At 68.7% G+C, this 216,818-nt stretch carries 168 protein-coding genes and 1 pseudogene (1 of these 169 only partly in view); 76 read left to right on the top strand and 93 right to left on the bottom strand.

The genetic code is table 11. The annotated features are described in order from the left end of the window. Positions 1-202: 202 nt before the first annotated feature. Positions 203-766 carry a peptidoglycan-binding protein gene (locus HUA74_RS33815; protein ID WP_174457843.1) on the top strand — a complete coding sequence of 188 codons (564 nt, stop codon included), beginning with the start codon at positions 203-205 and terminating at the stop codon, positions 764-766. Between the two features lie 235 nt (positions 767-1,001). On the opposite strand, the gene HUA74_RS33810 is transcribed toward HUA74_RS33815, so the two are convergent. Beyond that, the gene (locus tag HUA74_RS33810) at positions 1,002-1,190 is read right to left on the bottom strand and encodes a hypothetical protein (protein ID WP_174457842.1); all 189 of its coding nucleotides are present in this window, start codon (positions 1,188-1,190) and stop codon (positions 1,002-1,004) included. Positions 1,191-1,357: 167 nt separating this feature from the next. On the opposite strand from HUA74_RS33810, the gene HUA74_RS33805 reads away from it, so the two are divergent. The 3 genes from HUA74_RS33805 to HUA74_RS33795 all read left to right on the top strand — a co-directional run bounded on the left by HUA74_RS33805 (position 1,358) and on the right by HUA74_RS33795 (position 7,920). Then, positions 1,358-4,639, top strand: coding sequence for a lantibiotic dehydratase (locus tag HUA74_RS33805; RefSeq protein WP_254625355.1), 3,282 nt, complete (start codon positions 1,358-1,360; stop codon positions 4,637-4,639). 106 nt (positions 4,640-4,745) lie between these two features. Beyond that, the gene (locus tag HUA74_RS33800) at positions 4,746-5,696 is read left to right on the top strand and encodes an efflux RND transporter periplasmic adaptor subunit (RefSeq protein WP_174457841.1); all 951 of its coding nucleotides are present in this window, start codon (positions 4,746-4,748) and stop codon (positions 5,694-5,696) included. Then, on the top strand, positions 5,689-7,920 hold the full coding sequence (locus tag HUA74_RS33795) for a peptidase domain-containing ABC transporter (protein WP_174457840.1): 2,232 nt from the start codon (positions 5,689-5,691) through the stop codon (positions 7,918-7,920). The genes HUA74_RS33800 and HUA74_RS33795 overlap by 8 nt, the downstream gene beginning before the upstream one ends. Positions 7,921-7,929: 9 nt before the next feature. Here HUA74_RS33795 and HUA74_RS33790 read toward each other — a convergent pair whose 3' ends face one another. After that, a complete protein-coding gene (locus tag HUA74_RS33790) occupies positions 7,930-8,781 on the bottom strand; it encodes an efflux RND transporter periplasmic adaptor subunit (protein WP_174457839.1) in 852 nt (283 codons plus the stop codon). Between the two features lie 299 nt (positions 8,782-9,080). On the opposite strand from HUA74_RS33790, the gene HUA74_RS33785 reads away from it, so the two are divergent. Together HUA74_RS33785 and HUA74_RS33780 are read left to right on the top strand one after the other, a co-directional pair. Further along, on the top strand, positions 9,081-9,323 hold the full coding sequence (locus tag HUA74_RS33785) for a hypothetical protein (protein ID WP_174457838.1): 243 nt from the start codon (positions 9,081-9,083) through the stop codon (positions 9,321-9,323). 260 nt (positions 9,324-9,583) lie between these two features. After that, entirely contained in the window at positions 9,584-10,876 is a 1,293-nt protein-coding gene (locus HUA74_RS33780) for an adenylate/guanylate cyclase domain-containing protein (protein ID WP_254625354.1), read from the top strand. 63 nt (positions 10,877-10,939) lie between these two features. Here HUA74_RS33780 and HUA74_RS33775 read toward each other — a convergent pair whose 3' ends face one another. From HUA74_RS33775 to HUA74_RS33765, 3 genes are all read right to left on the bottom strand, one after another. Continuing rightward, a complete protein-coding gene (locus tag HUA74_RS33775; protein WP_174457837.1) occupies positions 10,940-12,982 on the bottom strand; it encodes a WD40 repeat domain-containing protein in 2,043 nt (680 codons plus the stop codon). A 103-nt stretch (positions 12,983-13,085) separates the two neighbouring features. Further along, positions 13,086-13,814, bottom strand: a complete 729-nt coding sequence (locus HUA74_RS33770) for an SDR family NAD(P)-dependent oxidoreductase (protein WP_141640795.1) — start codon at positions 13,812-13,814, stop codon at positions 13,086-13,088. Positions 13,815-13,857: 43 nt separating this feature from the next. Continuing rightward, a complete protein-coding gene (locus tag HUA74_RS33765) occupies positions 13,858-14,370 on the bottom strand; it encodes a hypothetical protein (protein WP_174457836.1) in 513 nt (170 codons plus the stop codon). Positions 14,371-14,554: 184 nt separating this feature from the next. On the opposite strand from HUA74_RS33765, the gene HUA74_RS33760 reads away from it, so the two are divergent. The 3 genes from HUA74_RS33760 (at position 14,555) to HUA74_RS33750 (ending at position 20,060) form a co-directional block, all read left to right on the top strand. Beyond that, entirely contained in the window at positions 14,555-16,804 is a 2,250-nt protein-coding gene (locus tag HUA74_RS33760; protein WP_174457835.1) for a S41 family peptidase, read from the top strand. A gap of 587 nt (positions 16,805-17,391) precedes the next feature. Beyond that, complete coding sequence (locus tag HUA74_RS33755; RefSeq protein ID WP_174457834.1) at positions 17,392-19,470, top strand: sodium-translocating pyrophosphatase; 2,079 nt, start codon at positions 17,392-17,394, stop codon at positions 19,468-19,470. A gap of 392 nt (positions 19,471-19,862) precedes the next feature. Then, positions 19,863-20,060: a hypothetical protein gene (locus HUA74_RS33750; protein ID WP_141640799.1), complete on the top strand. Its 198-nt coding sequence runs from the start codon at positions 19,863-19,865 to the stop codon at positions 20,058-20,060. Positions 20,061-20,103: 43 nt separating this feature from the next. Here HUA74_RS33750 and HUA74_RS33745 read toward each other — a convergent pair whose 3' ends face one another. The 5 genes from HUA74_RS33745 to HUA74_RS33725 all read right to left on the bottom strand — a co-directional run bounded on the left by HUA74_RS33745 (position 20,104) and on the right by HUA74_RS33725 (position 23,278). After that, positions 20,104-20,751, bottom strand: a complete 648-nt coding sequence (locus HUA74_RS33745) for a hypothetical protein (protein WP_174457833.1) — start codon at positions 20,749-20,751, stop codon at positions 20,104-20,106. A 74-nt stretch (positions 20,752-20,825) separates the two neighbouring features. Next, positions 20,826-21,092 carry a hypothetical protein gene (locus HUA74_RS33740; RefSeq protein ID WP_246136953.1) on the bottom strand — a complete coding sequence of 89 codons (267 nt, stop codon included), beginning with the start codon at positions 21,090-21,092 and terminating at the stop codon, positions 20,826-20,828. A 164-nt stretch (positions 21,093-21,256) separates the two neighbouring features. After that, a complete protein-coding gene (locus tag HUA74_RS33735; RefSeq protein ID WP_254625353.1) occupies positions 21,257-22,297 on the bottom strand; it encodes a S9 family peptidase in 1,041 nt (346 codons plus the stop codon). Positions 22,298-22,310: 13 nt separating this feature from the next. Further along, the gene (locus HUA74_RS33730; protein WP_174457832.1) at positions 22,311-22,994 is read right to left on the bottom strand and encodes an SdpI family protein; all 684 of its coding nucleotides are present in this window, start codon (positions 22,992-22,994) and stop codon (positions 22,311-22,313) included. Continuing rightward, positions 22,991-23,278: an autorepressor SdpR family transcription factor gene (locus HUA74_RS33725; protein WP_141640803.1), complete on the bottom strand. Its 288-nt coding sequence runs from the start codon at positions 23,276-23,278 to the stop codon at positions 22,991-22,993. Before HUA74_RS33725 ends, HUA74_RS33730 begins: the two co-directional genes overlap by 4 nt. Before the next feature lie 316 nt (positions 23,279-23,594). On the opposite strand from HUA74_RS33725, the gene HUA74_RS33720 reads away from it, so the two are divergent. Then, positions 23,595-24,311: an alpha/beta hydrolase gene (locus HUA74_RS33720; protein WP_174457831.1), complete on the top strand. Its 717-nt coding sequence runs from the start codon at positions 23,595-23,597 to the stop codon at positions 24,309-24,311. 101 nt (positions 24,312-24,412) lie between these two features. On the opposite strand, the gene HUA74_RS33715 is transcribed toward HUA74_RS33720, so the two are convergent. After that, positions 24,413-25,321: an AraC family transcriptional regulator gene (locus HUA74_RS33715; RefSeq protein WP_174457830.1), complete on the bottom strand. Its 909-nt coding sequence runs from the start codon at positions 25,319-25,321 to the stop codon at positions 24,413-24,415. Between the two features lie 379 nt (positions 25,322-25,700). Here HUA74_RS33715 and HUA74_RS33710 point away from each other — a divergent pair, with 379 nt between their 5' ends. Next, complete coding sequence (locus HUA74_RS33710; protein WP_174457829.1) at positions 25,701-26,441, top strand: 3-oxoacyl-ACP reductase family protein; 741 nt, start codon at positions 25,701-25,703, stop codon at positions 26,439-26,441. 20 nt (positions 26,442-26,461) lie between these two features. Beyond that, positions 26,462-27,097, top strand: coding sequence for a TetR/AcrR family transcriptional regulator (locus HUA74_RS33705; protein ID WP_174457828.1), 636 nt, complete (start codon positions 26,462-26,464; stop codon positions 27,095-27,097). A 93-nt stretch (positions 27,098-27,190) separates the two neighbouring features. Here HUA74_RS33705 and HUA74_RS33700 read toward each other — a convergent pair whose 3' ends face one another. After that, complete coding sequence (locus HUA74_RS33700; RefSeq protein WP_174457827.1) at positions 27,191-29,293, bottom strand: WD40 repeat domain-containing protein; 2,103 nt, start codon at positions 29,291-29,293, stop codon at positions 27,191-27,193. Between the two features lie 120 nt (positions 29,294-29,413). Between HUA74_RS33700 and HUA74_RS33695 the strand changes: the two genes are divergently transcribed. Then, positions 29,414-29,998, top strand: coding sequence for a hypothetical protein (locus tag HUA74_RS33695; protein ID WP_174457826.1), 585 nt, complete (start codon positions 29,414-29,416; stop codon positions 29,996-29,998). 43 nt (positions 29,999-30,041) lie between these two features. Here the strand turns inward: HUA74_RS33695 and HUA74_RS33690 are convergent, their stop codons facing one another. Then, on the bottom strand, positions 30,042-30,989 hold the full coding sequence (locus tag HUA74_RS33690; protein ID WP_254625352.1) for a LysR substrate-binding domain-containing protein: 948 nt from the start codon (positions 30,987-30,989) through the stop codon (positions 30,042-30,044). Between the two features lie 110 nt (positions 30,990-31,099). On the opposite strand from HUA74_RS33690, the gene HUA74_RS33685 reads away from it, so the two are divergent. The 3 genes from HUA74_RS33685 (at position 31,100) to HUA74_RS33675 (ending at position 33,219) form a co-directional block, all read left to right on the top strand. Further along, positions 31,100-31,465: a cupin domain-containing protein gene (locus tag HUA74_RS33685; RefSeq protein WP_246136956.1), complete on the top strand. Its 366-nt coding sequence runs from the start codon at positions 31,100-31,102 to the stop codon at positions 31,463-31,465. Then, the gene (locus HUA74_RS33680) at positions 31,462-32,352 is read left to right on the top strand and encodes an MBL fold metallo-hydrolase (RefSeq protein WP_174457823.1); all 891 of its coding nucleotides are present in this window, start codon (positions 31,462-31,464) and stop codon (positions 32,350-32,352) included. The genes HUA74_RS33685 and HUA74_RS33680 overlap by 4 nt, the downstream gene beginning before the upstream one ends. A gap of 162 nt (positions 32,353-32,514) precedes the next feature. Next, a complete protein-coding gene (locus tag HUA74_RS33675; protein ID WP_174457822.1) occupies positions 32,515-33,219 on the top strand; it encodes a class I SAM-dependent methyltransferase in 705 nt (234 codons plus the stop codon). A gap of 273 nt (positions 33,220-33,492) precedes the next feature. Here the strand turns inward: HUA74_RS33675 and HUA74_RS33670 are convergent, their stop codons facing one another. Beyond that, the gene (locus HUA74_RS33670) at positions 33,493-34,398 is read right to left on the bottom strand and encodes an RluA family pseudouridine synthase (protein WP_141640813.1); all 906 of its coding nucleotides are present in this window, start codon (positions 34,396-34,398) and stop codon (positions 33,493-33,495) included. Between the two features lie 301 nt (positions 34,399-34,699). Between HUA74_RS33670 and HUA74_RS33665 the strand changes: the two genes are divergently transcribed. From HUA74_RS33665 to HUA74_RS33650, 4 genes are all read left to right on the top strand, one after another. Further along, on the top strand, positions 34,700-35,788 hold the full coding sequence (locus tag HUA74_RS33665) for a hypothetical protein (RefSeq protein ID WP_371817347.1): 1,089 nt from the start codon (positions 34,700-34,702) through the stop codon (positions 35,786-35,788). Between the two features lie 115 nt (positions 35,789-35,903). Further along, positions 35,904-36,467, top strand: a complete 564-nt coding sequence (locus HUA74_RS33660) for a redoxin domain-containing protein (RefSeq protein ID WP_174457820.1) — start codon at positions 35,904-35,906, stop codon at positions 36,465-36,467. Further along, positions 36,464-37,006 (top strand): DsbA family protein, encoded by a 543-nt coding sequence (locus tag HUA74_RS33655; protein WP_174457819.1) that lies wholly within the window; start codon positions 36,464-36,466, stop codon positions 37,004-37,006. Before HUA74_RS33660 ends, HUA74_RS33655 begins: the two co-directional genes overlap by 4 nt. A 149-nt stretch (positions 37,007-37,155) precedes the next feature. Continuing rightward, positions 37,156-37,836: a MotA/TolQ/ExbB proton channel family protein gene (locus HUA74_RS33650; RefSeq protein WP_174457818.1), complete on the top strand. Its 681-nt coding sequence runs from the start codon at positions 37,156-37,158 to the stop codon at positions 37,834-37,836. Positions 37,837-37,845: 9 nt separating this feature from the next. Here HUA74_RS33650 and HUA74_RS33645 read toward each other — a convergent pair whose 3' ends face one another. Both HUA74_RS33645 and HUA74_RS33640 read right to left on the bottom strand, forming a co-directional pair. Then, entirely contained in the window at positions 37,846-38,886 is a 1,041-nt protein-coding gene (locus HUA74_RS33645; RefSeq protein ID WP_174457817.1) for a DNA adenine methylase, read from the bottom strand. 58 nt (positions 38,887-38,944) lie between these two features. After that, positions 38,945-40,570 carry a hypothetical protein gene (locus HUA74_RS33640; protein ID WP_174457816.1) on the bottom strand — a complete coding sequence of 542 codons (1,626 nt, stop codon included), beginning with the start codon at positions 40,568-40,570 and terminating at the stop codon, positions 38,945-38,947. Between the two features lie 294 nt (positions 40,571-40,864). On the opposite strand from HUA74_RS33640, the gene HUA74_RS33635 reads away from it, so the two are divergent. From HUA74_RS33635 to HUA74_RS33620, 4 genes are all read left to right on the top strand, one after another. Then, on the top strand, positions 40,865-41,566 hold the full coding sequence (locus tag HUA74_RS33635) for a TIGR02269 family lipoprotein (RefSeq protein ID WP_174457815.1): 702 nt from the start codon (positions 40,865-40,867) through the stop codon (positions 41,564-41,566). Beyond that, complete coding sequence (locus HUA74_RS33630) at positions 41,567-42,310, top strand: double-CXXCG motif protein (RefSeq protein ID WP_174457814.1); 744 nt, start codon at positions 41,567-41,569, stop codon at positions 42,308-42,310. 137 nt (positions 42,311-42,447) lie between these two features. Beyond that, positions 42,448-42,786 carry a hypothetical protein gene (locus tag HUA74_RS33625; RefSeq protein ID WP_174457813.1) on the top strand — a complete coding sequence of 113 codons (339 nt, stop codon included), beginning with the start codon at positions 42,448-42,450 and terminating at the stop codon, positions 42,784-42,786. A gap of 110 nt (positions 42,787-42,896) precedes the next feature. Next, positions 42,897-43,775: an aldo/keto reductase gene (locus tag HUA74_RS33620; RefSeq protein ID WP_174457812.1), complete on the top strand. Its 879-nt coding sequence runs from the start codon at positions 42,897-42,899 to the stop codon at positions 43,773-43,775. 87 nt (positions 43,776-43,862) lie between these two features. On the opposite strand, the gene HUA74_RS33615 is transcribed toward HUA74_RS33620, so the two are convergent. The 3 genes from HUA74_RS33615 to HUA74_RS33605 all read right to left on the bottom strand — a co-directional run bounded on the left by HUA74_RS33615 (position 43,863) and on the right by HUA74_RS33605 (position 46,925). After that, positions 43,863-45,284, bottom strand: a complete 1,422-nt coding sequence (locus HUA74_RS33615; RefSeq protein WP_141640823.1) for a hypothetical protein — start codon at positions 45,282-45,284, stop codon at positions 43,863-43,865. Positions 45,285-45,566: 282 nt separating this feature from the next. After that, positions 45,567-46,184, bottom strand: a complete 618-nt coding sequence (locus HUA74_RS33610) for a CAP domain-containing protein (RefSeq protein WP_174457811.1) — start codon at positions 46,182-46,184, stop codon at positions 45,567-45,569. Positions 46,185-46,454: 270 nt separating this feature from the next. Then, on the bottom strand, positions 46,455-46,925 hold the full coding sequence (locus HUA74_RS33605) for a hypothetical protein (RefSeq protein ID WP_174457810.1): 471 nt from the start codon (positions 46,923-46,925) through the stop codon (positions 46,455-46,457). A 186-nt stretch (positions 46,926-47,111) separates the two neighbouring features. Between HUA74_RS33605 and HUA74_RS33600 the strand changes: the two genes are divergently transcribed. Next, positions 47,112-47,726: a hypothetical protein gene (locus HUA74_RS33600; RefSeq protein ID WP_174457809.1), complete on the top strand. Its 615-nt coding sequence runs from the start codon at positions 47,112-47,114 to the stop codon at positions 47,724-47,726. Here the strand turns inward: HUA74_RS33600 and HUA74_RS33595 are convergent. Further along, the gene (locus HUA74_RS33595; protein WP_174457808.1) at positions 47,665-49,476 is read right to left on the bottom strand and encodes a serine hydrolase; all 1,812 of its coding nucleotides are present in this window, start codon (positions 49,474-49,476) and stop codon (positions 47,665-47,667) included. The two genes, HUA74_RS33600 and HUA74_RS33595, sit on opposite strands and share 62 nt — an antisense overlap. A 191-nt stretch (positions 49,477-49,667) precedes the next feature. Between HUA74_RS33595 and HUA74_RS33590 the strand changes: the two genes are divergently transcribed. After that, positions 49,668-51,905, top strand: a complete 2,238-nt coding sequence (locus HUA74_RS33590; protein ID WP_174457807.1) for a HEAT repeat domain-containing protein — start codon at positions 49,668-49,670, stop codon at positions 51,903-51,905. A gap of 82 nt (positions 51,906-51,987) precedes the next feature. Here the strand turns inward: HUA74_RS33590 and HUA74_RS33585 are convergent, their stop codons facing one another. Together HUA74_RS33585 and HUA74_RS33580 are read right to left on the bottom strand one after the other, a co-directional pair. Further along, on the bottom strand, positions 51,988-53,406 hold the full coding sequence (locus HUA74_RS33585; protein WP_174457806.1) for an MATE family efflux transporter: 1,419 nt from the start codon (positions 53,404-53,406) through the stop codon (positions 51,988-51,990). Between the two features lie 75 nt (positions 53,407-53,481). Then, on the bottom strand, positions 53,482-54,381 hold the full coding sequence (locus tag HUA74_RS33580) for a bestrophin family protein (protein ID WP_141640830.1): 900 nt from the start codon (positions 54,379-54,381) through the stop codon (positions 53,482-53,484). Between the two features lie 305 nt (positions 54,382-54,686). Here HUA74_RS33580 and HUA74_RS33575 point away from each other — a divergent pair, with 305 nt between their 5' ends. Together HUA74_RS33575 and HUA74_RS33570 are read left to right on the top strand one after the other, a co-directional pair. Continuing rightward, positions 54,687-56,180 carry a mannitol dehydrogenase family protein gene (locus HUA74_RS33575; protein ID WP_217443630.1) on the top strand — a complete coding sequence of 498 codons (1,494 nt, stop codon included), beginning with the start codon at positions 54,687-54,689 and terminating at the stop codon, positions 56,178-56,180. A gap of 328 nt (positions 56,181-56,508) precedes the next feature. After that, positions 56,509-56,964, top strand: a complete 456-nt coding sequence (locus tag HUA74_RS33570; protein ID WP_174457804.1) for a hypothetical protein — start codon at positions 56,509-56,511, stop codon at positions 56,962-56,964. 19 nt (positions 56,965-56,983) lie between these two features. On the opposite strand, the gene HUA74_RS33565 is transcribed toward HUA74_RS33570, so the two are convergent. The 12 genes from HUA74_RS33565 to HUA74_RS33510 all read right to left on the bottom strand — a co-directional run bounded on the left by HUA74_RS33565 (position 56,984) and on the right by HUA74_RS33510 (position 71,617). Then, positions 56,984-58,957, bottom strand: a complete 1,974-nt coding sequence (locus HUA74_RS33565) for an adenylate/guanylate cyclase domain-containing protein (RefSeq protein WP_217443629.1) — start codon at positions 58,955-58,957, stop codon at positions 56,984-56,986. Between the two features lie 72 nt (positions 58,958-59,029). Next, positions 59,030-59,716: a plastocyanin/azurin family copper-binding protein gene (locus HUA74_RS33560; protein ID WP_371817346.1), complete on the bottom strand. Its 687-nt coding sequence runs from the start codon at positions 59,714-59,716 to the stop codon at positions 59,030-59,032. Then, complete coding sequence (locus HUA74_RS33555) at positions 59,713-60,480, bottom strand: hypothetical protein (RefSeq protein ID WP_141640834.1); 768 nt, start codon at positions 60,478-60,480, stop codon at positions 59,713-59,715. Before HUA74_RS33555 ends, HUA74_RS33560 begins: the two co-directional genes overlap by 4 nt. A gap of 79 nt (positions 60,481-60,559) precedes the next feature. Continuing rightward, a complete protein-coding gene (locus HUA74_RS33550; protein WP_174457802.1) occupies positions 60,560-62,533 on the bottom strand; it encodes a discoidin domain-containing protein in 1,974 nt (657 codons plus the stop codon). 99 nt (positions 62,534-62,632) lie between these two features. After that, positions 62,633-63,352: an SDR family NAD(P)-dependent oxidoreductase gene (locus HUA74_RS33545; protein ID WP_141640836.1), complete on the bottom strand. Its 720-nt coding sequence runs from the start codon at positions 63,350-63,352 to the stop codon at positions 62,633-62,635. A 65-nt stretch (positions 63,353-63,417) separates the two neighbouring features. Beyond that, a complete protein-coding gene (locus HUA74_RS33540; RefSeq protein WP_141640837.1) occupies positions 63,418-63,987 on the bottom strand; it encodes an RNA polymerase sigma factor in 570 nt (189 codons plus the stop codon). A gap of 54 nt (positions 63,988-64,041) precedes the next feature. After that, entirely contained in the window at positions 64,042-64,860 is an 819-nt protein-coding gene (locus HUA74_RS33535) for a class I SAM-dependent methyltransferase (RefSeq protein ID WP_174457801.1), read from the bottom strand. After that, entirely contained in the window at positions 64,857-66,197 is a 1,341-nt protein-coding gene (locus HUA74_RS33530) for a cytochrome P450 (protein WP_174457800.1), read from the bottom strand. Before HUA74_RS33530 ends, HUA74_RS33535 begins: the two co-directional genes overlap by 4 nt. After that, on the bottom strand, positions 66,194-67,531 hold the full coding sequence (locus HUA74_RS33525) for a B12-binding domain-containing radical SAM protein (protein ID WP_174457799.1): 1,338 nt from the start codon (positions 67,529-67,531) through the stop codon (positions 66,194-66,196). Before HUA74_RS33525 ends, HUA74_RS33530 begins: the two co-directional genes overlap by 4 nt. Then, positions 67,528-68,922, bottom strand: coding sequence for a SagB family peptide dehydrogenase (locus tag HUA74_RS33520; RefSeq protein ID WP_174457798.1), 1,395 nt, complete (start codon positions 68,920-68,922; stop codon positions 67,528-67,530). Before HUA74_RS33520 ends, HUA74_RS33525 begins: the two co-directional genes overlap by 4 nt. A gap of 12 nt (positions 68,923-68,934) precedes the next feature. Beyond that, positions 68,935-71,184 (bottom strand): TOMM precursor leader peptide-binding protein, encoded by a 2,250-nt coding sequence (locus HUA74_RS33515; RefSeq protein WP_174457797.1) that lies wholly within the window; start codon positions 71,182-71,184, stop codon positions 68,935-68,937. 103 nt (positions 71,185-71,287) lie between these two features. Further along, positions 71,288-71,617: a hypothetical protein gene (locus HUA74_RS33510; protein ID WP_174457796.1), complete on the bottom strand. Its 330-nt coding sequence runs from the start codon at positions 71,615-71,617 to the stop codon at positions 71,288-71,290. Between the two features lie 388 nt (positions 71,618-72,005). Here HUA74_RS33510 and HUA74_RS33505 point away from each other — a divergent pair, with 388 nt between their 5' ends. Then, positions 72,006-73,073 carry a sigma-54 dependent transcriptional regulator gene (locus HUA74_RS33505; protein WP_305794702.1) on the top strand — a complete coding sequence of 356 codons (1,068 nt, stop codon included), beginning with the start codon at positions 72,006-72,008 and terminating at the stop codon, positions 73,071-73,073. After that, the gene (locus HUA74_RS33500; RefSeq protein WP_174457794.1) at positions 73,074-73,682 is read left to right on the top strand and encodes an RNA polymerase sigma factor; all 609 of its coding nucleotides are present in this window, start codon (positions 73,074-73,076) and stop codon (positions 73,680-73,682) included. A gap of 70 nt (positions 73,683-73,752) precedes the next feature. Here the strand turns inward: HUA74_RS33500 and HUA74_RS33495 are convergent, their stop codons facing one another. After that, entirely contained in the window at positions 73,753-75,912 is a 2,160-nt protein-coding gene (locus HUA74_RS33495) for a caspase family protein (protein WP_174457793.1), read from the bottom strand. A gap of 198 nt (positions 75,913-76,110) precedes the next feature. On the opposite strand from HUA74_RS33495, the gene HUA74_RS33490 reads away from it, so the two are divergent. The 4 genes from HUA74_RS33490 (at position 76,111) to HUA74_RS33475 (ending at position 83,118) form a co-directional block, all read left to right on the top strand. Beyond that, a complete protein-coding gene (locus HUA74_RS33490; protein ID WP_174457792.1) occupies positions 76,111-76,329 on the top strand; it encodes a hypothetical protein in 219 nt (72 codons plus the stop codon). 218 nt (positions 76,330-76,547) lie between these two features. After that, positions 76,548-78,245 carry a delta-60 repeat domain-containing protein gene (locus HUA74_RS33485; protein ID WP_254625351.1) on the top strand — a complete coding sequence of 566 codons (1,698 nt, stop codon included), beginning with the start codon at positions 76,548-76,550 and terminating at the stop codon, positions 78,243-78,245. Positions 78,246-78,359: 114 nt separating this feature from the next. Beyond that, positions 78,360-79,244 carry a class I SAM-dependent methyltransferase gene (locus HUA74_RS33480; protein ID WP_174457790.1) on the top strand — a complete coding sequence of 295 codons (885 nt, stop codon included), beginning with the start codon at positions 78,360-78,362 and terminating at the stop codon, positions 79,242-79,244. Between the two features lie 466 nt (positions 79,245-79,710). Next, positions 79,711-83,118, top strand: a complete 3,408-nt coding sequence (locus HUA74_RS33475; protein ID WP_174457789.1) for a hypothetical protein — start codon at positions 79,711-79,713, stop codon at positions 83,116-83,118. Between the two features lie 57 nt (positions 83,119-83,175). Here HUA74_RS33475 and HUA74_RS33470 read toward each other — a convergent pair whose 3' ends face one another. Then, positions 83,176-85,122, bottom strand: coding sequence for a vWA domain-containing protein (locus HUA74_RS33470; RefSeq protein ID WP_174457788.1), 1,947 nt, complete (start codon positions 85,120-85,122; stop codon positions 83,176-83,178). Positions 85,123-85,411: 289 nt separating this feature from the next. On the opposite strand from HUA74_RS33470, the gene HUA74_RS33465 reads away from it, so the two are divergent. Together HUA74_RS33465 and HUA74_RS33460 are read left to right on the top strand one after the other, a co-directional pair. Continuing rightward, entirely contained in the window at positions 85,412-85,831 is a 420-nt protein-coding gene (locus HUA74_RS33465) for a hypothetical protein (protein WP_174457787.1), read from the top strand. 106 nt (positions 85,832-85,937) lie between these two features. Continuing rightward, on the top strand, positions 85,938-86,720 hold the full coding sequence (locus HUA74_RS33460; protein WP_254625350.1) for a hypothetical protein: 783 nt from the start codon (positions 85,938-85,940) through the stop codon (positions 86,718-86,720). A 37-nt stretch (positions 86,721-86,757) separates the two neighbouring features. On the opposite strand, the gene HUA74_RS33455 is transcribed toward HUA74_RS33460, so the two are convergent. From HUA74_RS33455 to HUA74_RS33445, 3 genes are all read right to left on the bottom strand, one after another. Next, complete coding sequence (locus HUA74_RS33455) at positions 86,758-87,522, bottom strand: FAM151A/B family protein (protein WP_174457785.1); 765 nt, start codon at positions 87,520-87,522, stop codon at positions 86,758-86,760. Between the two features lie 432 nt (positions 87,523-87,954). After that, the gene (locus tag HUA74_RS33450; RefSeq protein WP_174457784.1) at positions 87,955-90,420 is read right to left on the bottom strand and encodes a WD40 repeat domain-containing protein; all 2,466 of its coding nucleotides are present in this window, start codon (positions 90,418-90,420) and stop codon (positions 87,955-87,957) included. Positions 90,421-90,468: 48 nt separating this feature from the next. Further along, positions 90,469-92,370, bottom strand: coding sequence for a transketolase (locus tag HUA74_RS33445; protein WP_174457783.1), 1,902 nt, complete (start codon positions 92,368-92,370; stop codon positions 90,469-90,471). Between the two features lie 196 nt (positions 92,371-92,566). Between HUA74_RS33445 and tal the strand changes: the two genes are divergently transcribed. Beyond that, a complete protein-coding gene (tal, locus tag HUA74_RS33440; protein WP_174457782.1) occupies positions 92,567-93,688 on the top strand; it encodes a transaldolase in 1,122 nt (373 codons plus the stop codon). Here the strand turns inward: tal and HUA74_RS33435 are convergent. Next, on the bottom strand, positions 93,594-96,338 hold the full coding sequence (locus tag HUA74_RS33435) for a DUF6493 family protein (protein WP_174457781.1): 2,745 nt from the start codon (positions 96,336-96,338) through the stop codon (positions 93,594-93,596). The two genes, tal and HUA74_RS33435, sit on opposite strands and share 95 nt — an antisense overlap. Then, positions 96,335-97,708: an SWIM zinc finger family protein gene (locus HUA74_RS33430; RefSeq protein WP_174457780.1), complete on the bottom strand. Its 1,374-nt coding sequence runs from the start codon at positions 97,706-97,708 to the stop codon at positions 96,335-96,337. Before HUA74_RS33430 ends, HUA74_RS33435 begins: the two co-directional genes overlap by 4 nt. A gap of 165 nt (positions 97,709-97,873) precedes the next feature. Between HUA74_RS33430 and HUA74_RS33425 the strand changes: the two genes are divergently transcribed. Further along, positions 97,874-99,211 (top strand): acetamidase/formamidase family protein, encoded by a 1,338-nt coding sequence (locus HUA74_RS33425; protein ID WP_371817345.1) that lies wholly within the window; start codon positions 97,874-97,876, stop codon positions 99,209-99,211. Between the two features lie 223 nt (positions 99,212-99,434). Here the strand turns inward: HUA74_RS33425 and HUA74_RS33420 are convergent, their stop codons facing one another. From HUA74_RS33420 to HUA74_RS33405, 4 genes are all read right to left on the bottom strand, one after another. After that, positions 99,435-101,486 carry a glycoside hydrolase family 71 protein gene (locus HUA74_RS33420; protein ID WP_174457779.1) on the bottom strand — a complete coding sequence of 684 codons (2,052 nt, stop codon included), beginning with the start codon at positions 101,484-101,486 and terminating at the stop codon, positions 99,435-99,437. Positions 101,487-101,569: 83 nt separating this feature from the next. Continuing rightward, a complete protein-coding gene (locus HUA74_RS33415) occupies positions 101,570-102,220 on the bottom strand; it encodes a carbonic anhydrase (protein WP_141642538.1) in 651 nt (216 codons plus the stop codon). Positions 102,221-102,294: 74 nt separating this feature from the next. Beyond that, positions 102,295-103,899 carry a hypothetical protein gene (locus HUA74_RS33410; RefSeq protein WP_371817344.1) on the bottom strand — a complete coding sequence of 535 codons (1,605 nt, stop codon included), beginning with the start codon at positions 103,897-103,899 and terminating at the stop codon, positions 102,295-102,297. Further along, positions 103,896-104,414: an FAD-dependent monooxygenase gene (locus HUA74_RS33405; RefSeq protein ID WP_174457778.1), complete on the bottom strand. Its 519-nt coding sequence runs from the start codon at positions 104,412-104,414 to the stop codon at positions 103,896-103,898. Before HUA74_RS33405 ends, HUA74_RS33410 begins: the two co-directional genes overlap by 4 nt. A gap of 5 nt (positions 104,415-104,419) precedes the next feature. Here HUA74_RS33405 and HUA74_RS33400 point away from each other — a divergent pair, with 5 nt between their 5' ends. Together HUA74_RS33400 and HUA74_RS33395 are read left to right on the top strand one after the other, a co-directional pair. Beyond that, positions 104,420-104,674 (top strand): hypothetical protein, encoded by a 255-nt coding sequence (locus HUA74_RS33400; protein ID WP_174457777.1) that lies wholly within the window; start codon positions 104,420-104,422, stop codon positions 104,672-104,674. 207 nt (positions 104,675-104,881) lie between these two features. After that, the gene (locus HUA74_RS33395; RefSeq protein ID WP_174457776.1) at positions 104,882-106,552 is read left to right on the top strand and encodes a condensation domain-containing protein; all 1,671 of its coding nucleotides are present in this window, start codon (positions 104,882-104,884) and stop codon (positions 106,550-106,552) included. Between the two features lies 1 nt (position 106,553). Here HUA74_RS33395 and HUA74_RS33390 read toward each other — a convergent pair whose 3' ends face one another. Together HUA74_RS33390 and HUA74_RS33385 are read right to left on the bottom strand one after the other, a co-directional pair. Continuing rightward, positions 106,554-109,055, bottom strand: coding sequence for an ATP-binding protein (locus HUA74_RS33390; RefSeq protein WP_174457775.1), 2,502 nt, complete (start codon positions 109,053-109,055; stop codon positions 106,554-106,556). Next, positions 109,052-109,855, bottom strand: a complete 804-nt coding sequence (locus HUA74_RS33385) for an alpha/beta fold hydrolase (protein ID WP_174457774.1) — start codon at positions 109,853-109,855, stop codon at positions 109,052-109,054. The genes HUA74_RS33390 and HUA74_RS33385 overlap by 4 nt, the downstream gene beginning before the upstream one ends. A gap of 325 nt (positions 109,856-110,180) precedes the next feature. Between HUA74_RS33385 and HUA74_RS33380 the strand changes: the two genes are divergently transcribed. Next, positions 110,181-112,910 carry a N,N-dimethylformamidase beta subunit family domain-containing protein gene (locus HUA74_RS33380; RefSeq protein WP_174457773.1) on the top strand — a complete coding sequence of 910 codons (2,730 nt, stop codon included), beginning with the start codon at positions 110,181-110,183 and terminating at the stop codon, positions 112,908-112,910. A 15-nt stretch (positions 112,911-112,925) separates the two neighbouring features. Here HUA74_RS33380 and HUA74_RS33375 read toward each other — a convergent pair whose 3' ends face one another. Next, positions 112,926-113,747, bottom strand: coding sequence for an alpha/beta fold hydrolase (locus HUA74_RS33375; protein WP_174457772.1), 822 nt, complete (start codon positions 113,745-113,747; stop codon positions 112,926-112,928). Between the two features lie 317 nt (positions 113,748-114,064). On the opposite strand from HUA74_RS33375, the gene HUA74_RS33370 reads away from it, so the two are divergent. Genes HUA74_RS33370 through HUA74_RS33335 form a run of 8 tightly spaced genes read left to right on the top strand, consistent with a single transcriptional unit; the run spans position 114,065 to position 121,046 of the window. Next, on the top strand, positions 114,065-114,547 hold the full coding sequence (locus HUA74_RS33370) for a Na+/H+ antiporter subunit E (protein WP_174457771.1): 483 nt from the start codon (positions 114,065-114,067) through the stop codon (positions 114,545-114,547). Beyond that, complete coding sequence (locus HUA74_RS33365; protein ID WP_141642529.1) at positions 114,540-114,830, top strand: monovalent cation/H+ antiporter complex subunit F; 291 nt, start codon at positions 114,540-114,542, stop codon at positions 114,828-114,830. Before HUA74_RS33370 ends, HUA74_RS33365 begins: the two co-directional genes overlap by 8 nt. Continuing rightward, positions 114,827-115,141: a monovalent cation/H(+) antiporter subunit G gene (mnhG, locus tag HUA74_RS33360; protein ID WP_141642528.1), complete on the top strand. Its 315-nt coding sequence runs from the start codon at positions 114,827-114,829 to the stop codon at positions 115,139-115,141. The genes HUA74_RS33365 and mnhG overlap by 4 nt, the downstream gene beginning before the upstream one ends. Next, positions 115,138-116,070 carry a hydrogen gas-evolving membrane-bound hydrogenase subunit E gene (gene mbhE / locus HUA74_RS33355; protein ID WP_174457770.1) on the top strand — a complete coding sequence of 311 codons (933 nt, stop codon included), beginning with the start codon at positions 115,138-115,140 and terminating at the stop codon, positions 116,068-116,070. Before mnhG ends, mbhE begins: the two co-directional genes overlap by 4 nt. Next, the gene (locus tag HUA74_RS33350) at positions 116,067-116,396 is read left to right on the top strand and encodes an NADH-quinone oxidoreductase subunit K (RefSeq protein ID WP_174457769.1); all 330 of its coding nucleotides are present in this window, start codon (positions 116,067-116,069) and stop codon (positions 116,394-116,396) included. Before mbhE ends, HUA74_RS33350 begins: the two co-directional genes overlap by 4 nt. Then, positions 116,393-117,820, top strand: a complete 1,428-nt coding sequence (locus HUA74_RS33345) for a complex I subunit 5 family protein (protein WP_174457768.1) — start codon at positions 116,393-116,395, stop codon at positions 117,818-117,820. The genes HUA74_RS33350 and HUA74_RS33345 overlap by 4 nt, the downstream gene beginning before the upstream one ends. After that, positions 117,817-119,301, top strand: coding sequence for a monovalent cation/H+ antiporter subunit D family protein (locus HUA74_RS33340; RefSeq protein WP_217440875.1), 1,485 nt, complete (start codon positions 117,817-117,819; stop codon positions 119,299-119,301). The genes HUA74_RS33345 and HUA74_RS33340 overlap by 4 nt, the downstream gene beginning before the upstream one ends. Continuing rightward, complete coding sequence (locus tag HUA74_RS33335; RefSeq protein WP_174457767.1) at positions 119,298-121,046, top strand: complex I subunit 5 family protein; 1,749 nt, start codon at positions 119,298-119,300, stop codon at positions 121,044-121,046. The genes HUA74_RS33340 and HUA74_RS33335 overlap by 4 nt, the downstream gene beginning before the upstream one ends. A 77-nt stretch (positions 121,047-121,123) precedes the next feature. Here HUA74_RS33335 and ileS read toward each other — a convergent pair whose 3' ends face one another. The 3 genes from ileS to HUA74_RS33320 form a co-directional block, all read right to left on the bottom strand. Then, positions 121,124-124,870 (bottom strand): isoleucine--tRNA ligase, encoded by a 3,747-nt coding sequence (gene ileS / locus HUA74_RS33330; protein ID WP_174457766.1) that lies wholly within the window; start codon positions 124,868-124,870, stop codon positions 121,124-121,126. A gap of 60 nt (positions 124,871-124,930) precedes the next feature. Beyond that, the gene (locus tag HUA74_RS33325; RefSeq protein WP_174457765.1) at positions 124,931-125,473 is read right to left on the bottom strand and encodes a hypothetical protein; all 543 of its coding nucleotides are present in this window, start codon (positions 125,471-125,473) and stop codon (positions 124,931-124,933) included. Positions 125,474-125,613: 140 nt separating this feature from the next. Further along, on the bottom strand, positions 125,614-126,216 hold the full coding sequence (locus HUA74_RS33320; protein ID WP_141642521.1) for a TetR/AcrR family transcriptional regulator: 603 nt from the start codon (positions 126,214-126,216) through the stop codon (positions 125,614-125,616). A 61-nt stretch (positions 126,217-126,277) separates the two neighbouring features. Between HUA74_RS33320 and HUA74_RS33315 the strand changes: the two genes are divergently transcribed. The 4 genes from HUA74_RS33315 to cqsA all read left to right on the top strand — a co-directional run bounded on the left by HUA74_RS33315 (position 126,278) and on the right by cqsA (position 130,251). Continuing rightward, positions 126,278-126,709 (top strand): DUF4345 domain-containing protein, encoded by a 432-nt coding sequence (locus HUA74_RS33315; protein ID WP_174457764.1) that lies wholly within the window; start codon positions 126,278-126,280, stop codon positions 126,707-126,709. A gap of 208 nt (positions 126,710-126,917) precedes the next feature. After that, positions 126,918-128,273: an AHH domain-containing protein gene (locus HUA74_RS33310; protein WP_174457763.1), complete on the top strand. Its 1,356-nt coding sequence runs from the start codon at positions 126,918-126,920 to the stop codon at positions 128,271-128,273. A gap of 16 nt (positions 128,274-128,289) precedes the next feature. After that, on the top strand, positions 128,290-128,856 hold the full coding sequence (locus HUA74_RS33305; RefSeq protein ID WP_174457762.1) for an imm11 family protein: 567 nt from the start codon (positions 128,290-128,292) through the stop codon (positions 128,854-128,856). A 141-nt stretch (positions 128,857-128,997) separates the two neighbouring features. Continuing rightward, positions 128,998-130,251, top strand: a complete 1,254-nt coding sequence (gene cqsA / locus HUA74_RS33300; RefSeq protein ID WP_174457761.1) for an alpha-hydroxyketone-type quorum-sensing autoinducer synthase — start codon at positions 128,998-129,000, stop codon at positions 130,249-130,251. Here cqsA and HUA74_RS33295 read toward each other — a convergent pair whose 3' ends face one another. From HUA74_RS33295 to HUA74_RS33285, 3 genes are all read right to left on the bottom strand, one after another. After that, entirely contained in the window at positions 130,252-130,608 is a 357-nt protein-coding gene (locus HUA74_RS33295; protein WP_174457760.1) for a hypothetical protein, read from the bottom strand. Positions 130,609-130,699: 91 nt separating this feature from the next. Further along, positions 130,700-131,794 (bottom strand): BamA/TamA family outer membrane protein, encoded by a 1,095-nt coding sequence (locus tag HUA74_RS33290; RefSeq protein WP_174457759.1) that lies wholly within the window; start codon positions 131,792-131,794, stop codon positions 130,700-130,702. 7 nt (positions 131,795-131,801) lie between these two features. Further along, entirely contained in the window at positions 131,802-133,163 is a 1,362-nt protein-coding gene (locus HUA74_RS33285; RefSeq protein ID WP_174457758.1) for a S9 family peptidase, read from the bottom strand. 107 nt (positions 133,164-133,270) lie between these two features. Between HUA74_RS33285 and HUA74_RS33280 the strand changes: the two genes are divergently transcribed. From HUA74_RS33280 to HUA74_RS33260, 5 genes are all read left to right on the top strand, one after another. Next, positions 133,271-133,870 carry a TetR/AcrR family transcriptional regulator gene (locus tag HUA74_RS33280; RefSeq protein WP_174457757.1) on the top strand — a complete coding sequence of 200 codons (600 nt, stop codon included), beginning with the start codon at positions 133,271-133,273 and terminating at the stop codon, positions 133,868-133,870. A 253-nt stretch (positions 133,871-134,123) separates the two neighbouring features. Beyond that, entirely contained in the window at positions 134,124-137,681 is a 3,558-nt protein-coding gene (locus HUA74_RS33275) for a PepSY domain-containing protein (RefSeq protein WP_174457756.1), read from the top strand. 282 nt (positions 137,682-137,963) lie between these two features. Further along, on the top strand, positions 137,964-138,950 hold the full coding sequence (locus HUA74_RS33270; RefSeq protein ID WP_141642511.1) for a methyltransferase: 987 nt from the start codon (positions 137,964-137,966) through the stop codon (positions 138,948-138,950). Positions 138,951-139,082: 132 nt separating this feature from the next. Next, positions 139,083-140,765 (top strand): carbohydrate-binding protein, encoded by a 1,683-nt coding sequence (locus HUA74_RS33265; RefSeq protein ID WP_174457755.1) that lies wholly within the window; start codon positions 139,083-139,085, stop codon positions 140,763-140,765. 194 nt (positions 140,766-140,959) lie between these two features. Beyond that, positions 140,960-142,609, top strand: coding sequence for a cell wall anchor protein (locus HUA74_RS33260; RefSeq protein WP_254625349.1), 1,650 nt, complete (start codon positions 140,960-140,962; stop codon positions 142,607-142,609). 68 nt (positions 142,610-142,677) lie between these two features. Here HUA74_RS33260 and HUA74_RS33255 read toward each other — a convergent pair whose 3' ends face one another. The 3 genes from HUA74_RS33255 to HUA74_RS33245 form a co-directional block, all read right to left on the bottom strand. Then, entirely contained in the window at positions 142,678-144,213 is a 1,536-nt protein-coding gene (locus HUA74_RS33255; protein WP_174457754.1) for a discoidin domain-containing protein, read from the bottom strand. Positions 144,214-144,313: 100 nt separating this feature from the next. After that, on the bottom strand, positions 144,314-145,840 hold the full coding sequence (locus HUA74_RS33250; protein WP_174457753.1) for a discoidin domain-containing protein: 1,527 nt from the start codon (positions 145,838-145,840) through the stop codon (positions 144,314-144,316). Positions 145,841-145,978: 138 nt separating this feature from the next. After that, positions 145,979-146,737 carry an SDR family NAD(P)-dependent oxidoreductase gene (locus tag HUA74_RS33245; RefSeq protein ID WP_141642507.1) on the bottom strand — a complete coding sequence of 253 codons (759 nt, stop codon included), beginning with the start codon at positions 146,735-146,737 and terminating at the stop codon, positions 145,979-145,981. A gap of 149 nt (positions 146,738-146,886) precedes the next feature. On the opposite strand from HUA74_RS33245, the gene HUA74_RS33240 reads away from it, so the two are divergent. Further along, positions 146,887-147,825, top strand: a complete 939-nt coding sequence (locus tag HUA74_RS33240; protein ID WP_174457752.1) for a LysR family transcriptional regulator — start codon at positions 146,887-146,889, stop codon at positions 147,823-147,825. A 118-nt stretch (positions 147,826-147,943) separates the two neighbouring features. Here HUA74_RS33240 and HUA74_RS33235 read toward each other — a convergent pair whose 3' ends face one another. Then, positions 147,944-148,234 carry a hypothetical protein gene (locus HUA74_RS33235; RefSeq protein ID WP_174457751.1) on the bottom strand — a complete coding sequence of 97 codons (291 nt, stop codon included), beginning with the start codon at positions 148,232-148,234 and terminating at the stop codon, positions 147,944-147,946. Between the two features lie 465 nt (positions 148,235-148,699). On the opposite strand from HUA74_RS33235, the gene HUA74_RS33230 reads away from it, so the two are divergent. The 3 genes from HUA74_RS33230 (at position 148,700) to HUA74_RS33220 (ending at position 152,012) form a co-directional block, all read left to right on the top strand. Then, the gene (locus HUA74_RS33230; protein WP_371817343.1) at positions 148,700-149,746 is read left to right on the top strand and encodes a serine hydrolase domain-containing protein; all 1,047 of its coding nucleotides are present in this window, start codon (positions 148,700-148,702) and stop codon (positions 149,744-149,746) included. A gap of 64 nt (positions 149,747-149,810) precedes the next feature. Continuing rightward, positions 149,811-150,995 (top strand): phage capsid protein, encoded by a 1,185-nt coding sequence (locus HUA74_RS33225; protein WP_174457750.1) that lies wholly within the window; start codon positions 149,811-149,813, stop codon positions 150,993-150,995. Between the two features lie 120 nt (positions 150,996-151,115). Next, positions 151,116-152,012 carry a bestrophin family protein gene (locus HUA74_RS33220; protein WP_141642502.1) on the top strand — a complete coding sequence of 299 codons (897 nt, stop codon included), beginning with the start codon at positions 151,116-151,118 and terminating at the stop codon, positions 152,010-152,012. Between the two features lie 10 nt (positions 152,013-152,022). Here the strand turns inward: HUA74_RS33220 and HUA74_RS33215 are convergent, their stop codons facing one another. Continuing rightward, a complete protein-coding gene (locus tag HUA74_RS33215; RefSeq protein ID WP_174457749.1) occupies positions 152,023-153,801 on the bottom strand; it encodes a DUF6311 domain-containing protein in 1,779 nt (592 codons plus the stop codon). Between the two features lie 105 nt (positions 153,802-153,906). After that, positions 153,907-154,965, bottom strand: coding sequence for a nitronate monooxygenase family protein (locus tag HUA74_RS33210; RefSeq protein WP_246137903.1), 1,059 nt, complete (start codon positions 154,963-154,965; stop codon positions 153,907-153,909). 250 nt (positions 154,966-155,215) lie between these two features. Here HUA74_RS33210 and HUA74_RS33205 point away from each other — a divergent pair, with 250 nt between their 5' ends. The 4 genes from HUA74_RS33205 (at position 155,216) to HUA74_RS33190 (ending at position 159,160) form a co-directional block, all read left to right on the top strand. After that, positions 155,216-155,770, top strand: a complete 555-nt coding sequence (locus HUA74_RS33205) for a GNAT family N-acetyltransferase (RefSeq protein ID WP_174457847.1) — start codon at positions 155,216-155,218, stop codon at positions 155,768-155,770. 223 nt (positions 155,771-155,993) lie between these two features. After that, positions 155,994-156,758 (top strand): translation initiation factor IF-3, encoded by a 765-nt coding sequence (gene infC, locus HUA74_RS33200; RefSeq protein WP_217440885.1) that lies wholly within the window; start codon positions 155,994-155,996, stop codon positions 156,756-156,758. Positions 156,759-157,020: 262 nt separating this feature from the next. Further along, the gene (locus HUA74_RS33195) at positions 157,021-158,640 is read left to right on the top strand and encodes a sigma 54-interacting transcriptional regulator (RefSeq protein ID WP_141644315.1); all 1,620 of its coding nucleotides are present in this window, start codon (positions 157,021-157,023) and stop codon (positions 158,638-158,640) included. A gap of 175 nt (positions 158,641-158,815) precedes the next feature. After that, entirely contained in the window at positions 158,816-159,160 is a 345-nt protein-coding gene (locus tag HUA74_RS33190; protein ID WP_174457748.1) for a hypothetical protein, read from the top strand. A gap of 10 nt (positions 159,161-159,170) precedes the next feature. Here HUA74_RS33190 and HUA74_RS33185 read toward each other — a convergent pair whose 3' ends face one another. The 19 genes from HUA74_RS33185 to HUA74_RS33095 form a co-directional block, all read right to left on the bottom strand. Beyond that, entirely contained in the window at positions 159,171-162,863 is a 3,693-nt protein-coding gene (locus HUA74_RS33185) for a serine/threonine-protein kinase (RefSeq protein ID WP_174457747.1), read from the bottom strand. 103 nt (positions 162,864-162,966) lie between these two features. Next, entirely contained in the window at positions 162,967-167,067 is a 4,101-nt protein-coding gene (locus HUA74_RS33180) for a DUF4215 domain-containing protein (RefSeq protein WP_371817342.1), read from the bottom strand. 51 nt (positions 167,068-167,118) lie between these two features. After that, positions 167,119-168,963: an OmpA family protein gene (locus HUA74_RS33175; protein ID WP_217443628.1), complete on the bottom strand. Its 1,845-nt coding sequence runs from the start codon at positions 168,961-168,963 to the stop codon at positions 167,119-167,121. A 255-nt stretch (positions 168,964-169,218) separates the two neighbouring features. Further along, positions 169,219-170,826, bottom strand: coding sequence for a CocE/NonD family hydrolase (locus HUA74_RS33170; protein WP_141644319.1), 1,608 nt, complete (start codon positions 170,824-170,826; stop codon positions 169,219-169,221). 101 nt (positions 170,827-170,927) lie between these two features. Further along, complete coding sequence (locus HUA74_RS33165) at positions 170,928-172,295, bottom strand: ATP-binding protein (RefSeq protein WP_174457744.1); 1,368 nt, start codon at positions 172,293-172,295, stop codon at positions 170,928-170,930. Between the two features lie 4 nt (positions 172,296-172,299). Continuing rightward, on the bottom strand, positions 172,300-178,074 hold the full coding sequence (locus HUA74_RS33160; protein ID WP_174457743.1) for a contractile injection system tape measure protein: 5,775 nt from the start codon (positions 178,072-178,074) through the stop codon (positions 172,300-172,302). After that, a complete protein-coding gene (locus HUA74_RS33155; protein ID WP_174457742.1) occupies positions 178,071-180,527 on the bottom strand; it encodes a hypothetical protein in 2,457 nt (818 codons plus the stop codon). Before HUA74_RS33155 ends, HUA74_RS33160 begins: the two co-directional genes overlap by 4 nt. Positions 180,528-180,544: 17 nt before the next feature. Continuing rightward, positions 180,545-184,336, bottom strand: a complete 3,792-nt coding sequence (locus tag HUA74_RS33150; protein WP_174457741.1) for a hypothetical protein — start codon at positions 184,334-184,336, stop codon at positions 180,545-180,547. Positions 184,337-184,339: 3 nt separating this feature from the next. Further along, positions 184,340-184,765, bottom strand: coding sequence for a GPW/gp25 family protein (locus tag HUA74_RS33145; RefSeq protein WP_141644324.1), 426 nt, complete (start codon positions 184,763-184,765; stop codon positions 184,340-184,342). 6 nt (positions 184,766-184,771) lie between these two features. Continuing rightward, complete coding sequence (locus HUA74_RS33140; RefSeq protein WP_174457740.1) at positions 184,772-185,074, bottom strand: PAAR domain-containing protein; 303 nt, start codon at positions 185,072-185,074, stop codon at positions 184,772-184,774. A gap of 25 nt (positions 185,075-185,099) precedes the next feature. After that, positions 185,100-186,899: a type VI secretion system tip protein VgrG gene (gene vgrG, locus HUA74_RS33135; RefSeq protein ID WP_141644326.1), complete on the bottom strand. Its 1,800-nt coding sequence runs from the start codon at positions 186,897-186,899 to the stop codon at positions 185,100-185,102. Then, positions 186,896-187,597 carry a LysM peptidoglycan-binding domain-containing protein gene (locus tag HUA74_RS33130; protein WP_174457739.1) on the bottom strand — a complete coding sequence of 234 codons (702 nt, stop codon included), beginning with the start codon at positions 187,595-187,597 and terminating at the stop codon, positions 186,896-186,898. The genes vgrG and HUA74_RS33130 overlap by 4 nt, the downstream gene beginning before the upstream one ends. Positions 187,598-187,599: 2 nt before the next feature. Continuing rightward, the gene (locus HUA74_RS33125) at positions 187,600-187,791 is read right to left on the bottom strand and encodes a DUF5908 family protein (RefSeq protein ID WP_141644328.1); all 192 of its coding nucleotides are present in this window, start codon (positions 187,789-187,791) and stop codon (positions 187,600-187,602) included. 10 nt (positions 187,792-187,801) lie between these two features. Further along, on the bottom strand, positions 187,802-188,332 hold the full coding sequence (locus tag HUA74_RS33120) for a phage tail protein (RefSeq protein ID WP_174457738.1): 531 nt from the start codon (positions 188,330-188,332) through the stop codon (positions 187,802-187,804). A gap of 14 nt (positions 188,333-188,346) precedes the next feature. After that, positions 188,347-188,799, bottom strand: coding sequence for a phage tail protein (locus HUA74_RS33115; RefSeq protein ID WP_141644330.1), 453 nt, complete (start codon positions 188,797-188,799; stop codon positions 188,347-188,349). 57 nt (positions 188,800-188,856) lie between these two features. Further along, positions 188,857-190,413, bottom strand: coding sequence for a phage tail sheath C-terminal domain-containing protein (locus tag HUA74_RS33110; protein WP_174457737.1), 1,557 nt, complete (start codon positions 190,411-190,413; stop codon positions 188,857-188,859). Between the two features lie 38 nt (positions 190,414-190,451). After that, the gene (locus HUA74_RS33105; RefSeq protein ID WP_174457736.1) at positions 190,452-191,906 is read right to left on the bottom strand and encodes a hypothetical protein; all 1,455 of its coding nucleotides are present in this window, start codon (positions 191,904-191,906) and stop codon (positions 190,452-190,454) included. Then, the gene (locus HUA74_RS33100) at positions 191,903-192,505 is read right to left on the bottom strand and encodes a DUF4255 domain-containing protein (RefSeq protein WP_174457735.1); all 603 of its coding nucleotides are present in this window, start codon (positions 192,503-192,505) and stop codon (positions 191,903-191,905) included. Before HUA74_RS33100 ends, HUA74_RS33105 begins: the two co-directional genes overlap by 4 nt. Positions 192,506-193,117: 612 nt before the next feature. Next, positions 193,118-194,002, bottom strand: a complete 885-nt coding sequence (locus HUA74_RS33095) for an RNA polymerase factor sigma-32 (protein ID WP_174457734.1) — start codon at positions 194,000-194,002, stop codon at positions 193,118-193,120. 305 nt (positions 194,003-194,307) lie between these two features. Here HUA74_RS33095 and HUA74_RS33090 point away from each other — a divergent pair, with 305 nt between their 5' ends. Continuing rightward, positions 194,308-194,754, top strand: coding sequence for a hypothetical protein (locus HUA74_RS33090; RefSeq protein WP_174457733.1), 447 nt, complete (start codon positions 194,308-194,310; stop codon positions 194,752-194,754). Positions 194,755-194,884: 130 nt separating this feature from the next. Here the strand turns inward: HUA74_RS33090 and HUA74_RS46920 are convergent. Together HUA74_RS46920 and HUA74_RS33085 are read right to left on the bottom strand one after the other, a co-directional pair. Further along, a pseudogene (locus HUA74_RS46920) lies at positions 194,885-195,058 on the bottom strand (Imm52 family immunity protein); the annotation flags it as partial. Positions 195,059-195,137: 79 nt separating this feature from the next. Next, entirely contained in the window at positions 195,138-196,079 is a 942-nt protein-coding gene (locus tag HUA74_RS33085; RefSeq protein ID WP_174457732.1) for a zinc-binding dehydrogenase, read from the bottom strand. 122 nt (positions 196,080-196,201) lie between these two features. On the opposite strand from HUA74_RS33085, the gene HUA74_RS46495 reads away from it, so the two are divergent. The 3 genes from HUA74_RS46495 (at position 196,202) to HUA74_RS33070 (ending at position 199,421) form a co-directional block, all read left to right on the top strand. Next, positions 196,202-196,600 carry a MarR family transcriptional regulator gene (locus HUA74_RS46495; protein WP_217443627.1) on the top strand — a complete coding sequence of 133 codons (399 nt, stop codon included), beginning with the start codon at positions 196,202-196,204 and terminating at the stop codon, positions 196,598-196,600. Between the two features lie 486 nt (positions 196,601-197,086). Next, the gene (locus HUA74_RS33075; RefSeq protein ID WP_141641432.1) at positions 197,087-197,581 is read left to right on the top strand and encodes a hypothetical protein; all 495 of its coding nucleotides are present in this window, start codon (positions 197,087-197,089) and stop codon (positions 197,579-197,581) included. Between the two features lie 196 nt (positions 197,582-197,777). Further along, positions 197,778-199,421 carry an LVIVD repeat-containing protein gene (locus HUA74_RS33070; RefSeq protein ID WP_174457730.1) on the top strand — a complete coding sequence of 548 codons (1,644 nt, stop codon included), beginning with the start codon at positions 197,778-197,780 and terminating at the stop codon, positions 199,419-199,421. Positions 199,422-199,493: 72 nt separating this feature from the next. On the opposite strand, the gene HUA74_RS33065 is transcribed toward HUA74_RS33070, so the two are convergent. From HUA74_RS33065 to HUA74_RS33050, 4 genes are all read right to left on the bottom strand, one after another. Beyond that, a complete protein-coding gene (locus HUA74_RS33065) occupies positions 199,494-200,006 on the bottom strand; it encodes a hypothetical protein (protein ID WP_217443626.1) in 513 nt (170 codons plus the stop codon). A gap of 153 nt (positions 200,007-200,159) precedes the next feature. After that, a complete protein-coding gene (locus HUA74_RS33060; RefSeq protein WP_174457729.1) occupies positions 200,160-200,945 on the bottom strand; it encodes a thioesterase family protein in 786 nt (261 codons plus the stop codon). Positions 200,946-200,948: 3 nt separating this feature from the next. Then, entirely contained in the window at positions 200,949-201,944 is a 996-nt protein-coding gene (locus HUA74_RS33055) for a bifunctional helix-turn-helix transcriptional regulator/GNAT family N-acetyltransferase (RefSeq protein ID WP_174457728.1), read from the bottom strand. A 221-nt stretch (positions 201,945-202,165) separates the two neighbouring features. Next, complete coding sequence (locus HUA74_RS33050; RefSeq protein ID WP_174457727.1) at positions 202,166-203,512, bottom strand: thioredoxin family protein; 1,347 nt, start codon at positions 203,510-203,512, stop codon at positions 202,166-202,168. Between the two features lie 140 nt (positions 203,513-203,652). Between HUA74_RS33050 and HUA74_RS33045 the strand changes: the two genes are divergently transcribed. Next, positions 203,653-204,600, top strand: coding sequence for a hypothetical protein (locus HUA74_RS33045; protein WP_174457726.1), 948 nt, complete (start codon positions 203,653-203,655; stop codon positions 204,598-204,600). A gap of 78 nt (positions 204,601-204,678) precedes the next feature. On the opposite strand, the gene HUA74_RS33040 is transcribed toward HUA74_RS33045, so the two are convergent. Further along, a complete protein-coding gene (locus tag HUA74_RS33040; protein ID WP_141641424.1) occupies positions 204,679-205,134 on the bottom strand; it encodes a MarR family winged helix-turn-helix transcriptional regulator in 456 nt (151 codons plus the stop codon). A 30-nt stretch (positions 205,135-205,164) separates the two neighbouring features. On the opposite strand from HUA74_RS33040, the gene HUA74_RS33035 reads away from it, so the two are divergent. After that, complete coding sequence (locus tag HUA74_RS33035; protein ID WP_174457725.1) at positions 205,165-206,322, top strand: NAD(P)/FAD-dependent oxidoreductase; 1,158 nt, start codon at positions 205,165-205,167, stop codon at positions 206,320-206,322. Positions 206,323-206,348: 26 nt separating this feature from the next. Here HUA74_RS33035 and HUA74_RS33030 read toward each other — a convergent pair whose 3' ends face one another. Continuing rightward, the gene (locus HUA74_RS33030; protein ID WP_174457724.1) at positions 206,349-206,777 is read right to left on the bottom strand and encodes a hypothetical protein; all 429 of its coding nucleotides are present in this window, start codon (positions 206,775-206,777) and stop codon (positions 206,349-206,351) included. A gap of 114 nt (positions 206,778-206,891) precedes the next feature. Here HUA74_RS33030 and HUA74_RS33025 point away from each other — a divergent pair, with 114 nt between their 5' ends. Continuing rightward, positions 206,892-207,653 carry a hypothetical protein gene (locus HUA74_RS33025; RefSeq protein WP_174457723.1) on the top strand — a complete coding sequence of 254 codons (762 nt, stop codon included), beginning with the start codon at positions 206,892-206,894 and terminating at the stop codon, positions 207,651-207,653. Between the two features lies 1 nt (position 207,654). Then, positions 207,655-208,314, top strand: coding sequence for an SCO family protein (locus HUA74_RS33020; RefSeq protein WP_174457722.1), 660 nt, complete (start codon positions 207,655-207,657; stop codon positions 208,312-208,314). Between the two features lie 82 nt (positions 208,315-208,396). Here the strand turns inward: HUA74_RS33020 and HUA74_RS33015 are convergent, their stop codons facing one another. From HUA74_RS33015 to HUA74_RS33005, 3 genes are all read right to left on the bottom strand, one after another. Next, positions 208,397-208,591 carry a hypothetical protein gene (locus tag HUA74_RS33015; protein WP_141641419.1) on the bottom strand — a complete coding sequence of 65 codons (195 nt, stop codon included), beginning with the start codon at positions 208,589-208,591 and terminating at the stop codon, positions 208,397-208,399. Between the two features lie 16 nt (positions 208,592-208,607). After that, entirely contained in the window at positions 208,608-209,327 is a 720-nt protein-coding gene (locus tag HUA74_RS33010; protein WP_174457721.1) for a DUF1775 domain-containing protein, read from the bottom strand. 170 nt (positions 209,328-209,497) lie between these two features. Continuing rightward, the gene (locus HUA74_RS33005; protein ID WP_174457720.1) at positions 209,498-210,787 is read right to left on the bottom strand and encodes an AAA family ATPase; all 1,290 of its coding nucleotides are present in this window, start codon (positions 210,785-210,787) and stop codon (positions 209,498-209,500) included. 170 nt (positions 210,788-210,957) lie between these two features. Between HUA74_RS33005 and HUA74_RS33000 the strand changes: the two genes are divergently transcribed. Further along, positions 210,958-211,803, top strand: a complete 846-nt coding sequence (locus tag HUA74_RS33000) for a DUF2911 domain-containing protein (protein WP_174457719.1) — start codon at positions 210,958-210,960, stop codon at positions 211,801-211,803. Positions 211,804-211,828: 25 nt separating this feature from the next. Here HUA74_RS33000 and bshA read toward each other — a convergent pair whose 3' ends face one another. Genes bshA through bshC form a run of 3 tightly spaced genes read right to left on the bottom strand, consistent with a single transcriptional unit; the run spans position 211,829 to position 215,417 of the window. Beyond that, positions 211,829-212,992, bottom strand: coding sequence for an N-acetyl-alpha-D-glucosaminyl L-malate synthase BshA (gene bshA, locus HUA74_RS32995; RefSeq protein ID WP_174457718.1), 1,164 nt, complete (start codon positions 212,990-212,992; stop codon positions 211,829-211,831). After that, positions 212,989-213,795 carry a bacillithiol biosynthesis deacetylase BshB1 gene (gene bshB1, locus HUA74_RS32990; protein WP_174457717.1) on the bottom strand — a complete coding sequence of 269 codons (807 nt, stop codon included), beginning with the start codon at positions 213,793-213,795 and terminating at the stop codon, positions 212,989-212,991. The genes bshA and bshB1 overlap by 4 nt, the downstream gene beginning before the upstream one ends. Next, a complete protein-coding gene (gene bshC, locus HUA74_RS32985; protein WP_174457716.1) occupies positions 213,792-215,417 on the bottom strand; it encodes a bacillithiol biosynthesis cysteine-adding enzyme BshC in 1,626 nt (541 codons plus the stop codon). The genes bshB1 and bshC overlap by 4 nt, the downstream gene beginning before the upstream one ends. A 144-nt stretch (positions 215,418-215,561) precedes the next feature. Here bshC and HUA74_RS32980 point away from each other — a divergent pair, with 144 nt between their 5' ends. Beyond that, on the top strand, positions 215,562-216,818 hold the 5' portion of the coding sequence (locus HUA74_RS32980) for a PIG-L family deacetylase (RefSeq protein WP_174457715.1). The gene runs 1,230 nt beyond the window's last position; the window shows 1,257 of its 2,487 coding nt (coding positions 1-1,257); its start codon is at positions 215,562-215,564; its stop codon lies off the right edge, out of view.

The raw sequence follows: 216,818 nt of genomic DNA, 5'->3' as shown, positions 1-216,818 counted from the left end.
CGCCTCTCGCAGAATGGCGACCATCTGCTCTTCGCTGAACCGACTCTTCTTCACTGCCTGCCTCCGTGGTGTCCGGAGACGGCATCCTCTCAAGCTTCAGGTGGTCCGAAAACCGCAGGGCATGTCAGCTTCGGCTCGAGCGGCGGACCGGGCGAGCGTGAAGGGATACTCCGCCGAGAGCAGCTTCTCACGGTCAGGCTCGATGGCTTCGGCCCGAGCGGCGGACCGGTCGAGCGTGCTCGGCTATACGAGTGGGTCGCTCCGCAAGGGCGCGTCGAACGAAACCGTTGGGGCCTTGCAGGACCGGTTGCGCTCCGCGGGATTCAATCCCGGAAAGACAGACGGGAAGCTCGGCCGCGCCACGGAGAAGGCCGTTCGCGACTTCCAGCGCTCGATGGGGCTCAAGGTGGACGGTGTGGTGGGGCGGCGAACCTTCGAGGCCCTCAACGGCCTTTCAAGCTTCTCGCCGAAGACGACCCGCGCCACGACCACCCAGCCGACGACTGGACGGGCGTTCGAGGGGATGGCTCGGCTCGCGGAACGGCACGGCCTCACCGTCACCTCGACCACGGGAGGAAGGCACAACCCCGGTTCGATGCACTACCAGGGGCGGGCCATCGATGTGCGCACCCGCGGCGTCCCGGCGGCGCGCCTTGAAGCCTTCATGGCCGATGCCCGGGCGCAGGGCTACACCGTGCGCGACGAACGGACACGCCCGAGGGGACAGGCTGTCTGGGGCGGTCCCCACCTCCACATTCAGAGGTAGTTCCACTCAAGCTGCCGCGCTCAAGGATGTTGAGATGGCCCTGGATGCCAATCTCCCCGGGGCGCGGTTGTGCGGGATGACAGGTCAGTCCTTGCACTGTCATCACAGCGGGCAGCCCGAGAGCTGCCCGCCGGAATACCTTCCCGGCTCGCCGTTCAATGGCTTGCGCGAATGTATCCGCTGTCTCCAACGACAACCCCGGTAACGAAGCGGCGTTGGCGTCGGATTCAATGACTCACAGGGTGCGGGTCCGCGTCCCCACGGTGGGCTGCACCGTCTTCGAGGGGCTGTTGTCGATGTCGATGATTTCGAGGGCGGGCGTCGCGCCGCCCACCGCGCCATCCAGCCGCGGCAGCTCCGCCGATTCGAGCGTGCGCAGCGTCTCCTTCTTGAGGGTGGGCTTCTTCGAGGGTCGGGTGCTCATGGCTGGGCGCTCCTGGTCCGGATGAGTGGTCGCACACCGCACGCCCCACGGGTCGCACGGGACATCCAAGCCTAAGTCACGCAAAACAACAGCCTCAAGAAATAACTGCATCGTTGCTGTATAAGGGAATCCGAGGGTTCTTCTCCGACACGACAGCCGCCGTTCACATGCCTCCCCCATCTTCCCCCTCGCCTGACGCGCGTGAGAACCCAGCGGGGCGTACGCGCTCTGGTCGCGCGCCCCCCTTCGTCGCCGCGGACTTCTTCGTCCTGCGCACCCCGTTGCTGCCCTTTGACGCGCTCACGTCGTGGAGCGAGGGACTGGAGGGGCCGGAGGCCGCGCCAGACGCGCTCGAAGCGGCGCTCCAGCGAGACACATCGCGACTGCGCGCACGGCTGCGCCAGTGGGTGGATGACCCGCTCATCCAGGAGTCGCTCTTCATCGCCTCTCCCGCGCTGGTGGAGAGCCTGCACTACTGGCGGGAGAACGCCGACTCCGAGCAGGGCAAGAAGGTCGAGCGGACTCTCGTGCGGTACTTCGCGCGAATGGCCGGGCGCAGCACGCCCTTTGGTTTGTTCGCGGGGCTCTCCATGGGGCGGCCGGGAACAGCGACACGGCTGCGCCTCTCGCCGCGCGAGGACCTGCGTCGCCACACCCGCCTGGACATGGACTACGTCTGCGCGCTCGTGGAGAAGGTGCGGCAGGAGCCTGGAGTCCGAGACCAGCTCTCGTACGTCCCCAACTCCAGCCTGTACCTGGCCGCGGGGCGGCTGCGTTACATGGAGATGCGGCACACCGGACGCGAGCGCACCTACCATCTGGTGGCGGTGGAGCCCTCGTCGTACCTGGACTCCACGCTGGCGCGAGCCCGTGGCGGCGCGTCCCTGGAAGTGCTCGCGGAAGCGCTCACCCGGGATGACGCCGACGTCGGACTGGAAGATGCCCGCGCCTTCATCGTGGAGCTCATCGAGTCCCAGGTCCTCGTCCCCACCTGGGCTCCGCCGCTCACCGGGCCGGAGCCCATCCCCGCGCTGCTGGAGGCATCCGAGGGCTTGTCCGCGCTGACGCCCACGCGCACGAAGCTGGCCGCCGCGCACGAGGCGCTGGGTCGCATCGATGCCGCGCGTCCCGGTGTTCCCGTCGAGTCCTACCGCGACGTGGCCCGCATGCTCGAAGGACTGCCCGTGCCCGCGGAGCTGCCGCGCCTCTTCCAGGTGGACATGCTCCGTCCCGCCGAGGAGGCCACGCTGTCTCCCTGCGTGGTGGAGGCATGCCAGGGTGCCATCGAGGCGCTCCACCGCATCTCCGTGAACAGCGGCGTGGCCACGCCCCTAACGAGCTTCCTGCAACGCTTCGTGGCGCGGTACGAGACGCGCGCCGTGCCGCTGCTGGAAGCGCTCGATGAGGAGACTGGCATCGGCTTCGCGGCGGACGGTGGCACGAGCAGTGGCACCGGCCCGCTGCTCCAGGGCTTCGCCTTCCCGCTCCAGGATGGTGACGGGCGCTTTCCTGGCGGTGCGCGCTGGCGCCACCTGTTGACCCGGTTGGAGTCCTGTTGGCGTGAGCAGACCCAGGAACTGGTCCTCACGGAGGACGACCTCCGCGCCCTGGAGTCCAGGGACGTGCCGCCGCTGCCGGAGGCCTTCTCCATCGTGGCGACAGTGGTGGGCGCCAGCACCGAGCAGGTGGACAACGGGGACTACCAGCTCGTCCTGGAGAGTCTCTCCGGTCCCTCGGGCGCGGTGATGGTCGGGCGGTTCTGCCACGCGGACCCGGCGCTGGAGACGGCGACGCGTGAGTACCTGCGTGCCGAGGAGGCACTGAGGCCCGAGGCCGTCTTCGCGGAAGTGGTGCATCTGCCGCAGGGCCGCATGGGCAATGTCATCTGCCGCCCCGCGCTACGCGAGCATGACCTCGTCTTCCTGGGACAGTCCGGTGTGCCCCCGGAGCATCGGCTCGAGCTGTCGGACCTGTGGCTCTCCGTCGAGCAGGGCCGACTGGTGCTCCGCTCCCGCAAGCTGGGGCGGGAAGTCATTCCCCGGATGACCCATGCCCACAACTACTTCTCCCTGGGGCTCGGGGCGTATCGCTTCCTGGGGCAGCTCCAGCAGCAGGGCGTCCAGAGCCTCGCGTTCTCCTGGGGGCCGCTGGCGCAGGCTCCGTTCCTCCCTCGTGTCACGTATGGCCGCGTGGTGCTGGCGCTGGCGCGCTGGCGGGTGAATGCCGACGTACTCAAGGCCTGGGGCACGGCGCAGGGCACCGCGCGCTACCAGGCACTCCAGCGCTTCCGGAAGCAGGCCCGACTGCCGCGCTGGGTCTGTCTCCAGGATGGCGACAACCAGCTCCCCATCGACCTGGACAACGTTCTGAGCGTGGACACGTTCGTCCAGCTCGCGCGCAATCGTCCCTCGGGCGTGACGCTGGAGGAGTTGTTCCCCACGCCCGACGGGCTCTGTGTCACCGGACCGGACGGACGCTACATGCACGAGGTGGTGCTCCCGTTCCGTCGACGCGAGCCCCTGGCTCGAACGCCCCACGCGCCCGCTGTCGCCACCGCGTCCGTGCCACGCACCTTTCCGCCCGGCTCCGAATGGCTCTACGCGAAGCTCTACACCGGCACGGCCACCGCGGACCGGTTGCTCACGCTCACGCTCGCGCCGGTCCTCCGGAAGCTCACCGAGACGGGCGCTGTCTCCCACTGGTTCTTCCTGCGCTACGGCGACCCGGACTGGCACCTGCGCCTGCGGCTGCATGGCGCCCCGCAGCGGCTCTATGCGGAGGCGCTGCCCGTGTTGCAGTCGGCGTGTGCGAACGCGCTGGCCTCGGGCGAGGGCTGGAAGCTCCAGCTCGACACATACGAGCGCGAGGTGGAGCGCTACGGTGGCCCCACGGGAATCTCGCTGTCCGAGCAACTCTTCGCGGCGGACAGCGAGGCCGTGTTGTCCCTGCTGGAAACCCACCCTGGAGACGAGGGGGCCAATCTGCGCTGGCGACTGGCGCTGCTGGGCATGGACACGCTGCTGGAAGGGCTTGGCCTGTCGCTGGAGCAGAAGCTGGCCGTGGCGAGTCGCTGCCGCAAGGGGTTCGGCGCGGAGTTCCGCGTCAACGCGCGCTTCGAGGACCAGCTCAGCCAGCGCTTCCGACAGGAGCGTCGGGAGCTGGAGCGGATGCTCGACGCGGCTCCGGAGGACGAGGGCCCGTGGAAGGCGGGGCTCGACATCCTGGCGCGGCGCGGAGCCCTGCTGCGGCCCCTCGCGGAGCAGCTCCACGCGGCCGAGCGCGAAGGCCAGCTCACGCTTCCCGTGGCGGGACTGGCCGAGAGCTTCCTGCACATGCACGTCAACAGACTGCTGGCGAGCGACCAGCGAGCCCAGGAACTCATCCTCTACGACTTCCTGGCCCGGCTCTATCGCTCGCGGCTGGCGAGGCCGCTCAAGGGGAGCGCATGAGGCTGCTCGCGCACGGCCGGGATGGTGAGCCAACAAGCAGTCGTCCCTGTTGGTCGGCTCCGGCGCATTCGCTATCGTCCCGAGCCGTCGGCCCGAGGCTGCATCCATGAGTGAGCAACCGCATCAGTCGTCCCTCTTCCGACAGGAAGCGCTCGACCACTACGCACGCCCCGAGGTTCGGGGAACCCTGCTCCGGGTCGACCCGTTCTGGGCGCGCGTCACGTACTGGCTCATCCTGGTGCTGGCGCTCATCCTCGGCGTGGGCCTCTCCGTCGTGGAGATCAACGACTACGCGACGGGGCCCGTGCTCATCCAGGTCCGGGGCCTGGAGGATTTGACTGTCACGTCCGCGGGGCGGGTCAGCAAGGTGCTGGTGAAGCGCGGGCAGTACGTCCAGGTGGGCCAGCCGCTGGTGGAGCTGCACTCGCCCCTGGAAGAGGCCGAGCGAAGCCGCATGACGCAGGAGTTCCGCTCGCAGCTGGCCGCGGGCCTGATGAACCCGCTCGACGCCAGCTCGCGCCAGGCCCTCTCCTCACTGCGCAGCCAGGTGGACTCGAGCGAGGCGCGGCTGTCGGAGCGCGTGCTCCGGGCCTCCGTCAGCGGCCGCATCTACGATGTCCGCGTGCGGGAGAACCAGTACCTGAGCGCGGGGCAGGCGGTGGCCTCCATCCTCCAGGACGGCTCGGAGGCCTTCGCGCTCGCGCTCGTGCCGGGGCAGTACCGGCCGATGCTGGAGCCCGGTCAGCAGATTCGCATGGAGGTGTCTGGCTTTCCGTACGTGTACCAGTACTTCCAGGTGACGTCCGTCAGCGACGAGCTGGTGGGGCCCGCCGAGGTGCGGCGCTACCTGGGGCCTGGCCTGGGAGACGCGCTGTCGCTGCAAGGCCCGCATGTGGCGGTGGAGGGCCGGCTGCCGGGTGCGACGTTCGACGTCGATGGACGCAGCTACTCGTATTACACCGGCATGCCCGGCGTGGCCTGGGTGCGCGTGCGTGCGCGCAACGGCTGGCTGACGCTGCTGCCCGTGCTCGAGCTCCTCGGAAGACCGCGTGGCTGAAGAAGACGACAAGGCAGGCTCTCTCTTCGACCGCTTCCCCGCGCTGGGCCGCATTGGCGAGCACCTGCGGCGCAAGCGTGTCCCCTTCGTGGCGCAGCTGACGGCCACGGATTGCGGCGCCGCGAGTCTGGCCATGGTGCTGGGCTACTGGGGTCGACGCATCGACCTGGACGAAGTCCACACCGCCACGGGCCTGTCGCTGCGAGGCGTCAGCGCGCTGGCCCTGCTCGAAGCCGGCCAGCGCTTCGGGCTGGTGGGCCGGGCCGCGCGGGTGGACATCGACGAGCTGCATCTGCTGGAGCCCGCCACCATCCTCCACTGGGAGTTCCGCCACTTTGTCGTCTTCGAGCGGCTGACCTCCAAGGGCGTGGAGTTGGTGGACCCCGGCTTCGGCCGCCGCGTCGTTCCGATGGAGCAGTTCCGCAAGTCTTTCACGGGCATCGCGCTGCTCTTCGAGCCGTCGGAGACCTTCGAGACGGGGGGCACGGCGCCCGGCCCTCGCCGCTACCTGCGGCTGCTCACCGAGCGCGGCACCACGCTCCGGCGGGTGGTGGTGATGTCGGTGCTCTTGCAGTTGTTCGCGCTCGCGCTGCCCTCGCTCACCGGCGCGGTGGTGGACCGGGTGGTCCCCAGCGGAGACACCACGCTCCTGGCCATCCTCGCCGGGGGCATGGGGCTGCTGGTCGTCTTCCAGTTCGTCTCCTCGCTCGTGCGCGCGCACCTCTTGTTGCACCTGCGCACGTATCTGGATGCACGGATGACGGTGGGCTTCCTGGACCACCTGGTGCGGCTGCCGTTCTCCTTCCTGCAACTGCGCTCGACTGGCGACCTGATGAGCCGGCTGAACAGCAACGCCACGGTGCGTGAGCTGCTCACGTCGGGGGCGCTGTCCGCGGTGCTGGATGGCTCGCTCGTCGTCGTCTACCTGGTGCTGCTGTTCTTCGGCAGCTGGCAGCTCGCCCTGCTCGTGCTGGGACTGGCGCTGTTGCAGGTGCTCGTCTTCCTCTTCGCGCGAAAGCGCCAGCGCGAGCTGATGTCGCGCAGCCTCGAGGTGAACGCCAGCTCGCAGAACTACGAGGTGGAGCTGTTCAACGGGATGCAGACGCTCAAGGCCATGGGCCTGGAGGACCGGGCCGTGCAGCACTGGTCCAACCTCTACGTCGACGTGCTCAACGTCTCGTTGGACCGGGGGCGGCTGTCCGCGCTGACCGACTCGCTCACGTCCACGCTGCGCATGGCATCACCGCTGGCGACACTGGCCGTGGGCACGTGGCTGGTGCTGGACCAGCGGCAGCTCTCGCTGGGAGAGATGCTGGCCATCAATGCCCTGGCGGGGAACTTCCTGACGCCCATCTCCAGCCTGGTGGCCACCGCGTTCCAGTTGCAGTTGGTGGGCAGCTACCTGGACCGGGTGGATGACATCCTCCAGGCCCGCCCCGAGCAGACCGACGACACGCCTCGCCGCGCGCACACGCTGCGGGGCGGCATCCAGGTGTCTCACGTGTCCTTCCAGTACGGCAGTCGCTCCACGCCGGTGCTCCAGGACGTCAGCGTGGACATCCGGCCCGGACAATTCGTGGCAATCGTGGGCCGCTCGGGCGCGGGCAAGTCCACGCTGGCCAACCTGTTGCTCGGGCTGTACCTGCCGACGCAAGGTGACATCCGTTACGACGGCATCTCCCTGCGGGAGTTGGACCTGCGGGCCGTGCGGCGGCAGATGGGCGCGGTGCTCCAGAACCCCGCGCTCTTCCAGGGAGACATCCGGAAGAACATCGCCTACTCCGACCCCACGTTGCCCCTGGAGAAGGTGCTCGAGGCGGCCCGTCGCGCGCAGATTCACGACGAGGTCATGGCCATGCCCATGAAGTACGAGACGGTCCTCAGTGACATGGGGCAATCGCTCTCCGGTGGGCAGCGACAGCGGCTCGCGCTGGCGCGTTCCCTGGTGCATGGCCCGGCCATCCTCCTCCTGGACGAGGCCACCAACGCGCTGGACACGAAGACGGAGCGGGCGGTCCAGGACGCCATCGCGGAGCTGAACTGCACGCGCGTCGTCATTGCCCACCGGCTGAGCACCATCCGGGAAGCGGACCTCATCCTCGTCATGGAGCAGGGCCGGCTGGTGGAGCAGGGGACACATGACGAGCTGATGGCCCAGCGCGGGCACTACCATGAGCTGGTCGCGCAGCAGGACCGCGCCGCGCAGCAGAAGCTCGTGGGCTGACGGACGCCCTCAGGGCGCGCGCTTGGAGACCGGTGGGGGAGCCAGCTCCACCTCGGCCAGCAGGCCCGTGGCGAGCTGCTCGCGCATCGCGCCGTCGATGAGCAGCCGGGCCTCGGCCTTCTGGTGCCGCGAGGACGGGTCCACCTCGGGCGCGAGGCTTTCTACCTGCGCTTTCAGCGTCACACCCAGGGCGGGCAGGCGCACCTGGATGAGTGTGCCCGCGCGCACCGTGGGCGCGATGTGTTCCGGGACGGCGAAGCGCAACTTCAGCTCCTCGCTGACAAGCCGGAGGATGGGCGTCGCGCGGCCCACGAGGCCCCCAGGCACTTGATACAGCTCGGTGATGCGACCCGCGAAGGGCGCGCGAATCCGGGCTGTCTCCAGATTGCGGCTCGCGGAGTCGAGCAGGGCCTTGGCTTCCGCGCCGCGCGCCTGCGCCAGCTCCACGTTCACCTTCGCCAGGGCCACTTCGGTCTCCGCGGTCTCCACGGCTTCGGCGGCGGTGAACTGGCGGATGCTCTGCTCACGCTTCAGCCGCTGCTGTGCCTGGAGCAACAGCAGCTCGGTGCGGCTCACCTCGGCCTGGGTGGCCTGGAGCTGGGCCTGCCGCGCGGCGGTCTCCAGTTGGAGGGGCTCCAGCTCCAGTTGCGCGACGACCTGCCCGGAGGTGACGCGTTCACCCAGTCGCGCCTTGAGCAACTGCAGCCGGCCCTCTTGTTGCGAGGTCAGGTCCAGCGTGTAGCTGGCCACCACCACGCCCACGAGGGAGTCCGAGGAGAACGCGGGACGCGATGCGGGGGCGCCCTCGGCGGGTGGCTCCGCATGGGCCAGCGGGCCACCGAGCAGGACGGCCCCTACCACGAGCCAGCGACTCGAACGCCGCGAGGTGCTTGCGGAAGCCTCGCGAGTCACGCGGCAGGCTCTTCGGTGAAGGTGACTCGGACGTCCATGCTGACCACGACGTTACACCGGGACCGTCTGCCTCCGAAATGGCTCCCATCCTCATCAGGGTGGCCTCGCCCCACTCAGGGTTGAAGGAACGGGGTGGCCTCTCGCCCGTGCGCAGCAGGCTGCACAGGCGCGTGCCCGCGTCTGCGCAACGGTGGCCATGCCCCCCCCGCGAGAGACGTGCGGCGCGTTCCTTGCTGATGCTCCTGCCCATGGGCAACGGCACCCATGCGTCTCCACTCATGCGCGCCTTCTACGTCGCGGGGATGACGCTCCTCATGGGGTTTTTCGGCTTCGCGATTCCATTGGCGTTCGGCATGTACCTCGACAGCCTGTCGACCGGCGACCATGGCGGGCTCAACTCCCTCTGTACCGCCCTGGGTGGCATCGCGGGCATCGGCGTGGGATTGGTGGCGATGCTGATCACCCTGGCGGTGATGTCGAGACGTCGTTGATAGGCGCATCGCACCATCGCCCGACTCGATGATGCGCGACGGTGTCGACGGTGATGTTTGTCGGAAGCGCGCCAGACACCGGACCCGCAATGAGTTGTCATGCAGGCGTGATACATGTCGGCGACACATCCCATGCCGCTGTCCCGCGCCTCGCGTTGAAATCGAGCACGGGGAGCGATGTGTCGTTGTGTGTCGTGAGCCGTACCGGGAGTATCACCCGTCGCCCCGTGAGCCAGGGCCTCTGGTAGCGTGCGCGATACATGGTTCAGACGCTCGTGACTCCTCTTCCCGAACCGGCTGAGCCGGACCTGTCCATCGCCTTCGAGCGCAACCTCGTCAACGAGCAGATTCGCGTGGCGCGGCGCCTGGGGGCGCTGCGCTTCGTCGGTGTGCTCGCCTGGCTCTGCCTGAGCGTGGGCCTTGCGTGGCCCGCGTCCCCGGTGGCGCTGGGCGGATATCTGGTGCTCGCGGGTGCGCTCTGGGCGGTGGCGGGAGGGGTCGCCCGCTGGTGCCGGTTCGCGGGCATGGCCGTGGCGCTGGTGGACGCGCCCATGGTCTTCCTCCAGCAGTACGTCACCCTCCAGGCAGGAGTGCCCGCCGACCTCGTGGGGCCCATGTCCTGCGGGGTGTACTGCGTGCTCCTCGCGCTGTCGGTGCTGTCGCTGGACGTGGGCACCGTCGCGCTCTGCGCGGTGATGAGCATGGGCTTCACGGTCACCCTGATGAAGCTGGGCGAGCCTGGCGCGTGGAACCTCGCCCCCGTGCTCGTTGTCATCCTCGGCGTCACGGCCCTGACGCTCGGCTACGCCACGCACCGCATTCAACGCCTGCTGCACGGCATCTCCCGCGAGCAGGCCCGGCTCGAGCGGCTGGGGCGCTACTTCTCCCCCGAGGTGGCTCGCCACATCGCGGAGCGGGGCACGGGACTGGCGAATGGCCAGCATCGCGAGGTGACGCTGCTGTTCTCCGACATCCGAGACTTCACCTCCATGTCCGAGCAGATGGACAGCCCCCGGGTGGTGGCGCTGCTCAACGAGTACCTGTCGCGCATGGTGGAGGTGGTGTTCCGCCATGGCGGGACGCTCGACAAGTTCATCGGCGACGGCATCCTCGCGTACTTCGGCGCGCCTCTGGACCACCCGGAGCATGCGCGCGCGGCGGTGGCGTGCGGGCTGGAGATGCTCGACGCGCTGACAGCGCTCAACGAGGAGCGCGTGGCGCGGGGCGAGGAGCCGCTGCGCATCGGCATTGGCATCCACACCGGCCGCGTCGTCGTGGGGGACGTGGGCAGCACCCAGCGGCGTGAGTACACGGTGATTGGCGACGCGGTGAACCTGGCCAGCCGCATCGAAGGACTCACCAAGCAGGTGGGAACGCCGCTGCTCGTGTCCGCGACCACGCGCGCCAACGCGGGAGAGACCTTCACCTGGTCCCCCGCGGCCCCGGTGGCGGTGAAGGGAAAGAGCGAGCCGGTGGCCACCTTCGTGCCCGGCGTGGGCATCGCGCTCCTCGCGGGGCCTGTCGGGGCACGGGTCGTCACTCCACACGGTTGAGTGAAACCTCGGCTCCGCCGTCGCCTCTTTCCACGTCGGTCCGTGGCGCACCCGGGGCTCGCGCTAGCGGGAGTCTTCCGGCGCGCCCGCGAGGGACTCGGGCGCTTCGAGCTGGACGGCGGGCCCCATCCAACCAATCGAGGAGTAGGGAAGGACTTCCTCGGGGCCCGGCCCGATGCGGCCCTGGATGCGGAGGCGGACCCCTTTCCCGGTGACCTCCAACAGGGTCGCGAGGTCCGTGACGAGGCCGTGGTAACCGAACCGCACCAACATCACCTGACCGATATAGGGGGTGAGGTTGTCGCGGCAAAGGTCGGGGCCCCGCGTGAAGACGGGCTGGGCCTGGTAGTGATTGGTGGGGAGCTCGCCGGGCGGAGGAGTCGGGTGCTTCACCGCATGTCCCCTGGCGCCGTCCTCCAGTCGCGTGTGCCGCGTCCCCAGGGCCCAGCTCCAGGGCCAGGCATATTGCCCGGCGACGGCGAACATCAGCCGGCGTTCAAGCTTCTCGAGCAGTCCAGGATGGCAGGACACGGTGCCGTCCGACCGCACGTGGGTGAAGGCCCAGCCTCGCTCCGTCGGGAGGAACTGCCCTGGCTTCTCTGGCCAGGGACACCAGGACGGGGGTGGGGGCAGACGGCCCGCTTCGAGGTCGAACGAGGCCTGCGTCCTCAGCTCTCCGTTGGATGCGCTCCAGAACGCGAGCGCGGAGGGACCGATGCCCACGAGCGTGTCGTCGCCTCCCCAGAGCAGTCCCTGGAGGCCCTTGACGGCGGTGAGCCGGCGCAGGCGGCGGGGCTTCCGCCCGATGGCCCATAGCTCGACGCCACCGTCAGTGGTCAGGCATGCGGCCACGGTGCCATCGGGGGACCAGGCCCAACGGTGGGTGTCGGTCTGGTCACTGGGGTGAGCGAGCGCGGAGAGCTTCAGCCGACACAGGAAGGCTTCGTCCTCGAAGATGCAGACGGTGGGATGCACATAGTCATCCATGAGCACCGCCAGGCGTCGTCCATCGGAGGACCAGACGACCTCGCTGATGCCGACATGAGGCGGCTTGCCGGGGATGCGTTCGACGAGCGTGGCGAGGTGCTTGCCGGTGTGCCCATCGATGAGCTCGAGCCGTTGGTCGTCATGGACCAGGCGTGCACCGTCGGGTGAGAACGCGATGGGTGGTTTCACGCCTCCGAGCTGGAACTGGCTCGTGCCGCTCGCCACGTCGGTGGACGATGCGCCGCCCGTGCCGACGTAATCGAAGGTCTCCTCGTCCCAATCACCCCCCGGCGTAAAACGGTAGCCATGAACGCGGGAGCCATCGCGGCTCCAGCGAACCCACGTGTCCGGGTTCGGGCGGTCGCGAGGCGGGACTGGCGGTGGCGGGCACCAGCGCACGTCCGCGCAGTCCTCGTTGAGCGAAGCACCTTCCCGGAATGGGACGATACAGCCGAGTCCGTTCTCCGGGCCGGGGGTGGAGATGAACAGGCGCGTCTCATCGGGCGACCAGCACCAGGCGGGAAGGTGTCCAAGGTTCTTCACGTCCTCGGGGCGCTTGACGTAGCGGGGATCCGGCGAGCCCCAGCGCCGGGTGACGTCGACCTTGAAGGACGGAGGGCCCTCGGAGAAGGGACGCAGCGCGCCGATGACGACGTCATTGAAGACGACGCCGAGCCACTGGCCCGACGGAGACCACTGGATGCAGGAGGACACCCTGCGACTCGCCACGCCCTTGTCGAAGCCGTGGCTGGCGACGACTCGGCCCGTCGCCAACTCCCAGATGCGCACGTCGCCCCCGAAGAAGCCGAACCAGGCGTCGACGCGGAGGCTGGCGACGGCCAGATGCCTTCCGGAAGGGCTCAACGCGAAGGAACTCTGGTCGCCCGAGGAGTGCGGCGTCTCCACGAGCCGCGCGCCCATATCCAGGACGCGCTCGGAGACCCATCGGTGGAGGTCCGTGACGCCCCTTCGGCGCTGGAGTCGCCGCAGCCGCGCCCGCAGGGAAGGCAGGTCCCTGTGGGCCTCGAAGTGGCTGAAGTCAGCCTGCTTCAGCAGCGACTCGAGGGCCTCGTCGGAGGAGTGGTTCAGGGCGTGGAGGTCGATGAAGGGGCCTGGCATGGAGTGGATTGCCAGGGCGCGGCGGCCGCGCCCCGGTCCTCGACAGGAAGAACGAGGCTGCTCACGCGGGGTCGCGCGACATCGCCCCAAGTCGACGAGGCGCTCACACCGCCGTCCAGCCTCCGTCCACGTCGAGCACCATGCCGGTGGCGTAGGCGCACGTCGCCAGGAACCAGGCCGCGTCGGCCATGTCCCGAGGGACACCGGGCCGCTTCATCGGGACGTTGCTCGCGAGCGTGTCCAGGAACGCGCCCACCTGCGAGGCGGGCACGCCCCAGTCGATGGCGGTGTCGCGCGTGAGGCCCGGAGACAGGACGTTTACCCGGATGCCCTTGGGCGCGAGCTCGATGGCGAGCGAGCGGCCCATGGCGTTGATGGCGCCGCACAGGCCCGCGCCGCCCGCGTAGTTGGCGAGCGCCGCGTGGCCCGCGATGCCCGAGCACAACACGATGGCGCTGCCTTCGGCCATCTTCGGGACGGCGTAGCGACATGCGGAGAGCTGGCCGAAGAAGCGGTCATTGAAGAGGGCCCGCCAGGCGCTCATCGGCACCGTCTCCACGGGACCGAACACCGCGCCGCCCGCGCACGTCACCAGCAGGTCCACGCGTGGCACGGAGTCGATGAGCCGCTGCACCTGCGCTTCGTCACCGACGTCCGTCACCACGCCCCGGGCGCCATGCCCGATTCGCGCGAGGGCTTCGTCCATGCGCCCCTTGTTCCGTCCCGCGATGACGACCTCGGCCCCTTCAATGGCATATCGCTCGGCGATGGCCAGTCCAATGCCTGTGCTGCCACCCGTGATGATTGCGAGCTTCCCATCCAATGCGCCCATGGCTGCCTCCAGTCGAAAGGGGCTCCACGTCCACTGCCGCCATTCAGAACCCCGGGTTGAAGCCTCCCTCGGGAAACGCCTGCTTCGCGAGTTCCTGCATCACAGGGAAGCCGTCCAGGAAGCCTGCCTGGGCAGCGGGGATGGGTTTGCCGCTCGCGTCATGGAAGGCGATCTCCCGACACGTGAAGCAGACCACCGCGTCCGCCCACGTCTTGCCAATCCAGAAGCGGAAGGCGATGTCCGGGTTGAACCCACACTTCCTCGGAGGATAGGACGCGGGGTCCTTGGCGGAGACCCAGAGATCCGCCAGTGCCCGGCGTTGCTTCGAACTCAGCTCGGGACCCTCCTTGGGGAGGAGGAAGAAGCCGCTGCGAGGAGTGGTGTCGTCGCGTGCGGGCCCCATGTCCCACGTCTGGTCATTGTCCGCGAGGAAGATTTGCACCCGGTCCGGGCGGCGGAAGAAGTCCTCCGGAGTGGGAGGGGTGGAGCGCCCCGCGGCGGAACACGCGGTGGCGGCCATGGAAGACAGGAGGAGGGCGAGGAGAGCGGTGCGCATTCGCCCAGCCTAACCCTGACCGTGTCAGCGTCGCACGACCTCAATGGCGATGATGTTTGTGATGTGTTGGGCCAGGGCTCCCCGCCAACTCCATTGCGGAGTCGAAGTGCCGCCGCCATCCCTTCGAAGGCTTCTTGAAACTGGGCTACTCTCGCAGGCTCCATGCGACATGGGGGTTGGCACGATGAAGCGCGCTTGGCTGCGATGGATGTCGGTGTTGAGCCTGGGAGCCCTGTTCGTCACGGGGAATGCCCTGGCGCAGGCTCCCGTCACGGTGTCGCCGGAGACGCTCCGGGCCGAACGTCGGGTGAGATTGGTGAAGCTGTGGGGCGACGTCCGGTTCCGCCACCCCAGGGCCTTCTCCATGCCCGCCGAGTGGGATGCCGCCTTCCTCTCCGCGCTGCCCAAGGTGGAGGCGGCGGGGGACTCGGCGGCCTATGCCGCCGCGGTCCAGGGCATGCTCGCGACCCTGGGAGACGGGGCCACGCGGGTGGAGTCCGAGAAGCGTCCTGACGCGGGCCAGCCCCCCACGCTTCGCGCGCTCAAGAGCTGGGAGAAGGATGTCCTCGTGCTCGACCTGCGCAACCTCCTGGGAGAGCAGGGCCCCGCGTCGTTGCAGGAGTTGAGGACGACGCTGGACGCGGACGCGGCGAAGGCTCGCGCGGTGGTGCTGGACTTGCGCATGCGCGGTCTCAAACGCTACGGCCTCGCCTGGATGGTGGCGTCGTTGTTGCCCCACCTCGTCGACGGCGAGCTGCGGGTTCCCGGTCTGCGCGACCTTCGCCACAGTGGCCTGCGGCCACAGGGTGGCATGGAGGGCTTCTACCGCAGTGAGTTCAGGGTGCCCATGGACGATGTCGTCACGGGCACTCCGGGCAAGAAGCCAGCGCTGCTCGTCTTCCTGGTCGACACGGACTCCGCCATCGACCAGCCCGTCCTGGCCCTGCGCGCTCGCGGCAAGGCGCTCCTGGTCGCCGAAGGCCCACTCGATGACGGCGCCATGAACAACCAGGACACCTTGCCGCTGGGAGAGGGCTACAACGTCCTGCTGAGCGTGGACGAGCCGGTGCTGCCCCTGGAGGCGGATGTGAGTCGCCCCGCGCGTGTTCGTCTGGAGGGCCCGGATGAAGGGATGCGCCAGGCGCTCCTGCTGGCCTCCCGCCCTCCTCCCAAGCCGAAGGCCTCGGCCGCGCTCCCTCGGCCCGCGCTCCCCTGGCGCCCGGAGCCGACCTACAAGGACGCGCTCTATCCCTCGCGTGAGATGCGGCTGCTGGCCGGGGCCAAGCTGTGGACGGTGGTGCGCTTCTTCTTCGCCTACCCGGAGCTGATGGACCGGCCCTGGGAGAGCCGCCTGCCAGGGCTGCTCGAGAAGCTGGAGGCGGCGAAGGACGCGAAGGCGTACGTGCTCGCGTTGGCCGAGGCGACCACCTGGCTCCAGGACGCCCATGCGATGGTGCGAGGCCACCCGGAGCTCCAGCGGTTCTACGGCACCATCCCGCCGGTCTGGGTGACGGACCTCGACGGCAAGGCGGTGGTGGTGGAGGTGCGCGATGCGGCCTCCGCGTCGGGGCTCGCGATAGGCGACATCATCGAGACGGTCGACGGGGAGCCCATCGACGCACGGGCACGCCGGGTCGCCCCCTACGTGGCGGCCTCCGTGGCCAGCTACCACAGGGACCTGACCCTGCTGATCGCGCTCGGGGGCGAGGCGGGCTCCACCGCCGCCCTGGGCGTGCGAGGCCCCCAGGGGCCCAAGCAGGCGAAGCTCATCCGCACGCCTCGGGCGAAGCTGCCTCCCTCGAAGGCTGAGTCCTACCGGATGCTGGAAGGAAACCTCGGCTTCGTGGACCTGGGGAAGCTGGAGGTCCAGGAGGTGCCCGCGATGTTCGAGAAGCTCAAGGACACGCGCGGCATTGTGTTCGACCTGCGTGCCTATCCCCGCGGCACGATGTGGGCGCTCGGGCCCTACTTCGACGTGAAGGGCTCACGTCCCTTCGCCTGGTACATGCGCCCCTACTCGGGAGGCCAGAACGTCGGTTGGGTGAAGTACGTCGACTGGCTGCGGGAGACGGACCTCCCCAAGTATCGGGGCCGCACGGTGACGTTGATCGACTCGCGCACCATCAGCCAGGCCGAGCACACCGGGCTGATGCTGGAGGCCGCGGCGGATACCGTCTTCGTGGGCAGCGCCACCGCGGGCACCAATGGCGACGTCACCGAGGCGATACTGCCCGGAGACATCTCCTTCTATTTCACCGGCCAGCAAGTGCTCCACGGGGACGGCCGGCAACTGCAGCGCAAGGGCCTGGAGCCCGACGTGAAGCTTCGGCCGACGGTGGCGGGACTCCAGGCGGGTCGTGACGAGCTGCTGGAGCGCGCGCTCCAGATTCTGCGCGCGGAGCCCCCCAACAAGCCCGCGTCCTCGAGTCGCTGAGCGGCGCCTCCCGTCTTCGTCGGTGCCGCCACGCATGCGCCAGGGCCGGGGCGCATGCGTGGCGTTCACGTCTTCTCTGGAATAAGAGATTTCGAGATAAACATGTCTACATCCACCAAGAAGATGGACAGCCGATCCGCCCTTCCCAGGGCGGGCGGGCGTCGTCTCCGCGAGCCCTGATACAGGCTCGGAGCACCGCTTCCGCCCGGGGAAACGGGCGCGGACGAAGAAGTCGGGATTCACCCCACGGGTGAAACACAGACCATGATTTCGCTCTGGGTGCGTGCGGCCTGGCTCCCTCCCGGGATGTGACACTGGGAGCGGATGCTCCCCGCTCCCCGGCCAGGCGCTCGCCGAGAATGACTCGGAGTGAAGCCCCTTCCCCGTGGAGGCGTGAGAGCGGGCGTCATGAGCCCTTCTTCGCCTCCCTGCACCAGCGCCCTCCCTCGACAGGCCGCCTCCCTGATCGCTCCCAGAAGGCTCCCAGGTTCGGTGGAAATCCCGTATAGGGCCTGCTCGCAACGTGCGCGGCACGCGAGCGCCCCAGAGGGGGGATATCAGCCCCGGGGACTGCTCTGGAGGATTGGATGGAGTTGTCGAGTCTCGAGTCGAATTTCTGGGCAATCGCACCGGGTGTCATCGGCGCCGTGGGGCTGCTCTTCTCTGCGTTCTTCTACTTCCGGGTCAAGGCACTCCCCGACGGCGACGCGACGATGAATCGCATCGCGGGCTACATCCGCGAAGGCGCGATGGCGTTCCTCGTCCGTGAGTACAAGGTGCTCGCGGTGTACTGCGCGGTCATCGCGGTGTTCATCGGCTGGGCCCTCGGCGGTCTCGCGAGCGTGAGCTTCGTGGTGGGCGCGTTCCTGTCGCTGCTCGCGGGCTACATCGGCATGAAGGCCGCGACGTTCGCGAACGTGCGCACCGCGCAGGCCGCTCGCACCGGCTCGAAGCCGAACGCGCTCCTGGTCGCCCTGGATGGCGGCGCGGTGATGGGGCTCGCCGTCGCCGGCCTGGGCCTGATTGGCATGGGCGGCGTCTACTACTTCTTCAGGGGCCACGCGCAGCTGTCGCCCATCCTCCACTCGTTCGCCGTGGGGGCCAGCTCCATCGCGCTCTTCGCGCGCGTGGGCGGCGGCATCTACACCAAGGCCGCGGACGTCGGCTCCGACATCGCCGGCAAGGTCATCGAGAACATCCCCGAGGACGACCCGCGCAACCCCGGCGTCATCGCCGACAACGTGGGCGACAACGTGGGCGACGTGGCCGGCATGGGCGCCGACATCTACGAGTCCATGGTGGCCGCCATCGTCGCCGCCATGGCGATTGCCCTGACGGCCAACGCCACGGAGATCTCCCGCCTCGTCGTCGACTCCTCGGCCACGGGAGGCGCGAAGGTGGCCGGCGTGGTGCTCCCGCTGGTGCTGTCCGCGGTGGGCCTCATCGTCAGCCTGCTGAGCATATTCATCGCGCGCGCCCTCAAGAAGATGAACCCCGCGCAGGTGCTGCGCAGCGCCCTCATCCTGCCCCCTGTCATCCTGGTGGGCCTGTCGTTCGTGATGATGAACGTGTTCGGACTCTCCCAGAACATCACGGTGGCCCTGGCCGCGGGCGCCTTCGGCGGCGCCATCATCGGCCTCGTCACGGACTACTACACGTCCTCCACGCCCGTGCAGCGCATCGCGGAGGCGTCCATCACCGGCGCCGGCACCAACCTCATCCGCGGCCTCGCCGTCGGCATGGAGAGCGTGGGCATCTCCATGGCCACCATCGCGCTGGTGGCCTACATCGCCGACCAGGCGCTCGGCCTGTACGGCATCGCGCTGTCCGCGGTGGGCATGCTGGGTGGCACCGCCGTCGTGATGACGGTGGACGCCTACGGCCCCATCTCCGACAACGCGGGTGGCATCTCCGAGATGTCCGGCCTGGGCCCCGAGGTCCGCGCCATCACCGACGAGCTGGACGCGGTGGGCAACACCACGGCGGCCATCGGCAAGGGCTTCGCCATCGGCTCGGCGACGCTCACCGTCATCGCGCTCTTCTCGGCGTTCAACATGGAGGTCAACCACACGCGCGTCGCGGCGGGTCTGCCGGAGATGAGCCTGTTGCTGACCAACCCGAAGGTCATCGTGGGCATGCTGCTCGGCTCCATCCTGCCGTTCATGGTGGGCGCCTCCACGATGCTCGCCGTCGGTCGCGCGGCGGGTGCCATCGTCGAGGAGATTGGCCGTCAGTTCCGCGAGATTCCGGGCCTGATGGAGCTCAAGGCGGACCCCGACCCCAAGAAGATCGTCGACATCGCGACCAAGAGCGCGCTGCGCGAGATGATCTTCCCGGGCCTCGTCGCCGTCGTCGCCCCGCCGCTGGTGGGCTACGTGCTGGGGCCCAGCGCCCTGGCGGGCCTCCTGGCCGGTGCGCTCGTCGTCGGCGCCACCATGGCCCTCTACATGGCCAACGCGGGTGGCGCGTGGGACAACGCCAAGAAGTACATCGAGAAGGGCAAGCTGCCGGGCCACGCGAAGGGCTCGCACGTCCACAAGGCCGCCGTCGTCGGCGACATGGTGGGCGACCCGTTCAAGGACACCTCGGGTCCTGGCGTTGCCATCCTCATCAAGGTCATGAGCGTCGTCTCGCTGCTCGTGGCCTCCCTCATCGCGCTCCGGTAGTCCGCGTGATGTGGCGCGGCGCCTCGGTTCCGAGGCGCCGCATGGCGGTCCGCGGCACGGACCACGCGGCCTCCTCCAGTGGCCGCGTGGGTCCTCGGAAGCTCCGACGGGAGGAAGACGCGGGCCTTTGGCCCTGCGCACCTCCTGGACGCGTGAGCCCGCAAGCGGCTCGCTCTTCCAATGTCAGACAGCGAACACCTCGCGGACTCCGCCATGCGGGGCACCGGGGTGGTGCGTGCGCGCGTGCTACCTTTCGGGGTGTTTCGCGACCGCCTGCGCACCAGGCATGGGGGGCAGCAGCAGCGACCCTCGCGAGCCTGACGCGCTCGCACCCGCTCCCTCGGGTGTGAGGGATGAGTGCCACCGCTGTTCCGCTGTCAGAGAGGTGTCCCATGGTCCTGGAGCTCTCCCAGCAGCAGATTCATCTCCTCTACGCCTGTCTGGCTGAAAGCATCGAGGACCTGCATGACGAGGTCATCCACACCGACATGCGCGAGCTGCGCGACTCGCTGAGGGACAAGCTCCATCAACTGCAGGCCATCCAGCGCCAGGTCGCGCCCCTGATGCAGCGGGAGCAAGTGGTCCGTTGACGCCGACCGCGCGCCAGGCGCGTCGGCGTCTGGGATTCGGGCGTCAGGGCTGGAGCGACACGCCCGCCTCGCCACGGCGCTTCAGCTCGCCCGCGGCCTGCGCCGCCTTGACGAGCGTGATGACGATATAGGCGCGGATGATGAGGCCGAAGACCTGGGGCTTGCCGCCCTGGTTGATGGTGTCCATCACCGTCAGGACCGTGTCGCTGAGATACAGGAGGATGGCGAGGATGGGGCCCGCGCGGGTGCCGCGATAGGTGAAGAAGCCGAACACCGCGGTCACCGCGCCGAAGAGGAGGGAGCCCACGCCCATCCCCAGGGCTGTCAGCTCCTCATTCTCCGTCACCATGGCGACCACGCCGAGCAGGGTGTTCAAGCCCGCCAGGAAGTAGAGCATGTACGCGGCGGACTTTATCCGCTGCTCGGGGTCCGTGGAGGACCCGGGCAGGGGCAGCCCGTTGCGCAGCACCGCCAGCTCCACGTTGAACACCCCGGATTGGATTTGAACGCTCAGGGTGCTTCCGTCCGGGAGCGTGAAGTTCACGCCCTTCTTGAGCGCGGACGACCCGCCGTCCGTGGTCCCCACGACCTTGCCATCGAGGATGACCGTGAACTTCTTCCAGGCCAGTCCCCACGACAGCTCCAGTCGCTGCGGCCCGCCCTCCTCCAGCGCCAGCTTCTTCGCACCCATGTGAAGCCCTCATCTCTGACCCGGACCGGGTCGAGAGGCCGACGCTAGCCGTCGGGAGAGGGGGGATGCAAAGCTCAGCTCCGCGCCATCCATCCCAGGCCGATGATGAGCAGCACCGTCAGGTGGAACCAGCCCACGTTGCGAGCGAGCAGGGCCCAGCCCTCGCCCGAGCCCGGTGAGGTGCCGCGCCGGATGGCCGCCAGCTCCTGGTAGCCCAGCACGAGCCCCACGAGTCCCGGCACGAAGCCGATGAAGCCCACGGTGGCGAAGATGAGCGCCAGCGTCGCGCGCTGAGAGGGTTTCTCCCCCAACGCCACCGTGTGACAGCGCGAGCAGAGCATCCGTCCCACCTGCCACTTGCGGCACCTTTCACACAGGAAGGTGCCACAGCGGCTGCAGGTCCCCTCCGCGGGGCGCTCGGGATGTAGGGGGCACGGAGCGTGCGTCGCATCCATGCCCCTCTGTCTACCATGCCCCCGAGGGCGCACGTCGAACGGAGCCGGCGCTACGGCTTGGAGAGGAGAAAGGACGCGAGCTTCTCGACGACCTGCTCGTCCACATGACCTGGGACCGCGTATTCGGCGGGCCCGGGTTTGCCGGTGCCTTTGATGAACAGGTGATTGTTCTCCGGAACAGTCACCACCTCGACCTGGGCAACGCTTTCGAGACCACTTCGCCAGGGCGACAGGTCCTCGTCGGTGACCTGGTAGTCCCGTGCGCCTCGCATGATGAGGATGGGGCGCTGGAGCTTCCGGGCCATGGCGACGCCGTCGCGTGACGCCCAGTCCCGCCAATACGCCGCGGGCGCTCCCATCAGTGTCCCGGTGCCGAGCTTCCCTGCCTTCAGCAGGCCCACGGTCTGCTCGAACTCGGCGAGCTTGTCGGCCGGTACTTCGAGATACCTCAGTTGTGCGAGCACCTGGTCCCAGGGCGGACGTCCAGGAGGCGCCAACAGGACCGCGCCCGCGACGGGCGCCGCGAGGACCGCGATCTCCGGAGCCAGGAGGGCGCCCAGGCTGTGCCCCACCACGAAGACCCGCTCGGGATGAATCTCTGGACGTGCCTTGAGGACGCCCACGGCCGCGACTGCATCCACGACGACCTCATCGTCGATGGAGATGTTCGTGAGCTGCGGGCCGTACTGAAAGGTTCGCTTGTCGTAGCGCAGGACGGCGATGCCGCGAGACGAAAGCCCCTCGGCGATATCCTTGAAGGGCTTGTTGGGGCCAATGCTCTCATCCCTGTCACGGGGACCGGAGCCGTGGACCAGGACGACGCCAGGGAATGGGCCGCTCCCGGTCGGCACCGTCAACGTGCCCTTCAGCAGGAACGGCGCTCGTCCCACGGAGACTTCCTCAGTCCGGAACGCGGCGCCGTTGACGGCTGGCGTGGCGGACGTGGGTTGCACCACGGCCTTCGCGGGGGCGGGCTCCGACACACGCGGCTCCGGCGAACTCGCACAGGCCGCGGCGACCAGGGTGATGACTCCAAGCATCTTCGCCCGATGAGGGGCGGCGTCTGATGGGCGACAGGCAGCGCGAAGCATGTGGCTCTCCTCGTCACACGAAACGTCGTGGGCCTTCATTGTTCGTCGACCCGCCTTTGCCCCCCTCGATGCGGCGATAGAGGACGTACGAGTAGATGACAGGGATGATGCAGGCGATGGAAACGGCCACGAGCACGGGGTTCGGCCCGGCGCCCAGCAGCCCCGAAACGAAGATGACGATGCCCGCGAGGACAAAGAGTCTTCCTCCCAGGCGGTGCGTGCGAAGCCAGACTTCGTCGCTCGCCAGCGTCCAGGGGGTTCGGATGCCAACGAAGAAGTTCTTGGTGAGCTTCCCCATGACGTTGCCCAGGAGCACGAAGAGCAGGCCCGTCGCCGCGGGAACCACTCGCTCCATGGGTACGGCGGTCCCGATGCCCGCGAGCAGGAGCAAGGCATTCATCAGGAACAGGAACGCGAGCGTCGTCGCCAGGACGAATTCGAAGACACCCTGAAACCGCTCCATGCGGTAGCCCTTGGGCGAAATCCGGGGGAGCACCACCAGCAATAGATAGATGCCGGCCATCATCAACGGCAGGACGAAGGGCCCCCACGGTTTCGGCGTGTGGCCATCCACGGCTCCCCGCGCATTCCAGTGGGTGGGTATCGCTTCCGGGAGTCGGCTGTAGAGCACGGCCGCCATCACGAACGACGCGATGACGAGTCCCAGGCTCAGCACGTTCGCGCGGCTGATTCTCATCGCTCTTCTCCATTCGGCTTGTCGACCTTGAAGAGGTCGAGAAGCAGGGCCGCTACGTCCTCGAACACAGTCGTGTTGAGGGAGTAGACGATTTGTTGTCCGCGTCGCTCGCAGCGCACCAGGTCGGCGGCCTTGAGGACGTTGAAGTGATGCGACAACGACCCCTTCGTGATGTCGAACGCCTCCGCGAGCTCCCCCGCGCTCTTCGAGCCGCCCTGCAGGAGCTTGAGCACCTTGCGCCGGGTCGGGTCCGAAATCGCCTTGAAGACTTCCTGCGTCCGCATCGCTACCTTTTTGATTGTTTGATGGGTTTCAAAATAACGACTTCGAAAATCCTGTCAAGGGGGGCCGCATGCCACCTTTGCGTGGGCATGGCCACGGGAGTGCGTGGGTAGGGGAGTCATGTCCCCGGGGTGGTTCCGCCTCTCTCCACTTTCACGTTCTTGCCGCGGCTTGGCGAATCCGGTCACGAAGCGCGTGGGGGGAAGGCTCGGGTGCTTGTGCAATGGGATGCCCGCCCCTATTGGGGGCGCACGGTGCGCAACGCAAGTTGTGCCCCGCAGCGCAAACCCCATCAGCACAAGCGGACAAGGAGAACCCATGGCTTCCCCTACGGCTGCAATGGCAGTCAGCATCATCTTGATTCATGGCGGATTCGTCGACGGCGCGGGCTGGGCGTCCGTCCACAAGCTCCTGAAGAAGGAGGGCTACAACGTCACCGTCGTGCAGAACCCCACGCTGTCCCTGGCCGACGACGTCGCGGTCACGAAGCGCGCCATCGCCGCGCAGACGGGCCCCGTGCTGCTCGTCGGGCACTCCTATGGCGGCGTCGTGGTCACCGAGGCAGGGAACGACCCGAAGGTGGTCGGGCTCGTGTACATCTCCGCGTTCGCACCTGACGCGGGCGAGTCGGTCTCGTCGCTCATCGCCAACCCCCCGCCCGACGCGCCGGTCCCGCCCATCCTGCCGCCGCAGGACGGCTTCCTCTTCCTCGACCGCTCCAAGTTCCGCGCGTCCTTCGCGGCTGACCTCGATGCGGACACGGCTGCGTTCATGGCCGATTCCCAGGTGCCCTGGGGGGTGGAGGCGCTGGGAGGGAAGATCTCGCAGCCCGCGTGGAAGACGAAGCCGAGTTGGTACCTGGTTGCGTCGGATGACCGGATGATCCCGCCGGCGGCCCAGCGCAACATGTCCAAGCGCGCCGGCGCGACGGTCAGAGAAGTCGCCGCCAGTCATGCGGTCTATGTCTCGCGACCGAAGCAGGTTGCCGCGATCATCTCCGATGCGGCCAGGTCACTCGCGGCCAAGGCCCAGTAGCCAGGTTGCCGGCAGCCACGCCGTCTACGTCTCGCAGCCGAAGTCGGTCGCGGACATGAACGCCGCGGCTGCGCGCCGCCTGAGGCCAGGGAGATGATGCCTCAGCGCAGGCGCTGGCGTCGCCAGGCGCCCGGGCTCATTCCGACCACTCGCGTGAACGTGCGCGTGAAGTGACTCTGATTGGCAAATCCACAGGCCACGGCGATTTCGCTCAGTGACTGGGTGGCAGCCTCAATCAATCGTCGAGCCTTCTCCAGTCGCCGCCCGACGAGCCAACGGTGCGGCGGCTGGCCGGTGGTCTCGCGAAAGGCGCGGGAGAAATGCCGCTCGGAAAGCCCGCACGTACGGGCGAGCTCAGCGAGTGAAACCGAACCGTCCAGGCGCGAATCAATGAGTTCTTTGACGCGTCGTGCGTGCGCCGGACTCAGGCCGCCTCGCAGGTTCGTGCGCGCTGCGTGGAATGCGCCGTAACCGCTCGCCAGATGCGTGACGAGCGCGAGCGCCACGTGGTCGGCGTAGAGCGTGCTGACCTCCTCCGGAGCAGCCAACGCAGGGCGTAGTGCGAGCAGCAGGTGTTGTACGACGGGATCCGAGAAGCCGACGCCCGGCTGGTGACGCAAATCATCGAGCGTCTGTGCACCCGCGTCCGCGGCATACGCCCCGAGTGCCTGTCGCTTCAGATAGATGCTCACGTAGTGAAACGGCCCGACATACTCCGAGGTCAGTGTCGAACGCAGGTCGACGATGCCGGCATGCCCCGCGTGGAAGTTCTGAGGCTGTATCCAGCGGTTCTCCGCGCGCATGGCGCCTCGCGGTCGTTCTCGCAGATGCAGTGTGAGCACGTATGCTTCGTCGCGCGGCACCGTGCCCGTGATGAGTTCGTTGGGGGCGTCGGACCGGAACTCGCCGGCGACCAGGTTTGAGCGCTGGAGCACGCGGGACTGGAGCTGCGCCCCAAAGGCCGCGGTGAAGGGAAGTTCAGCCCGTCGAGTCGAACGCGAATCCGTCATGCGAGTCTCCGCGAACCAAGAGCCATCGGTCATCCTATGTATGGCCGATTTCTCCGTAAACGATGATTGGCCCTCGATGCGGGAATGATGGAGTCCGGCGTCGTCCGTGCGGGAAAATTCTGTCGGTGGCAGGCCGTTGAAGTCAGATGTCGTGTCTCGATCAACGGGATACCTCCCAGGCCAAGGCCACATGTCCATCCGGCCGCCAAAGCAGTCTGTCCACGCCATGGAGGGGGCGGTGTCAGTGAGGGTGACGCCACCCTCGCGCGCGGGCGGGGCGGCCCATGCGCACATATGAACTGGTCGGTTAAAAAGTGTTGACGAAGGAGACCTCGGGCTCTAGATATTTTAAACGACCGGTACATAAGTTGAGGCCGACATGGCGGAGTTCAGTGGCAAGGCGGCATTGGTGACGGGTGGTACGCGGGGAATCGGCGCCGCCATCGTCCGGCATCTGGCGAGGGGCGGAGCGGACGTCGCCTTCACCTATGCGAGCTCCGGGGAGAAGGCGGCCGCGCTGGTGGAGGAGCTCACGGCGCAGGGCCGCCGCTGCGTGGCCATCCAGGCGGACAGTGGTGACGCCCACGCGGTCCGGCAAGCCGTGGAGCGCGCGGTGTCGGAGCTGGGGCGCCTCGACATCCTGGTCAACAACGCCGGCATCTTTCCGTCCGGACCGTTTGAAGGAGTCTCCCTCGAGGAAATCGACCGGACCCTGGCGGTCCATGTCCGAGGCGTGTTCGTCGCCGCTCAAGCCGCGCTCACCCACATGACCCACGGTGGCCGCATCATCTCCATCGGCTCGTGCTTCGCTCAGCGCGTTCCCTATGGCGGCGTCACGCTCTACGCGATGAGCAAGTCCGCGCTGGTGGGCCTCACGAAGGGCCTGGCGCGGGAAGTCGGTGAGCGAGGCATCACCGTGAACGTGGTCGACCCCGGGTCGACCGATACGGACATGAATCCGGCGGATGGCCCCCAGGTCTCGGCCGAGCTGGCGCTCATGGCGGTCAAGCACTTCGCTCGACCCGAGGACATCGCCGCCACCGTCGGACATCTGGCGGGCCCGAGCGGGCGCTTCATCACGGGGGCTTCGATCGCGGTCGATGGCGGCTTCACCGCGTGACCCGCGTCAGCAGGCGACAGATGACGACGAAGAAGGCGACGAAGCAGAAGCCCGTCTCCGTGATGGGGCGGCCCCGAGGGTTCGACCGCGACGAGGCGCTCGTCGAGGCCATGCGTGTCTTCTGGGCACGTGGCTACGAAGGCACGTCCATCCAGGACCTCGTCGAGGCGATGGGCGTCAACAAGCCCAGCCTCTATTCCATCTTCGGTTGCAAGGAGGAGCTCTTCCGCGAAGCCGTCGAACTCTATGACCGGACCGAAGGCATCCATGTCTCGCGCAGCCTGGAGGATGCGACCTCCGCGCGCGCGGCGGTGGAGGACATGCTGCGCGCCAATGCACGGGCCTATACCGCCGCCGACAAGCCACGGGGGTGCATGATTGTCCTGGCGTCGCTGTTGGGTGCGCCGGAGAACGAGGCGGTGCGGACCTTCCTCGCGGAGAACCGCCTGAGCGGTGAGCGCGCGTTGAAGCGCCGGCTCCAGCGGGGAGTCGCCAACGGAGAGCTTCCCAAGTCCACTCCCGTGGAGAAGCTCGCCGCGTTCTACACCACGGTGCTCGAGGGCCTGTCCATCCAGGCCCGCGATGGTGCTTCCGTCGAGAAGCTGACCGCCATCATTGATGCCGCGATGCTCGCGTGGCCACCTGTCGCCGGTTGAGCTGTCATCAACGAGCCAGGCCCCGCCGACTCTCGCCCCCTTGGGCAGTTCATCCGCGCGGGCTCGTGGGTGCCGAGGCGGAAGCGGGGGCCTTTAGCGGTTCTGGATGACGAGCCGCGCTTCGTCCCAGACGAGCCCATGACGCAGCAAGGTCTCCGAGAGGGGTGCTCCCGCGGTCGGAGGATGCGCCAGGGTGTCGAAGTGGAGGAGTCGGAGGGTGCGGTCGGAGGACGCCGAGGCCAGCACGGACATTCCAGGTGAGAAGGCCACTGCCGAGACAAAGCCCTGTTGGCCCCGGACGCTGCCCAGCAAGTCTCCGCTGGGAAGGCTCCAGACCTTCACCCGCATGTCCATGCCGCCGGAGGCCAGGAACCTGCCATCGGGCGACACGCTCAGCGACAGCACGCCCACGGCGCCCTCATCCATGCTCTTCAGCAGGAGGCCATCGCTGGCGTTCCAGAGCCGGATGGGCTGCTTCATCCCCGCCGTCAGCAGGTGGTTGTCGCCCGGCGTGAATGCCAGGGCGCGGACGCGGTCTCCCACGTCCCACTGTCGCAGGGGCTGGCGCCGCGCCAGGTCCCAGAGACGCACGACCTTGTCCGCGCCTCCGGAGGCAAGTCGCGTCCCCGTCGAGTCGATGGCCAGGGCCCAGAGCTTCCCCGTGTGCCCGACGAGTCGCCCGAGCAGCGCGCCGTCCGGCACCGACCACAAGGAGACGTCCCGGTCATCACCCACGGCCAGGACCTTCCCGTCCGGACTGAAGGCGAGCGCCCGCACCGAGCCTTTCACCGTGGACAGCTCACGGAGCTGCCGGCCCGTGGCTGCTTCGAGCAAGCGCACCTGTCCCGTCAGTGTGCCCGCGGCGAGAAGCCGACGGTCCGGGCTCGACGCGAACGAGACCACCGCCTCCGTGCGCTCCGCTCGTGATGCGGGGACGCTCCTGTCCGCGAGGTTCCAGCGGCGCACGCCGTCCTCCGCCCCGGTGAGGAGCTCCTGTTCCTGGGTGAAGGCCAGCGCTTCCACCCAGGCCTCGTGACCTCGAAGCAGGACCTCTGCGGGTGAGGCGGGCCGGGCCCAGACATGCAGCGCTCCATCCATTCCCCCGGACGCGAAGGTGCGTCCATCCGGCGACAAGGCGATGCACGCCACGGCGGCGCGGTGGGCATCCAGGCGCTCCAACAGTTCGCCGCTGCGAGCATCGAAGAGCTGCACGCGACCATCCCAGCCCGCCTGGACGACGAGCCGGAACAGAGGGTCGATGGCCGTCGTCGAGATGTCGGCCTGAATCCTCAACACGTCGACGAGCTGCCCGGACCGGGGATTCCAGAAGCGGATGGAATGGTCCGAGGCCGCCGACATGGCGAGGCTTCCATCGGCGGAGAAGGCGGCCGACACCACCATCTCCTCATGGCCGGTGAGGCGATGGAGCGCCTCGCGGGTCTCCAGGTTCCAGACGCGAGCGGTCTTGTCCATGCTCGTCGACAGCAGCCATCGGCCGTCCCCCGAGAAGGCCACGGCGACGGCATACGCGTCGTGCTCGAAACGCAGTTGCTCCGTGCCTGTCGCCACGTCCCAGACGCGCACGGTCTGGTCCAATCCGCATGACGCGAGCTGATTTCCGCTGGGGGCAAAGGCCAGTCCCCGCACGACATCGGTGTGTCCCTGGAAGACGGCCACCTGTTGGCCCGTGCGAACATCCCAGAGGCGAATCTCTCCCGGCCGTCCGGCGGAGGCCAGCAGGCGGCCGTCCGGAGAGAACGCGACGGCGTGCACCTCCGCCGCATGGCCCTTCAGCTCCGCCACCGGCTCACCGCTGGCCGTGTTCCAGAGACGGATGACGGCGTCGAAGCCCGCGGAGGCCAGCAGCTTCCCGTCCGGCGAGAAGGCCGCCGCGAGCACGGAGCCCTCTGTCTTCGTCGTCCAGAGCTGGCGGGAGGCCCGGTCCGTTGCCCACCCCAGGCCCCATCGCGCCTCGGCGGAGTCCTGTGTCGCCCGAGCCACGGAGAAGTAGCCCACGGCGAGCCCCCACTGCCGGGATTCGAGGGCTGCGTCCCCCTTCGCCAGATACACGCGTGCGCGGAGGTCCTGCTCGGTCGGGGAGGGTTGAAGGACCTCGGCCTGGCGGAGGGCGGGGCGAGCCGCACAGGAGGTGAGTACCCACGCCAGAATCACCAGTCGCCAGCTCGGTCCGCGCATGTCTGGGCTCCTTTGTAGCGAAGCCGGCGTGCGAAGACGATTTCAAGCGCGCGTTTCCAGAGCGACGCCACTCAGACGTCGGTGGTCTTGGGTATGGCGCTTCGTTAGCGTGCGGGCCTGATGCACACTCCGCCCATGCCGCCTCCGGACAACCGCCGCACGAAGTCCCCCCTCCTCATCGCCGCCGGAGTGGGGCTGCTCGTCGTCCTGGGCCTCGCGATGATGCTTCTCCGTGGCGGCCGGAACTTCGCGTGGACCTCGGAAGATGTCGGGGGCCTCGCGGAGCTGGCGTCCATCCAGTCACAGCTGCAGCCCTTGGACGCATGCAGGATTGAGTACGGCGCGCGTCGTGGCGGTCGCCAGGTCTTTGGCTCCTCGGATTCGGTGAAGGTCTTCTCGTGTGCCGAGTCCAGTGAGGTCGTCGGTGTCGACGTGCCCATCGAGCGGAGGACGGAGGGCGTCACCTTCGACATGGCCCGTCAGTCCAGGACGGAGCCGTGGGAGGTCCTGGTCGACAAGGACCGGGTGGCGCTCCCCGCGCTCAAGGGCGCCCTGGAGCAGCTCGCGCCCCTCATCCTCGAGCAGTACCCGCCCGTGCTTCTCCGGCAACGAGAGCAGAGAGATGCGTACGACCGCGAGCTGAAGGCGCGGAAGGACGCGCAGCAGGCGCGCGAACAGGGCGCTCGAGACTCCTATCCGCGGTGAAGTGGTCGGGAGCAGGTCCCGCACCCCTCCACCCTTGGGTATTTCATCGAGCGCGGCCTTCCACGTTCGGCTGAATCCCCTTTCGTGACACCGCCCGTGGCCGTGCCTTGCCCTGGAGGGAGAAGCGCTCGCTCAGGAGTTGGATGAAATACGTCAGCGGCGCGGAGCGCTGGCGGGAGGCTCGGGTGACGGCGCTCCAGCGGCGGCGGATTCCGCGAGGGGTGAGTCGGACCGTGTGCAGCCCGTTGCGTTGGGCCGGCAGCATCCATTCGGGCAGCGCCGTCACGCCGACGCCGCCACGCACCAGCTCAATCAGCGCCTCGGTGAGGGGCACGGGGGAGACCCGCTGCGGCTCGAGGCCCTCGGGCCAGAACACGCGCGTGAAGATGTCGAGCTGCTCCCGAGGCGCGGCATAGGTGAGCAGGTTCTCCGACACCAGTTCCCGCGCCGTGACGTGCCCTCGTCGCGCCAGCGCGTGGCCCTCGGGGACCACCAGCATGAGCTCGTCCTCGAAGAGCGCCGTCTGCGCCAGGCGGGCCTGCCGAGGGACGTCCGTCGTCAAGGCGAGGTCCAGCTCGCCATTCAGCAGCGCTCCCAGCGGCTGGCGCGTGGCCTCCAGGACGATGCGCAGCTCGACGCGCGGGTGCTCGGCCTGCCATCGCCCGAGGATGGGCGGCAGCCAGCCGTACACCGTGTAGCAACCCGTGCTGAGCCGCAGCAGGTCGTCCTGCGGGTGCGCGCGGCAGATGGCCTCGGCCTGGGCCACCTCGCTCAAGACGCGCCGCGCGGAGACGAGCAGCTTCTCGCCCGAGCCGGTCAGGAGCAGCCGTCGCTGGCGGCGCTGGAAGAGCTGCACGCCCAGGCGCTCCTCGGCATCGCGGAGCTGATGGCTCAGCGCCGAGGACGTGAGGTGGAGCTGCCGGCTCGCGGCGGCCAGACTCCCGGTGTCGGCGACCGCGGCAATCAGCTTGAAGTGACGGAGCTCGAGCATGCCGGGCAGTTTCACATGAACCCCATTCAGCATCATGGAGAAATCGTTTCGCTGCGCTCATGGCCTCGGCCTCCTTAACGTTGGCGTCCCCATGCAAGGAGGGCGGACAGATGCCCCACACCGACAGCTTCCCGAGCCCGCAGAGCCCTGTCGTATCCCCCTGGTCGTCCGTGCGAATCGACGACATCGAGCCCGTCATCGTCGGCCCTGGCTGCCTGCGCAGGGACCTGCCAAGCACACGTGACGTGAGGGTCTGGGTCGTGGACATGGCTCCCGGAGCTCAGTGGCCCTCCGTGGACGTCCACGACACCGGCGAGGAGGTCTTCGTGGTGAGCGGTGAGCTCATCGAGGGAGAGCAGCGCCTGGGCCCAGGCACCTACCTGTTCTTCCCACCCGCGAGCCATCACCAGCCGCGCACCGAGACCGGCGTGCGCCTCTTCGGCATCAATCTCGTGGCCTCCTCGGTGGCGCGATGAGCATCGACAACGGGGACCTGCTGGTTCGGCCCGCGCGGACGGGCCGCCGGGACTTCCTGCGTGCGGCGGCCGTGCTCTCCGCGGGCGCGGTCCTGTCATCCCCTGGCGTGGGACGCGCGACGAAACCTGTCGACACCGCGACGCTGCGCGCCCAGCGGCTGGCCTGGGCCGGAGTGCGATTGCGGCTCGGTCAGGACACGCTGTTCCTGGACCCATTGGTCGACTCCACCGTGTGGGGGGCCGCGCTGAAGGATCCGCTCGTCCCGATGGACGCGGGTGACGGCGGGCGCTACGTGCTGGTGACGCATCGCCATCCCGACCACTTCGACCGGATGGCCGTCCGTCAGGCGCTGGGCGACACCGGCACGCTGGTGTGCCCCCCGGACATGGCCGCGACCGCCGCCGCGTCGGGCTTCCGCGTGCGGCCCGCTCCGCTCTACGAGCCGGTCCTGCTCAATGACTTCACCGCCACCGCCGTTCCCGCCGAGGATGGTTACGGAGACACCCAGGTGTCGTGGATCGTCTCCGGTGGAGGCCGCCGCGTCATCCACTGCGGTGACACGCTGTGGCACGGGTCCTGGTGGCACATCGGACGTCAGTTCGGCCCCTTCGACGCGGCGTTCCTGCCCATCAACGGGGCGCGCTTCGGTTGGCGCAAGCCCGTCAGCGACGTGCATGGCGTCCTGACCCCGGAGCAGGCGGTCGCCGCGGCTGTCGTGCTGGGAGCAAAGCTCCTCGTGCCCATCCACTACGGCGTCACGTCCTCCGAGGACTATCAGGAGGTTCCGGGCGCGGAAGCGCTGCTCCTGGCCACGGCGCGCAAGAGGAAGGTGAACGTGGAGCTGGCGCGTCCGGGGGAGTGGCTGACCTGGCAGGCTCGGGGCTGAGTCCCCGCGCGCGGAGGCCGGGAGGGGAATGGCGGGGTGTGGCACGGAGAGTGAAGCTTCGCATACAATGTTTCACTCTCTCCGCGTCAGCGAAAGGCCCCTCGCACCATGGATTCCTCTTCCTCGCCCAAGAGCCCTCGGCGTGCCGTGGTGTGGTCGACGATGAAGTCGTACCTGAACGAGGCCGTGTCGTCGGCGCGGACGCGGCTCAACGAGCACGTTCCCCAGTTCGGGGCGCTGGAGCAGAAGTACCGGCAGCTCTGGTTCTCGCGCATCTACCAGCACAACTTCTGGCTGGATTCGGAGTCGCGCTCGGGGCCGGGCTCCACGCTGAAGGCGACGGAGTCCATCCGCCGCGAGTTGCCGGAGGTGCTCCGCAAGGCCCAGGCAAGGACGATGCTGGACGTGCCCTGCGGCGACTTCAACTGGATGCAGCACGTGGAGCTGGACCTGGAGCAGTACATCGGCGCGGACATCGTCCCGGACCTCATCGCGCTCAACCAGCAGCGACATGGAAGCGAGCGCCGCCAGTTCATCGTCCGAGACCTCATCCAGGATGACCTGCCGAAGGTGGGACTGGTCATGGTGAGGGACCTGTTCATCCACCTGTCGTATCGGAACATCTTCCGGGCGCTGGCCAACCTCCGGCGCAGCGGCACCGAGCATCTGCTCGCGACGACCCATGTGGGCTTGAGCCGCAACGAGGACATCGTCACTGGCCTGTGGCGGCCGGTGAACCTGCGGCTGGCGCCGTTCCATTTTCCGGAGCCCATCCACCTGGTGGAGGACGCTCACAAGGGCCGCCACATGGGGCTGTGGCGGTTCGCGGACCTGGACCTGAGCCAGGGCCAGAAGACCGGTACCTGACGCAGGCCGCCCGCCCGCGGCATCCCGGCCGATGACCTCCTGTCCGTGCCTCATGGTCGAACAGACCCTTGCGTGCGGACGCGGCCCGCCTGGGTGATGGGCCAGAGGCCTGTCCGTGCCTCACGGTCGAACAGGCCCTTGCGTGCGGACGCGGCCCGCCTGGGTGATGGGCCAGAGGCCTGTCCGTGCCTTACGGTCGGACAGCCCATTGCGTGGCAGCCGGTGGCCGACGCGCACGAGCGGTTCGACCGCTGGATGGGGAGTTGCTCGGCGTTACCGCGAGGATCCTTGGGCGTGGAGTTCGAGCGGGAGCGGCGCCTGAAGCTGAACCTGCTCGCCCGAGCGTGGATGCTGGAAGGTGAGCGACTCCGCGTGCAGCAGGTAGCCGCCGTCTCCGGGCAGGCCCGGGTGCTCCGCCAACGGCAGGCCCCCCACGGCGAAGAGCGGGTCCCCCACGAGCGGGTGGCCGATGAAGGCGAGGTGGATGCGGATCTGCTCGGAGCGCCCCGTGTGGATGTCCACCTCGAAGAGGGTGTGCTCGGTGCGCCGCTCCAGCACGCGGGCCGTGCTGTGCGAGGGCTTTCCCCGTGCAGTGGCTCCATGCACCTCGCCCAGCAGCGGGTGGGGCACCAGTCCGATGGGCGCGCGGATGTCGTACGTCTCCTGGGTCGCGATTCCCTGGGCGAGTGCGCGGTAGCGCTTGTGTACGCGGCCTTCGCGCCAATCGCTCGCCAGGCGCGCGGCGGCGTCGCGGGTGCGGGTGAAGAGCACGAGGCCCGACGTCGCGCGTCCCAGCCGGTGCATGGGAACCGCCTCGGGCCATCGCGCCTGGACGAAGGAGAGCAGGGTGTTCTTGAGGAAGCCTCCCGAGGGCAGGGTCGGCAGTCCGCTCGGCTTCACCACGACGACCAGCTCCGCGTCCTCGTACACGAGCTCGAAGGACCGCGGAGTGTCCGCCTCTTCCCAGGGTGGGCGGTGCCAGCAGAGTAGCTGCCCCGGCCTCAGTGACTCCGAGCCGTCGGCGATGACGTCGTCGAGTCGCACCTCGCCCCGCGCGAAGCGCGCCCGCCACTCCTCCTCCGAGGAGTGACGATACTTGTCCGTCAGGTGGGCGAGCGCGCTGCTGCCCGGTCGGCTCCCGAGCTTCTCGCGGTACACATAGCCATCGTTGAGCAGCACTCGCGCACCCTACACCGCGTGCCCTCGTGGTGGGAGACACTCCGCTTCCCGCCGCCGTACTCCGCGTCTTGCTCACCGCCCACAAGGGGGTGACACATGGCTCCCCTGGGACGTGGAGCTGGCGCTCCCTGAAGGCTGTCCTTGCGAGACTGTTGCATCCAGGGTTCAGTAGACAGCCATGGCCTTCGCCCCCTGGCTGCCCTTGGTCGTCGCCCTGCATTCCGTACCTGCCGCCCCAGCGAAACCGGCGCCTGCACCTGTCTCCTTCGCGAGCTGGTTCGACGCGCGCGTGAAGGAGGAGGTGCCGAATATCACTGAGCGGTACCAGGTGGACCTCGACGGTGATGGTCGCGAGGACGAGGTGGTCTGCTTTCCCATGGCGTCAGTCGACCGTCCGAAAACCTGGGACGGACCTCCCGTCACGCTGGTGGGACTGGCCAGTGGTGAGCGCTTCGCGATGAGCGGAGGCGCGGGAGTGGACGAGCCTCTGGGCTGTCCGTCGCCCACCTCGACCGCCTCCGGCTCGGGCTTGCCGACCCTGCTCCTGCAACGTGCCGGCGCGGGGACCTCGTCATCGGTGACGCTGCGCTTCGACCGGAAGGGCCCGATGCTCGTGGCGAGCAACGTGAATCCACGCTTCAGCTTGAGGCGCATGGATTTGCTGGCCCAGAGCGCCGCCACGTTCCACTACACACCACCGGACCCCGAGGACCCTGACTCCGAAGGGAATGAGTCCAAGTGGGAGGGTTCGGCTCGGGTGGTGTCGGACCTGGAGTCCACGGTGCTTCCTTCTCCGGGACAGGTCACCTGGGGGCAGAAGAACTGGAAGGGGCCCGAGGATGCGGACCTGACGGTGAGCCTGCGTCGCCGGGGCGACCTGATGGTGGTCAGTGTCCGGCTGAGGGATGACAAGACAGTGGTCGCCGCGGATGCGAGTCCCAAGGCCATCCTCGCCGCGGACCACCTCGAGCTGCGATGGATGGAGTGGGGCACCACCAGGTTCATGAGGGACCAGCAGGTGGAACTCGGGGTCGCGCGCAACAAACAGGGGGCGCCCGTGGCCACGTGGTTCAAGCCTCCCAAGAAGAAGGACACGCCACCGCCGACGATTCGGTGGACCGCCCCGGAGGCCGTGGAGGTGGAGGTGCCCCTGGCCTGGTTCATGCCGACGCCCGCGAAGCTCGATTATTACGACCCGACAAGGGCCACGGCCCAGTTCACGGTGTTCTTCTCCGATGGCGACGGGCGCGGACAGGAGACGCTGGTGAACGCCGACCCGGGCATGCTCTTCGTCGCCGACCCGGGACGGCCCTTTCCCTCGCTGGCGCAGGTCGTCCAGCCGTGGGTGCGGGTGGAAGACGGCGCCACGCTGCGCAGCCTCCTCTGGTAGTCGTTGGAACGGTCAGCGTGGCAGTGGCGCGAGAGCAGCCACGCTGACGGTGGAGTGCCGAGCCCCTCGGTGCAGCCAGCGGCCCCACGGCCCAGCTTTGCGCGAGGAGGATTCCATGGCCTTTTCCGCCAGACAGTCGAACGCGCCCTTGCCTCTCGGCACGCTCGCGCCGCCCATCCGTGCTCCGGTGACTCCGGACCAGAAGGTCTCGCTCGAGGAGTTCCGAGGGGCCCCGCTGGTGCTGGTGTTCTACCCAGCCGACTGGAGCCCGGTGTGCAGCGATGAGCTGGCACTCTTCAACGAGCTGATGCCCGAGTTCGAGCGCCTCGGCGCGAAGGTGGTCGCCATCTCGTGCGACGGCGTGTGGTGCCACCTGGCCTTCGCCCGCGCGCGCAACCTCCACATGGTGCTGGCCTCCGACTTCCACCCGAAGGGAGCGATTTCGCGCGCCTACCATGCCTACCGGGAAGAGGACGGTATCTCCGAACGCGCGCTCTTCGTCATCGACGCCGAGGGCAAGATTTTCTGGAGCTACGTCTCGCCCGTGGCGGTCAACCCTGGTGCCGACGGCGTGCTGGACGCACTGGAGCGCCTCGCAGGGCAGGGCGCCGCCGAAGATGAAGGAGGCCCGTCCCTGAATCAGCGCGAGGAGAAGACCGAGCAGGAGGCACGGCCATGAGCAGACTGCGCACTCCCGTGGGTTCCCATGACCACATCCTCGGACCTGTCGACGCTCCCGTCATCCTGGTGGAGTACGGCGACTTCCAGTGTCCCTTCTGCGGACAGGCCTACGAGGAAGTGAACAAGGTGCTGGCCTCGATGGGCGACCAGCTGCGCTACGTCTTCCGCCACTTCCCCCTCACCCAGGCGCACCCCTACGCGCTCCAGGCCGCCGAAGCCGCGGAGGCCGCCGATGCCCAGGGCAAATTCTGGGAGATGCACGGCATGCTCTACGAGAACCAGCAGGCGCTCGACCCCGAGTCGCTGCTGGCCTACGCCCAGAAGCTGGGATTGGACATGGAGCGCTTCACCCGCGAAGTCTCCGAGCACCGCTACCTGGAGCGCATCCGTCGCGACTTCATGGGCGGCGTGCGCAGCGGAGTCAGCGGCACCCCGGGCTTCTTCATCAACGGCGCGCGCTACCAAGGCGACTTCAGCGCCTCCTCGCTCATCACCGTCCTTCAAGGCGGAGGTATCGAGTCGCCCAGCTACTTCTGAGCCCACGCGTCGCCCATGACTGAATGATGACCGTCTGATGGAGGCGAACACACCCTCGTGGGCGAGTGGCTGCGTACCGTGGCGGTTGGGTGCTCCCACCCAGGGGCCTTCGTGGCCCCACGCGCGAGGAGGCGCGTTCCGGATCCGCCATGCAATTCACCCTCTCGGGGCTGTGGGCCCACATGGGCCTCTTCGCGCAGGGCATCGTCATCGCGATGGGCATCATGTCCGTGCTGTCATTGGTCATCCTCGCCGAGCGCTCGCTGGTTTTCCGTGCGTCCCGTCGACACTCCCGCAGGTTCGCCTCGGAGATGGCCACGTTGCTCTCTCAAGGGGACTTCGAGACCGCGTCCCACGCGAAGCTGGGCGCGGACGTGGGCTACCTCGGCCGGACCATCCGCGCGGGGCTGACGGCGTACCGCATCTCCTCCGATGACAGTCGTGACGAGGTGATGGAGTCGGTGGCGCGCAGCCTGGAGCGTCAGGCTCAGCGCGAGGTGCAGAGTCTCAAGCGCGGCCTGGGCCATCTGGCCACCGTGGCCTCCACCGCCCCCTTCGTGGGCCTGCTCGGCACCACCATGGGCATCGTCACCGCGTTCCAGCAGATGGGCGAGGCAGGGGCGGGCGGCATTGGCACCATCTCGACAGGCATCTCCGAGGCGTTGGTCACCACCGCCTTCGGGCTGCTCGTCGCCATCCCCGCGGTGATGGGCTACAACTCCTTGCAGGGCTGGGTGGATGCCCGCGCCGTGGACCTCGCCGAGGCCAGCAACGAGTTCCTCGACGCCGCGGCGCGGGCCCTCAAGCGCGCGCGCTCCGCCGTGGTGTGATTCCCTCACCTACTCGGCGATGAGCAGCACCTCGCGGCTCGTCTGGTTCGTGGAGAGCGCGTACTGGTAGTCCCGCGCTCTCACCGTGACCTTGCGCTTGTGCCGCTGGAGCATCCGCTTCAACTCCTCCACCGAGGGGACTCCATCCGAGCGATAGGACACGACGAGGATGCTGTCCCGCCACCGCTCGAACACCGCCTCGAAGGCCGACGCGATTCGCGCCGGGCTGGCCCACGGCGTCTCCACCCGCCGGTAGGGTTTGTGTTTGTAGCGGGCATCGAACCTCTCCGGCCAATTGCTGTACTCCGTCAATCCCTCCATGAAGTGATAGAAGCCCAGGTAGTCGACGCCAACACCCTTGGCCGAGATGTACGGCGGGTCGAGATACGCCAGGTCTGCTTGGGCTTCGAGCCGCACCGCGTCCCCACACGTCGCGACGTTCGCCCGGCCGTTGTCGAAGATGGCGTCACTCGCGGCGGAGGCGGCCTTGGCGATGTGGTCCGCGAAGGGCCTGTCCCACGTCGCCTTGTTCCCGAAGGAGCGCTCGACGCTCGCCTCTCGCATGTAGAGGTTGGCGCGGTGGAACAGGTTGTAGGGGCGCTTGGCGATGCAGGCCTGGAACACCGCGTGGTACGCGAGGGCTTGTTTGTAATCACCCGGCAGCTCGGCCAGGTTCTGCGCCAGGACGTCGAGGAGCTGGTTCTCGTCGTCCGGGTAGTAGATTCCACCGAAGGTCCGCGCGATGAAGTCTCCATAGGTCCGCTGCCGCCGGGCGAGCAGTGCTGACACGTCGTCGCGCTCGAAGCGCGTCGAGGGGTTCTCGATGAGCGCCTTGCCGATGAGGTGGTTGGAGCGAAGGCAGTCGTTGTAGTGGACCTGCTTGCCTTGCACCTTGAAGAGATAGGACACCGAGCCCGTGCCGCCGAAGAGGTCGACGACGGAGTCGAACTCCAGGGACTGGAGCTGCTCCCAGAGCCACCCGAGGACCTTGAGCTTGCTGCCCTGATACCGGGTCGCGGGGAAGCGCTCGATGGAGGGCGGGGGGCTCACGGGCTGCTCACGTAGACGAGGCCCTCGGCGCCGGTCAACCTCCGCGACGCCCAGGGGCCTACGGCGTCGGAGGCCGCGCGGGGGGCACGGTGTCTTGTGGAGGGGGCACGGTGTTCACGGGCGCGGAGGTCCCCGTCGGAGTCACGAGGTTCGCGGGGCCCGGGGCCTCTCCTGGCACCGAGGGCTCGGGTGGCTCGTGTCCGCGCAGGGCGATGGCGGGCAGTGAGGCGGTCAGCACACCCACGTCGAGGAAGCCGTGGAACCCCTCGTCGTCCAGCTCCGGGAGCATGCGGATTGCCGCGGGCGCCTCCGGGCGAATCGCGACCTGGGGACCCGGGGTGATGCCCATGATGTTGCAGTCCATCTCCCCGTTCAGCTCCAGGTCACATCCCCACCGTCGGCCCTGCGCGTAGCCCACCTCCAGCACCTTCAAATCCCGGGTGTTCTGAAGCAGGTGCTTCGACATGGGGACGAAGTCGTCGCTCCAGTCCGCGTCCCCCAGCCGTGTGTGGGCATTGCCCGCGAGCACCAGGAACACGTCCTGGGGGCGCGCGCTGCGCGGGTTCAGCACCTTCCGGGCCATGTAGGCGTCGCGTGCCTTCCCATGGTTCATGTCCGTGTCCATGGCCACGACGAAGACGGAGCGCCCGGCGGCACGCAGCGCCCGGACCCGGTCGATGAGGTCCATCACCGCGCGGCTTCCCCGGCCGTCCTGTTGCAGCTTGCGCCAGAAGTTCCCGCGCAGCAGCGCATCCTGGTCCGCGGGGCGTCCCGGGCTCGCCAGATAGGTATTGATGCGCTCCTGCTCCTTCTCCGGGATGGCGAGGGCCACGGTGACGCCGAGCCCCGTCTGGACGGCCTCGCACGCCAGGTCGCCCACGGTGGCGGGAATCTCGCGGGTGCCGAGCTGCTCGCCAATGAGCACCGTCAGCCCGGGCCGCAGCATCGACTGGAAGCCGGCGACTTCCCGCGCGCAGGGCTCCGGCACCTCGTCCTTCCAGCGCGTGAGATAGAAGGACGGGTCCCTGGCGAACGAGTCATCGCGTGCGAGGCGGAGCGAGCCGGTGAGCGTCTCCAGCGAGGGGCGCGACTCCAATCGCAGGGTGAGGGTCTGCTCCAGCTCCAAATCCCGGGTGCCCTGCACGGCTCCGTTCAGTTCGACCCAGGGCGCCACGTCTCGCTCCCGCTGGGCGAGCTCCACGGGTGCGCCTCTCCTCACGAAGCTCTGCTCGAACCGCTCCATCAGCATGAACCGCGAGTTCAGCTGCCCTGACGCCTCGGGCTTGATTTCAACGTCGTTGCTGAAGGCCACGCGCTTCATGCGGAAGATGCGGATGACGGACTCGCGCTCGGAGATCAGCTCGCCGGCCACCAGATAACGCGTGGAGTCACCGTCGCTCTGCCATCCCCAGGACTGCGCGCTGAGCTGCGCGGTCCGCCACTCGGTCAGCAGATATCTCGGGTCCTCGAGGGGCTTGAGGACCCAGCCCTTCTCCGTCATGAGCTTCGTGGCCTCGGCCAGGGCCTTGTCCACGGGTATCATGAAGATGTGCTCGTAGCGGGGCTGCTCGGGCTCGGGTGCGACGGGGGGCGCGGCCTCCGCCACGGCTGGCGCCTGCGTGGGACGCGCGGTCGTCGCACATCCCGCGAGGAGCAACACGAGACCGGCCAGGGCTCGACGCATCGGAGGGCTCTCTTCCTTCGAAATTCCGCAGGCGGGGCTGGAACGTCCGGCCGCCCGAAGAATATCGGAAGCGTCCACCAGGTCCTCCATGGGCCGTTCGTCACCGTCGAGGAGGGGAGGGCTCTTCCCTCGTCCAGGCTCGATGGGGACGTGCTCGCGCTCCAACGCACCTGCGGGTTGAGTGGGTCACCCCGACGATGAAGTGGTGAATGTCCGACAACACGCTCGCACCGCGGTGTCACGCGAGCGCGGCACCTCGGCATCTTCACGATGATGATTGCCCGGGGGGCCGGAATGACGACACACAGGTGGTGGATCGTCCTGCTATGGGTCACCGGCTGCGCCGGAGCACCCGAGTACAGCCGTGCCGGTGAGTTGCTCGACACAAGCGTGGATGACTCGGCGGAGGACTGCGCGCAGTCAGCCGGGGACAACGACGAAGGCTGCTACGCCCCTTCCTGTGGCGAGGAGGAGTGTGGCCTCTACCGCTGCGAGGACCTCGCCTCGCCGCCGTATGCACTGAGATTCCCACCCGCGCAGGCCGCAGGAGGCGCGACAGCGCGCATCCAGAGGTACTGGGGCGGAGCTGTTCCCCTTCCAGGGCGGCAGCCGGTGTTCATCATCCCGTGGTACCGGCGCGACAGTCTGCCGAGCGTCAAGGCGGCGCGGAAGGCCATCGCGGATTGGAGCCGTCGCGAGAAGGAGCGACACCACATCTTCCCGCGCGCCTTTGAGGCGTACTTCCGGGGCGTCGGCATCGACATCCACCAGTACACATTGCTCGTCGACGTCGCGGAACACCGGCGGGTTCATGCGGGAACAGCGGGTGCCCCGTGGAACAAAGACTGGTACGACTGGATACGCGCACACCAGCTGGACGCGACACGTGAGGACCACTTCCAGCAGGGCGGACGAATGGTCGAGCGCTATGGTCTCATCGGCGTCCCCATGACGTACTGGAAGCGACTGGCGCTGTCCGCTGCGGCGGGAGATTGAATGCGGTACTACACGCTGACACAGCGAGGCGTCGAGCCGTCGAGGTGGACCGGTGCCTACGACCTGGGACGGGAGTGGGTACTTCCCGGAGTGGAGTGCCCTACCTGCAAGACTGCTTGGGGAGGTGGAGGGTACGACTACCCGACGGTCGACCTCTCCGAACTGCCGCAGCGTCGGGACTTCGAGCAGCCGCGGTGCGTGCCCTGGGACCAATTCGTGCGCCTGCGAGAGCGCGTGTTACCGCTGGTTCCGCCGGGAGCCATCGTTAAACCAGGCACGGGGTTTGGCGCGTTGACTGGCAGGGCCCGTGGGAAATTTCCCCCCGTGGTCATCCACGTGCCGTGGATGCTCCTGATGGAGCCGGCAGTGGTGGCGCGGCTCAAGGGGCTTACGGGGTTCATCCCCGTCGCGACGCGCTTCAAGGCGCGTCCTGGGATGCGTGACCTGGTCGAGCTTGAGGTGCGGCCTAGCGGAAGCATTTCGGGAGCCGCTGCCCATGAGCCCTGCAGTACCTGCGGGCGCACGGGCTTTGTGCTGCCCCCTTTTGGCCAACTTCGCCTGAGTGAAGTGCCCACCGTCGATTTCGCGCGGAGCGGTGCGTCCGTCGTGGTGGTGAGCGAGCGTGTCGTCGAGCGTTTGGAACGCGAGCTGGAGGAGTCGGAAGTTGTCGCGGTGGACATCACCGGCGGGGCCCTGACGGCACGTGCGGTGCGGCCACCTGCCGGGGCCACCCATCACCACTAACCCTGCTGCTATCGCCACCAGGACCTGGGCGGGAGTTCGACACCGGCGCCCGTTGCGTTCCCGGAGTCCTTGGATAGCGGCGCCACCCAGGGGCCCGCGTTGACAGGGCCCTTGGGTGAATCCGAGAGTCTCCGTGCATGAAGAAGAAGCACCGCCGAATCGTGGTCGATGACGTCACCTTCGCCTGGGCGGGCGACTGGTCCCACATCGGTGGGAGGCGCGTGGTGTCGCTGCGCGCGTGGCACCAGACCGACGACGAGCGGCCGGTGGGCCCGGTGCTGTCGGTGAAGCTGGTGAACAAGCACGGCGGCATGGTCGATTGCGCGGCCGCCGTGCCTCAGGACGCTCGCGCCGCCATCCTGCTCGGCAGGGCGCTGGGATGGTCTCCGGAAGGTCGCGGTGTGTTCTGGATACTCCCCACGCATGGCCTTGTGCTCCAGGACCTCGACGTCGTCGACCCGACGATGCTGGGATGAGGTGGCTGGCGACTGGCCGCTCCCGCCTCCACGCCCGCTGACGGGCCGTGCGGACGAGCTGGTGGCTCGTCATCCAGACACCCTACTTTCAGGCCAGGAGGAAGCGTCCCATGAGCGGAGCCTCGTCACGACCCGTCGAGAAAAGCGGAACCTTCAAGTTGGGCGGAGACCTGCCCATCCACCGTCTGGGCTACGGCGCCATGCAGCTCACCGGCCCCGGCATCTGGGGACCTCCGAAAGACAGGGCGGAGGCCGTGCGCGTCCTGCGCCGCGCCGTCGAGCTGGGCGTGGACTTCATCGACACCGCCGACTCCTACGGCCCCTACGTCAGCGAGGAACTCATCGCCGAGGCCCTGCACCCCTACGCCAAGGGCGTCGTCGTGGCGACCAAGGCGGGGCTCGTGCGCACGGGCCCCCATGAGTGGCATCCCGTGGCCGCGCCGAAATACCTGCGCCAGGAACTCGAGCTGTCCTTGCGCCGGCTGAAGTTGGAGCGCATCGACCTGTACCAGCTTCACCGCATCGACCCGAAGGTCCCCGTGGAGGAGTCGCTCGGCGAGCTGAAGGACCTCCAGAAGGAAGGGAAGATTCGCCACATCGGCCTGTCGGAGGTCTCCGTGGAGGACATCCAGCGGGCGCGCAAGGTGGTGGACGTGGTGTCGGTGCAGAACCGCTACAACCTCACGGACCGCGTCCACGAAAAGGTGCTCGACTACTGCGAGCGGGAGAAGCTGGGCTTCATTCCCTGGTTCCCCCTGGCCACGGGCGGACTGGCGAAGCCCGGCGCCGCGCTCGACGCGGTGGCGCGCAAGCACCAGGCCACGCCCGCGCAGATTGCCCTCGCCTGGCTGCTGGCCCGCTCGCCGGTGATGCTGCCCATTCCGGGCACCTCGTCCGTGAAGCACCTGGAGGAGAACCTCGCGGGCGCGGAGGTGAAGCTCGGCAAGGAGGAACTGGCCGCCGTGGATGCACAGGCGTCGGGGCGCTGACGCCGCGAGGCTGAAACGACGAACCCCGGACGCCGGGCACCCGCGACAGGGGCCGGCCTCCGGGGCGCCATCAGCCTCGGCTCCTGCCTACGGCAAGGTCAGGATGCCCCACTGCAGGAAGAAGTTCTGGATGGACGAGCGCAGGCTGTTGGTCTGCGGGATGCCCTGCGACGTGCCGTAGGTCCAGACCGCGGCATGCCCATTGGGGCCGTACGGGCACCGGGCGTACCCGTGGATGGCGATGGAGTGGCCGTTGGCCACGGATGCCGACGCGAAGTAGGGGAAGGTCGCCGCCGCCTGCACGTAGCCATACGAGTCGACCCGGCCCGTGCTGCCGATGTTGGAGAAGACCGTGGCGCCGTTGATTTGATTGAACGAGCCGCCCTGGCTGGCGGACGGGGTCAGCAACGGGGTGCCATCCACGCGGTAGACGGCCTGCTCCTTCGCGGTGGCGGAGCTGCCGGGGCTCGTGTAGGTGACGAACGTGGAGCCACTGACGCGTCCCTGGTGGTCGAAGCGGGCCGTGCAACTGGAAATGCAGGGGACGAGGCGAGGGAAGGGGAAGGGAATGACAATCACCTTGCCCCAGGGCCAGTTGAGGATGATGTCCTTGTAGTAATAGAAGACCCACTTCGTGCAGTTGAGCTTGAGCCTGACCTGGCTGATGCCTGTCACGCTGGTGGCGATGCCTGACGCGTTGCCTCCAATGGCGACCAGGGAGTGCTTGGCGCCCGGCCCGTTCCAGCCCGCGAGGGTGCCCGAGGCGTTCGTGAAGTTGATGCCATAGCCCAGGAAGGCCGGGCTGTGGGTGTAGACGGCCTGCCACACGCAGGTGCAGGGGCCGCTGAGCATGTACTTCGACATCGCGTGGGTGTAGGCGAGCGCCTCGCCGAGCAGCCGGGGGTTGTTGGCCTTCACCGCCTCGATGAGGTCAATCTCCTTGTCGGGGTTGCTCTCCTCGAGCTTGGTGATGACCTCATCCAGCTCCGCGCTCAAATGCACCACGTCCGAGTTGGACGCCGCGCCGGGCGCCACCGTCAGCGTGCACTTGTCGTCCCCATCCGTGCAGTCCAGGTTGACGGTGATGGGAAGGGTGGCGAGGGGCTCGGCCTTCGGGTCCTTGGTGTCCACCAGGACCAGCCGCTGGTTCCAGCCGGTCTCCCAGGGCCGCAGGAGTGCCTTCTCCAGCTTGACCTCCGATTCCTTGCCGGGCTGCGGGCTCACCTCCACGCTGTCATTGGCGCTGTCCTTGCCGTCATAGGAGACGAGCTTCGCGCCCTCGGGAAGGGCCTGCTTGTCCGACCAGAGGATGCCCACCCGCAAGGCTCCTTCCTCCAGCTTCAGGCTGGTGATGGTCGCGACCGGGCCTTCCTCTCCTTCACCAGGTTCGGCGGCGGCTCGCGCCGACGGAGCCAGCAACAGGCCGCCGAGCGCGAGCACGGACAGCGGAAGGGAACGCAGGGGGAGCGAGACGAGGTCCAGGAGACCTCGTACGGAACGATATGACATGGGGAAACTCCTTATGGAACAGGAGACACGGTCGACAGGGGTTGTCGTCCGTGGATGTCTGTCCAAGCAGGTCCCATGCCGGTTGATGTGAAATGTCTGTTTTAGCAGGGCTGGCGTGGAGGTCTTGGGGAGGCTGTGTCTGACTTTGGACAGGGGCTCGTGGCCTTTTGCGCCACGAAACCGCCCGGGGTGTAGCGCGTGACGCTACTCGCGTGGCCCGCACCGGAGGCGCAAGACAGACGCCGTGGGCGCGTCCATGCCCACGGCGAAGCTCCCTCGGCGTCACGGCGTGCCGAAGTCCTGGGTCCAGTAGTGCCGGTAGGTGCTGCTCGGGGCATTGAAGTAGCCGATGCCAATGTGCACGAGCAGCGGGTTCATGATGTTCGTGCAGTGCCCGCTGCTGGCCATCCACCCGTTGACCACCGCCGCCGGCGTGGAATACCCGGCCGCGACATTCTCCGCGGCGCGCCGGTAGGTGTAGCCCGTCGCGGTGATGCGCTGCCACGGCGTGGAGCCATTGGAGCCGGTGTGGCTCATGAAGTTGTTGGTGCCCATGTCCTTGGAGTGCCTGCGCGCCGCACACCGCAGGCTCGCGTGGTGCGTCAGCGCGGGCGCGGGCGCTTGCGCCACCCCGCCACAGACCGCGCCCGCGGCCCGGCGCTGGTTGACGAGCGTGAGGACCTGGTCCTCGAAGCCCGCCCAGGCCGGGTCCCACGTCGCCACATCGTCGCAGACCGCGCTGGCCGTGACGTCGCCGGCCGCGGTGCCGCCTGTCTCCGTGCGGACCGCTGGCACCAGGGCGCCTTCCTCCTCCGCGATGGAGGACGGTGTCTCCGGACCACCACAGCCACCGAGCAGCGCGGCACCCAGCAGGAACAAGGGAATGGAGCGGGAGGTCATGTCGAATCCTTTCTCAAGCAGATGTGTGGCCACCTCATCGGAGGCGGTCTCCTCATCCTGGCGAGGCTCGACGGGATGTCGAGAGGGAACCCGGCGCCCGCCTGCTCGCGCGGTGCGCCGTGCGCCCACTCCAATGCAAATGTTACCGGGACACAGTGTCGTCGCCGGCTCAATTCCTCACATGCCACCCGTTGTTCCCGGGACGAACGCAATGTTCCGCTGTCGCTGGTTCAGCATTCGCCCGGAATGAATCGCGGGGAGCCCCAAACCCTAGAAGACGCGAACGGGCCGGAGCCGAATCGAGGACATGCCATTGCCGAGCGCGCCCTGGGAGTTGTCTCCCCACCCCCAGACGACGCCGTCCGACTTCACGGCGAGGGAGTGCTGGGCGCCCGCGGAGATGGACACCATCCCGAAGAGCCCCTGCACCTGCACGGGTGACGTCCGCCGGCCCCCCAGGCTTCCATCGCCAAGCTGTCCCGTGTCGTTGGCGCCGAAGCTCCACACCGTGCCTCCTGTCTTCAAGGCGAGTGTGTGCCCGTCGCCACCGTCGATGGCGGTGATGCCGAAGAGGCCCGGCACCTGGGGCGGTGTCCGTGAGAAGGCCGGCGCGCTGACTCCGAGCTGCCCCTGGGTGTTGTCGCCCCAGGCCCACACCGTCCCATCCGAGCGCAGGGCCAGGGAGTGGTTGCGACCCCCGAGCACCGAGCCCTGTCGAGCGAAGCCCTCGGCTGCTCGCACGGACCCCAGCTCGAAGCGCCGGAGCTTCCTCGGATGCCACGGTTCATGATTCCCCCCATCGCGCGGGCGACAGGGGACGCAACGAATCACCCAACCGACCTCGCTGACAACAGGGACTCGGTCCCCTCGTGAGGGGGTGGTCTGGGGTACGCTGTGGGGGAATCTCTTCAGCGAAGGCACGCCACCATGACCGCGCAGCTCCGCGACACCGTCGAATACCGCAAGCACGCCTTCGAGCTCGCGGGGGTCCGTGGCTCCAGCCTGTTCGAGCCATCGACCCAGGGGCTGACTCCCGCGGCCATGTCGACGGCCTGCCAGCGAGGCTTCCTCTGTCTGTACCGCGTCGCGGAAAAGCGGCTCCAACTGGAGGAGCTGCGCATCGGCCTGTCGGCGCAGGAGGAGCAGGCCGTCCAGGAGGGCCGGGGCACGCCGCTGTTCGGCCAGCTTCCCGCCTACGTCAGCGAGACGCACGAGCGGGTCCTCTACACGCGCTTGCGCGCGCCCGTGGCCTTCACCGGGGGCCTGCTGGTGGTGGATGGCTTCACCCGAGGGGTGCCCGTCCAGGACGGACTGCACCCCGCCTGGAGTCGCAAGCGTATCCAGGAGCTGCTCTTCGAAGGCGGGCGTCTGGTGGAGGAGCGGGACTGCGGGGAGGTGATGACGCGCGTGCGCGAGCGGGTGCGCGAGAAGTCGCTTCAGCTGGACCTCGCGGCCCACCGGGCCCAGCTCGCGGAGTGGCTCACGGACGCGTTCCGTCTGGACTACGGCTCGGCGACGTGGGCCGCGCCGCGCGGAGGATGAACTGGGGGAGCAGCTCCTCGCGGAACTTCCTCCAGAGGGCCACGTGGTTGTAGTTGCCCGCGGTGAACATCACCACGAGGTCCAGCTCGGGGACGACCATCACCAGCTGTCCGCCGTTGCCGCTGGCTTCGTACTGCGAATACACCCGGTCGCCCACGCGCAGCTCGTGGCGCCACCACGCATAGCCGTACGTCCTGCCGGGCTCCATCGTCGCGTGGAGCGCCGTGGAGCGCTCCACCCAGCGCTGGCTCACGACGCGCCGTCCGTTCCACACGCCGCCCGACAGGTAGAGCTGCCCGAGCTTCAGCGCGTCGCGGGGCCGCATGAAGATGCCGCCGCCCAGGTACTGCTCCCCTGAAGGCATGAGGTCCAGGTGGTAGCCGCGCAGTTGGAGCGGCTCGGCGACGTACCGGGTGAAGAACTCCGGTATCCACGTCCGCGTGGCCTTGCGCAGCACGCCGCCCAGCAGGTTGATGTTCGCCGAGCAGTACACGCCCTTCTCGCCCGGCGCCCGCGTCATCGGCAGGTCCAGCGTGTACTTGTACCAGTCGGGCACCGTGTCATCGAGGCGCTCCTCGTTGCCCGGAGAGGCCTCGTCGTCGTCGTCACACGCGAGGCCCGTCGACATGGTCATCAAATGCTCGACGGTGAGCTTGCGCTTGCGCGCATCCAGGTGGGCGAGCTTCCCCCGGTACTCGGGAAACAGGGAGACCACCGGCGTGTCGACAGTGAAGGGCGCGCCCTGGTCCAGGGCGATGCCCATCAAGAGGGGCGCATGTGTCTTGGACGCGGAGCGCAGGTCATGGGGCCGCTCCTTGTCGAAGCCCTGGAAGTACTCCTCGAGCACCAGCTTCCCATGGCGCGCCACGAGCAGCCCCTGGATGGCGGGCGCCGCGTCGGGGCCGGGCTGCTGGTCCAGGATGCGCTGCACGAGCTCGCGCAGGGGCTGGACGTCCATGCCGACGTCGTCGAGAGAAGCCGTCGTCCAGCCATCCTCCTCCGCGATGGGTTTTTCATACACGTACGCGCCCGTCGCGGGGATGCGCGGATGGAGGCCCACGGACTGGTCCCGCTCCCGGGGCGTGAAGTCGAACGTGGCGTCCAGCGGTGGGTAGAACAGGGACAGCCGCCGGGCCTGGGCGTCGAAGCGCCCTTCGAGGCGCGTGGTGCCCCGGGTCGCGACGAGTTGGACGAGGCCGTCCTGGACGCTGACGCGAAACAGCAGCCTGTTGCCGAAGTTTCGCTCCGGATTGCGGATGAAGGCGCTCAGCGTGCCGTCGGCCTGCTTCTGGATGACCAGATACAGGGAGAAGCGGTCCTCGAGCGGTGCGACGTCGCCCCGCCAGATGTTGGCCCGGAGGGCACGCAGCTCCACCGGGGTGGCGAACTTCATGCCGCTGGTGCGCACGCGCGGCTGAATCCAGTGGCCGCTGATGCGCTGGCCGTCGTCCGAGAGCGTCCCGCGCAGCTCGCCCTGGCCGCCGGGGAGGATGAAGGAGACCGCGTTTCCCTCCAGGCGCGCGGGCACGTCGAAGCCCGCGATGAGTGCGCGCCAGGCGTGTGCATCGCGCGTCAGCGTCAGCTCGCCCCGGACCTCCGGACCCAGGACGCGCTCACTTCCCCACGTGCCCACCAGGGCCTGCGCCGGGTCGGCTGGCGCGGGCGCCGCACCCGTGAGCCATGGGAGCCAGGCGAGGAGGAGCCAGAGCGTCGATGGAGCCAGGGAGGTCGAGTCGCGATGGGAGGCCATGCCGCGACGCAAGCTACCAGAGGGCCTCCGCCGGGCCAGGCCGGTTGTCACCTGCGTGAGACACGTCACAGCCGTGTTCCGGGCGTGTCATCCCGTGAGCCGCGAGAGGACAGGAGCCCTGGAAAATGGGAGGCGCGCCCCGCCTGAAACAGCCTGCCAGGGGTATCGGGCAAGCTGGTAGCGTGCCGCGCATGGCGAGCAAGAAGAAGTCCACGTCGAGTGAGTCCCCCGTGGCGGCCTCCTGGAGCCAGGTCGGCAAGTTCCTGGGAACGCAGTGGCCGTCGTTCGTTGAAAAGCATTCGGCCGGAAAGAAGCCGTGGTCGCGAGGGGGGCCCATCAGCGACGCGTTCGCGTCCTGGGGGCAACCCCTGCCCAAGGATTTGACCCAGTTGCTGCAGCCGCTGGCGGAGTGTGAGCCCCCGCCGCTCGAGGAGCTCACGCTCGGCTCGGATGCTCCGCGGACGACGCCCGGCAACCTCATGGAGCAGCGCATCGTCGCGGCCCAGAGCTACCGGCCGCTCTGGAAGGAACTCACGGGCGGCTTCGTCGAGATTGGCGCCACGTCCTCGGGTGACCTCTGGCTGTATGCCCGTGAGCCCCAGCGTGGAAAGGCTCGCGCGCAAATCTATCTCTTCAACCATGAGACGGATGGCATCGAGGCGCCGCAGGCCGAGGACCTCGACGCCCTGGTCTTCCGCGCCGCGCTCGTGCGGGCTCATGCGCTGGGTGAGGTCGACGCGGAGACGTTCAAGCAGGCCCGTCAGAAGCTGGACACGTGTGTCGGAGAGCTGGGCTTCGAGGAGACCCTGGCGGGAGTGAAGCCCTACGTGGCCAAGGAGGAGCCGGCCTACAAAAACGACCTCAGGGCTGGCTGGCTGGTGACGTTGCTGACGGAAGTGGGCGCGTCCGACGCGGAGCTGCGCGGAGCCTTCGACGTCGAGATGAACCCGCCGCTCACCGAGGAGCGACTCGCCACGAGCGCGGAGCGGTTCAAGACGTATCCGCCCGCGGCCTTCTACTTCTGCATGGCGAGCTTCTTCGCTGGCGACGAGGCGCGGCTCACTCAGGCTCTGGAGCTGTGCCGGCTGAGCGATGCCCCCCTGGTGAAGGACCTGGTCGCGCTGATGGAGGAGCTTCGCGCGGGCCGCAAGCAACTGGGCGCCATCTCCGACGTCCAGGCCCTGCGACAGCGGGTGATGGGACTGGCGCTGTGGGACGAGGAGGGGCGTGCGCGGGCGAAGGAGAAGGAGGCCGCGGCGGCGGCGGTGAAGGTCGCGAGCGCCGCGCGAGAGGGTTCGCTCGACGCGCTCGCCTGGGAGGCCGTGAAGGACCCCGCGCTCGGCGCCGCCATCCAGGAGGCCTATGCGGCGGATCCGTCCATGCAGGCCACCGTCGCCCTGATGTCTGCGTGGAAGGACGAGGAGAACTACCGCGACGAGGGGGTCATCGCGGAGCTCATCGCGGAAGGAGACCGTCGCGCCACGCCGCTGCTCATCTCCATCGCCCGGTACGGGGAGGGTGGCGAGGACCTCATCGCGCTGGAGGTGCTCGCGGCGTGGGCCGAGCCTCGCGCCGTCGAACTCGTCCGTGACGCGGCGTTCGCCGAGGACCGCTTCCACCTCAAGCGCCACCTGTTCATCCAGCTCATCCAGGCCCTGGGAGACAAGGCGAACACGAAGCACCTGCTGGCGGTGCTGCGCATGTATCCGCTGAAGGACGGGGATTCGGAGCGCAACCGGATGCTCGGCGCGCTCGTCTTCGCGCTCGGCGAGCTGGGGGACCCGGCTGTCGGTGACACGCTCCTGCGCTATCTGGAGCGCACGGTGGACGCCGTGGGCAAGGAGGCGCCCATCTCCTTCTCGGAGGCCGTCTGTTACGCGCTGGGCGCGGTGGGGGAGACCCGGGCGCTGGCGCCCCTGCTGGCGCGCTTCGAGGAGAAGCCGTGGAAGCTCTCCAGCTCGCCCGCGACGTGCTTCGCGCTCGGTCGGCTCGCTGGAACCGCCGACCCCGCGTCGCGCGAGAAGGCCCTCGCGTTGCTCGAGAGCAACCGCTTCTCGAAGGGGTTCTTCATCGACGTGAACAAGCAGAAGCACCCGAATACCATCGCCGGGCTCTTCCGCGACGTGGGCGGCCTGACGGTGGCGGCGTCGGGTCAGTTGATGCTGGAGGTCGCGATGGCCGGGCTCACCGAAGGCGCTCGGCGCGAGGAGGCGCTGGCGAACCTGCGCGAGCTGGTGACGGGCGTGCTGACGCAGTGGGAGGCGCGCTCCTCCAAGTACTGGACGGGCTATGACGGGTACGCGCTCCTGGCCTGGGCGCTGCTGGCGCTGCGGGCACACCCGGACCTGGGCCGCGAACTCGCGCGTCCGTTCGTCACCTCCGACGTGCCGCTCGTGCGCCTGCTGGCGAAGCAGGTCGTGGGCGCATAGGCCGCACGCGCGGGGCCTGGGGCCGGGCACGGGTGTAAAGCCCGGCCCCGCGGGCTTCGCGGCGTTGCTTCCGGATGGGGGACTACTTCGGCCCTTCGCGGAAGATGGCTCCCGCGAGGGTGGCCGCCACCGTCACGCCGGCGAACGCCACGAGCGCCGCGGAGACGAGCGCGAACAACATGGGCAGCCCCGCGCCGAAGTACACGACGGCGACCCAGCCCACGCCCGCCGCGACGACCATGCGCGCGGTGCCCGCGAGCACGGGCCAGAAGACGCGCGCCACGCCCTGGGCCGCGAACCCCAGCACGAAGCCCAACCCCAGCAGGCCGTAGAACGGCGCGACGATGCGCAGGTACGTCACGCCCGGCGCCAGCACCGCCGCGTCCTTGCTGAAGAAGTGCAGCCACGCATTCGGCGCCACGGCGGCGAGCAGCCCGATGGACCCCGCCACCCCGAAGCCCAGCCACGCGCCCACCCAGGCCGTGCGCCGGGCGCGCTCCCAATTGCCCGCGCCCGCGTTGGTGCCGACCATCGTCAGCGCCGCCGTGCCCAGGCCGAAGAGCAGCGGCACGAGCAGGTAGTCGAGCCGGGCGGCGATTCCATAGCCCGCCAGCGCCTCCACGCCGAACAGCCCCACCGCGCCCGTGACGATGATGACCGTCAGGTTGGGCTGCACCGCGCTCAGCGCCGTCGGCAGGCCCACGCGCAGGATGTCTCGAATCAGCCGCGCCTCCAGTCGCACGGGCGCCAGGCGCAGCGAGGTGCGGCCCGAAGCCAGGTGCCGCAAGAGCCAGAGCGAGGCCCCCAGATAGAACAGGACCATGGCCAGCCCCGCGCCCGCGATGCCCAGCGCGGGCAGCGGCCCGGCTCCGAAGATGAGCACGGGGGAGATGACCACCAGGATGCCCGCGCCGGCCAGCGTCACCGTCGCCGGCAGCTTGACGTTGCCCGCGCCGCGCAGCGCCGCCGCGAGCAGGTTGACGACCCAGAAGGGGATGGCGCCCGCGAAGAGATAGTTCGAGTACCGGACCGCCGCCTCCAGCGCCCCCTCCGCGCCTCCCAGCGCCCGGTAGAGCGCCGGTCCGAAGAGCCACGCGAGCACGGTGGAGGCCAGCCCCAGCCCGAGCCCCATCACCACCGCGTGCCACACCAGCGCGTCCGCGTCCTCCTTGCGATTCGCCCCCGTCGCGCGGGCGACCGCGGAGGCCACTCCGCTGCCGATGCCACCGTTGGACATCATCGTCATCAACATGAAGATGGGGAACACCAGCGACACCCCGGCCAGCGCGTCGGTGCCGAGGAAGCTCACGTACCAGGTCTCCACCACCCCGACGAACGCCTGCGCCACCAGCACCACCGTGGTGGGCACCGCCAGCTTCAGCAGCGTCGGGAGGATGGGGGCGTTGAGCAGGGCCTCGCGGATGCCGCTCGCTCCCCCGGGGCTCGTCCCACGCTCGCTGCTGGCCTCGGTGCTCAAGGGGACCGCGCTCTTCAGCTGCATGGGGTAGCTCCCGGGTGACGTATGATGAGCGTAATATGGTCTTGCGGGGGCTCGCAGTGAAAAACGCGCCGGGGCTCAGGTCAGCACGAAATCCTTGTCCGGGAGCAGGGGCGGAGGGAGTGGCTCTCCCGCGAGGTCCATCACCGAGCGCTCGATGGCGCGGGTCATGGCGTCCAGCGGCAAGTCATTGGGTTCGGTGCCGAAGGGGTCTTCCAGCTCCGCCGTCACCGTGTCGAGCGCGATGAAGGTGTAGGCGACGAAGACGGAGACGAGTGGCGTGGACCAGCCCAGGCTGCCGGTCAGCGCGAAGGGCAGCAGCAGGATGTAGAGGTACACCGTGCGATGCAGCATCACGCTGTAGACATAGGGAATGGGCGTGCCGGCGATGCGCTCACATCCGCCGAGCACCTCCGAGAGCCGGTCCAGGTTGTCGTCGAACGAGGTCACGAGCACCTCGCCCAGGCGGCCCTGGTGGCGCAGGCGGGCGACCCACTCGGCCAGGCCGAGGACCACCCGCGCGGGGCGGTGCTCCGCGGCCACCACGCGCTCGCGCACGCCGGAGTCCAGGGCATCGAGTGGCACCGAGGTGCCGCGGAGTTGGTGGTTCAGCGAGACGGCCAGGGCACGGAGCAGGTCCGTCACCTCGCGACGCTCCTCCAGGGAGAGCGCGGGGGAGGGATGGGTGAGGGCCTGTCTCATGAAGGAGCGCGAGACAATCATCAGCGAGCCCCAGAGCTTGCGGGCCTCCCAGAAGCGGTCATACGCAGTGCTGTTCCGGAAGCCGAGGAAGATGGCCAGCGCGACGCCGAGCAGGCCCAGGGGGCCTTCCCGCAGGTTGAAGGGATGGGGGCCGGTGGCCACCGCCAGGCAGGCGAGCGCCAGGAAGAAGCCCAGCCGAGGCAGGATGCGGGGGACGACGGAACCGCGCCAGACGAACAGCATGCGAAGCCAGTGCATTCGCGGACGAACAATCATGCGGCCCCACTAACCATGGCCGAGGGCGCTCGTCGACCACGGAGCCAGAGGGCACGGGGTGGGGTTTCGGGCCATCTCGCTTGAAGGGGCGGGTTCGGGGATTCGCGTCGACGCCTGCTTCGCGGCGGCCGAGGTCGCGAGCCCTGGGCCGAGGGTCGGGCGTTGCCTCATTGGTGGAACGTGGACACGCATCTCCTCCAAGAGGTCACGGTCCATTTCGTGGGCGGAAGCGCTCCGAGCGACGCATGGGTCGCGCGGCCCTGGACCGACGTGGAAGCGCGACGGTTCGCCCTGGAGGTCGGCTCGTGATTCGTCTGAGCAACAGCACCCTGGTGTCCCTTCCGGCCGGCGTGGAGGGCCCCGCCTATGACCGCACCCGGGTGACGCCGGGCATCGCCCACCTGGGCGTGGGCCAGTTCCATCGCGCGCACCAGGCGCTCTACCTGGACCGCTGCCTCGCCCTCCCCGGGCAGGAGCGCTGGGGCATCGTCGGCATTGGCGTCCTGGATGGAGCCCGGGAGCGCCACAAGGCGGAAGCGCTCCACGCGCAACAGGGCCTCTACAGCCTGACGGAGTTTCCCGCGCGGGGACGTCCCACGGTGCGCGTGGTGGGCTCGCTGGTGGGCTACCTCCATGCACCCGAGGACCCCGAGCGTGTGATGGAGCTGCTGGCGGCTCCGGACCTTCGCCTCGTCACCCTCACGCTCACGGAAGGGGGCTACAACCTGGACGAGGCAGGGCACTTCCTGCTGGAGACGCCCGCCGTCGCGAGGGATTTGGACAGCCAGGTGCCGACCACCGCCTTCGGGCTCGTCACCGAGGCGCTGCGTCGACGGCGTGAGCGGGGCCTGGGGCCGTTCACCGTGCTGAGCTGCGACAACCTCCGTCAGAATGGCGAGGTGGCCCGGGACGCCTTCCTGTCATTCGCCAGGGCCCGGGTGCCGTCGCTCGCGAACTGGATGGAGGAACACGTCACGTTTCCCAGCGCCATGGTGGACCGCATCACCCCCGGCGTGACGGAGCACGAGGCGGCCCGGCTCAACGAGGCCAGCGGACTGGATGACGCGCTGCCGGTGTACTCCGAGTCATTCATCCAATGGGTCATCGAGGACAGGTTCTGCGCCGGGCGGCCGCCCCTGGAGCGGGTGGGTGTCCAGTTCACCGACGACGTCGGACCCTATGAGCAGGTCAAGCTGCGGCTGCTGAATGCCTCACACAGCCTGCTCGCCTTCCCCGGCCTCCTGATGGGCTACCGCTTCGTCGCCCAGGCCATGGAGGACCCCGCGCTGGTGTCCTTGCTGCAAGCGTTCCTACGCGAGGATGCGGAGCCGTTGCTGCATCCGCCGCGAGGGTTCTCCGTGCGGGACTACGGCGACACGGTGCTGGAGCGATTCAGCAACCCCGCCATCAACGACCAGCTCCTGCGCATCGCCAGCGACAGTGCCTCCAAGCTCCCCCTCTTCGTCCAGCCCACGGCGCGAGAGGCGTTGCGCCAGGGCCGCGACACCCGGCGCATCGCGTTCCTGCTCGCCGCGTTCTGCGAGTACCTGCGGGGAGTCGACGAGCGCGGCCATGTCTTCCTTCCCCTGGAGCCGCACCTGACGGGGGCCGAGGTGAGGCGCGCGCACGCCACGGACTTGAAGGCGCCCCTGGGCCTGGAGCTGTTCCAGGGGTGGGGTCTGGCCGAACATCCCGGGTTCGTGAAGGACTGCGTCCACTTCCGACGGGAGCTGCGCTTCAAGGGCGTCTCGGCCACCCTGGCGGAGCTGGCGCGGTCGACGGAAGCGGCCTCGGCTTGACCGCTGGCGAGGGCCGGTGTGTCAGGCCCTCGCCTGTCCCACCATGACCGACGCGCCCGTCCGCTTCCCTCGACCCCGTGTCCGTCGACCCGCCCCGGTCGAATCCAAGACCGCGAGGTCGGAGGGGAAGCAGACCCCAGGGAGGTGTCGGTGTGGCGCGCCTGCCAGTGCCCCAGTCACGGGGCGCCGGAACTCAAGGGGATTCTGGTCGACGCTGAACTCAGCAGCGTGATTGCAACGGTTGTTTGGTGGCGTGAGAAGAGGGCTTCATGATGACCGCGGGCGTTCGAGCGCGCTTTCGCGCCGCGCCTGACTGGAGTCCATCTCGATGCGAAACCTCGTCAGTGGGTGCCGCCGTTCCCTGGTGGTGGCCCTTGGGTTGTTGCTGGCCGCGTGCGGTGACGCGCCCGTCGAAAGTCCGGCCCCACCGGAGATGGCACCCCACCTCCCCAGCACCCCGGATGGACAGGTGCATGCCATGTCGTTGCAGGCCTTCATCGTCTGTGACCCGCCGAATGTCTTCACGTCGTGCGAGGGGTACGTGACAGGGGGCGTGGCGCCCTACACCTTCTATTTCGGGCGGAACATCATCGAGTACGAGACGGGGCGGCAGTACTCGGTGACGGGGCCGGGCACGGGGGGCTGGTATCCCTATGGCTGCACGCCTCCTTCCGAAGAGCAGCCCGCGACCTTCGACGAGCAGCCGACCCTCCGGGTGCGCGACGCGCTGGGCAACTACTCCCCGCTGGTGACGGACTCCTATCGCGCCTGCCACGCGCCGTAGTGGGCGCCGCCGGTGCGCGCTACTTGCTGTCGAGCGTGAAGACGCCGTCCCAGTCCTCGGGCGGCGGCGTCACGAGCAGGGTGTCGCACCGCGCGGCGAAGCGCTGGGAGGGAGGGTCCTCGGGCGAGGCGAGGAACACCGCGCGGGCCTCGGTGAAGCGCCGGGCCCGGTAGAGCGCGAGGCCCTCCGCGAAGCGGACGAGGTGAGGCGCGGGAGAGGTGCCCGCCACGCCCACGAGCTCGAACACGCGGACGGGCTGCTGCTTGCCTTTGACTCGCAACAAGTCCAGCTCGCGGGCCAGCACCACACCGCGCGCGGCGAGCAGCGTGTCCTCGGCGACGAGCGTGCGGGTGCCGTAGACCTTGGCGGCACCCTCCAGTCGCGAGGCGAGGTTCACCGTGTCGCCGATGACGGTGTAGTCCTGGGCCGCGCTGGAGCCCAGGTTGCCCGCCACGGCGTGGCCGGTGTTGATGCCGATGCGGCAGTCGAGCCGGGGCAGCCCTCGCGCCTCGAACACCGGAGACAGCCGGTCCACCACCGCGAGCAGGTCCAACGCGGTGAGGCACGCGCGCGCCGCATGGTCCTCCAGCGGGAGCGGCGCGTTCCAGAAGCACATGATGGCGTCGCCGATGAACTTGTCGAGCGTGGCCCCGTGCTGGGTCAGCACGCCCGTCGCCTGCTCGAAGTAGGTGTTGAGCAGCGCGACCAGCTCCTCCGGGCTGAGCTGCTCGCTCATCGAGGTGAAGCCCACCAGGTCGCTGAACAGCACCGTGAGCAGCTTCCGCTCGCCTCCCGGCGCGGCCTTCTCCGGATTCTTGAGCAGCTCGTCCACCACCTGCGGCGCGAGGTAGCGCTTGAAGAGGCCTTTTATCTGGTCCCGCTGTCGCAGGCCGCTGACCATCTCGTTGAACGCCTGCGCCACCCGGCCCACCTCGTCGGTGCCGCGCACGGGCACCTCGACGGTGAGGTCTCCCAGCCGCACGCGCCCCGCTGCCTCCTCCAACCGCACCAGCGGCGAGGCCAGCCCGCGCGCGAGGAAGAAGGCGGCCGCCAGCGCGAACAGCGCGATGCCCACGGCCGTGGGCACCAACCACAGTCGGAAGCGTCGGAGGATGGGCTTGATTTCAGCGTCGAAGTCCCGGAGGACGAACACCTGTCCCATCCGGGCCCCGTCCACGCCGAGGAGCGTCCCCTCGCGCACCAGGTAGTGCGTGTCGCCGAGGTACACATCACGCGCCTGCCCGGCCTCCAGCTTCGGACCGTCCAACCGCGTCTCCAGCGGGAGCTGGGACGCCGTGGCTCCGTCCTCCGCGCGGACAGCGAAGCTGGCGCGGGTGTCCGCCATCTGCGGCCCCGGTGCCCTGGGGGCCATCGGGTCCTCCAGCAGCACGTCCTTCACCCATTGGCCCGACAGCACCACCCCCACCGGTTCGCGCGAGGCCCCATAGGCGGGCTGCGCATGGACGAGCAGCAGGTCCCCCTCGCGCACCTGCTCCAAGGGGATGAACGTGAAGGGCAGGGAGCGCAGCTGCGCGGGAGACCAGAGCGCCGACGTGGGACCGCGCCTCAGCGCGGTGTCGAGCAGCGGCAGCGCCAGTGGCTGGTCCCCCAGTTGCTCCGGCTCCGCGCGAGTGTAGACGAGCCGCCCGCTGGCGTTGAAGAAGGCCCAGGGAGGCTCGCCCCCGAACGCGTCGGTGTCGGCGGAGGAGATGACCTCGCGGGCATAGCGGATGCCGTCGGTCTCCGCCGTCTCGTCTCCGAGCCCGGCCGCGGCGTCGAGGGAGTTGACCGAGAGGGACATCCCCCTGAAGGAGTGGTCCATCGTCCGCGCCTCGGCCACGTCGCGGATGCGCTCCTGACTGGCGCGGGCGAGCTGCTGGAAGGCCACCAGCGTGCGCTCCAGGTCGCTGGCGATCTTCTGCTTGGCCGCCGCCTCCACCGCGAGCGTGGTGAGCACGAGCGCCGCGACGAGCGCCGCGCCTGCGAGCGCCATGAAGGCGAGAACGAGCTTCCGGGTCAGCGTCACCGCGCGAAGGATAGCCGCGCCCGGGCGCTCCCCGCGAGTCTAGGGGCCCTTGCCGGAGTAATCGGGCCGGGGGCCGTACTTCTTGCCGTGTTTGTCCAGGTGGGTGTCGTCGGCGCGCGTCTCGGTCAGCTCGAGCGTGGCGGTGGCGGTGCCTCCCGACTCAACGACGACCTCCACGCGGGCGATGTTGCTCTTCTCGTCCCGCCGATGCACGGCGAAGAGGGGATGGCGTCCGGGAGGCACGCCTCGCAGCTCGAAGCGCCCGTCCTTGTCCGTCACCGCGAAGGCGCGGTTGGGCACCACCACCACCGTCGCCACCATCTGCTCGTGGATGTCGCAGTACACGTCGATGATGCCCGTCTTCTTGAAGGTCTCGACGTAGGCCTCGCCCGGCCGGTTCTTGCCCGCGTCGAACCTGCGCGCCACCGAGCGCGAGAAGACGTTGTGCAGCACCACGTCCCGGTTGGAGAACTCCACCTTCTGTCCCGCGACGATGGGCAGCACCGAGGGGAAGAAGGTCTTGTCCCGCTGGCTCATCTTCGCCACCTCGGCGGGGGGCTCCTCGGTGTAGCCGGTGAGGTAGACGACCACGCCGGAGCGGTCCGCCTTGGGCGTCGGTTTGCCGTCCGGACCGATGACGAGGATGCGCACCTCTCCTCGCACCGCGCCCGGCTCGGCGCTCGCGAGGGACGCGGTCAGCACGAGCGACAGGAGGAGCGACTTCACAGCGCCACCGCCCAGATGAGCCTCGGCATGAAGCGAGGGGTCTCGTCGGTGATGCCCGTCAACCCGACGAAGGTGCCGGCGGTAATCCACATGCGCCCGAACGTCCAGGCCACGCTCGGCCCGACGAAGAGGTGCGGGTCGCCTTTCACGTCCTTCAACCCGAACTCACCGAAGGACTCGAACGACAGCCGCAGTTCGTCCGGGATGACGGGATAGGAGACGCCCGCGGAGTACGTCCCGAGGATTTGGACCGGAGCGTCGCCGCCGCGCAGCCCGGGGATGCCCACCTGTGCGCCCAGGTCCAGCGCCACGCGCAGCCCGCTGTCCCACTGGTAGGAGCCGACGAGGTCGGCGTCCACGCGCGACGGGCTCGCCTCGCGGATGGACTGGTGCCAGACGGCGCGGATGAGCGGTTGGAACGCGCGGTCATCGCCTCGGGGAAAGAGGCGGTAGCGGAAGTCGGCCTCGAAGGAGTCCAGCTCCGTGATGTCCCGGTTGGCGCGCACCTGGAAGGGGATGGCGAGCTCCAGGTGCTGGCTCAAGCCGATGACGGGGCCCCACCAAATCCAATAGACGGAGGGGCGGTCCGGGAACGCGGGCGCGCGGCTGCGGGCCCACAGCCACTGCTCCAGCTCGACGTCGCCCTTGGGCACGATGTCGGTGTCGAACGTCCAGATGAAGGGGCGGCGGCCGGCCAGGGCAGGCTCGGCCCACGTCACCCCCAGGATGCATGCCACCAGCGCCAACCAGCGGACTGCTCGCATTCGCGCTCCCCACCCCGGGCGTCAGGGTGCTCGTGCTGGTGCCTAGCACACCACGCCCGGAGGTGGGACCGACAGGTGATTACAACCGGTCGCTGATTCGCTGCTGCAACAGCCAGTCGTAGAGTTCCAGGGTGGCGTAGGCGGTGTCCCACGTCGCCTCGTTGTGACCTGCGTTGGGGATGATGGTGACGCGCATCTTGCTCTCACCCGGGCCGCACTTCGTGTCGAGCCACGTCTTGACGCTCGTGGCGCGGGACGGCGTGTCCAGGGCGCCGTGGAAGGCCCAGATTGGCAACGGCTTCAGATTGCAGATGTTCGCGTTATTGGTGGGCGTGGAGGTGATGGAGATGGGGACGATGGCCGCCAGTTGGCTGGTGTGGTTCATGCCCAGCTCGATGCTGATGTTGCCGCCGCCGCTCAGGCCGGTGACGTAGACGCGGTCCGCGTCCACGCGGTAGTCCTTCTTGGCGTCCTCGATGAGCGCGAGCAGCGAGGGCGCGGCGAACCAGCCGGTGCCCGTGTTGTCGAAGGGGAGGCGCTGATTGGGCGAGATGACGATGGCCTTCATCGCGGCGCGGAAGCTGGCGGAGGAGAATTGCCGGGCCAGGCCCTCCGGATTGCTCAGCACCGCGGTGCGGTCGACGGTGAGGGTGCTGCCAGCGATGCCGTGCATCCCGATGATGAGCGGCCAGCGGGTGGTGCGGTCATTGTTGTACTGCTCGGGCAGGAAGAGGGCGTAGTCGTAGCGGACGTTGCGGACCAGCGTCTGCTGTCCGGCCGCGCACGTGGTAGGGCCGGTGGGAGTGGCGGCCGGTATGCCCATGAGCTTCAGCTCGCGCAGCCGGCAATGGGGCTTGTCCTTGCACACCACCCGGACCTGCGTGGTGATGACGGGCGTGGTGAAGGTGAGCGTCTTCTGCGTGGTGCTGAGCGGGTTGCCGTCCACCACGGTGCCGGGAATGGTCTTCCAGCAGCCGCCATTCCAGGCCTGCAACTCGAAGGCAGGCATCGCGTTGGTCGCGGTCGCCGAGGTGCCCAGGTGCAGCTCCGCGCTGCTCACCTCGTAGGCGCCCTGGAGGTCCACGTCGAGGTAGTTGTGCGTCTGGAAGTGGAAACCGGACTCCCACCGGGTGGCGAGGTCTCCATCTACCGCGTTCGCCGGCGGGAGGGATGTGTTGAAGGAGCCCGCGGTGGCGGGTTTCTTGAACGCCACGTCGGTAAGCACGGCGGGCGGCGCCGTCACCGTCACGCTCACCTCGTCGGAGGCCGTGGCTCCGTCGTCGTCCGTGGCGGTGAGCCGGAAGACGAAGACGCCGGCGGACAGGCCCGCGACGCTCAAGGAGGCGGTGGTGGTGCCGCTCAGCGTGGCCGAGGGGCCGCTCACCTGCGTCCAGGCCAGCGCCGTCACCGTGCCGTCCGCGTCGGTGGCTCCGCCGACCAGCGTCACGCTGCTGGTGGGCAGCGTCAGCGACCTGTCCGCGCCCGCGTCGGCCACGGGCGGGATGTTCACCTGCGTCGAGTGGGGCGTGCCGAAGACCCACAGCTCCTTCACCCGGCAGTTGTCCGCGAGCGGGTCCCTGCACGAGAAGCGCACCTTTTTAGCCACCACCGGCTGGGTGAAGGTGGTGGAGACCGCGATGCTCGTGTTGGCCGTCTGGCTGGCCCCGGGGATGGGCTTCCAGCCCGTCCCGTCGTCGTAGAACAGCTCGTAGCTCTGGATGACGCGGGTGTCCCGGAAGCCGGTGTAGAGCTCCATCCGGACCAGGTCGAACGTCCCCTGCAGGTCGATGTCGAGCAGGCGCGTCTGGTTGTAGATGCCAGGGCACCAGCGCGACGTATCGGTATTGATGTCCCCATCCACCGCGTACTCCGGACGGAACGGGTCCTGCGTGGAGCTGGCCGTGGCCGGCTTGTTCAAGGTGACGTTGATGAGCTCGTCGACTCTGGCGCGCTGCTGCGCGGGCTGGAGGGCGCGCTCGTCGCCCTCCGGTGCTCCGCAGCTCACGAGCGCACTCGCAGCCAACATGCTGATGAGGGATTGAAGCCGTCGCAAGGTGTCCTCCTCGGGATGGGGAAGAGGACATCTTGCATCAGTCACAGGGTTTCAAATCCGCAAAAGTTGTTATTCGTCTAATTCGCATGTAATGTCATGTCACCACTTGCCGGCGTGTGCGCCTCCGTCCACGTGGAGGACTTCGCCCGAGACATAGGTCGCGCCGTGAAGGTAGAGCACCGCGTCCACCATCTCCGCCACCGTGCCGACCCGGTGCATGGGGGACATGGTCCTGAGAAAGGGATGTTTGTCCTGGGAGTGCATGGGCGTGTCGATGGCGCCCGCGGCCACGGTGTTCACGCGGATGCCCTGGCCCGCGTATTCGATGGAGAGCGCGCGGGTGGCGGTCTCGAGTCCGCCCTTGGTCAGGATGGCGAGCGCTCCGGAGACGCCCGAGATGGGCTGCCCCACCAGGGACGTGCCGATGTTCACGATGTGCCCTGCCTTCCGGGGCACCATCCACCGGAGGGCCTGCTGGCTCATGTGGAAGAAGCCCGCGATGTTCGTCGACACCAGCTGGGCGAAATCGCTCTCGTCATAATCCGTGAAGGGTTTTGCGATGAAGAGGCCCGCGTTGTTGATGAGCAGGTCCACCTGCCCGAAGCGCGACTCCGCGACCTCGAAGACCTTCCTCGCCGTCGCCTTGTCCCCGACATCGCCGTCCACGAGCGCCAGTTGCTCCGTCGGCACGAGCGAGGGCTCGCGCGACGTCTGCCTCGCCGTCCCCACCACCGAGAACCCTCGCTCCAGCAGGGCCCGGGTGAGGCCCAGACCAATTCCACTCGACGCACCCGTGACGACCGCGACCTGTGAACCCATGGTTTCGCTCCGTGAACGGGCGAAAAGCCCGTCTCGCCGGGCCTAGGTCGTCACGCGCCGGACTGTTACAGGCCGTCGTATTCGAAGGAGCAATGGCGCAATTGCTCACGGGCGCGGTGGAGGAGGACTCGGACATAGCCGTCGGAGATGCCGAGCAGCTTTCCCACCTCGCCGCTGGGCTGTTCATCCAACAGACTGAGCATGACCACGCGACGCTGGAGCTGGGCCATGCGGGAGATGCACCCGTGCATCCAGGCCAGTTGTTCGGTGCGGGAGATGAGCTCCTCGCTCGTCGCGGTGTCCCGCGCCGCCTCCCCCGCTTCGAGCAGCAGTCGCGCCTTGGACTGGCGGGAATGTTTGCGTCGGCGGTTCATGAGGTTGTGGCGGAGGATGACCGTCAGCAGCTTCACCGAGTCGTCGGAGTCCCGCGCGATTTCCCGCGCCTCCGGGAGGCGGAAGAACGAAAAGAAGCTCTCCTGGACCGCGTCGAGCGCATCCTCCGCATCGAGGCCCCGACGGCGGGCATGGGTGAGCAAACGCTCCCGGTGCTCATGCACCAGCTCCGCCACCCACGACAAGAAGCCGGGGGAGATGGGCGGCGAGGCGGGGAGTTGGGAGATGTCCTTGGCCGTCACGTTCCTGCTCCTGAAGAGGGTCTCAGCCCCCCTAGGTCTCCAGTAGCGGCGTCGTTACAAGGTTTCCACGGGAAGCGCCCGGAGGCCGTGGGCCACGAAGCCCAGCATCAGGATGGAGGCGGATGGGGTGCTGTAGAAACGGCGGTATCCCGCACGAACCTGTTCCAGCTCCTCCTGGGAGATAAGTCCGGCGTCCATCGCCGGGCGCAGCCGCTCCGGGTCCAGCTGGCGTCGGAACGCCTCCAGGCCCAGCGCGTCGCTGTGGTACGCGATGACGTCCAGCCGGACGTCCGTGAACCCCGCGGCGGTGAGCAGGCGCACGAGCTGGCGACCGATGAAGCGATTGCCGCCGCGCTGGAGCTGAAGCCGCTCCGCCTTGCGGTGGATGGACTCCAGCTCCGGCAGTGACGGCTCCGCCACGCCCCACAGTCCGGCGTCCAGCTCGCTGACCACCAGCCGCCCTCCAGGACGAAGCAGCCTGAGGGCCTCGCGCGCCGCGAGCAGGGGCTCCTCCAGGTGTTGAAACACGAAGCGCGCCAGCGCCAGGTCGAAGCGCGCGTCGGGCAGCCCTGTCTCCAGGACGGAGCAGCGGTGCACCCGCGCGCGTGCGCCCAGTCGGGCCTCCGCGAGCACACACATCCCAGGGTTCAGCTCCACGACATGCAACGCGCCGGAGGGCACCAGCTCCAGCAGCTTCTCCGCGACGAACCCAGGCCCGCCTCCCAGCTCCACCACGGACATGCTCTCCGTCAGCCCCAGGGCACGAAGGAGCCGACGCTCCTCCGGCCAGCTCAGCTCCACCTGGGACTTCAGCCTCGCGAGCTCCTCTCCGAGCCCTCCCGCGTGTTCCTCCGGGCGATACGAGCCACTCATTCCGCATCCCAGCGGCGAGCAAGCATCGGCAGCCCACCCGAGGGACGCAGTGTCACCAGCGCCTCCGGCTCCACGCGGTGTCCTTCCACGTGCTGAAGCTGGAAGCGCTGGACGACCATGGCCAGGACGAGTCGCGCCTCCATCATCGCGAAGTTGCGACCGATGCAGACGCGCGGGCCTCCGCTGAAGGGCAGGTACGCATAGGGATGTCGAGCCGAGGCGCGGCTGTCCCGGAAGCGCTCCGGGTCGAAGGTCTCCGGCTCGCTCCAGTAGTCGGGGTGGCGATGGAGCAGGTACGGGCTGACGATGACCAGGGTGCCGGCGGGGAGGTGATAGCCGCCCACGCAGTCGTCCTCCCGGCAGATGCGCGACATCAACCACACCGGGGGATACAGGCGCATCGCCTCTTGGAGCACCCGTCCTCCGAAGTCGAGCGCCCGCACCCGCTCCGCCACCAGTGGCTTCGTGCCCAGCAGCGCCCGCGCCTCCTCGCGCACGCGAAGCCGAGCCTCCGGATGCAGGCCGAGCAGGTGCAGGCTCCAGGTGAGCGCCTTGGCCGTCGTCTCGTGGCCCGCCATCAGGAAGGTGAAGATCTGCTCGCGCAGGACGCGCTCACCGGCGGGTCCGTCGAGCGCGGGAGGATGCCCTTCCAGGAGCAGGGCCAGCAGGTCCGTGCCTCCACCCGTCTCGCGCCGCCGCGAGAGGATTCGCTGGACGAGCGTGTCGATGAGCTGGCTCGCCTCGCGGAACTGTCGCAGGCCCACCGCGTCCTCGGCGTCGAAGCGGGACATGAAGCTGTTGAGCCGCTGCACCGCCCCGGCGAAGTCCGTCGTGGCGTCCTCCAAATCACAGCCGAACAGACAGCGGGTGACGATGCGCAGCGTGAGGTGCCCCAGCTCGCGCTCCACGTCGAAGGGGATGCCCGTGCGCGCCGGGTCCTCCCAGCGACGCAACATGTCCTCGGTGCACTCCGCCATGACCTGGACCCAGGGCTCGATGCGACTGTGCTCGAAGGCGGGACGGGCCACGCGGCGCTGCTCGGCCCAGGGCTCACCCTCGGTCGTCATCAGGCCCTGGCCCAGCATGGGCAGGAGCATCATCAAGTCGGGCGTGCCCTGCTTGACGTAGTTGCGCGCGTGACTCTGGAGCACGTGCTGCGCGTGGAGGGGATGGTTCACCACCACGGTGGACCAGCCTCCCGCCGTATAGCGGAAGAGGCTCCCGTACCTGCTGGCGCTCTCCGTGAGGAAGCGCAGCGGCTGGGCGCGCAGGGCTCCCAAGTCAGGAGCATCCGTCACCAGCGGAGGCAGGGGCAGGTTGAGGTCCGCCAGGCTCATGGCATCACCCTGAGCACAGGCTCTCGGTCCTGGAAGAGGGGATGTTTCGCCGCGCGGTACGACGCGGAGAACACCCCCTGGAGCTTGCGGTACTCCCGCATGAAATCCTCCCGAGGCATCCGCGTCCGCGTCACCGCGTGCTGCAAGTCGAAGTGCTCCCAGTGGGGCCGGCCATTCGGCTGCCGCTCCAGGATGTGCTCGAACGACTCGCACGCGGGCGTGCCCGGCAGTGGCGTGAGCAGGGTGAAGGACGGATAGTCGACGCCCTGCTCTCGGATGAATGTCGCGAGCTGGTCGAACTCCCGAGGCGTGTACTCCGGCTTGACGATGAAGCTGGCGAAGACGTGGATGCCCAACTCTTTCGCCGCCTGGAGCCCCTGGAGTATCTGCTCGCGCGCCTGCCGCTTGTTGTAGTCCTTCAGCTCGTGGTCGAGCACCGCCTCCAGCCCGAAGAAGACGCGCCGCAGGCCGATGTCCCGCCACCGCCGCATCAGGTCCAAATCCCTCAGGAAGGAGTCGATGCGGCAGTACGCGAAGTACTCCTTCTCCAGTCGAGCGGCTTCAATCTGCTCGGCCAGCGCCCACATGCGACGCGGGTTGACGAAGGGCTCGTCGTCCACGAGGAAGACATAGCGCTCGGGGATGGTGGCCAGCTCCTCGACGACGCGCTCGACGTCGCGCTTGTAGTAGCGGCCGTCCATGATCTTCCACAGCGAGCAGAAGTTGCACCGGAAGGGACAGCCCACCGTGGTCCGCAGCAGCGCGATGGGCTTCATCCAGTCGATGAAGTAGCGCGCCCGGTCCGCCGGCACGAGGCTCCGGTCCGGAAAGGGCAGCGCGTCGATGTCCAGCTTGGGCGCCTCGCCTCCGAAGCGGAACGTGTCCGGGGCGCGTGCCCACGCGCCTGGGATTCCCGTGAGCCCGTCTCCCGCCTCCAGCGCCTGGAGGATGCGCCGGAACGGGCGGACTCCCTCGCCACTCACGACACAGTCAATCTGGGGCTCGAAGAAGTCCTCGGGCATCAGCGTCGCATGGTGTCCCCCCACCACCGTGCGCACCCGGGGCAGCAACGCCTTGGCCTGCCGACACAGCTCCAGCATCCGGGGCACGTGCATGGAGTAGCCCGTGACGCCCACCACGTCGGGCTCGAAGCTCCACAGCGTCAGCGTCAAGTCATGGGGATGCAGGCGCAAATCGAGCAGCCGCACCTCATGGCCATCCTGACGGGCCCCCGCGGCCAGGTACTCCAGGGCGAGCGGCTCCGCGATGGCGCCCAAATCTCCCCAGCCGATGAGCTCCCTCTTCGCGTTGGGATAGAGCAACAGGACCTTCATGTGCCGTCCTCCTTCGCTCGGGTGCCGAGCGCGAACTCACCGACCGCGCCCTCGGCCAGCGGGGGGATTCCACTGGCGCGCGCGAACAGCTCGGAGTCGCCGCCGCCCAGCGCGCACGGCGCCAGATCCATGGCGGTCGCCGCCAGATACAACGTCTGGAACAGCACCCCGACGTTCTTGAGGATGAGCGCGTAGCCCATGGCCTGGTACTTCCAGAAGACGCGCGGGAAGCGGGCCGTGATGACGAGCAAGACCTGCGGCCGTCCCTCCCGGGCGAGCGTGTGCCAGGCGCCTTCCAGCAATTGCTCCACCTGCTGCGTTCGGGGCGTCAGCTTGCACAGCTCGTGTTGCCCGGAGCGGTACTGATACAGGCCGGACTCCAGGCCCTCGCAGCGGTCCACGACGAGGTACAGCTCCAACTCATACAGCGCGCCTCCACCGGGGTAGGGGCGCTCACCCAGCTCGCCATGTTCCGTGGAGAGGACCCGGCGCGTGCGCGCCGCGCGGTACAGCAGCTCACCGAGCTGTTCGAGGCTGATGGGCGGCTCGCCATACGTGCGGAGCGAGCGGCGTCGCTCCAGCACCTGGGTGAAGGGCGCGTCCTCCTGCGAGAGCCGCTTGAGGTCGGGCCGGGGCAGCGGCACCACCGCCTCCGTCATCCGGGGCTTCAGCGCGGGCAGGGGCTCCATCCGGTGCTCGAAGCGATACGTGGCGCCATAGGGGCTCGGCAGTCGCCCCAGTCGGCTGTGCCCATGGAACAGCAGGTCCTCCGGCTCCCACAACGCCAGCGCGGCGTCCTCCTCCTCGGGGACGTGCACCGCCTTCGCGTCCAGGAGCACCCCCAGGAGGAGGTCCACGGCCTTGATGGGCAGCGTGGCGGCGCGCTCCGTCAGCTCGGCCAGGGAGCGCGGGCTAGACAGCTCCGGGAGGAGCGCCGCCGCCCGTGTGTCCCGCAGCAGCACGCGGGCGTGGGACGCGGGGACTTCCACCACGAGCTGGTGATCCTCGCGACGCACGCACGCGAGCCGTGAGAGGACATACTTCGCCTCGGGCCTCCGGGGCTCCGAGTGGCCGGGGGCCGTGCTCGGCAGCAGCGTCGCCAGCGGTGCGTCCTCCAGCAGCAGGGTCCGGTACAGGAAGTCGTTCCGTGCGAGGGATTGGAGCAGGTGGTCCAGCAGGAGGCTCGCGGTGGGCCCGTCATGCGGCTCCGCGGTGTCGAGCAGCTCGTGTTCCGTGCCGCCTGTCTCCAATTGCTGGAGCGCGGCCCGGGCGCCAGCGGACAGGCCGCCGAACTCCAGACCGAAGCGAGGACTGGCGACGACGCGCCGCCCATCCTCCAGCGTGTGGACCTTGATGCCGGGCGTGAGCCCGAAGGATTCATGGAGCCGCATCGCGTCCGCTCCTCAGAAGAAGATGCCGGTGGGGTTGAGCTGCTCCTCGCGCAGCGGCCGCTGGACCCAGCCCAGCCGCGCGGGCACGTCGTAGAGCCGGCCCGGCCCGAAGCGCTTCCAGAAGTGACGCATGCCGGGGACCATCACCTTGACGACGGGCAGCCCCACGTCGGGCTGCGTCTGGTCCAGCACCAGCGTCTCCATGCCCGCGCGCCTGGCGTGCGCGACACAGCGCTCCACGTCCACGCGCAAGTCACCGGAGGACAGGTCGGGGAGCAGGCCCAGGGGGCGCGCGGGGGCGTTCGGGTCCGGGAGCAGATAGGGCTGGTTCGCCGCCGTCGCCGTCTGCCACCACCGGACGGCCTCCCGCTCGGGGAACCAGTAGAGCGTCTTGCCGTCCGCGTCCCGGTGCTGCACGGCGGGGAGGAACTGGTTGACCTCCGTGAGCGCCCGCAGCAGCGCGACGCGCGCGTCCAGGTGCGCGCCGAAGCCCACGACGATGTCCTCCACCGGCGAGTCCCATCGCCGTGACACCGCCGCGAGCGTGGGAATGCCCAGGTCCGCGGTGACGTCCAATACCCACAGCTCTCGCTGGAGTCGGCCGTAGTGCTCCCGCAGCGCGTGGACGTACGGCAGGTCCACGCTGTCCAGGTCCACGGCGGGCCGCCGCGTCCGCGAGTACCACCAGAGCGCCACCGAGTCGCGCTCCACCAGCTCCAGGAAGCCCTGGAGGATGGCCTCCTCCAGCGTGTTTCCCGCCGCGCAGCCGTTGGAGTCGCTGGAGCAGAAGAACCACTTGCGCAGGTCCGGGTGCCCGAAGGAGCAATAGGCGCTGGGGACGTGGCGGAAGCGCTCGTGCGTGAGGGACCACGCGTGGGTCCAATGGATGCGCCGGTCGGGGTCGAAGACCTCCGGCACATGGTGGAAGCCGGACGGGTGGCTGGCGTTCCACTCCGCGCGCTGGGCGTATTGCGCGGGGCTGAAGTTCATCAGCGCGTTGGGGTGGACGGCCTCGTCCCGGAGCTCGTGGAGGCTGGCCACGTGGCTCCACTCCTCACCCCGGTAGACGCCGGAGTAGCGCTCGATGGCTTCGCACAGCGCGCTCACCCGCGCCTGGGCATCCGTTGTCCCCTTGCCTCCGCTGCGGCCCCGGAGGTTGAGCAGGACGAAGCGCAGGTCCTGCTGCATCAGCGCGAAGTTGTGTCCGGCCGCGTAGCTGTGGACCAGCCCCGCGCCGTCGTCCGCGCTCAGCGGCTCCAGGTTGCGCACCACGCCGGTGATGGGGCTGATGTGCTTCTCCAGTCGCGCGAAGGTCTGCTCGGGGGATTGGGTGCGATGGCCCCCGTCACCGTCGAACCGCTTGGGACAGGGCCTGGGGATGACGGGCAGCGGCGCGCGCGACGTGGCCTCCGCGTCCGAACACACCGGACACTGGGGCCTGCGCACGAGCGCGTGTCGCTCCAATTCCAGCGTCGTCAGGTCCAGGGTGACCAGTTGTTCGCTGAGCGGGTGCTCGGGGCCGAGCACCAGCGCCTTGGCCACCTCCAGCGCCGCGAGCTGGAAGGCCGTCCCGGTGGTGGCCGACAGGCTCGCGGCCGGCAGCACCAGGGGATGGACGTGGCCTTGCTCCCGCTCCAGGAAGGACTCGAGCTGCCGGTTGGAGCGCAGGCGCTGCGCGAGGCAGGCCCAGCACGCCGTCAACGCGGGGCGGAAGACGGGCCCCAGCCACAGCGTGCCACCCACGGGTCTGGCGAGCATCCAGGGCCGCCGCGCCGCGAGCGCCTGGCGGTTGAGCGCGTCGAGCGCGGGGTGCAGGTAGTCGTCGCAGAGCACCAATTGGAAGCCCGCCTCGCCCTCCGAGCGCAGGCCCTGGGCATGCAAGGCCTCTCGCTGGGACTCCTCCCACTCGCCCCCGAGCGAGACGATGGACACGGGCGTCTGGAGGCGCTCGGCCACGGTGGCCATGTCCACGCCGAGCGCGTGCCAGAAGGGCGCCTGCTCCGGCGCGTCGGTGCTTCCCTCGAGGATGCAGCCCTGCTCCGCGGCGATCTCCAGCGCGTGGGAGACCTCCACCAGGGACAGTCGCGAGGAGAGCGCCTCGAAGACCTCCGGCAGCGAGTGGTGTCCGTCCAGCAGTGGCACGAGCAAGGGGAAGGCGCGACCTCGCAGGAGCAGGTAGTCCTTCTCGTGCAGGAGCAGCACCGTCGACTCGTCGACGCGCTCCACGCGGCAGTGGCTCTTCCAGACAGGTCTCGACAGCATTCGTGACTCCCGGGGGCATGAAGCGTGGGCACCGCTGGAACGACAGGGGCGACACCGGAGCCCGGTGGCGCGCGGCCGCCGGGTCCGGAGCGATGCGCGGGGCTCAGGTGCAGGTGCAGCAGGGACAGCAGCAGCAGCAGACCGAGACATCCTTGGCCGCCGCTCCCGCCGTCCCGCCCGGCGTCACGGTGGGCTGCGGCGGGATGAACAGGGTGATGTTCCCGTCCTTGTTGCGGTCCCAGCTCTTGAGCTGCTCGTCGTAGCCCGTCGTCGTCGCTCCGCTGTACGCCTCGGTGAACGCCACCGACTTGGGGATGGTGTCGAAGCCGTAGACCTTCAACAGGTTCGGGTCCTGCTCAATCTGGCCTTTCTTGCCAGGGTTCGCCCAGACATCCTGGATGAGCTTGGAGTACGCCGTGCGGAAGTCCGCCATGTTCATGCCTCGCTGCGAGTGGTGAGCGGCCCCGGATGAAAAACCAGTACGCGAAGACACGCTCGACAGGGCCGCCGCCGCGTTGTGCATGACGCACGCCAGACGCGGGCACCGCCTCGCTCGCGAGTCCTGTCGCTGGGATGCGACACATCCCGCGTCTCGAAAGTCGCCGCGCTGCTTGCTTGCCACAAGCATTTGCTTGTCACGGGGACGCCGGCACACGCGTTTTCATCCCAGACGCGCGCGAAAGGAGAGGGTTGTCGAGATTTTTGACTGGTTGAGGTTTTGCAGGCCGGTGCGCCCCGCTTCCCCCACCCATGTTTGAGTTTGGAGCGGACGAATGCCGACGAGTCGAACCGACGCGTTTCTTCCGGTCATTGGTGAATCCATGTCCGGACTGATTCAGGTCCTGCGGGTCTTCACGCAGCAGGAGGACACCATCCTCATCAGCGGGCCCACGGGCTCGGGAAAGTCGAGGCTGGCGCGCTGGAGCCATGAGCACTCGGGGCGCAAGGAGGGGACCTTCGAGGTGCTGGATTTGATGACGGTGCCGGAGGAGCTGCAGATGGGGGCGCTGTTCGGCTGGAGGAAGGGGGCCTTCACGGGGGCGGTGCAGAACAGCCCGGGCTGCCTGGCGCTCGCGAAGGGCGGCACGCTGTTCATCGACGAAATCGACAAGCTGTCCCTGCGCGCGCAGGCGGGGCTGCTCCACGTGCTGGAGGAGCGGACGTACCGGGTGCTGGGGGAGGGCACGCTGCACCGCGCGGACGTGCGCTTCATCGTGGGGACGAACGTGGACCTCCACGAGGCGGTGACGGCCGGGAGGTTCCGCGAGGACCTCTACTATCGCGTCAACGTGCTCCCCATCCAGATTCCGCCCCTGGATGCGCGCCGGGACGAAATCATCCCGTGGGCGCAGTACATGTTGAGTCGGCGACACCAGGAGCGCGAGCGCGAGGGCCAGGCGCAGATGGCCCCGGATGCGCAGGCGCAGCTGCTCAGCCGCAGCTGGCCGGGCAACCTCCGGCAGCTCGACAACATCGTCCGCCGTGCGTACTCGCTGGCGGTGATGTCCCAGGTCGAGCACGAGGTCCTGCTGAGGGACAGTCATGTGATGCAGGCGCTGGGCTACGAGGAGTCGCCCACGTCGCGCTCGCTCATCGAGGCGCTGCGCGTGGCGTCCGCGTGTTTCGTCATGGAGGCCCAGCGCGCCGCGGTGCCATGGGACCTGGACCTGGCGGATGCGTTTCGTGGCTTCGTGCTCGGCACCGCCGTGCGGCAGGTGGGGCGGGAGGAGGCCTTCCTCCTGTTGGGCCGCAAGCGGCTCTTGAAGAATCGCAATCACTACAAGGCGCTCGAGCGCGAGCTGCGGAAGGTGGACGCGCTCGTCGAGGCGGTGGGGCAGTCGCCCTCGCCCTTCACGGACCTGGTGGACCTGACGCTCGGGAAGGTCTGAATGCGCCCCGAGCAAGAGGAGTCGAGCGCGTCCGGGTCCACGCGCTTCGAGGCGCTCTGGAGTCAGCACCAGCGCGCCCTGCTGCGAATCTGCGAGCGGACGCTGGGGGACCTGGACGCGGCGAGAGAGGCGATGAGCCGCACGGGAGTGCGTGTCTGGCTTCAGATGTCGCGCTCCTCCTCCCAGGAGGAGTGGCCCTGGGCGCTGCTGCGTCGGGTGGCCATCAACGTCTGCATCGACCTCCAGCGTGAGCGGCGCCGCCAGTCGTGGCGGTGGACGTCGCTCGACGAGGAGCTGGGGGATGGCGCGGAGCTGGAGGCGGCGCGGCCGTGTGGGGAGCAGGAGGAGCAGCAGTTGCAATCGCTGTTGCTGGAGCTGCTGGAGTCGCTGCCGCCGCAACTGAGGGCCTGTGCGCGTCTGGCCTTCGTCGAACAGCAGGGCTACGCGGACATCGCGGCGACGCTCCGGCTGACGCCCGCCAACGTGCGCAAAATCGTGGAGCGCTCCCGCAAGCGGCTCGTCCAGCCGCTGGCCCAGGCGGGGGTGATTCGCGACGAGGCCAGCTTCCATCGCTGGCTGTCGGGGCGGCGCAAGCGGACGGACGGCTGATGCGCGCCGAGCCGGCTCCCATCCATGAAGGAGGGATGGGAGCCGGCCCGGTTTCAGCCGCGACGAAGGCTCACTGGCGCGCGGCGGCGACGGCACCGGTGACGGTGCTGACCAGGGGCCCGATGAGCGCGGGCGCGGTGCTGACCAGGTGCTGGAGCACGTCCGTCCAACCCTTGTCGGCGGCGGTGCCCATCACCGCGGGCTGGTAGCCCTTGCTGGCGGCGGAGACGGCGCCGCCGATGGTGTTCACCAGCGGCCCGATGAGGTGGGGCGCGGAGGAGACGAGGGACGAGAGCACGTCCGTCCAGCCCTTGTCCGCGCCGGCCGGCTGGTAGCCCTTGCTGGCGGCGGAGACGGCGCCACCGATGGTGTTCACCAGCGGCCCGATGAGCGCGGGCGCGGTGTTGACCAGGTGCTGGAACACGTCCGACCAGTCCTTGTCGGCGGCGGGCTGGTAGCCCTTGCTGGCGGCGGAGACGGCGCCACCGATGGTGTTCACCAGGGGCCCGATGAGGGCGGGCGCGGTGCTGACCAGGTGCTGGAGCACGTCCGTCCAGCCCTTGTCGGCGGCGGTGCCCATCACCGCGGGCTGGTAGCCCTTGCTGGCGGCGGAGACGGCGCCGCCGATGGTGTTCACCAGCGGCCCGATGAGGTGGGGCGCGGAGGAGACGAGGGACGAGAGCACGTCCGTCCAGCCCTTGTCCGCGCCGGCCGGCTGGTAGCCCTTGCTGGCGGCGGAGACGGCGCCACCGATGGTGTTCACCAGCGGCCCGATGAGGGCGGGCGCGGTGCTGACCAGGTGCTGGAACACGTCCGACCAGCCCTTGTCGGCGGCGGGCTGGTAGCCCTTGCTGGCGGCGGAGACGGCGCCGCCGATGGTGTTCACCAGGGGCCCGATGAGGGCGGGCGCGGTGCTGACCAGGTGCTGGAGCACGTCCGTCCAGCCCTTGTCCGCGCCCTGCGGACCCGTGGCCATCAGGGGATGTGTGAGGCCGATGGGCAGGCCAACGAGTTGCGAGAGGCCAGGGAGATTCGGCATCTGCGGATACGTCATGGTTTTGACTCCTTCGTTCGACTGGGTGACTGCGGGAGCCGTGGGAGCGCCCAGCCCGAACGGCAGGCTGACCGGGACCACGGTTTTCGGCGCTGCGCCGAAATCGGTGTTGAGGAAGACGGAGCGGTTGCGCACCCAGTTGGTGTCGGGCGTCACCAGCAACTCAGGCGTCTGCTGGAAGCCCAGGCTGGAAATCTGGGCCGCGGCCTGCTGGAGGCACTGCGCGTAGGAGACATTCGGCGTCCCACCGAGCACCTGTCCCAGCGTGAAGGTGAACACAGACAGGTTCTTGGTGAGCTGCGTGCCCGCGGCCGCCGTCTGCTCGGCGGTGCAGGCCGTCAGCAGCGTGCAGTTGGCCTGGGGTGGCTCGGCCGCCACCTGCGGGTCATACGCCTTGGTGACAGCCACTCCCGGGAGAATCTGGACGGGCCGGCCGAAGCCCCGGAAGGGAATCTCCCCGGCGCGCTCGTCGGAGCTCCGGTGCAGCCAGGAGCGCTGGTGCGCCTGCGTGGCGGGCAGGAAGGCCTTCTCTCCCGTGGTGGCTCCGAAGTCGCGAGGGTCGATGTATGCCTTCACCTTGGCCAGCTCGACGCGGCGGGTGGCTCCCAGTTGATGGAGCTTCCGGGCGAAGTCCGACGCGATGAAGAGGTCCTTCTCCATCCCTCCGGAGTGGCACGCGTCCAGGACGGTGGTCAGCACGCCCTCGGGGAGCGGCTGGGTCAGCTTGGAGAAGTCCTGGTCGAAGAAGAAGTCGTCGTAGAGCACCAGGCTCTCTCGCCAGACCTCGTCTATCTGCACGCGGTAGCCATGGCCGGAGAAGAAGAAGACCAGCGCGTCATCCTGCGTGGCACCGTCGAACAGCCAGGCCAGCGACTCCTTCAGGTTGCTCAGCGTGGCGGCCTCGTCCAGCCGGACCTGGATGTCCTTCGGCGCGAACCCATACTGCGTCCCCAGCAGGCTCACCATCAGGTTGGCGTCGTTGATACAGCTCGACAGTTGATTGATTTGGGGACGGTAGTTGTTGATGCCCGCGACGACGGCCTTGCGGTTGCGAATCTGGTTCGGCGCGCGCAGCTCCGAGGAGGTGCGCTTGGTCGGTGTTTCCTTGGGAGCGGGGGGCGGACTCGCGGGGGGCTTGGGGGTGGCGTCCGTGCCGCTCGGGGTAGAAGGACTCATGGCGTGCTTCGCCTCCTGGGGCGCTTCGGGAGCACCGCGAAAGCGCGGTGGGTGGTGCGCCTTGAGAACGAACGGAGGGCGCGTGGCGTGACACGTCCCGCGGACGTCAATCGCCAGCACTCGAGGGCTGTCACGAGCCCTGCTTACGGACCGTTATGGGAGGCGCGGTCTGGATGCGATTCGCGCGGGAGGAAGTCGATGCCGAAATACTGTCGAGAGAAGTTCGAGAACTCCACCACGGGGAAGGAAGTCTGGGTGTGCTGGCAACAGGACAAGCACGTCCACGACGCTTCACTCATCACCACGATTGCCCAGTGGCTCGGCACGAATCAGGGAGGGGTCTGGCAGGTGCGTGCCAACAGCTACCAAAGCAATCAGTCCTCACCTGGAGAGAATGATTTGTCTTACTCCAGTTGAGGACACCGGGGTGGAGGGAGTCTCCCGGCTCCCTCCACCCCGGGCTGTCTTCACCCCGGGTGGTTTCATGCGACAAGCCACTTTCGACGGGGAGCCCCGCTCTTTAGTGTGCCGCCGACATGAACCTCCCCGCATGTCGCTCTTCCGCCGTCTCGGTCCCCGGGTCCGTACGAACCACCGTCCCGTGTCAGCGCGCACCCTCCCGCCTCCGGCTCTCGATGCTGGTCGCCCTGGTGGCGCTGGGGGCCACGGGCATGGGGTGCTCATCGGACGAAAGCCCGCCGCCCCCTTCCTCGGGTGGAGACGCGGGCACGCCCCGCCCGGATGCGGGAGGTCCACCGTCGGACGCCGGTACCGAGGAGCCCGCTCCGGATGCCGGTGGAGAGCCGGCGCCTGCCTTCACCGTGCTCCCGCCTTCCGAGCCGACGCTGCGCTTCGCGCCGCGGAACACGACGCGCTTCAGCGTCCAGGTGCGACGTGATGACTCGTTCACCGGCGACGTCACCCTCACGCTGGAGGGGCTGCCCGCCCACGTCCTGGCGGACGCGCTGACGCTGTCCGTGCCGGGGGCGGAGAACCTGGCCAGTTTCGAGCTCCACGTGGAGGAGGCCGCGGCCTATGGGCGCTTCCCCATCCGGGTGGTGGGAGAGGGCCGGGGGGAGCGTGTCGAGGTGTCGGTGCCGCTGGAGGTCCAGCCGGGGCAGGCCGCGCTGGATGTCTCGTTTGGCTCACAGGGGCTCATGCTCCCCGCGCTGGGGCTGTCCGCGGTGAGCATCAACGCCATGGCCGTGACGCCGGACGGGAAGTGGATTCTCGCGGGCTCCACCGGCTCGGCGGGCCTGAGGGACGTGCTGGTGGCGCGGCTGCTGCCGGACGGAACGCCCGATGTCTCGTTTGGCACCCAGGGCACACGCGTCATCGACGTCTGTGACGGTGATGACTACGTCGACGCCGTCACCGTGCTCTCGGACGGGCGGGTCGTGCTCGCCGGTGGCGCCATCGCGGACACCAACAGCTGCACGGCGCGCAACTACCAGAGCCTGCTGCTCGTGCGGCTCACCGACACGGGCGCGCTGGACACCACCTTCGGGACGACGGGGGTGAGGACCTTCCAGCTCTCCGCGGGCAACGCCACGCTGCATGCCCTCACCGTGGACTCCCGGGGCCGCGTGGTGGGCGCGGGGACCGTGCAGAACACGGACCGGGACCAGGTCCTCGTGCGACTGCTGCCGACGGGCCAACTCGACACCTCGTTCAGCGCGGACGGACTCGCCTGGGAGGACGTCGGCGAGGACGACGAGGGGCTGGGGGTCATCGCGCTCGCGGACGACTCGCTCCTGCTTGCGGGCACGACGGCGTCTCACAACCATGGCCTGTCGCTGCGGCGCTATCAGGTCAACGGTGAGCGGGACCGCGCCTTCAGCTACAGCCCTCCCGCCTATGTCACCCCCAGGCTCACGCCCCGGACGCTGCACCTCCTGGAGGGTGGCAAGGTGCTGGTGGGGACTCGCGCCGTGTTCAGTGGGGAAGGGGCCGGCACCGGCGCGGGGCTGCTGCGAATCGACAGCGGCACGGGCGCGGTGGACTCCTCCTTCGGCACGCAGGGCTCCCGCTACTTCGTGACGGTGGAGAATCAGGCGAGGGACGTGCTCGTGGGCACGGGGCTGCTGCCGGGCGGCGACATCGCGCTGTCCACGGTGTACCGGGACGAGTCGGGCGTGCCGGGCCTGGGCCTCATCCATGTCTCCGCGAATGGGCTGACGGTGCTGCGCTCGCACCACTCGGACCTGCCCGGAAGTGAGCGGCCCCTCGTCGCGCGGCTCGACGCGGAGGGCTTCTTCCGGGTGGCGGGACTGCACACCGCGCCGGGACAGTCCGTGGAGACCCCGTTCGTGGCGCGCTTCTGGCCCTACTGAGCCCGTCCCCTTCCGCCTCCACGCCCCGTCAGCTGTCGAGGGGGCGTGGGGCGCGTTGACTCGCCTGGAGGGGGCTCCGAGAATGCGCGCTCCCCAGGCCCCGTGGAGCCCCGCTTGAACCTGCTGACCCGCGTGAAGAAGAGCCTCCGACACCGGGCCGCCCATCAGGCCTCCCAGCCCCTCTCGAAGCTGCTCAGCCTCACCGGCTTCGGCCGCTATGGGCCGGGCCCCCAGCTGAAGAGCCCGGAGCCGCTGCGGCAGGCGGGCATCCCCTACGAGACGTTCCGCTTCGACGTGGCCGGGCTGGACCGTTTCTGGAACGAGCTGCAGGCGGGCAGCCCCGTGCTCCGGCACTACTGCTCGCTCCAGCCCTACTGGGAGAAGCGTTCGCAGTACCACTACTCCTGGACCCAGCTGGCGCCGCTGCTGTCGCGCGAGGACGCCGTCTACGTCGACATCGCCTCCACGCTGAACAGCCCCTACCTGGAGGTCATCCGCGCCCTGGCGAAGACGCGCAACGTGTTCGTCCAGGACCTGGTGTTTCCGCCCGGCATCAACGGTCATGAGATTGGCGGCTCGGCCGCGGAGCTGCCGCTGGGCAATGCCTCCGTGGATGCGATGACGCTGCACTGCTCCTTCGAGCACTTCGAGGGGACCGCGGACACGGGCTTCATCCGGGAGGCGGCGCGGGTGCTGCGGCCCGGGGGCCGGGTCTGCATCGTCCCGCTGTACCTGGGCGAGTATGCCTTCACGATGTGCGACCCCGCGTGGGGTTATGACATCCGCCGCGAGGCCGAGCCCGTCATCCACCTCTTCCCGGGCTGGGGAGAGCGGCACGGGCGCTTCTATGGCGTGGACACGCTGAAGGAGCGCGTCCTGGACCCCGCTCACGCCGCGGGGCTCACGTCCCGCGTCATCCACTTCGAGAACATCCTCGAGCTGCACCCGACCTGTTACACCCACTTCGGCCTCGTGCTGGAGAAGCCCGCGGTCGGTTGAGGCTCGGTCCCCAGCCCCGTGCCCGGGGCGGGGGCCTCTCCCCTGAGGTCGTGGCACTGAAGGCATCGCGCCGGGCGACACGCGCCCAGGCGCGGTGGCGCATTCTTTCTTCATTTCCAGGTCGCGAACGCGAAGCGTCGAATGCGGTGCGCCACCTGGGCGGTAGGTGTGTCTCCCTGATGAAGCCGGAGTGCGAGCCGCACCCTGTCCGAAACGTCTGCTGTCGGGCGACACCCGCGACCTGAATGACCTGTCACGCGACCCATGCGCCGACCCTCGCGGCGCGTGACGGTCGCTGTATGTGTTTCATGTTTCATGTGACGCAAGGGTTTTTCGGTGAAAACAGGCATTAAATCCTGTCGCGAAACTCGCTGTCTCACATTCCGACAATGTTGAAGCGCGGGCTGGCAATGTGCCGGGCTCCTCGCCGTTCTCCCGCGCCTCCCCCATCCCCCAGGAGGTTGTCATGGCCATTCCTAGAGAGCTGCCCACGAAGGTCCGCAAGCCCGTAGAGCAGCCCAAGCCGAAGCCGAAGGCTCCCAAGGTCACGGCCGCGCAGTCGAAGAAGAAGGCGGAGAAGGCGCGCACGGAGGCCAAACGCACGCTGCAGAAGGCGCACGCGTCGGAGAAGAAGGCGACGGAGGCGCGCAAGACGCGCGGCGACGCCGGCTCCCGGCTGGACAAGGCGGACAAGGAGCGCGCCGTCGCGCTCTCTCCCGGCGCGAAGGACACGGCCCAGAAGAAGGTTGAGACGGCGTCCAAGGACCTCGACAAGGCGGACAAGGCCTCGAAGACGGCGAACGAAATCGCCGCCAAGGACAAGCGCGAGGCCCTCGCCGCGGCCAACAAGGCGCTCGCCGCGGAGAAGGAGGCGAACGACGCCGCGGAGAAGGAGAAGCTGCCCAAGCCGTACGCCCTCGCGGACCGGCAGAAGGATGTCTTCGACGCGGGCAGCCTGTCCGCCAAGGACCAGGAGAAGTTGTTCGGGACGAAGTCCGTCGTCTCCTCGAAGGAAGCCGCGACCTCCGATGCCAGACGCGTCGCGGACGCCTCCTCCAAGAGCCCGCGCGCTGGCGCCGAGGAACTCAAGCGTCAGCTCGCGCTCGGTCAGGACCCCGCGTACCGCAAGGCCCTGGTGAGCGAGTCCGCGCCGCAGGTGCAGAAGGCCGCGGACGCGGTGGGTGACAAGAAGACGCCCGCGGAGGACCGCAATGCCATGGTGAAGAGCCTGGCCGACAGCGCGGCGCTGGCGGGGCCCGAGGGCCGCAAGCCGATTGTCGACAAGCTCAACGCGCAGAAGGACCAGGCGACCGTCATCGAAGGCCTCAAGTCCCAGGGCAAGGATGCCAACACCCTGGCGCTGGGCGCGACGATGGCCCGCGAGCTTCGGGCCTCCGCCCAATTCGACAAGGCCGACGCCATTACGCAGGCCAGCCCCGAGCTGAAGAAGGCGGCGGCGGAGTCACCCCTCGATACGGCGCTGCGCAAGGAGGTGGACCTCCAGACGGTGGCCGAGGAGAAGGCCGGTCTTCAGAAGGGGATGTCGCAGACCCAGAAGGACCTGAAGGCTCGGACCCAGGCGCTGGAGAAGCTGGCCCAGCAGCCGGAGAAGCTGCCGCCCGGAGTCTCCATCGAGAGCCGGGACGGGTATGGCACCACGCTCGTGACGAAGGATGACAAGGGGCAGGTCACCGAGCGGACGCGGTTTGGCGACCGCGACGACATGACGTACGTCACGTCGCAGAAGTTCGACCGGGCGAAGGGCACTGTGGAGGCGGAGACGCTGGAGGACCACCACAAGATGGGCACGCTGACGAACACCCGCGCCGCCTGGACGGACAAGGACGTCGACGCGGCGTCGAAGGTCTCCAGCTTGCGTGACGTGGAGAAGCGCAGGAGCGCCGACCCCAAGGCATCCTTCGAGTCCCGCGAGCTGTCGGTCGACGGGGACAAGCGCCTGGTCGAGAAGACCGTCACGGAGGATGCGAAGAACGGCACCACCCAGACGACGCGGACGTTCGGCACCCAGGACGACGAGAAGGGGCTGAACGACCAGCTCAAGGGCAAGTTCGACGACGACCGCCCCCTGGACAAGGTGGACACCAAGACGGTCCACATCCCGCCCGAGGGGGCCAAGGACCCCGACGGCAAGCCCGCCAAGGCCAGCTACACCTTCGGCACGTCGTACTCCCAGGACAACGCCCGCGTCACCGCGAGCGAGAGCAAGGTCTTGGACCGGCCGGAGAAGAAGCCTGGCGAGAGCTCGTACGACAGCGGCTTCTACGACGCCGCGGGGGACGTGGAGTACCGGGCGGAGAAGGAGAACGGCTCGCCCAAGAGCTGGACGCTCCAGACGAGCAATCCCGGCGAGCTGAACACCCAGACGTTCATCGAGGGCAAGGAAGATCTCTCCGTCACCACCCGCAAGAAGCTGGACGGCAACACCGTCACGGAGACCACCGAGGGCCGGGTGCCCGACCCGAAGAACCCGGACGGGGACCCGGTCAGCGTGAAGGGCGACACGAAGCGCACGTTCGACGCGAAGGGGCGGCTGGCCTCGGCGCACTCGGACCAGACGGAGGCGGACGGGACGCGCACGGTGCGCGACTACGCGCTCACCGAGAAGCGGGACGACAAGGGCCGGCTCCAGACCACCGAATCGAGCACCACCTCCACGCAGCCCAAGGACGGCCCCGCCGTCGAGGCTCGCAGCGAGCTGACGCGGACGTTCGACGACAGGAACAAGGTCGTCGCGTCGCACCTGGACCAGACGGACGAGACGGGCGCGCGCGCGGTGCAGGACTACTCGCGCGAGGAGAAGCGCAACGCCCAGGGCGAGGTGGAGATCCACGAGCGCACCACGTCCAGCCTGAAGCCCAAGGACGGCCCCAAGAGCACCCAGGAGCAGGAGCAGGTGTCCGTCGACACGAAGACGGGACCGGAGCTCATCCGCGCCTCCAACAAAATCACCAACGCCGACGGGACGGCCCAGCACTCCATCACCCCCGAAGGACAGACGCTGACCGTCAACGGCGAGAAGGTCGATTCGGTCGACGCGCTCAAGGCGCTGCCCAAGGGGCAGGCGTCGCTGGGCGGGGCGGCGGTGGATGGCCTGTCGCAACAGGTCAGGGACTTCAATGAGCTGGCGCTCGCGCTGTCTCCCAACCGGGCGTTGAACCCGGACAAGGTGGAGCGCAACGACTTGAAGGAGGTGAAGGCGGCGGTCTCAGCCAACTCCGTGGGCATGCTCCGCCTGAAGGAGGCGCTCACGCCCGCGCTCAATGGCCAGCCGTCGCTCAGCCTGGACCCCAAGGCACGCCTGGTGGGCGGAGCGAGCGGGATTGCCGGCCTGGCCGGCAGCGCTGAGATTCTGGCCAAGGCGGGGCCCCTGTTCATGCGGGACTTCAGCCAGGGCAACTACCTTGGCGCGGCGAAGGACGGGGTGGCGCTCGTGACGGGCACCATCGGCGTCGTGTCGGGTGGCAGCGCCGTCACCACCGCGCTTCGTGGCGCGGGCAGTGGCCTGACGCTGGACGGAGGCGTCATCACCGCGGGACAGCGCCTGACGCCCATGCAGGCCGCCAAGAGCCTGAACGGGCTGGCGAAGCTCACCGCGGGGCTGGGCGTCCTGAGTGGCGGCATGCAGGCCTACGACGGCATCCAGAAGGGCAATGGCTGGGCGGTCGCCAGCGGCGTGACGACGGCGACCGCGGCGGTGGGTGGCTACCTGGCGGCCGGCGCCGCGGCGGGAGCCTGGGGCGGGCCCGCGGGAGCCGCCGTGGGACTGGCGATTGGCCTGGGCGCGTGGGGCATGACGAAGGCGTTCGACCACTTCGACAAGAGCGACGTGAAGATCGCCCAGCCGACCATCTGACGACGACGTCCTCCTTCCCGGGCCCGTTTCGCCCGGGAAGGAGGGGTGCCGCGCGTGTTACCGGTTGGGAGGCGCCCCCAGCGTCACCCAGCCACTGAGCGTCTTGTTGCCGTCGGTGTGGCTCTCCACCGCGTAGAAGAAGTGGCGAGTCGCGTCGGAGGCGTCGACGAAGCGCACCGCGGTCGTTTCGGAGAGGTCCTCGCTGGCGGCGACCTCACCAATGGCCTCCATGTCGCCCGCCTCGGGGTTCTCGCTCCGGTAGACGACGTAGTGCTTGTGGTGCACGGTGTGCGGCCACGTCAGCTCCGTGTACTTGCCGTCGACGCCGCGCACCGCGAGCTCCACGGCGACCGGCTCGGCGTCCGGCGAGAGGACGTTGACCTCGTACCTCACGCCACCGATGGGGTCCTTCCGGTCATCCCTCTCGAAGATGTTCATCGGGAAGAAGCCCTCGGGCCCGTCCGACAGGAAGTTCACGTGGATGCGCTCATCCATCTCCTTATCGGTGTGGAGGCCCAGCGCGCCGCCGTGGCCGCCGAAGAACAGCGTCGTGCCTTCGACACCCTCCAGGCCCTCGGCCTCGCCGCCCGCGGCCTCCCAGGCCGCGAACAGCCGGTCCGTCAGCGTCAGCGTCACACGGCCCGGGAACGGCTCTGCCTCGGGACGGATGAAGAGCGTCGTCGCATGGCCCACCGTGGGGCGCACGTCATACGTGGTGGTGCCCGTGCCGCCGGGCAGCATCCGGACCACGTCCACGTTGCGCCAGGCGATGTTGTTGTTGAGCTGGGTGTTGGTGACGGTGTCGGAGCCGATGATTTCCGGGTAGCTCATCGGGTCGCCGTCGGACACCCACCGCGCCAGCAGGCAGTAGTGGCCGGGCAGGGGGACGTTGGCCCATTGGATGCGGATGTCACGCGTCTCGCCCGCGTCCAGGAAGATGTTGTGTTGGGTCTGGATGCGCCTCCAGCTCGTGGAGCCCCAGGAGGAGTTGCCGCCCGACGCCAGGTAGTACAGGTGCAGCGAGCCACCAATGGGGCCGGTGGGGCGCAGCGGGCCGTAGTTGCGCAGGGTGACGAAGACGTAGTTGTTGGGCGTGCCGAACACGGGGTTGGTGGAGCTGGCGCAGCCGTTGACGTTGTTGCACACCTTGATGTCGGGGCTCGTCCAGATGGCGCCGGAGCTGGGCTCCCAGCCGTTGTCGGCCGGCGTGTCGCGGATGAAGACGTCGGACGGGGTGCGGCAGTCGCTCAGGAAGTCCTGCACGGCCTGGGGCACGTCCGCGCCGCTGGGCGCCGTCAGCCGGTAGGCCCCCTGGGAGACGGTGGCGTAGTTCTGCATGATGCCCACCACCGTCGGGTCGGGCGTGCCGCCCGTGGGGACGTAGACGGCGTGAATCCGGATGCCCTCGTTGTAGGCCTCCTGCGCCTGGAGGCTGGCCAGGGCGTTGCTCGTGTACGAGTCATTGAAGCCGCCGGGCAGGTTGTCGGTGATGAGGACGACGACCCGGCGGGCCCCCGTGCGCCAGTAGCCCGTGAAGGCGCCGTTCTGGTTCGGGCGGAAGGCGATGTTGTGGATGACGGTGTTGAGCGCCTCGTCGGACGCCTCCGGCAGGTTCCACCCGCCGTTCGCGGTCAGGCTGGCGATCTGCGCCTGCATCTGGGCGTCGTTGCCCGCGCCCAGGTCCACGCGCACGGTGACGTCGTCCTGGAAGGTGACCAGGCCCAGCCGGTAGTCGCCGTTGGACGACGTCTGGATTTGCGTCAACAGGTTGGAGAAGTTCGCCTGGAGGGCGGTCAACGAGCCGCCCATGCTGCCCGTGTCGTCGATGGCGAAGACCACGTCCAGGGGGCCGCACTCGCACGGGTCGACCTGGGGCGGCTCTTTCGGAGGAACCGGGGCGGGAACCCTGGCGGCCGAGGCGACCTGGGAAGACATGAAGAGACAGAGCATTGCCGCGCCGAGCCAGGACATGGCTCGTGGGCGGAGCGTGTTTGACTTTGACATGTAGTGGTTTTCTCCTACGGGGTTTCCACGTCATGTCGGAGAGGGATTGGCGGGGCGTCGACGTGGCGGGCGGTTTGTGAGCAGGAAGCAAGCCATTGCGGGCTTGCAAGTCATTCAGGCGGTTGCGGGGACACGGCGTGGCGGGATGGGTTACTCACGGGGTGGTTTTGTGAAGTTTCCCGCTACACCTCGCACGTGGCGGACGTGTCACAAGCCCCGGGGGCGTGTCGTCTCGGGGATGTGCGGCCGGGGCTTCCGGTCTCACGCTCTCCAACCACCCTGGTGCACCGTGCCCTACAAGTTCCTGAAGCAGCCGAAGACGCCTCCCGACTCCAAGCTCTGTGGTTTCTATGCGCTGTACCACTTCACCAATGGCGGGCTGACGCGGGACGAGTTCATCCAGAAGGCGACGCAGCACTACGAGACGGCGCTCGGCCTGCCGAACAAGGAGGCCCAGGAGATGGTGATGGATGGCAATGACCCCTCCGTCCTGGGGTTGTATGGCCTGGCCCAGAGTGACGCGGACACGCTCAAGAAGCGGGGCGTGGGTGTGATTGCGGACACCACCCGCGGCCACTTCTTCACCGTGCGCCAGGAGAACGGCGTCTGGTCCAGCTACGACAGCTACAACCATGACGCGGCGAAGGCCTATCCCTCCTTCGAGGCGCTCCAGAAGGCGGAGATCGGCAACAGTCAAATCTGGGTCTGAGGGAGGTCGGCGGGACAGCCCTGCTCGGGCGTGCGAGATTGGAGCCTTTGACGAGGACTCCCGCTTGCGCGCCCGAATCGCCGCCCCTTGGAGTGTCGGACTGGTCTTGGTTGTTCTTTGCCTCGCGTGTGCTCACCGGCCGTCGTCCCCGGGGTGCTCGGCGGGGGAGACGCTGTGCTGGGACTTCGAGGAGGGGCGGCTGCCCGCGGGTTGGACACCGCACCGTGACGAGTTCAGCGGGCGGCTCGTCGTGGATGACACCCGGGCCCATGGCGGCAGGTATGCGCTGCATGCCAGCCAGTTGGTGGGAGGCCGGGAGGGCGAGCAGGGGGGACCGAAGAAGACGGTGCGCTTCGAGCTGCCCGGGGACTTCGGCCCCGTGCTCTGGGGGCGCGTCTTCGTCTACACGACGCCCGCGCGCCCGGCCTCACACGCGGGACTCTTCAACGCGCGCTATCCCCGGCCCGGGAGTGATGACGGCGCGTTCCAGGCGCTCGACTGGTACGAGGTGGCGACGTACCAGGAGAAATACATGGCCCTCTGGCATCCGCCGGAGCCGCCCGGCTTTCCGGAGTGGGTGCAGGTCTCCGACACGCCGCTCGTGCTGGACCGATGGGTGTGTCTGGAGTGGCTCTTCGACGCGGCGAACGGGGAGGCCCCGGAGGCCGCCGAGCCGCGTGTCTGGCTCGACGGCGTGGAGTTGGCATGGCCCCGGAAGTTCGTCTTCTCCGACCCGCCCACGGACACGCCTCCGAAGCGGGAGAAGGCCCAGAGCTTCACGGTGCTGGAGACGGGCGTCTTCCTCTACCAGGGGCTCTCCGTGCCCACCGACTGGTGGCTCGACGACCTGGCCGTCGGTGGGCAGCGGGTGGGGTGCTCCCCTCGTTGAGGGTGGGCCCTGGATGAAGCGGGGGCTCGCGCACGTCTCAGAAGAGCTTCTTCAGGTACTTGCCCGGCTCCTTGGCGAAATCCACCGCGTAGTTCAACCCCTTGTCGACGGTATCCGTGATGGCGCCCCCGGGGTCGTTCATGGCGGTCTCCTTGAGGTCGATCATGCCGGTGTAGCCCAGCTTTTCCTTCAGGTGTTTGGTGGCATCCTCGGTGCTCATGCCGGTGAGCGTCGCGCCTCTCCAGACAGAGATGGGCCCCAGGTCCTGCAAGCGTTTGATGTCGTCTGGATTCGTGGGGTGCTTGCCGTACTCGAAGACGAAGGTGACAGGCTGTGTGACGCCGCCAGTCTCGACCATCTTCACCATTTCGGAGATCGGGTCGGACCCCGCTGGGACCTTGTCGGGGGAGGGAGGGTTGATGGCGATGGTGGCTCCGGGGAACATCGCCCGCGTCTCAACCCCATGGTCGGCTGCCTTTTGGAAGCCGTAGTTGAACATGAGCTGATGGTCTGGAACGCCCGACGCGCGGACTTCGTTCAGGAACCCATTGTTGAAGGCCTCGGCATCCTTCACGTCCAGCTTGAGGCCGACCCCCAGCTCCTTCCCCTTGTTCAGCCATTCCGTGAGGGTGAGGTTGTCGCCCTTCTCATGGATGGGGTCGTGCCGCATTTCGATGCGACCCTTGTCATTGATTTCCATGCTGACGTCGCCCTCCATCCAGTTGTAGTCCCCCTTGGCGGCTTTGTTGAAGTCGCCGCGGGTGTTGGTGGAGTGGGCGTTGTGGGCGTCAGCCAGCTTCATGTCCGGCTTCCAGCGAGGCTCCTGCGCGGGAGGGGGCGCGGGAGGGGGCGGAGCACTCGGCGCGGGTCCTGGCGTGGGAGAAGGCGTTGGGGAAGGCAGACCCGGCGCGGCTTCCGGCGCGGAAGGGGGGCGGGAGGCAAGGAGAACAGGCGCGTACTGGGGGGCTCCCGTCAGGTCCGGTCCCGTGGGCAGGTTCGGGCTGGCCACGAACTCGTCCTTCGTGGGCATTCCGATTTCCGGAGGGGGTTCGGGCGGCGGCGGAGGGGGCGGCGGAGGCGGCTGGACCTCCACGGGAGTTGTCGCAACGGGAGGGCGTCGGAATGCGAGATCAAGCCAAGAGGCCATGGGGTGCTCCAGGGGTGGGGGATGAGGACTTCATCCCGTGGAGTCCCCCTGGCCTGAACTGGCGCATTTTCCGCCCGCCGCCCGGAATCAATTCCCTCCGGTGGGGGCGTGAATCCTCAGCACATAGAGGAAGTCCTTGATGCTCCGACCCCGGGCCACGACCAGTCCCTCCCGCAGGATGACGGTCTCCTCCAGCCCATCCTGGAAATGCGTCAGGGGCGTGGGGTCCTCCTGACGATGGAAGGAGACCGGCCCTTCGCCCAGGACTTCCCAGAACCGGCGACGCGTGACGTCTTCCGGAGTGGCGCTGCCAGGCAACTCCTCGCGAGGCGCGCCCGTGGCCAGGTCGAAGAGGCGCGTCACCTGGTCATTGGACTGGGTGACGAGCAGGTCCTCTCCCACGGACACGGAGAAGGGCAGGGACGGATGCGGCAGCTCGTACTTGAGCGCGCCCGTCTGGACATCGAAGAGGCGCACTCGCCTGTCCAACCCACAGGCCGCCACGAGCGAGCCATCCGCGGAGAGCCCCACGGCCACGACGTCGTCGTTGCTGACCTGGATGAGCCGCAGTGAGCCCGTCGTCAAATCGTAGACCTCCAGCTCTCCGGAGGCGCGTCCCACGGCGATGCGAGGCGCGCGGGTCGCCGCCGCGTACGCGGGCTCGGGCTCCAGCAGGGTCCGGGTGGTCAGGACGTTCCTGCCGCTCGTCACCTCGTACACCCACACGCGAGCGTCCTCGGAATAGCCACACACGACGTGGGCGCCGTCCGGGGTGAAGGTCACCAGGGTGACGGGTCCCTTCGCGCCGCGCAGGGTGTGCAGCAGGGCTCCATCGGAGACGCGCCAGATTCGCACGCACCCATACTCGAGCGCCGCCGCCACCCACTGGCCGTCCGGAGAGAAGGCCAGCGGTTGTTTCATGCTGAGGCGCTTCTTCGTGTCGTTCGGGTCCAGCGGCCTGGCGAACAGGGTCCGCACCGGAGTCAGGCTCTTCGCGTCGAGCAACCGGACCCCGCGCCGGGCGGGCGTCTCCATCATGAGATGGATGCCATAGGCGGCCAGGGTCCCATCGGGACTGAAGCACCACGGCTGCATGGGTGTTTCGTCGAGGTCGGGAGGACAGTTGCGAACGCACCCCTGGGCGTCGATGGCGAGCCACGCGTCGAACCGCTGGGCGATGGCGAGCCCCCCCTCTGGCTGGCCCCAGAGCTGTTTCATGCGATGCGGCTCCGCCAGGAGGACGGGCGGCGGCGAAGCGTAGAGGTCGCTCACGAGCAGGCCGCCATCGGCCGCCGTCAACGCGAAGTGCTTGCCGTTGGGAGAGAAGGCCGCGCCGCGCTGATGGCCATCGGAGGGGTAGGGCCTGGACCACAAGGCCGTGCCTTCGCGGACGTCCACGACCTCCACCCGGTTGTAGGACAGCAGACCCAGCCGGCTCGTTCCGAGCCAGGCGACCTGGGAGTAGCGCCCCTCGCCGCGCGTGCCCGGCAGCCGGGTCCACGTCCGGGTGTCCGCCACGGCGATGCCCTCGAACACCGCCCAGGCAATCCACTCGCCATCCGGACTGAACTCCACCGTGTCGACGTATCCGTCGGAGGCGATGCGCTCCACCTGCGTCCACGTCGCGGTGTCCCAGATTCTCAGCGTGGAGTCGGAGCCGCCGCTCGCGAGCCAGCGCCCCGACGGGTGGAAGGACAGGCTCAGCACGGACTGCTCATGTCCCTTCAGCGTCTTCACCGGGCGGCCGGATTCCACGTCGAACACGTGCACGCGCCACCCCAGGTTGCCGGTGGCGAGCAGGCGTCCATCCGGGCTGAAGGCGACCGAGGTCACCTGTCCCTCCTGACCCGGAAACTCCTTCAGGAGCGCTCCGGTCTCCACATCCCAGATGCGGGCGTCATGGTCCCTGGAGCCTGATGCCAGTCGCGTTCCGTCCGCGCTCCAGGCCAGGCCCCGCACCTCGCCTTCGTGGCCCGCCATCACCTGGAGGCACTCGCCGGTGGCCGCGTCCCAGACGCGCACGTTGCCGTCGTCGGACCACGAGCCGGTGGCGAGCTTTGCCCCCGACGGGCTGTAGGCCGCGCACAGCACCTGGGCGTCGTGCCAGAAGAGCGAGTCCGCGCTCTCCAGGGCGCCACGCAGCGGCAGCAGGGACTCCACCCAGGGCGCCGCGCCCGCCGCGTCCCGTTGCTTCCGCCAGTGGTTCGCGAGCGCGAACAGATGCGCGTCGGGATGGCTCCACGGGCCCTGGCTCTCGGGCGCGAAGTGCGCGGCGGCGTCGGGAGCGTCGTGCCAGCGCAGGCGGTTGTAGAGGCTCTGGAAGAGGGCCTCGGGGTGCGCTTGAAGGAAGGTGGCGTCGAACTCGACGGCCTTGCGGAGGACTCGCAGCGTCCTGGGGCCGACGGCGGGGCCGTCTTCCTTCAACACGAGCGCGTCGGGCGGCGTGCGCGCGAGTACCTCGTCCAGGGTGGCGAGCAGCGCCGCCACGCCCTGGGTGCTCACGAGGTTTTCAAGGGTGGAAAGCTCGGTGAGGGACTGAAGGTCGTAGGTCATCGAGGGTGGGACTCTCGCACGTCCGACGGCCCCTGTTGGAGCCCCCGGCTATGCGTTCTTTCGTCCACGAGGACGCGGCGCCTTCGCCTCGGGAGCGTCGGTGGGGCCCGGAGCGTCCTTCAGGGCCATGACGGCCTGGACGATGTGCTCCGCGTCGATGCCGGCCGCGCTCAACAATTCCTCGGGCTTGCCGGAGCCGGGCAGGGTGCGCACCGCCAGGCGCTTCACGACAGGCAGCGGCTGGGGCTCGTCGGAGAAGGCCTCGAGCACCGCGTCCGCGAGTCCGCCTTCGGCCCAGTGGTCCTCGACGACGATGAGCCGCCCCTGGGTCTCCCGCGCGGCCTGCCGCAGCGTCTTCACGTCCACGGGCTTCACGGAGTAGAGGTCGATGACGCGCACGGAGACACCGGACTCCTGGAGCCGCGCATGCGCGTCCAGCGCTTCGTGCAGGGTGATGCCCGCGGCGACAATCGTCGCCACGTCCTTGTCCGAGCGTCGGAGCACCTTGCACCCGCCGATGGGGAACTTCTCGGTGGCCGAGTACAGGACGGGCGTCTTCGCGCGGGTGGTCCGCAGGTAGCTGATGCCGGGCAGGTCCACCAGGTGGGCCATCAACGCGGCCGTCTGGTTGGCGTCGCTCGGGTACAGCACGGTGCTGCCCGCGACGGCGCGCATCATCGCCAGGTCCTCGAGTCCCATCTGCGAGGGGCCGTCCTCGCCGATGGAGCAGCCCGCGTGGCTGCCGCACAGGTGCAGCGTCGCGTTGGAGACGGCCGCCATGCGAATCTGGTCATACGCGCGCGACAGGAAGGCCGCGAAGGTGCTGATGAAGACGCGCTTGCCCAGCACCGCCATGCCCACGCCGCTGGACACCATGTTCTGCTCGGCGATGTACATCTCGAAGTAGCGCCGGGGATGGGCCTTGCGCAGCTCCTCCGAGTACGTGGAGTTGGACACCTCCGCGTCCAACGCGACGAGGTCCGGGTGCGCGTCACCGAGCGCCTTCAGGGCATCGCCGTAGACCTTGCGGGTGGCGACCTTCTCGTCGGTAGCGTAGCCCGGCAGCTTCAACGGCGCGGCCGACTCCTGGGGGGCGGGGCGGGTCGCTTCAGGCTTCTTCACCTCGATGCGCAGGTGACGCTCACCGCCGAGCTCCTGGATGGCCTCGCGCGCCTTGTCCTCGGGCAGGGGCTTGCCGTGCCAGCCTTCCTTGTTCGCGATGAGCGAGTAGCCGTGGCCCTTCTCCGTCTTGAAGATGAGGCAGGTGGGCTTGCCCTTCGTGGACTGGGCCTCCGCGAGGGCGCGGTCGATGGCGCCCAGGTCATGTCCGTCCACGGCGAGCGCGTGCCAGCCGAAGGCGCGGGCCCGCGCGACGTAGGCCTCGTCGTTCCAGCCCAGCTCCGTCGGCCCGCTCTGGCCCAGGCGGTTCATGTCGATGAGGGCGCAGAGGTTGTCGAGCTGGTAGTGAGAGGCCTTGTCGAACGCCTCCCAGACCGAGCCTTCCGCTGTCTCGCTGTCGCCCATCATCACGTAGGTGCGGAAGCCGCGCTGGTCCAGCCGCGCCATCAGCGCCATGCCCACGCCCACGGCGAGCCCCTGGCCGAGCGAGCCGGTGGCCACGTCCACGAGCGGCAGCACATGCGGGTTGGGATGCCCCTCCAGCCGGCTGCCGAGCTTGCGCAGCGACAGCAACTCCGCGTCGTCGATGGCGCCCACCGCCTTGAACGCCGCATAGAGGACCGGGCAGGCGTGGCCCTTGGAGAGCACGAAGCGGTCGTTGTCGGGGGCCTTCGGGTGCTGGAAGTCGAAGCGCAGGTACTTCTGGAACAGCACCGCGACGATGTCCGCCGCGGACATGGAGGAGCTGGGGTGTCCCGAGCCCGCCGCGGTCGTCGCTCGGATGCTGTCGACTCGAAGCTGCGCCGCGAGCTCTGCCAGTGTGTCTGCCATCGTCTCTCTCCGGGCTGGGGACCCCCGTAGGGTGTTGACGGTGGAGGCCCTGGTGAAGCGGCGCGGCCATGAAGGGGAGGGAGGGTCCGAGGGTCCTCTCTTCGGAGAGCAGCCCGGCGGGGGGGCTCCTGGGCGCAGGCCCGCTCACGGGCGAACGTGGCATGGGCAGATTGAGGACCAGGGGAGGAACGTCCCAATGAATCCACTGCGTCAGCTCGCGGAGTTCGGCCAGGCCGTCTGGGTGGACAACCTCCAGCGGAGCTACATCACCCAGGGCACGCTCAAGAAGCTCATCGACGAGGATGGGCTCAAGGGCCTCACCTCCAACCCCACCATCTTCCAGAAGGCGGTGTCGGGCAGCGAGGACTACGCGGACCTGTTCGTGGCGGCGCGCGCCAAGGGGCTCTCCGCCAATGACGTCTACGAGCAGCTCGCGGTGCGTGACGTCCAGGGCGCCGCCGACATCCTCCGGCCCGTCTATGACGCGCTGAAGGGGAAGGATGGCTTCGCCTCACTGGAGGTCTCCCCCCGGCTCGCGAACCAGACGCAGGCCACGCTCGAGGAGGCCCGGCGGCTCTGGAAGACGCTGGCGCGACCGAACGTGATGATCAAGGTCCCCGGCACGGAGGCCGGGGTGCCCGCCTTCCAGCAGCTCATCACGGAAGGGCTCAACATCAACGTGACGCTCCTCTTCAGTCAGCAGCGCTACCGGCAGATCGCCGAGGCGTACCTGTCCGGGCTGGAGAAGTTCGCCAAGGCGGGTGGAGACCTGAGCACGGTGGCCAGCGTGGCCTCGTTCTTCGTCAGCCGCATCGACGTGGCGGCCGACAAGGAAATCGAGCAGCGGCTCAAGTCGGGCGCCTCCGCCGAGCAGCGCAAGACGTTGGAGGCCCTGAGCGGCAAGGTGGCCATCGCCAACGCGAGGCTCGCCTATCGCATCTACCAGGAGCTCTTCAGCAGCGCGCGTTGGAAGGCCCTCGCCGCGAAGGGCGCGCGCGCGCAGCGCGTGCTCTGGGCGAGCACCAGCACGAAGAATCCGAAGCTGCGGGATGTGCTCTACGTGGAAGAACTCATCGGCCCCGACACCGTCAACACCATGCCCCCGGCGACCATCGACGCGTTCCGGGACCACGGCAAGGTGCGCACCAGCCTGGTGGAAGATGTCGCGGGCGCCAGGGAGACGATGCGCCAGCTGGAGGCGGGAGGCGTGTCGATGAAGTCCATCACGGAGCGACTGTCCGTGGATGGCGTGAGGCTCTTCGAGGAGTCGTTCGACGCGCTGCTGGGGGCGGTGGGGGAGCAGCTGAAGAAGCAGTAGGCGCCAGCGGCTCGAAGGTCTTCCGATGGGATGTGCCCTGGAGGTAGTCCCACGCCTCGGCGTCCGTGAGCCGGCCTTCCGTCTGGGCCAGCAACTCCAGCAGCAGCTTCACCAGCGTGCCCTCGTCGCGAGGGGCGGTGTCCTCCGAGGTCTTCCTCAGGGCGCGCTGGATGGCGAGGGCCACCTGCGCGGCATGTTCCTCCGAGGCACTGGCCACCCGCGCCAGCGTCATGGACAGGCGCTTGAGGTTGATGAGCCCCGTGGGGCGCAACTCGCGCAGCATCTCCCCGAGCTCCTCGGCGGTGAGTCTCCCCGTGGCGAGCGCGGAGATGGCGGCGTCCACGCTTACGCCATGCTCACCAGGCTCCTTCGTCGCCAGACCCATGGCGAGCACCAGCCGGGCCATGGAGCCCAGGCGCAGCCAGGGGTGAAGCAACTGCTCGTAGGCGACGACGTTGCTCCAGTTGGCCTCGCTCCAGTCGATGTTCATGGCCAGCTCCTCCGCGTGGCTGGCGAAGAACGCCTCCAGTCCCGAGGGCCAGAGCGTCGCCGCCCAGCGCGGGTAGGGCTTGCCGCCGCCGCCGTTTTCCTTGATGAGCATCAGGCCCGGAATGTCCTGGCGTTTGAGCTTCCCTGGCGCGATGGGCTTGGGCGACGTCGAGATGAACAGGTCGTGGAAGGTGAACTTGCCGGAGCGTCGCGCCTTGACGGTGAAGGTGTGCTCCGACTCCGGCGTTTCACCCCGATGCCTCCGCGCCACCGACACACTCACGTCCACTGTGTCAGGTGCGCTCTTGCCAAGCCCCAGGGCCCAGGCGACGAGCTTGAGTGCGTCACTTCGCGAGCGGCTCGACTGCTTCAGCGACTCCAGGGCCTTCGAGTCTCGAACGGGAGCGAGCCGACACAGGGCGAGACACAGGTCCGAGAGCGGGGGCTCTTCCGCCTCGGGTGCGCGCGCCAGCAGGCGTGCCACCAGCGTCTCCGGAGCAAGCCACCCGCCCTCATGGGTGGGCATGGACAACAGGCCCTCTTCGCGTCCCGCGTCCAGGGCCCTCGCGAGGTCGGAGATGCGTTCGCTCAGCAGTGGCAGGAACACCTCGTGTCCGGGAGTGAGCGCCGGCTCGGGAACCTCGCGCAGCGTGGAGTGGGCCTCGCCCGGGGACGCGAGCCATGCGAGCGCGAGGCCCGCGAGGCGAACCGCCAAGGATTCTCCATATGTCTTCGCGCTCAGCTTCCTGGCGCGCTTCGCCAGGGCGGAGGTCCGCCGCGCGAAGTCGTCGGGGCGCTGTCGGCCCAGTCGGGCCACGCCATCCAGCACGCGCTCGACCTCCATCGGATTGCCCGCGTCCTCGATGCAGGTGGAGAGCGCGGAGAGCAGCTCGTCGAGGCTCGCGATGGGCGTCACCGCGAAGCGCGCGTCCGTGGGTGAGGCCGGCGCGCGAGGCTCCCCGGAGGGCTTCTTCTTGTCCGCTGTCCTGGGAGGTTCCGAAGCCATGGGGCGCGTGCTCTCACCCAGCCATGCCTGGACGTGCTTCTTCAGCGAGGCGGCCACTCCGTCCACCCGCTCCTCGACGGCGGTGCGAAGGGCCGCGTCGGGCGTCTTCGCCAGGGACTCCAGCGCCTTCAGCACGGCCTTCTGCACGTCCACGGCCTCGTGCGCGAGGCCGGAGGCCAGGGCCCCCGTGATTCGCTCACGGGAAGCGCCGGACTCGCGCTCGCCGAGTGCCTTGAGGAGCTTCACCGCCTGCTGCGCGGTCCCCTTGTGCCGGGCCAGCAGCACGGGCTCCAGCGCGGGCAGGGCGGAGTCCACGGGCAAGGGCTCGCGGGCCTCCAGCGCGGTGACGACGTCGAGCGCGAGGCTGACCGTCGCGGGGATGGAGCTGCCCAGGAGGCGCAGATAGCGGTCCCTGTGTCGCGCCAGCTCCTCGGGGGTTGGCTCCAGGGCCTCGTGGAAGCGGGAGAACCAGCCCGCGCGAAACGCCGCGAAGTCGCGCTCCAGTGCTCCCAGCGTGGCGTCCAGCAGGCGCCCTCGCTCCAGCGTGCCCTGACGCATGTGCCGCAGGAAGACGGAGGCCCAGGTCTTGTCCTCGAAGGTGTACTTGTCCTTCGCCGCGAGGCTCAGCTCTCCGCTGCCCTCGACCTCGAACAGGCGCCACGCCTCGTGCTCCAGCAGTCGCGGGTCCGTGTCGAAGGGGTTCGGATGGAAGCGCGTGTCCAGGAAGAGCATGCCCGTGGTGTAGTTGTCATGGGTGGGGCGACGGGACACCCCCTTGCGCATGAGCATGCGCGCCACCCAGAAGTAGGACGGGGCGAGCGCGACGAGCCGCTCGGCCGCGTCTTCCAGCCAGTCCGGTCGCAGCTTCGCGGCCAGGTCGGCGGCCTCCTCGGGAAGGGCACCGAGGAGGCGGGGCGTCCAGTCCGAAGGCGGGACGGTGAAGAAACACAACATGGCCAGCACCCGGGAGCGTTCGCGCCGGAGCGCCTGTTCCTCGCGGGAGTCCGACCAGTGCTCGTCCCGGAGCGCCTTGTCCCGCTTGAGTGCCTCGGGGCCGAGCTGTCTTCGCTGCGCCGGAGTCAGCCCCTCCAGCAGAGTGGCGCAGGCGGCGGGGCTGGGAGCGGCGAGCAGCGCATCGAGGGGCGAGGTCGTCATGAGGCGTCGGGGTCCTCGGCGCGCTGGGCGTGTAGCTGCGCCGCGAGAAGGTGTTTGCAGGGGCCTCGCTCCAGGGCGTGGCGGGAGAACCAGGGGCAGCCACAGCGCAGCGGCTCTCCATCCGCGTCCAGCAGGGCGTGGTAGGTGACGTCCGCGCCGCGCACCCACCAGGCGTTCGGGGTAGAGGCGTCCGGTTCCAGTGCACCCGCCTCCAGCAGCGCGCGTGCGTCGGAGAGGCGGGGTGCGAGAGCCTCCACCTGCTCGAGGTCGAAGGGCAGCTCCCGGTGGAAGAAGGCGGCCGTCTGCGAATCGAAGCCCACCAGTCCCCTGACGCCGAGCACCTGGAGACCGTGCCACACGAGGTCCTCGGGCGCGGACAGCTTGCTCGCCAGCGCGCGGGGCTCCAGCACGGCCTCCCAGCGCAGCTCCGCGCGCAGCGTGGACAGCACCTGCTCCACGGCGGGGCGCTGTGCCAGGGCCGACAGCGTCTGCCCTTCGCCGGAGAAGCCACGCCACACCTCGCCGGAGAGCGCGAGCGTGAAGCGCAGGACGCCCATGTCGAGCACGAAGGCACTGGCCTGACCCCGAGGGTCCGCGTGCAGGATGAGTCGCTTCGCGAAGGGGGCCAGGTCCTCCAGCACGCGCAAGCGCTCCAGGCCGGTGAGGCGCATCGCGCCCGTCGCCGCCGTCGAGCTCAGTCGCACCGAGCGTCCCTGGGGCACCAGGTAGTGCGGGCGCTTGTCGGTGCGTGTTCGAGGAAGGCCGCGCAGGAAGCGCAGGGCCTCCGTCGCGGGCAGCTCCGCGAAGGGCGTGAGGCGGGACAGGTACGCCTGCACCTCGGCGAAGCCCTTGAGCCAGCGCAGCGGCAGCGGCACCTTGCGCTCCACCACCCGTGCTTCGCCGCGCTGGAGCGCCACCTCCGCGTGGCCCACGGACAGCGCGAGCGGCTCCTCCGCGCGCACGGTGGCCAACGCCGCACGCATCGGTGCGTTGAAGTCCACGTTGGTGGTGCCGAACGAGGCGACGTCACCTTCGTAGGCCCCCGGCGTGAGGTCCACGCGGGCATAGGTGCTGGCGCAGCCGGAGAACCCCTCGAAACGCAGCATGCCGCGTCCGCATGTCACCACCGGGTCGGCTTCGAGCAGGATGCGGTGCAGCATGGCGGGAGGGACATGGAAGCGCGTCCCCACCACGCGGGACAGGGCGCGCAGCGACAGCGCCGTCAGCCGGGGTTGGAGCAGGCGCCCCTCGAAGAAGTACGGCCGGGGCGCGCCGCCGCCGGAGGTCATGAGGCGCAACGCCTGTCCGCGCTCCTCGGCCACGAGCTCCGAAGGGCCGCTGTACTGATAGGTGTGGCTCAGGGCCGTCATGTCTCGTCACCTCGCACCGCGTGGAGGCGCGGGTGGGTGCGACGCTAGCGTGACGACCTGCCTTGTCCAGTGACGCCTGGCTCACCTGCCGTGAGGTAATCCCGTGAATGGCGTGGATGCGGGAACTTCACGCGCGGCGCCAGGGTTTCTTGGAGGGTGCGCGGCGTGGACCCGGATGGCATGGTGGCCTCCGCCATGATCCGCCCCGCCGTGACGTTGCTCCTCTGCTGTGTTCCCTGGTTGGTGTTCGCGCAGGCCCCCGTGAAGGAGCAGTGGGTCGTCACGACGGACCTGTGGGGCAATCCGCTCTATCAGGCCCTGTCGCTGGAGCGGACGGGCAAGCGGCTGGGGGGCGAGTTCGACGGGGACACGTTGGAGGGTGAGCGGACGGGCCAGGAGGTCCGCTTCACCGTCACGGACTCAAACAAGGCGCGCTACACCTTCACGGGCAAGGTGAGCGGGGACACGATGCGGGGCACCGCGGACATGCCCGACACGAACAACGCCCAGGCGCGGGTGAAGCATGCCTTCACCGCCCGGCGCATCGCCGAGCGTCCCTCGGGGCCTCCGCGTCGTCACGAGTTCAAGCCCACCACCTGGTCCAACGAGTTCTCCGCGACGCGCGAGCCGGTGCTGACGCTCTGGGCGGGTGACACGCTGAAGACGACCACGCTCGACTCTGGTGGCGTGGATGAGCACGGCGTCACGAAGGCGCTCTTCGGAAATCCCCAGACGGGGCCGTTCTTCATCGGGGATGCGCGGCCTGGGGACACGCTGGTCATCCACCTGAAGCGCGTGCGCTTGAATCGGCGTCACGCGGACAGTCTCGACAGCATCGTCGGAAGGGCGATGACGCCCGCGCTGGCGGCGAAGGCGACGGAGTTGGGCAAGCCCGTGCGCTGGACGCTGGACTGGGAGAAGGGCGTCGCGAGCCCTGAGACGCCGACGGAGCGACTGAAGGACTACACGGTGCCGCTGCGGCCCATGTTGGGAGGACTGGCGGTGGCGCCGGGCTTCGGTCTGCCTGCCTTCTCCACCGGAGACACGGGGCGTTTTGGCGGGAATATGGACTTCAACGAGGTGGTGGAGGGCAACACCGTCTATCTGCCTGTCTTCCAGCCGGGGGCGCTGCTCTATCTGGGTGATGCCCATGCCGCGCAGGGCGATGGTGAGACGTCACAGTACGCATTGGAGACGTCGATGGAGGTGGAGTTGACGGTGGATGTCGTGCACGGCAAGGCGCCGTCGATGCCCCGGGTGGAGTCGCCCACGCATCTCATGGTGCTCGGGCAGGCGGGCTCGCTGGATGATGCGCTGCGCTCGGCGACCAGCGGCATGACGCAGTGGCTGGAGCAGGACTACGGGCTGTCGCTCTCGGAGAGCGCGCAGGTGTTGGGCACCAGCGTGCAGTACGTCGTCGCAAACCTCGCGGGGCGAAGCGTCGGCGTCGTCGCGAAGCTGGACAAGTCGCGACTGGCGAAGCTCCGCGCCACGGGGAAGTAGCGCGGCTCAGAACATGAAGCCGTCGAGCTGCAACTGACACGTGGCCGGGTCGACTCCCGACTGGACCCTGTGCGTGTTCCGCGTCATGGGATTCTCCAGTGCGGTCTGTTTCGCATCGGGCCACTCTCGTGGGTTGTCATGCGAGCGCAACAGGCCGGGCCGGCCGTCGAACATCCACGGCCGACCCAGGTGACGCCGTGACTCACGTCACCCGCGAGCCACGTCAGGGGAAGAAGGCCGCGCGGTCACACGAGAGGCTTCCTCCCGCGCGGTACAGCATGTCCTGGTAGACGATGGTGTTGTTGATGGGGAAGGCGCTCGTCACGGAAGCCACCGTGGCGCCATTGCGCACCAACCGGAAGCTCGGCGTCCCCTGCTGGAGCGGGACTCGGAGCGACTGGATTCCCGCCGCCACGTTCGTGCGCTGAACGCTGCCCGCCAGCTCGATTTCCAGCGTCGCGGGCGCCGTCAGGAACGCGAGCAGCTCGATTTCGTTCACCGCGGGCGCGCCATTCACCAGCCGGTAGACGGCGCTCTGCTTCGTCAAGTCCGGCGCCGCGCTCGTCGAGTGCTTCCGGTGGAAGTAATACAACCCATCCCGGACGATGGGCGGCTGCACGCCTGTCTTGAACCACGCGGTGTAATACGCCGTCAGGTCGAAGGCGGCCCACTGCGTGCCGGAGGACGGGGAGAACTCCGTCGCCTCCGAATAGTCATTCCACGTGATGAGCTGCACCCAGTCCGCGCCGCCCTGGATGGCCGCGCTCCACAGGGCCCGGAGCGCCTGCGAGTTGTTCGCCTCCGTGAAGATGAGGTCCTTGGGGCGGGAGTCCTGCAAGGCCACCGGTGCCATCCACTGGAGCCCCATGCCGTGCGCCGTGCCGGGGTTGGCCAACTGCCCCGAGGCGCCGGAGAGCGTCCGGCTGCCCCAGGTGGACGTGCCATGCAACGGCACCACCGCCTTGAGTGCGTTCGTCTGCGCCACCCACGGGTTGACGTACACGGGCCACAGCGCCGAGGGGATTCCGCGTGCCTGGAGGGCCTGGACGACGGAGGCCCACCACTGCGGCGTGCGCTTGTCGGCGTAGTACGGCGCGAGCAGCAGCCGCCCATCGTCCAGGTGATACACCGCCGGGTGCGAGGCCACCGATGCGATGGAGTTCACGAACGCCGTGAGCGCCTCCGCGTCGGTGCCCGAGTACGTGGAGGTCAGGTCCGGCATGAGGACGATGCGGAACCCGCTGTCGACGTTGCTCGCGGCCTGCAGCAGCTTCAGCAGGCGATTCCAGTGCGTGCCGGTGTGGTTGAGGATGTCGTAGGTGAAGCCGTCCAGGCCCAGCGCCGAGGCGCGACGCACCTCCAGTTCGAAGTTCGCCAGCTCGTAGTCCACGCCCGCAGCGCGAGGTGCCTGGGGCAGGGGCCGCTGCTTGAGCAGACCGCCGCAGTACGCGAACTTGGAGTTCTCCCCGGTGGGCACCAGGTAGTGGCGCGCGTAGTAGTCAACCGACGGCTCCCGGTTGTCGAGGGAGAGCGGGTAGGGCGAGAAGTAGTGCGCGAAGACCTTCTTCGGTGATCCGCGCAGCGTGCTCAGGGCCGGCAGGTCCAATGGCCAGCACGGCGTGGCGGGCGCGGCGGCGACGTCCGCGGTCAGCTCCAGGTCAAAGCTCAGGTCCGACGAGTTGAGCGTGGACTGGTGCACCTCCACCGCGAGCACGTTGGTGCCCGAGGTGAGGAGCGCGGCGGACACGGAGGCGCTGTGCCAGGTCAGCTCGGCGCTGTCCGCGATGACGGTGCTCGCCAGCGTCGACGCCGTCACCGTGCCCGAGGGCAGGTTGCTGCGAAGGACCTCCTGCCCGTTCAGGTAGACGATGGCGCCGTCATCGCGCAGCAGCCGCAGCACCACGTTGCTCACCCGGGAAGGGTCCGCGACGGTGAACGTCCCGCGCAGCCAGGTCGTCACGTAGCGCGACGACGTGCTGGGTCCGTAGGAGACGACTGTCGCCTCATCACCGTCGCCGTAGCCGAGCTGCGCGGAGCCCTGCTTCCACGCCGTGTCCGTGTAGCCCACCGCCGTCCAGCCCGCGCCCGGGTCCACGCCCGTGTCGCGATATCTCCACACGCTGCCCGGTGCGACGAGCGTGCTGACCTGGAGGCCCGCCTCCGTTGTCGTGGAAGGCGGTGGGGCTTCCTCGGGCCGGGAGGCGGGGCCGCAGGCTCCGAGGAAGGGAAGGAACAACGCAAGGCAGACCGCTCGACGAGGGGGTGTGGAGAGCATGGAGGTGTCGTCTTCCAGGGGGTGTGTAAAAACCGGAAGACTTCCAATCCATTGATAACAAGCAACGCTCTGTCTTGTCCCAGCTAGAAAATCGAGTCCTTGTCGGTGAGGTTGTAGACCTCCTGCACGTCGCGCAGCAGCTTGGGGAAGTCCAGCTCCAGGTCCCTCAACAGGCCGGTGCGCATGTCGAACACCCAGCCGTGCACGGTGGGGAAGCCCTTCTCCACGTAGCTGCGCTGCACGGCGGCCGTCTTGACGATGCTGATGCACTGCTCGGTGACGTTCAGTTCCACGAGCCGCGCGTAGCGGGCCTCGGGGTCCGTGAACGTGTTCAGCTCCGCCTTGTGGAGCCGGTAGACGTCGCGCACGTTGCGCAGCCACGGGTTGAGGATGCCCAAATCCTTGGGCTGCATGGCCGCCTTCACGCCCTGACAGCCGTAGTGGCCGCAGACGATGATGCGCTTCACCGACAGGTGGCGGACCGCGTAGTTGATGACCGACATCACGTTCAGGTCGACGTTGTTGACCAGGTTCGCGACGTTGCGGTGGACGAAGACGTCCCCGGGCTCCACGCCCATGATTTCGTTGGCGGGCACCCGGCTGTCGGAGCAGCCGATGTAGAGGTACTCCGGGTTGTGTTCCGCGGACAGACGCTCGAAGTACTGCGGGTCGTCCTTCGTCTTGTCGGCGGACCAGCGGCGGTTGTTCTCGAAAATCTTTTCGTAGGAGGGCACGGTCCCGGTGCATGCCGCCCCTGCGCCCCCGCGTCAACGGGGACGTGTCATTTCCGGTTCGCGGTGGACACGCCTCAGCGGGCGAGCTGGATGAGCCTGGGCGGCGAAGCCCTCAGCTGGCGCATGTCGACGAGGATGTCGTACGCGCGGGACTCGGGCAGGACGGGACCCGCGGCGAAGCGGTAGAGGCTCCGCGTGTCCTTCTCCTGGGGGAAGCGCTCCCGGACGGCGGTGGCGAGCAGCTCCTTGGCCACCCACTCGGTGTCGACGGACACGGAGCCGAACTCGTCCAGATAGCGCTGGGACGCGGCGGAGTCTCCCTGCCGCGCGGTGAGGACGAAGACGCGCGGCTTGCGCGCGGGGACGATGGCGGAGGCCCCCTGCCGCATCAGCGCCAGCTCCCGCTCCTGCGGCACCGCGAACAGTTCCACGGACTGCTGATGCGCGAGCAGGGCGCTCACCGCGACGAACCCGCCCAGCAACGCCACGGCCACGCGAGGTCCCCGCGTGGGAAACCGGTCCCCCAGCTTCACCATCGCGGCGAAGAAGAACACGCTCCACACCCCCGTGAGGGCATAGAGGGTGCGGTACGTGGGCCACCGCTCGCTGGCGAGCAGGCTCGCGCAGTACGCGACGCCCGACAGGCCCACGAGCGCCACCACCCACGTCCCCACGCCGACGCGTCCCGTGCGACGCCCCTCGACGACGAGCCCCAGCGCGAGCACCGTCAGCGTCACGCCCACCATGGGCCAGTACCCCCACGAGGGCGCGGCGTCCGTGTCGTTGAGCGCATTCAGCGCCAGGGCATTGGGCAGCACCTGGGTGACGAACCAGACCGCCTTGGCCACGAAGTGCCGCTCCAGCACCATGCGCGGCGACGGGGTGAACACCCCCAGCGCGAACGTCATCCGGGTGACGACATACGCCAGCCCCAGTCCCCCGCCCACGACGAGCACGTGGCTCGCGAGCCAGCGCGCGGACGCGCGCACGTCGTCGAAGCGCCGCGTCACCAGCGCCGCCGCGAGCAGCACCGCGTAGAACGGACCGCTCGCCTGATAGATGAGCGTCGACGCGGCCAGGGCCACTACCCCGCCCACGCACCAGGACACGCTCCGCGCTCCGCCCGTCGAGGTGCCCACGCCTCTTCGCGCCAGGGCGAACGCCCCCACGCTCAAGAGCAGCGCCACCGCCTGGGGCCAGCAGATGCTCCAACTGGCGACCACCTGCGCGGAGGGAATCACGATGAGGAAGGCGGCGAGCAGCGCGGCGGGAGACCTCCGCCACCCCTCGGCCCGGAACAGGAGGTAGAGCGCGAGCGACAGCAGGGCCAGCCCCAGCACGCCCAGGGCCCGCAGGCCGCCCAGCCCATCCACGTCGTCGACTTCACGCGTGGAGCGCTCCAGGAGCCAGCCGTACAGCGGACGGCCCATGGCGCCGCACACCCGCAGAATCTTCCCAGGCTCCTCGCGGGCCTCCCTCAGAATCGCGTAGTCGTCGCGCAGGCCATAGTCCAGGGAGATGGCGCTGCCATAGACGACCCAGGGAAGCAGGAAGAGCAGGGCGGCCGTACCCAGTGCTCGGAAGGCACCTGTCGTGATGCGTGTCTGCAGGGGGAACCTCTGAAGGCTCGCGAGCCTAGCAGAGTCGTATGACGCGTCTCGGTATGCGTGAAGTCTCACGCCAGAGTGAAACGTCCCACAACGACTTCACCGCCCGGCCGCCCAGGCCCATGCGGCGTGTCCCTCTGGACGAAGCAGCAGCCCTTCCAGGCCGTGGAGTGGGGTGGCGTCGTCGGAAATGTCGAGTTCCAGCACCTCCAGCCTCGGTGTCCAGCCTGGCGCGGGCCCCCACCGGGTGGGCGGGTGGGGGCCGCGCTTCGCGTGCAGGGCGGCCCCCGCCCGTCCAACCCGGCAGTGAGGGCAGGGCCCGGTGGGGCGAAGGCACGGGCGCGTCCGGGTAGGCGACATCGAGTCCTCCGAGGTGCTCGGCGAGCGGCGTCACCGGCGAGCAGCACGCGGCCTTGCCGGTACGCCTCCGCCAGCCGCGTCTCGTTGCCGAAGCGCGACAGCCACCGGGGCTCTCGCATCCCGAAGTCGGAGCCCGCCACGCGCGTGAGGCTCGCCCGCAGCTCGTCCAGGGGGGAGCGGCTGCTTGAGGGGCGTGTGCTCGCGCCGGGCGTCCGCGACGATGCCATCCCCCATGGGGACGATGACGGCGTCGCCGTGCGCGTGGGTGAGGGCGAGGCAGGAGGCGGGCCAGGCCACCTTCGCGTTGCTCGATGACGTGCTCGGGTTCACCATCGAGGAGCAGGCCTTCGGTGCTCAGCAGGGCGAGGGCCCTCCAGTGGCCGAGCGGATGCGGGCGCGCGCCACGCCGCGTTTTCCCCAGGTGGCCCGGGCGGTGGACGCGCTGGTGGACTTCCGACTTCGACGCGCGCTTCGCCAGGCACGGTGAGCCGCGCGGGGCCTTCCGCAAGGCATTCGACAGCGACCCTGGACCGTGGAGCACCTGGGCGCGCGTGTATCGGAACGGGAGGGATTGGCAGGTGACGCCCGGTGGCGGGCCGCGTCTGCTCGTGCACGCCTGAATGTCAGACTATTGGAAGCAGTCCTTGACGTCGCCCGGTCACGCACCCACCTCAACTGGAGTGGAAGTGCTTGCGTGAAGAACGAATCCCGGCTGCCTGCTCACAATGTGACCATCGAGGGCTGGGTGGTGGAGTGGCTCGCCCTCTACTGGCAGATGCCCGCGGCCTCCATCGACACGCGGCGTCCCCTGGTGGAGCAGGGGCTCGACTCCATGGGGGCCATCTCCCTGGCGCATGACCTGGAGCAGTGGTTGGGTTTGCCGCTCACCCTGTCCTTCCTCTGGGAGCAGCGCTCCATCGAAGCCCTGGCTCGTGCCCTGGCTTCGCCGGGAGACCTGTTCGCCCAGGCACCTCCGAGCGAGTCCACCGAGTCGACGTGGGCGTCCGGCGGTGCGACTCCCGCGTCCCTGGGCCAGCAGCAGCTCTGGCGACTCAACAAGCTCCAGTCGGGAAGTGCTCGCTTCCATGTCCACCTGGGGCTGCGATTCGACGGTCCGCTGGATGTCGACTCCCTCAGGCTCAGCCTCCAGGAAATCGTGCGACGGCATGAGTCGTTCCGGACGACGTTTCACGAACAGGACGGGCGGCTGACGCAGGTGGTGGCATCACCGTCGCGGCTGGAGATGCCTGTCGTGGACCTGCGCGCGGAACTGGACGGGGACCTGGGACGAGCGCTGGGCTCCGCGTCCTTCAGGACACTCCATGAGGCGCAGGGGCGCACGCCCTTCGACCTCCAGGCCGGACCGCTGATTCGCACGGCCCTGGTCGTGCTGGCGGACCAGACCCATGTGTTGTTGGTGACGCAGCATCAGCTCATCACGGATGGGTCCTCGCTCGGCGTGTTCGGTCGGGAACTGGCGTCCCTGTATCGCGTCTTCCATGCGGGCGTGCCGTCGCCGCTGGCCCCACCGTCGCGTCAGGTGGCGGACGTGGCGCGCTGGGAGCATGCGTGGCTCTCCGGAGAGGCAGCGCAGCGGCAGCGTGAGTACTGGCGCGCGCGGCTGGACGGGGTGCCCGCCCTGACGCTCGCGTCGAGGAACGCCGATGCCGAGGACCCGCGGCTGGGAGGACTGGTCTGTTTCGAGGTTCCCGTGGCCCTGACGTCGGCCTGGAAGGCGCTGGCGAGCAGGGAAGGCGCGACGTTGTTCACCGCCCTCTCGGCCGCCTTCGCCGTGCTGCTGCGCTCGCTTGCGGGCCAGGAGGATGTGCTGCTGGGCACCGTGGTGGCGAACCGGGGGCGGCGCGAGCTTCGCGACGTGGTGGGGTATCTCGCCAACACCGTGGCGCTCCGGTGTGACCTGACGGGCAACCCCTCGTTCCGGGAGTTGCTGGCGCGCCACCGCGTCCGCACCACGGAGGACCTGAGTCATCAGGAGCTGCCGTTCGACGAGGTGGTGCGGCACGTCCGCGACGCCGGGGGCGCGCCGCCGAGGGTGCGGGCCGCATGCGTGTTCGAGAGTCTGGCCACCTTCGAGCTGACCATTCCCGGCCTGTGCTGCACGCTGTTGTCGGACACGCCGGATGCGTCCGTCCCCGGCACGGCCCGCCATGAGCTGACGTTGCTGTTGCGCGAGGACGAGGGAGGCCTGCGGGGCGCCTTCGAGTACGCCGCTGACGTGTTCAAGCCCGTGGAAGTTGAACAGCTCGCGGAGCGCTTCCGCCACCTGCTGGGCCGCGTCGTGGAGACGCCCGATGCGCGGCTCGATGACCTGCTGCCTCCCGGGGTCGCCGCGCCGTTCGGGTGACTCAAGCGCTGGAGTCCGAAGGCGGTGTCCCCACGGGACAGGCCTCGGGCACGGCCTCCATCAAGGCCTGGCGGGCCTCCTCGAAGTCGCGCAGGGCGGAGTCCACTTGCGCGCTCAGGTGCTCCGGCGGCTCCTGCTGTGAGCGGGCCTCCAGCTCCTCGCAGGTCCGCGAGAGGCGCGCCGCGCCGAACAGGGCCGCGCTGGAGCGCAGGCTGTGCGCGTGCCGGGTCAGCGCGGCCGCGTCGTTCTCCTCCAGGGCGAGACGGAACGCTGACAGGTGCTTGTCGGCGTTGCGCAGGAAGTCGCGCACCAGCGTGGCAAGTTCGCTCCGGTCCGGGCCGGTGAGCAGCTCCAGTCGTTGGAAGGCGGCCGGGTCGAACGCGACGGCGGGGGGCGCGGGAGGCGGTGCGAAGCGAGGTGCCTCCGCCGCGTTCTCCAGCGCCGCCACCAGCACCGACGCCTCCACGGGCTTGGTCACGAAGTCGTTCATCCCCGCCTGGAGACACAGCTCCTGGTCTCCCTGGATGACACTCGCCGTCATCGCGATGATGCGAGGGTTTCCATAGCGCCGCGCGTCCGCGCGGATGCGCCGGGTGGCCTCCAGGCCATCCATCTGGGGCATGTGGACGTCCATGAAGACGACGTCATATGGCTCGCGCTCCAGCGCGCCGAGCGACTCCTCGCCATTGCCCGCGACGTCGGCCTCGTAGCCAAGCTTCTTGAACAGGCGCAGGCCGACCTTCTGGTTGATGGGGTTGTCCTCCACCAACAGGATGCGCAGCGGCAGGCGCTTGCCCAGGGTGCCGTCCAGCTCGACGGTGGGTCGCGTGGGGACCACCTGTCCTTCCTTGAGGACGACTTCGAGCGTGAAGGTGGAGCCCACGCCCACGGTGCTCTGGACGCGGATGGTGCCGCCCATCATCTCCGCCAGCCGCAGGCTGATGGCGAGCCCCAGGCCCGTGCCGCCGTAGTGGCGGCTCGTCGACGCATCCACCTGGCTGAACGAGCGGAAGAGCCGATTCATTCGCTCGGTGGGGATGCCGATGCCCGTGTCCTGGATGGTGATGCGCAACGGCCAGCTCTTCGCTTCGGCGTCGGGGGGCGCCTCTCCCTTCGAGACGTGGACGGAGACGCCGCCCTCGTGGGTGAACTTGAGCGCGTTGCCCACCAGGTTGACGATGACCTGCCGCAGTCGCGTCTTGTCGCCAAGCAATGCGTCGTGCACGTCCTCGTCCACCGAGTGCCGCAGGTAGAGCCCCCGGGTGGACGCCTGGGGGCTCAGCAGTCCCATGCACTCCTTGAGGCCCTGGCGCAGCGAGAAGGACTGACTGTCGAGTTCGAAGGCGCCGGCTTCAATCTTGGAGAAGTCGAGCAGGTCGTTGATGAGGCGCAGCAGCGCGTCGCCGCTGGTGTGGATGACGTCGACGCACTCCTGCTGCTCCTCGGTGAGCGACGTGTCGCGCAGGAGCTGGGCCATGCCGAGCACGCCATTCATGGGCGTGCGAATCTCGTGGCTCATGTTGGCCAGGAAGCTGGACTTGGCGGCATTGGCCGCGTCGGCCTCCGCGCGCGCCGCGTCCAGGGCCACGTTCTTCTCGCCCATCGCGGAGAGGGCGTCCTGGGCCTCGGTGACGTCGAGGAAGGCCCACAGCCGGCCGCGCGCGGAGCCTCGGCGCGCGGGGACGCAGGAGACGGACAGCGTCTGGTGCGGTGACTCGAAGTGCCAGAGCATGTTGCGCAGCTCCGGCTCGCTGCCGTCGAACATGCGCGCCATCCGCTCCTCGATTCGCGCTCGGTTCGTCGCGCGCTCACGCAGGGTGGCCATGGCGCGGGACATGAGGTGGGCGGCCACCTGTCCCTCCGGAAGGCCGAGCAGCGTGGCACCCGGCTTGTTCACCCACGTCTCCACGCGGTTCTGCTCCAGGAAGACGAGCCCGCAGGGCACCGCGTCGGTGATGGAGTCCACGCGCGCGCGCAGCGTCTCCGTCGCGCCTTCCAAATCGCACTCGCGCGCGGCGGTGAGCAGGAGCCCGGACAAGGCCCGGAGGGCTTGCTGCTCGGTGGACGTGAAGGGCGAGGTGTCCTGGCGAAGCAGGACGAGGCCCCCCTTGCGGTCATCGACGGACTGCCACGGCAGCACGGCCATGGCCCCGCGCAGGGGCGCCGGAAGCGCCAGGTCCGCGGGGCTCGGCTCGAAGAAGCGCCACTCCGCTGCGCCCAGCACCCCTCGGAAGAGCAGCTCTCCCAGGTGGGCCAGCCGGGGGCGCGTGGCGGGGGTGCCCGCCAGCTCGAAGACGGTGACAGCGTCGATGCGGCGCAGGCTGACGGCCACGTCCGCGCGACAGGCCTGGCGAATCACCTCCAGCACCCTCGCGAGCTGACCGCCATCCCGGAGGGACAGGGCCTTCACCGAGGCCACCATCAGCTCCGTCACCGAGGGGTCCACGCTCGGTGGTCCCGGGGGCTCACCCGGGTCGGAGGCCTCCTTCCGCGACAGACTCACGAGGCGGCGAGTGCCTTGGCAATGAGCGTGTTGACCTCGTGGGGCGCGGTCAGGTGCGGCAGGTGTCCCTGATTGGGGACGTGGTGAAGCTGCCCCTGGGGCAGGCTCTTCGCCAGGTACTCGCCCACGCTGTTCGGGACGGCGAAGTCGTTGAGCGGCTGGACGACCCAGGCCGGAATGGTGAGTCGGGCGACCTGCTCGCGGAAGTCGGACTCGAAGATGATGCGAATCACGCCGATGGCGATGTCGGGCCGCAGCGCGACGAGGGACTCGGCGAAGGCCCGGACCATCTCGGGTGTCGCGGAGGGGCCCACGGCGGCCTGCGCGAAGCCGCTGGCCCACGCGTCGAAGTGTTTCTCGATGGTCTCGTACAGCGCGTCGATGTCCGGCCGCTCGAAGCCGCCCAGGTAGTTGGGCGCGTTCATGTAGCGCGGCGAGGCGCTGATGAAGAGCATGGAGCGGAAGAGCTCCGGACGGACCAGCCCCGCCAGCAGGCCAATCATCCCGCTCATGGAGTGGCCCACGTAGAAGACATTGCGCGCCTGGACGGCCTCCAGCACCTCAATCAAGTCCAGCGCGTAGCTCTCCAGGCTCGCGTAGCGATGCGGGCTGTAGGCCTCCAAATTCGAGCCCAGGGCGCCCACATGGTCGAACAGGACGATGCGGTGCGTATCCTCGAAGGCACGCACCTGGTTGTGCCACGCTTTCTGATTGTTGCCGAAGCCGTGGGCGAGCACGAGCACGTCGTCGCCTCTGCCGACGACCTGCACATTGTTTCGAGTGAGGACCGTCTTGGACATGGCTGGACCAGTCTAATCCAGGCACCACGTCAGCGCCGACCACGCCCGCATGCCCACGGGTCGACCAATCAACGAAGTGTCGCGTTGACCCACCCGGCCTCGTGGAAACCCCTGAGCCCACCTTGGGTCGGGAAACGTGGGTGTCATTGACGCCAGGGCAAGCGCACGCGACGCGAGGCCCGTGCCCGGTCGGCCATGTCAGACATTCGTCCCGTCAGCCCTGGCACAGAGTGAGGCGCCATTGTTGGCGGCCGCCCATTCGAGGGCAGGACGGATTGAGAGGGATTCGGTCGGCGATGACAACGGGCGCGGGAGGGGTGCGCGCATGGGGTTGGCAATCGTCTTGATGGTGGTGGGCATGATGTCGGTCACTCCGGAAGGCCCAGAGGCACGTCGTCCCGGCACGACGGAGTGGAGGCTGAGCCAGACCGCCACGGGCGCCCAGTTGGAGGGATACGCCGGAGCGACCAGCGTGCAGCGGGGCGAGTCCATTGACATCCACGTCCGCACGGACGGCGCGCGCCCCGTGAGCTGGGAACTCTTCCGCATGGGCTATTACGGGGGCACCGGCTCCCGGAAGATGGCGTCCGGCGGCCCCATCACCATCGGCTCCCAGCCCACGCCCGTGGCGGACCGGACGACGGGACTGGTCGAGTGCCGCTGGCCCACCAGCTTCACCGTCCCCACGCAGGCGAGCTGGCCCAGCGGCGTCTACCTGCTCAAGCTGCGGCGCGACGACGGGCCCCAGTCCTACGTCATCTTCGTCGTCCGCGCGGACGAGCGGAAGAACACGGGCGTCCTGCAGATTCCGTTCACCACCTTCCAGGCCTACAACGCCTGGGGCGGCGAGAGCCTCTACAGCGACTCACTGGGGCTGTCGGGAGGCCACGCCAAGGTCGTCTCGTTCGACCGGCCCTATGTGGATGGCAATGGCGCGGGTGAGTACTTCTACGCCACGCACAACTTCGTGTTGTGGGCCGAGTCGAAAGGCTACGAGCTGTCCTACGTCACCAATGTCGACGTGGACAGGGACCCCTCCCTGTTGCTGGGGCAGCGGCTGTTCCTTTCGGTGGGGCATGACGAGTACTGGTCCCGCCCGGCCCGGACGGCGGTGGACGCGGCGCTCGCGTCAGGTGTGAACCTGGCGTTCCTCGGCAGTGACACGAGCTGCTGGCTCATCCGCCTGGAGTCCTCGACCGCGGGCGCGTCGCGGCGCAAGCAGGTTTGCTACAAGGACGAGGCCCGCGCGGAGGACCCGCTCGCGGGCACGCCGCTCGTCACCGTCCGCTGGCGCAACGCGCTGCTCGGTGAACCGGAGAACGGGCTCGTGGGGGTGATGTCCGACGCGTGGGGAATCATTCCCCAGCCCTACGTCGTGCGCACGCCCGGAGCCTGGCCCTTCGCGGGTACGGGGCTCGCGCAGGGTGACTCCATCCCCGCCGTCGTCGGCTACGAAATCGACCGCGCGTGGACGAACGGTGCTTCTCCCCCGGGCTTCATCCCGCTGGCGCAGTCCCCGGCCATCAGCAACAAGGGCGAGCCCAACTGGCACACCTCCGGCCTCTACACCGCGCCCTCCGGCGCGTTCGTCTTCTCCAGTGGCGGCATCTCCTGGTCTCAAGGTCTGTCCCATCCCCACTTCGCCGACCTCCGCGTGCAGCGCATCACCGACAACGTGATGCGCAAGGCGGGTCTGGTGCCCACGCTCGACGGGGACACCTTCGGCGCGCAGAACCCCCGGCCCGTGGACCGCACGGGCCAGTCCGCCGGGGTCTCCACGTTCGCCGGGAGCGCGTTCCAGGAAGGCTTCGTGAATGGCCCGGCGTCACAGGCGCGCTTCCGCAGGCCCGTGGGTGTGGCCGTGGATGGAACGGGCACGGTGTTCGTGGCGGACACGGGCAACCACGCGGTGCGACGCATCGCCAATGACGAGGCTCGCACCGTCACCACCATCGCAGGCACGGGGACGTCGGGTGTGGGAGAGGGGCCGGGCGCGACGACGGCGCTGCGCTCGCCGGAGTCCATCGCCATCGCCCCGGATGGCACCCTCTACGTGGCGGACACGGGCAATCACCGCATCGTCCGAATCGCTCGGGATGGACGCTGGACGGTGAGCACCTTCGCGGGCTCGAAGGACGGACGACAGGGCAAGAGCGATGGCGTGGGCACCGCCGCGCGCTTCCAGACGCCTGGCAGCGTGACGTTCGCGGGCGCGGACCTGTACGTGACGGACACCTTCAACCATCGGCTCGCGCGCATCTCTCCGGAAGGGAAGGTCACCACGGTGATTGGCGCCCGGGGCTCGGGCAGCACCAACGGCCCCGCCGCGCAGGCCCGCTTCCATCGGCCGACGGCGGTGGCCTTCGGCGGGGGCGCGCTGTGGGTGGTGGACACGGGCAACCGGCTCATCCGGCGGGTGGCGATGGATGCCAGTTTCACCACCTCCACCGTGGCCGGAGCCGTCACAGGGGGCTTCGCGGATGGCGCGGGAGGCGCGGCGCTGTTCCTGCCCATGCTGGGCGCGGCGTATGTCGACGGGCGATTGCTGCTGACGGACACCGGCAACGAGCGCATCCGCGCGCTCGTCGGTGGACAGGTGCGCACCTATGCGGGGACGGGGGCGCATGGCGCGCGGGACGGCGCCGCCGAGCAGGCGACCTTCAGTCTGCCCACGGGCGTCGCGGGACTGCCGAACGGAGACGTGCTCGTCGTGGACCAGGGCGCGTCGACGATTCGCAAGCTGCTCGCGCCATCGAGCGGCGGAGGCCCGCGTCCGGTGCCACGCATCACCGGAGGTCCCTTCTCCGGTGCCTCCGCGCCGCTGGATGTGTTCCTCGATGCGACGACGAGCACGACGACGGACCCGGGGGGCTGGCTTCAGCGGTTCCGGTGGGACCTGGGCGATGGCACGACGTCCGACGCGGCCTACCTGGAGCACCGCTACACCCAGGTGGGCCGCTTCACCGTCACGCTCACCGCGACGGATGGCAGGGGCGTGAGTGCTTCCACCACCCAGGTCATTCGCGTGGGCGTGACCGGGGAGGGCACGCCCTGAGTCGTGGCGAAGACGTCAGGACTTCGCGAAGGCGAGCAGGTCCGAGTGGAACTGCTCCCGGTGCGTCACGGAGAGACCGTGCGGCGCGCCGGCGTAGACCTTCAGCGTGGAGTTCTTGATGAGCTTGGACGACAGGTGCGCCGACGCGCCGATGGGGACGATCTGGTCGTCGTCGCCATGGATGATGAGCGTGGGGACGTCGAACTTCTTGAGGTCCTCGGTGAGGTCCGTCTCGGAGAACGCCTTGATGCAGTCGTAGGCCGGCTTGAGGCCACACTGCATGCCCGCGAGCCAGAACGCGTCCCGCGCGCCCTGGGAGACCTTCGAGCCCGGGCGGTTGGCGCCGTAGAAGGGCGTGGTGAGGTCCTTGAAGAACTGCGAGCGGTCGGCGAGCACTCCGGCGCGGATGCCGTCGAAGGCCTCGATGGGCAGTCCGCCGGGGTTGGCGGCCGACTTCAGCATGAGCGGAGGCACCGCGCCCACGAGCACCGCCTTGGCCACGCGCTTCGTCCCATGCCGTCCGATGTAGCGGGCCACCTCGCCGCCTCCAGTGGAGAAGCCGACGAGGATGGCGTTCTTCACGTCCAGGGTGTCGAGCAGCGCCGCGAGGTCGTCGGCGTAGGTGTCCATGTCGTTGCCATCCCACGTCTGCGTGGAGCGGCCATGGCCACGGCGGTCATGCGCGATGCAGCGAAAGCCATTGGAGCCGAGGAAGTAGAGCTGCTCGTCCCAGCTGTCGGAGCTCAGCGGCCAGCCATGGCTGAAGACGATGGGCTGACCCTTGCCCCAGTCCTTGTAATAGATGCGCGCTCCGTCCTTCGTCGTGATGATGCTCATGGGCGTGACTCCGAGGGGATGACTGCGATGGAGTCACGCTAGCCGTCGACGCCAGGGCTCCCCACCCCCGGGCGGGGCGGAGCGCGGTCCCCCTGTCGGGGGATGGCGGCTTCACAGCGCGACAGTCGTCTCGAAGTCCCTGCGTCCGGTAAGCGTCCGGTGACGAACGCGGAGGCTGACTCGGTCCGACGTGGGCCGTGGGGCTGGCACTAGGGTCCTGGCCTGTGGACCCAGGGGATGCAGGCAAGACACGGAGGAACACGGGGGGGCTCCAGAAGGTGGGGTCCTGGTTCCGTGCGGGCGCCTGGAAGAGCGCGGTGGCACGCGTCGTCTTCGTGGGCATGGCGTGGTGGGCCCTATGTGACGGAGACCCGAGCAGCTTCATCTTCGGCGTGCCCGTCGTCGCGACGGTGTCGGTGGTGAGCTTCCTGCTGAGTCCGCCCCGAAGCTACGGGTGGCGACTCACGGAGGTGGTGCGCTTCGCCGGCTACTTCCTCGCGGGCTCCGTCCACGGCGGCTTCGATGTGGCGCGCCGCGCGCTCGCGCCGAGCATGCCCATCTCTCCCGTGTTCGTCCGATATCGGATGAGCCTGCCCGGAGGCGCGCCCCAGATGGTGTTCAGAATCACCCTCAGCCTGATGCCGGGCACGTTGAACGCGGACGTCCTCGGGGACGAGCTGGTGGTGCATTCGCTCGTGGACCGGGGCGAGGGCATCCAGCACGAGTTGAAGAGCCTGGAGTGGCGCGTGTCGCGACTCTTCGGACTGGGGCTGCCTCCGCCGGAGCCCGCGCATGCATGAGCTGCGCACGGGCCTGGCCTTCTTCCTGCTCCTGAACATCCTCGCGGGGATGGTGCGAGTCATTCGCGGTCCCACCGTCACCGACCGCTTCATCGTGGCGCAGCTCTTCGGGACGACGGGCGTGGGCGTCCTCATCCTGCTCGCGGCGGATGCGGGCAGGGATGCCTTGCGTGACGTCGCCCTGGTCTTCGCCCTGCTGGCGCCCGTCACCGTCGTGGCCTTCGTACGCTTCGCGGTGGGGAGCGATGCAGCCCCTGGCTCGGACAAGGAGCCGAGGCCATGAGCCCCCTGGACTTCCTCTCCGCGGCGTTCCTCTTCGGCGGCGGCGCCTTCTGTCTGGCGGGCACGGTGGGCGTGCTGCGCTTCCCGGATGTGTATTGCCGGCTGCATGCGCTCACCAAGGTCGACAACCTGGGCCTGGGGCTGGTGGTGGTGGGGCTGGCGCTCCAGTCGGGCTCGTGGGCGACGGCGCTCAAGCTGCTCCTCGTCTGGTTCTTCGTCCTCATCTCCAGCGCCTTCACCTGCCAGCTCATCGCCCGCGCGGCGCTCCGTGGCAGGGGCGCGGCGCCCTGGGGAGGACGGCGGGAGCCATGATGGATGTGCTGCTCGATGGGGTCCTCGCGCTGTGCCTCCCCTTGCTGGCGTGGCTGGTGTTGCGGACCGAGTCGCTGTCCCAGGCGGTGGTGCTCTTCGTCGCGTTCGGACTGCTGTCCGCGTTGGGTTGGGCGAGGCTGGAGGCCCCGGACATCGCGCTGGTGGAGGCCGCGGTGGGCACGGGCCTCACCGGCGCGCTGCTGATGCACACATTGAGCTGGACGGAGGAGACGCCGCCCGACATTCGCGCGCGGGGCCGGCGCAGGCCCTGGGCCCTGCTGGCGGTCGCCGCGTCCACGCTCATGCTCGGGTGGGCCGTGCTCGCGCTTCCCGCCGACAGCCCGGGGCTGGGGCCGCTGGTGGAGGCGCGGCGGGAGGAAAGCGGGGTGAAGCACCCCGTCACGGCGGTGCTGCTGAACTTCCGGGGCTACGACACGCTGCTGGAAATCGCGGTGTTGCTGGTGGCCGCGCTGGGGGCGCGGGCGGTGAATCCGCGCAGCGAGCGGCCCACCCCGGACGCTGGAGATGACCCGCTCACCGGAGAGTTGTTCCGGATGATGATACCGGCCCTGCTGCTGGTGGCGGGCTACCTGGTGTGGGTGGGGGACCATGGACCAGGAGGGGCGTTCCAGGCGGGCGCCATCCTCGCGGGAGGCGGCGTCGTGGCCCTCCTCACGATGCGGATGGGGCCGCCCCGGATGTCCTCCTGGCAGGTGAGGTGGGCGCTGCTCACCGGGCCCATGCTCTTCATCGGCGTGGCGGTGGCGCCGCTGTTCACCGGGAGGAGTCTGCTGGAACTCCCGAGGCTATACGCGGGCACGCTCATCTTCGTCGTGGAGCTGGCGCTGACGGTCACCATCGCCATGGTGCTGCTGATGTTCTTCCCAGGCACGCGTCCCCCCAGAGCGGGAGCGGAGGGCGAGCCATGAACCCGTGGGCCGTCTACGCGCTGTCGGGCGTGGCGATGTTCAGCGTGGGGCTGGTGGGGCTCTTCTCCCATCAGCACGTGGTGAAGCGCATCCTCGCCTCGAACATCGCGGGCTCCGGGGTGTTGATTGTCCTGGTCGCCCTGGCACGGCGCGCGCCGTCGGGCGTGCCGGACCCCGTGCCCCACGCGCTGGTGCTCACGGGCATCGTCGTGTCGGTGAGCTCGACGGCGCTGGGCGTGGCCCTGGCTCGACGCATGGCCCGGCTCCGCGCCCAGGAGGCACGGGCTTCCGAGCGACCGCCAGGCCCCGGCGGAGAAGGTCCATGATGGCGGACACGGCCTTGATGGCGTGGCCCGTCGCGCTTCCGCTGATGGGTGCGGTGCTGGCGCTGCTGGTGGGGCGCGCGGGGGTGCGCCTGGTCGCGGGCGTGGCCTCCGTGGCCACGCTCATCGCGTCATCGCTGGTGGCCTGGGAGGTCTCCACGCAGGGAGTGCTTCGCCAGCAATTGGGAGGGTGGGGCGCACCGCTGGGCATCGAGTGGCGCGCGGACGGGCTCGCCGCCCTGATGCTGCTGACCATCGCGGTGGTGGGGCCGCTCATCAGCGTCCACGCCTTGGACCACCTGGGGGACCGAGAGGACCGGGAGTTCCTCCCGCTGTGGCTGTTCATCTGGTGCGCGCTCAACGCGCTGGTGTTGTCGGCGGATGCCTTCAACCTCTACGTCACGCTGGAGCTGACGACGCTGGGCGCGGTGTCTCTCATCGTGGTGCGCAGGGATTTGCCAGGGCTCGACGCGGGCCTGCGCTACCTGCTCTTCGCGATGCCGGGCTCGCTTTGCTACCTGCTGGGCATCGCGCTCCTGTACGGCGCCTATGCGACGCTGGATGTGGGGATGCTCGCCCAGCGCGTGCAGGCGGGGCCGGTGACGTGGGTGGCCGCGGGGTTGGTGACGGTGGGGCTGTGTCTCAAGACGCCCCTGTTTCCGCTCCACATCTGGTTGCCACCGACGTACACGGGCGCGCCCACGCCCGTCACCGCGCTCCTGTCGGCGCTCATCTCGAAGGGCTCCTTCTACGTCCTCTTGCGGCTGTGGCTGGAGGTCTTCGCGCCCGTCCTGGACGCGGAGGTGGGGCAGATGTTGGGCCTGCTCGGAGCGGTGGCGGTGCTGTGGGGCTCGGTCCTGGCGCTGAGCCAGACGCAGCTCAAGCGGGTGGTCTCCTATTCGAGCGTCGCGCAGATTGGCTACATGTTCCTCGTCTTCCCCATGGCGACCAGTGGGGCCCGCGCGGGGGTCATCTATCTGGTCGTCTCCCACGCGGCCGCCAAGGCGTCCATGTTCGTGGCGGTGGGCAACATCCATCAGGCGGTGGGCATCACCTCGATGGGGGGCGTCCAGGGCCTGGCCTACCGGATGCCCTTCACGTTCCTGGCGATGGCGTTGGGTGGCATCAGCCTGATTGGCATTCCGCCCAGTGGAGGGTTCATCGCGAAGTGGCTCCTGTTGAATGAGTCCATCGGCACACAGCAGTGGTGGTGGGCGCTGGTGCTGCTGGGAGGCAGTCTGCTGACGGCGGCGTATGTCTTTCGCATCCTCCGGGGCTCGTTCCTGCCGCTGCCTCCGGGGGTCACCGTGCGCTCCATTCCCCTGGGGAACGAGCTGGCGCCGCTCGCGCTCGCGCTCATCGCGCTGGTGCTGGGACTGGTGCCCTGGTTCCCGTTGGACCTGCTGGCCGTCGGTGCGTCGAGATGATGAACACCTGGCTGCCGCTGTCCGTGCTGCTCAGCTCGCTGTTGCCGGGGCTCATCATCTTCCTGCTCGCCGAAGAGCAGCGGCGCACGCGCACGGTGCTCAACCTGCTCGCGGCGGTGACCAAGCTGCTGCTCACCGCGGTCATGGCCTGGGGCGTGTTCCAGGGGCGCCAGTACGAGACGCGGCTGCCCTTCTTTCCCAAGGCGGACCTGGTGCTGAGGGCGGACTCCTTCAGCCTGCTCTTCATCACCCTGTCCGCGGTGCTCTGGTTCGTGACGACCATCTACGCGGTGGGTTACCTGGAGGGGACGGACCACCGCAGCCGGTTCTTCGGCTTCTTCTCGCTGTGTGTCGCGTCGACGATGGGCATCGCGCTCGCGGGCAACCTGCTCACCTTCTTCCTGTTCTACGAGATGCTCACGCTGTCGACGTACCCGCTGGTCATCCACCGGGGAACGCCCGAGGCGCTCCGCGCGGGCAACGTCTACCTGCGCTACACGCTGAGCGGGGCCACGCTGCTGCTTGCGGGCGTGGTGCTGCTCTACTCGCTCACGGGCTCGGTGGAGTTCACCGAGCGAGGCGCGCTGGGCGCCGTCGCGTCACACCGCACCGAGCTGGTGGTGGCTTTCGTGCTGCTGATAGCCGGGCTCGGGGTGAAGACGGCGCTGGTGCCGCTCCATGGTTGGCTGCCGGTGGCGATGGTGGCGCCCGCTCCGGTCAGCGCGCTGCTGCATGCCGTCGCGGTAGTGAAGGCGGGGGCCTTCGGCATCACCCGCATCATCTACGACGTGTATGGCGTCTACCTGGTGCATGACCTGGGGGTGATGCAGCCGCTGGCCATCGTCGCCGCCATCACCATCCTCTACGGCTCGGTGCGGGCGCTCCAGCAGGGGGACTTGAAGAAGCGGCTGGCCTACTCCACGGTGAGCCAGGTCGCGTACATCGTGCTGGGCATCTCCATCTTCGGGACGGCGTCCACCATTGGTGGGCTGGTGCACCTGGTGCATCAGGGGGTGATGAAAATCACCCTGTTCTTCTGCGCGGGGAACTTCGCCGAGGAGCTGCACGTGCACCGGGTGAGTGAGCTGCGCGGGGTAGGGCGGCGGATGCCGCTCACCACGGGGGCCTTCACCATCGCCGCGCTGGGGATGATTGGCATTCCCCCCGTCGCCGGGTTCATCTCGAAGTGGTACCTGGGAATCGGCGCGCTGGAGGCGCATCAGCCCTGGCTGGTGGTGGTGCTGCTGACGAGCAGCCTGCTCAACGCGGGCTACTTCCTACCCATCGTCTACTCCGCGTGGTTCCAGGCCCCGCGCGAGGAATGGAAGCCGAGCACCCGGGGGTGGGAGATTGGGTTGCTCCTGTTGCTGCCCACGGTGGCCACGGCGGTGTTGTCGCTCGCAGCGGGACTCTTCGCCGGAGCGGAGCTCAGCCCGCTGGGTTGGACGCGGCTCATCACCGAGCGGGAGTTCCGTCCGTGAGTGGCCATGACCTCGCCTCGCTCGCCGTCATCGCGGCCCTGTGCGTGCCGTTGGTGCTCACGGTGGCGGTGATGATTCCCGCGCTTCGGGGCGTCGGCATGGCGCTGGCGCCGTGGGCCGCGCTCCCGGCGCTCGGGCTGGGCCTGGGGACGGGGGTGTCCGTCCACTGGAAGCCGGTGCTGCTGGGGATGCGGCTGTATGCGCCGGACGAGGTGACGCGGACGTACCTGCTCTTCACCGGGATTCTGTGGCTCTTCTCCGGCCTCTTCGCGCGAGGGTATCTGCGCGAGGACTCGCACCGGGCCTCGTTCTGGGGCTTCTTCCTGGCGACGCTCGCGGGGAACGTGGGCGCGGTGCTCGCGCAGGACGTGGCGAGCTTCTATCTGTTCTTCGCGATGATGACGTTCTGCGCATACGGACTCGTCGTCCACGAGCGCACCGAGGCGGCGGCGCGGGCGGGCCGCGTCTACATCATCATGGCCCTGCTGGGAGAGGTGTTGCTGCTCGCGGCCTTCTTCCTCACGGTGGGCACGCGCATCAACCTGTCGCTCGCCGAGGTGCCGCGCGTGGTGGCGGAGTCGTCCTCCCGCGAAGTCATCTGCGTGCTGATTCTGGGCGGCTTTGGCGTCAAGGTGGGCGCCCTGCTGCTGCACATGTGGCTGCCCCTGGCCCATCCCGTCGCGCCCGCCCCGGGCAGCGCCGTGCTCAGCGGCACCATCATCAAGGTCGGCGTGCTGGGCTGGCTGCGCTTCCTGCCGCTGGGGCATGCGAGCCTCCCCACGCTGGGCACCGTGTGCGTGGCGGCGGGGCTGACGGCCGCGTTCTACGGTGTCGCGGTGGGCCTCACGCAGCGCGAGGCGAAGACGGTGCTGGCCTACTCCAGCATCAGCCAGATGGGCTTCCTCACGCTGGCGGTGGGGCTCGCGCTGGGGGCCCCGGAGGCGGCTCCCGTGCTCATCGGCGCGGTGCTCGTCTATGCGGTGCATCACTCCCTGGCGAAGGGGTTGTTGTTCCTGGGCACGGGCCTGCTGCCCGCGACGGGCCGCAAGGGCTGGAGGGGTGTGCTGGTGTTGGTGGGGCTGACCTGGTCCGCGCTGGAAATCGCGGGCGCGCCGCTGACGAGCGGGGCCCTGGCGAAGCTCGCGCTGAAGTCCGCGGAGGCCGCCGCGCACGCGTCGGAGGCCCTGCCGACGCTGCTCTCCCTGGCGGCCGTGGGCAGCACGCTCATCATGGCGCGCTTCCTGGAACGAACCGTCCCCAAGGCCCCCGAGCAGGGCTCACCCGGGGCAGGGGGGATGTTGCTCGCGTGGGTCCTGCTGCTCGTCGTCGACACGGCGCTGCTCCTCTGGCCGCCCGTGGGGCGCGAGGAGCTGCCGCACCTGCTCGAGTCGAAGAGCCTCGTCTCGGCGGCGTGGCCCGTCGTCGCCGGCGTGCTGCTGACGGGGCTGGTGTGGCGCTCGCGTCGGTGGCGCTCCTGGCGCGTGCCGGAGATTCCGCCCGGCGACGTGCTCTGGCCAGTGGCGCGGGTGCTGCTTCCGGGCTGGCGGCGGCTGACGGCGGGCGCGGACCGCGAGCCGCCCGAGCAGGAACACGTCGGTGAAGGCCCGCCGAGCCGGTTCGCGCGGTTCCGGCGAGCCTCGCTCGACGACTTTGAGAACGCCGAGGAGGGCCTGAGTCAGCTGAGCCATGTGGGCCTCGCGCTGCTGCTGTTCCTGGGCGTGTTCCTGCTGCTGCTGGTCCGGTGAGACGACGCCAGGGATTGCTTCAACCCCTGGCGTCCCTCCTGCTCAGTCGGTGGTCGACCGGGCGGGGATGAGCGACCTCAGGCGCGCTCCACGCGCAGTCGCGCGGGCAGGCCGTTGAGGTTGACCTCTTCTTCCTGTCCCGTGAGGCCCTCGGGCCCCACGTTGATGGAGTCGGCCAGCGTCTCCCGGGCAATCAGCTCGCGGCCTTCTTCCGTGACGCGCTTCACCCGCGCGTCACCGTCCACCCAGAGGCGGATGCGGTCCGTGTAGCCCAGCTCCATGTCCTTGCGAGCGCCCTGCACGCGCGCCAGCAGCTCGCGCACGAGGCCCTCATCGACGAGCGCCTCCGTCAGCTCGGTGTGGAGCACCACCACGCCCGCGCCCGTGCCCGCGGCCGCGAAGCCGGGGTTGGCCTCCACCAGCGTCTCCAGGTCCTCGCCGGAGAACACCAGCGTCTCGCCCGCGAGCTGGATGGCCACCTGCCCCGTCTGGAGCAGCTCCCGATGCAGCGCGCGGCCGTCTCCGGTGTCGAACGCCTTGCGCACCGGCGCCAGCTTGGCGCCGAGCCGTCCGCCCACCGCGCGCAGGTTGGGACGCACGCGGAAGCGCACCACGTCCGCGTCCGGGCTGCCCTGCTCCACGAAGCGCACCTCATGGACGTTCAGCTCCTCGGCGAGCAGGTCCTTGTAGACGGCCAGCCGGTCCGTCATCTCCTTGCGCGCGAGGATGATGTCCGCGCGGGCCAGGGGCTGACGCACCTTGAGCTTGTTGTCCGTGCGGACCTTGAGCCCCGGGGACACCAGCTCGCGCAGGGCGGCCATGTCCACCGCCAGCTCGTCGTCGATGAGGCTGGCGTCGGCGCGAGGGAAGGAGGCCAGGTGCACGCTCTCCGGCTGCGTCTGGGGCCAGGCCTTGCGCACCAGGTTGCCCCACATCTCGTCGGAGAAGAACGGGACGAAGGGCGCGGCCAGGGCGGTGATGGTGGTGAGCGCTTCGTAGAGGGTGAAGTACGCGTCGCGCTTGTCCTGCTCGAAGCCCGGCTTCCAGAAGCGCTCGCGGCTGCGGCGCAGGTACCAGTTGGACAGCGCGTCCACCAGCGCCACCATGCGCTGGGCCGCGTCGTACACCTGATAGGTGTCCAGGCACTTCTCCACGTGGCGCAGCGCCAGCTGGACTTCCGACAGAATCCAGCGGTCCAGCAGCGGCCGGGCCTTCACCTCGCGCCAGCCGTGGCTCTTGCGCACGGCCTCCCACGGAGCCTCTGTCGCGTCCGGGTTGCCTTGCGCCGGATTGAAGCCGTCGATGTTCGCGTAGATGGTGAAGAACGAGTAGACGTTGCGCAGCTTGACCTGGAAGTCCTTCTGCAACAGCCGCACGTTCGCCAGGGAGTGGCGCGTGTTGGACCAGGTGGGGCTCGCCGCGTAGAAGAACCAGCGGAACGCATCCGCGCCGGGAGCCTTGGCGGCGGGGTCCTTCACCGTCACGCGCTCGGAAGGCGCCAGGCGAGGCACCTCCACCGGCATGACGCCCGCGCCCTTCGCGGACGGCGCCACGCCGAGCGCCTGCAGCTCCGAGGGCGCCAGCAGCACCACGCGGCGCTTGAGCTTCTTGTGTGCCTTCACCGTCGCGGAGATGGAGACGTCCGGCCTGTCCGGGCGGAACAACTGCACCTTGGCGCCTTCCTGCAGGTCCAGGCCCTCCAGGTCCTCACGCGCGATGAGCGCCACGCCCGCCTCCGCCGGCGCGCCCGCCTCCGTGGCGGACAGCACCGCGAAGTCCATGCGCACTTCGTCGAGGATGATTTCGGGCGGCGTGTAGTTGCCCTTGGACTTGGACTCCTTGCGGCCCTCCTTGTCGGAGACGTGGCCCAGCACGATGCAGCTCTTGTACGGGTGCGGCCATTCGCGCTGGGGCGTCAATCCCAGACGGGCCTGCGTCTCCTCGTCGAAGACGAGCGTGCTCACCATGAGCAGCGAGTAGAACCAGCCACGCGTCTGGTCGATGGCCTCGGAGATGAAGTCGGCGGGGAAGGCGCGGTTGAACAGCTCGTGCGAGCCGGGCGCGTGAGGGAAGCCCCACTGCGCGAAGGGCATGCAGCCGGAGTCGAACCACACGTCCACGACTTCGGGCACGCGGTTGAAGCGGCCCGGGGAGCCCGGCTTCTCGTACGTCACCTTGTCGATCCACGGCTTGTGGACGATGAGGTGCTTCGCGTTGGCCTCGTGCGGCTTGCTGGCGAGGAACGCCGCCAGCTCCGCCTCCACGGCGGCCAGGTTGCTGCCGGGCTTGTCACGCAGGGCCTGGAGGGAAGGCACGGCCTCCACCTCGCCCGTCTCCGAGTGAATCCAGAGCGGCAGCGCGGTGCCCCAGTAGCGCTCGCGCGACAGGGCCCAGTCCACGTTGTTGGCCAGGAAGTCGCCGAAGCGGCCTTCCTTGATGTGCTCGGGCACCCAGTTGACGGCGCGGTTGTTCTCGATGGCGCGGTCCTTCACCGCGGTGGTGCGGATGTACCAGGCGGGGCGGGCGTACTGGATGAGCGGGTCGTCGTCCGCGCGCCAGCAGAAGGGGTACTCGTGCTTGTACTGCTCGGTGACGAGCAAGAGCCCGCGCTCCTTGAGGTTGCGCTGGATGTCCTTGTCCGCGTCCTTCACGAAGCGCCCGGCGACGAGCGGGACTTCCTCGGAGAAGGTGCCGTCCGGCTTGACGGCGCAGAACAGCTCCATCGCCTCCGGCTGGAGGAATCGCGCGCGGTCCTTGCGGAACGCGTCGTAGTCGTCCTCGCCGAAGGCGGGGGCGATGTGGACGATGCCCGTGCCCGTGTTGAGCGTCACGAAGTCCGCGCCCAGCACGCGCCAGGCGCGGGTGTCGTCTCCGCCGTCGCGCAGCTTCAGGCGCGTGTCACCTTCGCTGGCGAAGTACGTGTCGAAGGGCGGCAGGTAGCGCTGGCCCACCAGCGCGCTGCCCGGCTGGGTGGCGAGGATGGGCAGGTCCTTCTTGAGCTTCTTGGCCAGCTCCTCGCGCAGCGCGGCGGCGATGATGAGCTTGCGGTCGCCGGCGTCCACGGTGACGTAGTCCACGCCCGGGTTGACGGCCGCGTACATGTTGGACGGCAGCGTCCACGGGGTGGTCGTCCACACGAGCAGCGAGGTGTCCGGCGCGTCGCGCAGGGGGAAGGTGACGTAGACGCTCGGGTCGTCCACCGTCTTGTAGCCCAGGCCTACCTCGGCGGAGCTGAGCGCGGTGCCGCCCTGGGGCCACCACCACACCACTTTGTGGCCCTGGTAGAGCAGGCCCTTCTTGTGCAGTTCGGCGAGCGCCCACCACACGCTCTCCACGAAGCCCCGGTGGTAGGTGACATAGGCCTGGTTCAGGTCCACCCAGAAGCCGATGCGCTCGGTGAGCCGCTCCCATTCGGAGGTGTAGCGAAAGACGGACTCGATGCAGCGCTCGGTGAAGGGCTCCACGCCGTAGCGCTCGATTTCCGCCTTGCCGTGGATGCGCAGCTCCTTCTCCACCTCCACTTCCACGGGCAGGCCGTGGGTGTCCCAGCCGGCCTTGCGGGGGACGTAGTGGCCGCGCATCGTCTGGTAGCGGGGGAACAGGTCCTTGATGACGCGGGTGAGGACGTGGCCGTTGTGGGGCAGGCCGTTGGCGGTGGGCGGGCCCTCGTAGAAGACGAAGCTCTTGGCGCCTTCGCGTGCCTCGAGCGAGCGCTCGAAGATGCGGCGGTCCTTCCAGAAGGCGAGGATGCGGCGCTCCTCGGCCGGGAAGTCCATCTCCGCGGGCACGGCGTCGAACAGGGGGGCGGGCGCTGTCTCAGGCATGGTGCCGTGCTTGATAGCACCGCGAGCCTGGGAGGGAAGGGGCCCCGAGGGGGGAGGGGCCTAGTCCCAGGGGAACATGGGCTCCAGGGTGCCCTTCGAGGTCCACTTCGCCGGAATCTTGGCTGTCAGGACGAGTCCCACCTCACGGCCGTGCCGGGTGCGTCCGGGCAGGCCGGGGCCGGCGGCGCCTGGCTCGGAGAGGGGGATGCCGAAGCGCACGCCCACCGAGCCGAAGACGAACGTCACGAAGGGCGCGATGTGCAGGCCGGTGGTGGGCAGGTGCTCGCGGGTGCCCGTCTCGTGCATCACCCCGAGCTCGACGCCACCGAAGACCAGGGTGCCCTGGATGCCCGCGCCGAGGCGGGCGTGGCCCTCCGTCATCCACTGGGCCTGGCCGAAGACGCCCAGGGCGGTGATGCCGTCCAGGACGTTGAAGGTGGTCTCCACGCCCAGGCCCAGCTTGGGCTTGCTCGAAAGCGGTGTCGCGCTGAGCAGCGGGCCAATGGTGAACCAGCGCTCGTTGTTGGGGAGGTAGGGATCGGCCCGCGCGGACAAGGGGGCCCCGAGAAACACCAGGACGAGAAGGGAGAGGCGCGTGGACATGGACTCGCGGGATTGCAACCGGTGTACCTCGCGCTCCCCGCCTGCGGACCGTGGGAGGGAGGCGTGCAATGGATTGCACAGCGCGCAGCGGGTGGCGCGGGTGAGCAGCGGGTCGTGGTGCGTGCGGCCCTGGCCGCGGCTCAGGTGGCGGAGCGTGGGGCGCGGACCAGGAGGCGCCGCGCGGTGCGCAGCAGCAGGTCCTTGTAGCGTGGCTGTGCGTAGCCGCGCTCGAGGGTGAGGTGCTCCCAGTTCCGTACCGACAGCAGCGTCCAGAGCAGGTCGGTGGCCTCGCCCGGTGTGAAGTCGGGTGAGAGGGTGCCATCGGCGCGGAGCGCGGCGACGGCGGCGGCGCAGCCTTCGCGCATGTCCTCCATGCGCTTGCGCCACGCCGCGGCGGCCTCTTCGTCGGTGTCGCTCATGGCCATCAGCGCCTTGGCCACGCCGCGAATCTCCGGGATGTAGTCGGCCCAGGCTCCGACATAGGCGTCCAGGCGCTCGACGCCGCTTCGGGCGGTGCGGCTGGGGACAAGGCGCGCCCGCACGTCCTTGAGTTCGTCCAGATAGAGCGTGGTGGCGATCAGCAGGGCCGCCCGCGTGCCGAAATGCAGATAGACGGCCTGCCGGCTGAGCCCGGCCTTCCGAGCGATGTCACTCATCCGGACCGCCTGGCCCTGGCCGGTCTCCAACAGGTGCAGCGCGGCCGCGAGGATGCGGGTCCGCGTCTCGGGTGATTCACTTGACATGATGTAAAGTCGCGAATAATCACTGTCGAGTCAATTGACACGGTGTCAAGCGAGGACGGCGATGCGGAACAGAGTGACGAAGACGGTGCTCCTGGTCGCGGGCGTCAGTGGGAGTCTGATTGGCACGCCCCTGTTGTTCATCCCCAAGGTCTTCCATGGCTGGAGTGGCATCGACCTTGGCGGCCAGGTCAGCTTGCTGAGCGAGGTGCGTGCTCCGGGCGGGGCGTTGCTGGCCTGCGGACTGTTGATCATGGCCGGGGCCCTCTGGCCTCGAATGACCTTCACCTCGCTGGTGGTGTCGACGACGCTCTACTTGTCCTATGGCGTGTCGCGAGTCCTAAGCCTGGTGTTGGATGGCGCGCCCGCGCCCGAGCTGGTGGCGGCGATGGTCGCCGAGCTGGTGATTGGCACCCTTTGCGGGGTGCTGCTGCTGGGACGCGAGCGCGCGAACCCGCGCCCCCTGACGCCTCCGGAAGCGGTTCCGAGCGTCTAGGAAGGACAGGCGCCCTGGAGGGAGCCTGCCGTCGCGAATCGGATGCTCTTGGCGGGTGCAATGGTTTGCACCGCGCGCGCAGCGGGTCGTTGTCGCCCAAGGGGTGGGGTGGACTCCGTTGTCCGCCTTGAGTGCTACGCTTCATCGCCGTTGCCCCCGTGTACTTGTTTGTGTCCGGAGCCCGGGGCCTCTGCGGGGAGCGTGTCAGATGAGGCTGCCTTGCGCTGTCGTGTTGTTGCTCGTGTCGCTGCTGACGGGGTGTGCCACGACGCGTGGTGTGCGCTTGGAGACGGGGAGCGGCGAGGTCATCGCATTCACTCCACGCGCCGCTGACTCCGCGCCTGTCGCGTTGGACGAAGACGAGTTCATGCGGGCCATGGGTCTTGAGGGGCGAGGAGTTCGTCTTCCCGTGAAGGCCCAGGAGGCGGCGCGCCGCCTTTTCGAGATGGGTGCGCGAGGAGGTGAGTACCGATTCGATGCGCGCACCCGTCGCGTGACGCCGCTGGAGTCGGGTGCGCACCTGGAGGTGGAGGCCACCGAGACGGAGCGGGCCATGACGCGCGCCTATCTGGAGTGGTGCGAGCGGACAGGGAGGCGTGGCGACTGTCTCCAGGCGTTGGTGGATGGCACGCGGCTGGAAGGGGATGGCCGCTACGCGCTGGCCATGGCGCTCGCGCATGGGGCGGTGCTCGAAGAGATGTTGGAGGCGTTCCAGGACATGGCCGACCCGAGCGCGATGGTGGCGGCGGCGATGTGGACGGGGACGATGTACCTGATTCTCTGGACGGTGCCGGAGCCAGTGAGCAAGGGGCTGGCGGCGGTGATGACGGCGACGCTCATTGCCTACCTGGGCGTGGACACGTTCTGGAGCCTGACGACGGGCTTCACGCGGTTGATGGAGGAGGCGGACCGGGCTCGGACGTTCGATGAGCTGCGGGTGGTTGGCGAGCGGTACGGCAAGGTGATGGGCCGGGATGCGGCGCGAGCCTTCGCGTTGCTCGCGACGGTGGCCATCGGGAACACAGCGGCGGGCTTCGCGGGGAAGGTGCCGATGCTGCCCGGCTCGGCGCAAGCGTCCGTGCAGGCTGCATCCCAGGCGGGAGTCGTCCTGTCGGCCGTGGGGGAAGTGCGGGCCGTGGCGGTGGTGGGCGAGGTCGTCACCCTGGCGGTTGCCGCCGACGCGGTGTCCGCGACGGCGCAGGGGCTGGGTGGAGCGGTCGTGGGCCCGGTGGATGCGAAGGGGCACGACCACCACATCGCCACGGACAAGTGGTGGGAGGCGACCTACAACGACGGGCCCTGGTCGCCCAAGTTTCAAGAAGTCTTCGACCAGGCGGGGATGTCGCTGAACGACCCCGCCAACATCGTGCGGGTCGCTGGGCACAAGGGCCCTCATCCCGAGGAATACCACCAACGGATTCTTGACCGGCTCCAGGGTGCGATGCGGGGGTGCGGAACGATGCTGCGATGCCGCGATGCCCTGACCGAGGAGCTCAAGAGGCTGGCACGGCAGATCGGCACACCAGGTACTCGCTTGAACGCGCTGGTGACTCGGCGAGAATGACGCAAGGTTCATCACGATGCTCAAGAGATACTTCCGGTTGACCGACGACGTTGCCGTGCCAGGGCGCTGGCATCTCCGGAGTCCCACCGATTCGAGCGGGCAGGAAGTGGACCCTTGGCGCTTCACGAATGGGACACCCATTCCCGCGCCGGGCCGTCTGCAACTCCCCGTGGCGCGCGCTGGGAAGGCGCTCGACTTCACCTTGACGGGCCTTGCCATCCCCGTGGTTCACATCCGGGTCGCTTCTGTCTTCCTGGAGCTGGCCCCATCGGCTGTCCAGGTCTTCCCGGTGGAGATAGAGGGGCAGCCCGACCAGTACTGCATCCTGGTCGCAACCCAGACGATACAGTGCATCGACGACAAGGCATCGCGGGAGGTGGAGCTCTGGCTCCCGGAAGATGGACGACCTGAGAAGACCGGGGAGTATCGCGACGTGGATGGGCTGCGAATCAACATCGCGAAAGTCGATGACGCCCATGTGTTTCGTACCTGGGGATGGACCGTTGCGCTCATCGTTTCCGACACCATCAAGGAGGCACTGGAGCGCGGCGGAGCCACCGGAGTGTCGTTCACGGAAGTTTAAGGGCGCCCCCCTCGGCTGGCAGCGGACAGGGGCGGAACATCCCAGCGAGTGCTCCACTCCTCGCTCCGCGCGCGTTCGCGGAAGTGAGTGTCCTCGGGCTGTCTGCGTCACATCGCCAGAGTCGAACCTCTCTCCGGTGCCATGACAGACCATGCACCCGAGGCGAAGGCGACGGAAGGCGTCAGCCCTCCAGTTCCTGGCTTCTTGCAGCGCAAGCTCCACGACTTCGAGAAGCGGATTCAGCGCTGGGAGTCACCGCGACACATCCTCGACGGTCTGTCCCCCGGGCCAGGAGCCATCCTGCTCAACGGCAATGACTATCTCTCCCTCTCGAAACACCCCCGGCTCGCCCAGGCGGCGATGGAGGCCGTGTCCCGGGAAGGGCTGGGCGCGATGATGTCGGGTGTGTTCCAGCGTGGGGAGCACCCTCGGCACACCTTGGAGCAGCGGCTCGCCGCGTTGCTTCGCGCGGAGTCAGGCATCCTGTGCCAGTCCGGTTACTGTGCGAATGTGGGCCTGCTGGAGTGTCTGGCGGACGAGCAGGTGCCTGTCTACATCGACCGGATGGCGCACGTGTCTCTCTGGAGAGGAATCCGGAGCGCTGGCGCCACCGCCGTGCCCTTTCGTCACAACGACGTCGATGACCTGCGACGGCGCATCACGCGCTTGGGCCCCGGTGTCATCGCGGTGGACTCGGTCTACAGCACGAACGGTTCCGTCTGCCCGCTCGCGGACGTGGCGGAGCTCGCCTCACGGCACGGCTGCGTGTTGCTGGTGGATGAATCCCACTCCTTGGGCACGCACGGGCCCCGTGGCGCGGGGATGGTGGTGGGGCAGGGGCTGCTGGAGCACGTCCACTTCCGGACCGCGAGCCTGTCAAAGGCCTTCGTCGGACGTGCTGGCTTCGTCGCCTGCATGCGCGGCTTCGAGCGCTACTTCGAGATGACCTCGGGCCCCGCCGTCTTCAGCTCCGCCGTACTGCCACACGACATCGCGGCGTTGCTGGCGGCGCTGGACCTCATCCGCGACGCGGACGCACGTCGTCAGCGGCTGCACCTGAATGCCGCGTCCCTGCGCGCGCGTCTGGAAGAACTGGGCTACGACCTGGACGGTGGCACGGCGCAGATTCTCGCCCTGCAATCCGGTCTGGAGGCTCGAACACTGCGCCTCAAGGACGCGCTGGAAGCGCGGGGCATCTTCGGCTCGGTGTTCTGCGACCCGGCCACGCCCGTGAAGCACTCGCTCGTGCGCCTCTCCGTTCACAGCGAGCTGAGCCAGGACGACCTCGACCACGTCGTCGACGCGTGCCGGGAAATCCGGGACGAAGTGGGCCTGTCGAGTTGGGCCTCCACCCGGCGCCACGCGGACGTCTCGTCAGCGGCACTCCCAGCGTAGTCAGGGAATGGGTCGGTCCAGGACGGCCTGGTCAAACCACACGTCATCAACCTCGCCATCGGTCAGGAAGCGCCACCCAGGTGGAAGGGCAAGGTAGGGCAACACCAGAGGACACCACTCCTCCAGGTGCTCGACGTGCAGCGCCTGGAAGTAGTCCACATCGGTACTGAGCTCCCCTTCTCCCGCCCAGAAGAACCAGCCGACACCGCCCGGCTGGGTGCTGTACCGCACGCCGTATATCGGCATGGCCCCGGACCGCAGGTTTCGTGCGATGGCCACTCGCGTGCCGGCTGGGATGGGCGAGAACTCGGCCCCTGCTCGATGACAGATGCTCTGCTGTGCTTCGTTCAGCGTCATGGGAGGACGGCGTCGTGAACCTGCGTGATACCCGCACTCATAGGTTCCGACGCGTCGCCGCGCAAGCAAGGGAGCAGGGGACGAACGACGCTCAGAACGCCTCGCCGATGTTCAGATAGAAGCTCGGCTCCGAGCCATAGGCCACATCGAGCCGGATGTTCACCGGGACATCCGAGAGCGGAGCGAAGCGCAATCCCACGCCGCCCGCGGGCTTGATGTCTCCCGTGTCCAGGTCCTTCAGGCTCCGCGCCACTGTCGCCGCCGAAGCGAAGGCCACGCCTCCCAGTCGCCAGAACAGGGGCGCCCGGTACTCCACCTGCGCTCCCAGGTGCTGGCGCTCGCGGAACCGTCCCTCCAGATAACCCCGGCTCAGCTCCATGCCGCCCAGCCTCCCCGTGTCATAGAAGGGCGGCTCGCCACCTCTCAGCTCCACCAGTCCCTGGAACGCGAGCACGTGCCGCTGTCCCCACGGCAGTGACACGTAGCGCCGGGCATCCAGGCGCAAGAGTCCGAACGTGTAATCAGAACCCCACGCCCCACTCGCCCGGCGCAGGTTCAGCCGTCCCAGGAAGCCCGTGGTGGGATTCAGCGTGTTGTCCCGCGAGTCATACAGCGCCGTGAGTCCCAGCTGGAGCGTGTCTCCGCCCTCGGCGCCCGTCATGTTCCGGACCGCGCCGTCCTCGGTCCGCTTCGTGATTCGCACGTGCTGCGCGCGCAGCGTGGGCCCGACGTACAGCCGGGGAGCGATTCGCCACTTCGGGCTCAGCTCCAGCTCGAAGAAGACGGGCGTGAAGTCCTCCTCGTCGGCGACCTGTGTGTTCGCCCCCATGCCGTAGAACCGGTCCGGAAAGCGCGCCGCGCTGAGCGTCGCCGTCAGGTTGAGCCGGTCCTCCAGGAAGTACACATCCGGCTGGAGCAGCACGGTGAACTGTCCCCGCACGCTCGCCGCCGCGGCCAGGAGCACCTGGGACTCCCTGCGGCCACTGCCCTCCGGAGGTTGGTACACGAGCGAGCCCGCGCCCCCGAGCAGGAAGCTCGTCTCCGGTTGATACGCGGGCAGGACGAAGGGGACGACGCTGAACTTCCCGCGCCCATCCAGGGGCGCCTGGGGCGGAGCCTCCGGTACGACCTCGGGTGTGGAAGCGAGCAGGACGCCGAGCACTGTCACGAGTGAAAGCGGTGTCATGGGACGCTCACACGTTCTCGTCGAGCCAGTCGAACATCCGCTCTTCCGCGAGCGCGGTGGAGGCCGCCTGACAGTGCAGGGGCGCGGCGTCGGCCTGGGTGAAGTTCATCAGGTGCTTGGGCCCGCGAAGCGCGTCGTACAGCTTGCGCGACTGCCCCGGCGACACATCCTCCGCCTCGCCCTCCATGATGAGCACCGGGCAGCGGATGCGCTCGACGATGGCCTCGTTGGTGAACTCCTCCAGCTTGCGGAACAGCTCCGACGGCGTCTTCGCCCCATGCTTCCAGAAGACGTCCTTCAGCCAGTAGCTCGCCGTGGGCCAGCGTGAAGCGAGCCCGAGAATCGCCTCGTCGAACGCCTCCGGGTGCGACTTCAACAACGCCAGCGACCCGGGCAGGAAGCGATTGAAGTGCGCGGCATGCGACTCCCACCAGCTCAGCACTCCGGGGTTCGCGATACACAGGGCCAGCCGAGGCTCGAACGCCGCCGCCCGGGGCGCCAGCGCTCCACCAAACGACAAACCCATCAGGAGGATGCGGCGCGGGTCCACGCCGCTGATGCGCTCGGCCGCGTCCACCACGGGGCTCACCGCCTTCTCCCAGTCCGGCCGGAAGCTCAGGCCCTTCTCGCGCAGCGCGCGCCCTTGCCCCGGCCCATGGAACATCAGCACATGGTAGCCCCGCTTTCGCGCCCCCTCCCAGACCCACTTCGTCTCCTCCGGCCACGCATGCAGCCCCTGGTGCAGCAGCAGGACAGGCGCGCTGGGCTTCGCGTGAGGCGAGCGGACGAAGTACGCCGGAAGGCTCGTGCCCTCGTAGGGAATCTCGAGCGGCTGGATGTCGAAGTCGAGCAACGCGTTGGACTTCTCGAACGTGGCCGCCGAGGTCCGCGTGACTTCGAGCAGCCTCGGGTCCGCCGTGTCCGTGTAGTGCATCGTCGCCGCGCGGTAGTAGTTCGCCGCCCGCGCATACGCCTGTCCCGCGCTCAGCCGGTGACCCTTGGACTCCGCGGTGGTGGCGAGCCCATGCACCCGCGTCGCCGTCTGGAGCCACGCCTCGAACCAACTGCGCTCGTCCCCGGGCCGCATCCGCTTGGCCGTCTCCATCACATCCGACACGTCCGCCTGGCCGTGTGTCGCATGCCCCAGGAACCAGAGCAGCTGGTTGTCCATCAGCCCGTCCCCCGACAGCCGCAGGTCGTACCAGGCGTCGCTCCGGGGATTCAGGCCGACGACGTCCGTGGACTCGGGCTCCATCAGCCGGCGAGAGCCCGTGGTGACGGCGGCCCCGCCCACGAACAGCCCCGTCCCCACCAGCACGCCTCGTCGGGAGAGTCCGCCTGCGCTACTGTCGCGTCCTGGGTTGTTCATGGGATTCAATCTCCGGAATTAATCAGTTGATTGAATCGATAGATTGAATCGGGCTCCGGCGTCAAGCGCGGGGCTCAATGTCCCGTTGTTTCAAGGGTTTGGCGCACATGGGAACCAAGGAGCAGGACGCCCGGGAGCGCATCCTCCGGGCGACCATCGTCTGCCTGGAGCGGGACGGTCTGGACGCCACGGGCATCCGGGAAATCGCGCGTGAGGCGCAGGTGAACAGCGCGGCCATCAGCTACTACTTCCGCAGCAAGGAGAAGCTGATTGCCCAGGCGCTGGAGGCGACGCTGGAGCAGGCCTTCGGCCACGTGCTGGTGGACTTCGACCGGTTGCGCGCCGAGGGGCTGGGCATCCGCGAGGCCTTCGAGACGCTGTTGGAGGACGTCATCGGCAACGTGGGGCGCTACCCGCGAATCGCCCACGCGCACCTCCACGACGCGCTCGTGCATCAGCGCTACGACGGCGCGGCCATCCGGGAGCTCAACGCGTTCCTGGAGGCGCTGTCGGGCAAGCTCGCGCCGGACACCTCTCACCTGACGGAGGAGCGGCGCCGGCTGGCGCTCACGCAAATCTGGTCCTCGGTGTCGCTGATGTCGATGATGCCGCGCGTGTTCGACCAGCTCATCCTCCTGGACTTCCGCACGCTGGAGACGCGGCGCGCGTGGGTGAAACAGTCCTCGCGTCTGCTCTTCCCTGGCTGAGCGGAGCGCGTCAAACGCGGCGCGGAGCGTCAACTCCAGTGCAATGGATGATTTCGCGCCCACCTAGATACGTCAGACTGGAAGTCCTGGTGACTGTTCAGCCGTGGGCTGTCTAGCTCCGCGTGGCAATTGATGTTCTGGCTGGTCCGACACTTCTCGAAAGTAGCGATTTCCTCGTCACAACGCACGGGCTCGACTGAGCGGGTGCTCCCAGGGGGGAGTGTCTGTCATTCGTGACTCGCGGGAGGACCGCATGCGTCTCGTGTCGAAGTGGCTAGCCTGTCTCGTGCTGTGTAGCAGCGCGTTGGCGTGGGCACTCCAGCCCTCACAACCCAGCTCATTGGCGAGCCAGGCGTTTTTCAAGCCGGAGCTCTACCTGCCGGTCTCCAACATCTCCCTGGAGGACGCCCGCTCGAAGTTGAAGGGCGCGGGGCCGAGCGTCTGGGAGGACTTCTTCGCGCGCAACGGGCGGGACTTCCACGTGTACCTGGACCCGCTGACGGGCTCGCCCACCGCCATCCAGGGCGCCATTCCGCTCATCCCCGGCAAGGGCGTGGGCAACACGGTGAGCCTGTCCACGCTCCAGCAGCAGCTCGGCCGCTCCACGGGGGAGGTGGATGCCGCCGTCGTCGCGGACATCCTCTTCAAGTTCCTCAACGACAACCAGGCCGCGCTGGGCGTGGACCTGTTGCAGTTGGACGAGCCGAAAGTCACGCGAGTCACCGACGTGCTCTGGCACGTGCGGGTGCCGCAGCAGGTGGATGGCATCCCTGTGCGGCACGGCCAGCTGGTGGCCACCATCAACCACGGCAACCTCGTCCTGTTGGGCACCGAGGCGTGGAGCAACGTCACCGCGTCCACGCGGCCCACGCTGAGCCCCGAGCAGGCGCTGACGGCGGGCGGTGAGCGCTTCGGCCTCCTGGAGACGCCGGGCACGCTGTGGCAGGCGCCCACGCTGGAGATGGCCCCGCTGGCTCGCGCGGACGCGGGCTTTGGCGAGGGCTACCGCCACCAGCTGGTCTGGACGTATGGCTTCCAGAACCCCGGGGAGACGGAGCGCTGGAAGGTGACGGTGGACGCGCACTCCGGCGAGGTGCTCGCCCTGGAGGATGACAACCACTACCTGGATGCCACCATCAAGGGCGGCATCTACCCGCTGAGCAACACGGAAATCTGCCCGTCCAACACGACGTGCGGGACGATGCAGGTCGACTCGCCCATGCCCTGGGCGAACACGGGCCTGGCCGCGCCCAACAACTTCACCGACAGCGCCGGCGTCCTCAACTACAGCTCCGGCAGCGTCACCACGACGCTGGCCGGCAAGTATGTGCGCGTCAGCGACACCTGCGGCTCTCCGAGCACCACCTCGGCCACCGGCAACATCCAACTGGGCGGCACCAACGGCCAGCATGACTGCGCCACGGGTGGCGGCGGCGCGGGCAACACGCCGGCTTCGCGCTCGGCCTTCTACGAGCTGAACCGCATCGCGGAGCTGGGGCGCGGCTGGCTGCCGGGCAACACGTGGCTGCAGGGGCAGCTCACCGCGAACGTCAACATCAACAGCACGTGCAACGCCTTCTGGAACGGCTCCACCGTCAACTTCTACCGCAGCGGCGGAGGCTGCCGGAACACGGGCGAAATCGCCGCCGTGTTCGACCACGAGTGGGGCCACGGCATGGACGACTTCGACTCCGGCGGCGCGCTCTCCAACTCCAGCGAGGCGTACGCGGACATCGCGTCCATCTACCGGTTGCAGGCCTCGTGCGTGGGCTACGGCTTCTTCGCCACCACGGACCTGGGCTGCGGCAAGACGCCGGACGGCACGGGCTACAACCAGAACGAGGCGCAGGCGGGCGGGACGTGGTGCAACGCGCGCTGCTCGGGCGTGCGCGACGCGGACTACCTGGCGCACGTCAACCAGACGCCGGCCACGCCGCAGAACTTCGTGTGCTCGCGCTGCTCCTCCGGCACGGGCCCCTGCGGTCGGCAGGTGCACTGCGCCGCCGCGCCGGTGCGTCAGGCCGCGTGGGACCTGGTCGCTCGCGATTTGCAGGCCGCGCCGTTCAACTACGACTCCAACACCGCCTTCATCATCGGCAACAAGATTTTCTACCAGGGCAGCGGCAACGTGGGCTCGTGGCACGCCTGCAACTGCTCGGCGGGCACGTCCGACGGCTGCGGCGCGAGCCATGGCTACATGCAGTGGCTGGCGGCGGATGACGACAACGGCAACCTGAACGACGGCACGCCGCACATGACGGCCATCCACGCGGCCTTCAACCGTCACGGCATCGCCTGCTCCACGCCCGCCCCCACCAACGGCGGCTGCGCGACGGGCCCGAAGACGGCGCCCACCGCGACGGCGAGCCCCAGCGACGGCCAGGTGGCGCTGAGCTGGAACTCGGTGCCCAGCGCGAGCGAGTACTGGGTGATGAAGACGGACGGCTACGCCGGCTGTGACTTCGGCAAGGTGCGCGTCGCCACCGTCTCCGGCACCACGTACACGGATGCCGAGGTCGCCAACGGGCGGCAGTACTGCTACTCCGTCGTCCCCGCCAGCTCCACCGCCTGCTACGGCCCCGCCGCCGCGTGTGTCTGCGCGACGGCCGGAGGCCCCTGCACGCCGCCGGGCACCGCCACGCTCTCCACGCCGGCGGATGGCGCGGCGAACGTCGCGCTGGCCCCCGTGCTCGACTGGGCGGACGTGTCCGGCGCCACCACGTACGAGGTGCAGGTGGCCACGGACGCTGGGTTCGGCACCGTGGTGCGCTCCGCCACTGCGCTCACCAGCAGCACGTGGACGGTGACCCCCGCGCTGACGGCCAACACGCCGTACTTCTGGCGCGTTCGCGCGGTGAGCGGCTGCGGCACCAGCGCGTACAGCACGGCCTTCCGCTTCACCACCGCGGACACCACGTGTCAGCCGGCCGCGGCGCCCACGCTGTCCACCCCGGCCAACGGGGCGGCCAACGTCGCGCTGGCCCCGGCGCTCGACTGGAGCGATGTCACGGGCGCCACCGCGTACGAGGTGCAGGTAGCGGCCGACGCGGGCTTCTCCAACGTGGTGCGTTCGGCCACGGCGCTCACCAGCAGCACGTGGAGCGTCACGCCCGCGCTCACCGCCAACACGCAGTACTTCTGGCGGGCCCGCGCGGTGGATGCCTGCGGCGCTGGCAACTACAGCACCGGCTTCAGCTTCACCACCCAGGCGGGTGGTGGCACCTGCACCTCTCCGGCGCTGGCCACGTATGACGCCTCGCTCGGCACGCCCGCATGCGGGACGGGCTGCGGGTGTGACACCGGCACGCTCGTCAACAGCCGGGGCAGCCAGTTCCTGGCGGCCGAGCCCAACACGCCCAACACGCTCGATGGTTGCCCGGACGGCCCCTTCGGCTTCTACCATTTCGACGAGAGCATCGACCGCGTCGTGCTCAAGAGCGTGGACGGTGGACCCATCACCCCGGGCAAGCAGGTCAAGGTGGACGTGACGGTGTGGTGCTACGACGCCACGGACCGGCTGAACCTCTACACCGCCCCCGTGTCGGGCTTCCCCCTGTGGACGCAGCTCGTCGCCGGCCTGACGTGCACGGGCAGCGGCGCGCGGACGTTCAGCCACACCTTCACGGTGGGCAGCACCGTGGGCCAGCACGCCCTCCGGGCGCAATTCGTCGAGGCCTCCAGCCCGGCGTCGAGCTGCACCTTCGGCCTCTACGACGACAATGACGACGTCGTCTTCGGCGTTGCGGCGGCCGTCGCATCCGGCCCGACCAGCCCCAAGGCCACCCAGGGACGCACGCGCGCCACGCGCTAATCCCTCCCGTCCAAGGCCGCCAGCCCTGTCGCCCCGCGCGCCAGGGCTGGCGGTGTTGTCATTCCCCACCCAGCCCTCCAGGGTCATGCCCTCCAGGGCGAGAGTTCCACCGTCCTTCGTCGCGCCACGGCCAGGTGCGTCACGTCAGGCTTTGGACTGTATGGCTACAGCAGCTGTGTTCAATTGAAGGCAAGGCGGTATGCGGGGGTGTCTGCTTCGTTCCAGGGTCCAGCTAGAATTTCACTTTGCAGGCAATTCAAGCCCTGCTGACCAGGAGCGCGCATGCAACAGCTTCCAGCCCCGGCGTTCATCTTCAATCTCAGCACTGGATATTTCGCCCCACGGTGTCTGCATCTCGTCGCGCAGCTGGGAGTCGCGGATGTCCTGGGCAATACACCGATGACCAGCGAGGAGCTGGCGCGGGCGACGGGGGCGCACGCCGACTCGCTCCACCGGATGATGCGGCTGTTGGCGGCGCACGGGGTGTTCGAGCGGCGCGGGGGCGGCTGGGTCCACACCGAGTACTCCGAGCACCTGAAGGCCAGTCACGCCCACTCGCTGAAGTCCCTGGTGCTGATGTTCGGAGACGACATCAACTGGCGCTCGGCCGGAGCGTTGGGCGTGTCCTCGCGGACGGGTCAGACGGCCTGCGAGGCCGTGACGCCGGGCGGGCTCTGGCCCTACCTGCGGGCCCACCCGGAGGACGCCCGTGTCTTCGACGCGGCGATGACGGGCAAGTCGCACATGGCCATCGCGGCGGTGCTCCAGGCGATGGAGTTCCACCGCTATGAGCACATCGCGGACATCGCCGGCGGCCGGGGCCACATCCTGGCGGCGGTGCTCGACGCCACGCCTCGCTCCCAGGGCACGCTGTTCGACCTGCCGGACGTGGTGCAGAACTCCCAGCCGCACCCCCGCATGAAGACGCAGGCGGGAGACTTCTTCGTGGGGCCGCTGCCCCGCGCCGACGCCTACATCCTGAGCAACATCATCCACGACTGGGCGGACCCGCAGGCCATCTCCATCCTCCGCCAGATTCGCCAGGTGGCTCCGCCCCACGCGGAAGTGCTGGTGATGGAGATGATGTTGCCCGAGGGCCCGGAGCTGCACCCGGCCATGGTGATGGACCTGGTCATGCTGTCGCTGGCCGGAGGGCGCGAGCGCACGCAGGTCCAATACGATGCCCTGTTCGCCGAGGGGGGCTTCAAGCTGGACCGCATCATCCCCACCCACAGCCCCTACTCCATCCTGGTGGGCAAGGTGGCCTGAACCTAAACCCGCTATTTCGTTGAAGATGTCATTGTGTGACAAGAGTCGGACGGGAGGTCCGCGTGCGGGGTGCGCGGACCACTTGTGAAATCGGGCTAGGCTTGGCGGCTCCTTCCCCTCGGGAGCCGCACCATGCTTCGGAGCCTCTGCGTCCTGTGTCTGATGGCCTGCCTCACCTCGGCGTGCTCGGGCGACTCACCCGGGGATGAGGGGCCCGACCTCCAGGCGGACGCGGGCCCGACGGATGGTGGCTCCACGCAGGGGGATGGTGGCGTCGCCGGTGCGTGCGAGCCCTTTGGCCGCTTCGGTGCGCCCGGCACCACGCTCACGCTGCCCGGGCCTTCCGCGAACGGAGAGATGTACATCCCGGATGTGCAGGCCCGCTTCCCGTCCACGAACTGGAGCACGCTGGACCGGCTCTACATCCCCGCGGGGAACTACACGCTCATCAACCTGGGCAACCTGCCTCACCGTCAGGCGAGCCGCCCGCTGGTCATCACCAACACGGGGGGCCAGGTGGTCATCCGCCCCAATCCAGGGTCCTCGCAGGGCTACATCTGGGCCATGAGTGGCGGCTCGAACTGGGTGCTCACCGGCCGCTATGACGCGGACTCGGGCACGGGCCACGCGGACTTTCCGGGGCACCGCTGTGGCGCATATGCGACGTCGCGGGAGCGCTACGGCATCCTCAGCGACGACATCTTCCTGGGCGACGGCCACATGGGGCTGGGCATCGGTGGGGCGCACAGCTTCGAGCTGGAGTATCTGGAAATCACCCGCGCGGGCTTCGCGGGCCTGCGCATCCTCCGCGAGAAGAACAGCGACGGCACGGTGTCGCCGCTCAACGACATCAAACTGCACGACCTCTACATCCATGACACCGCCAGCGAGGCCATCTACTTCGGCTCCACGCAGGGCGCGCCCACGCCGCTGGGCTCCAACCTGAAGGTCTACAACAACCGGCTGGTGCGCACCGGGACGGAGTCCCTCCAGATTCAGAACCTGGGCGACGGCACGGAGGTCCACCACAACGTGTTCGCCTACGGCGCCATCGACTGGCGCGCGGCCTTCGCGAACTACCAGGACAACAACTCCCAGGCCCAGGTGCGCGGCGGCACCATCCGCTTCCACCACAACGTCTTCGTGGGCGGAGCCGGCGCGCTGCTCAACTTCTTCGCGCAGCCGGAGACTGGAGACGTGCCGCTCAACGTGGAGTTCACCGACAACTACTTCGCGGACACGCTGTCGCTGGGCATCTGGTTCGGCGGCACGGTCGGCGCGGGGGCCCGGTTCAACTGGGAGCGCAATGCCTTCCGGGGGCTCGAGTTCGGCTACCAGGGCGTCTACCCGACCGCCACGGACCCGGGCGTCGTGCTCAGCAAGGCGGGGACGATTACCGCCCCCATCACCCTGAAGGAGAACCGCTGGGAGGGCAGCCGCCGGTTCATCTCCGGCCTGACGGGTGGCAGCGGGACGGTGGGCTCGGTGACGGCCACCGGCAACGTGAATGGGGCCGTCACCGCGCTGACGTTCGTCGACACGGGCCTTCCGGCTGGCACCACGACGCGCCAGTTGGAGCGCTGGACGGACAAGGCCACCCTGGCGCCCGGCTCACCCGAGATGACGTACGCGGCGGGCGCGCTGGTGATGCATGACGGGCAGCTGTACCGGGCGCGTGTCCAGAACACCAACAAGCCCCCTCCGGCCAACTCCGCGCAGTGGGAGCACCTGCCCGTGCCCGTGGATGACCTGCGCACCGCGCCCGGCACCGAGTGGGCCCAGCGTGGCGTGGGCCTCCTGGACGTCGCGCCGTAGGGTGAAACGAACCATCCGGGCGGAATCAGATACCTCCGCTCGGATGGTTGCCGTGGAAGTTTTCAGCAATGGCTGACATGTGCTGTTGAGACTTCTGTTTTTCTCAGCGTGTCTCTCCCATCTTTTCCCATTTCCTGAGATAGCAGGGCTCGATAGCGAGGCGGCCTCGCCGAGCTGCTCTTCGGGAGATTGGAATGACATTGAAGGTCTTCAGTCAGGGTGTTTCACGTTGGGTTGTATCAGTCTCATTGCTGGCGTTGGGCGCCTGCGGGCCGCTGGAGTCCGAGTCCGCGCCGAGCAGCTCGGAGGAGGCTCCGGCGTCGGTGGGGGCCGCGCGGCAGGCGGTGTCCTCGGTGAGCCACCGGGCGAGCACGACGGCCTGGGGCAAGACTGTCACCTCGCTGACGCTCACCAAGCCGGCGGGAACCGTCGCGGGTGACGTGCTGCTGGTGCGCCTCAGCAACCGCAACAACGTGGCGGCGGTGGCGACGGCGCCCGCGGGCTGGACATTCCTTCGCTCGGACCAGAGCGCGTCGCAGATAAAGGCGTGGGTCTTCTACAAGGTCGCCGGGGCTTCGGAGCCGGCGAGCTACGCGTTCACCTTCGACGCCGCCTACTACGTCGCCGGCAGCATCTCCGCGTTCTCCGGCGCGAACCCCACCAACCCCATCGACGCGCAGAGCGGCCAGAAGAACGGCAACCTGGCGACCATGGACAGCCCGGCCATCACCACGACCTCGGCGAACGGGCTGGCGGTGTGGTTCGGCTCGCAGCTGTGGGCGGGCGCCACGTGCCCCGTTGACCCGCTGACGCCTCCCACGGGGTTCACCGAGGCCTTCGAGGCGTGCCTGCAGTCCTCGGACCGGGGCATCCTCTTCGACATGGCGTGGAAGGAGCTGGGGGCGGCGGGCGTGCAGCCCGCGTTCAACGGCGTGTCGACGCTGCCCAACACCAACATCGCGCAGGTCGTCGCTCTCCGGGCCGCGGACGCGCCCACGTGCACCGTGGGTGACACCTTCGCCACGACGTGGACGCTGATGGGCAACGTGTCCGCGCCGCTCATCGTCGAGCCGTCGGGCCTGGCCGCCAGCCGCGTCACCCCGGGCGCCATCTACGTCCACAACGAGGACGTCAACGACATCGTCGCCATCAGCACCACCACCGCGGCCACGCTGGGCTCCTTCAAGGTGGCGGGCGTGACGCCGCAGGACTGGGAAGACGTGGCCACCGGGCCGTGCCCCACGGGCTTCTGCATCTACATGGGAGACATTGGCCGCTCGAGCGCGAGCCTGCCCATCCCTCCGAACACGTTCTACGTCTACCGCATCCCCGAGCCGAACATCGGCGCGGGCCAGACGAGCGGGGATTTGACGGCGCAGCAGTTCCCCTTCGTGTATCCGGATGGCGGCAAGGACGCCGAGGCCATCATGGTCCACCCCGTCACCGCGGACATCTACATCATCACCAAGTCCGGCTCGGGGTTGAGCAAGGTGTACAAGATGCCCAATCCGTTGCCGGCGCCGGGTGTGCAGTCCACGCTCATCTTCGTGTCCAACCTCCAGCTGCCCGTGGTTCCGGACCAGCCGAACTGGTCCTACACCACGTCCGCGGCCATCCACCCGTGCTCCAACCGCTTCATCCTGCGCACGTACAAGACCGTGTATGAGTTCCGCGCGGCGCCGGGAGCGGCCTTCGAGACGGCCTTCGCGGCGGCGCCCGTCACCCTCACGGACACCGTGGAAGGGCAGGGCGAGGCCATCGAGTACGACCCGAGCGGCGCGAGCTATTACACGATGAGCGAGAGCCCCTCGCCCTTCAAGCTCAAGCGCGTCCTGCGTCAGTAGCGGGTTGAACCCAGGTGTCCCCGGAGCGTGCTTCGTCCGGGGACACCCAGGGGCGCCAGCCGACGAGGTCAGGGGGCCTTGCGCACCTGGCTCACGAGCCAGTTCTGCGCGTCGGAGCGGCTCCAGAAGATGTCCCAGCCGCTGTGTCCACCCGTCGGATTCACGGTGACCTGGAACTCTCCCGTGTAGCCCGGGCAGGCGCGGACGCGCGGCTGGACGCCATCCCAGGGGTTGGTCCAGTTCCACGCGCCGAACGTGCCGTCGTCCTCGTTGCCCGCGGCCCAGATGGGGAAGGCCTCCATCAAGCAGATGGGCGACGTGAACGGCGGGAAGTACGCCTGAGGCATGGCGCCGGCATACGTGCTCCGGTACGTGGCAATCTGGTCATTCACGCCCGCGGCGCCGGACGACAGGCCCGTCATCGTCACGCGCTCCGGGTCGGCGCCGTAGAGGGTGATGGCCTCCAGCACCAGTGCGTGGACGCCGGGGGCGTGCCACCAGGTGTCGATGGCCTCTTTGATCTTCGGTCCGTTGGGCGCGACGACGATGCCTGGGAAGGTGTCGACCAACGCCTTGCCTGGGATGAGCTGTCGGATGAAGCCCTCCGGGTTGCTCCCCACCTGCGTGTGGTTCTCGTCCAACGTGGTGCCGCCCCGGCCGTGCAGGGAGAGCACGAGCGGGTACTTCTTGCCGGGCACGGTGCCGTAGTCCTTGGGCAGGAAGACGGCCGAGTCGTAGCTGTTGCCCCGAGACCAGACGTGGAGCTTGCCCGCGCGAGGGTCCGCGGAGGGTGTCGCCGGCTGCACCGTGACGCTCACCGTGTCCGAGCCCGTGGCCCCGCCGTTGTCCGTGGCGGTGAGCCTGAACACATAGACGCCTTGCGAGAGGCCACTGGCGCTCGGGGACTGCGCGGTGGGTGATGACAGCGTGGCCGTCGTCGGGCCGGAGACCTGCGTCCAGGCGTAACCGGTGACGGTTCCGTCCGAGTCGCTGGCCGAGCCCTGGAGCTGCGCGGTGCTGACGGGCAGGGTGATGGAGACGTCATTGCCCGCGAAGGCGGACGGAGGCTGGTTGCCCTGCAGGGCTCCGAAGACAAGGAACTCGCGCACGCGGCAGTAGTTGTCGTCCGCTCCCAGCTTGCACTGCACTCGCAGATAACGCGCGTCCAGGGGCTGGGTGAAGGTGAAGGTCCGGCCCGGCAGGGTGTTGCCGGTGATGGAGCCTCCTGGCACCAACTGGTAGTCGGCGGTGTTGCTCGCCCGGTAGAGGATGTCGAAGTCCACCATCCGGCCAAACGTGTCGTCCTTGCCGAAGTAGAGGGTGAGGCTGTCCACGCGGTGCAGCGCCTGGAGGTCCACCTCCAACCACTCCGGATTCGAGGGCAGCGGATTGACGCCCGAGCACCAGCGGTCATCCGGGCTGTTGAAGACGCCGTTGAACGCCTTGGCGTGCCCGAAGGTGTCGGGATAACCGATGGGATGTACGGACGACGCGGAGGCCGGCTTGCCGAGCGCCACGTTGGTGGACTGCGCGAGGGCGGCGGGGGACAGGGGAAGCAAGAGGACACACAGCGCTGTGGCGAGACTCCGGGGGTGCCAGGGCATGCGGACGCCTTTCGGGGGTGGGGGAACAGATGTGATGCGAGGGCAGAAGCAGGCGTGATGCCGGAAGGCACCTCCACCCGCTTCCGCCCCGTCGTGAAGCTCAGGGCGTCTGGCGCACCTGGCTCACGAGCCAGTTCTGCGCGTCGGAGCGGCTCCAGAATTCATCCCAGCCGCTGTGCGTGGTTCCCGGCATCACGGTGACCTGGAATTCGCCGGTGTAGCCGGGGCACTGCCGGACCTGGGTCAGCAGGCCGTCGGTGGGGTTGGTCCACTTCCAGGCGTTGAACGTCCCATCGCCCACGTTGCCCGCCGCCCAGAGGGGGAAGTCCTCGAGGATGCAGACCGGGTTGGCCAGGGGCGTGGTGTAGGCCACCGGCATGCCGCCGGCGTAGGTGCTCCGGTACGAGAGCATCTGCTCATTCACACCCCCGCCGCCGAAGGAGAGGCCCGTCATCGTCACGCGGTCCGGGTCGATGTTGTAGAGACTGATGGCCTGCAGCACCAGGGTGTGGGTGCGGGCCGAGTCCCACCAGGTGTCATGGGCCCCCCCGATGTTGGGCCCATTGGGCGCGATGACGACGGCGGGGTAGGTGTTGACGATGGGCTTGCCGGGGATGAGCTGCCGGATGAATCCCTCCGGGTTGCCGAGCACCTGGGTGTGGTTCGCGGTGAGAGTGGTGCCGCCCCGGCCGTGCAGCGAGAGGACCAGGGGATACTTCTTCGCTGGAAGCGCGCCGTACTCGATGGGGAGGAAGACGGCGGTGTCGTAGATGCCGCCGCGAGACCAGACGTGAAGCTTGCCCGCGCGCGGGTCCACCGGCGCGGTGCTCGGATGCACCGTGACGCTCACGGTGTCGGATGAGGTGGAGCCGCCGTTGTCGGTGGCGGTGAAGCGGAAGATGTACGTCCCGCTCGTCAGCCCGCTGGCGCTCACAGTCGACGTCGTTGCTCCCGTCAGCGTGGCCGGCGTGGGGCCGAAGACCTGCTGCCAGAGGTAGCTGGCGATGGTGCCATCGCCATCAGTGGCCGTTCCCGGGAGTTGCACCGTGCTGACTGGCAGGACGACGGCCGTGTCGTGGCCCGCGAAGGCGGTGGGCGGCTGGTTGGCGAGGCGGACACCCAGCACCTCCAGTTCCCGCACCCGGCACAGGCCGTCGCCTGATGCGCGCTTGCACAGGAGGCGCACGTAGCGCGTCTCCACGGGTTGGGCGAGTTGGAACGTCCAGGTGGGCAGCGTGTTGTTGGTGACGGAGGCGCCGGCAATGGGCTGGAAGCTGTCCGTGGCGGCGAACCGATGCTGGACGTCGAAGTCGAGCATCTGCAGTCCCACCGTGGTGTCTCGGCCGGAGTGCAGCCTGAGCCCGTCGATGCGATGCACCGCCTGGAGGTCCACCTCCAGCCACTCCGGGGTCGACGCCGCGGGCGGCGTGGCGGAGGCCCACCGGTCCTCGGTGTTGAGGATGCCGTTGAACGCCTTGGCATGCCCATACAGCAAGGGGGCTCCATTGGCATGCACCGAGGACGCCGAAGAGGCCTTTCCTTGCGCGACATTCGCCGACTGCGCCCATGCGGGCAGGGCGAGCAGGGACAGGACCGCGGCGAGGAGACGTCGGGGTTTCCAGGTCATGGGAGGCCTTTCGGGAAAGGACTCACATGATTGGGTTGGTTGAACGCGGTGTTAAGGGGAATCTCCAATGCCTTGTTTTTGCAAGAGATTGATGTGCCACTTTGTTGCAAATGTACCCACGGGGCATAAGCCTGGAGCTCAGGCGTTGAAGCCGCCGTCCACGTCGAGGGTAGCGCCGGTGACGAAAGAGGCCTGCGGGCTGGCGAGGAATGCGACGGCGGCGGCGATCTCCTCGGGCTGGCCGTAGCGTCCGAGCGCGGTGCCGGCGCGCTGCACCGGGGCGCTGGCGCCGGTGGCGGGATTCATGTCGGTGTCGATGGGGCCGGGCTGGATGAGATTGACGGTGATGCCTCGGGGGCCCAGGTCGCGAGCCCAGCCTCGGGTGTACGCGGCGATGGCGGCCTTGGTGGCGGCGTAGTCTCCGAGCCCCGCGAAGGGCGTGTGGCTGGCGATGCCGGAGCCGATGGAGATGATGCGCCCGCCTTCGCGCAGCAGGGGCACGGCGGAGCGGACGGCGGCGACGACCCCGTGGACGTTGACGGAGAACTGGTGCTCGAGCGCCTCGAGGTCGCTGGCGGGGTCTCCGACGACGGCGGTGTGGAAGATGCCCGCGTTGTTGACGAGCACGTCGAGGCGGCCGAAGCGCCGCGCGACCTCGTTGACCAGGGCCTCCACCTGCTGGGGTGAGGCCTGGTCGGCCTTCAACGCTGCGGCGCGGACTCCCCGTGTCTTCAGCTCCTCGACGAGCGCCTGGGCCTTTGTCTCGGAGGAGGCGTAGCTGATGGCGACGTCCGCGCCTTCATCCGCCAGGGCCCGGGCGATGGCCGCGCCCAGGCCGCGCGAGCCACCGGTGATGAGGGCCACCCTGCCTTCGAGGTTCTTGCGTGTCTTCGTCATGGCGTGTCTCCGGTGTGGGGTTTCGATGAGGCAAGGGTAGGGGCCTCGCCTCGCGGGAGAAACGCCGGGCCTGGGACAGGACTGTTTCCATTCGAGTAATAATCGCCGGAGCCCGGGACTTCCCTTCGGGCCGCTTCGAGGACGACTCCATGGATCAGCTCACCGCGATGCGGGTATTCGCCCGCGTGGTCGAGGCCGGCACCTTCACCCGGGCCGCGGACACGCTGAAGATGCCCAAGCCCTCGGTGACGAAGCTGGTCCAGGGGTTGGAGGAGCACCTTCAAGTCAAGCTGCTCCAGCGCACCACCCGCCGCGTGACGGTGACGCCCGAGGGCGCGGCGTACTACGAGCGCACGGCGAGGCTCCTGGCGGACCTGGAGGACATCGAAGCGGATGTGTCGAACGCTCGGACGCGTCCTCGGGGACGGTTGCGGGTGGACGCGGGGTCCTCGGTGTCCAACTTCCTGCTCATCCCCGCGCTGCCGGCGTTCCGGGCGAAGTACCCGGACATCCAGTTGGAGCTGGGGGTGAGTGACCGCTCGGTGGACCTGGTGGGTGACGGCGTGGACTGCGTGATTCGCGGAGGTGTGCTGCCGGACCAGTCGCTGGTGGCGCGGCGCATCGGAGAGTTGGAGTTCCTGTCGTGCGCTACTCCCGAGTACCTGAAGCGCAAGGGCAAGCCCGTGCATCCCTCGGACCTCCAGGAGGGCCATGACATCGTGAGCTACTTCTCCACGAGGACGGGACGGCTCGTGCCGTTGTCCTTCATCCCACGGGAAGGAGAGCGCATCGATGTGATGGGGCGCTCCAGCGTGGCCGTCAACGAGAGCACCGCGCACTTGTCGGCGGTACTGGCGGGGCTGGGCGTGACGCAGCTTCCCGCCTTCGTGGCCCGGCCTCATCTGGACAGCGGGGCGCTGGTTCAAATCCTGGATGAGTGGCAGGGGCCGCCGTTCCCTCTCTTCATCGTCTATCCGCAGAACCGGCACGTGAGCGCCAAGCTCCGTGCGTTCGTGGACTGGGCGGTGGAGCTGTTCGCGCCGTTCAGGCCTCGGCGTGAGGTCACGGAGCTCGCGGCCCGGCGGTGAAGAAGGACCGGTGCGGCGCCCTTTATCGACGGGAGGCAGAGCGCTTCGTCGAGGCGTAGGGCGCTCTGGGCTGTCGCTATCAGCTCAAGGCGATTCCTGGAGGGCGTCGTGCTGGACCTCAGGCGTCATCGCCGGGCTGGACGTCAGGCGTCAGCGCCTGGCTGGCGTCGTCCGCGTTGAGGACTTCTTCGCCGCTGGCTTCCGCGTTGAGGACTTCTTCGCCGCTGGCTTTCGCGCGGAAGGCTTCTTCGCCGCGCTCTTCTTCGCCACCGTCTTCCTCGTGGAGGTCTTCTTCGCCGCGCTCTTCGTCACCGCCGTCTTCCGCGTGGAGGTCTTCTTCGCGGAGGCGGAATTCGCCGCGACCTTCGTCGTGGTCGCCGAGGCTTCGCCGGTCAGGGCCTTCGTCCATCGCTGGATGTAGTCAGCGCGAGTCGTCGCGTCGGGGAGTCCTTCCGCATGCAGGGCGACGGTGTGGCCGCGCGCCGCCGGGAGGACACGGAGTTGCGCGGTCCGCGGTCGTGGCCAGTCGATGCGATTCAGTCGGATGCGGAGCAGGGTTGGAGGCCTCGCCCGAATCACGACGACGTCCGTCCCGTCCTTGAGGGTGGTCAGGTCTCCCTCCTTGAACGTGGCCCGTGCGGGTGAGAGCCATCGCCCCAGGCCTTTCGCCTCCGCCCAGTTCCGCCACGCCTCTTCGGCCGTCATGTCGAAGGTTTGTCGGGCTCCGGCCCCATACGTCCCATCCGCTGCAAGTCCGGTCGGCATTTGCTTCCTCCTTGGGTGCTGACCATGGAGAGGGCAGCGCGTCCAGGCAACCACGAACTGGCGACACGTCTCCGCACAGCCCGCGTCCGCCATGGTGTAGACAATCTCCGTGAACTCCCCTCCGTCCCTCGCCACGCTGCTTCAGGATGAGACCCGTCGCTACGTGCGGAGCTATCGCTCGGCTTCGCTGTGCGCGGGCCTGACCTCACGCGGCGAGCACCACGTCCAGGCCTTCCGAGGGAAGGGCACCCCGCCTCCCGACAACGCCTTGTTCTCCCTGGGCGGACTCACCCAGGTCTTCACCGGCGCCCTGCTGGGCCTCCTGATGGAGCAGGGCAAGGCACGACTCGACATGCCGCTCTCCGAGGTGATTCCCCGCTCGCTCCTCCCCGATGCGGACGCGGGCCGAATCACCCTGGAGCAGCTCGCCACGCACACCTCTGGCATGCCCCACCTGCCGCCCAATCTCGATGCGGCACCTCGCAATCCCGAAGACCCGTTCGGCCACTATTCCGCGAACCTCTTCGGTGACTTCCTCCGGACCTACCACCCCCAACTTCCCCCTCCGCGCCCCGTCTCCGAGTCCCTGCTCGGCATGGGCGTCCTGGGCCACGCGCTCTCCCGACGCGCGGGACTCAACTACGGGCACGCGCTGCGCGACCTGCTCTTCACTCCCCTGAAGCTCAGCGACACCTCGGCACGGGTGACGGACGAACTGGCGCCTCGCCTGCTCCCCGGCCACACCGCGCGCGGCCGGCCCGTGCCCGCCTGGACCTTCCCAGCACTGCCGGGTGCGGGTGCGCTCCACTCCACCGTGCCGGACCTGCTGCGCTTCCTCGACGCGAGCCTCGGCCGCGCCGACGAGTCCCTCTCACGCCCCCTGAAGATGTCTCTGCTTCCGCGCACCGAAGGCGGCGCCGTGCGCATGGGGCTCGGCTGGTCCATCTCCCAGCTTCGTGGCCACACCGTGGCGTGGTGCTCGTCGGTGATGGGCGGGTATGTCGGCTTCATCGGCCTGGCGCCCTCCGTGGACGCGGGCGTCGTCCTGCTCTCGAACCACGGCTGGTCCCTGCTCGCCGCGCTTCGAGGTCGCGTCCCCCTGGAGGCCCCTGGCTTCGCGCTCCTCTCCCGACTCCTCGCGGAGACGACAACTTAGCATTTCAAGAAAATCGGCTTTATGGGCTTGAGCAGATAAAACACGAAAGGGCACGCTGGAGCGCATGACACCTGCTCCCGTGCTTCGGACTGGCCGCTGTTCTGATTCGCGCCCCCTGGCTGTGCTCGTCCTGGTGGCGGCGCTCGCCGCGTGTGGACCCGAAGCGCCTCGCGATGAAGCCGAGCCGCTGGAGCGAAGAGAGGACGCACTGCCCGCGGGCGGTTGGCGGACGCTGATGGCGAGCGGCGGCGCGCCCATCCGGAACATCACCCGCCGCTCGGATGGACTGCTGATTGGCGGCGCGAGCGCGGGGACGCGCGTCGACGTCTGGACGAGCGGCAACGGTGGTGCGAGCTGGTCGCTCCACGGCTCCGTCGCGAACAACCCCGCGGTGCAGTTCGGCGACGTGACGATGCGAGCCATTCCAGGGACACGCACCATCTTCTGTGCGTTCCGCGAGTACGCCGGCGGCCAGTACCGCATCACCATCACCCGGAGCGACAACGACGGAGACCACTGGGTCTACGACAGCACCGTCATCGGCCCCGTCACCCGCTTCGTCGGAGCGCCCTTCCTCTTCCAGCGCGCGAATGGAGACCTGCAAGTCTATTACGACTCCGAGCCGCTCGCCGCGCAGCGCGGCTATCCGGGCCACCAGTGGATTGCCATGCAGGGACGCGCGGGAATCTCGGGGCCGTGGACCGCGTATGGCGTCGTCGCCGTGGCGTGGGACAAGCGCGCTGGAGCGCTGAACCGCGAGGGCATGCCCACCGTCGTCCAGCTCGGAGGAGACCGGTTGATGGTCGTCGTGGAGGGCGTGGAGGCCTTCGCCACCGGCGGCGCGCGCGCCAATGTCATCAACGCCGTGCAGTCCTGGGACGGCGGCAGGACATGGGACGAGTCCCTGCGGCGCACCGTCTATCGCTCCCGTGTCGACCCGGGCTCCGGGCGTCGCTACAACGCCTACGTCCCGTATGCCATCCGCGTGGGCAATGGCCCCGTCGGCGTCGCCTTCTGCACAGACGAGGACAAGGTGGGAGCGCCCGACCTGTCGAGCGCCCCCGTGGACCAGCGCAACTGCCACGTCGGCTACGTCAGCACCACGGTCAACTTCGAGACGTGGTCGGCCCCGAGCCCCGTGTGGACCGCGACGTCCCGCAACTACACGCCGGGTCTCTACGAGCGCGCTCCCAACGACGTCATCGCGGTGATTGACGCGCTCGGCGGAAACCGCGTGCTCCAGCCGTAGTCACGAGGCCCGAGGCCAGCCCTTTCTCATGGAAGAGAGGGCTGGACACACCAGCAGCCCCTGGACGAAAAGGTTGCGGCACGGTTTCAAGCGCCGTGGCAGCCTACGTCCTCGAATCCCATGGTTGAGTACGATCCGCATCGTTGGTGGAGTTACTTCCACTATCTCAAGGGCTCGATGGTCCGCGAAATCGTGGCCCGAGTCATGGTCTGCGTCCTGTGGGCGCTGGGCGTCACCATCTTCCATTCCCATGTCCGCTCGGTGGCGATTCCCCCCACGGTCCACACGCTGGCGGGAATCTCCCTGAGCCTCCTGCTCGTCTTCCGCACGAACTCCTCCTATGACCGCTTCTGGGAGGGGCGGAAGCTGTGGGGTGGCATCGTCAACGAGACGCGCAACCTGGCGCGCGCCGCGGGCGTCTTCCTCCAGTCCGAGCCCGCCCTCTACGCCGCGCTGCTGCGGTGGACGGCCGCCTTCCCCTTCGCGTCCGCGTCGTTCCTGCGCACCAAGGCGGAGCTGGGGCCCCTGGCCCAGGAGCTGCCTCCGGACGAGGTGGCGGAGGTGATGCGCGCGCAGCACGTGCCGTTCGCGGTGGCGCGGAAGATGAGCGCGCTGCTCGACGCCGGCCGGCGCAAGGGCCTCTATTCCGAGTACGTGCAGATGCAACTGGACCAGGACGTCCACCTGCTCGTCGACTACATCGGCGGCTGTGAGCGCATCCGCAAGACGCCCATCCCCTTCGCGTATGTGATGCACCTGCGCCGGGCGCTGCTCGTCTTCTGCTACACGCTGCCCTTCGCGCTGGTGGAGTCCTTCGGTGGGCTGACCGTGCTCGCCACGTTCGTCGTCGCGTACATCTTCTTCGGCATCGAGGAGATCGGCGTCGAAATCGAAGACCCCTTCGGCCACGACGACAACGACCTGCCGCTGGACTCCATCTGCAACACCATCCACGCCAACCTGAACGCGCTCATGCCCGCTGAGCCGCCGGCGCGTCAGGCCCCCCCGGCCGCCTGAGCCGGGGGGTTCAGCGACCGGACACGGAGGACGCGGGCGGCTCGTTGTAGACGCACAGCCACAGCCCGTCCTCCGGCGTGCAGTGCGCGCCCGGAATCTTCTGGAGCCAGCGCACCCTCACGGGGATGACCAGGTAGACCGTCTCGGGGTCCAGCCTGCCCGCGGCGATTTCGGCGTCCATGCCCAGGCAGTACGTCTGCGCCTTGGCGTCGTCGATGCGCGCGACATAGCCGCTGTTGAAGGTGAGGCCCAGCCGGTACGCGCGGTAGGCCCAGCGGTGGAAGTCCATGGGGCCCGCGCGGCAGCCCCGGCCGGAGCCGTCGTGCATCTGCGGCGGATACAGCGCCAGGTGCTTGCGGCCCTTCGCCGCCTCGGTGAGCGCGGGGGACGGGAGCGTGTTCCAACGGCCTCCTCCTTGGGCCCTGCGCCCTTCGCCCAGGTTGAGGTCCAGGCCCTGGATGAGCAGCAGCAGCCCCGCCAGCGTGGGCGCGAGCGACGGGCGCACCAGCCGAGGCAGCGCGAGCGCGGCCCCCACGAGCAGCAGGTAGTGCAGCGGCCAGATGAAGCGCCCCGAGGAGCGGAACGCCTCCACCCACTTGAGCACGGGGCGATAGAGCGCGGACACGTCGGCCACCTGCACGCCCTGGAAGGTGATGCGCCACGAGAGGGCGAAGAAGGCCAGTCCCAGGGCGACGACGGTGAGGGGCACCCAGCGCCGCCACAGCGACAGGATGCGCCGGGGCTCGCGGGCCATGAGCCCGAGCACGATGACGAGCGCGACGAGGCCCCCCATGCCCAGGTAGCCGAAGCCCTCGTTCTGGCTGCCGTTCCTGGGCAGCGGGGGCAGGAAGCGGGACCAGCGAATCTCGCCGTGGCCAATGCTGTTGAACAGCGTGGTCAGGTCCGAGGAGTAGTCACCGAACTCCGTGGCGCTCACGGGGATGCCGGTGCCCAGGTAGCCGAAGGCGAAGAAGAGGCCCAGCACGGACGCGAAGCAGGCCACCGCCGCGAGCGCGGGCCAGGTGAAGGGAAGCTTCCGCTCCAGCGCCGTTCGCGCGCACAGCGACAGCGCGAGCGGCAACGTCATGGCGGCGATGACGGGGTGGACGCCCGCGGCGAAGACACAGAGCGACAGGCCCATCCCCAGCGCCTGCTTCGCGTCACGCGCGTCGCGCTGGGGAATCAGGTGGAGCCCCACCAGCAGCACCAGCAGCCAGTGCGCGCACAGGGCCTCGTGCGCGAAGGTCATCCGCGAGAGCAGCACGGGCGACAGCACCAGCAGTCCACCCACGCACCACTGGTGCTGCGTGGAGGCGCCCATGCGCCGCGCCACCCACGCCGCGGACGCGCCTTGCAGCATGAGGCACAAACACATCCACGGGCCGATGTACTGGAAGTCCGTGGGCAGCGCGAAGGAGAAGGGCCGCAGCAGCAAGCCCACCCAGGGAATCGAGTCCGTGTACCCGAGCGAGGTCCCCAGCGGATGGAGGTAGTTGGGCGTGGCGCCCAGCGGCAGGCCGAGCGGCGTCTGGCGGAAGAAGAGCCACCCCAACAGGTGCTGACTGAAGTCGTCCCGGATGAGCCAGCCGAGTCGCCAGGGTGCGAGCGCGCCCGGTCCGAAGGTCGCCAGGAACGTGAGCAGCCCGACGAGCGCCGCTCCCAGCGGGCCCGCCTGGGCCTTGCCCCACCGGGTGAGGGCGTCCCACGCGTGATGCAGGCGCTCCCACGGGGGGAGCGGCGCCGACGGTGTCTCGGGTGGGGCGGGAAGGAGGGCGCTTGGGTCCGACATTCGTCGGTGCTTGAGCACGGGACTTCCCGCGCCGTCAAGGCACCGCGAGGGCTTGGAGGGAGGGCGTGCGGCGCGAGCGCCTCCTGGACCGACGCCTCGCGCGGCTCAGAGTCCCGCGAGCCGCGCCAGCACGCGGGTGGTGTCCTTCTCCAGGAAGTCGACCAGCTCCGGCGCGCGCGAGTGCCGGATGAGGGGCGCGTTCTGTCCCGCCCACAGCGACAGGAGGTCTTCGCGCCCCTGACGGGCCGCCGCCTGCCGCAGCGGCTGGGTGAACCAGTTCTGCACGGGGTAGGGCGGGACGTCGTGTTCGTGAGGCGTCATCTCCCGCAGGAAGCGGTTCTTGATGCCGCGCGCATAGCGTCCGGAGAAGACGCGCGTCAGCACCGTGGCGCGCGCGGACTCCTGGCGCAGCGCCTTGCGATAGACGTCACTGGCGTTGGACTCCTCGCATGCGAGGAAGGCGGTGCCCACCTGGACGCCCTCGGCTCCCAGCGCCAGGGCCGTGGCCACCGACCTGCCGTCGGCGATGCCACCCGAGGCGATGACGGGCGTGCGCACCCGGTCCACCAACTGAGGCACCAGCGCCGTCGTCGCGGGAGACTCGTCCGCGGGCCTGAGGAACGAGGCCCGGTGTCCACCCGCCTCGCTGCCCGACGCGACGATGAGGTCCACCCCCGCGCGCTCCAGCGCGAGCCCCTCGTCCACGTTCGTCGCCGTCCCCACCGTGAGGATTCCGGAGGCCCGGCACGCCTCCAGGATGCGCGCCGAGGGGATGCCGAAGATGAAGCTGAACACCGGCGGCTTGAGCGCGAGCACCGCGTCAAGCTGCGCGTCGTAGTCCTGGGAGAAGGCGCTGGGGTAAGTGGGCGCGGGCAGGCCCAGCTCGTCGTACCAGGGCTTCAGCCGGGCGACGTTCGCCTGGAACTCCTCCGGCGTGGGGCGCAGCTCCCGCTCCCCTTCCAGCGGGACCCACAGGTTGATGGCGAACGGCCGCGAGGTGAGCCCCCGCAGCTCCCGGACGGTGTCCTCGATGTGCGACGCGCTCAGGTGGTGCGCGCCGAACGAGCCCAGCCCTCCCGCCTCGGACACCGCCGCGGCCAGCCGCGTCGACGACATGCCTCCGCCAAACGGCCCCTGGATGAGGGGGAGCCGGGTTCCAAGCATCCGTGCCACTCGTGTCTCGGTCCACATGGGAAGGCCCTCGCGCCGTCGTGTGCGCCGCTGTCCTAGCGACGAGGGGCCTGCCCCGCGACCCGATGTCCGGACAGGCGGGCGCTCGGGGTCTTTTCCGGATAACCGCGAGGAGAAGCCGCGCTTGTGGCGAGGGCGCCTGCCACGGGGCAACGAGCGCTTGCCCTGGCGGGGGGCGGGTGCAACCCTGCCGCGCCGCTCGATTCTCCAAAGGAACTTGATGATGCAAGCACCGGGACCGACGCTTGAAACCGCGCGCCTCATCCTGCGCCCGACGGCACGGGAGGACTTCGAGGGCTTCGTGGCCCTGATGGCCGACCCCGACTCCTCGCGCCACATCGGTGGCCTCCAGCCCCGCTCCGTCGTCTGGCGGGCCATGAGCTCCATGGCGGGGAGCTGGGCGCTCCAGGGCTTTGGCATGTTCTCCGTGCTGGAGCGCTCCACGGGCAGGTGGGTGGGCCGGGTGGGCCCCTGGCAGCCGGAAGGGTGGCCGGGCACGGAGGTCGGCTGGGCCCTGCTGCGGGAGACCTGGGGCAGGGGCTACGCCACCGAGGCCGCCTCGGCCGCCATGGACTGGGCCTTCGACCACCTGGGCTGGACGGACATCATCCACTCCATCGCCCCGGACAACACCGGCTCCCAGCAGGTGGCCCGCCGCCTGGGCTCGAGCCTGCGCGGCCCCGGCAAGCTCCCCGCCCCCATGGAGAGCTCCCTCGTGGAACTCTGGGGCCAGGGCCGGGACGCGTGGCGGGCCCGCCGCGCTTCGTCCAATGGCTGACCCAGGGTGGGATTCCGGGGCAAGGAAGGGGCCCTGGTGTTATGTCCGCCGGTGGGCTAGTCCTCGCCCCTGGGACGTGTCTTCCCGCTTGCTCCCTTTCTCACGGGGCAAGGGGGCGATTAGATTCGAAGTGTCGCACGGAGAGGCCGCACCGTGCGCGAGTGTCAGAGGGGCGGGCCGCCCGCCGTACGCATCGACCCACCCCATGCCGTAACTCAGTGACCTGCCCACCCTTGGGGCAGCAGGTCCTTCCACCCTTTCGCAGGAGCGTCACATTCTTCGTGATCAAAGAGGCAGCCGCGGCGGGAGCCGCGACCAGAGAACCAATCGCCGCATCCGCGCCCGTGAAGTCCGGGTGGTCGGCTCCGATGGCTCACAGCTCGGAGTCATGCCGCTCGAGGCCGCGCTCGACAAGGCCCGCTCGGAAGGGCTCGACCTGGTCGAGGTCAGTCCGATGGCTCAGCCGCCAGTCTGCAAGATCATGGACTACGGCAAGTTCAAGTACGAGGAGAAGAAGAAGGCCGCGGAAGCCAAGCGCGCCCAGCTCATCGTCCACCTCAAGGAAGTGAAGCTCCGTCCCAAGACGGAGGACCACGACTACGAGTTCAAGGTCCGCAACACCCGCGGCTTCATCGAAGATGGCAACAAGGCGAAGGTGGTCATCCAGTTCCGCGGGCGTGAAATCACGCACAAGGAGCAGGGCACCGCCATCCTCGACGACGTGGCGAAGGACCTGAAGGACGTCGCGGTGGTGGAGCAGGCCCCGCGCATGGAAGGGCGCTTGATGTTCATGATTCTCGCGCCCACGCCGAAGATCGCCCAGCGTGCCCGTGAGCAGGCCCGCGCCGCGGCCGGCCCCAAGCGGCCGTCGACCCCCTCCCCGGCCTCTTCTGAGAAGCCCGCGGCGACCGCCACGGGCACCACGCCCGAAGAGAGCGCCAGCCCCGCGGCGCCTCCCCCGTCGGACACGACGGGCCCGACGGCCTGAGACCCACAGCCCCCGCACGCGGTGGACAATCTCCACCGCGTGGGGGGCCTCTCAGGGCCGCGTCCCTTTCAGCCTCCCTGGAATGAGGTGATGGGGAGCGATGACGTCAGCGGCCCACACGTGAGGCCGCTGGCTGGCGAGCTGGCGAGGGCCTGCTCCCGTGAGCGTAGCTTCGCTGACGGTTGAGTCGCCTCGGCTGATCTCCCCGCGCCGGGCCGGTGTACGCTGATAGGTTGGAAGCACCTGGAAATCGAACCAGCCCATGCAGCAAAAGCTCGCCGCCGACATGTCGACGACCGCCGTCCATACGAAGGGCAAGTCCGCGCAGGCCCCGCGGAGTGTGCCGGCCTTGACGGTCGTGTCGCATCCCCATCCCCAGCGCATCGGTGAGCGGCTGTTGCTGGAGGTGCTCGCCAGCGTGGGCCGGACGGCGGCGCTGTCGCGCAACGCGCCGGACTTCTCCCGCCCGGGAGGACTGCTGGCGCTGCCCCTGGGAGACCCCTTCCTCAGCCGGACACCGGTGCTGTTCGAGCCGGGCTCCCATGGCGGACTGCGCCTGCTGGTGCCGGAGGATGGCACCCAGGTCTGCGTGGCCGGGGAGTCCGTCGCCGGAGGCCGGGAGTTCACCCACGAGGAGCTGGTCGCCGGCGTGCCGCTGGTGCTGGCCGAGCGCGTGGTGCTGCTGCTGCACCTGGCCTCCTCGGGTGGGGACGTGGTCTCCCACAAGGACCTGGGGCTGGTGGGGCAGGGCGAGGGCATCCGGCAGCTTCGCGAGGACATCCTGCGGGTGGCGGACCTCCAGGTGCCGGTGCTCATCCGGGGGGAGACGGGCACGGGCAAGGAGCTGGTGGCGCGCGCCATCCACGAGCACGGCCCGCGTCGCTCGGGGCCCTTCGTCAGCGTCAACCTGGGCGCGCTCTCCAAGGAGCTGGTGGCCGCGGAGCTGTTCGGCGCGCAGCGCGGCGCGTACACGGGCGCCAGTAGAGATCGCGAGGGCTTCTTCCGCGCCGCGCACGGCGGCACCCTGTTCCTGGATGAGGTGGGGGAAGCGCCCGCCGAGGTGCAGGCGGCGCTCTTGCGCGTGCTGGAGACGGGCGAGGTGTATCCGGTGGGCGGCCACACGCCGGTGCCCGTGGACGTGCGGCTCGTCGCCGCCACGGATTCGAATCTCGAGGCGCGCATCGAGGAGCGCCTGTTCAAGGCGCCGCTCCTGCACAGGTTGGCGGGCTTCGAGCTGCGGGTGCCCCCGCTGCGCGAGCGGCGCGAGGACATTGGCCTGTTGTTCCTCCACTTCGCGCGCCAGGAGCTGGAGACGACGGGCGAGACGTGGCGGCTGGCATCCACCGACCCGCGCGCGCAGCCCTGGCTGCCCGCGGCCGTCGCCGTCCGGCTGGTGCGCTACGCGTGGCCCGGCAACGTCCGGCAGCTGCGCAACATCACCCGGCAGCTCATCATCGGCAGCCGGGGCCTGCCGGGCCTGCGCGTGGACTCGCGGCTGGAGCAGACGCTGGATGCGGAGTCGCTGCCCGTGCCGGGCAAGGTGCTGACCGCGCCCACCTCGGGCCAGCCCGACGCCGCCGACGCGAAGTCCTCCCGGCGCAAGCCGTCCGAGGTCGGGGAGGACGAGCTGCTGGAGGCCCTGCGCGCGTGCTCCTGGGACTTGAAGGCCACCGCGGACTTCCTCGGCATTCCGCGCCCCTCCGTCTACGTCCTCATCGACAAGAGCTCGCTCATCCGCACCGCCCGGGACTTGAGCCCGGAGGAAATCACCCGCTGCTTCCAGGAGTGCGAGGGGGATTTGGACAAGATGGTGCAGCGGCTGGAGGTCTCCCGCCGCGCCCTGCAACGCCGCGTTCGCGAGCTGGGCCTGTCGGACGCCTGAGTGGACGCGTCAGCTGCTGGGGATGACACGTCGTTGACGCGTCCATCGCTCCCCGGCACCGCAGGCTCGGACGGTGCTTCCGAGTGAGCCGCATGTCGGCGCGTGTTGGTACGGTGCCTGCAATCTGTTGCCACAGACAGTCAGTCAGTCCAACCCCCAGAAGGAGCCACGGCCCATGGACAATATCGTCATCAGGATTCAGCCAACAGGACCCACCCCGGAAGAGCCCCGCGTCCGTCACGGCGACACGGTGACGTTCACCCTGGATGGAGTCGTGTCCGCCGAGGTGAAGTTCCCCGACGGGACGTGCCTCGTGAATCCCGGCCCGTTCTTCCTGAACAACAGCACCCTGGCTTCTTCCAACAGCACGAACAGCGTGACGCTGACGTGCGCGCCGGACAAGTACCCGTTCCAGGTGATTCTGCCCGACGCGAAGCACGGCCCGGGCAACAACTACGAGACGAAGAAGGGCGGCCTGGACGTGACGACCGACCCGCCGAAAGACCCCAAGAAGAAGTAGTCGCCGCGCCTCAGGGCGGGGGAGGGCGGGCCGACAGCTCCGAGTCGGAGGTGGGCCTGCCCTTCCAGCCCGGGGCGAGGTGGGGGTTTCGCGAGAGCGCCACCTCCGCGTCCTCTCGGGCCTGCACGCGCCACGCCTGCTGTTGCTCGGTGGGCGCGTTGTCGGCCAGCGCGAGCCGCAGTCCCGCGCGCAACAGCAGGGCCTTCGCCCACGCCGGCCGCGCCGCGACGATGTGCGCGACGTGCTCCAACCCCCGCGTCAGCATGGGCGTCGCGTCTTCTCCCTGCGACTGCTTCCAGCGCCCCCACGCGAGCTGCAGCTCCCCGGCCGCCAGCACGTACTCGTGCCGCCTGGGCGCCAGCTCCACCGCGTGAGCGAGCGCCTCCGCGGCCTGCTGGAAGTCCTCGTCCTTCGCGGTGCCTCGCCGGGCCTTGTCGCGGGCGCGCACGTCCAGCACGCCGCCCTGGTAGCGCCACGCATAGGCCAGCTTCGGGTTGAGCTCGCGGGCGCGGGCGAGCGCCTCCTCCGCCTGGGCCAGGTCCGGGCCCACGTCGCGCCCGCGCGCCAGCGCGTGGGTGGCCCACAGCACATGCACCCGCGCCAGGTTGGTCCACAGGTCCGCGTCGCCGGGGAGCAGCTCCAGCGCGCGGCGGTAGTCCTCCTTCGCCGCCTTGAGGCTGGGGCCGGGGTCGTCCCCGCGCGCGACGAGGAAGCCCGCGCGCACCGCCTCCACCTCGCCCAGGTTGTTGTAGGCGAAGGCCTGCTGCGGGGCCACGGCGCGCGCCTGCTCGAAGGCCTTGCGCGCCTCGGTCAGCAGCGCCCCCACGTCCTTTCCGTCCTCCCAGCGCTGCTCGGCCTGCGCGAGGAGCGCGGCGCCCAGGCCGTTGTGGAGCTGTGGCAGCTTGGGGTTGATGTCCCGGCCCTGCCGGTAGAGCGCCAGCGCCCGCTCCAGGTCCGGCTCCGGGTCCTGCCCGTGCTCCTGTCGCCAGCGCGCCAGCTGCTCGGAGACGTCCGCGCCCTGGAAGCAGGCCATGACGTTGCGCGGGTTGAGCGTGAGCGCGCGCTCGATGGCCTCCATCGCCCGCGTCAAATCTCCCGAGGCGTCCGGGGCGCTGGGGATGGCCGCCCGCGCGCGATAGGAATTGCCGAGGTTGATCCACGCGTCCGCTTGGTTCTCCCTCACGCGGATGGCGGCGAGGTACGCGTCGATGGCCTTGCCCTGGTGGACGAGCGAATCCTCCCCGTGCTCGCTCTCGTAGTCGGCCCACACCTGGTGCGTCAGGCCCAGGTTGGCGTGGAAGGCATAGTCGCGCTCCTCGGGGCCCAGCCGCTCCAGGGCGTCGATGGAGAGGCCGAGCTGCTCGCGCGGGTCCTGCGACAGCCGCTGGCGGTGGCGGGCCCACAGCCGGTGGATGATGGCCAGCTCCAGCGTGACGCGGTCGCTCGGGGGCGCAAGCTTCAGCGCGGCCTGGGCCGCGTCGATGGCCTTGCCGAACAGCATCTCCACGTCGTCGGTGTTCTGGTTGGAGTGCTGCTCGCCCAGGCGCCGGTACAGCCGCGAGCGCACGATGAGCGAGCGGTGGTGGTCCGGCGCGGCAGTGAGCGCGTAGTCCAGCGACTCCAGGCCCCGCTGGTAGGGCGGCAGCACGTTGCCCGCGCCGTACAGCTCCATCACGAGCGCGGCCAGCTCCAGTCGCCCCAGGGCGTAGTGGCCGTCGGGCTGGCTCTCCGCCGTGGCGATGGCCGCCGCGTACGCGCGCCGTCCGGCCTCCAGGTCCGCCTGCGAGCCCACGCCGTCCCCCTGGTGCCAGCGCCCCATGGCGCGCGCCAGGTACACGTCTCCGCGCAGCAGCGGCGCCTCGTAGAACCAGGGCTGGGTGTGGCTCATCGCCTCCAGGTGCGCCAGCGCCTCCTCGTGGCGCCCTTCGTGGAAGGCGAACAGGGCCTTCACGTACAGCGGCGGCGCCGGGACATCCGGCCCCTCGGCCTGACGCAGGTACGCCAGCGCCGGGTCCCGATAGCGCTGCTCCAACTCGCGGCGTCGCAGCTCGCGTTGCTCGGGACTGCGCCGCTCGACGTCCAGCAGCAGCTTCTCGCGGTACTGGTCTCCCAGCACCAGCGCCAGGGCCCAGGCCGCGCGAGGCTCGCGGTAGCCGTGCTCCCACGCGGACTCGAGCTTCCGGCGCGCGCCCTCCACGTCGCCCAGCGCCAACAGCGCGCGGCCCAGCGCGTAGTGGCCGGGGCCCACCGCGTGTTCACCCGCCTCCCGCACCTCGGCCTCCAGCGCGTCCATGCTGGCGCGCAGGGCGGTGCGGTCCTCGCGCGTATCGTGCAGGCGCGAGAGGAACGAATAGCGCGCGGCGGCCTCGATGCGCTCCACGCGCTCGGTGAAGCTGCGTGTGAGCCGCTCGCGCTCGGCCACCTCGCTGCGCGCCAGCACCGCCTGCCCCAGCGCCAGCGCCACCACGGTCAGCGCCGCCAGGCCCGCGCTCAGCGCCACGCGGTGCTTGCGCGCCTTTCTGCGCAGCCGGTAGCCCAGGCCGCGCCGCGCATGCACCGGCTCTCCGCCAAGGAAGCGCTCCAGGTCATCCGCCAGCGCTCGCGCCGAGTCGTAGCGGGCCGAGCGGTCCTTCTCCAGGCACTTGAGGACGATGGCCTCCAAATCCTGGGGGATGTCCCGGTCCACCGCGCGCGGTGGCCGGGGCTCCTCCGTCTGGAGCCGGGTGATGATGTCGTGCTCGCGGGTGCCCTGGAAGGGCGTCTGTCCGGTGAGCAACAGGTACAGCGTGGCGCCCAGGCCGTAGACGTCCACGCGCCGGTCCAACCGCGCCGTGTCGCCCTTGGCCTGCTCGGGGGCCATGTAGTGCGGCGTGCCCATCACCACGCCGTGCAGTCCGCCCTCCTCGCGCCAGTCCCGCGCCAGACCGAAGTCCATGACGAAGGGCGCGAAGTCGCCATCCTCCGTGCGCTCCACCAGGATGTTGCCGGGTTTGATGTCCCGGTGGACCAGTCCCGCGCGGTGCGCGGCGTGCACTCCCTCCGCGGCCTGCCGCAGCACCAGCACCTTCTGCTCTGGCGTCAACGACGGCGCCAGTTGGCCCAGGGACTGGCCGGCCACGTAGCGCATGGCGATGTAGCCGCGCCCCTGCACCTCGCCGACCTCGTACACCTCGCACACACGCTCGTGGCGCACGCGGGCCTGGGCGCGGGCCTCGGAGAGGAAGCGGCGCGCCAGCTCCGGGTCTCCGCCCTTCACGAACTTGAGCGCGACGTTGCGGCGCAGCAGCGGGTCATACGCCAGGAACACCTGCCCCATGCCGCCCTGCCCCAGGAAGCGCACGGGCTGGTAGCGGTCCCAGTCCGGCACGGGGAAGGACGGCTCCGCGTGTGAGTCGGTGGACGCGGGGGCGGCCGGCGGGGGCACCATGGGCGTGTCCGGGTCCAGCGTGGCGGCCTCTTGCGGGCTCTGCCCACCGGAGCCTCCCAGCTCCCGGGAGACCTCCTCGCGCAGCTCGGCCAGCGTGTGCTCGCCCAGGCGCCCCTGCTCCCTCAGGAGCTCCAGGGGACTGCGTCCCAGGCCGAGCGCCTCCTCGCGCAGGGCGGCCGCCTCCTCGGCGGAGACGAGCCCTTCGTCCAGCGCGAGGAGCAGCTCCTCCTCGAACGTCTCCTGCTTCTTCCCCGCGATGTCCACGGCCCCCAGCATACGGGGTTGCGCGGTTTTACGGGGAGATCCGCCGGGAGGTCCACGAGTCCCCGGGGTCGGGGACTGGGGGAAGGGATGTGGACCCCCCGGCGGAAAACCGTCGCTAGCGGCGCTGCTTGCGGCGCAGGCGCAGACCCAGCAGCGCCAGCAGGGGCAGCCAGGACGTCGCCGGGGCCGCGCTGCAGCCGCCGCCCGCGAAGGCGCGCGTGTTCACCACCGTCCACCGGTACTCGGCGGGGGAGGCATCCACGTTGCCGGCTTCGTCGGTGGCGCGCACCCGCAGGGTGTGGTCACCGTCGTTGACGTCGTAGGTCTCCTGGCAGGCGATGAAGGGGCCGCCGTCCAGGCTGCACTCGTACGTCACGCTGCCCTCGTTGGAGGCGTACGCGAACGGAGCCTCCGGGTCTCCGGTGCGAGCCGGAGGGCCGCGGCCGAACGACGTGTCCGGCGCCTGCGTGTCGATGCGGAAGGTGTCGACATTGGAGGGCGCGCTCGTGAGGCCTGTCGAGTCCGTGGCGTTGGCGACGACAGCGTGTGTGCCGTCCGCCAGCGGCGTGGCGGGCGTGCAGCTCCAGGCCCCCGTGGCGCTCGTAGTCGCCGTGCACAGTACGGTGTCTCCCTCGCGCACCGTCACCGTGGAGCCCGGCGTGGAGGTGCCGGAGATGGCCGGGGTGGACGTGTCCAGCACCGAGCCGTTCGCGGGGCCGGTGATGACGGGCGCGGCCGGCGGCGTGGTGTCCACGGTGAAGGTCACCGGGGCCGAGGGCGCGCTGGGGTTGCCCGCATCCTCGGTGGCGACGGCGGTGATGGTGTGCGGACCGTCCGTCAGCGGCGTGGCGGGCGTGCAGCTCCAGTTTCCGGCGGCGTCGGCGGTCGCGGTGCAGAGCACCGTGCCACCCTCGCTCACCGTCACCGTGGTGCCCGGCTCGGACGTGCCGCTCAGGGGCGGCGTCGAGTCAGTCGTGGTGGAGCCATTCACGGGGCCGGTGATGACGGGCGCGGCGGGCGGCCCGCTGTTGATGATGATGTCCACCGGCGGAGCCGTCTCCGTGGCGCCCACCTCGGTGGAGGTGAGGACCACCGAGTGCGGACCCTCGGGGATGTTGCCCAAATCACACGTCCAGTGGCCGTTGTTGTCGACGACGGCGGTGCACGCCGGGGTGGGGCTGCCGTCGACGGAGACGTTGATGGTGGAGCCCGGCGAGCCGGTGCCACCGATGACGGGGTTCGACACGCCGCCCGGCGTCGGGTCCGTCAGCACGGGGATGAGCTGGCAGATGGACAGCGAGTCCACGCGGTAGGCCACCGCGGTCTCCGAGTTGTTGTTCAAGGCGCAGTCGGTGTCGACGAGCGCCAGTCGCACGTCACCCGAGGCCGCGTCGAAGTCGCGGCGCAGCGGGAAGCCCAGCTCCATCGCGGCGTCACGGGTGGTGGACGGGGGGCCCCCCGCCGGGACGAAGCCGAGCGAGAAGCGCTGCTCGCCCGTGCCCGACGTGTGGTTGAAGGCGAAGATGCCCGGGTACCAGTTGGTGCCACCCGAGTAGCTCACCGCTCCGGAGACGTAGCCGACGCGGTAGCGGCCCGGCACGGTGAGCGGCGACTGCACCTCGCCCGCGGCCAGCTCCGGCTCGGCGAGGCTCGTCACCTGGGTGCACTGGCTGTTGCCCTGCCGGGTGAAGAACACCCGCACCTCGGTGTTCTTGCAGCCGTGGGCCGCCTCGATGGTGCACGTGGCCGAGCAGCCGTCGGTGGCCGCCGTGTTGCCGTCGTCACAGGCCTCCGAGCCGGCCTTGATGCCGTCGCCGCACGTCACGGCGCAGACGGAGGGGTTGCCGGTGCAACCGTGGCCCGCCTCGATGGCGCAGGTGGCCGAGCAACCATCGTTGTTGGCGGTGTTGCCGTCGTCGCACAGCTCCCCGTTGTCGAGCATCGCGTTGCCGCACACGTTGGCGGTGACGCAGACGTCCGTGTGGGGATTGCAGGTGCCGCTCTCGCAGACGCCGGAGGCGGCGCAGGGCTGGCCGTTCGCCCAGAGGCAGCGCGGCGAGCAGGTGTCGCCGCTGTTCAGGTTGCCGTCGTCACACACCTCGGAGCCGGCCACGACGCCGTCGCCGCAGGTGGTGGCGCAGCTGGAGGGCAAGCCGCTGCAGTTGTAGCCCGGCTCCTGGGCGCAGATGCCGGAGCAGCCGTCGCCGCTCAGCTTGTTGCCGTCGTCGCACGTCTCGCCCGAGTTGATGGTGCCATTGCCGCAGGTGTTGAAGCAGGCGTTGCCGGGGGGCGGGCAGCTGTAGCCGGAATCCACGGCGCACGCGGTGCAGCCGTCGCCGTCCGTCATGTTGCCGTCGTCACACGCCTCGCTGCCGGCGGTGATGCCGTCGCCGCAGAGCGTGACGCAGTCGGAGGGCGTGTTGGAGCAGGAGTAGCCTGGCTCCACGCCGCAGCCCTGCGAGCAGCCATCACCGGCGGTGGTGTTGTTGTCGTCGCACGTCTCGTTGGCGTCCACCGTGCCGTTGCCGCACGTCGGGGCACACACCGAAGGCCCGTTGGAGGGCCTGCTGCACGAGTAGCCCGACTCCACGCGGCACTCGGTGGCGCAGCCGTCGCCCGGGTTCAGGTTTCCGTCGTCGCACTGCTCACCCGGATTCACCGTGCCGTTGCCACACGTCTTCGCGCAGGGCTGGCCCACGGTCGGACAGGAGTAGCCCAGCTCCAGGGTGCAGGCGTTGGAGCAGCCGTCACCCAGGTTCGTGTTGCCGTCGTCGCACAGCTCGCCGGAGTCCAGTCGCGAGTTGCCGCACAGCGGAGCGCAGCTGGACGGCTGGCCCACGCACTCGTAGCCGCTCTCGATGCGGCAGGAGTTGGAGCAGCCGTCGCCGGACAGGCCATTGCCGTCATCGCACAGCTCGCCCGGGTTGATGGTGCCATTGCCGCAGGTGGCGACACACGCCTGTCCCGGAGTGGGGCATGCGTGGCCGGCTTCGATACGGCAGGACGCGTTGCAGCCGTCGCCGACGGTGGTGTTGCCGTCGTCGCACTGCTCGCCCGAATTGAGCAGTCCGTTGCCACACGTCGCCGCGCAGGAGCTGGGCGAGCCGGCGCAGCCGTAGCCAGGCTCGATGCCGCAGCTGGCGCTGCAGCCGTCGTTGTTGACGGTGTTGGCGTCGTCGCACTCCTCACGCAGGGACACCGCGCCGTCGCCGCAGCGGTCGTCGTAGGCGTCCACGAAGAGGTAGCGGAACGCGTTGGGCGTCGACTGCGCGTTCTCGTTGCACAGCTCGATGCGGTTGAGGCCGATGCGCCAGGCCGCCGTCGTGCCGAACTCCCGGATGATGTTCTTCTGCCAGGAGTTGCCCGCGGGCTCGCTCACGGTGGTGGGCGTGAAGGGCGAGCCGTTGACGGCCGCGCTGTCGAACTCGTTGTCGTTGAACGTGGCCAGCCGCATGCGGAACTGGGCGATGTTCGTCGTCGAGGGGATGATGAAGTCCTGGTAGACGCACACGGGCGCGCCCAGGGGGGCCGCCATGAAGCGGGCCGTGGTGATTTCCTGCGGCCAGTCCTGGGCGTTGCGCACGCCCGTGGCGGCACCCGTCGTGCCACCCCGGTAGAACCAGTGCGGGTCCGCGCCGGACTCCAGGCGGCGGTTGTTCTGGTCCACGCCGGTGTTGAAGAAGGCGAGGCCCGCCCTCACACAACGGCTGGGTGTTCCCGCGCAGGCGAAGCCGGGCTCCACTTCGCACATGCGGCTGCAGCCGTCGCCCTCGGTGCGATTGCCGTCGTCGCAGATCTCCTGGTCGAAGTTGGGCCACTGGCGGTTGTTGAAGACGCCGTTGCCGCACAGCGACAGGTCGCACGTGGCGGTGCAGCCGTTGGCGCCAGCGGCGGTGTCGCCGTCGTCGCAGGCCTCGCCCGGGTTGACGACGGTGTTGCCGCACAGGCTCGCCAGCGAGCAGGCGCGTCCGGGGACATGACAGAGATAGCCGGCCTCGACGGTGCCGGTGGCGGAACAGCCGTCACCGCTCATTGTGTTGCCGTCGTCACACTCCTCGCCGGGCTGGATGCGTCCGTCGCCGACGACCTCGGCGGCCTGGCTGACCAGGACGGACTCCTCGACGGGAGGGGGTGGGGTGTTCTGCTCGCAGCCGGTGAGGGCGGTGAAGAGCGCGAGCGCGAGCGCGGTGGAGAGCCCCGAGCGCGAGGACTTCACGGGCTCGGAACAAAGGGGGTCAGGGACACGTGTGTTCATGGAATGTCTGCCTCACTTCTCGATGGTGTCGGTGGGAGCGCCCTGCTTCGTCTCGACGCCCTCGGCGTCACCGACGATGCGGAACTCCACGCGGCGGTTCTTGGCGCGGCCGGGCTTGGTGGTGTTCTCGGCGATGGGCTTCGCGGGGCCGAAGCCCTGCGACTCCAGCCGCTCGCGGCTGAGGCCCTTGCCCACCAGATACTTCACCACCGCCTCGGCGCGGCGCTGGGACAGGTCCAGGTTGTAGTCGGCCTTGCCCGTGTTGTCGGTGTGGCCCTCGACGCGCAGCTTCTCGATTTCAGGGTGCGACGAGAGGATGGACGCGACGCCGTCGAGCAGCTTGTGGCTGCGCGCGCTGATGACGTCCTGGTTGTTCTCGAAGAAGACGGCCTCGAGGATGCGAATCTGGCCCTCTCCAATCTGCGCCAGCTGCTTCTGCTTGCAGCCGTGGTTCTTCTCCGTGCCCGGCTCGTCGGGGCAGTTGTCCAGGCGGTCCACGAGGCCATCGCCGTCGCGGTCCTTGTCCGGGCAGCCGCGGTTCTCCTTCGGGCCCACCTCGTTCATGCAGGCGTCGCGCGCGTCGGCCACGCCGTCCTTGTCGTTGTCCGGGTCCGGGCAGCCGTTGGTGTCCTCGAAGCCGTCCAGGTCCTCCGCCTCGCGCGGGCAGGTATCCTTGGAGTCGGCCAGGCCGTCGCCGTCCGTGTCCGGGTCATCCGGGCAGCCGTCGGAGTCCTCGAAGCCGTTGACGTTCTCCGCCTTCACCGGGCAGCGGTCCGCCAGGTTGAGCAGGCCGTCCTTGTCGTCGTCCTCGTCCGCGCAGCCGTTGAGCTGGGCGAGGCCCGGCGCCGTCGGGCAGCGGTCCGCGAGGTTCTTCACGCCATCGCCGTCCGCGTCCAGGTCGGGACAGCGGGCCGCGTCGTGGGGCTGGCCCGCGACACATGACGCCACCGGCGTGTTGCCAGGGCCGAAGTTGACGCCCGCAAGCACGCGGAACTCCGGCGTGCCGGGCGTCTGGCCAAAGCCCGGGCCGCCCATGACGTAGAACTCGGTGCCGTTGCTCGTCGGCGCGCGCAGACCCAGCAGCACCTCCAGGGACTCCGGCGCGTCCGCGAAGGGCAGCGTGCCACGCACGACGAGCTCCTCGCGCAGGCCAAACAGGTGGGCGGTGAGGTTCACACCGCCGTTCATCTCCACGCCCATCTCGTCGCGAAGCGGGTCCGCGCCGGGGGAGAGGGCGTACGTCTTGGTCCGCACCAGCGCGCCCACGTCGGCGCCCACGCGCCAGGTGTCGCCCAGCTTCTTGCCCAGGCCCAGTCGCGGCGTGAAGACGAAGCCGTCGTCCTTCGTGAGCACTTCCTCACTGCCCAGGGGCAGCGCGGCGCCCAGGTGCAGGCCCACGTCCAGCGGTCCACCGCGCGACTCGGACAACAGGCCCGCGCGCACCTGCAGCCAGGGCGTGCCCAACGAGCTGGTGTCCGGCGTGTCGAAGCCGAGCGTGCTCGTGTCCGGCCCCCACTGCGCGACGATGGGCACCTGCGCGCCCACTTCCAACCAGTCCGTCACCGCATAGGCGCCACTGAAGTGCACCGTCATGCGGTCCGAGATGATGGTGCCCTGCCGCTGGTCGTTGCGCAGCAGCACCAACGGCTCGTTCTCGTAATGCGCCGTGAGGGCGATGCGGAACGTGCCGTCCGGCAACAGGTCGCCGGTGGACAGCACGAGGCTGTCCTTCGCGCCCGGGTTGAGCTGCAATCGCTCCAGCTCGATGCTTGGGATTCGCTGGGCCTGTGCTTGAGCGGAAAACGCCCAGAGAACGGCCAGTCCTCCGAGCAGGGGATGACGACTTCTTGAATTCAAGGGTTCCTCCACGTCCGCGCTGCTCACCGGGAGCGCGCGCGGCCTTCAGCCACCAAATGTGTGTGAGTGCACATTTGCACGCCCCGGGCCAGGGCGTCGTGGGCGGTAGGCAGGAGGACGAGAGCCCCTGCTGACGTGTCAGGGCACGTCCGGACGCAAATGCGCGTGCCGTTGACGTGTCAGGTCAGCCAGAGGCGGGTGGAAGCAGACCCTCCCGAACTCCTCGAAAAGAGTCCGGGAGGGAGGGGCGCATTTCTAGCGCAGTGGCAGGTCCAGCCAGGACGGGCCACTGAACGCCAGCGAGGCGCCGGTGGTGTTGGCGTCGAAGTAGAGCGGGTCCTCGGTGTCGACGACGAGCGCGAGCCGGTGCCAGGCCGGGACGTCGTACGCCGTGGCGGGGAACACCAGGTTCAAGTCGAGCGGCGCGCCGGGCGTGGCGCCCGTCCAGCTCAGGGGCACGTGGGTGATGAGGCCTCCGAAGTCGCCGGCCAGGTCATAGAGGTAGGCGACCACGGTGCCCGACGCCGTCGTCGGGGTGATGCGCAGCCGCAGCGTGGCCGTGCCGCGAATGGCGACAGCGTTCGTGGAGAGCCCGGAGGTCCAGACGCCCGCGTTGAGGCGGTTGACGCCCGGCAGCCAGACCACGGGAGGAATCCCCGTCAGCGCCTGGAGCCCGTTGGTGAGCAGCGCGACGCCCGCGTCGGCGTGGGTGTCGAAGCCGCCAAAAATGGTCCGGGATGGGTTCGTGGACGAGCCGCCCAGCGTGCCGGTGCCATCGAGCAGGCGGATGGCGCCGAGCGCGTGACGTTGGGTGCCCGAGGACACGTCGGCCCAGGACGTGTAGCCCTCCACGTCGCCGTCATAGGTGCGCAGCACCACGGGGGCCTCGTTGCCGATGCCGGTGTTGATGCCGGCCACGTACTGGTCCATCCAGCGCGTCACGCTGGTCCACACGTGGTTCTCCAGACCGAGCAGGCCCGTGGCCTCGACGACGGCGTGGTCCCCGGGGGCGAGCTCCAGGCGCTTGGGGCCGGTGAGCTGACCGAAGAACGCGGAGAGCTGGTTGGGCGGAAACAGGCTGTCGCCATACGCGTTGGCGATGAGGATGGCGGGCGCGTTCGCGTTGATGCGGTCCACGTAGGTGGCGGCCGAGCGCACGCGGCCCCAGCTCTTGATGCCCTCGATGTCGCGGTTGGCGAAGTAGTTGTCGATGGTGGTGCGCAGCTCGGGGCTGGGCCGGCCCAGCAGGCGCGAGGCGATATCCAGCAGGGCCACCGCCTGGGGCCTGCGCGTGTCCCCGCCGTACAGCGAGGCCACCAGGTCCGTCCAACCGGAGAGCGCGGCGACGGCCTTCACGCGCGGGTCGAAGCCGGAGGCGATGAGCGAGATGCCGGCGCCGTACGACACACCCGCCAGTCCGATGCGCGCGCTGTTCGTGGGCGTATTCGCCACCAGCCAGTCGATGACGCGCGAGGTGTCCGCGATGTCCGCGGGCCCGCCCGTGTCGATGCCACCGCCGGAGGCCCAGAAGCCCCGGGGCGTGTACGAGAGGGCCACGTAGCCCTTCTGCGCCAGCGCCTTGGCCTGGGCCAGGTACTCCAAATCATTGAGGCCCCAGCTCGCGATGAAGACGACGGCGGGATGGGGGCCGGGCGTCGTCGGCGCGATGAAGTTGGCCTTCAGCACCACGCCATTGCCGACCGGGATGTCGACGAACTGGAAGCCCGTGGTCGGCACCGCCGCGAGCACCACGCGCGCGACAGGGGAGGGATTGGGAACGGATGCGGCCCCGGCGAAGGGGACGAGCAACGCCAGGAGGAGGGACGGCAGTCGGAGCAACCGGGGGGCAAGACGCTGCGCCATGGAGCACCTCACGGGACTGCTGGCTAGAGGGGGAGCGTCCACCGTAACGGTAGATTGATTCGTCAATCAAGATATGTCTCGGAAGACTTGTTAAGCAGATTTCATCGTCCCGGGAGGGAGTAGCGGCCTTCCTTGTGGAGTTCGCGGGTGATGCCGTGGAGGAGGTCCTGTGCGCGAATCTGTTGGGGCGTGCGGACGACGGCCTTGAGGCAGGCGTGGCGGAGCACGTTGATGATGGCGCCACCGGACAGCTCGTGCTCGCGCGCGAGTCGGGGCAGGTCCACGTCGGGCGCGAGGGGGAAGGGCTTGTCGCGGAAGCACGCCTCCCAGAGCCGCAGGCGCTGCGCCGGGCCGGGCATGGGGAAGTGAATCATGGACTGGAAGCGGCGCGCGAAGGCCTCGTCGAAGTGCGAGCGCTGGTTGCTGGCGAGCAGGGCGATGCCTGGGAAGTCCTCGATGCGCTGGAGCAGATAGGAGATCTGCTGGTTTGCGGCCTGGTCATTGGCGTTGCGCGATTCGGTGCGCTTGCCGAAGAGGGAGTCGGCCTCGTCGAAGAAGAGAATCCAGCGCTGGAGCTGGGCGTGGTCGAAGAGGCTGGCGAGGTTCTTCTCCGTCTCGCCGATGTACTTGGACACGACCTTGGAGAGGTCGACTCGGAAGACGGGCAGGCCCGTGGCCTTGCCCAGGAGCGTGGCGGTGAGCGTCTTGCCGGTGCCGGGTGGGCCGTGGAAGAGGCTGCGGTAGCCGGGCTTGAGCTGTTTGCGCAGGCCCCAGGTGTCCATCAGCGTCCGCTGGTGGCGCGCCCAGGTGATGATGTCCTCCAGCTCCTCTCGCAAGGGGCCATCGAGCACGAGGTCGTCCCAGGTCTGGAGCGTGGTGAGGCGCTGGGCGGGGAACTCGGGGCCGAAGGGAGGTTGGTACGTGCCTCCGGTGGTGAGGCGCTCCAGGTACTCCGGCGTGAGCTGGAGGGCGGCGGACAGGGGCGGCTCGTCCGGGTGACGGCGCTCCAGGCGCAGCACGCGTCGCGCGAGGAGTGGGTGCTCGGGATGGAAGAGGCGGTGATGGGAGAGCCGCGCCGAGAGGTCTTCTCCCGCGAGGAGGAACAACGCGGTCTCACCCGTGGGGAGGAAGCCGCCGTGGGAGCTGCCCACCAGTCCGCCGAACTCGGTGAAGCGGCGGTCCAGCGCCTGGTTGCGGATGAAGAGCGGGTCCAGGACCGCGGGCTGGATGTGAGGCAGGTACGCGAGGATGAGGAGCAGTCGCTCCGGAGGAGGGAGCTCCAACTCGCGGACGACATCCGCATAGGGTGCGGAGAGCTCTGGCAGGCGCGGGGGGGAGAGGGCGTCCTGGAGGGACTCGTGTGGAGCGTCTCCGGCGTGCTGCTTGAGGCGGAGGTCCAGCAGTTGGCTGAACCAGGCGACCTCGGCGCGGATGCACGCGGCGTTCGCATCGAGAGAGGGGACGTCCATGTCGCTACCAGGAGACATAGAGGGGCTGAGGCATCCACGGATGGGTGAGGATGGAGATGCTCCAGGGGACCTGGTCGACGAGCACGTCGAGCGTCTTGCGTTGCACCTGGAGCTTCCAGCGGTCGTCGAGCTGCTCCAGTCGTCCCTCGCGTTGGAGGAAGGTCTCTCGCAGGCCGGCGACGGAGGTGTTGGCGATGGTGGTCCAGTTGGCGATGAGTGCCTTGAGGAGTCGGTCACAGAGAGACTGCTCGCGCTCGGTCAGGTCGATTCCGCTGGGGACGGGGGTGGGGACGGAGAGGCCGCAGAAAATCTTGTTGAGGACGAGGAGCGGCTCGGGCGCGGAGGTGCGGCCGTCGACGAGGTACTGGAGCAGGTGTACCGCGCGCGTGGCGGGCTCCGGGTCCAGGTGGGTCTTCCCCGCGTCGTCGACGCGTGACAGGCCCAGCTCCCGGAAGAGGTGAGGGATGAAGGGACTGACGAGGACGAGTCCGGCGTTGTCGATGTAGATGGGTGTGCCGCCGTGTTTCTCCTCGCTGAGTCGGAAGGCTGTCCGACGAGAGTCCTTCGAGGGATTCGCGGGCCGCGAGCGAGAGGTATTGGAGCGACGCGAGTCGGGGCGGGTGGTGGTGGTCCACGTGGTGACGAGGGCGTCTCGTCGCTGACGGAGCAAGGCGGCGAGGCGCGGGACGGCTTCGTGTTGAGCCAGCTCGATGGCGCGCTCCAGCAGTCGCTCGGCGGTGTTGCGTGGGTCGCGATGGCCGGGCTGGGCGGTGTGGAGGCGCGCGGAGAAGTGCTCGAAGAAGGCGGCGACGAGTTGTTCCAGGGTGAGGCTTCCGCCGGGCCGTTCGCCGAGCAACTCCAGGACGAAGCGCCAGAAGGCGGACCGCTCCGTCAGCGCGGGAGTGCCGGGTGGGGCGACTTCCTGCCAGGCGGCGGCGAGTACTTCGGTGGCGGAGAGGAGCGCCGCGTGGACGTGGGGAGCGAGCACGGCGCTGAAGCGTGAGAGGACGGAGTCCGGCAGGTTGCGGGCCCAGTGTTCCTGAAGCCGCTTCCGGTGGGCGTGTCGTCGGACGAAGCCGTGAAGCACTTCCGGCGATTCATCGAGGAGGGACTGGAGCAGGCGCAGCAGGGCATCGTCCGAGAGCCCCGCGTAACGGTCCGCGCTCTCCGCGAGCAGGAACGAGAAGAGGGCCTCGCGTGCGTCGTGACCCTGGAGGTTCGTGGGCCGCGAGGGACGCGGATGTGCTTTGGCGTCGAGCGGTGCCACTTCGTCGGGGCTCGGGCTGTCGCGGCGGTCAAGTGGTTCGGGCGCTGAGTTGCTGTCCGGTGTGTGCGAGATGTCACGCGGGGCGAGGGGTTCGCGGCCCGGCGCGGAGGAGGACTCCGATGGTGGCTCACGCGTAAGAGGCGAAGGAGAACGTTGAGGTGCGCCGGCTTCGTATGATGCAGGGGAGGACCGCGATATCGGAAGGGGTGCATCCGATGTGAGGCTGGAGTCTTCACGTGGTGCGCTGGCAGTGGCCACATCCAGTCTGCGACTGGATGCTTCGCGCGGAGCGCTGGCGGTGGTCCCATCGGGTATGGGGCTGGAGGCTTCGCGCGGAGCGCTGGCGGTGGTCGCGTCCGATATGAGCCCAGAACGTTCACGCAGTGCGCTGGTGCCGGCCGCGTCCAGTCTGCGGCTGGAACCGTCACGCGGTGCGCTGGTCTCATCCGGTATGAGGCCGGAGTCTTCACGCGGTGCGCTGGTGTTGGTCTCATCCGGTATGAGGCCGGAGTCTTCACGCGGTGCGCTGGTGTTGGTCTCATCCGGTATGAGGCCGGAGTCTTCACGCGGTGCGCTGGTCTCATCCGGTATGAGGCCAGAGTCTTCACGCGGTGCGCTGGCGCTGGTCGCATCCAGTCTGCGACTGGAGTCTTCACGCGGCGCGCTGGCGCTGGTCGCATCCAGTCTGCGACTGGAGTCTTCACGCGGCGCGCTGGCGTTGGTCGCGTCCGGTATGCGACTGGAGTCTTCACGCGGTGCGCTGGTGCTGGTCGCATCTAGTCTCCGACTGGAGTCTCCACGCGGTGCTCTGGTGTTGGCCACGTCCGCTATGCGGCTGGAGCCATCACGCTGTGCGCTGGCACGGGTCGCGTCCGGTATGCGACTGGAGTCATCACGCGGTGCGCTGGCGTTGGTCGCGTCCGCTATGCGGCTGGAGGGCGGAGCGGGACGTTGGGATGCACCGGCTTCGAGTGAGGCAATGGGGGGCAGCGAGCTCGGGATGGGTGCATCGGATATAGGGCTGGAGCCTTCATGCGGTGCGCTGGCGTGGGTCGAGTCCGGTATGCGGCTGGAGCCTTCACGCAGTATTCTGGCGTTGGCTGCATCTGGTGTCGCCGGTCGCTGACTGCGCGCATCCTCAACGGAGTGACGGTGCTCCGCGCCTTGGGATGGAGCCGGGATGAAGCCATCGGTGCGAGTATCCGGCTGTGTGCTCGTGCGGCTCGGGACAGCTTCGCGCGATGGATGGAGACTCGTAGGTGGCGGCTGGGCCATTCCTGCGTCAGCTGCCTTCGGAATGGTGGACGCTGAAGCGACCTCAGAGTCACGTGGACGTCCGAGACTCGCGGATGGTGGCTGGGCAGTGCCTGTGTCTGATTCCGTCGGGAGCGGGGCGACTGAGTCGGCCTCGGTTGTGCGTGGGTGCCCGAGAGTCGTGGCGGGTAGCTCGTAAGGAAATGCGCCCGCTATTGGGGACAGGAGCGTGGAGGTTGCCTCGGGCGCTGGTGAACCCTCGAGTCTCGTAGGTGGGAACTCGGTTCGGGTTGCACCCTCCGACAGAGGAACGAGCACCGAATCTGCTGCGAGCACTCGCGGATGCCCGAGGTGCGCGAGCAACGGATCGACAGGAGCCGCCTTCGCCTGCTCCGGTGGAGTGACCGCTGCTGTTGATTCGTTCGTTGGTGGAGGCTCGCGACTCGCAGGTTCCGACTCGACAAGTACAGCGGAAGTCGTCGGCGAAGCCGTAGTTGCCTCATGTGCGCGCGGAGGCTTGAGGCCCTTGGTCGGTGGCTCAGCCACCTCATACGTGTGCCGTGGAGCAATGTGCTCCGCCTCCGCTTCATGCGTGGACGGCGGCTTGAGGTCCACGGTCGACGGCGCAGCCACCGCGTCCACATGCCGTGGAGACCCAAGGCTCGCGGTTGAAAACGGAGCCGGGTTTCTACCCGCCCTCACTGGAGGCGCGGACTCACCTCTCTCTTCGACGCGTTGGGCAGTTCCCAGGGTCGCGGGCGATGAATCAGCTTGGACCTCATCTCCTGTCTCGGAGATGAGCCTGCCCGGCGATGGCCTGTCGATTCCCTCCGCCTCGGGGGCTGACGCTGCCAACTCAGATGTGCGCCCACGAAGAGCGCCCTCGAGAGACCTCTCTGCTTGAGCGACGTTCCCCTCCTCAATCGGCAGAAGTGGCTCATCGACATCAGTCGCTCGCGCATGCCGGGCGCCTCCAGCGGAGAACGCCAGCGGCTCATCCTCGTCGAACGTGGGTGGTGGCGCCGAGCGACCCTCGCTGCCCACGGTCATCGACCGCGTGGAGTCAGTCTCTCTTCCCGGTCCTCGTGAGCTCCGTTGGACCTCGGGCGACGCCACCTCATCGGCCGAGTCATCACCCGTCGTCTCCTGACGAACGCGAACCACGCCCGTGTCTGGCCGCTGCTCATCCCTGGCGGTCTCGGACAGCGCCTCGGTGGAAACACGCTCACGTGACACGGATGCAGTGCGTTCAACCACTCGACGCACGTCCCCGGCACGAGCCGCGTCCACGTCATCGGGTTGCGACGCCTTCACAGCACCCGGCGTTCGTGGACCGAGTTCTTCAATCGCCCGGCGGAACGCCTGAACCTGTTTCGCGGGAAGTTGCCCCGCTGCCTCCCAGGCAACAGCGGTCCGGAGCAGGAAGCCATGAACCTCGTCAGGCAGCACCGACCCGAACAGCCTCGTCAGCAACCGACTGAATGACCCCTGTGACAGCGGAGCAGTCTCACCCAGCAGCAACAGCTCGTGAAACACCTCCTGTCGCGCCCCCTCCCTGCCGAGTGGAAGGACTCTCTCCGGCAATGCATTCAGCGCGTGCAGGAGCGCACTCATCGTTCCCGACTCGCGGGGTCGCAACAGGTCCATCGCCCGTTCGAGCAGCTCTGGCTCGCTCTGCTCGACCAGCTCCGTCCGCAGCGCCTCCACATCCCGCAACGCGAGCAGGAAGTGTCGAGTGTCCTCCGGAAAGGACGCCAGGAGCGCTGCCAGCAGCTCCGCCACCGTCGGTCCCGTCCGCGTCCCGAAGCGCAGTCGACTCACCAGCGCCGACTTGAGCGCATGTGCCTCCCAGCGAGAGAGGTCCGACTCGGGGGCGCTCCGTGTCTCCGCGAACGCCCCCGCACGAGGCGCCGCCAGCTCCTCCAGGTCCACCGGCCTCCCATCGAGGAGCGCCGATATCAACCGCGCGAAGAACAGCGGCTTGTCCTCCGCCCGAGCCACGAACACCGGCAGCGCCGAACGCAGAGGACTCCCTTCATCCCCGGAGCGCGGCATCAGCCGCACGAGCAGCTTCGCCAGTATCTCCTCCGGAATCCTCCGCACCGCGCGCACCAGCCGCGTCAGAGAACCTCCTGGCTGTTCCCACGCAAGCGCCCGTCGCTGAAGCGAGCGAGGCAGCTCCGGAAGCGTCGCCACGACCCGCTCCGCGGTCAGCTCCGGCATGCGCACGAGCGTTCCCCATGGCAACACCCCATGCTGAAGGTAGTAACGAAGCGCCTCGGTCAGCTCATAGCGAGCCGACGCCGTCTCCGGCACCGTCAGCTCCTCCACCGCGTCGTGCTCCGCCACCTCCACGACGTCCTTCACGGGCGGAGGCAGCTCACGCACCAGCTCCCCGATGACGAAGGACAGCGAGGCCAGCACCGGGTGCCGCTTGCGCACCTGGTCCAGTCCGATGCCCAGCGTGGTGAGCAGCTCCGGATACTCCAGACCCTGGCTCTCGGCGACACCCTCCAGGAGCTGCTTCAGCGCGCTCTTGCGGTTGAACTGCGACCCCGCTTCCTTCACCAGATACGTCAGCGTCAGCGACCACAGCAGCCGCGACAAGCCACGCTCACTCAAGGGCAACACGGGCTCGACACGATGGAGCGCCTGGAGGCTGATGATGTAGTCGATGAGGAGCGCCGCGTGCTTCGGCTCCAGGAGCGTGATGAGTCGCTCCAGGGAGCGCTGGTCCAACTGGAGCACCAGCCTGTCAATCACCCGCCCGATCGAGGCGTGCCTGCCCACCAGGACCACCAGGGCCTCGGGGTCGCTCCGCGCCACCTCCGCGAAGAGCGCTCCGAACGAGAACCCCGCGCCCCGGGGCGCCCAGTACGGCAGCGTGCCGTGCAACAGGTAATGCTCCAGCAGCTCCAGCCGCACCTCCGCCTCGGTCCGAGGCTGCTCCCCCTCGGCCGGAGCCACGCGCCGAGCATGCACGGCCTGCTCCACGACCTCGCGAAGTCGCTCCGTGAGCCGCTCCTCCACCACCTGCTCGAAGTTGTCGAGCGGCACCGTCCCCAGGTCCACATCCAACCGGTCGATGCGCAGGTGCAGGCCCGGGACATCCACCGAGTCGAAAACCTGCTCGATGATGGCCAGCAGGCGCTTGCGATTGAAGTCGCTCAGCCGAGGCTGAAGCACGAGCGCCTGGGCCTCCGACTCCAGCTCCACGCGCAACGTCTGCTTCCGGATGTGGTGCCGCGAGCCCGTCATGCGGGAGCCGCCTCGGACTCACGGGTCGCCGCTTCCAGGAAGTCCCTCAGCCGCGCCGACGCCGTGGCCAGCCCCGCCGAGTCCTCCTGGCGGAGCGCGTTCCTCCACGCCCAATAGAGCCGCTCGAAGCCGGCCATGCGCGCCGGGCCGAGGAACAGACAGTCCGCCACCACCAACGCGGGCGCGTTGCTCCGGATGACCTCGCGTGCGAAGGCCTGGAACTCCGTGTTGCGCCACTGTTGGGTCGCCGTGGAGATGACGGCCGTCACCGTGAAGCTGTAGGCGAACGCGTCCTCCCCGTCACGGCGAGCGGACCGCAGCAGCACATGCTCCACGATGTAGAGCTGCGAGCGTTGGCGATTGAGCGAGCCCACCTGTTCGGCCAGCGCATGGGCACGGGCCACCGCGCTCCCGGTATCCGGGAACTTCCCCGCCAGGTGCCACCCGGCCTCGGAGGGCGCCTTGCAGACCAGCGCCACTGAGGACTCCCCGGGCAACGTCCCCACGCGGAAGTTCTCCAGCGAGCTCGCCGCCCCCAGGAACGCGCCGCTCACCGCCTGGGCACGCAGCGGTGAGGCCACCGGGCTCTCGGGAGCGGGCAGGGACAGGACGGGAGCGAAGCGCTCCTCGATGGTGTCCGCATACCGTGCGAGCGCGCGACCCTCGGGCGCGGGCCCTCCCGAATCGGAGAGGTCGAGTCCGTGCTCGTCCAGCGTGTCGATGAGCGGCCGTGCATCCGCCTCATTCATTCCAAGCTGGATGCGGCTCTTGATGGCCATGCCCGCGACATTCCCGGGGCCCGGCCTCTCCAGGGAGTCGATGCCGCGTCCGCGTCCATGCGTGCTCTGGATCAGCCGCTGAAGCAGCGCGAGCTTCGCTTCCATCAAACGCTCTGCCTGCACCGCCGCCGGGCGTCCTTCCCAGGCCACGTTCGCCACCGAGTCGTCGTCGAGCTCCTCCCCGCAGAGCGCGAGCAGCACGTCGAGGAACCGATTGCGTCGCTCGGTGACGGGGTCCTGGCTTGCGACCAGCTCCTCGAGGCCGAGCGCATAGCCCGGCGTGCCTTCGCCAGGGACTTCCCGCTTGAGCAGCGGCTCCACGTCGGGAACCGAGTCAGCGAGTGACTGGGAGAAGTACGTCTGTCTCAGCTCCGTGTCGCTCGAGAACAAGTCCCGGACGTGAGCGAGCTGCGCGAAGAAGTCGGTGAGGAGCTGCTCGAAGACGAGCAGGTAGCCCTTGAACTGCCGCGCCTGTCCCTGTCGCGCCAGGGGAGCGCCCTCGGAGAGTCCCGCCGGGCCGATGCCGTAGACCATCGGGTACTGCGTCTGGATGGAGGTGTAGCCGCGGAAGTCCTGGCGCTGACCTTTCGGCATGGCGAGGTACTCCTCGTACTGGGGCGCCAGGGGGTAGGTTCGGCGCTGCTCGGCCCACAGGCGGTCCAACTCGCGGCGCACGCGCGCGGGTTGGGGCTTCACCTCGACGCCGTTGCGGAACAGGCGGATGGAGAAGCCGCCCCGCTTCGCGTCAACACCCGCGTCCACGATGAGCACCTGGTTCGGTGCCACGGGAAGCGAGCCGTCCGGGCCCACCGTCACCTTCTCGTCCGCGCGCAGGCTCACGTTGCGGACGCTGGTGACGCCTGGCGTCTGGACCATCGCCCGGGTCAGGTCCTGGATGGCGATGGACGTCGCCTGGGGCTGGAGCTCCGGGTCGGCGATGAAGCCGTCGCGGAGCAGCGGCCCCTCGAAGATTTCGTCAGGCGTGCGGCCCGCGTCGAGCAGGGACTTCAGCGATTCGCGAAGAGGCTCCGGCGCGAGGAAGTTCCCGATGCGGAAGAACAGGCCGGCGAGGATGACCTCGGGCGTGCGGCTCTCGTCGATGCTCGCCTCGGCGGAGACGGTGGCCTCCACGTGCTCCAGCAAAGTGACTGTCCGGAGGTCCTCGCACAGTCCCCGGTGTCGGTTGTAGACGCGACGAACGGCGCTGATGATGGAATCGGGTGAGCTCTCATCGGTGGCGCAGTCGTCCCGGCCAGGCGCGTAGATGGCGACGTCATAGAGTCCCTGCACCGCGTCGGACGTGGCGGGCGTGAGCCAGACGTTGCCGACGGCGGGCACCCGGTCGATGAGGAGCTTGCGATAGTCGCGCTCCGTCAGCGGGTTGCACGGAAGGATGTCGAGCGCGGGGAAGAGCCCCTGTCGCTCCGGCTCGATGAGGCCCGTCACCGGGTCCAGCAGCATGTCCGCGAGGGGGAACGAAGCCCGATAGGACAGCTCCGTGAGCGCGTAGCAGAGCTGCTCCAGCGTGGTGACGCCCGGGTCGTGCTCGTTGTAGTCCGTCCAGATCTTCCCGGAGAGCTCCTGGACGAGCGTGGTGCCTTCTTCCTTGAGGGCCACGTAGTTCATGCCCACGTTCGCGGGCGGCTCGGCGCTGACGGTGACGGGCTCTGTCATGAAGGACTCCAGGAGGCTCAGTAGCCCTCCGCCAACGGCTCGGCGGTGGGCGCACCGGCGGCTTGCAGCTCGTGCCGCGTGGCGGAGGTGAGGAAGTACCAGTCGGACTCCAGCGTCTCGGGCGGAGGCGTGTGCCCGAGCTCCAGTGACAGCAGCGCCGCGACATAGGGCCGTGTCTGGATGAACTCCGAGATGTCTGCCTCGGAGCCATACCGTCCCTGCCGCGTGGCGCGGGACGCGTCGTAGAACCACGGCGACAGATACTCCACGAGCTCGCGGTCCAACCGGTCGATGCTCGCGCCGACGTCCTCACCCACGCGGAAGTCCACCAGGGCCTTCACGGTGACGTGCACGTAGAGGGGGTTGACGACGCGAACCTGGGCGAAGGGGCTTGCGCGCTCCTGGAGATAGCCCTCGATGCGCTCCAGCATGTCCGAGGTGACCTGGGGCACGGTGGGGTCCGCCGACGTCGTCCCATCGCGTCCGGGCACCACGACGACGAGCACCGCGCCGGGCACACCGGACTGGCGCGGCGTGTGGGCGGGCAGGGCCTTCACCTTCCAGATGGACGGGAATCGCTCCAGCACCAGGCGCTCGTAATCCCACGCGAGCACGGCGCGCTCCTTGTGGCGCAGCCGCTCGGAGGCGCGGGCCTCGAAGGTGCGAGGCGTCTCGGGCGGACGGCCGCCGAAGGACGGCATCGGCTGGGAGATGCTCCCGATGTCAGGCAGCTCCTGCACGGAGAGGGTGATGCTCCCGGCCGGCACGGGCGTGTCCACGTCCACGCCGGGCTCCTGCCGCGTGGACAGCAGGGCGTGCGGCGTGATGTCGAGCGTGCGAGGAAACAACTCCGCGTCGTCCGCCACGGAGGCCCGCATCCACTGAATCGCCGCCTCCTCACCCGCCGGCATCAGGTGGCTGCCCTGCGAGCTGAAGGCCGGAAGGCTCAGCGCGAGGATGCCCGTGCCCTGGAAACCTCCGGTCGAATCGAAGAGGACCTGTGACGGCGCGAGCGCCTTCCAGCCCCCCGCCGTGAGCAAGTCCCACCGCACGACGGGCGGCTCACCTGTGCCGGTGAAGGTGCCGCTCAACTGGAACAGCAGCGTGAGCGTCTGCGCAGTGTCCAGCCCCGTGAAGCCCAGGTACAGGTTGGCGGGCGCCTTGAAACGCGGCAGCAGCGACATGGGACGCCGAGTGTCGGACGACACCTGCTGGAATCCCTCGAATGGCAGCAGGTGGAAGAAGCGCGCGTCGTCCAACGTGCAGCGGGCCGAGTAGTGGACGCTCAGCTTCTGGAGCTGGGGCTGCCAGGGAGGATTGGGGTACTTCAGGTCCTTCGGAGGCTGCATGCACTCGGTGAGGCACTTCTCGATGCACTCCAGATACTCCTTGCCCGTCTTGCCCGCGCACTTCCCCCGGCACTTCGCGCGACAGCCGAGCGGGTCCGGAATCTCGCCCAGCACCGCGCTGAGCACGTTGACGGTGTAGAGCGAATCACCGAAGGCATAGGACGGCGCGGCCAGCCGCAGCTCCAGCGCGCTGGTGGCGGGGTCGTAGTAGTCGGGCGGCGCGCTGGGGCTGATGTCGAACTGCTCCAGCTGCGTGTCCTGGCACAGCTCGCCCAGCGCGGCAGGCGTGGGATTGGCGCAGTCCTCCTTCGTCCGGAAGAGGTAGCCGCGCACCGCGTCCCACGGCTCCACGCCTCCCTGTGGGGACACGGGCGAGAGCGGCGATGCGAGCGGTTGCAGCGTCCAGGAGCCCGGCTGGAGCACGCGCAGGTCCGCGAGGAAGCTCTGGTTGTCGAAGAGGTCGGTCGAGGTCTTGCCGTCCGGTCCCACCACATAGTCACGGTAGTAGCAGTGAAACCCATCCGAGTTGGAGGGCAGGTTGAACCAGTCCAGGGAGAGGCGCAGGGTGTCGGGCCGCTTGACGAAGAGTTCGGTGTGCCGGATTCGCACGTAGGACCCGACGACGGGTGACGCGCCGAACAGCGGCCAGGGCGTGCTCGGGTCCACTTCCCCCTGCGTGTTCTCCACGCTCACGCCCGACAAGTCGGAGACCCGGACGTGCAGCTCCAGCGTGGAGAAGTCCACCGCGTCCAGCAGCGACACGGGGTGCACTTCGACGCCGGACCTCAACGTGACGGGCTCGGACTTCAGGAGCGCCCGGAGCATGGGCAGGTCCACGGCGGGGGCGGCGCCATTGGGCACCACGGCGGGCGCGGAGGGCGTCAGCTCGAACCAGAGGCCAAAGCCGCGCACCAACGGCTGCGTCCCGTCCACCGGGTGAGGTGGCGGGAGGATGGCCTCGTAGCGCTCCACCGTCAGCCAGCCCTCGGCGGTGGAGACCTGGAGCGTGAAGGACTCGCGCAGCACCTGGAGGAGCACGCTCTGCGCGTCCAGGCCCGTCGCCGAGGCGAGCGCCGTCAGCAGCGTGCTCAGTCGCTTCGCGGAGGCCGGACCGAGGGGGACCTCCAGCGTCACCACGCGACTGCCGCCCGTCAGCAACAGGTAGCGAGAGGCGAGCGCGAAGCCGAGCGTCGCGGGCACGGTGACGGTGGTGGACGTCACGCCCGTGCTCCCCGCGCCGAAGGTGGCCCAGCCGGGGAGCCGCTCGTCGGAGGTCGACTCCGCGTCGGTCTGCTCCGGCTCCAGCGGCATCCGCGACGTGAGCACCTGCTGGACGACGGTGAGCGCGTCCTCCTCGCTGGCGAGTGGCGACGTCGGCAGCAGGGGCCCGCGCAGCACGCGCAGCGCCAGCCGCTGGGCGACGGTTGCGGGCGTGACGCCCACCGAGGTGTCCGAGGCGAAGAGGATGTCCTGCCCATCCGGACGCTTGCCCGCGGGAAAGAGGGTGCCCCGAGGGACGAGCGCTTCGCGCACCTCCTCGTCCTCGGCCAGGGTGAACGTGAGGTATGCGCTGTCGGGGAGCGCGGCGCGGTGGCTCAGGCGCAGGACGTCGCGGTGATAGAAGCCGGCGTACCGGCCCGACACCGTGTTGACGGTGTCCTGCGCGGTGCGGAAGAGCTGCACGAAGGACAGATAGAGCGCCAGGTGCGGCGGATGGTTTCCCGTCGCGAGCGCCGCGGGCAGCAGGGTGGCCGTGAGGCCCTGGAGTCGGGACAGCGCATCGAGGAACGGGTCGAGCAACGGCTCCAGCTTCGCCGCCGCCGCGCGAGCGCGCGCTTCCTTCGTGGCGCCCTTGTAGCTGGCGCCGTCCGAGGCGAGCTCCTCCAGCCCCCAGATGGGCAGCATGCCGGCCGTGTCCAGCCGCACCTGCCGCCCGAGCGCCTGGGGCAGCCCCGCGCCCTTCGCCGCGCTCACCAGCGCGCGCAGCGCCGCGGACAGCGGGCCCTCCACGGCGCTGACCAGGCCCTGTCCGAGCAGCCGGGACAGCTCGCCCTGCGCGCCCAGGCCCGTGCCTCGCAACCAGAGGTCGAAGCGCCGGGCCAGTCCGAGGATGAGCTGGAAGGCGTCCGACAGCGTGGTGAAGGCCCGCTCGAAGCTGCGCGCCGAGTCCACCTCCCGCGTGGTGATGAGGAAGCGGTCCTCCACCGCGCTCGCATCCAGCGCGTCGATGGAGGCGAGCACCATCACCGGGTCCGCGAGGAAGAACTCCGACCAGTCTCCGTCTCGCGTGTTCTTCAGGTCATAGAAATAGATGAGCGCGCCGAAGCGGGGCGCGAAGTCGAGCAGCTCCGAGCGCGTGCGCCCGTCCACCGGCGCATACCCCGCTTCCAGGGCCCGCAGCCAGCGGCCCATCTGGCTGGGCGCATCGTTGATGGCGACCTTCGTGTCGGGCGGGGCCATGGGCTAGGGCCCCTGCACCGGGATGCTGCCCTCCTGGAGATAGAAGGGGTAGACGAGGTTGCTGCGCGTGTTCGTCTGCGTGACGATGTACGAGACGGTGATGGTCAACAGTCCATCCGCCGTCGCATCCCGCTGCACCGTCACCGCGTCCACGGCGATGCGCGGCTCCCAGTAGAGGATGGCCTGCTGGACGTAGTCCTGAATCTGCCGCGTCAGCGTGGTGTTGATGCTGCGGAAGACCATCTGCCGCAGCTCGCAGCCGTAGTTCGGGAGCATGACGCGCTCCCCCAGCGAGGTGGACAGGAGCACCCAGAGGCTCTCGCGGATGTCCTGGTCATCGCTGACCATGAGCACGCCGCCGGAGCGCCGGGAGAAGGTGGGCGGGAAGCTCCACCCGGTACCGAGGAACGAGGGGGCCTTGGTCTCCATGGCGCCTCAGCCTCCAATCATCACCGTGGGAAACCCCACGAGGATGGTGCCGCCGTGGGCCGTCTTGTCCCCGAGCCGCGAGGCGGGAAGTCCCATCACCTTCACCGTCGTGGAACCCTTCATGACGGCGTCCGGTGGCCCCACGCAGATGGCGATGTCGCCGACCTTCGCGGCGGGCAGCCCGCCAATCAGCACCGTGGGCGCGCCGGGGCCGGCGATGGGGCCTCCGACATGAGGCACCTGCACGGGGCCCACGGGGGTTGTCATCGGGCACTGATGGAAGTCCGTGACGCGGGCGGCGGGAGGCATGGGGCGCACCTTTCGGGGACAGCGCTCAGTTGATTTTCACCAGCGAGCCGCGGACGGTGAGGATTCCACCGGACTTCACCTCGGTCTGGGTATTGCCGCTGGCGGAGAAGCTCACGGACGCCTTGTTCGCCACCTGCTTGCCGCTCACGGAGACGTTGCCCGTGGCTTCCAGCGTCAGGTTGGCGCCCGCCTTCACCGCGACGTTTCCCTTCGCGGTGATTTTCACGTCCTTGCCGCTGTCCAAGGCGATGCCGCCCTTGGACAGGGACACGGTGTTGCCGTTGCTGTCTTGAATGGAGATGGCGCCGGACGAGTCGTCCAGCTTCACGATGTGATTGCCGGGCGTCTTGATGACGATGACCTTCTTCTCGTCATCGAACGACAGCTCCAGCTTGGAGCGCGTGACGACCGCCTTGCGCGTGTTCTTCTCGTCGGGCGCGGACGCCGGCGCGTGCTGCTTGCTGTACACGGAGCCGAGGATGACGGCGTGGCGCGGGTCCTCGTTCATGAAGCCCACCACCACCTCGTCGCCGACCTCCGGATAGAACAGCGCCCCCACGCCGCTGGATGCATAGAAGGTCGCCAGTCGCGCCCACACGCCCTTGCTCGGCTCCTGGAGCAGCGGCAGGCCCACCTGCACGCGCAGCTCGCCGCCGGGGTCCTTGGCCACCTGCTGCACCACGCCCGTCTGCAGCCCTTTTATCGGCGGGAGCTGTCCGGCCGCGTCCGGCGCCGCGATGTCGGGGTTCTCCACGGTGAACCAGCGCGGCGACAGGCCGAAGTCCGCCGCCGTCATCCAACGCCCGTCCTCGATGTGGTGGTGCACGGCGCTGATGAAGGCGACGCCGTTGAAGCGCGGCCCCACGCCCCCCAGCTCCAGCATCTTCCCCACCTGCGCCAGCGCGCTGCCGTGGAAGCGCACCGAGCCGCGAATCTTCGCCAGCTTCGACAGGAGCAGCTCCGCGGAGGCCCAGTCCTGGAGGTCCGCGGACTGCAGCTCCGCGCCCGTCTGGAGCGCGAACTTCTTCGCGCCGAACACCTTCGCCAGGTCCGCGGAGGTGACGTTGCCCTGCTCCTTCACGGAGACACTGCGCGGTCCGGACTCGATGAGCTTCTGCGCGCCCGCGTCCCAGGTGTAGCCCTTGATGGAGGACGCGTCGAGCTGGGTGGTGGCGTCCATCTCCACCTGGAGGTCCAGGATGGAGCGGCCATAGGTGAGGTTCAGCACGGGCGCCTGGGAGGTGTTGGGCGGCGCCACCGTCACCTCTCCGCCGTCCGCCATGACGACCAGGCCGTTGAGCTGCGCCCGCGTCACCATCAAATCCCAGTCGGTGGCGTAGTACTGGACGATTTCCTCGTGCACGCCCGTCGTGGCCGTCACGTCGCTGGCCAGCCCGTTGCGCGACAGCAGCGTCTGGATGAGCGCGCTGTCCTTCACCTTCTCGAAGAAGCCGCTCTTGCGCTCCAGCGTCATCTTCATCGCCTCGTCGGTCAGCTCCACCACGAGCTTGGAGCCGGAGGACTGGTCAATCTCCAGGCCCTGGCTGGACACGATGCCCTTGAAGATGCGCGTGTTCACGCCGTCGTAGCCGGCGGAGATGACCACCTTGGCCCCGGGGATGAAGATGTCCTGACTGCTGATGGGGAACAGGCCCGTGGACGCGCTGCCGTCGAACAGCACCAGCTTCGCGCGCGGCAGCTTGTTGACGCCCAGCCACGTGTCCACGCTGAGGACCTGGTACGTCTTGGGGATGACCTCACCGTTCGACTCGATGGTGAACGTCGCCAGCGCCCCTTCGTTCTTCTCCGGATAGGGCGTGGTCATGCCTGGCTCCCCTGCAGCGGCGGGAACATCAGCTGCGAGCCCACGGTGAGCCGCCGGAAGTCCGACAGCCCGTTGACCTTCGCCACCTCCAGATACAGCGTGCTGGAGCCGTAGATGCGGAAGCACATCAACGGCAGCGTGTCTCCCGCCTGCACCGTGCGCACGTGCGTCAGGTCCGGCGAGTTCATCCGCGCCTTGAGCGCCAGCTCCACCTCGTCGTTGTAGCCAAGGAAGGTCCCCTTGGCCCGCGCGCGCAGCGGCGTGCCGTCCGGCTTGAACAGCGTGTACGTCATGCTCAGCTTGGACAACCGGCACTTGAACAGGAACGTGCCCCAGGACAGCTTCAGGTAGTTGGGGCTGTGGATGTTCCCGTTGTAGGTGAAGACCAGGTTCTTGAACTTGGACACCTGCTCGGCGATGCCGTCGTCGGTGAAGGGCATCAGTCCTGGCAGCGGACTGGGGACGACTCCGGTGCCGTCGAACACCAGCTCCAGCTCCACCGTGTCCGCGGGAATCCGGTTGAAGTCCGGCGAGCCACCGGGGCTGCCCTGGGTCTGGTTGTCGTTGTACTTGACGCAGTAGGTCTGCGAGTACGACGCCGGGTTGATGTACACGGTGTAGCTGCCGACCTCCGACGTGAAGTCGGACTTCTGGTAGGCGATGACGTTCATCTTCTCGAGGCTGCCGGAGAACCCCATCGCTACCGCTCCTGTCGCGCCTTCAAGACCTGGAGGACGCGGCGCACGCAGTCCTCCACCAGCTTCTGGTGCGCCTGCTTCTCGTCGTCGCAGCCGCAGTCGCCCACGGGCGTGCTGGGCGTCTCCGGAATCGCCTCGCCGGAGCCGCCCCGCACGCTCATCTGGATGCCGACCTCGTTGACTTCCAGGGCCATGGCGCGCGCCTCACATCAGCCGGGACGTGAGCTGGGCCAGCTTGACGGCGACAGAGGCCGGGCTGCCCAGATTCACGCGCTCGAAGTAGTTGTAGGACAGCTCCAGCGACTCCGTGAGGATGCGGTTCTCCTGGGAACTCATCGGGGACACCTCCCAGCGCAGCGGCCAGGCGTTGATGAAGCCCCACGCCACCAGCGGCAGGCCATCCTCGTTGAGCAGCAACACGAGGATGTTCTGCGGCAGGAGCGGCAATGACAGCCCCGAGCCCACGCTCTGTCCGAACCACTCCGCCAGGAACGAGTCCCGCGTCACCACGCCCCGCTTGAGCACCAGGTTTGAGTACCTGGCGGCCTTGGGCAGCTTGTGCGTGAAGCGATTCTCGCCCCCCTCGGTGACGTCCTCCGTGTCCCAGCGGGCCTCGATGCCGGAAATCTCCTGGAAGGAGGCGTCCAAATCGCTCGCCGCCGCGAGCAGGGTCGCGGAGCCGAGGACGGAGACGCTGAAGTAGAACGCGCCTGGCGGATAGTAGGGTTCGGACATGGCGATGGCTGTGATTACGGCGCGGCGACGACGAGCGTTTCGAAGGCGACCTCGAGCGACTCCACGGCGACCTCGTTGCCTTCCGACTTGAGGTCCGTGCCGGAGAGCTTCGTGGGCCACGCGTTGTTCAGCGTCCACGTCATCTTCGGTGCGCCCTGCTCATCCAGCAGACTGATGATGACCGTCCGCCGGGCAATCGTGTTCATCTTGATTTCGTTGTACCAATCCCAGAAGCGGGCATCGTTGATGAAGATGCCCTTGCGCATCTTCACGTTGCCGACCTTGCCCAGTCCCGGCATCTTGATGGGAAAGAAGCTGGGGTTGTTGCCGTGCCGGTACTCGATGACCTGTGTCTCCGTCTCCAGGCCATCCACTTCCTGGAAGCTGACGGACGTGTCGTCCCCCAACTGGACGGAGAAATAGAATTTCGGCAACGGCCAGATATCGTTTTGGACTTCTCCTGCCATGGCGGCTCCTCGGTGAATTCGTGAAGGGTGGAATCAGTCGTCGAAGTCCGGCGGGCGCTACGCGCTGGCGCCTTCCATCTTCTGCTTGAAGGTCAGCTCGATGAACTCCGCGGGGCGGATCATCTGCAGGGTGACCTGGACGACCATGTAGCCCTCCAACACGTCCTGGGCCGTCATGGTGCTGCCGAGGCCGCACTCCACGCTGAACGCATCCGACGCGGTGGCGCCCAACAGGCCTCCCTGGGACCACAGCCCCTGGAGGAAGCTGGACACCATGGACGTGACGGAGGCCCAGGTGTTGCCGTCGTTGGCGGCGAAGACGAAGCGGTCCAACGCGGCCTTGATGGACTGCTCGGCGTACGTGAGGGTGCGGCGCACCTGGATGTAGCGCCAGTCATTGCTGTTGCCGTCCAGCGTGCGCGCGCCCCAGACGACGGAGCCCCGGCCCACGAACTCGCGCACGGCGTTGACGGCCTTGCCATCCACCGGGACGTTGAGGTCCGCCTGCTGCTCGTTGTTGAGCTTGAACGTGGTGCTGGTGACACCGGTGAGGCTGACGTTGGCCGGCGCGTTCCACACGCCCCGGTTGGCGTCGTTCCAGGTGTAGATGCCCGCCATGGCGCCGCTGGACGGAAGCACGTCGTCCTTGCGGGAGATGATGCGCAGCATGTCCGTCAGGAGCGGCAGCGCGGCGGTGAGGTTCTGGTTCAGGACCTGGATGTCCTCGGGCGCCGTCACCGTGCCAATCTTGGCGATGTCCGCGTCCACCGCCGTCTTGCGCGAGGGCGCGTTGGTGTAGAGGTTGGCGCTCTCCGCCAGCAGGATGGTCTTGAGCGTCGCGTCCGTCTGGATGTTGGTGTAGTCGAAGTCGCTCAGCTCCTGCACCGTGGTGTGCAGGAAGGGGAAGTACGTCATCCCGTAGTTGAGGAACTTGCTGCCCAGCACGCCCCGGTAGTCGGAGATGACGGTGGGCAGGGTCGTCTGCGTGACGGTGGCGGAGCCATACACGTCCAGCACGGCCACGCGGTCCTGCAGCGCGCCGCACTGGGCGAGCATGGCGGTGGCCACCGTCCCGTAGTCCGCCAGCGCCGTCAGGTTCACCGCGTCCGGCACCACGAGCATGGTGGGGCCCACCTGCTCGGCGATGATGTCCAGGCCGCCGACGAGCGTGGGCGCATCCAGCGTGCTCGTGTAGTCGCCGACGGAGACGATGTACGCGGTGCCACCGCCGTTGGCGTAGAACAGACGCAGGCTGTTGAAGAGGACGTACTTGGTGCCCGCCTTGGGGACCAGGTCGTAGTACTTCCAGCCAGGCGTGGCGCCGGCGCTGTCATACACCTTGAAGTCGTAGTCACCCGACTTCTGCTTGGTGGTGTCGGTGACCTCGGTGAGGTCGAACGTCGGATCCGGCGCCCCGCCGAAAATCTGCTGGTAGTCGGCCAGCGAGTTGATGAGGACGGGCTTGTTGGGAATGGGCTTGCCGCTGAGCGTCGCCGTCTTGGTGTAGCCGATGAACGCGGGCACCGCCGTCTGGATGCCGACGACGGAGGGCGGGAAGGCGTCCAACTCGGTGACATAGACGCCGGGGGTTTTACGGGCTGTCCTGATGGGCATCGGGTCCTCTCTTCGCTTCGTGGGTGGGGCTTCGGGGTTCAGAGGTTCAGGTAGATGTCCGAGTAATCCCGCCGATCGAGGGGGGAGGGCCGTGGCCCCTGGGGCATGCCGGAAGGTCTGGTGCCGCGCGGGACACCGGGGAGCGGGCCCACCCGGGGCAGCACCAGCGCGGGCGAGGCCACGGGCACGTTGGACATCAGCGTGCTTTCGAAGAGGCCCTGTTCGCGCGTCCCCTGGAGCTCGAAGACGTAGTCGGGGACCTCCTGCAGCGGCAGGTCCTGGTCCGCGATGAAACGGTAGGTCACTCCCGCGCCGGGGACCTGGACGGGCACCGGGCCGGAGAAGGTGACGGGCTGGGGCGAGCCCACGTCGAGCAGTCGCAGCGCGTCGTAGCGGACGCCCTGGGGCGGCACGACGAAGTAGCACCAGCGGGTCCTTCGCCGCTCGAAGCGCAGCTCGGCGCGCAGCGGGACGACGCGGGTCTGCTCCGCGCCCAGGTGCAAATCACACAGGGGATACAGGCCCGTGTCGTCGGGGTTCGGCTTGGCCAGCACCAGGTCGAGGAAGGCCAGCGGCGTCGGGTACGCCTGGGTGTAGAGGACCTTGCTCTCGATGAGTATCCCGCCGTCGAGGTCGAGCTGGCGGACGGTGTAGAGGCCCTCGGGCAGGGCCGCGAGGTCCAGGTAGGCGAAGTCGCCCACGCGCTGCTCGGGAATGCCGGGCCCGCGCGCCACGCGCACCTGCTGACAGGAGATGGCGGAGGGCGCCTGCTTCCCCAGGAGCAGCGTGACCGGGATGCTGCACGGCTTGCAGAGGACCTCCTCCCCCGAGATGTCGAGCAGGACGATTTCGGCGGTCTCCGGGAGCAGCGGCACCTGCATCTGCACCTGGGCCACGCGCTGTCGGCTGGCGGCGGTGACCTGCTCGCCCGGGTTGAGCAGGATGGGCAAGGTCCTGGTGGCCGTGCAGTGGAGTTCCTGGTCCGTGGGCTCCGGCGGCTGTCCGGCGAAGTGGGCCTGGCGGTTGCTGAAGTAGAGGTTGTCCGAGGCGGGCTGGAAGTCGCTGGGCAGGTCGGTGAAGTTGACGAAGAAGGGCGTGTCGGGAATCAGCACGAAGGACAGCCACGTCCACTGGCCCGCCTTCTCGCGTCGCTCCATCGCCTTGAGCAACTGCGCGCGGCGGTTGAAGTCGTAGAGGACGGAGAAGGCCGTGCCCTCGTCGCGGAAGAGCAGGCCCAGGTCCCTGAGCGTCGCCGCCGTCGCCGCCGTGGGCCGGCAGACCAGGGCCGGACAGCGCCCCTCGGAGCGGTTGAAGTAGGTGTGCCGCAGGTCCACCGACAGCAGTCGCTCGAAGGTGTAGCGGCGCGGCGGCACGTCATAGTCGTCGAGCGACGCGTTCGTGGCCAGGGCCCTGGCGAGGCGGGGCAGGTCGCCCTGCCGCAGCCGCAGGGGGCCATCCAGGGAGCGCTCGTTGGCGCGTCGGAAGCGCCTCATGGCTGCATCCCCTGGGGCCGGCCCGGCGCTTCGACACCCTTGGCCGCGGACACCTGGCCCTGCATGGCCTCGCCCCGGTAGGGAATCATCCGGACCTTGTAGAAGACGGAGGGGAGGTACTTCACACCCGCCAGCCCCATCAGGTGGTTGAGGCCCAGGAGGTCCAGGTCGACGAACTCGAACGTGAGCTTGTCGATGTCCGGGTCCAGCCCCGGCAGGCTCTGCTGGGTGAACCAGGGGGTCTGCTGGAAGAAGCTGATGACGTGGGAGATGGCCTCCAGCCCCACGGGGTACGCCTGGTCCTCGAAGTTGGCGTACAGCAGGACGAAGAGGTCGATGAAGAGCGGTGGCGCGATGAGGCCGTACGCGTCCGGCGACACGGGCACGTTGCGGTTGTAGGTGCTGACGATGGTCTCGTGCCGGATGTTCGCCAGGAACATCACCACCGCGTCTCGCGCGGGCGCCGCGGGACGCCCTTCGCTGTCCGTCAGGTTGGAGAGGACGACCCACGGCTCCTGCCGGGGCGCCGCCTCCGCGTTCCGGATGAACTCATCCAGACGCCTGCGGACCAGCTCCAAGGTGCCTCCCAGCTTGCCCAAGACGAGACTCCTCCAGCACGCGCGCCGGGCGTGTCTGTGATTGTTGAGGGTGGTGAGACCCGGAGGGCCGCCGGGGTTTTCGCGAGCGAAGATCCAACCGCCGACCGTTCGCCACAGCCGCTGAATGGTTCACGCGAAGATTGATTCGCGAGATGGTCAAACAGTAACAGGGAAAGCCAGTGTGTCAATGGGGGTGGGGTTGTCTGACTTGGCGAGGAGGATGTCTGTTGAAACCCCGTGCGTCTGTATTTGAGGTCACGCGAAGGGGCGGATTCCGGCGGTGCGCTTCGCGGGCGTCAGCGCACGTAGGACGTCCTGCCCCCGGGGCGCGTGGGGCGTGGACGTGGAATCAGGGGACTGACCTGGAGGGTTCGCGGGAGGGGCCGTCCCGGACAGCGGGCCTCGGGTGGGGAGGCCGCGCGTCGACGGGAAAGGGGCCACGGCGCCGCGCGGGCCGGATTTTCGGCCTCGCGCGCATTTCCGGAGGAGGAGGTCGGGTGGACCCCTGGCGAGCAGGCCAGGGACGTAGGGCCTGGAAACGAATGAGTCCGCCCTTCTTTCGAAAGGCGGACTCGATGTGAGTCAGCGACCCCGTGAGGGCGTCGGTGCGGGTCAGGCGAGGGCGGCGGCGTCCAGGCCCGCGTCGGCCATCAGGAGGGCCAGCTCCGCCTTGAGCTTGTCCTTGGCGCGAATCTCGAGCTGACGGGCGCGCTCGCGGGAGAAGCCGAAGTGCTCGCCCAGCTCGCTGAGCGTCATCTCCGCGTCACCCATCACCCGGTTCTCGATGATGAAGCGCTCGCGCGGGTCCAGGCGGCGCAGGGCGCGCTGCACGAGGTCGCGGGTGAGGCCCGCCTGCTGGCGGTCGGCCACCTCGTCCTCGTGGGACGCGGTGGAGGACTCGACGAAGTCCAGGTGGGTGGCGTCGCCGTCCTCGCCCACGGGCGCGTCGAGCGACAAGTCCCGGCCGCCCATGCGCTGCTCCATCTCGCGCACCTCGGAGGCCTTCACGTTCAGCCTGCGGGCAATCTCCTCCGCGTTGACGACGCTCGCGTCGCCGGCGCCCATGCGCTCCAGCTCGCGGCGGGTGCGCGCCAGGCTGAAGAACAGCCGGCGCTGCGCCTGCGTCGTGCCCAGCTTCACCAGGCTCCAGTTGCGCAGGATGCAGTTCTGGATGTACGCGCGAATCCACCACACCGCGTAGGAGATGAGGCGGATGCCCTTGTCCGGGTCGAACTTCTGCACGGCCTTCATCAGGCCGATGTTCGCCTCCTGGATGAGGTCCGACATCTTCAGGCCGTAGGAGCGGTACTCGTAGGCCACCTTCACCACGAAGCGCAGGTTGGCCGTGACGAGCTGGTGGCCGGCCATCAGGTCTCCCCCGCGAAAGCGGCGCGACAGCTCCTGCTCCTTCGGCTGCGTCAGCAGCGGGTACTGGTTGATCTCCGAGAGGTACGTGGAGAGGGAATCCGGGGAGGAGAAGTGGGAGGTTTCCTGCATGGCGTCTCTCGGGGAAGGGGGCCGGTGGGAGCCGCGCGTCGGCGGCACGGGACGGGTCCTTCGCAATGCATGTGCCACGGCCCTTCCCAAGCGTTCCCAAGTGAATGCGCGGGTTTGCATCAAGGGGGGAGGGTGCTTAAGGGCGGCACCCTTTCGTTTTTACAGGGGGGTATTTCGAAGACTCTTCCGACTGTCTTCCGGCCGACAGTGGGAGCGGGTGGGGCACGTGGCGGCATCCAGGCGAGCGAGGTGGCGGTTGTGCGACGTGCGTCCCTGTCTCGCCCCGTCATCGCCACCTTGGGGGGATGGAGAACCTGTTCCAGCTCTTCGCGGTGTCCGCGGTGGTGATGGGGGTGTCGCAGACCATCGCCCGCGAGCGCATCTTCGCGCCGCTGCGCGAGCGGCTGGGTGGCAAGGACACGTGGTGGGGATATCTGGCGTCGTGTCCCTACTGCCTGTCGCACTACGTGGCCTTCGTGCTGGTGCCGCTCACGGGGACGTACGCCATCGACGTGGTGGTGGGTGGTTGGCCTGGGTGGGCGTTGGAGTGGTTGCTGTCCTCGCTGCTCGTCACCGTCATCGCCGCCTTCTTCCGGGTCATCTTCTGGTTCGTGGATGAGAGCCAGGGGCTGGTGCGGCGGCGGCAGCGGACGGAAGAGGAGGAGACCGCGACGAAGCGGCTGGTGAGGAAGCAGGTGGAGCAGCAGGTCTCCGAGGAGCCCCACGAGCCGCTTCCTCCGTCACGGCACTGAGGGGCGGCGCGGGACTACCCGTGCCCCTGGCATCATGAGAAGAACGCTCCCCTCCGAGATTCCTCGAACGTGCCGGTATCCGCGAATTTCGATACGTCGTCCCGATGATTGTCGGACGTGAAGACGCCCATTCAGGGTCCCATGCCAGCACCATCGTGCTCGTCACTTGGGTGAGCACAGCCGCTGAAAGGAGGCGCTCAGTGGCATCTCCTTTTGCTGGAGGGGTCAACACAGCGGTCCACGGTCTCAGGCGATGGAGAACCACAGGAGATGTTGACCACGCTGCTCGCGTTCGACTCCCCATTCCCCGCCGCGAAGAAGATCTCGCCATCCGCTAACTGATACTTCTTCTTTGTCGACGAGCCGGAGAGCGGAGACAGCCCTCATGGAGTCAGGACGATGCGCTCGTTCGTGTGCGTTGCTTCGGTCCACGCTCGCTCCACGTCGGAGAGAGGCATCGCCTTCACATCGAGGTGAAACGTACCGCGCGCAATCTCTTTCACGAGCGCCGGCAGTTCCTTGACGATATCGCGACCTGGCACCGACCCAAGCCCACTGCCGATCAGCTGGAGACGCGAAGCACGCAAAAGGGCTGCCGGAATGGCGGCGGTCTGCCCTGCAACCGAGCCAATTTCAACCCATGCAAGCGGTCGCTCTCGGTCCGCACGTGCTCTGACAACCATGTCCATGGCCTGTGGCGTACTTTCCCCCCAGATGAAGTCGAGCACGACATCGACCTCGCGTGCGAGGGACCCCAGTCGAGCATCCCCCAGCGCCACAACCTCCGTCGCACCGAGTCCGGGCAGCTTCGCGAGCTTCTTCTCATCACGACCTGTCGCGATGATCTGCCGCGCCCCCAGGTGCCGGGCTATCTGCACGGCCATGCTTCCAGCATTCCCCGTGGCTCCCAGGATGAGGACCTTCTGCCCCTTCTTGAAGGGCACTCGACATCGCAGCGCGAGCCATGCCCCCATGGCGGGGTTCATCGCCGCCGCGACGGTCATCGCATCGATATCGCGCGGGAGCACGATGCTGTGGTCGACCTCTATCACCACCTTCTCGGCCATCGAGCCTGTCTGCGTGCCGTCGACCACGAAGTAGCGCAGCTTGCCGTCAGCACCGCGCCCAACGCCGTCGACACCCGGGATGAGCGGGAGGCCGCTGGTACTCGTGTAGTGCGAGCCCTCGGCCCTCGCGCGGGTGAGATGATGCAGACCGACAGCGAGCACGTCGACGAGCAACTCGTCACGGCCCTTGGGAACGGGGTCAGCGAAGTCTTCGTAGCGCGGTGGGTGCTCGAACGAGGTGATGACGGCGGCTTTCATGAATTCCCCTCCACTGGAGTAGATTCGTAGTGCGAACTAAATTTGATTCGTAATACGAACTACGTCAAGATGAATCCCCAATGAAGAAGCCAACACAATCCTCCGTGCCCAACGAGGGGCTGGTGGACGCCCTCGTACGCGCCGCCTTCGTCACGACCTCCGTGCTCAACAGGCTCGGCGCCGAAAACGACCTGTCCCTCACCCTGCTTCGAGTCTGCGGAATACTCCGGGACCGGCGCCTCCGCATGGTCGCGCTCGCCGACTATCTGGGCCTTGAGAAGTCGACGATGACGGGACTCATCGACCGGGCTGAGAAGAGAGGGCTCGTAGCGCGCTCGCCAAGCGCGGAAGACGGCAGGGCCATCGACGTCTTTCTAACGAACCAGGGCGCGGAGCTCGTCGAGCGCCTGTATTCACAAGTCCAACAGGCGCTCGCACCACTCACGGAGCGGCTCAACACCGCGGACCAGCAGCGCCTCCAAGCTCTGCTTCTGCGGATGCTCGACGCTCCGGACAGCTGAGGCGTAGCCCTTGAGGTCGGAGGCGACCAGGGAGTCGTTCAGGCAATTCAGGTGCTCGCATGCAAGGAGTTCGTCGGAGCTCTTCGACAGACAGAACTTCTCGTTGCAGGCAATGCGGTGCGCGGTCCTCCTTCCCTCGTTGTCGATGGGGCCCTCCACCTGCGGGGGATTCGCTTCCGGGGCGGCGGCCCCGGGGACCTTGGGACCTGGCCGTGAGGACGGCCTCCATGCGCTCAGGGGGCTTCGAGAATGTGCAACCCAGAATTCAGGGATTGCCCTGCCCAGGCACGCAAGTGCAGACTCCCGTCGCTCTCGATTCACAAGGTGATGCGGATGCGGCCCGGTGTCGTTGTGGGTGGTATCTCGCATTCCCATGTGGATTCGGGCGCCGGGGCTTGCGCGTCGTGGCGATGCCTCGCGAATCCATGGGCCGTGTGATGGCTGTGTGACATTGACGCATTGAATGACGACGACGGGGGTATTGGCATGCGAATGCAATTCGATGTGCGCCTGGTTTGTGCCGCATTCCTGGTGGCGACGACGCTGTCGGCCTGTGGCGCTGAGTCGCCGGGCGGCGACGGCCTCACTTTGGAGAGCCGCGAAGCGGAGCTGTCGTGTCAGGTGACGCAGCAGTGCACCAACACCACGGTGTCCTGCGGCTCCGCGAGCGGTGTCTGTACCTCCGGGGTGGACAACGGAGGATGGGTGGAGTGCGATGGCACGCGGACCTACTGTCCCTCGGTCACCGCTTGCACGTGTCAGCCCGAGCGACGCGTGGTCGCAGGGTACGGAGTCCACCCGCGGTGCGCTGGGGCCTATCTCTCGGCGAGCCGGGATGCCCGCGAGAACGCGGCGGCTCAGTGCCCTCGGGGCGTCTGCAACGCCGTGGAGGAGAGGGGCGAGTGCTTCGCGACGCCGGAGGAGGCCAACGCGGACGTGACGCTGACCTTCTCCTGCATGGGACCTCCGAACTGCCAGTGAGAGGCGCCGCTTGAGGGAGGGTGATGCCCGAACGCCTGAGGGCCTCGGGCGTCACCCTCCGCTGGATTCTGGGCACGCGGGCAGTGCCACCAGCGGATGGGGTTTCATCGAAGGCCTGAGGGAAAACGCGCGGCAGCGTCGTCTCCTCCGGAATGGCACCCATGCCCCTTCATGGTGGCCTTCCAGGAGGTTCCACATGGCGATGTCCCTTCGGGTCCTGCTGTTCACCGGGTTGCTGTTGATGTCCGTGTGTCTCTCTGGCTGTGAGGACTCACCCGACCCGGACTCCTCCGACTCCGGGTCGCCTGATGCGGGGCTCCCCGACGCGGGACCCGTGGTCTGGGATGGCACCTATACCGAGCTCGAAGAGCGCGGAGACATCCTGGACACGGGGCCCTTCGCGCCGTGCACCTTCGATACCCGGGACGCGGGTGCCACGACGTGCGAGGAGCTGTCCCGCTTCGACCTCTCCCAGTGCAATCTCGGCTCGCTGTCCGAGGTGGAGGCCGGGTCCATCTACTTGTACCCGCTCCGGGACGCACGGCCCGTTCCGGACGGGGGCAACGCCGTCATCGAGGTGGGGGGCGTCCACTTCACGGAGGATGGCGGCAACATGTTCTATGTGCCCTTGCCACTGAGGGACACGGGACCTGGGCGCTTCTTCGTGCGTGGTTTCGCTCCTGCTTCGACGGCCGCCATCACCCTGGCGGGCTGCGAGCAGAAGGAGACCGACATCATCACCGGGTGCTTCGCCTACTGCTACCGGGCGCGGCTCATCCGGTCGGGAACCTTCGAGGCGCATCGGGTCTCCAGGTGGGGAGGAGAGCCCGAGTCCTCCGGTGGCCTGGAGTTGCTCTCCGAGGGTTACACTCCCCTGGGCCACCCCCTGGACCTCTACGTCACCAAGGGGCACGCCTACGTCGTCTCGATTCCCAAGCAGGTCCGCACGGGCGGCCTTTCCATCTTCGACGTCAGCAACCCGCGCGCGCCCGTCCTCAAGAAGACCCTCTCCCTCCCCGGGGACAACACCTGGAACGGGGTCTGGGCCAAGGGTGATGCCCTGTATATCGCCAGCAACACCTCGGGGACGCTCGTCTACGACATCTCCCAGCCCGCCGAGCCCCTGTTCATCCGTGGCCTCACCACGGGAGGCACGGGGACACATACGGTGCTTGTTGATGGAGACCGGCTCTACTCGATGGCGCCTGGCACCGGCACCTTCGTGCATGACATCTCGGAGCCGCTGTCGCCGCGTCTGCTGACGGTCATCGCGCTGCCCGACGCGGCCCTCCTGGGCGGTCCCCACGACACCTTCGTGTACGAGAACCGCCTGTATGTCAGTGATGCCTTCCGCGGCTACTTCGTCGTGGACGTCACCGACCTGGACCATGTCCGCGAGCTGGGTGGGTACGTCCGTCCGGACTTCACCTTCGCGCACCACAGCGCGGTGGGTACCTTCGCCGGGCGGACCATCGCCTTCGAGGGCGGAGAGTTCCAGTACGCCCATCTGCGCGTGCTCGACGTCACCCGTCCGGAGCGCATCGTGAAGATTGGCGAGTTCCGCACCCACCGGCCCTTCACCTCCATCCACAACCTCCTCCTGCGCGACAATCTCCTCTACATCGCCTGGTACCAGGACGGCGTGCGTGTGCTGGATGTGTCCAATCCCACGCGCCCCCGGCAGGTGGCCCACTACAACACCTTCCGCGAGGCGGACCCCTACCGCACCGAGAGCCCCTTCGAGGGGCTGCTCGGCATTCGCGTGCCCGGCGACGGGTATGTGTACGCGGCGGACTCCTCGCGCGGCCTGCTCATCTTCAACGAACTCGCCCAGCCGTAGCCCTCGTCCACGCGGACTCCGGGAGCTGGGCGTAAGGGGGACGCCCGCTTCTGGAGTTCGTATTCTCAGGCCCTAGCCATCGGCCCGGGAGAAATCCATGACCCAGTTCGTCTCCCACGTGTTCCCGCCGTCCGAGGAGAACGCCTGCTCCCAGCGCGGCTTCGCCGTGGTGACGCGCGACCAGGTGTAGCGGACGCGGATGGGCTGACCCTCGAAGGTGTCCACGCCCTCGAAGATGCCAACGTCGTCCGTGAACGAGCCGACCACGGGCGGCTCAAGGGCGCCGCGGCGGTTGTCCACCCAGTAGATGGACCACTGCTTCGTTTCCGGATTGAAGAACTGGAACGCGGAGCCGATGAATCCGCTCCAGTAGTCGGTGCGGTACTCGTCCTCGATTCCCATTCCGCCCAGAAGCGGGCGGGCCACGCTCGTGGCCTTGAACTCGATCCACTCGGTGGAGCCATTGAGCCGCTCGCGCAGGCGTCGATTGTGGATGTCCCACCGGCCGACCCAGAAATCGAAGGCACGTGCTCCGTCCCGGGTTGGCACGACGTCCTTCTGCACCACTGCTTGCTCCTTGTTCACGTTCACTCCTGTGTCATTCCCCGAAGGGGGAGGGCGAGGCGCACGGTAGGAGGCATATAGGGTGGAATCGGCCCTCATTCGGACAAGCCAGGTCCGAATGGCGGTGGGTCGGCGCCCCAGCGCCCAGGGCCATCCAGGTGACTCGTGCTCCGGTCAGCGAGGTCGGACGAGCAGGGTCTGTTCGGCTCGTCCGATATGCCCATGCATGTCGAAGAGGTCGGAGCTGGTGAGGCCGTGACCTGTCGGCCCGAAGGTCACACGCGTGTCGAAGCCAGTCCAGGCGCCGACGGGCTGGCGAAACAGGTGAATGGTCAGGTCGACGTTCGGGAACTGCCACTCCTCGGGCCGACGACGGACCGCGATTCCATTGGACGTGTCCACGAGCAGCGCGCAGCGCGCGAGGTCGCTCACGGGGTCGCCATCGACGATGGCCAGCGGCGTCGTGAGCCACGCGGTGGTCCGGCCGGGGCTTGGGCCCTCGATGGCGCGCATGTCGACCGAGGCGACGTAGTCACCCGGCCACGCGGTGGTGAGGTCGAACCCGCGGCCGTCCTCGGGCGGCGGCAGGGCTTCACGTGCGCCGCCCGCTATCGCGGACGTGTCGTGCGTCGCGAGCAGCCACACGCGCGCGCGGAGCACGGGACGACCGCGCTGCGACAGGACTCCCTCGACGAGGTCGACGGCGCGACCAGGACGCAGCAGCTCGAACGCCACGTCACATCGAGAGAAGTCGAGAACGCCGAGGTAGTCGTAGCTGATGCGAGTCACGAGCTTGCCGCCCGTCTTGCGGCCGGCGAGCCAGCGCTCCAGCTCATGCAGGAGCAGTCCATTGACGGGGCTGATGTGCAGCTCCTCCGGATTCCACGCGCCGGCGCAGGCGCGCTGCGGAAGGAACCCACCGTCTTCCGTGCGGACGAAGTAGGCGCGTGGTCCGGTCATCGGTCATGACTCCCGCTGTGAAGACGGGGGCAGGGGATTCAGGTCACCCCTCGGCCTGTATGACATCGCCACGTCACATCGCGCGTAGCGCGCCCCGAACAGCCGCATGATCTCCGCGTCGTGCACGAAGCCCAGCTTCTCGTAGAGGTGGATGGCGGGCGCGCACTTCTTGTTGGTCAGCAGGTAGACCTTGTCGAACCCCAGGCTGGAGGCCCTCTGCAGGGTCTTCGCGAGCAGGAACTCGCCGACCTTCAGGCCCCGGGCGCTCTTCAAGACACCCATCTTGGTCAACTCGACCCAGCCGCCCTTGGACACCATCAGGGCGCAGGTCCCGACCACGCCCAGCCGTGGCGTCTCGGCGAACAGCACCACGCCTCCCTTGTCGAGGATCAGCTCCCGCGGCTTCGACAGGAGGGCGATGTCGTTCGCCTCGAGGGTGAACATGTCCTGAATCCATTCGGCGTTGATTCGATGGAAGGCCTCGGCCAGGTCGTCGGAGAAGTCGCGCGCCCACATCGCGGGCGGACCGGCGGCTTCGCTCCGGCTCAGCAACGAGGACTCCGCCAGCCGTGCCTCCACCCTGGTCAGGCCCTGCATGAAGTCGCCCGACAACCCCTCGACCAGTGAAGCCGCGGCGGGCTCGATGCGCGGCAACAACTGCGTCTGGACGCGGACCATCAGGGCCTCGCCCTTTTCTGTCAGCGCCAGTCGCTTGGCGCGCTGGTCGTCCGGCGAGCGCCGCACTTCGACGAAGTCTTCCAGGGTCCCGAGCGCGCGAGTCACCGTGGGTTGGGCCACCCGCAACCGTTCGGCCAGTTCTCCCACCGTCATCGGGCCGTGCAGGCGGAGCGTCATCAACATCGACATCTGGGCCGGCTGGACTGGCAGGTCCAACGAGCGGGCCACCTCAGCGGCGTCGGCCTGCATCCGCTCGGCGAGTCGCTTGAGACGGCTGCCCAGAAAGCCCACGCCAAGTCCCGCCAGAAGATCCACTTCCATGTCGCACCTCCGTATTCATAGCGCGCTATATATCTAGCTATGAATCAGGCGGAGCGCAATGGACTTTCCGGCGGGACGACGTGCACCTCGTCGTCCAGCGGCACCCAATGTCCGTGTCGAGGTCCCGTCGCGTGGACAGCCAACACCCCGCGGAAAACGTCCACCGCGCGCCCAGCCTGATGCAGATGCACCTCAGGCCCTGTGCGTCACCTGTCCATCGCTCACGGTGACGGAGGGCCGCCTTCCGCGCGCAGCTGCGAGAGGACCCGCTCGAGGACCTGTCGCTGCAGGTGGTTCTTGGGAACGGACGCTTGTTCCAGCTCGCTTAGGGCCTGCGTCAGCAGTGCTTCCGCCTGGGCACGCTTGCCGCTCGCGCTGAGGATTCGCGCCTGTCCCGCGAGGACCGTGCCCCGCGAGGCGCCCTTGGCGAGTGACAACGCACGCTCACTGGCGGCGAGGGCCCGCTCGTGCTGTCCCGCCATCAGGTGCAGCGTGGCGAGCCGCGCGGGCGGGTTGTAGTCCTCCGGCAGCTCCCGCTCACTGCGCTCCAATCGCGAGAGGGCTGCCTCCGGGCGAGCCAGCAGCGCGACCGCCATCACCCGATGCGAGTCGAGCGCGGCCCGCTCCTCGGCGCTGCGCGCGCGTGTGGCCTGCTCCTCCAGGAAACGCCACCACGTCTCCGCCAGCTCGCGCATGCTCGCCTCGTCTCCCGACGCCTCGTGGACCTCGCAGCCCACCTCGTAGAGCGAGGAGCGCAGCGCTGGCGTCAGCGTGCCTTCGGGCGCCTCACGGGCCCGAGCCGCCTCCTGGGCGAGTTGTTCGCGCAGCGCTCGAGCCTCATCCGTCTTCGCATCCAGCGCGCAGCCCATGCCCACGTACAGCACCCGGGTGCGGTCATCCACGCGGGGCAGGTGCCCAAGCTCCTGGGCCGCCACGCGCATGCAGGAGACCGCGTCGCCCATGGCGGTGAGCGACTTGAGCCACGAAACCACGGCGCTGGCCCGGCGCGAGTCCTCGGGCGTCCAGTGCGCCACGGCCTGCTGGTAGGCCGCCGCTGCCTCCGCGTGGTGGCCGGTGAGCGCGAGCCCGTCCGCCCTGGACAGCTCCTCCCCGCCCGCGCGCCCCCGCTGGAAGGCCTGCTCTCCCTGCGCGAGCAACCCGAGCAACTGGGGCACGGACACTCCGCCCAGCGAGCGCACGAGGACCGCGCCCTGTTCCGGCTCCAGGATGAGCACGGTGGGCCACGTATCCACCGGATAGCGCTGGAGGAAGGCCTCATTGGCCGGGGCATCCGTGTCGATGGCGAGCCAGACGAAGCGGCCCTCCTGTTCCCCCAGGGCGGGTGAGGTCAGCACCGTCGAGCGCATCGAACGACACGACTGGCACCAGGGCGCCCAGGTCTCCACGAAGAGGGGCCGCTGCTTCTCCCGCGCCTCCCGAAGCGCCCTTTCCCAATCATTCTCGATGAATGCGGGCCCTGATTTGGAATTGGCGCGCTGCGTCGAAGGACTGCTGGAGGCGCAGCCCCAGAGCAGGAGCAGGACACCGAGGACAGGTCTCATCGTCATGGTTTCTCCAGGGATGTCGCAGGGATGTCGCCCCAGACATTCCCGAAACCGGCCGGGTTCCCACCTGCGACGCAACTTCGTGCGGGCTCTGTGAGAAAATGATGGAAACGCCCAGCACCCCCCATGGGCGGGAGCCCTTCATGAGCCCCATCGACCGCAACCGTCCCGCTGCCACGCCTGTCGCCTCGACGCAGACCTTGCGCGCGTCCCTGAAGAACCCGCTGGGCGGACTGGTGGAGGCCGCGAAGAACGGGCTGAAGGAAGTCCCGCGCTTCCTGGAGCAGGGCAAGGATGTCTTCGAGGCCACGCACCTGAGCGAGGTCAAGAAGCTGTTCGGCGGGGACTCGAAGCCGGACCGGACGCAGGACGGCAAGCTCATGGGCGCCAAGGGGCAGACCTTCGCGCCGGGCACGCCGCTCAAGGACATCCCCGGCGTCACCCCGCGGGACAACCCGAACCCTTCGAAGACCATCCTCTACGTCAACGGCATCATGACGCCGGCGGCCAACCAGCTCGGCGAGATGAAGGCCATCGCGGAGAAGGCGGATGCGCGCGTCATCGGCATCCACAACGCGACGCAGGGAATCGTCGCGGACCTGGCCCAGTGCGTGGGTGACAAGCTGGACAAGGGCAAGAACCCCGCCGTGGACACGCTGGCGGACACCCTCTACGGCGAGCTGAAGGCGGGCCGCGACGTCCACCTGATGGGCTACAGCCAGGGCGGCCTCATCACCGCGCGCGCGCTGTTCGACGTCGAGCGCCGGCTGCGCATCGAGGACGGTATGTCCCCCGCGCAGGTCGAGAAGGCGATGGGCAAGCTGAGCGTGGAGACCTTCGGCGCCGCGTCCACCAAGTACCCGGACGGACCGAAGTACGTGCACTACGTCAACAACGCGGACGCGGTGCCCACGCTCACCGGCCTGGGCGGCAGCTTCGACCCCGTCGCGTTCGCGAAGGACGCCGGCAAGGGCGCCGTGGTGCACCGCTTCACCGATGGCAACCTCAACCTCATCGGCAACCACATGCTGGACACGATGTACATGAAGCACCGCGTGCCCTTCGAAGAGGCCCGCGCCGGCAACTTCTAGTGTCCTGACGGTAGGAAGAGGGTCAGCGCCACGCCGGGCACGGCCCTGCTCCGGTGGAGTCCCGGTCGGGACACGGCGCTAACCCTCTGTTTCAAGGTTTTGAACGACGCGCTGCAGGAGCTCACGCAGGAGTGCCTTCTCCTTCTGCGTGAAGCCCGCGGTCGCCTCGTCCTCTCCGAGCATCAGCGCCGCTTTCGCTTCGGGAAGTCGGGCGCGGGCCTGGGGAGTCAGCGAGGTGAGGCTTGCTCGCTTGTCCTCCGGATTGGGCTCGCGCAGGACCACGCCGTCGCGCTCCATGCGCGCGAGCATCTCCGCCATCGTCGGCTGCTCGACGCGCGCCCGCTCCGCGAGCGTCTTCTGCGACAGCGTCCCCCCATCCTCGAGCGCCGTCAGGACGGGGAGCTGGCTCATGCCGAGGCCCAGCGGACGCAAGCGTGACTCATGCAGCCGCATGAGCAGCCGTGATGCGCGGTTGATCCAATACGCCGACGTGGATTCCGGGTTCCAGGCGCGAGCCTTGCGTTCGTGTTGCATAGGGCCCTTTGTAATATTAGTTAGGGGCCTATGCAAACTGGAAAGCGCATTGGAATCGTAGGGGGTGGACCGGGTGGGCTGACGCTCGCGCGGATTCTGGCGACACGGGGCATTGGCTCCACGGTGTTCGAGCTGGATGAGCACCGGCTGTCACGTCCGCAGGGTGGCTCGCTGGACTTGCACGAGGACTCGGCCCTGGTCGCTCTGCGCCATGCAGGGCTCGAGGCGGGGTTCAAGGCGCTCGCGCGCTATGACGACCAGGGCGACGCGCTCTATGACCATCTGGGGACGCTGCGCTTCCAGTTGGGGGGAGACCCAAGTGGTGGCCGGCCCGAGATTGACCGCGAGCAACTGCGCACGCTCCTGCTCGACAGCCTTCCTCCCGAGACGATTCGGTGGGGAAGCAAGGTGCGCGCGGTGGAACCCCTGTCGGATGGGCGCTATCGCGTCGCGAATGAGCACGGCTCGCTCGGTGAGTTCGACCTCGTGGTGGGCGCGGATGGCGCGTGGTCCAAGGTGCGGCCGCTCGTGTCGAGCGAGGAGCCTCGCTACACCGGTGTGATGTTCGTCGAGCTGAGTATCGACGACGTGGACGCGCGGCATCCGGACGTCGCGGCGCTCATTCCTCGCGGCAAGGTTTCCGTGGTCGGCGACTGCCTGGGTCTCATCGCGCAGCGCAGCAGCAACGCGCATGTCCGCGTCTACTTGATGTTCCGCGTGGCCGAGGACTGGCTCCGACACGGCGAGGTGGACCTGTCCTCTCCCGAGCGTGCCCGCGCGGCGCTCAAGGCGCGGTTCACCGGGTGGGCACCTTCACTGCTCCGGTTCATCGATGTGAGCAATGAGACCATCGTCCCGCGTCCCATCATCGCGCTCCCGGTGGGGCATCGGTGGACGCACCGGCCGGGCGTGACGCTGCTGGGGGACGCGGCGCATGTCATGCCGCCATTCTCCGGGGAGGGCGTGAACATGGCCATGCTGGATGCGGCGGAGCTGGCACTGGGGCTCACCGAGGACTCCGACTGGAGTCGCACGGTGGCGGCCTATGAAGCGCGCATGTTCACGCGGGCCGCGGAGGCGGCGGCGGGCGCGATGGAAGGACTCGACTTCGTGTCGGAGCACGCGCTGGCGCACACGCTCGAGCACTTCGAGGCGATTCAGCGGATGGCGGGTGCGCCGCATCCCTGAGCGTGAACACGACAGGGCCGTGAGCTTCAGCGTGCGAGCTGGAGGCGGACCACTGCCTTGTCCTCGACGGAGCCCGACAGGGTGAGCCGCAGCTCCCAGGCGCCGGGCATGAAGAGGTCCAGCTCCGATACCTCGAAGTCGCTCGTGCCCTGAAGCGTGATTCGCGCGGGGCTGTCGAGCCCGTGCCCCATGGTGGGCATCCACGGTTGGAGGGCCAGCACCATGCTTGGGATGGGCTTGCCCGTGGCGACTTCGGTGACTCGGATGCGCAGGCGTTGAGGGCCTCGGCGCAGGGGGACTGCGTCGGCGAGTACTTCGATTCGCAGGCGCCCCGAGGTGCTCGTCACGGATGTCACGGGTGTCGCCAGGACGACGGACTTCTCCGGGGCTGGGGATATCAACGTCGGGGTCGGTGTGGCGCTCAACAGCAGGCACAGCAACATCGCGCTCTTCATTCATCCTCCAGGGCGGGACCTGATGCGCGGGAGCTTGTAGCGACGTGTGCTTCGCCCTGGCGCGCGGCAAGTTGCCACAGCGTGTTCGCGGTCCGTTTGCGCGAGGGTGTGGACATGAGTCCTTCCTCTTCGCGTCCGTCGCGAGGTGCCACCCGGCTGCGTTCGTGGGCCTGGTGGTGCCTGGGCGTCTCGAGTCTCGCCGTGTTGCTCTCGCTCTGTGTCGCCATGCTGTCGGTGGCGAGGTTGGTGCTGTCGGAGGAGTCCTGGCTCCCCGCCGACACAGAGTGGGTTCCCAACCCCGTGCCCCTCCATGGACAGCTTCCCCGGTTCGAGCTTCGGGACATGGACGGAGCGCTGTTTGGAACACGCCAGCTTCGGGGACGGGCGTATGTCCTCCAATTCCTCCCAGAGGAGAGCGCGTCCAGCCACCAGCACCTCGTGACGCGGCTGTCCCGGGTGGAGCGCGGACTGGAGGCCGAGCGCATTCCCTTCCGGTTCGTCGTGGTGGCACGCCCTTCTTTCGCTCGGGTCGAAGGACTGGCGCGCGTCGAAGGCGAAGCGGGCGGGAGCGACCGGACGTCCTGGCACGTGCTGGCGGCAGACACCTCGTGGGAGGCGGAGGTGCTGGCGATGCTGAGCGCGGGCGCGCTCGTGAAGGGTGACTCGTCGCAGAGGTGGTCCACGTTGCTGGTGGACCAGGCAGGTGGGCTTCGGGGCGTCTACGACCTGACGGAATCCCCGCGTGTGGTGGAGGCGCTGGTGGCGGACGCGCGACAGGTCTCCGAGAGCGGCCCGGTGCCGGCCCTCGCGGGGCTGCCCATGGACCACCCTCATGTGCTTGGCGTGGGCTGCGTGGGCGAGCGGGGGAGGTACTGACATGGCCGCGCCTGCCTTGGAACACCGCCGTCGTCGCTGGATGGGGTTGCTCGTCGTGGGAGTGCTGGCGCTCGTCGCGGCGCTCGCGCTCCCGTTGCTGCGCGAGTCACGCGCTCGACTGCGGGCGCGGGGGCTGCCCGGGTTCGGGGCCCTGCCGACCTTTCGCCTGACGGACCAGACGGGACGCCCGTTCTCCGACGCGGACCTGCGCGGTGCGGTCGTCGTCGCGGACTTCATCTTCACGCGCTGCCCCACGGTGTGTCCGCTGCTCACGGCGAAGATGGCCCGCCTCCAGCGTCAGGCGCGCGAGGCGGGGCTGTCGTCGGTGCGTTTCGTCTCGTTCAGCGTGGACCCGCGCTACGACACACCGGAGCGGCTCGCCGCGTACGCGAACACACGTCATCTGGACACGAGCAACTGGTCCCTGCTGACGGGGCCGCTGGAGGACGTGGAGGCCACGGTGCTGGAGGGCTTCCGCGTAATGATGGGGCGGGACGCGGACGCGGGTGACGACGACTTCCTCAGCATCTTCCACGGCGAGCACTTCGTCCTCGTGGACGCGGACGGGCGCATTCGTGGGTACTACCGCGTGGTGGATGACTCCGACGGACTGGAGTCGCTTCAGCGCGACCTGGAGGCGCTGGTTCACGCGGCGGATTGATGAAGACCCGCCGCGGGGAGATGGGTCACCTGTCCGGGCTCGGCCCCGCGTTTCGGAGCGAGCCCGGCGAGGGTGTCCGTGCTCAGCGGCCCGGGGGCTTGAGGTCCGCGGGCAGTCCCGGGCCCGTGGGAGGCCGCTCCAGGCCCGTGGGTTGCGTCAGGCCCTGCGTGGGCAGCACTCCTGAATCCGGCGTGATGGCCGAGGGCGTCTTCGAGCCGCTGTCCGAGCACGCGCAGAGCGCGCACGCGGCAGCCAATGCAAGCAGATGGCGAGTCATGGTGTGTCCTCCCGCCTCAGTACTTGACCCAGATTTCCGTGCCCGGATGAATCTCCGTCAGTTCGTCCGTGTCCGTGTCGGACTCGATGAGGCCCTTCGTCACGGGGTTGGGACTGAACGCGCGATTGCCTGCCCAGACAATCTGCGCGTCGCTGAACACCGCGAAGTCGTGAACGTGCTCCTCCACGGTGTACTTGTTCCAGCCCGGCGTGCGCTTGGGGTAGACGAACAGCGCGGGCGCGGGCTCCGCCTGCGGCGTGGTGCCGGCGTCACCCCCGTGGTCATGCCCCCCCGACGTGCCCACCCACTCCACAATCGTCTCGGCGCCCTGGGCATCCCGGCACGTCTGCGTGGTGGGGAAGTACACGGTGGTGAAGGGTGCATCCGGCAGGCGGGCACGCAGCACCAGCCGGTGCGCATGCGTGTCGGCGGGCAGCACCTCGGCCGTGGAGCCCCGCGTCCACGTGACGGACGTCACGTTGTTGTTCGCGTCCTTCTCCACCACGGCCTTGCCGAAGGTGGAGTCCAGGGGCCGCACGGAGGTGACGCCCGCGGGGATGGCGACCTTGATGCGGTAGGTGTCCGCGCCGCTGCACCCGTGCCCCACGGTGAACTGCGCCTCGTAGGACGTGCCAGCGATTGCGGGACCGGTGCCGGAGACGGCGATGTGGGCGTGGGCGGCGGTGCCGACCAGCAGGCTCGAGAATGCGAGCAACGTCTTGAGAGAGGGCTTCAAGCGGGGCCTCCAGTAAGGAATGACTGCGCCAGCACCTCGGCGTAGCAGACCGCTTCGAGCGCACCGATGCGGCCATTTGCCGCAGCACGACAGGGCAGGCCCATCACTTGCGCCAGACAATCATCCGGAAGCCGGAGGGTGGGCCGCGACAATTCGCCGCACCCCATCGTTCACCACACGGCGTGTTCCCTCAGCAGGGCCCCCAGGGGCCGCGCGCCGCTGCGGTGGGCGTCGAAGAGCTTCGCGGCGAGCTGCCGCGTCGGGTGTGCCCAGCCCATGCGCTCGTGTCCCTCATGCAGCACCGGTGCGCAGTGGATGAGCGCCGCGCGCAGCTCCTCCTCGGAGGCGAACACGGGATGCTCCAGCGGCAGCGGGCTCTGCGTGGCGAGGAAGACCTGCCGTCCGCCCAGCTCGCGCAGGCCCGCCTCCACCCAGCGCGGGTGCAAGCCATTGGCGGGCTCGTCCAGGATGGCGAAGTCCTCGTTGACGTCCAGGTAGTACAAGAGCGACAGCAGCCGCTTCTGGCCGAAGCCCAGCTCCGCCTGCGGCAGCTCGCGCCCGTCGCGTCGGACGAAGTGGAACGCGAAGCCGCCGAACCCCACGCGCCCTCCGTTGTCGAACGAGCGCTTCTCCAGCACCTCCACGCGCAGCCGTCCCGACTCCAGGCCCGCCAGGCTCACGAAGCGCGAGAGGAAGGAGCGCTCCAGCGCGTCGTGGCGAAGCTCCAGGGCATCGAGGAGCGGCTCCTGCTCCACGCGCTCCTTCAGCCACCCGGGCATCCAGCCGGGCAGGGCCATCAGGCCCAGCGGAAACACCTCTCCGTCGCGCGCCTCCATGGCGTAGCGGATGGTGCCCAGGCGCTCGAACATCCCGAGCGCTTCATCGAAGCGCTGCGGCGCCAGCAGGAAGGTCCGCCTCAAGAGCTCCTTGAGACGCTCCTTCATGCCCGCGTCGATGTACTGCGCCGTCATGAACAGCAGCGTCCACACCGAGCGGTCCAGGAGCGACCAGTGCATGGTGCGCGTCCACGCGGCCACGCCGTCCACCTTGCAGTCGATGCCCTCCGCGTCCGCGCGCATCACCAGCCGCGCCGAGGGCGAGGACAGGAGTAGCTCCACCTCGATGAGTGGCTGGAGCCCGGAGTCGGTCGTGGGCGTACGCAGGGGCAACAGCCCCGCGCCCTGCCGCGCGGTGGGCTCCGTGCGCTCGGGCACGCGCGTGTCGTTGCGCGCGTAGACGTGCAGCTTCATGCCGGGGAAGGCGAGCTCGTACTCCAACGCGAAGCGCTCATGGATGAGGCTGGCGAAGTCGGAGGCGAGGACGATGGAGACCAGCTCCAGCAGCGTCGTCCGCCCGGTCCCATTCTCGCCGAGCACCAGGTTGAGTGCCGGGCCGGGCGTCAGCTCGGTGCCGGGAGCCACGCTCCGGAAGTGGTGGACGGTGAGCCGGGTCAGCTTCATGCGGAATCCTCGCCCGGCAGCTTCGTCTTCCCGGGGTACGACGGGAATACCTCGGTCACTGGAGTGTCTGGTGGCTCGCCCGAATCGTTTGGTGAGCGGGGGGCTCGTCTATACACTCCGCCCGCCTTCGCACCCCTCAGGTTCTGTTCAGAAAGGATGATGTGAGGACGATGAAGAACGTTGCCCTCGGATGTCTGCTCTCCGCGCTCGTGGTGTTGGTCGCCGCGCCCGCCTCCGCCCAACTCGAGCTGCCCGCTCCCAGCCCCTCCGCCAAGGTGGCGCAGGACGTGGGTGTCACCTCGGTTTCCATCGACTATTCCAGCCCGGGTGTGAAGGGCCGGAAGGTCTGGGGTGACCTCGTTCCCTGGGACAAGCCCTGGCGCTCGGGTGCCAACTCGGCCACGAAAATCACCTTCAGCCACGACGTGACGTTCGGCGGCAAGGCCGTCCCCGCCGGCACCTACTCCATCGTCACCCTGCCCTCGCAGAAGGGCTGGAAGGTGATGCTGAACAAGGAGCTGGGGCTGTTCTCCTCGGCGGCGCAGTACTCGCCCGCCAACGACGTGGCCACCGTCGCCGCGACGACCGCGGCCATTCCCAGCCGTGAGCGGCTGACGTACGTCTTCAGCAACACCACCGAGGACAGCACCTCGCTGGACCTCGAGTGGGAGAAGCTGCGCGTCTCCGTCCCCATCAAGGTGGACACGGCCACGCTGGCCAAGGCCAACATCGAGAAGGCGGGGCAGACGAGCGCGAGCGAGCAGGCCCAGGCGGCGCGCTACGTGGCGGACTCGACCAAGGACTACGTCGCGGCGCTGAAGCTCGCGGACGCGTCCGTGGCCCTCGACTCCAACTGGTACAACCAGTGGATTCGCGCGGACATCCTCGCGCGCAGCGGCAAGTTCGCCGAGGCCCGCAAGGCCGCCCAGATTTCGTGGGACCTGGGCGAGAAGGACCCGAACTTCTTCTACAAGAACCAGGTCTCCAAGGCCCTGGCGGACTGGAAGAACAAGTAGTCGTCCCGGCGCGAGTGGGGCCCCTTCAGCGTCGGGGGGCTCCGCTCACGAGCCGGCGGTAGAGCGCCTCATACCGGTCGATGGCCGGCTTCATCCTGAAGCGCTCGACGACGTCGGCACGCGCTCGGATGGAGAACTCCTTCCAGCGCGCCGCGTCACGCAGCAGGCCGAGCACGTGGCCCGCCATGGCGCGCACATCGCCTAGCGGAGCCAGGAACCCCGTGTCGCCGTGGCGGACGACTTCTGGAATTCCTCCAACGTCGCTCGCGACCACGGGGACGCCGCAGCTGAGCGCCTCCAGCGCGGCGAGGCCGAAGCTCTCCTGTTCGCTGGGGAGCAGGAAGACGTCGGACGCGGCGAGCACTTCCATGAAGCGGTCCTGCTTGCCCGGGAAGGCCACGCGATGGGCGAGGCCCAGCTCGCGCAGCATCCGCTCCGCCGGGGCGCGCTCCGGTCCGTCACCCACCATCACCAACCGACAGGGCAACTGGCGGTGGACCTCCGCGAAGACGGCCACCACGTCGGTGATGCGCTTGACGGGACGGAAGTTGGAGACGTGGATGAGGACAGGCTCGTGCTCGCCCAGGTCCGGGAAGAGGGCTCGCAGGTGCGCGCGCTCCCGCGAGGGGGCATAGCGCTCCGTGTCCACGAAGTTGGCGATGACCTCGATGGGGAAGCTCTCCGGCAGCCCGAAGCCGCTCCACGTCGCGTCGCGGAGGAAGGCGGACGGCGTCGTCACCGCGTCGCTGCGCAGGATGGAGAAGCGCGTCATCGGCAGGTAGCTGGGGTGCACGCCCACCAGCGTGGTGTCCGTCCCGTGCAGGGTGGTGACGATGCGCGGCGCCCGCTCTCCCAGCACCTCGCGCGCCATCCACGCCGCCGTGGCGTGCGGCACCGCGTAGTGGACATGCAGCACGTCCAGCCGCTCCGTGTTGGCCACCTCAATCATCTTGGAGGCCAGCGCGATGGGGTACGTGCCGGAGCGCTGGAGCGCGGGGTAGTCGCTCTCCGTCACCTCGTGGAACGTCACGCCCCGGGGCAGGCTGTCCAGCCGCGCGGGCGGCTCCCGGGCGATGAAGTGGACGCGGTGACCTCGCTCGGCCATGCCCAGGCCGATGCCGGTGGCGACCATGCCGCTGCCCCCGAAGGTCGAAAAGCAGGTGATGGCGATGGAGAGGGGAGGACTCATCGGCGGTGAGGGAAGAACAGGGGCTTCTCGAAGCTATTCCGGCGGAAGTGTTCCACCGGGTCGATGAGCCCCAACGTCTCCCGGACGACATACGGCTCGCCGTGGGCGACACCCACCTGGGCGCCATAGAACCTGTCCCGCGCCTCCAGCGAGGAGAGAGACAGCGGCGAGCCCACCAGCGTGGCGGGCGCGTCAGGGCGGGGTTCCACCTGACTCGCGTAGCAGCGCACGGCCGCCGTCTTGCTCGCGTAGACGGCGGACACGTCCACGACGAAGCTCGGCTCCGCCAGGTGGCGCAGGGGGTAGTAGAGCACCTGCCGAGGGGTGAACGGGGCGCCGGGCGGCTCGGTCTCGAACTTGCGCACGCCGGCGAAGAACAGCGCGCGAGTCACCAGCGCGCTGGCGGCCTCGTGGTCCGGGTGGCGCTCCTCCTCCCACGGGACGATGACCAGCTCCGGCCGCAGGCGGCGCAGCGCTTCCACCACGCGGGCCACGGCGGACTCGCGGATGCGCTCGGACTCAGGGGCCTCGAAGCCAGCCCACGGGCTGAGCCAGCCATCGGGAAGGCCCAGGTTCTCCCGCACGGACAGGCCCAGCACGCGCGAGGCGGCCTCTGTCTCCGCGGCCCGGCTCTCCAGCGTCCCGCGAGAGCTCTTCTCGCCGCGAGACAAATCGATGATGCCGGTGCGGTGGCCCAGGCTCGAAAGCTTCGCCATCAACCCGCCACAGAACAGCTCCACGTCATCGGGATGCGGACCGAAGGCGAGGGCCTCCAGCCCATACGTCGCGCCGCTCGTGCTCATGGCGTCAGGTCCCGCAGGTCACCGGAGAAGGGGACACACGCGTCGAGCACCTGGCGGGTGAAGGCCCGGGAGCCGAAGCGACAGGCGTAGTAGGCCATGCCGTGGATGCGCTCCTGCGGAGCCCCGTCCGGGACGAGCATGGCGCGCAGCCGGTCCACGCGCTCGGTGGTGACCTCGTCGCGCAGCGCGAGCGCCCGACCATAGCGGGCCGCGAGACGGGACACGGCGGCGCGCACGGTGCCCCGCGTGCGCTTGAGCGCGTCGAGCAGCTGAGGGTCGAGCTTGAGCATCGACTCGCCCAGTCGGTCCAGCTCCGAGGCGAAGGCACCGAAGAGCCGCGCCTCCAGCGTGCCCGCGGGCTCGTAGGGCTCCGCCGCGTCGCGTGTGGCGAGCCTCGTCAGCAGTGCGTCGCGGGGCTCGCCCACCTCGTCCGGCGTGAGGCCCAACTTGTGGAGAAGTCTGCGGGCTCGGTCGTCCAGCACGCGGAAGCGGGCGCGCGGCACCACGAGTGGCATGGGCCGTCCCGCGTGCTCGTAGAGCGGTGAGAGCTGCGCGAAGTAGGAGACCTCGCCGGGGCCACCGACATAGGCCGCCGTGGGCAGCCACGTGTCCTGGAGGAGCGGACGCAAGAGCGCGGAGGTGGTGAAGCGCAGCGGCTCGCGCTCCAGCCAGTCCATCAACTCCCCCGTCGTCACGGTGGCGCCACGCGGATGGCCCACCAGGCTCCAGGTGTCAGCGCCCGCGGGGTCCAGCCGGTAGCGCGCGCCCTCGATGCCGTCAGGTGAGTAGAAGCCGAGCGGCGAGCCGGGCCGGATGTGGACCTGCTCGGAGAAGCCCGCCTGCGTCAGCGCCTCCACGCGACGCGAGAGCGCGGTGGAGATGGCGGCGGCGTCCTGAATCGCGAGCCGGTGGATGGGCGCGGCGAAGGGCGCGAGGCGGGCGTCCCTCGGGTCGATGAAGACCAGGCCCTCGTCCGCGAAGAGGACGGCGAGCACCTGGGTGAACGCCTCCGCGAGCGTCGCGTCGGGCTGGTAGGCGCGCGCGAGCAGCTCCAGGTGCTCGGAGGCCTGGGGCTCTGCTCCCAGCTCTGCGCGCAGCGCCTCGAGGGCCTGGGTGACACCCGCGCCGAGCTTGCGGTGGGCGACGGGCGCACGCGAGGCGGCGGCCTCGGGCACTTCCAACGCCACGCGCTTCGCGGAGCCCCGGGGGCTCGCGACGAAGCAGTGGTCCACTTCCGGCAGGTCGTGGTCCTCGGTTTGAAGCCAGAAGACGGGAACACAGGGCCGCCCGGTTTCTTCCCGAAGCGCGCGCGCGGCAGTGATTGCGGCGGCGGCCTTGTAGAGCGTGAAGAGCGGGCCGAGGAACAACCCCATCTGCTGGCCCGTCACCACGGCGATGGTGCCAGGGCGGGCAAGCTCCTCCAGATGACGCTCTCGCGCGGGGCTCGGCGCGAGGCGTGCGTTCTGGGCGACCACGACGTCGAGCAGGGCCGACGACATGGGGCGCAAGGCGGATGCGGCCGCGGCCTCCGCGCGCGCGGCGCGATGGCGGAAGCGGTCGGGCAGGAAGGCGAGCGCGCGTGGGTCTCCCTTGAGCCACGCGGTGGGAAAGGAAGGCGTCACGGTGCGCGGTGATAACAGGTCATTCCCTTGCCGGCACGGAGAAGGACCGTGACGCGCACGCGAGGTGAGGCCGTGGCTGGACGCGTCATGGTGATGAAGGTCAGGCGCGCGTGGGTGGAGACCTTGTTGTAGGGTCCGCCGCGGATGCGAACCCTGCTCTTCTTTGGCATGACGCTGGCCATGAGTCTTGGAATTGGGACTTCGGCCTTCGCCCAGGCACCTCGGCAACCCCACGCGGGGGAAATCGCCGCGGGACTCCGACGGCTCGGTGTGACGGGCAGCGTGCTCTACGTCGCGGCTCACCCGGACGACGAGAACACGCGCTTTCTCGCCTGGCTGGTCGGTGAACGCGGGCTGCGCGCGGGCTACCTGTCGCTCACGCGTGGCGACGGCGGACAGAACCTCATCGGCACCGAGCAGGACGAGCTGCTCGGACTCATCCGCACGTACGAGCTGCTGGCCGCGCGCCGCGTGGACGGCGCCGAGCAGTACTTCACCCGCGCGCGCGACTTCGGCTACACGAAGTCCGCCGACGAGGCGCTGCGCATCTGGGGACACGACGCGGTGCTGGCCGACGTGGTGCTCGCCATCCGTCGCTTCCAGCCGGACCTCATCGTCACGCGCTTCAACACGAAGCCGCCCAACCACGGACACCACACCGCGTCCGCGCTGCTCGCCGCCGAGGCCTTCACCGCCGCCGCCGACCCCAAGCGCTTCCCCGAGCAACTGGACCTGGTGAAGCCGTGGAAGGCGGACCGGCTGCTGAACAACGTCTCGACGTGGAGCCTCAAGCCCGACGCGGACATGTCCGGCTATCTCAAGGTGGACGTGGGCGGGTACGACGCGCTGCTCGGTCGCTCCTGGGGAGAAATCTCCGCGGAGAGCCGCAGCCAGCACAAGAGCCAGGGCTTCGGTGTACCGGCCGAGCGCGGTCCGCTGCTGGAGTACTTCACGCCGCTCGATGGCACGCGTCCGAAGGCGGACGTGTTCGAGGGCCTGGACCTGTCCTGGCGCCGGTGGAAGGGCACGGAGGCGGTGGCCCGCGCGGTGGATGACGCCGTGAAGGGCTTCGATGCGCGTGCTCCTTCCCGCACCGTGCCCGCGCTCTTGCGCGTGCATGAGGCATTGTCCGCGCTGCCTGATGACCATCCGTGGAAGGCGCTCAAGCTGCGCGAGACGGAAGCGCTCATCGCCGCGTGCGCGGGGTTGTTCCTGGAGGCACGCGCTCCGGAGGCCGCCGGTGTGCCGGGCGCTCCGGTGACGCTGAACCTGTTCGCGCTGAACCGCTCGCCCGCCGCGCTTCGACTCGTGAGCGTAACGCTGCCGGGCGGAGAGAGCGTGCCCGTGAATGCGGCGCTCGCGGAGCACACGCCCTTCAAGCTGGAGAAGAAGGTGACGCTG

The organism is Myxococcus sp. CA051A (genome assembly GCF_013336705.1).
Classification (GTDB): Bacteria; Myxococcota; Myxococcia; order Myxococcales; family Myxococcaceae; genus Myxococcus; species Myxococcus llanfairpwllgwyngyllgogerychwyrndrobwllllantysiliogogogochensis.
Note: the sequence above shows the minus strand (reverse complement) of the source record. Positions and strands in the feature narration are given on the sequence as shown.

Coding starts and splice junctions, on each gene's coding strand:
- HUA74_RS33000 (WP_174457719.1), top strand. CDS start 210,958: ATGAAGAACGTTGCCCTCGGATGTCTGCTCTCCGCGCTCGTGGTGTTG.
- HUA74_RS33400 (WP_174457777.1), top strand. CDS start 104,420: ATGGGGACGATGACGGCGTCGCCGTGCGCGTGGGTGAGGGCGAGGCAG.
- HUA74_RS33435 (WP_174457781.1), bottom strand. CDS start 96,338: ATGACGACCTCGCCCCTCGATGCGCTGCTCGCCGCTCCCAGCCCCGCC.
- HUA74_RS33040 (WP_141641424.1), bottom strand. CDS start 205,134: ATGCAACACGAACGCAAGGCTCGCGCCTGGAACCCGGAATCCACGTCG.
- HUA74_RS33350 (WP_174457769.1), top strand. CDS start 116,067: ATGAACCCGTGGGCCGTCTACGCGCTGTCGGGCGTGGCGATGTTCAGC.
- HUA74_RS33125 (WP_141644328.1), bottom strand. CDS start 187,791: ATGGCCCTGGAAGTCAACGAGGTCGGCATCCAGATGAGCGTGCGGGGC.
- HUA74_RS33695 (WP_174457826.1), top strand. CDS start 29,414: ATGCACACTCCGCCCATGCCGCCTCCGGACAACCGCCGCACGAAGTCC.
- HUA74_RS33310 (WP_174457763.1), top strand. CDS start 126,918: ATGAGGCTGCCTTGCGCTGTCGTGTTGTTGCTCGTGTCGCTGCTGACG.
- HUA74_RS33115 (WP_141644330.1), bottom strand. CDS start 188,799: ATGGCAGGAGAAGTCCAAAACGATATCTGGCCGTTGCCGAAATTCTAT.
- HUA74_RS33325 (WP_174457765.1), bottom strand. CDS start 125,473: ATGTCCACGCGCCTCTCCCTTCTCGTCCTGGTGTTTCTCGGGGCCCCC.
- HUA74_RS33255 (WP_174457754.1), bottom strand. CDS start 144,213: ATGCCCTGGCACCCCCGGAGTCTCGCCACAGCGCTGTGTGTCCTCTTG.
- HUA74_RS33085 (WP_174457732.1), bottom strand. CDS start 196,079: ATGAAAGCCGCCGTCATCACCTCGTTCGAGCACCCACCGCGCTACGAA.
- HUA74_RS33070 (WP_174457730.1), top strand. CDS start 197,778: ATGGCGATGTCCCTTCGGGTCCTGCTGTTCACCGGGTTGCTGTTGATG.
- HUA74_RS33535 (WP_174457801.1), bottom strand. CDS start 64,860: ATGAGTGGCTCGTATCGCCCGGAGGAACACGCGGGAGGGCTCGGAGAG.
- HUA74_RS33745 (WP_174457833.1), bottom strand. CDS start 20,751: ATGGGTGCGAAGAAGCTGGCGCTGGAGGAGGGCGGGCCGCAGCGACTG.
- HUA74_RS33455 (WP_174457785.1), bottom strand. CDS start 87,522: ATGAAGCTGGCTGACGCCCACAACGCCCACTCCACCAACACCCGCGGC.
- HUA74_RS33740 (WP_246136953.1), bottom strand. CDS start 21,092: ATGCTCTGCTCGCGCTGTCACACGGTGGCGTTGGGGGAGAAACCCTCT.
- HUA74_RS33060 (WP_174457729.1), bottom strand. CDS start 200,945: ATGACCGGACCACGCGCCTACTTCGTCCGCACGGAAGACGGTGGGTTC.
- HUA74_RS33590 (WP_174457807.1), top strand. CDS start 49,668: ATGGCGAGCAAGAAGAAGTCCACGTCGAGTGAGTCCCCCGTGGCGGCC.
- HUA74_RS33275 (WP_174457756.1), top strand. CDS start 134,124: ATGCGTCTCGTGTCGAAGTGGCTAGCCTGTCTCGTGCTGTGTAGCAGC.
- HUA74_RS33445 (WP_174457783.1), bottom strand. CDS start 92,370: ATGGCAGACACACTGGCAGAGCTCGCGGCGCAGCTTCGAGTCGACAGC.
- HUA74_RS33420 (WP_174457779.1), bottom strand. CDS start 101,486: ATGCTCTCCACACCCCCTCGTCGAGCGGTCTGCCTTGCGTTGTTCCTT.
- HUA74_RS33185 (WP_174457747.1), bottom strand. CDS start 162,863: ATGCTGGGGGCCGTGGACATCGCGGGGAAGAAGCAGGAGACGTTCGAG.
- HUA74_RS33205 (WP_174457847.1), top strand. CDS start 155,216: ATGCAAGCACCGGGACCGACGCTTGAAACCGCGCGCCTCATCCTGCGC.
- HUA74_RS33620 (WP_174457812.1), top strand. CDS start 42,897: ATGAGCGGAGCCTCGTCACGACCCGTCGAGAAAAGCGGAACCTTCAAG.
- HUA74_RS33530 (WP_174457800.1), bottom strand. CDS start 66,197: ATGAGCCTGGCGGACCTCAACCTGCCCCTGCCTCCGCTGGTGACGGAT.
- HUA74_RS33110 (WP_174457737.1), bottom strand. CDS start 190,413: ATGCCCATCAGGACAGCCCGTAAAACCCCCGGCGTCTATGTCACCGAG.
- HUA74_RS33525 (WP_174457799.1), bottom strand. CDS start 67,531: ATGAAGGTCCTGTTGCTCTATCCCAACGCGAAGAGGGAGCTCATCGGC.
- HUA74_RS33160 (WP_174457743.1), bottom strand. CDS start 178,074: ATGACGGGCTCGCGGCACCACATCCGGAAGCAGACGTTGCGCGTGGAG.
- HUA74_RS33245 (WP_141642507.1), bottom strand. CDS start 146,737: ATGACGAAGACACGCAAGAACCTCGAAGGCAGGGTGGCCCTCATCACC.
- HUA74_RS33595 (WP_174457808.1), bottom strand. CDS start 49,476: ATGGCCTCCCATCGCGACTCGACCTCCCTGGCTCCATCGACGCTCTGG.
- HUA74_RS33380 (WP_174457773.1), top strand. CDS start 110,181: ATGGGGTTGGCAATCGTCTTGATGGTGGTGGGCATGATGTCGGTCACT.
- HUA74_RS33140 (WP_174457740.1), bottom strand. CDS start 185,074: ATGCCTCCCGCCGCCCGCGTCACGGACTTCCATCAGTGCCCGATGACA.
- HUA74_RS33515 (WP_174457797.1), bottom strand. CDS start 71,184: ATGCTGTCGAGACCTGTCTGGAAGAGCCACTGCCGCGTGGAGCGCGTC.
- HUA74_RS33800 (WP_174457841.1), top strand. CDS start 4,746: ATGAGTGAGCAACCGCATCAGTCGTCCCTCTTCCGACAGGAAGCGCTC.
- HUA74_RS33260 (WP_254625349.1), top strand. CDS start 140,960: ATGACATTGAAGGTCTTCAGTCAGGGTGTTTCACGTTGGGTTGTATCA.
- HUA74_RS33490 (WP_174457792.1), top strand. CDS start 76,111: ATGCCGAAATACTGTCGAGAGAAGTTCGAGAACTCCACCACGGGGAAG.
- HUA74_RS33815 (WP_174457843.1), top strand. CDS start 203: ATGGCTTCGGCCCGAGCGGCGGACCGGTCGAGCGTGCTCGGCTATACG.
- HUA74_RS33365 (WP_141642529.1), top strand. CDS start 114,540: ATGCATGAGCTGCGCACGGGCCTGGCCTTCTTCCTGCTCCTGAACATC.
- HUA74_RS33755 (WP_174457834.1), top strand. CDS start 17,392: ATGGAGTTGTCGAGTCTCGAGTCGAATTTCTGGGCAATCGCACCGGGT.
- HUA74_RS33505 (WP_305794702.1), top strand. CDS start 72,006: ATGTCCGGACTGATTCAGGTCCTGCGGGTCTTCACGCAGCAGGAGGAC.
- HUA74_RS33155 (WP_174457742.1), bottom strand. CDS start 180,527: ATGACAGAGCCCGTCACCGTCAGCGCCGAGCCGCCCGCGAACGTGGGC.
- HUA74_RS33710 (WP_174457829.1), top strand. CDS start 25,701: ATGGCGGAGTTCAGTGGCAAGGCGGCATTGGTGACGGGTGGTACGCGG.
- HUA74_RS33405 (WP_174457778.1), bottom strand. CDS start 104,414: ATGGCATCGTCGCGGACGCCCGGCGCGAGCACACGCCCCTCAAGCAGC.
- HUA74_RS33340 (WP_217440875.1), top strand. CDS start 117,817: ATGATGAACACCTGGCTGCCGCTGTCCGTGCTGCTCAGCTCGCTGTTG.
- HUA74_RS33700 (WP_174457827.1), bottom strand. CDS start 29,293: ATGCGCGGACCGAGCTGGCGACTGGTGATTCTGGCGTGGGTACTCACC.
- HUA74_RS33600 (WP_174457809.1), top strand. CDS start 47,112: ATGACCGCGCAGCTCCGCGACACCGTCGAATACCGCAAGCACGCCTTC.
- HUA74_RS33585 (WP_174457806.1), bottom strand. CDS start 53,406: ATGCAGCTGAAGAGCGCGGTCCCCTTGAGCACCGAGGCCAGCAGCGAG.
- HUA74_RS33495 (WP_174457793.1), bottom strand. CDS start 75,912: ATGAGTCCTTCTACCCCGAGCGGCACGGACGCCACCCCCAAGCCCCCC.
- HUA74_RS33470 (WP_174457788.1), bottom strand. CDS start 85,122: ATGTCAAAGTCAAACACGCTCCGCCCACGAGCCATGTCCTGGCTCGGC.
- HUA74_RS33625 (WP_174457813.1), top strand. CDS start 42,448: ATGAAGAAGAAGCACCGCCGAATCGTGGTCGATGACGTCACCTTCGCC.
- HUA74_RS33545 (WP_141640836.1), bottom strand. CDS start 63,352: ATGGGTTCACAGGTCGCGGTCGTCACGGGTGCGTCGAGTGGAATTGGT.
- HUA74_RS33690 (WP_254625352.1), bottom strand. CDS start 30,989: ATGCTCGAGCTCCGTCACTTCAAGCTGATTGCCGCGGTCGCCGACACC.
- HUA74_RS33285 (WP_174457758.1), bottom strand. CDS start 133,163: ATGAACAACCCAGGACGCGACAGTAGCGCAGGCGGACTCTCCCGACGA.
- HUA74_RS33280 (WP_174457757.1), top strand. CDS start 133,271: ATGGGAACCAAGGAGCAGGACGCCCGGGAGCGCATCCTCCGGGCGACC.
- HUA74_RS33220 (WP_141642502.1), top strand. CDS start 151,116: ATGGTTGAGTACGATCCGCATCGTTGGTGGAGTTACTTCCACTATCTC.
- HUA74_RS33385 (WP_174457774.1), bottom strand. CDS start 109,855: ATGTCCAAGACGGTCCTCACTCGAAACAATGTGCAGGTCGTCGGCAGA.
- HUA74_RS33375 (WP_174457772.1), bottom strand. CDS start 113,747: ATGAGCATCATCACGACGAAGGACGGAGCGCGCATCTATTACAAGGAC.
- HUA74_RS33305 (WP_174457762.1), top strand. CDS start 128,290: ATGCTCAAGAGATACTTCCGGTTGACCGACGACGTTGCCGTGCCAGGG.
- HUA74_RS33195 (WP_141644315.1), top strand. CDS start 157,021: ATGCAGCAAAAGCTCGCCGCCGACATGTCGACGACCGCCGTCCATACG.
- HUA74_RS33705 (WP_174457828.1), top strand. CDS start 26,462: ATGACGACGAAGAAGGCGACGAAGCAGAAGCCCGTCTCCGTGATGGGG.
- HUA74_RS33730 (WP_174457832.1), bottom strand. CDS start 22,994: ATGAGAATCAGCCGCGCGAACGTGCTGAGCCTGGGACTCGTCATCGCG.
- HUA74_RS33735 (WP_254625353.1), bottom strand. CDS start 22,297: ATGCTTCGCGCTGCCTGTCGCCCATCAGACGCCGCCCCTCATCGGGCG.
- HUA74_RS33630 (WP_174457814.1), top strand. CDS start 41,567: ATGCGGTACTACACGCTGACACAGCGAGGCGTCGAGCCGTCGAGGTGG.
- HUA74_RS33190 (WP_174457748.1), top strand. CDS start 158,816: ATGGACAATATCGTCATCAGGATTCAGCCAACAGGACCCACCCCGGAA.
- HUA74_RS33120 (WP_174457738.1), bottom strand. CDS start 188,332: ATGTCCGAACCCTACTATCCGCCAGGCGCGTTCTACTTCAGCGTCTCC.
- HUA74_RS33265 (WP_174457755.1), top strand. CDS start 139,083: ATGCTTCGGAGCCTCTGCGTCCTGTGTCTGATGGCCTGCCTCACCTCG.
- bshA (WP_174457718.1), bottom strand. CDS start 212,992: ATGAGTCCTCCCCTCTCCATCGCCATCACCTGCTTTTCGACCTTCGGG.
- HUA74_RS33555 (WP_141640834.1), bottom strand. CDS start 60,480: ATGCGAGCAGTCCGCTGGTTGGCGCTGGTGGCATGCATCCTGGGGGTG.
- HUA74_RS33805 (WP_254625355.1), top strand. CDS start 1,358: ATGCCTCCCCCATCTTCCCCCTCGCCTGACGCGCGTGAGAACCCAGCG.
- HUA74_RS33020 (WP_174457722.1), top strand. CDS start 207,655: ATGGCCGCGCCTGCCTTGGAACACCGCCGTCGTCGCTGGATGGGGTTG.
- HUA74_RS33215 (WP_174457749.1), bottom strand. CDS start 153,801: ATGTCGGACCCAAGCGCCCTCCTTCCCGCCCCACCCGAGACACCGTCG.
- HUA74_RS33780 (WP_254625354.1), top strand. CDS start 9,584: ATGGTTCAGACGCTCGTGACTCCTCTTCCCGAACCGGCTGAGCCGGAC.
- HUA74_RS33315 (WP_174457764.1), top strand. CDS start 126,278: ATGCGGAACAGAGTGACGAAGACGGTGCTCCTGGTCGCGGGCGTCAGT.
- HUA74_RS33770 (WP_141640795.1), bottom strand. CDS start 13,814: ATGGGCGCATTGGATGGGAAGCTCGCAATCATCACGGGTGGCAGCACA.
- HUA74_RS33810 (WP_174457842.1), bottom strand. CDS start 1,190: ATGAGCACCCGACCCTCGAAGAAGCCCACCCTCAAGAAGGAGACGCTG.
- HUA74_RS33565 (WP_217443629.1), bottom strand. CDS start 58,957: ATGGCGCTCGCAGGCGCGGCGCTCGTCGCGGCGCTCGTGCTCACCACG.
- HUA74_RS33775 (WP_174457837.1), bottom strand. CDS start 12,982: ATGCCAGGCCCCTTCATCGACCTCCACGCCCTGAACCACTCCTCCGAC.
- HUA74_RS33570 (WP_174457804.1), top strand. CDS start 56,509: ATGCGAAACCTCGTCAGTGGGTGCCGCCGTTCCCTGGTGGTGGCCCTT.
- HUA74_RS33685 (WP_246136956.1), top strand. CDS start 31,100: ATGCCCCACACCGACAGCTTCCCGAGCCCGCAGAGCCCTGTCGTATCC.
- HUA74_RS33520 (WP_174457798.1), bottom strand. CDS start 68,922: ATGCGGCTCCATGAATCCTTCGGGCTCACGCCCGGCATCAAGGTCCAC.
- HUA74_RS33345 (WP_174457768.1), top strand. CDS start 116,393: ATGATGGCGGACACGGCCTTGATGGCGTGGCCCGTCGCGCTTCCGCTG.
- HUA74_RS33165 (WP_174457744.1), bottom strand. CDS start 172,295: ATGGACGTCCCCTCTCTCGATGCGAACGCCGCGTGCATCCGCGCCGAG.
- HUA74_RS33430 (WP_174457780.1), bottom strand. CDS start 97,708: ATGACGGCCCTGAGCCACACCTATCAGTACAGCGGCCCTTCGGAGCTC.
- HUA74_RS33635 (WP_174457815.1), top strand. CDS start 40,865: ATGACGACACACAGGTGGTGGATCGTCCTGCTATGGGTCACCGGCTGC.
- vgrG (WP_141644326.1), bottom strand. CDS start 186,899: ATGACCACGCCCTATCCGGAGAAGAACGAAGGGGCGCTGGCGACGTTC.
- HUA74_RS33725 (WP_141640803.1), bottom strand. CDS start 23,278: ATGCGGACGCAGGAAGTCTTCAAGGCGATTTCGGACCCGACCCGGCGC.
- HUA74_RS33105 (WP_174457736.1), bottom strand. CDS start 191,906: ATGAGGCGCTTCCGACGCGCCAACGAGCGCTCCCTGGATGGCCCCCTG.
- HUA74_RS33760 (WP_174457835.1), top strand. CDS start 14,555: ATGAAGCGCGCTTGGCTGCGATGGATGTCGGTGTTGAGCCTGGGAGCC.
- HUA74_RS33615 (WP_141640823.1), bottom strand. CDS start 45,284: ATGTCATATCGTTCCGTACGAGGTCTCCTGGACCTCGTCTCGCTCCCC.
- HUA74_RS33170 (WP_141644319.1), bottom strand. CDS start 170,826: ATGGCGCAGCGTCTTGCCCCCCGGTTGCTCCGACTGCCGTCCCTCCTC.
- HUA74_RS33050 (WP_174457727.1), bottom strand. CDS start 203,512: ATGACGATGAGACCTGTCCTCGGTGTCCTGCTCCTGCTCTGGGGCTGC.
- mbhE (WP_174457770.1), top strand. CDS start 115,138: ATGATGGATGTGCTGCTCGATGGGGTCCTCGCGCTGTGCCTCCCCTTG.
- bshB1 (WP_174457717.1), bottom strand. CDS start 213,795: ATGAGCACGAGCGGCGCGACGTATGGGCTGGAGGCCCTCGCCTTCGGT.
- HUA74_RS33045 (WP_174457726.1), top strand. CDS start 203,653: ATGAGCCCCATCGACCGCAACCGTCCCGCTGCCACGCCTGTCGCCTCG.
- HUA74_RS33005 (WP_174457720.1), bottom strand. CDS start 210,787: ATGAAGCTGACCCGGCTCACCGTCCACCACTTCCGGAGCGTGGCTCCC.
- HUA74_RS33130 (WP_174457739.1), bottom strand. CDS start 187,597: ATGGGGTTCTCCGGCAGCCTCGAGAAGATGAACGTCATCGCCTACCAG.
- HUA74_RS33785 (WP_174457838.1), top strand. CDS start 9,081: ATGGGCAACGGCACCCATGCGTCTCCACTCATGCGCGCCTTCTACGTC.
- HUA74_RS33715 (WP_174457830.1), bottom strand. CDS start 25,321: ATGACGGATTCGCGTTCGACTCGACGGGCTGAACTTCCCTTCACCGCG.
- HUA74_RS33765 (WP_174457836.1), bottom strand. CDS start 14,370: ATGCGCACCGCTCTCCTCGCCCTCCTCCTGTCTTCCATGGCCGCCACC.
- HUA74_RS33095 (WP_174457734.1), bottom strand. CDS start 194,002: ATGCAGGAAACCTCCCACTTCTCCTCCCCGGATTCCCTCTCCACGTAC.
- HUA74_RS33610 (WP_174457811.1), bottom strand. CDS start 46,184: ATGACCTCCCGCTCCATTCCCTTGTTCCTGCTGGGTGCCGCGCTGCTC.
- HUA74_RS33035 (WP_174457725.1), top strand. CDS start 205,165: ATGCAAACTGGAAAGCGCATTGGAATCGTAGGGGGTGGACCGGGTGGG.
- HUA74_RS33580 (WP_141640830.1), bottom strand. CDS start 54,381: ATGATTGTTCGTCCGCGAATGCACTGGCTTCGCATGCTGTTCGTCTGG.
- HUA74_RS33680 (WP_174457823.1), top strand. CDS start 31,462: ATGAGCATCGACAACGGGGACCTGCTGGTTCGGCCCGCGCGGACGGGC.
- HUA74_RS33270 (WP_141642511.1), top strand. CDS start 137,964: ATGCAACAGCTTCCAGCCCCGGCGTTCATCTTCAATCTCAGCACTGGA.
- HUA74_RS33655 (WP_174457819.1), top strand. CDS start 36,464: ATGAGCAGACTGCGCACTCCCGTGGGTTCCCATGACCACATCCTCGGA.
- ileS (WP_174457766.1), bottom strand. CDS start 124,870: ATGCCTGAGACAGCGCCCGCCCCCCTGTTCGACGCCGTGCCCGCGGAG.
- HUA74_RS33320 (WP_141642521.1), bottom strand. CDS start 126,216: ATGTCAAGTGAATCACCCGAGACGCGGACCCGCATCCTCGCGGCCGCG.
- HUA74_RS33210 (WP_246137903.1), bottom strand. CDS start 154,965: ATGCTTGGAACCCGGCTCCCCCTCATCCAGGGGCCGTTTGGCGGAGGC.
- cqsA (WP_174457761.1), top strand. CDS start 128,998: ATGACAGACCATGCACCCGAGGCGAAGGCGACGGAAGGCGTCAGCCCT.
- HUA74_RS33450 (WP_174457784.1), bottom strand. CDS start 90,420: ATGACCTACGACCTTCAGTCCCTCACCGAGCTTTCCACCCTTGAAAAC.
- HUA74_RS33720 (WP_174457831.1), top strand. CDS start 23,595: ATGGCTTCCCCTACGGCTGCAATGGCAGTCAGCATCATCTTGATTCAT.
- HUA74_RS33025 (WP_174457723.1), top strand. CDS start 206,892: ATGAGTCCTTCCTCTTCGCGTCCGTCGCGAGGTGCCACCCGGCTGCGT.
- HUA74_RS33485 (WP_254625351.1), top strand. CDS start 76,548: ATGCTGGTCGCCCTGGTGGCGCTGGGGGCCACGGGCATGGGGTGCTCA.
- HUA74_RS33295 (WP_174457760.1), bottom strand. CDS start 130,608: ATGACGCTGAACGAAGCACAGCAGAGCATCTGTCATCGAGCAGGGGCC.
- HUA74_RS33675 (WP_174457822.1), top strand. CDS start 32,515: ATGAAGTCGTACCTGAACGAGGCCGTGTCGTCGGCGCGGACGCGGCTC.
- HUA74_RS33015 (WP_141641419.1), bottom strand. CDS start 208,591: ATGACTCGCCATCTGCTTGCATTGGCTGCCGCGTGCGCGCTCTGCGCG.
- HUA74_RS33660 (WP_174457820.1), top strand. CDS start 35,904: ATGGCCTTTTCCGCCAGACAGTCGAACGCGCCCTTGCCTCTCGGCACG.
- HUA74_RS33225 (WP_174457750.1), top strand. CDS start 149,811: ATGACACCTGCTCCCGTGCTTCGGACTGGCCGCTGTTCTGATTCGCGC.
- HUA74_RS33240 (WP_174457752.1), top strand. CDS start 146,887: ATGGATCAGCTCACCGCGATGCGGGTATTCGCCCGCGTGGTCGAGGCC.
- HUA74_RS33510 (WP_174457796.1), bottom strand. CDS start 71,617: ATGGCGGACTTCCGCACGGCGTACTCCAAGCTCATCCAGGATGTCTGG.
- HUA74_RS33055 (WP_174457728.1), bottom strand. CDS start 201,944: ATGGAAGTGGATCTTCTGGCGGGACTTGGCGTGGGCTTTCTGGGCAGC.
- HUA74_RS33075 (WP_141641432.1), top strand. CDS start 197,087: ATGCGAATGCAATTCGATGTGCGCCTGGTTTGTGCCGCATTCCTGGTG.
- HUA74_RS33650 (WP_174457818.1), top strand. CDS start 37,156: ATGCAATTCACCCTCTCGGGGCTGTGGGCCCACATGGGCCTCTTCGCG.
- HUA74_RS33640 (WP_174457816.1), bottom strand. CDS start 40,570: ATGCGTCGAGCCCTGGCCGGTCTCGTGTTGCTCCTCGCGGGATGTGCG.
- HUA74_RS33030 (WP_174457724.1), bottom strand. CDS start 206,777: ATGAAGAGCGCGATGTTGCTGTGCCTGCTGTTGAGCGCCACACCGACC.
- tal (WP_174457782.1), top strand. CDS start 92,567: ATGAATCCACTGCGTCAGCTCGCGGAGTTCGGCCAGGCCGTCTGGGTG.
- HUA74_RS33090 (WP_174457733.1), top strand. CDS start 194,308: ATGGAGAACCTGTTCCAGCTCTTCGCGGTGTCCGCGGTGGTGATGGGG.
- mnhG (WP_141642528.1), top strand. CDS start 114,827: ATGAGCCCCCTGGACTTCCTCTCCGCGGCGTTCCTCTTCGGCGGCGGC.
- HUA74_RS33145 (WP_141644324.1), bottom strand. CDS start 184,765: ATGGAGACCAAGGCCCCCTCGTTCCTCGGTACCGGGTGGAGCTTCCCG.
- HUA74_RS33750 (WP_141640799.1), top strand. CDS start 19,863: ATGGTCCTGGAGCTCTCCCAGCAGCAGATTCATCTCCTCTACGCCTGT.
- HUA74_RS33150 (WP_174457741.1), bottom strand. CDS start 184,336: ATGGCCCCGCCCGACACGAAGGTCGCCATCAACGATGCGCCCAGCCAG.
- HUA74_RS33475 (WP_174457789.1), top strand. CDS start 79,711: ATGGCCATTCCTAGAGAGCTGCCCACGAAGGTCCGCAAGCCCGTAGAG.
- HUA74_RS33235 (WP_174457751.1), bottom strand. CDS start 148,234: ATGGACGAAGGCCCTGACCGGCGAAGCCTCGGCGACCACGACGAAGGT.
- HUA74_RS33500 (WP_174457794.1), top strand. CDS start 73,074: ATGCGCCCCGAGCAAGAGGAGTCGAGCGCGTCCGGGTCCACGCGCTTC.
- HUA74_RS33250 (WP_174457753.1), bottom strand. CDS start 145,840: ATGACCTGGAAACCCCGACGTCTCCTCGCCGCGGTCCTGTCCCTGCTC.
- HUA74_RS33290 (WP_174457759.1), bottom strand. CDS start 131,794: ATGACACCGCTTTCACTCGTGACAGTGCTCGGCGTCCTGCTCGCTTCC.